Consider the following 230,686-nt stretch of genomic DNA (forward strand, 5'->3'; position numbering starts at 1 on the left):
ATCTAAGCTCCCGATCACCTTGCCTGATAAATCGGTGCAACCGCAAACCCCTAAAATGCCACCTCCTCCTCCTCCGCTTACCGGCACAACAAGAACTGGTTATAAATATAATCAAGAAGGCTTTGTAAGTAATGGTAAAACCGATTTTAAAGTAAGCATTACCGAAAAGAATGGCAAGGTGGTTGATTATTATAAAAGTAAAGCAACACCGGCCGTATTGAAAATGCTAAGCATGAAATATGGCTATACTTTTCCCAGTGCAGATAAGATTAAGTTTCCGCAACCGATAGTTGCGCCTGATAAACCATTAAAACCAGGTAAAGTTAGGTTTCCGCAGCCTGTGGCTGTGCCTGATAAACCAGGATATGACACTATCGGTCGAACCGCATTCGAGCCATTTTATAAAGAACTGGCGCGCAACATCAGGTATCCTACTGAAGCACGTGATAATAACCAGCAAGGCCATGTGTTTGTAATATTCAATGTTGACGATAACAACAAACCTTACAACTTTTTAATTGCGCGTGGCCTAAGCGTTGTTATGAATAATGAAGTAATAAGAGTACTGGCTAACTGTACTTTACCCGCAACTGTTAGAAAAGATGTTAATTATACTATTCCAATTTCATTCTCTATACAAGATAAAACGACTGGCAAATGGCTGGATAATGCACCTGCAACCAACATAGAAACAAACCCTGCTATAAACAAAGCGCATAGATCGCTTGGTTATAAAACTAACTTAGCTTTGAATGAAGTAGTGATTACAAGTTACAAGTAAAAAGCAAAGCCCGGATGAGGGTTGCCCTCGTCCGGCTTCTGGTTGATTTGTACGCTAAGCGCCTAACCTTTAACATATATCACCTGCTTGGTTTCAAAAAACTCTTCGGTAAAGTAATCCTTTAAATAATACTGCTTAGCTACTAAATTAGAATCCTTTATTTCCTGTGTAAGATCGCCCCCTTTTAGGTATAGGATACCATTGGACAGCGTATTTTTTGAATCTTTATTGAACTTACCTCTCACCCACGGATAAAAATCTTTAAGTTGGGTAACCGCGCGCGATACTACAAAATCAAATTTACCGGGGATGTTTTCGGCACGCTCATGTGTAGCGGTTACATTATTCAGGCCTAAAGCTTTTGCAACCTCCTGCACTACTTTTATCTTTTTACCAATGGAATCAACCAGGTGGAATTGCGTCTCAGGAAACATGATAGCCAACGGTATGCCCGGAAAACCGCCCCCAGTGCCTACGTCCATTACACGTTCGCCGGGTAAAAAACGCATCACTTTGGCAATCCCCAGCGAATGCAGTACGTGGCGCTCAGGCAGCAATTCAATATCTTTGCGGGATACCACATTGATCTGATCGTTCCAATGCTGGTACAGGGCAGGTAATTGCCCGTATTGCTGCAATTGTTGTTCGGATAGTTCGGGAAAGTATTTTTGAATCAGGGTATCAGATCTCATCTTTATTGATGTGGCTAACAATACTGCCCAGTAGATAGCGGGCTTTAAACAACTGGCCTTTTACTGTCCCTATAGGCAAATCAAGCTGTTGGGCTATTTCCTCGTACGATAGTTCATCGAAATACCGCAAGGTAATTAACCTGCGATAACGCGGCGGCAAACTATCAATCAGCGATTTTAGCTCCTGTGTTTGCTGATTTTTTATCCAGCTTTCTTCAGGGTTTAAAACATCAGCAGCTATTTGTAGCGTACGCTCCTCGCCGTCATCGTCCATCAAACCATTTAGCGACATGGTGTTCAGTTTCTTTTTACGAATAAAATCGATGCAATTATTGGTAGCTACCCTAAACAGCCAGGTACTAAAAGCATGGCTTGGCTGGTATTTATCTAATTTTTCAAAGGCCTTGCCAAAGGTTTCAACAGTAAGGTCCATAGCGTCCTCTTTATTATTCACCATTTTAAGTGCCATAAAGTAAATAGCATCCTTATACCGGTGCATCAAATCGGCATAGGCTCGCTGATCCCCATTCATGGCCTTTTGCACCAGCTGGAAATCATTCTTTGCATTCTCGGTGAAATTGTTGTTTACTTCCATTGGGTAGTTTTAATAAAGGTCCCAATAAGGCCAAATATGTTTAAATAAAAATAATATAACAGGTCTAAAAACGGCAGGTATAGCAGCAAGTCTTTAGCCTTTAACTTTTTAAATATGCTGGTATAAAAAAACAGCTGCAGCCCTAAACGTAATACGAACAAACCTAATGCCAGCAATGGTTCAATGTTAAAAATGAGTGATATGATCAGCAATACATAGTAAAAAAAGCCGCTCAGTGCATCAACGGTAAGCATACGCCTGTGCCGGTTTCTATACAACTTCCCCACCCCCATGTGGCGTTTTTTCTGACGGTACCAGCCTGATAATGTGGTTTTAGCCTGGCTATAGGTAAATGCTTCCTTATCAATCTCTATCCGCACGTTAGTTGAAGTAGCGTTTTGGTTCACAAACAAATCGTCATCGCCGGATAATACGTGCATGTGCGATGCAAACCCTTTTGATTTAAAGAACAAGGTTTTGGTATAAGCCATATTGCGGCCAATCCCCATATAAGCATCATGGGTTAAGGCCGCCGATAAATAGTTCATCCCGGTTTTTAGTGTTTCAAAACGGATAAAAGTATTCATTAACCCGCCTTCACGCTTATACGGAGAATACCCCAGTATAAGTTCGGTTTCGGCAGTAAAATTTCTTGTCATTAACCGTATCCACTGGTCGCTTGATGGTACACAGTCCGCATCGGTGAATAAAAGATGCTCATTTGCAGCTGCTTTTATCCCAAGTGTTAAAGCAAATTTTTTTCCTGTTTTAAACCGGTCATGTTCTGTAATGGTCACCACTTTTAACCGCGGGTAACTGTTTTGCATTTCCATCAGGATAATGTCTGAACCGTCAGATGAACAATCGTTAATTACAACAACTTCAAAATCGGGATAATCCTGCGATAAAATGGATGGTAAAAACTGGCTTAGATTTTGAGCCTCGTTGCGCGCCGCGATAACTACTGATACAGGGATAGAATCGCCCGCCTCATCGCGCGGTGGTATTTTATAGCCGGCAAGCTTGCTGTATTTCGCAATTAAAAAATATAACTGGAGAATAAAGCATAGCTGAAAAACGATAAATAGCGCGAGGTGTATATAAGTTTCCAATACTGAGTTAAGTGAACGTGCAAAATTGTTAAAAATGCTTGAATTTACCTTACAATATATGTAAATAATGTTTAGTTAAACAAAGCGCTTTATTTGCTAATTTTGCCGTCCGATAATGAAATTTACTTTAACAGCACAGGACAAGTCTTCCAAAGCACGCGCCGGCGAGATCGAAACCGATCACGGCACTATACAAACTCCTATTTTCATGCCTGTAGGCACGGCTGGAACAGTTAAAGCCGTTCATCAGCGCGAGCTTATGCAGGACATTGAAGCACAGATCATCCTGGGGAATACGTACCATTTATATTTAAGACCTGGTTTAAATACCATTGAACAAGCCGGTGGCTTACATAAGTTTAATGGTTGGGATAGGCCTATTTTAACAGATAGCGGGGGTTACCAGGTATATTCGTTAACCGATGTCAGGAAGATAAAAGAAGAAGGCGTAACATTTCGTTCGCACATAGATGGATCGAAACATTTATTCACGCCGGAAAACGTAATGGATACGCAGCGTACCATTGGTGCCGATATTATTATGGCCTTTGATGAATGTACGCCTTACCCCTGCGAATACCACTATGCCCGCCGCTCTATTGAGATGACGCACCGCTGGCTTAAACGATGCTGCGACCGTTTTGACAGTACAGAACCTAAGTACGGTTACAGCCAAACCCTGTTCCCTATTGTGCAGGGTTCGGTTTATAAAGACCTGCGCATAAAATCAGCCGAAGTAATTGCTTCTTTTGAGCGGGAAGGCAATGCCATAGGCGGTCTTTCTGTTGGCGAACCAGCCGAAGAAATGTATGCCATGACAGAAATTGTATGCGATATATTACCGCAGCAAAAACCACGTTATTTAATGGGCGTGGGTACACCGGTAAATATATTAGAGAATATTGCGTTGGGAATTGATATGTTTGATTGTGTAATGCCTACCCGCAATGCCCGCAACGGCATGCTTTTTACCCGCGATGGCATTATTAATATCCGTAACGAGAAATGGAAGAATGATTTTTCGCCTATTGAGGCGGATAGTGATTTGTGGGTAGATACACAGCATACCAAAGCTTACCTGCGCCATTTAGTGGCATCGGGCGAGATTTTGGGTGCACAGATAGCCAGTTTACATAACCTGCATTTTTACTTGTGGCTGGTTAAACAGGCCCGCGAAAAAATTATCAGCGGCGAGTTTTACGAATGGAAGAAAACAATGGTTAACCGCTTAGGGCAGAGATTATAATGACATCCTTTTTTAAGAAACACTTCAAGGTTATTGACAGGTATATCATAGGGAAATACCTGGGCACGTTTGCTTTTACCCTGGGTATTTTTGTGGTGATAACCGTAGTGTTTGATATATCTGAAAGGCTGGATAATTTTTTAAAAGGCAAGGCCCCTATTCATGATATCGTTTTTCAGTACTATGCGGGCTTCGTACCTTTTTACCTGAACATGCTATCGCCGCTTATTAATTTCTTAGCGGTAATATTTTTCACGGCAAAAATGGCCAATCAAACCGAAGTGGTGCCTATACTAAGCGGCAAAGTTAGTTTTAACCGTTATTTACGTCCATATTTCATTTCATCAACCATCGTATTTATTATTTCGTTTTTTGCCAACGTTTTCCTTATCCCTTATACCAACAGGTTAAAAAACACCTTCGAGAATACTTATTTTAACGATGTTGACCCAACTCGCAGCGAAACACATATCCAGCTGGATAAGAATACTTTCGTATACCTGCAATCGTATGATGAGGTTACTCACGCCGGTTTTAATTTTATACTTGAAAAATTTAACGGCGATGAGCTACGTGAAAAACTTACAGCCCCGCGCATTAATTACGATTCGGTTAAACATATATGGTCATTACCCACCTACACTGTTAGGTATGTGAACGGACTTGACGAAAAGTTGGTTACCCTGGCCAATAAAGATACCGTGCTGGATATGCGTCCGACTGATTTTGTAGTACGCGACAATGTGTACATGGCCATATCTACCAAAGAACTGCATAAGAATATCATCAAAGAGCAGATACGCGGCACAGGCGCTTTAATAGACATGCAATACGAGGAATACCGACGTTTTGTATACCCGTTTGCTACGTATGTATTAACCCTGATAGGCGTATCCATATCATCCCGCAAGGTACGCGGGGGTATAGGCTTACCTTTGGGAATAGGCATATTTTTATGCTTCACCTATATTGTGGTTGATAAATTTGCCATTGTATTCTCTATTAAAGGGGGTATGCCGCCTATTATTACGGTATTTATGCCTAATGTTTTGTTTGGTATACTGGGCTACTATTTACTTTTAAAAGCGCCAAAATAATGCCTGAGCACTCCAGTCCTGCAGGTATCAATAAAAACCTGGTCATCCTTCACTTTACAGTTTTTATATGGGGGTTTACCAGTATATTAGGTAAGCTTATTTCAGTGTCTGCAGTATCGCTGGTATGGTACCGTGTACTCATCGCCTTTATCAGCTTATTCCTTTATTTTAAATTTAACCGTACCGATATCAAGGTTAGCAGGCAATCGTTTTTACGGTTGTTTTTTACCGGCGCTTTAGTGGGCGGCCACTGGATATTATTCTTCCAGGCCATCAAATCATCCACTGTCCCGGTAACGCTGGTATGCCTTTCGTCCATGACTTTGTTTACTGCTTTCTTTGAACCATTGTTCAATAAAAAGAAGATATCCAAACTGGAGATCCTGGCCGGTATCCTTATAATCATCGGCATCCTTATCATTTTTAAATTTGAGACCCGGTACACTAAGGGTATTATTTTCGGCTTGTTAAGTGCCGCTTTTGCCAGCCTTTTCGGCATTATAAACTCTAAGCAGGTTAAAGTAATTGCCGCCCCGGTAATTGCATTTTACGAATTAATGGGCGCCCTTTGCTGGATCACTATCTTCATTTTCGCCACGACAGGTTTTACTAAAAGCATGGCTTTGCACACCAGTGATGTGGCTTACCTGGTATTACTGGGAACCATTTGCACTTCATTGGCTTACGTTGCAGGGGTATCTGTAATGCGTGAGATATCGGCTTTTAAAGTTGCACTCATTACCAATCTCGAGCCGGTTTATGGTATCCTGATGTCGTTCATTTTCTTTGGCGAGAACGATAAAATGAAGCTTGGGTTTTGGGTTGGCGCACTGATAATTTTGTCCACCATCTTCCTGTTTCCGGTTGCTCAAAAACGTATTGTACAATATAAATCGCGTTAACCCCCGCCCCAATAGGGGAGCTATCCTCAAATAATTTACAACTTTATTTTTTGGTATCCGTATACAATTGCAGTGGTTGTATAGTTTCACGATGTGAAAATCCGTCAAGTTTACAGTGTGCCTTAGTGTATTTAATTAATTGTAAACACGTTAACTTGTCAGTAAATTACTAAGTAGAACGATTATTAATTAACATCTTAGTAATCAATAAATTAAGTACGATCAAGCTAGTGGGTAATTATTGTATATAATTACCCATACCCCGTATAACTTATTTAAATAAGTAATTAAAAATCAATTAATTAACATAAAAACTAAAAGTAAAACTTAATATTAATACCTATGATATTAATGCAATATACTAAATAATTTAGCAAGCGTGGATTTTACCGATATTTTATAAATATAAATCACTAATAAACAGTAGATTAATATCATAATGTATAAGTTAAACATTAGATACTTCATAACGCTAATCTTAAGCACGTCTTAGTGTAAATAAATTTATAATCAATATGCTTGCCACCTACTCCATTTAAAAATCAAACATGCGCAGCTCACCTAAAAAATTGGCGCCAATTTTCAGGTGTTCAATTTTAAAAATGGGTCATGGATAGGCCTTTGATAGTCGTTAATAAAAAACCCTACCCTCTTTATTTTATTAGACATTTTAAAACCTGATATTAGAGGCAAACCATAAACTGAAAAACTACTATGAGATTAAAGACCATCTTTATTATTGTCATTACCATTTTACTTACCATTGTTATTATGCAAAACAATGCGCCGGTAACTTTTAAAGTGCTGTTCTTTTCGTTTTACACCTCGAAATTAATGATGATGCTTTGGGTAGCATTGGCCGCGTTTATTATTGGCTACCTGGTTGGTCGCCCTAAAGTGAAGAAGTTTAGTAACGATTACGGTCACGGTTATGACGAGCGCGACGAGAATACTCATGAAGGGTTAAACCAGCCGCAGAAAAATACACTAAGTGACGAAGACAGGGATTATATTAGTGAGGATTAGCACCACGCATGTGCGTCATGCCGAATTTGTTTCGGCATCCCATAAGATGAGTTAACAGAATGATTACTTTGCATGTGAGATGCCGAAACAAGTTCGGCATGACGATTTGATTAGATATTATAAAAAACCTGGTTATCTTTCTCCAATACTGACAAATCAGGGCGTGTGGCGAATATGCCAAATACTGAAGCCCCGCTCCCGCTCATACTGGCATATAATGCGCCAGCGTCATACAGGGCGGCCTTTACCCCTCTTATTTCAGGATGGTTCTTAAATACCGACTCTTCAAAATCATTTTTGATGATATACTTCCACTCTTTCACCGGGAACCCTATATGGCCCTGTAAAGGGCCCTCAGCGGGCTTTGGGCTTACACCGCGATAAGCCTCCGCGGTGGATACATGTGCAGGTGGCATCACCAGCACTAAATGATAAGTGGACAGATCGAGACTCACGGGCTCAAACTCATCCCCCTTTCCAAATGCGTATACCGGCTTGCTTTCAATAAAGAAGGCGCAATCCGCGCCCAATTGCCGGGCGTAGCCGCGCATCTGTTCCGCACTCAATCCTAAATTAAAATACTGGTTCAGTAATTTGATGAAAAAAGCAGCATCGGCCGAGCCACCGCCCAGCCCCGCACCTATTGGGATATGTTTATGAAGATGAATATCTACAGGCGGCAGGTCGAAGTCTTTTTTCAGCAGATCGTACCCTTTCAGGCACAGGTTATCCGTTATCTTGCCGGGAATATCCAGGCCAGATGCATTAAAGGTCACCTGATCGCTTTTAATAATTTCCAGCGCATCGTAAATCTTGATGGGATAAAAAACTGTTTCCAGGTTATGGTAACCGTCGGGTCGGCGACTGGTGATGTTTAAGCCTATATTTATTTTAGCGTTTGGAAATGCGATCATAATTCTCTTAACAACGGCCTGTATTTTTGCACATCCGTAGGATACCAAAAATAGATTATTTTTCTTTGCAGATGGTATTGATTGATTACTCATTCAATAATTCACTCATTCAATAATTGAAATGAAACAATATTTAGACCTGATGCGCCACGTACTGGATAACGGCGCCCAAAAGCACGACCGTACCGGCACCGGCACCATCAGCGTGTTTGGCTACCAGATGCGCTTTAACCTGAAGGACGGCTTTCCGCTGGTAACCACCAAGAAACTACACTTGAAATCTATTATACATGAATTGATATGGTTTTTAAGTGGTGACACCAATATCAAATACCTTAAGGATAATGGTGTAAAAATTTGGGATGAGTGGGCCGATGCCAATGGCAATCTTGGCCCTGTTTACGGTTATCAATGGCGGTCGTGGCCTACGCCTGATGGCCGCCATATCGATCAGATCACCCAGGTGGTAAACCAATTGAAAAACAATCCTGATTCGCGCCGCATTATGGTTTCGGCCTGGAATGTGGGTGATGTTGAGCACATGGCCCTTCCGCCATGCCACAGCTTATTCCAGTTTTATGTGGAGCCCGCAAACCCGCTAAAAGGTGAAACAAAGGGTAAACTTTCCTGCCAGCTTTACCAGCGCAGTGCCGATATATTTTTGGGCGTGCCGTTCAACATCGCCTCGTATGCGCTGCTAACCATGATGATGGCCCAGGTATGCGATCTGGATTATGGCGACTTCGTCCACACATTCGGCGATGCGCATCTGTACAATAACCATATTGAACAGGCCAACCTGCAACTAAGCCGCGAACCACGTCCGTTGCCTACAATGAAGATCAACCCTGATGTGAAAGACATCTTCGCCTTCAGGTTTGAAGATTTCACGCTTGAGAATTACGATCCATGGCCGCATATTAAGGGAGCGGTAGCGGTATAATATTACACAACACCATCTGTCATTTCGAACCGTAGGGAGAAATCTTCTGCACGCAGCCGGTCTTCACGTAAAAGATTTCTCCTTCCTCATTCGAAATGACATGATGTTTATACATTCGCAATTATGACAATCTCCGCCGTAGTAGCTATCTCCGAAAACAATGCCATAGGCAAAAACAACCAATTACTTTGGCATTTGCCCAATGATCTGAAACATTTTAAGCAGATCACCAGCGGGCATACCGTGATAATGGGGCGTAAAACTTACGACTCAGTTGGCCGTCCGTTGCCTAACCGCCGCAATATTGTGGTCACCCGTCAGCAAATAGAAATACCGGGGTGCGAGATAGTAAACTCGGTTGATGAGGCCATTGCTTTATGCGAAGGCGAGGAAGAGGTATTTATTGTTGGCGGCGCCGAGATATACAAACTGGCTATGCCCAAAACGGATAAGATATATTTAACCATTGTACACCAGGCATTTGAAGCCGACGCTTTCTTTCCGCAAATAGATGATAACGAGTGGGTGGCAATTGAAAGGGAAGACCACGGAACTGATGAAAAGCATAGCATCCCCTATTCATTTATCACACTACAGCGCCGCTAACATTTTCTGTCATCAAATTGTTTTAATTTAAAATTTTTGGGTTGCGAAATTTTATTAGATTTGCCGTCTTATTTAAAAAGGCTATAAACTAAATATATACATACAACAATAACAATGCAAGGTAAAGGGGTTATTAAATTTTTCGCCATCATACTGGCTATTTCATGCTTGTACCAGCTCTCGTTTACTTGGGTAACCAAGAAGGTTGAGAAAGATGCCGAAGTTTATTCAAAGGGTAACGAACAAAAAAAGAAAGCCTACCTGGATTCTATTTCAGGCCAGCCAGTGTACCCGTTATTTAACCATACCTACCAATACTGTAAAAACAAGGAGCTTGCTCTGGGTTTGGACTTAAAGGGTGGTATGAACGTTACAATGCAGATCGCATTAGGCGACCTGATCAAAACATTAGCTAACAACAACACAGATCCTGATTTTAACAGGGCACTGAGTAATGCCAGCCTTGATGCAAAAACCAGCCCGGCTAATTATATCAACCTGTTTATGGATGAATATAAAAAGATTAGCCCTAACGGTAAACTGGCCCCTATTTTCGCCACAAAAGAAAATGCCGGTCACATTAAGTTTGATGCTTCAAACAGCGAAGTTGAATCTTTCCTGAAAGATCAGGCCAATACCGCTGTTACGCAATCATTCAACATTTTGCGTACCCGTATAGATAAATTTGGTGTAACACAGCCAAATATTCAACTGCAAACTGGCACCAACCGTATTTTGGTTGAATTACCGGGCGTAACCGATAAAGAACGCGTGCGTAAACTGTTACAAGGTTCGGCTAAGCTGGAATTTTACGAGACTTACGAAAACCAGGAGGTTTACCAGTTACTTACTAATATCAACACCCTGTTGGCGGCCAAAAATAAAGCTGCGGGTAAAGGTAAAGACACTACAAAAGCGGTTGCTGCTGTAACCCCTGACGCTAAAAAAGATACTGCGAAAACAGCAGGCTCATTATTAAGCAAGGTTAAAAAAGAAGCTGGCACTGCTAAAGACACTTCATCGTTAAAAGGCAGATTAAAAGCTGAAGCAGAGAACCCGTTATTTGCTAAAATGACACCTGCTTATTCATCAGGCGCCAATGGACAGCCATCAGGATTACGCCCGGGCCCAACTGTTGGCTATGCTTCAGAAAAAGATACCGCCGCTGTTGACGCTTATCTGGCTATGCCTGAAGTTAAAGCTGTATTGCCACAAAACCTGAAATTGGTTTGGGGTATTAAACCAATAGAAAAAAGCAAAACTTTTGAATTATACGCCATCAAATTATCTGGCGCTACCAATGGCCCGGTATTAACCGGCGGTGTTATTACCGATGCCAACTCGGACATTAACCCGCAAACCGGTACTTACGAGGTTACCATGGATATGAACAGCGAAGGTGCACAAACCTGGGCACGTGTAACTGCTGCTGCCGCAGGTAACCCTAAAGATGAAACCGACAACCGTTCTATAGCCATTGTGTTAGATGATAACGTAGTTTCTGCCCCACGTGTAAGTAACGAGATCACTGGCGGCCGCTCCTCTATCAGTGGTAGCTTCACTATGGAAGAAACCAAGGATTTGGCCAACATTTTGAAAGCAGGCCGTTTACCGGCACCGGCACGTATTGTGTCTGAAGAAGTGGTGGGCCCGTCATTAGGTCAGGAATCTATCAACCACGGTTTGGCTTCAAGTATTGCCGGTTTGGTTGTGGTATTAATATTCATGGTTGCTTACTACAACCGTGCAGGTACTATTGCGGTAGTGGCCGTAATTGTTAACGTATTCTTCCTGATGGGTGTATTAACCAGCTTAGGCGCTGTGTTAACGCTTGATGGTATAGCCGGTATTATCCTGATACTCGGTATAGCAGTTGATGCCAACGTACTGATATATGAACGCGTGCGCGAAGAAATGGCGCATGGCAAATCTATCCGTTTAGCAGTTGCCGATGGTTTTAAACACGCTTTACCTTCAATTCTTGACTCTAACATCAGTACCTTCCTTACCGGTTTAATTTTATTCTCGTTCGGTTCGGGCCCTATCTTAGGCTTCGCCACAACGCTGATGATCGGTATTGTTACTTCCCTGTTCTGCTCGTTATTGATCTCGAGGTTAATATTTGAATGGATGCTGGGTAAAGGTTGGGATATTAAATTTAGCAACCCATGGAGTTCACATACCTTTAAAAACGCGAATTACGCGTTTGTTAAAAACCGTTTCAAGTTTTACGCCTTGTCAGGTACGTTTATCCTATTAGGTTTAATCTCTATGTTTACCCGCGGTTTCAACTACGGTGTAGATTTCCAGGGCGGCCGTACTTATGAAGTAAGGTTTGACAAAACTGTTTCTACACAAGCTATCCGCGATGCGGTTGACGCCGATTTTGGCCAGGGTAAAACCGAGGTTAAAACCTTTGGCAGCGATAACCAGATACGTGTAACCACCAATTATTTAATTGAAGACCAGTCGCAAACTGTTGACAATAAAGTGGAGACCGATTTACGCAAAGCAATGTCTAACGTTAACCCTAAATTTAATATCATTGGTCAGCAAAAAGTAGGCCCAACCATAGCTAACGACTTAAAAACATCGGCTATATGGACTGTAGTTTTCGCTATCATCGTAATTTCAGGCTATATCCTTATCCGTTTCCGCAAATGGCAGTTTAGCTTAGGTGCGATGATCGCTACCGCGCATGATGCCTTACTGGTACTTTCATTCTTCTCGATATTTAAGGATATGTTACCATTCTCGCTGGATATCGACCAGAAATTCATCGCGGCCATTTTGACAGTAATTGGTTATTCAATTAACGATACCGTGGTTGTATTCGACCGTATCCGTGAGTTCCTTAACCTGCACCATTCAAAAACCGACGATCCGAAAACGGTAATTAACCAAGCTATTAATAGTACTTTAAGCCGTACCATTATTACCGCGTTAACTGTAATATTCGTATTGTTAGTACTGTTTATCTTCGGTGGCGATGTACTGCGCGGCTTCTCGTTCGCGTTGTTGATAGGTGTTACCTTTGGTACCTACTCGTCAATTTGTGTTGCTACACCAGTTATCATTGACTTTGGTAAAAAAGATTTGAAATAAGAAAGTAATTTCTATCAATATTCAAGGCTCCAAAGAACATTTGGAGCCTTTTTTGTTATACATAAAAGCCAAAGGCACAAAGCTATCGCTATACGTCATTGCGAGGTACGAAGCAATCTCCAAGCTACGCGAAGAAGATTTAAATTCTAACCTTTGGGTGTAAAGATTGCTTCGTACCTCGCAATGACGCTTGTTTAAAACTTAATCAATCTAAAAGCTTTAAGCTTAAAACTATGGAAACATCAACCAAAACCAATTTTCCTTTAGTAGTTATTATCGGCGCTGGCTTCGGCGGACTTGAGGTTGCCAAAGGCCTTGCCGATAAGCCAGTAGAAGTACTAATGCTGGATAAGCATAACTACCATGTGTTTCAGCCGTTGCTTTACCAGGTAGCAACTGGCAGCCTGGAGGCAGAGTCTATCGCTTTTTCTGTCCGCAAAAATTTTAGCAGTCAAAAGAATTTCCGTTTTCGCATTGCCGAGGTGATGGGCTTGAATGCTGAAACTAAAACCCTGGATACCACTATTGGCGGTATTAAATACGATTACCTGGTAATAGCTACCGGCTCGACCACCAACTTTTTTGGCAACAAGCAAATCGAAAAGTTTGCCATGCCTATGAAAAGTATCCCCGAGGCGCTTAACCTGCGCTACCTGGTGCTGCAAAACCTGGAAGAAGCGGTATTGTTAAAAACCCGTGAAGAACGCGAGCCTTACCTGAACTTTGTATTGGTAGGCGCCGGCCCTACCGGTGTAGAATTGGCCGGGGCTTTAGCCGAACTGCGGAACCACGTACTTACTAAGGATTATCCCGAATTGGACAAAGAACACATGCGGGTTTACCTTGTTGATTTTATGCCTAAGGTTTTAGGGCCATTTTCAGAGCAAGCATCCGCAAAAGCAAAGGATTTCCTGGTGAAAATGGGGGTTGATGTATTGCTGAATAAAAAAGTGGAAAGCTACGATGGTGAAGTGATCAAGTTTGAAGACGGGCAAACTATCCGCACACGTAATGTCATCTGGTCGGCAGGTGTAATGGGTGTTATCCCCAAAGGTGTGCCCGAAGGCAGTATTATACGCGGCAACCGCATTCAAACAGATGCTATAAACCGTGTTGAAGGCGCCGAAAATATATTCGCTATTGGTGATGTGGCCGCTGTAATTACTGAAGAAACACCAAAAGGTCATCCAGGCGTGGCACAGGTAGCTATTCAACAAGGCAAACAGGTAGCCAAAAATATAGTACACATTATTAAGGGCGAACCAACCGAGCCCTTCAAATACTTCGACAAAGGATCGTTAGCAACTATTGGCCGTAACAAGGCCGTCGCCGATTTGGGTAAGATAAAATTCCAGGGATTTTTTGCCTGGCTGATATGGATGTTTGTGCACCTGGTATCGCTGCTGGGTTTCCGTAATAAGATTATCGTATTTATTAACTGGATAGGCAGTTACATTAATTACAATGGCGGCACACGGTTGATTATTCGTAGGTTTGTACGTGACAATGTACCGGCAGATGCCAGGCACCTGCCCAAAACCGAATCATGAGCCAAATTAAATTGACCGAATGCCCCCGCGATGCCATGCAGGGCCTGCACGATTTTGCACCGACCGACGTTAAAGCCCATTATATTAACCTGCTTTTAAAATGCGGTTTTGATACTATTGACTTTGGCAGTTTTGTATCGCCCAAAGCTATCCCACAGATGCAGGACACGGCCGCGGTGCTGGATAAACTGGATATGGGCAGCACCCAATCAAAACTATTGGCTATTATAGCCAATTACAGGGGCGCTGAAGAAGCCGCACAGCACGAAGCCATCACTTACCTCGGCTTTCCTTTTTCTATCTCTGAGACGTTCCAAATGCGTAATACCAATAGCACTATTGATGCATCGTTCGATGTGGTAAAGAAAATGCAGGAACTATGCGTAAAAAAGAATAAAAACTTACTGGTTTATTTATCTATGGGCTTTGGAAACCCTTACGGCGATATCTGGAACACCGAACTGGTTTTAAGCTGGGCCGAAAAATTGATAGCCGAAGGCATTAATGATATTTCATTAGCCGATACCATTGGCATGGCCAGCCCCGAACAGATTAGAGAATTATATCCTCTGCTAACAAATGCCTTTCCAGGTATCAATTTCGGCATACACCTGCACTCTACCCCCGATAGCTGGTTTGAAAAAATAGATGCCGCTTACCAAAGCAATTGTCGCCACTTCGATACTGCCCTGAAAGGCTATGGCGGTTGCCCTATGGCTAAAGACGACCTTACAGGCAATATCGCCACCGAAAACGTATTGAGTTACCTTGACGAGAAAGGGATTGACACAGGTGTTAATATGGCGTATTTTACTGAAGCGATGTCATATTCAGGGCGGGTGTTTGGCTAACCAGCCACTGTCCCAATCACGTCATTGCGAATGATAGCGTGGCAATCCCCGATAAGCAGAGCGGCTCTGTAAATCGGGGATTGCTACGTCGCTACGCTCCTCACAATGACGCGTCGGTTTTTACTTCTTCACCATCTTAAAATGCTTTATCCCCGCTTCTTCAAACTCATCGCCTTCGGTGGCGAAACCGCATTTTAGATATAGCGGTACGGCGGGTGTTTGCGCATGCAGATAAACATAAGTTGCCTCCAAAGGCAAGTCGGCAAGTACAGCTTTAACAAGCTCCTGCCCTATTCCCAGGCCCCTGTAAGGCTTCAAAACAGCAAAGCGTTCCAGCTTTATACCTTTGTCTGTTTGCCGCCACCTGGAGGCTGCTACGGGTTTACCGTTTATGGTAGCAAGGAAGTGATTAGATACTTCTTCATTTTCCCGTTCCAGTTCAGGCGGACAACCCTGTTCGTTAACAAAAACCTCGGTACGGATTGCAAAAGCTTTTTCCAGGTCGGGTTGGTTATTTATCTTTTTTACTTGAATCTTTCTTTGTTCGGGCATCGTTATAATGCTTCTTGTTTTTATAGCCGGCTAATTTAATATTATGGTTTTCATCTGCTGCATCAATTGAATGAGTGCACGTTAAATCATCTTCCATTTGGGCCAATGCATATAGCCGTACATAATATTTATGCAAATGGTCAAGTTCATCTTCGGTCAGGTCTTCAATATCAACCATGCGGTTACTTGCCCCCTGATGCGATGCTAATAGTTCATTCAGTTTTAAATGTATAGCCTTTGAATCTTTATTCTGCGATTTTTGTATCAGGAACACCATTAAAAAAGTAACAATTGTAGTACCGGTGTTTATAATTAACTGCCAGGTGTTTGAATAATTAAAAATCGGGCCGGTTATAATCCAAACAAGTATGATCAGGGAAGCGATAATAAATGCGGCAGAACTGCCTGTTGCTATAGTTGCCCAATTGGCAAACCGTTCGAAAAAGTTCTTTTTTGCTTTATTTGGTATAACAGCCATAGGATATAATTTAAATAAATTGAATATAAACTAAAAACGTCAGTACAACAAAGTACCGACGTTTTTGTGATGTTGAAAAATAACTTATAGCTTACTATTTACATCAAGACAATTTAAGTCCTCAAAAGCAACCTTCAGGCGTTTTACAAAATTCTCTTCGCCTTTGCGCAGCCACACGCGTGGGTCATAATATTTTTTGTTTGGCGAATCCTCGCCATCCGGGCTGCCAATTTGCGATTGCAGGTATCCTTCTTTAGATTGGTAGTAATCTTTAATGCCTTCCCAGAAAGCCCATTGCATATCAGTATCAATGTTCATTTTAATAGCACCGTAGGATATAGCCTCGCGGATCTCCTCCTGGCTTGAACCCGAACCACCATGGAATACAAAATTGATCGGTTTCTCAGCGCTCAGGTTAAATTTCTTCTTCACATATTCCTGCGAGTTATGCAGGATAACGGGCTGCAGTTTAACATTACCCGGTTTGTAAACCCCATGCACATTACCAAAAGCAGCAGCTACCGTAAAGCGCGGACTAACTTTCATCAGGTGTTCGTAGGAATAAGAAACTTCTTCGGGTTGGGTATATAAACGTGAACTATCTACATCGCTGTTATCAACGCCGTCTTCTTCACCCCCAGTTACGCCCAGTTCAATCTCCAGTGTCATACCCATTTTGGCCATGCGCTCCAGGTATTTGGCAGATATTTCAATATTTTCTTCAATAGGTTCTTCAGAAAGGTCCAGCATGTGCGATGAGAACAGCGGCTTGCCGGTTTCAGCAAAATGTTTCTCACCGTAATCTAACAAACCATCAATCCATGGTAATAACTTTTTAGCGGCGTGGTCTGTATGCAATATCACAGCTATGCCATAATGCTCGGCTAATAAATGCACGTGCTTGGCGGCAGATACACCACCCAAAATGCAAGCTTGCAGCTTTGAATTATCAATTGATTTACCGGCATAGAATTGCGCCCCGCCATTTGATAATTGGATAATTACCGGCGATTTCACAGCAGCGGCAGTTTCCATAACCGCGTTGATGGTGTTAGTACCAATAACGTTTACAGCCGGTAGCGCAAATTGGTGCTTTTTGGCTATTTCAAACAGTTCCTGCACCTGGTCGCCATGCAGTACACCTTTATAGTTTTTTAAATCCATGGAATATAATTTTGATGTCCGAAGTTATAAATTTTCTATACAAAAAAGCACTTTTAAAGATATTAGTGTAAAAAATACACCAAGTATTGGTCGTTGGCAATTTAACCTGCTATTTTTAATTAGTTATTTTCCAACATACCGGGTGGAAAATACAAACACTCAATTAAATTTTTTGTTTCTTTGCAAACACATTGAACGAAGAAGAAACAAATATGTCGTGGTTTAAAAGGGAACTTAAGGGAATAATTACGTCTACTGAAGAAAAGAAGGAAGCACCTGACGGTATCTGGAACAAATGCCCTAACTGCAAAAAGCCCCTGCATTATTCAGAACAAGTTGAGAACCAATATGTTTGCCACTATTGCGGTTACCATATCCGTATAGGTTCAAAAGAATATTTTTCCATTTTATTTGATAACAACGAGTTTACCGAACTGTTCCCGAACCTTACATCGGGCGACCCACTGAACTTTACCGATACCAAAAAATACACCGACAGGCTGAAAGACACCATCAAAAAAACCGGGCTGAACGATGCTATCCGCGCCGCTTACGGTAAAATTGACGGACAGGATATTGTTATTGCCTGCATGGATTTCAATTTTATTGGCGGCTCTATGGGTTCGGTTGTAGGTGAAAAGATAGCCCGGTCGATTGATCACAGTATCGCTACCAAAGCCCCATTCCTGATGATATCCAAATCGGGCGGTGCACGTATGATGGAAGCGGCGTTTTCACTAATGCAAATGGCTAAAACATCGGCCAAGCTGGCTTTACTGGCGCAAGCTAAAGTTCCGTATATCTCTTTATTAACCGACCCTACTACCGGTGGTGTAACCGCATCATACGCTATGCTGGGCGACATCAACATTGCTGAACCCGGCTCGCTGATAGGTTTTGCTGGTCCGCGGGTTATTAAAGAGACCATTAAAAAAGACTTACCTAAAGGTTTCCAAACTGCCGAATTTGTGCAGGAACACGGTTTCCTTGATTTTATAGTAGACCGCCGTGAAATGAAGGAGAAATTAGCTTCGTTTATAAAGATGATGAATAATTAGGTGAAAAGTCCGAAAGATATTATATAAAACAGAAACGGCCCGAGTAATTCGGGCCGTTTCTGTTTTATAGCTCCTCTCCCCTGGAGAGGGTTGGGGTGAGGCTTTCTACTCCGCCGTTTTCGATATCATTGCCGGGGCTAATGCTTTTTTATTCACCAGTATAGAGATAGTATTGATAGTAAAATATGGCATGCTCACATAAATATAACCCTCATACGGGCCAGCTTTGCCCCACGAGTTTTTCACGATGAAATATTCGTTGCCTTTTTCGTCTTTAGCCAGGCCGGTGATCTGCATCAGGTGATCGTCCTGAGTAACCTGTTTATCAAACAGCTCCTGGCGAATCTTTGCTGTGGGCTTGCCTTCAGTAAACGAGGCAAAATCTTTCGCGTCAACTTTACCGTTTGTCCATTTAGCATAACCTACATTTTGCCTGAAACCGGTATTGCTTACATCGGCATCCCAGGCAATGGTATATCCTTTCTGGATAGCCTGTTTAACTGTACTGATAAATTCATCAAGCGGCAGGTTATAAAACATGTTGCTGTTATAGTTATCAGGCACCTCCATAGCGAAGGTGGTATAATAAGGATGATGGGTAAATGACGTTAGCCCGATATAATCTGATAATTTTAATGATACATTTTGCGCGGCGTAACTTTTAGGCGTATACTCTTTACCATTATAGGTAAATTTTACCGGTGGTGTCCCTAAATAACTGCCTAAAATGGCTTTAAAACCATTTTCCCAATTCGACGGAATGGTATCCTGGTTCTTTTTCAGTATATCATCCAGGTACCCTTTCAGTTTGCCTTCCATTTCGCCGTCTTTGTTCAATACATTGTCCTTACCAACACCCGGGTAAATATTCTGCGGCATAGCACCGTAAGTATTGGTGCAATAGATCATGTCCTGCTGGATACCACCTTCGGTAAAACGGGTATTGCCGCGGCGGCGGATATACTTCTCGGCTTTATCTATATACAGGCTGTAAACGGTAAATACTTCTGAAAGATCGGTTTCTGGCTGCTGTTTAAATAACAATTCACTCTCAGCCAGTGCCGTGCTTGAAAAACACCAGCATGTGCCGGACATTCCCTGGTTCTTAACCGGCGTTGCTGCATTATTTTTTATTACCGTAAACTTTGGCGACTGGGCGAACGCGCTCCCCGCCAATATTAAGGCGGCAAATAACAAAGAAGGTTTCATGAGCTAATTTTTGTATGATCAAATATAAAAAATTAGCCCGTTAAAAAACAAGCGGCCCATTTTGGGCCGCTTGTTTTATCCTGAGTGTTCATTCTGATTCTTACTCTTGAATCTTAACGCTTGTTTCTCTCCTAAGTTCCTAAACCTACAGTGCCATCCAGTGCACCGCCGCCCTCTACATTCTGGTCAGGTAAATCGGCTAAACTGCCATCCTTGTTCAGTACATTAAATGGTATATCTTTATTAGGGCCATTGGTTTCAAGGCTGCCTTTTTCAAGCTGTCCCTTGCTGTCAATTTCAAACCCGGGCGTGGCCCCTTCAGCTTGTTCCTTTGGCCATTTGTTGTTGTCACGGTCTTGACCGGGACTGTTATTTTCGATATTCATAACTATTCCTCCTTAAATTTAAATAAGCCCCTCTCTCTGGAGCGGGGTTGGGGTGAGGCTCTCTCTTAAATACCTTCAGTACCAGGCTCGTGGCCTACCATACGGCCGGTGGTGCGGCCATGATTACCGGGGGTAAAATCTGTAGTAGCCCTGCCTTCTGACGGAAACTCTTTTTCGCGTGTCGGACTTACATCATTTTGTTCACTGTACGATGCATCGTTACCATCATCGTGCTGCTGCACTTCCTGCTGCTGTGAATAGCCTTGCTGTTCCCTGTCGGCCTGCTCACGTTCAGGCATTTCGTTAGCATTTTGCTGTTGTTCCTGTTCAGGGTTTTCGTCCGGGCGTGACCAATTGGTTGATCCGGTCCCGTTATTATTGTTAGTTTCCATAGGTTTTTAATTTTAATTGTTAATTAATAAACCCATCGAATCACGTAATTGTTTTAACGGAAATATTGTATGTTTAAAAAGGATAAAGTAAAAATGCATTTCGACCGTAGGGAGAAATCTTATACACGCGACTAATAAAATGTATAAGATTTTTTCCCTTCGGTAAAGAGAGTAGTTCTCCTCGTACCTCGTTCGAAATGACACAGAGAAGGATGAAATTATGATGCTTACGCATTCACCAAACAAATATCTTTTACCTTGGCTACGGTAAAATCAATCTCCTCTTTAGTGGTATATTTTGAGAATGAAAACCGCACCGACGGCCTTTCCGGACTTGCACCGATAGCGGTAAGCACGTGCGAGCCTATGTTACTGCCTGAACTGCAGGCGCTCCCGCCCGACGCCGAAATACCGGCAATATCCAGGTTAAACAACAGCATATCACCCATATCCATTGCGGGGAAGGATACGTTAAGAACGGTGTAGAGGCTTTTATCTTCGTCGGTTTCGCCGTTAAAAGCAATACCCGGTACGTTTTCTTCCAGTTGCTGCTTCATGTACGATTTCAAGCCCTGGATATGATCTTTATGGATATCCATTTCGGTATAACATATATCCAGCGCTTTGGCTAAACCGGCAATGCCATAAATATTTTCGGTACCGCCACGCATATTACGTTCCTGCGCGCCGCCATATATCATGGGCTTTATTTTAACCTTGTGGTTCACATATAAAAAACCTACCCCTTTTGGTCCGTGGAATTTATGCGCCGCGCAGGCAATAAAATGCACTTTCAGTTTACCCAGATCGTGCGGATAATGCCCCATGGTTTGCACGGCATCGCAATGAAAAATGGCATCATATTTCTCGCAGATGTCCCCTACGCGCTCAATATCAGTAAGGGTACCCAATTCGTTATTGGCATGCATCAGGGATACAAAGGTACGCCCCTGGTTTTGCAACATTTCTTCCAACTGTTCATAGTTAATGTTGCCTTTGCTATCCACATCAACAAACTTCAGGTTGATGATCCCTGCACGTTCCATAGCTTCCAGGGTATGGATCACCGCGTGATGTTCTAACTTGCTGGTGATAGCAAACTTCAGCCCAAGATCAACAATACCACACCTGATGGCTGTATTATCGGCTTCAGTACCGCCTGACGTAAAAAATATTTCGGCTGGCGAGGTATGCAATAAGTTTGCGACTGTTTTGCGGGCCTTCTCTATCAGTGAGCGGGCTTCGCGGCCATGCGCGTGAATTGATGATGGGTTACCAAAATGATTTTCCATCACTTTGTAAATTTCTTGCAACACTGCGGGATCCATCGGGGTCGTGGCAGCGTTATCTAAGTATACGCGCATGTTTTATGGGTTTTTAGTTAGCATCCCATAGGTCTTAAGCTGCTTAATGCTTCGGATTTGCGGTCCGGACTTTCTGACTAACTGAGTTTTAGAATTTCTTTTATATCGTTAATAATTTTATTAGCAAGGTTATTAGCTACCGTTTCAGAATTCCCTTCAGAGTATATCCTGATAATTGGTTCTGTGTTAGAGCGACGCAAATGTACCCATTCTTTATCAAATTCTATCTTCAGCCCATCGATTGTGGTATGCGGCTGACTTTTATATTTTTCCTCTACCTTCAGCAGTAGCGCGTCTATATCCATTTCCGGTGTCAGCGTTATTTTATTTTTCGAGATAAAATAGTTAGGATAGCTGCTTTTTAACACCGAAACAGGTTTACCAAATTTGGCCAGGTGCGTTAAAAATAAAGCTATACCGGCCAGCGCGTCGCGCCCGTAGTGCAATTCAGGATAAATTACCCCGCCGTTGCCTTCGCCGCCGATAATAGCGTTGGTGGCCTTCATTTGGTTTACTACGTTCACCTCTCCTACGGCCGCTGCATTGTATTCGCCACCAGCACGTTCGGTCACATCGCGCAAAGCACGGGTTGATGACAGGTTAGATACCGTATTTCCTTTTTGGTTTTTCAGTATATAATCGGCTACAGCTACCAGGGTATATTCCTCGCCAAACATATTACCATCCTCACATACAAAACACAGGCGGTCTACATCCGGGTCAACCGCTATACCCAAATCGGCATTTTTGCTTAATACTTCCTTAGATAAAGCCGTCAAATTCTCGGGCAGTGGTTCGGGGTTATGCGGAAAATAACCATCTGGCTCGCAATATAATTTATGGACGGTATTTACCCCTAAGGCGTTTAGCAATGCCGGCACAAATATGCCGCCAGTAGAGTTCACGCAATCAATAACTACCTTGAAATTTGCTTTAGTAATAGCATCCACATCAACTAAAGGTAAAGCCAGTATCTGGTCTATATGCTTTTTAAGATAGGTATCATCCTGTTTAACAGTACCCAGGTCGTTCACATCAGCATAAATAAAATCGCTGCGTTCTGCAATATCCAGCACTTCTTTACCATCAGCGTCGCTGATAAACTCTCCGTCGGCATTCAATAATTTAAGGGCATTCCATTGCTTAGGGTTGTGGCTGGCCGTAAGTATAATACCGCCGGCCGCGTTCTCTAACGGAACAGCCACTTCTACTGTTGGAGTTGTGGACAGCCCCAGGTCTACCACATCAATACCAAGACCTTGCAGGGTACCTATTACCAGGTTGTTCACCATAGTGCCCGATAAACGGGCGTCGCGGCCAACAACGATTTTCCTGATCCCCGATTTTTTAACGGCCCAGCTGCCATAAGCCGATGTAAATTTAACTATATCAAGTGGTGTTAAGCCATCGCCGGCAGCACCGCCTATTGTACCTCTAATTCCTGAGATTGATTTTATGAGTGTCAAAGTATAATTGTTTTAGTCGCCAAAAATAAAAAATATTGCCCGCATGGCACTGTATTATTTTGAATGTTTGCGGCTTTGAGTTCTCGTGGCGTTTGGCTAAAGCCATAATATTCATTATTCATGTCCGTCATTTAAAAGGAACGGCATAATTTAGCTAAATCCAGCTAATTTCATTGCCGTTGGCTTCAGGCAACGGATAGCAACATTTACAAAGGGCTTTAGCCAAATCACAATTCGCCTCAATTTATCGTTATATTTGGGCCAATCTATAGTAAAGCATGCCCGATTATTTATTACAGCTTGACCGTAAGCTGTTTTATTTCTTCAACCATACCCTATCCAACCGGTTTTTCGATTGGATTATGCCTTTTTTGCGGTACCCGCAGTTTTGGATACCGGTGTATGTGTTTATCCTAATATTTTGCCTGGCGCGTTATAAAAAGCAAGGCGTAATTATCCTGTTGCTGTTGGTGGCCACATTTGCTGTGTCCGATTATACCAGCGCGCATATAGCCAAACCCTTAGTAAAACGCCTGCGGCCATGTAACGATCCGGCTATGGCGCAAACCATCATCAGGCGGGTTGATTGCGGCACAGGCTATAGTTTTCCCTCATCGCACGCCAGTAACCATTTTGCTATAGCGGTTTTCCTGATAGCGGTTTTCCATAAACGTTGGAAATGGATTTGGTTTTGGTGTTTACTATGGGCTGTTTTGGTTTGCTTTGCACAACTATATGTAGGCGTGCACTACCCCATTGATATTTTAACGGGCGCTGTTTACGGCACCCTGGTGGGTTACTTGTTTGGTTCGGTTATAAAAAGAAAATTTGTCCCTGATTTTTAATGGCAGCCTGGAAAGTTATTATCCTTTTTTTAGCCGCGTTTGGCGGTGGTATCTCTGTTTTTTTATTTAAAGGCGGCAACCATAAGCAGTTAAAGCTGGTGCTTTCCTTTAGCGGGGCTTATCTGTTTGGAATTACTGTACTGCACTTAATACCCGATGCTTACCATGGTAACGATAACCTGGTTGGGGTATTTATCCTGATAGGTTTCCTGTTCCAGATCGTTTTAGAGCAGTTTTCAGACGGTATTGAACATGGGCATATCCACACCCATTCGCATGCCCTGGGCCAGGCAGTTTTTCCACTGGGCATAATGGTAAGCCTTTGCCTGCACGCGTTTTTAGAAGGCATGCCTTTAGCCGAAGGCCAGCAAGACCAACTGGTGTTTGGTATTGCCCTGCACCACATCCCGGCGGCATTTGCTTTGGGGAGCGTGCTATTAGGCAGCAATATCAAAAAGAACAACACCATATTTTACCTGTTCCTGTTTGCCATTATGGCGCCCGCAGGTTACTTTTTCAGCTCGGCCTTAAGCAGTGGCGGCATTGGCAACCTGCAGCATTATTTTAACCGGATAATGGGCGTGGTGATCGGTATTTTCCTGCATATATCCACCACTATCCTGTTCGAATCCAGCGAGGACCATAAATTTAACATGCGGAAAATGATTGCAGTATTATTAGGCGTAGGGATAGCGCTTGCAAGCTTTTTAATAGAATTGTAACATCACTTTGTAAAATTGATCGTCACTGGCGCGCTGGCTGGTGTCCAGTTAACATTCCGAGGCATATCCAGCAACATAGTTTTTAAGGGTTCTATTGCAAAAGGGACCTCCATTGTATTCAGGTATAACACTTTATGATTGTAATGTACTTCGATAGTATAGTCGGGCGCATCAACGTTATGTAGTGTATTTCCAACCAATTTATCTAAATCGGCAGTTTTAAGCAGGTTAGTCAACTGCGCGTATAGTTGCAGGGATAATTTCCCTTCAAATTGCCCTTGTTTAACGGCAAATTTACCGCCAATGTACCTTACCTTACGGTTATAATCTATCTCCAATGTTATCGCCGGGCAAAAACCATAACAATTGGTCGAGTGGAATAATAGCTTTTCAAATTTGATATCATTAGTCACGGTCGTTATATCCTTAAATCTGTAGTGTTTTTGCGCGGATGCAAGCGTAGCCGCAACCATATAATATGAGGCTTGCTGATTTACCGGCGTTAATACCAACTCTCCTTTTTTTAAGGTATCCATAATAAAATCGCCGGTATCGGATGCCGGGTAATTTTTTACCTTTAACGTATCGCCCGAAACATTGTACATGAATGATTTACGGATATTACCGAATTTCGAGTGGATCTTTTCAAAGACCAGCTGAGTAGGATAACCTTCGATTTCCAGGGTGCTGAGGTAAAGGGAGTCGTTACCTGCCCAAAGCGTTTTCAACACCGGTTTCTGTGCAAAAGCATAAATATTAAATATGAGTATAAAAATAAACGTGGTGGATAGGGTTCGCATATCTTTACTAAACGGCCTAATTTTAATTTATTATATTTATGGTGACGGGTGCGTCAAATTACCAATAAAAGTAACCGGCAATAAGTGCTGCTACAGTAAAGTTGATGGCAGCCGCTATTAGCTTACCTACTACAAAAGCTTTGTTGTAATTAACATAAATGGCGTTGCCTAATTCAGTTATTAGGGTAAAGCAGCCAAAACAAATTAGCCCTAACTTGCAATTGGATAGGGCGTTTGCGGGCAGCACATAATGACTGCCTATTTTTACATAAAACAAAGTGAATAAGGCCCCAAACACAAACGATAATATTGTGCTGTAGGTGTAACTTGAATAGTTTTCTTTGCGCCAGGTTTGGGGTGTTAACCGCTGGTACTGATGAAACAGGAAGCCGATAATAAGCCAGTCTACAACAGTGTTTGCTAAGCCAATGGAAACGGTTGAAAAAATAAAATGTGAAGTGGTCATGATAATCAGGTTTAAATAATTTGAATAAATTTATTTAATTATCTGATTAACAACAAATTATTTACCCTCTCATTTTATCTAACAGGTCGCTTAATTGCGCGGCTTCTTCTTCGGTGAGGTTATCTTTCAGGAAGTCTTTTGGTTTAAACTCGATATCCATCCTGGCTAACAACTCCAGGCCGGCATCGCTGATGCGGATATCTACGGCACGGCGATCTTTTTTATTAGTACAGCGCGACACCATCCCTTTCTGGATCAACCTATCCACAATACGCGATGCATCCGACATTTTATCCAGCATGCGCTCCTTTAGTAAATTAATAGTAGCCGGGTTTGGGTATTGGCCGCGCAGTATGCGCAGTACATTAAACTGTTGGGTAGTAAGGTTATACTTCTCGAATTGCTCTCGGGTGATATTTGACACCCAGCCATGAGTATAAGTAAGGTTGACAAGTACCTTGTGGTAGTTGTCTTCAAATTTGGTGATCTGTATTTCCTTATCTATCTGCATAACCTAAAGTAATAATAACAAATGTAATTACCTTATTTTTGTTTTGCTGTATCGTCCTGTTTAGGTTTACCATAATCCCAGGGGCAATGCAGGCATTTGTTTTTACAGCAATATCCTCGTTTTAAATGGTACTCTTTGGTGAATACGAAGTTACCATCTTTGTTTATATAATAATCAATATTCTCCCGCAGCATCAGGCCAGCATTTTAACAAAAATAGTATTACTAAAATGTGTTGCCAAATGGCGGCCATCGCCGTGTAATGTCCATAGTTGTTTTGGTTGGGTATGGGCTACTACTTGTAGTATATCGCCCCAGTCGGCATGGTCTGATATCATTAGGGTATCCTGTTCGTTCACCTGCAAATTCTTCCAGCCCGATGCAAATAAGCGCTTTACCCCTACGGCCTTAAAATAGCTATCGAATGTGAATGGCGGCACTATGTAAATGTATTCATCCTGCTGCTTCATTAGTTTGCGGCTGTATAATTCATATTTGCCAAGCGCAAACCCCAGTTTCTCGTAAACCTGGCATAGCGGCATGATACGGTGATGTACTAATATCTTCTTCCGTGGCACAAGATCGTTTATCATCCTTATCAACCGCTGGCTTTTGCCTAAGCCATAAGCGCCCAGCATAATATTCATTTTGATATCGCCCAGTTTTATCACCTCCTGTACATGGTTTGGATGTACCGTATTAGGTTCGGCAAAAGTACTTTCCGTGATCAGTACATCGGCTTTTACAAATTCATAGGGCTCGCAGGAAGCATCAGCCTGTAGTTTATAATCGCCTGTATACAGATACCTGGTGGCTTCGTACTCCATCAACACCTGTGCCGAGCCTAACATATGACCTGCCGGTATCAGCGTCACCTTTACCTTACCTACATAAAAGCTTTGGCCAAATTCGGCCAGGTGAAATTCCCTGCCCGCATTTTTACCGTACCGGATCAGCATAAACTGGTAGGTGGCATTAGTGCAGTAAACATTGGTATTGCCGCTAACGGCGTGATCGCCGTGCGCATGCGAAATAACCGCGTTGGCCACCGGCTGCTGCGGGTCGAGATAAAAATCGCCGTAGGGGCAGTATAAGCCTGTCTGGTTAAAGTAAATAAAGTCGTTGATAATCATTTACTTAAGGATAAGTAAAGCTGGTGCAGGGCCAATACTTGTGGAATAACCAGCTGCGTTTCATCGTTGCAGATCACATCGTTGGCCAGCGATAGCTTTTTCTCTTCGCTAAACTGCTTGTTGTTTCGGTTTAATGCCTCCTCGCGGGTAATGTGGTCTCGCGATAACACGCGTTGCAAACGCAATTCCAGTGGTGCTGTTACCATCAGGGACCGGTCGCACATTTTATAGGAATCGCTTTCAAAAAGCAAGGCGGCCTCCTTTATTACATATGGCACGGCAGACTGCAAAGTCAGCCAGTTATCAAATGCCCTGAATGTTGCCGGGTGCACCAACGCATTAAGCTTGGTTAACTCATCGGCATTGTTAAAAACTATCCCGGCAATGTGCTTACGGTTAAGCGAACCATCATTAAAGTAGGATTCATTGCCAAATGCGGCTTTAATACCGGCTATCAGTTCGGCATCGCGTACCATTACATCCTTGGCATGGTTATCAGCATAAAAAACCGGCACGCCAAGTAATTCAAAAACTTTGCTTATGGTGGTTTTACCACTGCCAATATTGCCGGTGATACCTACTTTAAACATTATTTTTTTACTATAAAATCAATATTTTGCGGTTCAATGCTCACCATTTTGCAAAAGGCGGGTATGCGGGTAAGTTTTACAGGCAAAGTGCTGTAACCTTTATTACGCCAAAGGTTAAGATCGGCCACCGCTTCAAAATCGTTCTCATCGGTTTCGGCGTATTTTTTTAACGATACGGTAAATCTCAATTTTACTTTTTGGGGGAATATCTTAACGTTATCGTAATTGTAATTAAGCAGCTTTACCGGCACCTCCAATGTTTTTTCTGTAAACTCATCAACAGGTATACTCACTTCCACCGCTTTCGGAAAAACAACCATACTGCCATCACGTACGGGGCGCAGGTTAAGACGGGTGTTATAATCCTCGTTAATATTATTCAGTTTCAGCGAATCGGTGGGCCATTCGGCTATTTTATCAATATGGCTTGCAGGGCCGCTAATAGTAATATAGGACGGTTTAATACTGATATAATTGGCCAGGGCAAACCGTTTCTGATAACTAACAGATAGCATTAATTTAACGGGTACCTTTTTCACCATCCGGTTGGTAAAATCAAAATACAAGGTATCGGGGCTAACAGCCAGAATTTGATTTGCGGCATCCCGCTCGGCATTGATCTGCTTAAGCTGGCTGCTTAAAACCACAAAGTTTTTACTATCCAGCGTATGCAGATCGATATTGACAACCCGGTTTTGCTTATCCATTTTAGAGAACAGCATTTGCCAGCCGCTCCCTTCCATAGTTACATCGATAGTATCGGATTGCAGGGAACGATAAGCCCTGCGCTGCGGCGCGTTTTTAAAATTAACTACTTCTTTTATAACGTACCTGTGATCGTTAGATAACGACACAAACACCCACGCAATAATAGCCAGCATAAGGCAGGTAATAAATACCGACAGGCGCCTGCGTTCTATAGCCGTAAGTTTTATAATAGCCATTGCGTGTTTGTTATTAGCCTCACCCCAACCCCTCTCCGGCAGAGAGGGGCCAAGAAATTTTGAGGGCTTTGTTAACCCATGTTTAAAATAAAATGCCGTTCAATTAAAAGCAATTGAACGGCATTTATATTTTGTTAGTATCTTACTTAGATACCGCCGGTGGTGTGTTCAATGCTTTTGAGGCCTCCAGCGATATAGCCGACTTATCGAATTTGATCTTTACATTGTTATCAACCTCAACTAAAAAATACAGATCGGTAATGGTGGCAATTTTACCATGTATACCGGCAGTGGTAACTACCTTATCCCCTATTTTCAGGTCCTCAACGTATTTCTTCTGATCTTTTTGCTTTTTAACCTGTGGGCGGATCATAAAAAAGTAAAATACCACTATGATCAATATCATGGGTACAATACTGCCAAAACTGCCTAAACCGCCGCCTGCGGCCTGTAATAAAACTGTTGCTATCATTATTGTTGTTTAAATTATTTTTTTGCCGGTTCTAATACCTCACCTACCAAATGCACAACCGTGGTGTTTGGTACGGTATTAGCCACTACGGTTATTTGCTTATCCTGCAAACCCGATTTACCTACACTGCTAAAGGTTACTTTTAGTGTACCGCTATCACCGGGTTTAATGGGGGTTTTAGGCCATTCGGGCTTGGTGCAGCCGCAAGTAGCGTAGCTATCGGTAATAATCAACGGCGATTTCCCTTCGTTCACAAACTTATACTCGTGCGTTACTTTATCGCCTTGTTTAATTTTGCCAAAGTCGAAAGCGTCATTATCAAATTTAATTTTAGCGGCATTCTCTGCCGTTGCTGCCGTTCCGTTAGCTGCTGTTTTGTTATTGCTGTTGCAGGCGCCTAATAAGCCAATTGCTAATATGCCTATAAAAACTTTTTTCATTTTTATTCTTCTATTAAACCACGACCAATCTTTTTTATCTTATTTTCTGCTTTAAGCTCCGATAAAATTTTGTCTAAGATACCGTTTATAAATGAATTACTTTTAGGCGTACTAAATTCTTTCGCTATCTCCAGGTATTCGTTTATGGTCACTTTTACCGGCACCGAGGGGAAATTTACAAATTCCGTAATCCCCATTTTCATCAACAGGGTATCCATCATGGCAATACGCTCCGGTTCCCAATTTTGGGTTTTAGAACTGATCAGTTCCTGGTAAGGCTGATCGTAACGGATAGCTTTTTCAAACAGGTCAACAATAAACTCGCGGTCTTCTACCCAATTGCCGGTTACTTCGGCCAGCTTATTCTGGGCAGGGTCATCATAAGCGAAATTTTTGAAGGTTTTAGCTATCAAGGCCTGCAACACATCCTTATCAACCGGCCAGAAAATGAATTTGTCTTCAAATACCTGTTCAGCCAGCGATGATTTCAGGATCACCTTTTTGAATATGAATTTGATGATATCCTTATCGGTTGATATGGTATCATCGGTTTTTTGAAGATACTGTTTGTACTCGTCCGAATTTTTAAGGATGTTGAATAAAGCGCGTGCCAGTTCGGGGTCAAAATCCCAGGCTATTTTATACTTTTTTACCGCGGCAATATATTCTTTGTTTTGTTTTAACGACGTGATAAACCTGTTTTCCAGTATTTTCAGGTTAGGTTTCAGGTCATCGGCTGTAGGCAGGTGTTTATTGGCCCTGTCTTCGGCATCGGTAGAAGCATAGTCAATTACTTCTGTGATAAGTGATAACATCCAAATATACATTTCATACACTTTATCAATGCTTTGTAAAAGCTGTTTTTCGTGGTACTTAATGTCTTTGGAGTCGGATTGATGATACGCGTAAAGCGATTGTAATACTTTTACCCTAAGGTGCCTTCTGTTTAACATGGTAAGAACGATTTTTAAGGATTAAATCCTTAGTATAATTAATTTATTAGTATGATGTTTTAATTTTCTTGATATCGGCTATTCTTTTCTCGGCAATTTTGTTTGCAGCCTCTACCGTAGGGATGTTTTCAACCTTAGATAACTTTAAGATGCTGCGTGTGGCATCGTAAATATTTTCGGTTAACTGCAATGTACGCTTACGGCTGAATCCCATCAATTCGCTGTAACAATTGATCAACCCGCCGGCGTTAATTACATAATCAGGTGCCAGTATTACGCCTTTATCCAGCAGCATGCGCCCATGCAGGGACTCATCTTCCAACTGGTTATTGGCCGATCCGGCTATAATAGCGCACTTTAGTTTTTTAATGGTACTGGTATTTATAGTACCCCCCATGGCGCATGGCGCATAAATATCAGCGTCGATATCAAAAATGTTATTATTTGAAACTGGTTGCGCGCCATATTTTTTTGAGATCTGCCCTACCCGTTCTTCGTTAATATCACTTACGTAAACCTTGGTGTTCTCATCGCGCAGCAAACGTACCAGCGTTTCGCCGACATGGCCAATGCCTTGTACAATTACCGACCGGCCAGCCAGGGTATCGTTACCAAAAGTTTCCTTTACACAGGCCTTTATACCCATAAATACGCCTTTGGCCGTAATTGGCGACGGGTCGCCACTACCGCCAATAGTTTCAGGATAGCCGGTAACGTGCTGTGTTTCCATGCGGATATATTCCATATCGCGCGGATTGGTACCCATATCTTCTGCTGTGATAAATTCGCCGTTTAAATTTTTTATAAAACGGCCAAATTTGCGCATTAGTGCCTCGGTCTTATCTTTTCGCGGATCGCCAATAATAACCGCGCTGCCCCCGCCCAGGTTTAACCCGGATACTGATGCTTTATAGGTCATGGTTTTAGAAAGGCGCAAAACATCGTTCAAGGCATCACGCTCGCTTTTATAGGCCCACATACGTGTGCCGCCTAAAGCCGGTCCTAAAGTAGTATCGTGAATAGCTATAATGGCTTTTAACCCGGTATCGGGGTCGTTACAAAACACAATTTTATGATGTCCGTAATCAGTAAGCTGACTGAAGATAGATAGATCGGTTGTGTTAGGTACGGGCATTATTTAGCTATGGCAGTATGTTCGTGACAAAAGTAGATGTTTTTTTGGTTTGAGCAAATGTTTTGTGTAGTCGGGAAGTCCGAAAGACGGAAAGTCCGGAAGATAGTTGTAAGTCTGAAAGACTGAAAGCCGGAAAATTGACATGTTACTGATTCATAAATATGTTTTCCATCCTATCACTTCCGGACTAATCCCTATCTTTGACTTACGGATTTCCGGTCTTTCCGACTTCCGGACTACATTACACATGAAAGACCTTGCATATCTAAACAAGTTTATCTGGAAATACCGCTGGTATTTACTGCCGGGTATATTGTTTGTGATCATTTCCAACATCTTCAGTGTATTACCGGCACAGGTAATCAGACTGGCGTTCGATCTGGTTACCGATAATATTGGTACCTATCATTTATTTGCCGGCTTTCAACAGCAAAGCAGCATTTATAGCGTTTTTAGCTATAGCTTGTTTTTATTTGGCGTTTTAGTACTTGTTTTAGCATTAATAAGCGGCGCTTTTTTATTCTTTATGCGGCAAACACTCATATTAATGTCGCGCCATATCGAATACGATTTAAAAAACGCTATTTATAAGCATTACCAGATATTATCCCTGGCCTTTTACCGCCGCCACAATACCGGCGACTTAATGAACCGCGCAACCGAGGATGTTACCCGTGTACGCATGTACCTTGGGCCCGGTATTATGTATACGTTGAATACCATAGTGCGCTTTGTACTGGTGATATACGCCATGCTTTCGGTAAATACCCGGCTGGCATTATTTTCTATTTTACCTATGCCTATACTGGTGTTTAGCATATATTATGTAAACAGTATTATAAACCATCGCAGCGAATTGATACAACAGCGTTTGTCATCACTTTCCAGCTTTGTTCAGGAGAATTTTTCGGGCATAAGGGTTATAAAATCGTACGTACGCGAGAAGTTTGTGCAACAAAGCTTTGCAACGGAAAGCGAGGGTTATAAAACGCAATCCATGTCGCTGGTGCAGGCGCAGGCTATGTTTTACCCACTAATGTTGCTACTGATTGGGGTTAGTAACGTAATTATTATTTACGTTGGCGGTGTTGAAGTAATGAAAGGCAACCTTACCCCCGGCAACGTGGCCGAGTTTGTGGTTTACCTGAACCAGTTGATGTTCCCGGTAATTGCATTGGGCTGGGTTACCTCGCTGATACAGCGTGCGGCGGCATCACAAAAACGCATTAACGAGTTTTTACATACTGAGCCGGAAATTGTATCTGTCAATCACGACCGGCGTAAGATAAGCGGGCAGATCACCTTTAATAATGTATCCTTTATTTATCCCGACACCGGTATACAGGCGCTTAAAAACGTGTCGTTTACAGTAAACCCCGGCGAAATGGTGGCTATTATTGGGCGCACGGGTTCGGGCAAATCAACCATTGCCAATCTTATTATGCGCATGTATGATTGCACCGGCGGTGAAATAACAATAGACCAGCAGCCCTTAAAACTGCAGGACCTGGAAAATTACCGCTCGCAAATTGGCTTTGTGCCCCAGGAGGTATTTTTATTCTCGGATACCATTGCCAATAATATTGCCTTTAGCGCAGATGTACTGGAGATGCCGCGTGTAGAACAAGCCGCCAAAGATGCAGCTGTGTATAATAATATTGCGGCGTTTGAAAAAGGTTTTGAAACCATGATAGGCGAACGTGGCATCACCCTATCCGGCGGCCAGAAACAGCGTGTATCTATTGCCCGCGCCATTGTTAAACAACCGCAGGTATTGATATTTGACGATTGCCTTTCGGCTGTAGATACCCGTACGGAAGAGGAGATATTAAACAACCTGGGGAATATTATGCAGGGCAAAACAAGTATTATTATTGCCCACCGCATATCAACCATAAAAAACGCCGATAAAATACTGGTACTTGAACAGGGCGAAATTATTGAACAAGGCACCCACGATAGCCTGATGGAATTAAAAGGCAGCTATTTTGAACTGTACGAAAAACAGTTACTGGAAGAAGCCGAAGAAGGAAATACTGCTGTTTAGCGTGGCAATTTAGCTACGTAGGTCACGTAGTTTTTCATAAAGGGCACAAAGCTGTTTTTTTGTTAGACCTTTAAGCTTAAATTAATACTTCCTGTCTCAATAAACTCTGTGCACTTAGTGGTTCCTTACGGTGTGCCCTCTGTGGTTAAATCGCCACTTCCATTTTCTAAAAAAATACATTAAAAAAACCCCGATAATATTTAAATTAATACTTGTATTTTGAAAAAATTTATATATTTATCCCAAACAAACTAAACAAACACTTATTATATGGGAGATTTTGACAATAGAGAGCGCGAAGAGGTTTTTTCAAAAAAGGTTAGAGCAGGTAAGCGCACCTACTTTTTTGATGTAAAGGCAACACGATCAAATGACTATTATGTTACCGTTACAGAAAGTAAAAAGCGTTTAGAGGACGGGGTTTTTGTAAAGCACAAAATTTTCCTGTATAAAGAAGATTTTGAAAAATTTGTAGAGGGGTTAAAAGATACCATCGACTACATTAAGGCAAACCAGGAAGTGGTTGAGAAACGCTATGAATACAGCGAAAACCACGAACCTGCCACTGTAAAAGCAGCCGACGAAGATTTTTCGTTCGAAGTATAATAGCCTAACCAGCTATAAACCACGAAGCCTTCCTGATCTCCTATCAGGAGGGTTTTTTTGTTATTTGCGGCTTTGATTATAATAGATAAGGCGGTGACGCTTCGTTTGTGATGCATCCAAGCAGTACGCTTGGGGCGGTGATAAGCTAATTACGCAGGGCCTTCTGCGAGAGACCCCCGCGAGGCCAGAAACATCCTCAATTTATGGTTTACACTTTTTAGGCTTTTGCGCCTATATTTTTAATTTAATTTATTGATTAACAATAGTTTAAAAAAATGTAAACCTTAAATTTTGTAAACCATGTAAACCATGATTACAACAATGTCCCCTTCATGATCATCACCGCTATGCTGAAGTAAATGATCAGCCCGGTAACATCAACCAGGGTAGCCACAAACGGCGCTGAAGAGGTAGCAGGGTCGGCACCCAGCTTCTTCAGGGCCAATGGCAGCATAGAGCCCGCTAACGATCCCCATAACACCACCCCTACCAATGCCGCCCCTACGGTAAGGCCCACTAAAGCCCAATGTGGGCCATAAATTGGCGAAAACATCGTCCAGATATAGATCCGCATAAAACCTATAACCCCAAGGGTTAAACCAAGCAATAAACCCGACAATAGCTCGCGGCGCATAACACGCCACCAATCGCGCACGGTAACTTCGCCCAAAGCCATCGCCTGGATAATTAATGTAGATGCCTGCGAACCACTGTTACCGCCGCTTGAGATAATTAACGGGATGAACAAAGCCAGCACTACCGCTTTTGCTATGGAATGTTCAAAAAAGCCCATAGCCGTAGCAGTAAGCATTTCGCCTAAAAACAGTATCACCAGCCAGCCTACACGCTTTTTAACCAGGCGGAACAGGTTAATATCCAGATAAGGTTCATCCAGTGCTTCAGTACCACCTATCTTCTGGATATCCTCGGTATATTCTTCGTTAGCAATCCAAAGGATATCGTCTACGGTAACTATACCCAGCATGATGTTATCATCGTCGGTTACCGGCAGGGCCACGCGGTTATTCATCCTAAACACATTAATGGCTTCCTGCTGCGGGTCTTTCACGTTCAGGGCAATCAGGCGGCTATCCATCAATGCGCTTACCTTGGTTTCGGGTTTAACTAATAATATCTCGCGGATACGGATATCATCCACTAAAACGCCTTTATCATCAATTACATAAAGCACATCAATAGTCTCCGAGTTTTTACCGTACCTGCGTATATGCGAAAGTACTTTGGTAACATCCCAATCCTGTTTAACCGTAATGTAATCGGGGGTCATTAAACGGCCAACGCTATCTTCTTCGTAACCTAATAACGAGAGTGCTTCTTTACGATCATTGGGCGGCAGGTGCAATATCAGGGTTTTAACGGCATCGCCATGCAATTCGCTAAACAGGGCGGTACGGTCGTCCGGCGGCAGTCCGTTAATTAAGCCTGCAATAGTGGTACCGGGAAGTTTTTTAATGATACGTTCCTGCGTAGGGAAATCGAGGATACGGAAAACGTTTACCGCGCGGTTAAGGGCTAACGCTTCGATAAACCTGGGGCCATGTTCGGGAAAATCATCTATCAGCTGTTCAACATCCGATATATTAAGATTGTTAAGATAATTGCTAAGCTTTTTTTCGTTGTTATCTTCAAGCAATAGCTCTACTTCTTCAAACATCTCTTTTTCCATATTTAGCCCCCGTATTTACATATTTATCACTTAGTTTTTAATGCCCTTTAAGCGCCCGCAAAAGTGCGTTTATTTTTTCAAAAAACAGGCAGTTTTTTCTGTTATCTTTGCGGCTTTTAAAAGAACCAGGAATCAAGAGTCAAGAAGAAAGACCATCCTGATTCCTGGTTCTTTAATCTTGATTCTTAATACTAATAATACATGGGACTACAATGTGGTATAGTGGGTTTGCCGAATGTGGGGAAATCAACTCTTTTTAATTGCTTATCAAACGCAAAAGCGCAGGCGGCCAACTTTCCGTTTTGCACAATAGAGCCCAATGTGGGTGTAATTACCGTTCCGGATGAACGCCTGACCAAACTTACCGAGATAGTACAACCTAAAAACGTTGTCCCTAACGTAATTGAGATTGTCGACATTGCCGGCCTGGTTAAAGGCGCCAGCAAAGGCGAAGGTTTGGGCAACCAGTTTTTGGCCAACATACGCGCTACCAACGCTATTTTACATGTGCTGCGCTGTTTTGATAACGACAACGTGATCCACGTTGATGGCTCAGTTGACCCGATACGCGATAAAGAGATCATTGATACGGAACTGCAACTGAAAGATCTTGATTCGATAGAGAAGAAGATCAGCAAGATTGAAAAGATGGCCAAGACCGGTGGCGATAAGGAAGCTAAAAAAGCTTTTGATGTGCTGACCATTTACAAGAACCATTTACTGGAAGGTAAATCGGCCCGTACCGCCCCTGTTACTGAAGAAGATAAGGAATACATTGCCGATATATGGCTGCTGACCGCTAAGCCGGTACTTTACGTTTGCAATGTGGACGAGGCATCGGTAAATACCGGCAATGCTTACGTTGAAAAAGTAAGGGCGGTAGCTAAAGAAGAAGGCGCTGAAGTGCTGGTGATCTCAGCACAGATAGAATCAGAAATTGCACAGCTGGAAAGTTACGAAGAACGCCAGATGTTTTTAGAAGACCTGGGCTTAACAGAATCGGGCGTGAACAAGCTAATTAAAGCTGCTTATAAGCTGCTTAACCTGGCTACTTACTTTACCGCGGGCGTGCAGGAAGTGCGTGCCTGGACTATCACCAAAGGTTTCACCGCGCCACAAGCTGCAGGCGTCATTCATACCGATTTTGAAAAAGGCTTTATCCGCGCCGAGGTAATTAAATACGATGATTTTGTGAAGTTCAACGGCGTTGAGGCCACAATAAAAGAGAACGGCAAAATGGGCATTGAAGGCAAAACCTACGTTGTGGAAGATGGCGATATTATGCACTTCAGGTTTAATGTGTAATAGTCGGAAAAACGGGAAGTCCGTAAGATAAATTTAAAAAGAAAGCACGTCTTATTAGACGTGCTTTCTTTTTATAAACCATCGTCATACTGAGCGGCAGCGAAGGATCACAAATAAGCAGAGTGGACTTTCCAATCGGGAATTCTTCGCTGACGTTCAGAATAACGCGATGGGGAGTTTTGTAATTACAGCTTATTCGCGTTCATCTTCGGGTTTTGGCTGGCGTTAACCTGGTAGGTGTTGATAGTATTATCCAAACCAACTTCAACCACGCGGTAACCTTTATATTCGGTGCCCCAGCTACCGCCAAAATGCGAATCGAACAGGTGAGGTAGCGTACCGGTATAACGCACACCATCCAGGGAATGGTCGTGCCCATGGAATACCGCTTTAATGTTAGGATAGCTGTGCAGCAATTCAATAATATCAGGGCATTCTATAAAAATAGCTTTTTCTTCAGGCATCCATATATGCGGTGGTACGTGCAGTATGGTAAATACAATTGGTTTGGCTTTAAATTTCTCAAATGAAGCCTTCAGAAAGTTGTAATCTGCAGGGATATACTTACCCTTTGTATCAGCGGTATTAGCGAATACAAGGCCTATATCACCTTTATCAACAGTATATTTATCCTCGTAGCCAAAAACATTTTTCCATACGGTAGCATCGGCCCAATCGTGGTTGCCGGGGATGGCATAATGCGGTACAGGTAATTTATCCAGGTATTTTGATTTCACTAAAGGCAACAAATCGGGGCGATTGTGCACTAGGTCGCCATTAACAATTACAAAATCCAAGTGGTTATGCTTATGCTCCTTGTGCATCCATTCCACCATATCGCTATAAAACTTATCACCGTCGGTATCGGGTTGTGCATAATGCCCGTCGGATACCAGTGCAAAGCGTAATTTATAGTTACTATCTGCTTTAGCGGATGGTACACCGCTTGCAAAAGTATTAATAGCCGGCAGCAGGTTCAGGCCAGCTACTCCTACAATAGTTGTTTTAATAAAACTTCTTCTGTTACTCATATTAGTTGATAATTAGCGTTGCAAATTAAAGGCGATCATAGCTTTAACCGTATAGCCGTTTTGTGAAGCCAGATTACCCACATCGCGAATAGCCGCCGAAGTTAATACCGAACTGCGCGTTGCATAAAACACCGGCCCGCCACATAATGAAAATGATAAACGGGAGCGTTCGGGCGCGATGTTGATGGAAGGGCCTATCAACAGCTTAGCGCCACCCTCTGCTTCGTCAGTTTCCCAAAAACCTTCCAGGTCCTGCCCTACCGCTTCTATACCGGCAAAAAACGATTTTGCTATACGATGCTGAAAACCAATACTGGTGATCAGATCGATACCATCACGCGATTTGGAGAACGCCTTCTCAAATTTCATGTTTCCGCCCAGCCGCCAATTGTTTGCGTCGAAAGCAGCGGTAACACGGCTGAATATAGCTGCCGTGTTAGAAAAATCGCGATTGGCGCCCAAGCCCACACCAAACCGTGCGCCCAACGCCTGCCTGCCGCCAACAAAATCACGTATCACTTCGGCTTGCTGCGCGCTGGTAACGCCACCCGCATTGGCAAAACCAAGGTCGGCATTGGCATACAACGTAAGCCGGTTGCCTAAATACCCTTTAACAGATACTTGCTGATCGACACCATCGTATCCAAACGCTCCGCTGGCACGCTCGCCATAACTGCCTGTATAATTAATATTCCATTTGGGCTGGTTCTGCGTAAGCGTATTAACCGAGAACATAAAAGGTTGCACAGCCATGGTTGCTGCACCCGGTTTAATATCAGGCTTAGTTTGCGCAGTCGCCAATGTACTGGCAAGCATTGTAATAATTGCGTTGATAAAAAGATGCTTTTTCATTAGTATTAGGTAGATTGTTTTTGGTAAATATGCAGTGCTAATATAAGAAGCTTGTTAATTAAACATTAACAAATTGAAACATATTTATAACATTAAATAAAATAAACAGCGACAAACGAAACCAAAAACAATTAAAGCCAAATTTAAAATGACTTTTGATTTCACAAACAAAAACGTGCTGATAACCGGTGGGACGCGTGGTATTGGCCTGGCGGCATCAAAACTTTTTGCAGCATCAGGCGGTAATGTGATCATGACCTATCGGAGCGACAGGACTTCGGCAGAAAGTGCTTTGAAAGAGTTAGGTAACGGCAACCATAGTATTTTTCAATTAGATGTTAGCAACGCTGCTGCTATTAAACATTTTTTTTCGGCCTATACTGCTAAATATAATAAGCTAGATATCCTGGTAAATAATGCAGGTGTTTATCTTGAGCATAAAATACTGGAAACAGATTATGAGGCCTGGCAACACAATTGGGAGCAAACTATAGCAGCCAATTTAACCGGCCCGGCTAATATGTGTTATTTTGCCGCCCGGTTAATGAGGGAAGCAGGTACAGGCAAAATTATTAATATATCGTCACGCGGGGCATTCCGTGGCGAACCTGAGCATCCTGCTTATGGCGCAAGCAAGGCAGGCTTAAATGCTATGAGCCAGTCGTTAGCGATCGCCCTGGCGCCGCACAACATCAGTGTACATATTATAGCGCCGGGTTTTGTAGAAACCGAAATGGCTGCTGAGATACTAAATGGCCCAATCGGTCAATCTATTAAAAGTCAAAGCGGGTTTAACCGCGTAGCCAAACCCGAAGAAGTGGCCCGGCTGATAGCCGTATATGCCAGCGAGGGCCTTGAATTTACCAGTGGGGGTATTGTTGATATTAATGGCGCATCGTATTTGCGCAGTTAGTGAAAAATGGGCGGCAGGTTTGAATCAATTTTATATATTTGCCGGTAATTGCTCCCGTAGTTCAACGGATAGAATTATGGTTTCCGGTACCATCGATATGAGTTCGAATCTCGTCGGGAGCACAAGTACTTTTATAAGTATCTGAAATTCAGATACTTATAAAATTTGTAAGTTTCGAAAGCAGCCCCATTTTGACAACAAGTTTCAGGACAATCTTGTTTTAATTAAGATGAACAGTAATATGCTGTGCGCCTGTAGCTGCAGCGCTTATTAGAAGTTCTTTCCGCTGTTTACCGTTTATCTCAAATGAGGAAATATGGCTGCCGCTACCTTTCACCGTAATATTGACAATGGCCTTTCTGTACGGTATACCTTTAATGGTTAAGTAGTGGATGTCCCCTGGTAAGTAAGGCGCGAATCGTAAGCCGTCAGGGTCGAATTTAGCGCCTAATAACCCATTAAAAACCATGCGTAAATAAGCTGTAGCCGACCATGTCTGGTTTTTGAAGGATTGCCAGTGTATATCAGCGGGGGTTTTTCTCCGCTGCCAGCCACCATCTGGGATACCCGAATCAGCATTATATATTTCCCTGAAATTATAATTCCCCTTGTCTTCATCCAGTGCAAGGTGTGTCAGGTTATTTAATTCCCTATCGAACACTTCATAGTTCTTTATTTTTTGTGCTGCATCTGCGAAAAAGCCGTTCACCATTGGCCAAATTACCGTATTATGTCTGCCCGGTTTTTTAGAGTCGTACCTGGCAAAAGACGGTGCAATGGAAGGGATACCATGCGTCGATGTGATGCTCTTGCTCATCAAAGCAGCAGCTTGCCTTTTATCGACTATGCCGAACAGAATGGAGAAGGAAACGCCAAGGCCTTCCTGAGATTTATCGACTTTTCCTTCACCGTCAACGAGGTAATATAATTTGTGCTCCTGGTCATTATATAGATATTTCAATATTTGTGCTTTTAAATTCTGGGCCTTTTGTTCATACCAGTCTTTTTTGCCATCTTTCAGGATACCGCTCATAGCGGCCAGCGCCTGATAAGCGCCATAGTAAATTGCATTGGTACTTAAACATTTGATGGTTTTCGAACGGGGATGATCCAACACAAAAGAGGATTGATTGTTACTATCATAAACGGATTCAGGATAGCCGGCTATACCATCATTGAATACCGATGGCCCCATAAAAAGTCCATATTTTTCATCGAAAGTGATCTGCTCAAGATCTCTCATACTGTTTGCGGCGCACCTATAGGCCGTTTTTAAGAAGACCCGATCACCGGTAACCTGGTAATGGTTGAAGGCTGCAACGGTCCAGATGATCTTATCCCAATACTGATGACCAATAGAATCTTTATTTATCGTAACACTCCAGAGAGAGTTTTCGGCAACCTTAGGCCTTAGTAAACTTACCCCGTTCCATGAATTAATGGCAATATCGCGGGTCCATTCCCCACCGTAGTCCCCGCCCGCAGCCAGGATACCTCGCCTTACGTTAATATCAACGGTATTGACTGCCAATTTGAAAGCGTCAATAAGTGCTGCGTTATCCGAGCTGATCTTTTGGCCGTTTGAGATCATCGGCCTCGCTATGATCAGGGTGGTTATGCCGATCAATAATATATTTCGTATGTTCATATGTTATAGTTTTTATTATTTATTTTCAAGTTGGCTGGTCCAGGTTTCAGGGAGCGCATCCATGACAGGGACCGGTGAGGCTGTGATTGTCAGTTTACCACCAGCGCTAATTTCCTGGTGAGTGATATAGTTACGACGGAGAATCTTGCCGTTCAGTGTTGCTTTTTGTATGTATTTATAATTTGGTGCAGAATTTTCAACTTCGATCTCAAACGTTTTACCGTCCTGCAGATGAAGTTTTACTGTTTTCATTAATGGGACATTCAGGTAGTAGACCGGCCAGCCCGGACATGCCGGAGAAAAACCACACGCGGCCAGCACATACCAGGCAGACATTGCGCCAGCATCATCGTCCATGGTACGGATATAGGCCTTGGGTTCGTTTTTGTAAACTCTGTCTACGAACGGATCGATACCTTTACTGTTATCGTTGAAATAATACTGGATCACTGTATCCGCGGCGAAACGATGCATCAGTTCCTGGGATTTCCAGGGCTGACCAGCCGCGTTGAACATCAGTGGTGCCTGTAAGTCGGGCTCGTTCGCGTGGTTATAAAGGTCGTCGCCAAAGAACTGGTCAAGCTGAGCCGTGAAAGCAGGCATGTCGCCCGTCAAACCGATCAATCCCCTCACGTCGAACGGAACGAACCAGCGGTATTGCCAGATCGTCCCTTGATAAAGGTCCCTGGCCGGTATTCTGTCTACGTCGTTCGCCTTCATGTTCTTGAAATCCTTTTCCCAGTACTTTTTGTATTCAAGAGCCTTTAGCCTGTACTTTTCACTGAGATCATCTTTTTTAATGATCGTTAAGATTTCTGAAAGCGCCCAGGTATCATAGCTCGACTCCAAAGCTTTATCGGGCTTGGAAAAGTCAAGGTGATCGACCTCCCTGATCAGCGAGTCAATGATTTTATCGAACTTGACAGGATAACCTTTTCTATAAGCATCCAGTAAAACAACAATGGTATGTTCTGTCCTCACCGTATTCGTCGGTTCGGTTTGGGTAGCATAATCCTGTTTCCCAGAAATGTAGAGACTGGCTAAAGAGCTGACCATTCCGCTATACTTTTCGGGCCAGGCCACCGACAACAGTGGCAGCTGTGTCCGGTAGTTATCCCACACGGCCCAGCCATTATACCTTACTTCGGTGCTTTTATCCACCTTGCCATCTGTGCCGCGGAAAACACCGTCACTTTCAGAGATCTGATAAGGAGATTGCAGCGTCCGGTAGAGCAAGGAATAAAAAAGCCGTGTACGGTCCGGGGCTCCGGTTACCGTGAACCGGCCCAGCATCGTATTCCAGGCATCACGCGTGTCTTTCCTGAGCTGATCGAATGTCCCACGGAATATGGACGACCGGGCATACCCCGTATTCACTGATGACATGCCCACCCGGATCTCGGCAGGAGCGGACGCGGCTGTAAAAGTACCCACCAACTTATGTTTAGGTTTGTCTTTCCACTGGATAAGCTGACTGAACTCAATGTAGTAGTATATTTTATAGGTACCGACGCTGCAGGTTGTGCGGGCCTCGACCCAGCCGCTAAGCGTATTTCCGGTGGTCACATGTTCTTCAGCGACAAATTTATTGGCAAGGGTGTGGGCAAGGTCGATGTAATAACCACTGTTGCCTGCAGGGAAAGTATAACGGTGCATCCCTGTTTTCTGACCCGCGGTCATCTCGGCAATGACCTTATTAGTGAACGAGACCTTATAGTAACCCGGTGAGCCGGATTGAGCGATCTTGATCAGGTCCTTATCCACATCCTCACCAACAAATGGTTTGATCAGGATATTCCCGCCGCTGCCACGGCAGCCTACGCCTTCCATTCGGTTATGGGTGAACCCCAAGAAGCGTTTAGCTTCATATTCATAACCCGTATGCGTGTTCGGATACGTTTGCGGACCGATACTCAGCATACTTAAAGGATAGGATGCCGCTGGTGACATCTGACCATGGTCGCCTGACGTTCCTAAAAAAACGTTAACATTAGCTGAGAGGTCAGGTGTGGGGTTTCCCTTTGTGCCTGTTGCATGCTGGGCATCGGCCAGATTAAGGCTTAAGGTGAAGATAATGGACAAATAATAGTGGTTTGTTTTCATATATTGATTGGTTATTTTCTATCCTTTGCCGCTTGCGCTGGTTCTGCCAGTAATATTTCCGTTCCGCTGGGCACGGTCGTAATAGATGTTATTGTACAATGCTTTCTGAGATCAATTGGTTATTAGATCACCGGATCAAAGCAGCTTTTCAAGAACTGGCTGGATAATTCCTTCCATCACTGTGTAACCAGCTTTGTTGGGATGTACACCATCTTCCGTATAACCGGCCTTCATGCCTTTTTCCTCATTGACCATCGCTTGATAATAATCCACATACGCGAAACGATGTTCTTGTGCATAGGCCTTGATCCAGGCATTTAGCTTGATAATAGGCTCAGCGGGTTCGAGATCAGGTTTCCAGGGAAATTTATTGGCAGGCAATACAGAACATAAAACAACTTTGATGTGATTGGCCTTGGCGAGTTCACACATGGAGCTGATATTATCTGCTATCATTTCCAATGTGGACGGCCCTTTATTACCGGCAATGTCATTTGTACCGCAAAGGAGTACTACTGCTTTTGGCTTTAAATTGATCACATCCTGCCTGAACCTGATCAACATTTGCGGCGAAACCTGGCCACTGATACCCCGGCCTGCATAGTGGTGGCCCGAAAAGAAATCAGGGGAAGACTTTAACCAAAAGTCGGTAATGGAATCACCCATGTAAACCACGTTGATCGTGGAATCCTTAACCTGCTCGTTAGCAGTTTGATATCGTTTCAGGTTAGGCCAGTCCTGGGCCTTCACAGAAAGGCCAGTCAATAAACCGGCCATAAGTACAAAAACAGTTAATTTATATCCAAAGAAATTGTATTTCATAGGATTTGTAGATCTTTTTATAAAGTGGCCGGTTTTGGGCCGGCCACTTAAATTCACATTTAATTACCAGCCCGGGTTTTGACCAAGCTTAGGATTGACCTGCAGGTCGGCCTGCGGGATCGGATATAGATAATACTTATCATCCCATACGCGCGGCACGGTAGTGAGCCAGGTAAGTTCGCCGAAGGTGTCATTTGCTAAGCGTTGAGCGTTTGGCGCCCCGCTGACGGTTGCGGCTACGTTTACGTATGTTACGCCGGAAATGGTTGTAGCGGGTTTTACCTGATAGAACAAGACATCCTGTACACCATCCTCATTCAGATCCATCGGGGTGTTCAGCGCTGGTACATAAAACCCATTCCATATCTGTTCCATTAACTTCCCGCGTTTCCATCTTGCCAGATCAGAGAACCTGAACCCTTCCATGGCCAGTTCTATGCCTCTTTCACGGCGTACTTCGAGAATGACCGGATCGCTGATGCCCGGGAAATAGTTGGCCTGCAAATAAGGGTCGGCTACAGTCGGCTTCACTGTGGTAGTCGCGCCGGTAATACCGGCTCTCCTCCGCAAAGCACCGATGGTAGAATTCCAGTCCGCATCAGTCAGGGTACCTAGCTCAGCTTTTGCTTCGGCGTAGTTCAGCAATACTTCTGCGTAACGCATTAAAACCAACGAGTTTGTATTACGGGCGCCGCCGTCCATCGAGGCGTCATCGATCGTAAATTTGATCGGCATATAACCGGTATAAGTATAAGAGAACACTGGTGGTGCAGGCTGCTGTACCCCACCATTCACGCGGGTCAGATTACCCATTCGGATGGTTTGTTGTAAACGCATATCCCGGTTTTTAACTTCCTGAGGGAAGGTCATGGTCTGGTACCCGGCCTTGTTGGTAAACGGCGTGCCATCGATATTTAAATAAGTGTTGATGAATGTACGGATAAAGCTCAACCTGGCTCCGTAGGTGCCGCTGGTATAATACCAGTTCGCATCGTTAAGGATAGATAATGCCGGATCTACGATATCTGCTAAAATTGTTTCAGACGGTACCACTGCCTGATTATTGAAAAGATTCCGGTATGCTTTATCAGTTCCCCCGGCCGTATTTAAACTGAAGCCGCCACTGGTCATCACCTGTTGAGCTGCAGTAGCAGCTGCGGTTAATAAAGTATTAGCCGAGCTTTGCTGGTTCAATTCCGTATGGTATTTCCTATAAGTACCCTCAAATAAACCAACACGGGATTTGAAAGCCAGCGCAGTGTTCTTGGTGATCAGGCTGCGAGTGTTATCACTAGTGGTGATATGTGCCGCGGCATAATCCAGATCGGCCATTACAGAATCAATAACCAGGGTTCTTGAATCGCGGGCGGCATACAAACCTGGATCATCCACATCAAATGGTTTATTGATCCAGGGCACATCGCCAAAACGTTTTATTTTCTCGAAATAAAACCACCCCCTGAAAAAACGCGCGATTCCAATATAGTTTTCGCGAACGGCCTTTGGTACTGCCGGATCATTGCAATTCACTATAAAATAGTTGATGTTGCGCAGATCGCCCCATGACCAGCCTGAACTGTTTTGAGGCCCATAGGCGCCTGCCCTGATAAAATCGGGCACCGCAGTACGGGCAAAATAGTCGCACATCTCATCGCCGCGGATGACGGCGCTTGTGGTCGGTAAAATATTATAAAAAGAGGTGGTGTACAGCTCAAGTCCGGCCTGGCTACCGAAAACGGCTGCCTTATTTGCGGTAGCCTGTGGCTGTTGATCCAATTTTTTGCAACCCATGCCAATACTGCTGATCAGCAATATTAACAGAACCGGCTTGATTGTATTTTTATAGTTTGTCGTCATATCGATTCTTTTTTAATTGTTAAAATGTTGCAGTTAACCCTAAGGAGATAGTCTTCAATATCGGGTAGTTATTGCCGTTACCGACGGTTCCGTCGGTTAAGATCCGGTCTGAGCCATCAATGCTTTCGGGATCAAAGTCCTTAGTGTATTTAAACATCGGTGACCAGGTCAGCAGGTTCTCACCCGACACGAAAATCCGGGTATCTTTCAAGCCGATCCTTCGGATTAGGCTTATTGGAAGATGATAGCCGAACTGAATATTTTTCAACCGGATATAAGCGGCATTCAACAAATACTTGGTTTGATTATTAGACAATTCATTGGTTCCCGCGGCTTTATAACCTGCAAATCGGGGGAAATAAGCATCCGGATTATCTGGTGACCACATCTTGTCCAGGGTATTAACAACCCCTTTGAAATAAGGCGAGGCGTACTGGCCCCAGAAATACCCGGATGTAGGACCAGGATACCAATCCCGTTTACCTACCCCCTGGATAAATGCGCCTACAAAAAAGTTTTTCCAGTCAGCATTCAAGCTAAAGCCAAACAAGTAATGCGCCAGCGAGTTACCGATGATCTTACGGTCCCCTGGATTACTTACCGTATTGGTACCAGCATCGATTACGCCGTTGCCATCCAGATCGGTATATTTGATGTCGCCTGGAGCAATCGCGCCGGTATTGGAAGCTTTAACCAGGATCTGCTTGGGTGAATTGGCAATATCCTGTGCGTCTTTAAAATAGCCATTGTTTACATAACCCCACATTTCGCCCAGCTTCATACCAACGTAATAATCAGAAAGCAGACCGTTAGGGTTATTGTACTTGGTGATCACCGCATTAAAGTCGGAAACCGTTGCTCTGAAACTATAGGTAACAGGAGAACCAGACAGGTTAAAGCGATCATGCCAAGAAGCTGATATCTCCCAGCCGGTAGTTTTCAGATCTGCGTAATTGCCTTTGGGTGAACCGGTACCAAAAACCGCGGGAAGCGTTAAACCAACGGTAAACATGTTGATGGTTTTACGCGTATAGGCATCACCGGTGATCGAAAGTTTTCCGTTAAACAAACCAAGGTCCACACCCAGGTTTTGTGTTTGCGAGGTTTCCCAGGTCAAACCCGTAGGTAGTACCCCTGGCGCAGAGGTAGCCTGCGGACGAACACCGTTCAATATCCGCCCGGACTGGCTGATGTTGAATTGCTCCTGGAAGGCATAAGAGCCTATACTGCCATTACCCAGGGAGCCATAGGAACCACGGAACTTAAGATCGGAAATAATTTTTGGAGAGATATTCCAGAAAGGTTCACTGGAAACACGCCACCCGGCAGACACAGATGGGAAAAAGGCATAGCGCTGGTTAGATGGAAATTTGGAAGAGCCATCATAACGGCCATTTGCTTCTACCAGGTACCGGCCTTTATAATCGTAATTCAATCGATAAAAGCCACCTATGACATTCCATCTGTCCCAGCCACCGGCAGTAATGATCGATTGCCCCAAAGCCAGGTTGATATTATTCGCATCCGGGTAGGCCAGACCATTTCTTTGAACACCGGTATACTGGGCGGTCGATTGCTCGTAATTGAAGCCGGCAAGGACTTTAACGTGGTGTGAGCCTGTCCATTTCGGTTCATACTCACTATAAATATTCGACACAAGGTATTGTGTAGGCCGGATTTGTATATTCAGGTCGTTCGTTGTCGTTCCGAGATATTCTGTAACGCCTTGAAAACGGCTATAAGGAACCGGCACCCTTTTGGTGGTTTGGGTATTATTGGTATTCTGAAATGTGAAATCCCCTTCTATCCTTAGTTGATCTTGAATGAATCGGGCGTCAAATCCGGTGGTGTTACGAAATACAATGTTGTTGTAGTCTATGCCGTTTTTCCCATAGGCAAAATCGCCGACCGTATATGCTCCAGACCAGGTCAGCGTGCCATCAGGATTATAAAGCGGCGCCATCGTATGCCCCTCTGCTTCCAGGTTAACCCAAATGCCACCGCCCTCACCAACATTAAGCGGATTATGATATTTCATTTGGGAATAATCTGCGTTATTATATATCTTCAACCAGGGAGCGACCTGAAATGAGCCTTTTGCCCGGAAGTTGTCGATCGAATAGTCGTCCGAATTATACCTGAATAAGCCGCCCTGATTGTAAACCCGACCGGTTAACAGGAAATCTGCCTTTCCGTTATTGCCTGATATAGACAAATTGTGATCGCTGGCAACATTGTGGTCCTTATAAAGCAGCTTCAACCAGTCGGTGTTATCATAATAAACATATTCACCTGTACTCAACACATCTACTTTAGGTAAGCTGGGGTCCGCATCCCTTTTTTGCAGTTCTGCCAGATAAGCAGCAGAAAACTTGATCGTTTTATTAATATTTTGAGGCGTTACCGAATTACCATACCAGGCCGTATAAGCATCATTGAACATTTTGGCAAATTGATAACCATTATTAACCAGTTTTGGAATGGTTGTAGGACTTTTAATAGATTGGTCAAAAGAATAGGTCACACTTATCTTGTCTTTTGTCGGGCTTTTGGTGGTGATCAGCACAACTCCAAACGCTGCCCTGGCACCGTAAATGGCGGAGGAGGCAGCATCTTTCAGTATGGATACACTTTCCACATCATTTGGATTAATGCGGCTTGGGTCACCCTCGACACCGTCAATTAAAACCAGTGAATTTCCGCCTTGGCCAATGGATGTGGTTCCCCTGATGTTGAAAGTAGGGGCCTGAATGGGTTTGCCATCTTTGGGCACCAGGTTCAGGCCCGGTAACAGACCTTGCATCACCTGGTTTAGATTGGAGGCTGACCTGTTTTCGAACGATTTTGCAGTGATCTGATCAACTGCACCGGTAAGGTTGACTTTCTTTTGAGTTCCATAACCTACAACGACGATGTCAGAAAGGTCGGTGGACGCTAGCTTAAGGTTTAATATAGCTGGCACATTACCTGCTGAGATCTCCCGTGTCTGATAACCCACAAAGCTGAATACCAGGATGGTTTCCTGATTGGGAACATCTGTTAAAAATGTACCGTTTGTATCGGTAGTTGTGCCAATGGTTGTCCCTTTGATCCTAACGTTGACACCCGGCAACGGGGAACCAGTTTCATCTACCACTTTGCCAGCAATTTTGATTAAAGCGTTGATAGCTGGGGTGTTTGGGCCTTCCTTTTCTTTGATCAGGATCAACTCGCCCTGGATTTCATAGCTTAAAGGCTGGTCCTTTAAATAGGTATCCAACACCTCTGTGAGTGTAGCATTTTTAAAATTAACATCTTTAACTGCGATATTTTTAATCTTGTTGGCCGAGACCAGCACATTAAAATTCGTTTGTTTTCTTATCTCCTGAATGATCTGCTCGAAAGAGGTTTTCCGATGCACATAATTTATCTTCTGAGCTAAAGTTTCTGCCCGAGCTTGTAATAAGACCGCAAAAAGTAATATAAAAGATAGTTTCATAATACGGAGATAGTTATCATAGCGGCCTTTTGGTGCACAAAAAAAGCATGTATAATTTTTATACATTTGTATTCTGGTTTACGTGAAAAAATTTGTTTCTAGCAATTTTTAGAATAACCAGGTTTTCAAGCGGAGGTGCTGGAAACACCTTCGCTTTATTTTTAGGCTGGCAATTCTTCTACAGTGTACCCTCAGGTTGAATTTGGTTTCTTCATCTTCATAATTGATTTGGTTTAATTAATTATTGGTTTGTTTGTTGGTTTGCTTGGGTAAAACCAAAATGGCTTTATTTTTAATCTCAAATCTCACATCTCCGGTAATCTCCAGCATTTTAAGGACTTGGGAAACATTTGAATAACGCGTCATTCCCCCTAAATACGATTCATGAATTGGCTGATTTTTAGGATAGATAATATCCACATCATACCAGCGCGATATTTTGCGCATAACACTTTCTAAGGATTCTTTATTGAACAGGAAAAGGTCGTTTTTCCAGGCAATGGCCTCATCCACATTGGCAGCCACGACCTTAACGCCGGCCGTGGTAATGCCGCTGTAATTGATTGCCTGTTGTCCCGGTTTTAATATGGTTACTTGTCCGGATTTGGTCAGGCTAATGCTTCCATCAATCAGCGTTGTTTTGATAACAGGTTCATCATCGTAAGCATTGATATTGAAACTGGTGCCCAGATCTTCAACGATCTGGCCTTTAACACCAACCCTGAAAGGTTTACTGGCGTTATGTACTACTTCAAAATATACTTGTCCGGTAATCTCCACTTTTCGTTCAGCACCATTGAAAGCGACCGGGTAGCGGATAGACGACGCTGCATCCAAAATGGCGGTCGTACCGTCAGCAAGTATCAATTTGTATTTACCGCCCCGTGGCGTTTCAACGGTATTATATAACGAAGCGTTATCGGTTGTTTTCTCTGGCTGATCATCTGAGTATCTTAATTGCCCCTCAGCGTTTTTAGCAATTACTACAGCACCCTGGCGGGCGAGCAGGCCGTTTTTAGCACCAGTTAATTGTACCTTTTCGCCATTAGCCAGGGTGAGTATAGCTTTACTCCCACCGGGACGTATGTCCCCGATAAGCTGTGCCGTTTGAGGCTGTTGTTCCGGTTTCGGACGGAGGATAAAATAAGCGCTGGCAGAAAGTACCAGTAATGCTGAAGCGGCTACACTTATTCTGGCCCATAACTTCCTTGTCTTACTTTTTGCTGGGAGAATGCTTGTTTCCGCGTGGATACGTGCCAGGATTTGTTGACGGTGTTCCTCTTTTGATAATGAAGTCTCCACCATGATTGGTTCAGATTCTTCCTTGGAAAACCATTGGTCAAACTCTTGTTGTTCAGTTACAGAAGCTGTACCCTTCAGATAATTCCGGGCTATTTTCTGCATTCTTTTATTGATCCGTGGTGTGGCCATTTTCTGGTTCTTTTATTACAAGTACCATCAGCCCGCTCAATCCCGCAAAAAAATGTAAAAAAATCAATAAATATAGATCGATGTCCGAAAAAAAATCCTGGAAGATTCATTATTCCAGCATGCTGAGTATATAAAAAGCTTGAAGATTACATGGAATGGAAACTTATAGCAAAAACAGGCTCATAAAGTCACCCAGTTCGATACGCAGTTTGCGCCGGGCACGTAAAAGGTGCGCATCTACCGCCTTTTCAGATAAGTTAAGCTGGGTAGCTATTTCCTTGTAGGTCTTATCCTCGTTTCTTAATTGATAGATCAGCCTGCAGGTTTCCGGTAGCTGGCTGACCAATTCTTCTAAACGGCCTCTGATCTCGTCGAACTCCAAATGACCTTGGGTGGAATCATCCAAAAGATCGTGGGCCAGGTCAATACTTACCATACGGACCGATGATTGCCTGGCTAATACTTTCAGCACCCGGTATTTGACCGATACAAATAAATAATTGGAAAAATTGCCTTTTATCTCAAGGGTCTCGCGGCGTTTCCAGAGGGAAACAAAAACATCTTGTACAATATTTTCCGCCTCCATCAAATCGCCCGTCTTATGATAGGCCAGATCAAGTACCTTATCCCAATAACGATTATACAACACCTCGAATGCAGCTGCATCACTCTCCTTCACAAAAGCAAGCAGTTCAACATCATCATTAGTTTGTAGCGGGCGCACGGTTTATAAAAAGAAATTTAAAGCTATTAATATTTCTTCAAATAACGCAACCTATTATGAATTAAATATTAAGACTTGGTAATATTTGAATATCATAAAACTTGTCATAAACGACTACGAAACATGATTGGGACGACCTGAGATAACAGATAAGGCGTGCTGTAATAGCGGCGCGCCTTGTCTGTTTTTAAGTAGATACTGATTAAAAAGGAACTTTTTTGCTGATCATCTCTAATCCGTTAAAAACCACCGTGCCGGTAAAAATGCCGGGCCGCAGATTTACCGTTTGCGTGAATATATTTTTGCCTTTATTTAAATGTAACTGGCGTTTCAACAAAATGGGCCCCATAATATCCCTGAAATAAAACTCACCTGAACAATCCGTATCTGAGATGATACATACGGTTAGCACATTGTCCCGGCCCGAGAGCAAAAGGTCGTTGTTGCTCACTTTGTAAGTCACTTCAGCTTTTTCAGAATAAATCGTGTTTTCATCCCGACTTACAGTTTTGATCTGATAGCTGTTATTGCCGCTTACAGGGTTAAAATCGATAAAGCTATGTTTTTGGAGCGTCCCACCCGTTGTATCCGTCTTAAGCTGCCCTAACACCCTGGGAAGCCCTCCATTATCAGTACGAAGAATATCGAAATTGGAATTTGGCATTTCATTCAATGCTTTCCATTTTAGCTCCACTTGTTTATGATTAAGTTTGGCTGAGAACTGTGTGATCTGCGTTTTTACCGGTTCATCTAAAGTCGATTTACTAAACATAAGGAGTGCTGACTCTGTTTCCGAACTCCCGCTTACCCACAGGATATCTTCGGTAGTCGAGGCCGTCGACCTTCCGATCGCCGTGCCACCGGTCGTCGTGTTAGAGCCATTCGTGTATAAGCGGAAGGTAACCGTGGTGCCACCGGGCAGGTTTTGCAGCCTGGTAACTTTAGAAAGATCGACATGCGGCATGAACTCCCCTTCGGAATTTACAGCGATAGCCAGCGTAAACGGATCATCTGTTTTATAAAAGTCCGTACCGTTCAGGCTATATTTCCAATAATAAACTTTTGCCCCGCCACCGGTTGCCCGGATCTTGAAGTCAAGACCGCTCAGGCTGATCTTATATCCAGTTTGCGCGGTCAGGCTAAACCCAAAATACATATTGTTGGCTACTGCCGTGACCGTATCGGTAACATCAGGACTGGACGGGGTGCCGGTCAGCGAGGCGAATGACCTGGCCAGCCCGGTGGGGTTCAACCCAGCACCGCGTACCAATGAAGTTGCGGTTACAGCGCTGCTTACCGTAGTGGCGGCAACACTGGTTTCGTTGCCCGCCGTTGCTGGAGTAGCCAACTGCCAGGCGACTAATTTTACCGGTGCGGCGACGGGAGTTGTGTTGCCGCCAACCGTAAGTACATAATCAGTCGTAGTGGAGGTTGCCGAACGACCAAAGGCAGTGGTTCCGCTTGTCGTGTTCGACCCGTTGGTATACATACGTATATACACCGTCTTACCGGCAGCTATATCCTGTAAAGCCCGGATACCGGAAAGATCAATAGCCGGCTGTGTGTCCCCCTCATCAGCGGTCGCCCCCGGGATCACCCGCGGGTTAGCGATCTTTTCAAAATTCGTTCCGTCCAGACTGTATTTCCAATAGAATACCCGGGCTCCGCCAGTAGTCACGCGGAGTTTGTAATTAAGATCGCTAAGTGATACCTTATAACCCGGTTTAACGGCAAGACTAAAGGTATAATACATATCCTGGGCTACGGCCCTGGCAGTGTCTGTTATTGCTGTGGTCGTTGCTGCGCTTGTCAAAGAAACGAACGTCCGATGGAGCACGTAAGGCGTGCCGGTGGTATCTGTCCCTCTTAATCCGGCACCACGTTGTAAGACACCCCCGCTTAGCGCAGAATCAAGTAAAGACGCAGCAGCGCTGGTTTCGCCGCCGGTTCGCAAAGGAGTGGCGAACTGCCAGGCAGCCAGCGGCGAACTTGTCGGAACGCTTTTTGAAGTACCATTCACAGAAATACCATATTCGTCTGCAGTTCCGGAACGACCTATAGCCGTCGTTCCGGTAGTGGTGTTAGATCCGTTGGTATAAAGCCTAAAGTAAACCGTCTTACCGGCAGCAATATTCTGTAATTCGGGTATACGGGCAAGGTCCAGCTGTGGTTGCTGGTCCCCTTCATTATTCGTAGCCCCCGGCAATAATACCGGTTCGGCTATTTTTTTGAAAGTAATGCTGTCCAGGCTGTATTTCCAATACCACACTTTGGCACCGCCGGTGGTAGTCCTAACCTTGTAGTCCAGGCTGCTCAATGATATTTTACGATCGGGTTTAACCTTTAAGCTATAAGCAAAATACATGTTATTGGCAATGGCCGTGGTGGTATCTGAAACAGTGGCACCTGAGCTTGTAGCGGTTACTGCCACGAAGGTTCGGGTTAGTGCTACTGGTGTTGCATAATTGCTGTTGGTTTGCGTTAAGCCCGCACCTCTGGAAAGTGGCTGAACGGTCACCGCTTCATCGGCCAGACTGGCGCTTTTGGCCACCTCGTTACCCGCAGCGGTTGGTGAAAAAAATTGCCAGGCGGCTATGCGTCGTGTGCTGTCCGATTCTTCTACTACTCCACCAACCGAAAGCGCATAGTCATTGGTTGTTCCCGAATTTGACACCCCTATGCCCACCATATCTGAACTATTGTCCATACCATTGACGTACAATCTGAAATAAACTTTTTTATCCGATCCAAGGTGCTGCAGATCCGGATAGGGAGAAAGGTCGATAGTGGCTTGCGATGTTGTCGCTACTGCTTTAAACAAATAGGATTTTGCCAGGTATTTAAAGTTTATGCCATCAAGGCTATATTTCCAATACCACAGTTTCAGTGTAGAACCGGTTGCCATTAGCCTGGCATCAATAGTTGACAAAGAAACTTTTTGTCCGCTTTTTGGATTGACGACGAATTGAAAATATAAATTATTATTGATCGCCACGGTAGTATCCGAAGCATACAAAGTTGAAGCAACACTTGACGCTGCCGCAAATCCACCGGGCAATGAAATAGTTGACGAAGAGCCATTTACCGTTCTCAAACCTGCACCTCTGCTTAAAGTAGATACATTCATAGCCTGATGGTTGACATTTGAATTGGCCGAGGCCTCTGCACCCGTACTGGCCGGACTACCAAACTGCCAGGCAATTAAGGGAACTGTTTTTTGTGGCACGCCGGAGTTTTTCCGTTTATAAATGGTGAAATCATCAATATCCAGCCTTCCGTTATTGGTTGCGCCAGTTCCTAACTTGTTTATCCTAAAGCGTACATTTCCAGGTATGTCCATGATAAAGGAGGCCTGTTGCTTGTTTAACTGGTGGGTTGAAATGACCGGGCCGGCCGGCGCCCAGGTTAAACCCTGGTTAGTGGAATATTCCAGTTGCCACTTTGAAGTGCTATCGGTAGCATAGGTGCTATGTTGAAATGTAACACGCGATACACCCTCGGTAACATCAAAATTCATCTGTAAATAAGCGGATACCGTGTTATTATTGATCAGCCTTACACCGTAGATCCCGCTCGTGGGTTTATCGTTTGCACTACTGCCACCGATAATAGCATTATTTAACGTCCAGCTGCCAGTCCTGAAAGCGACATCTCCACTGGCATAGGATGTTTTGACCGGATTTGGGTTCTCGAAATCTTCTGGGAACTGCCGGTACAGATCTCCAAGATTATTTGCTTTTTGGCCGACTGTTGCGACTACCGCATAATGGTCGGATGCGGTATGCCCATTAAACAGGTCGAGCGCAACGTCATGTCGGTACGTCTTCCAGGTATTGGTAGCAAAAATATGGTCGACTATGGTTCTGTCTCTGCGATTAATGTCAAATCCGTTGCCTGTGCCCCTTTCTTTCTCGTCATCGATAACTGCCAGGTTTTTGGTATCTTTTAATAAAGTGGAATTATTAAGCGTGATATAATTCGCATCATATTGGGGTGTATTAAGATCCCCCATAAATAAAGTTGGCGTGGTTCCAGCTATGTCGTTGATCTTCTGGAGGATCAACGTTACGCTATTTGTGCGGGCCACCGTTCCAACGTGATCGAAATGTGTTGCAAATGCATAGAAACTTTGTCCGGTTATCTGATCCATAAATTTTGCCCATATACACATTCGGGCAAACTTTGCGTCCCAGCCAACACTCGGTACATCAGGTGTCGCTGACAAATAAAACGAGCCGCGTGTTTGCAGTGTTAGTCTTTGCGTATTGTACATGAGACCGACATATAAGTTTGGAACAAATCCCAGGGTATCATAACGGGTTAATGTATCCCTGAGATAACCTGCCATCGATGCAAGGGTTTCTTCAAACGCAATTACGTCAGGCTTATACTTATTTAACTGCGTGACAACCATCAGTTTTCTGTCCACCCAAAGGTTTCCGGTGTCAGTAGCGTTATCGCCCCGGAGATTGTAGGTCATAACATTAAGGTTTTGGGCCTTAACGGATACGCCGATCAAAGATGTAGTTAATAGGAGTAAAAGTAAAAATCTCATAATTTCATCGGTTTTAATGATCATGTATGTTTATTGGAGTTATTTCTTTTTAATCAAACCTGTAAGTATAAGGGCGTAATCAGCGCCTGATTCGTTGTTTTCATCCCTGTGAACTGAACCAATACTGATCAGATCATCTCGCCCTTCCAGGCCGGCTACATATAATCTGAAATGAACCTGCTGCCCGTTAGTTAAATGCTGAAGGTCCGGATTTACCGAGAGATCGATGGTGGTCTGCGAAGACGCAAAACTGTCCGTAAATTCAAAAGGCTTGGCAAGCGCGCGGAATGATTTGCCGTCCAGGCTGTATTTCCAATACCATATCTTTTTAACGGTACCGGTACTCATCGCGCGCAGATCCAGCGTTTGCAAAGCCGCATCGAACCGGTTTGCTACCTGTACGGTAAATTCAAAAAAGCTCTCTGCCAATATCGCCTCGCTGGTGTCCCGTACTGGTTTGCCGGCGACCACCGTGAATCCCGGGCGGACACTTGCCAATGAACTGTCGCCTGCAAAGGCCGAAAGACCCGCACCACGTTTAAAAACTGTCTGTTCTATCCCTTTAGCATTAAAGGATGATCTTGCTTTCTTTGCGCCCTGATCGGGGAATGGGGAAAACTGCCAGGCCAGCAGTGGCACATTTACCCGCTCGGGACCTGTTGCTGATCTTTTATAAATAGTAAAATCATCGATACTCAATCGTCCGTTGTTCTCAGTACCAGCCATTTTTTTTATCCTGAACCGCACCTTTCCTGTAATATCCAGCACAAAAATTGCCTGCTGCTTTTCTGCCTGATGGCTGACGACAACCGGGCCGGTTTCTTTCCATGTCCTTCCCTGGTTAGTAGAATACTCCAATTGCCACCGGCAGGCGCTGTCAGCCGCGTAGATCCCATGCTGGACCGTAACCCGTGAAGCGCCCTCAGGAACATCGAAATTCATTTGCAGATAAACAGGCTCCGGATTATTGTTGATCAGCCGGACGGCATGGTTGCCACTGGTCGGACGATCGTTACCTATGCTGCCGCCCAGAATACCACCTTTGAACAGCCACTCACCTGTCCTTGACCGCACCTTGATGTTACCATACCGCGGGATCACCGTCGTAATATTTTCAAAGTCCTCGGGAAACTGGCGATATAGATCTCCAAGGTCATTCGCCTTAGGCCCGATCAGGCTCATGACCGCGTAATGGTCAGAAGCGGTATGTTCATTATACAATTCGGTCAGTATGTTATATTCGTACGACTGGAGTTTCCCGGAAAGAAAAATATGATCGACCCTAATTCTTTGCCGGCGGTGGATATTGAAGCCATTACCTGTTCCCCGCAGCTTTTCATGATTATTCAATGCAAGGTTGTAACAGTCTTTGAACAGCCCTGAATTATTGACGTTCAAATAATTGGGATCGTACTGGGTAGTATTCAGGTCCCCCATCAATATCTGGTCTGCATTACCCGCAATCTGTTTGGATTTTTCGAGTAATAATTTAATGCTATTTGTCCGCGACATTACCCCTACGTGATCGAAGTGGGAATTGAATATAGTATATTCATGACCGGTTAAACGATCTTTGAACCTGCCCCATACACACATTCTTTTAAATTTCGCATCCCAGCCTTTGCTTTCCTGGTCAGGTGTTGCGGAAAGATAAAAGTTTCCATGATCAAGCAGGGCTAACCTGCGTTTATTATAAAGGATACCCGTTGTTACTTTAGTAAAGGCGCCAATACTATCTAGATCGGGTATGGTGCTCATAAGGTCGACTACCATGTTTACGTTGGTTTCCTGGATCCCGATCAGGTCCAGCTTATGTCGCCTGATCTGGTCGCTAACCATATATTTCCTCGCAGACCATCCATTGCCGACATCCCTTGGGTCATCGCCCCGGAGATTGTAAGTAGCCACTGCCAGCGGCTGGCCCAGCCCAACGAAAACCTGAAGGAGCAACATCAAAGCAATAGTTGCCGGTTTCTTTATCCGCGCTTTAACATGTTTTATTAAAAAGATTTTTTTTGCCATTTTATTTTTTTTGGCATGAGCGAACCCGGATACTGAACTTTTTAGCTCAATATCGGGTCACTCAAAACCTGTTTGTTGATAATTTTAAGGGGTGATCTTTCCGCCTATGCGCAGCACCGGGGTAATGGTATTTACAGGCGTTCTTCCTATGGCAAATGAGCCTGATCCGTTATTCGTAAATCCCCAATTATACATGCGTAAGGTCACCGTTGTCCCTCCCTGTATATTTTGTAACTGTGGCGTTTGGTATAAGTAGTAGGTTGGCATATCCGCGCCCTCTGCATCCGAGCCTTCCCAGTTAATATCCCCGGTTCCCTGGGTTTGCTGGAGGTTTTTATCATCCAAGCTGTAATACCACTTATGATATTTCGCTCCGGCACCGCTTCGTCTTAATTTGACATCAATGGCGGAAAGCGATAAGGTGGATCCCGGCTTTACGGTAAATTTTACCTGGAAATATACATTCTGGCTTACCGCAATATCCTTGGTAGCCGGAATGATGGGACCGGCAGAATTACTGCCGAACGCCCTTGCCAATGCCGATACAGCCGAACCGTTGCCGCGACTTAATACCGCGGTTGTCAAACCGGAAACGGAAGTGGTTGAATTATAAGTTGCTTCACCGCCTGTGCTTTGCGGATTCCCGAACTGCCAGGTTAGCAGATCATTATATACCGGCACAGGATCGGTAATAGGCCCGCTTCCGCCAGGATTTTGGTAAACAGCCAGATCGTCAAAATCGAAACGCCCGTTTTGGTTATTGGTAGTAGAAGTACCTATCCCTAATTTACCGATCCGGAACCGCACCGGTCCGTGCAGATCCAATAAAAATGTAAAAAGCTGCCTGTCCTGGCTAACTGTTAAAATATCTTTTCCAGTCTGGCTCCAGGTTGCGCCCTGGTTTTGTGAATACTCCAGTCTCCAGGTTGATCCGAGATCGCCGGGAGCGGCGTATGCTCCGGCATACACGGTGACTTTACTTGCACCGTTCGGTAAATCATAATTCATGGTGATCCATGAACTGCTCGCAGAATTCTGATTGGCCCTCGCTGCATACAGGCCGCTGACCGGCTTATCATATAATTCTTTAGCCAGCGCAAAATTGGTTAACGTGTAATTGCCCGTTTTTAAATTACCGGTTTTTGTAACGGAATAGCTGCCTCCGTTAAACATGACATCATCACCTGTTTCAAAATCTTCCGGGAATTTATTATAGATCGCTCCGCTTTCGTCGGTAATGGAGCCGGCATTTAAAGGCCAGAGCCCTTTAACCGGGTCGGCAGATCCGGGCGCGGGCGCGCTGAACCGGGCAACACCCGTATAAGATGCGTTAATAGCCGCCAGTTTGCCGGAAAAAGTGGCGGTAGACTCCGTATGAATAATACCCGTTCCTTTGGAATCGGTGATAGGTAAATCACCGCTAAGGGTGTTTCCGTTTGCCGTAGACCCTACATTGGCTACCTTCATCAGGGTACTTTCATTATCCTGGAATTGGTCATTAAATGTCTTCAGGTCCACTATGGTTACAGACGCGGGGACATTGGAGGCGTTAGTGGTGATTTTGTCCGCAGGTACTGAAATCTGCAATGCGCCTTTGTTCCGGCTCATTACCGTCCCAATAACGTTGATCGTTACGGAGTCGCCGAATTTATAGTTATTTGCGCTGCCTCCCTGTACCACGATCTCGATACCTCGTTTCAAACCGCGGCGCGTTTGCTGCATTGCGAAAGTTCCCGCCGGCATATTCCCACCGGAACCATCGGAGATAATCGTTCCTGTCAGATACATTGCGCCCTGCAAATTAGCCGTACTTAGTGTTACATCGCTTCCTTTATAAACCTTTCTGGCATCCAGGATAGAAATATAAGTATTAGGGGTGCCCGATGCCGAAGATAACTCTTTCTTTAAACAAGAAGCGAACAGCACCAGGAACACCGATAGGGCAATTAGTAGTTTATATAAGTTGTTTAACTTGTTCATATGACCCGTGATTATGAAATTTCTTTTATAATTAAATAATTCATTAAGGTTTTTGCCACCAGACTTTATTGACCATATTATCACCGCCCAACCGTGCCACGGCATCGAGGTAATTGGTACGATTCAACGTCTGCACACCAATTGGATAATAAAGCCGTGTAGGCAATATCCTGTTGTTGGCGACGCCCGGGCCGATAGTGAGCGAAGGTTTACCTGTTCGCCGGTAATCGTACCATTGTTCAAAATCCGTAAAGAAAGTGGCAAAGTATTTTTGAGTAATGATCTGTTCCATTTTTTCTGACTGCGTTCCCGATGATTTGAACAGGATGTCGCCGGTCGTTAGAAAGTTGGCCGGCATCGTCAGCCGCCATTGTTCGATAGCGGTCTGAACGCCTTGGTTATAATAAGTTTTTGGGTCGCCTGGGATATAACCTTTTACGGCCGCCTCGGCCAGGATAAATTGTAACTCGGCATAATTAATAATATTACCCAGCAGCGGATCCAGTTTCAAGGATACCGCAAAAGAGGAGCCCCTTGCCGGAACATTATTGTCCGCATACCCGCTTTGAATGCCGGTATAAGCATTATTTACCTTTGTTGCCCAAATAGGAAGCCGCGGATCCCCATTTGAACTCAATGTATTCACGAAGAACTCGCTTAAACTGCCAACTGCTTGAAAATCGTTATCTCTATACCCTGCAAAAGGCGACCGTAAAGGATAGGTTTCACCCGTAAGGTTCAAAATTGCCGATTCGGTATTATTTACAAAAACCGGATAAGTACCCGGAGATGCGGCCACTTGAGTAAGTTTTTGCGCGGCCGTTAATCCATCGATCATAATGTCGGATTTAGCTGAGGCACGCAACAGTAAACGCAGATACAAAGAGTTACCGAATTTCCGCCAGCGGTCTGCTTCAATCACATTGGTGCTGGAACTTCCGTACAGCGCATCCAAACCTTTTTGGGTATCAGTAAACAGTTGTCCTGAAGTTAGTCCGGTCAACAATTTATTCGCTTCTTCCAATTTGCGAAAGATGTCTCTGTATATATCTTCCTGCTTGTCAAATACCGGCGTAAATTGGGCGTCACTTTTGCCTTGAATGGCCTGGGAATACGGAACATCGCCAAATGTGTCGGTAATAAGGGAGGTTGTCCAGGCATCTAAAATGTTAGCGATGGCCATGTATGGTTTGGCTGCCACAGTCGTCGAGGAGGCATTTTTTGATGCAATGCTGTACATGTCCAGAAAATTTGTTTTTTCCAGGTACCAGGCATTCCAAACGAAATCTGAAGTGCTGGGTTTTAAAATATAACGATGTACATCGTTAGCTTCAGTAAATGGTACCGTTACTTGCATTAACTGGTTGTTAATCGAATAATTCCAATTGATATTGGCGCTTACCACAGCATATAAGGCCGGATTGAGTAGCCTTTCCGGCGCTGCCGCACTAACGCCGTTAGGGTTTACATTCATTTCCTTATAATTTTTATTACAGGAAGCGAGCATTAGTAAAAAGATGAGGCCGTAAATTAAATTTTTATAATTTGACTGTTTCATAGTTAAAATTTCACATTAAGGTTAACGCCAAATGTCCGGGTTGCCGGAAACTGACCGATTTCAAATCCGGTTTGAATCAGTCCGTTGTTGATGGTCCCAAATTCCGGGTCAAAGGAGGGCCAGTTGCTGATGATCAGCAGATCTCTGCCATAAATCCCGATGGATGCTCTTTGTACACGCAGTTTGCTGACGATTCTGGCAGGAAAATTAAAATCCAACCGGGCTTCCCTTAACTTGATAAAATCGGTTTTGAACAGGTTGGCTTCTACATTGTCCGTGTTAAAATGTTCAAAATAATAGTTCCAGATCTCGCCGGCCGCAACATCGTTCTTCCGGTAAGTTCCATCCGGGTTTTTGATCACGCCGTCACCAATTAAACCGTTGTATCTGCCGGGTAAGGTACTTTTTAATTGCCCGGTCATGGCGTTATTGGCGTGCGTATGTGAATAGGCTTTCCCGCCAAATTGCGCATCAAACAGCACGTTAACCCGAAAAGCGCCGTATTTAAACTCGTTGCCAACACTGGTTTTCCACTTAGGATAAATATTAGCCAGCAGCCTGGTATTAATTGTTTTAACGGGATAGCCATTTTCATAAACGATCTGTCCATCCGGTGCGCGCTGATAGCCTAAACCGTAAAGGTCACCCATCGAACCGCCTACCCGCGCTTCTATTGAACCTCTTGATCCAGGGCCTTTTTGAAGCTGCAGCGTTTCAACACTGTCGGCCAGGGACAGCACCTTGTTACGATTGGCCGTGAACGTTGAACTTATGGTCCAGGAAAACTTTCCTTTTCGTACGGGCATTCCGTTCAGGGTTATCTCCACGCCACGGTTTCTAACCTCTCCTGAATTAAGTATCGCCGCGTTATAACCTGAGGCACGGTCGACCGGTACACTAAGGATCTGATCTTTGGTGTTACTTTGATAAACGGAGATATCTGCACCCAATCTGCCGCCAAAAAGCTTGACTTCCATGCCGAATTCAATGCTTAATGTGCTTTCGGGCTTAAGGTTTAGATTGGCAATACTTGTTGGATTGGTTAACCCCGAGGGAAAGTTGGTCTCAGACTGATAAACATAAGAAGTCAGATAAGGTGTTGTCCCGCCGCTGCCGACGCGGGCTACCGATCCGCGGAACTTTAGAAATGATATGGTTTCCGGGAGTTTGAACTTATCCGAAGCGATAAAGCTTAGATTTAATGACGGATAAAAAAATCCCTGCACGTTTCCCGACTCCGAGTATAGAGTACTTGACCAATCCTGCCGGCCTGTTATATCCAGATACAGATAATTACTGTAGCTAAAAGATGCTAAGGCATATAAGCTGGTGACACCGAACTGACTACTATAAGGGTAGGATAACGGAAGGTCAATACTATTGGCAAAATTGAAAATGCCGGGCGTAAACAACCGCTCTGCACGGGTCTCGTCTTTTTTGTAGTTGTTTTTCAATATACTTCCACCGAAGGAAATATCGCTGGTAATTAGCTTGGTCAGATCTTTCTTATATTTCAATAAAAAATCAGTATTAATTTCCCGGTTGAAAATATTTTGGGTGCGGTACATCCCGTCCTGATAACTTCTTGTGTTCTTCGGTCGTTGCTGTGACCGTTCGTCATAAGACATATCCAGTGAGGCTTTTGCCGTCAAACTTAGGGCCTTTGTGAACTGATAGTTAGCCTGAACAAATCCGGTTACGGAATTCCGCTTAGATTTATTAAGCATTTCATAAGCCGCCAGATAGGGGTTATCGCCAGCCTGGCTGTAAGGTCGGTTTTGCAATACGTCTTCCTGACCGGGTTTCCAGTATTGTTTAAAATCCTCTATTGAGGCGTTGGGTACCATTCTGATGATGCTGTACATAATCGTCTGATTACTGTAACCCACGGCAGGCAAATTATCACTTGAGCGATTGATATAATTTACTTTGCCGCTGACAGATAGTTTATTGGTAACCTTTTGGCTTACGCTCAGGGCCACAGTATTACGGTCATAACCGGTATTAGGAATGATCCAGTTGTTATGCAAATTTGAATAACTTAATCTTATGGAAGCGTCTTTGGTTACTCCTTCTAAAGAAAGAGTATTAGTAAAAGTTTTACCCATCACAAAAAAATCCTTGCGATTGTTCGGATAGGCTACCCAGGGGGTCCGGGCTGTTCCGGTTGTCTGTGTATTTCGGTCATACTGAAAAAAAGACTGTCCATCGAATTTAGGGCCGAAAGCGTTACTGGTCGCGCCAAGGTTATTGCCATCGACTGTGTTCCCATACGAATAGTAATCTGTTCCTGTATCCCCCTGGCCATATTCATACTGATAGTCCGGCCACCTCGATGCGGTCTCCAGACTGGTGTTACTGCTGAAATTTATTCCGATCCCTTTCGTTTTCGGATTGGCTGATTTCGTGGTGATCAAAATCGCACCACCTGCACCGCGCGCGCCATATAAAGCCGTGGCGCCAGGTCCTTTTAGTACGGAAATAGATTCCACATCCTCGGGATTGATATCGTTAATACTGGTGCCATAATCAGTAGGCGCACCGGTGGGGTCATTATAGGAAATACCGTTACCGGTTGCACGTCCGCTGGAACTGCTCATTACCACCCCATCCACGACGATCAGGGCTTCGGTTGTGCCTGAAAGCGAATTTTCACCACGGAGGATGATCCTGTTCGATCCTGCCGGGCCTCCGTTTGACCTAAGTAGGTTCAAGCCGGCTACTTTTCCGGAAAGTGCATCGGTCCAATTGTTGGAAATGGCGTTATTCAACTGCTCGCTGGAAATCGTGGTCGTGGCATAACCCAGTGCCTTTTCCTCACGTTTGATGCCCAATGCCGTAACCACCACCTCGTTCAGTTGGCTTTGGCCAAAAGAAATCGCAATGGTTACGATAGCCGGTTTATCTGCCAGCACTACAATTCCGGTTGTAGTTTTTGTATTATAGCCAATCATTTTAGCCTCGATTGAATAGGTCCCCGCTGGCGCAACAAAACGAAATCGACCTTCGTTATCCGTTGCCAGCGTCTTTTTTAATTCGATCAGGGTGACCGTAACGCCGGGCATGGGATCGTTTTTTTCATCGACAACGGTGCCATTGATGCCTGATGCAACCTGCCTGCTTGACGGCGTTATCACCCGCTCCGCGATAATGATCTTTTTATTTTGTTGAAGGTAAGTTAATCCGCGCCTGTTCAATAGTCCGGAAAGGACTCGGGATAAGGGTTGATCTTTTACATTGACGCTGATCCCTTTGTGCCGGGCTATGAGGTCGTCGTTATAAATGAACTGTAACCCTGTTTTTTGCTGAACGGTGTCAAAGACCTGCTTCAGGCTGGCCCGATCGATATTCAGGGTAACTTTGAGCTCGTCGACAGTTTGCGCCTTTGTATTTCCGGCAAATAATAGCCAGGCGCACAAAAAAGTTATTAATAGGGTGTAGCCAGAAAAATGCATAGTTTTGCTCATTACCGGCAGAAGTCTGCCGCAATATTTTTTCATAAATTTGATTCGGTAGTAAATGTTAATTGTTACTCTCAACTCATCAGGCCGAGTCGTAATCGTCGTCACTTTGCCGACCTGACATTGGCCGGTAGTATATACCAGCTTTTACTTTGATAGTTCTGAACTAAAAAGCGCGTATAGGAATTCTGGCTTTGTAAATTTTTCTCATATTTTAATCTTGGTTTTGCTGTATTGTCTCCCTAAACAGGCGATAGTAGTATCAATAATAATTCTTTCTTATCAATACCCTGATAATCAATGACTAAAAATTAATTTTATGAATTAAGGAATTTTTGCTGCCGCTCCAGAGATTTAATGTTTGGGATAAATTATTTACTATTGTATAAAATTCAAATATGGATTTGTAACCTATTATAATCCTGGCCTTAATAAGACCAGAAAGATGTTTGTTAACCACAAGCTGGTATTGAGTTAATAATCAGCTGCTATTTTTACGCTGCTATGGCTAACAAAAGACATGTTTCGTCCGACGAGAATGAACTGCTTAAAATGCTTTCGAATGGAAGTCAGGAAGCTTTTGCGCTGATCTACAACAAATATTCCGAAAAGCTGCTGATGTATGTTGGTAAGGTAATTAAGGATGAAGTTGCGGCACAGGATATTGTTCAGGATCTTTTTATTACCGTCTGGCAGCGCCGCCTTGAAATGGAAAAGGTAGAATCATTGGGTGCTTATCTAACCACATCCGCCCGCTATAAAGCATTTACTTATATCAGGAACAATTTATATAAACAAAATTTCGCAGCTTCCATTTCTGCATACCTTGAAAGCTATGATAATTCCCTGCAGGAAACACTGCAGGCCAGGGAACTCGAGACTTTGATCGATCAGGAAATTGAAAGATTACCCGAAAGGATGCGTGCTGTTTATATAATGAGCCGAAAGGAGCACTTTTCGCATAAAGAAATCGCTGAAAAGTTAAATATTGCCGACACGACGGTAAAAAAGCAGATAGGTAAAGTCTTGAAACAATTTAAGTTGAGACTGGATAAATTGTATTCCATGCTTTTATAATTGTAACTATACTTAATATTAAATGAACATAAAATTTATTTTATTTTTATATACTACCTCTACGCTGTTTTTGAGACTTTACGTAAAAGCATATGACTGATAAGCAAATCCAGCAATTAGTAGACCGGTATATCCAAGGGCAGGCAAGTGAAACTGAATCGCGCATGTTAGAGTCCTGGTATGCAAAAGAAGAAAGGCAATCGACCTGGACGATCGATCAGCATACAAAGGAAGATATCATTAATGCTATTGAGCAAAATATAAAAGCTCGGTCATTTACGCCGGCCAAAAGATCAACTGCCCGTTATTGGTTGGCCGCCGCGGCTTGTTTACTGGTTACCTTATCGGTATGGGTTCTCGTCGAAAGCCGTTTATCCAGTACGCATTATCCTGTTGAATATACAGTAATTTCTTCGGCTGCCGGTAAAACACTGAACGTTACCCTTGATGACGGATCGAGCATTACACTAAATTCGGCAACTGTTATCAAGTATCCGAAAAAGTTTGACAGCCGTGTAAGAAGGGTTATAATTGTGAACGGGGAAGCTTTTTTTGATGTCAAACACGAGAATGAACGCCCTTTTATCGTCGAATCCGGCGGTATCAATACCCAAGTGCTGGGGACGGCATTTAATATTGCCAGTTATAAAAATTCAGAGACCATCCGGGTTACGGTGAACCGGGGGAAGGTAAGTGTGACACGGGATGCTAAAGACAGAAATGCCAGCCGGAACAACCAGGTTATCTTGCTACCCGATGATCAAGTCATCATTAACCGATCTGGCGGCGATATGGTCAAACATAAAGTAGTAGCAAAAGACATTTCTGGCTGGACCGCTGGCCGAATAATGTTTGCAGGCGAGTCGATGGCAGATGTAGCTTCCATCCTGGATAGCCGCTTTAAAACACATATTTCTTTCAGCGAGGATACTATTAAAAGGACTCACGTATCGGGTGGATTCGAAGCATCAGATAGTATTGATGACATCCTGTTTGCCTTAGGTAAGGCCAATCATTTTGTTTATACCAAGAAAGGACAACAGATCCTTATCCATTTTGATAAATAGATCATCAGTTAAAAACAATTCTTTTTAATCGAAATCCGTTTAATGATCAAAAGCCTGCTTAATAGCATACAAAATCTGATAACGCTAAGCCCGGAAGAGATTGGTGTAGTAACCGCTTTATTTAAAGAAAAGTCATATAAAAAAGGAGACTTTTTTTTAGAAGAGGGCCGGATTTGCAAATATGCTGGTTTTGTAGCAAAAGGCTTATTCCGCTACTATACCAACCACGACGGCGAGGAGAAGACCTATGCTTTTTCCCAGGAAAATGATTTTGTATGTAATTATGAAAGTTTTCTTTCGCAAAAGCCATCGTCCAAAATAATACAGGCTTTAGAGGACTGCGATGTTCTGATCATCTCCTATGCAGACCTGCAAACATTTTATACCAATATCCGTGAAGGAGAACGTTTTGGCAGGATGGTAATTGAGGCCGTTTTCTTACAGCTACTGAAGGATATAAATTCCTTTTATACCGAAACACCTGAACTTCGTTATGACAGATTCCTAAAAAATCACGCTGATCTGCAGCAAAGAATCTCGCAGTACCATATCGCTTCATTCGTTGGTGTTAAACCGCAATCCCTCAGCCGCATCCGAAAAAGATTTTTTATAAAGCCATAGTTTGTTAACCCAAGTGCATGAATGCCCGCAGTTGCCACGGTAATTTTGTTTCAACATTAAAACAAAAAATCATGACAACAAAAATTTCTTACGCAGTAGCATTTTTATTAGGCCTGGGATTGATTTTCCTGGGCGCCCGTTTCTTTTTTAATCCTGAAGCAGCAACCGCGGCCTTCGGTATACATTTAAATTCAAACGGCGATTATTCTTTCCATTATACTAAAGGCATCAGGGATATTTTCTCCGGCATCCTCCTGTGCACTTTCGTTATAATGAATCAAAGGAAGGCCGTGGGTGTTACTTTATTAGCGGGGGCACTAATCCCGATTGTTGATATGCTTATCGTACTGAGCAAAAGCTACACCGGAGTTGCCCAGGCCCTATCGCATATGATTGCAATCTTCTTATGTTCCGTATTCGGCATCATTTTGCTGGCCACCAAACCTAAAAACGCAGCGCAGTGAAAAAACAAGGATATATTAAGCTGATCAGTTCAGCCGGCAACAATAAATTCAGTAACATAGAGCTGAATATTCTACCAGGCGAAAAAACGCCCTGGCATTACCATAATTTGTTTTCGGAAACATTTGAGGTGCTGAAAGGCACACTGAAAGTGGGAAAAGGTAAAGACATTCGTCATTTAATTGAAGGAGACATCGTAACTATAGAACCTAACGAAAAACATTTTTATCACAATATTTCCAGTGATGAGTGTATCATAAAGGTCAACCTTGATCCTGGCAATAAAAACTTTGAAAACGCGCTTTTCATTTTAAAAGGACTTGCTAAAGACGGCTTGGCAAGCGCGGCCGGAACGCCACGTAAATTTACAGACCTGACCCTTTTTGTTTACTTAAGCAACTCACGAATGATCGGATCGCAAAAAATAGCCGAGCCTGTATTCAATTTTTTCGCAAAAATGGCGATTAGAAAGGGGTATTTAAATAAGTTGATAAAAAAGTACTGTGAATAAATACCATGAAACAATCAGCATGTGGTTGTTCTTAATTTAAGGCGATCATTTTCAGTTTTTAGCAGCGAAAGGTTCTCAAATATTCATTTAAATACAATCAAAATGACGAATTCAAAACAAATGCCAATAATAGTAGATCCCCAGGGCGGAGAAATATTAGCGGTAGTAGGTGGTAACTATCACATACTTGTTTCAGGTAAGCAAACCAACGGCGCCTTTGCTACCATAGAAATGCTGGTGCCGCCTCAAAACGGCCCGGGCCCTCATTCTCATGCAAATTATTACGAGACTTTTTATATCGTCGACGGCGAGGTGGAAGTGCATTCCGAAGCCGGTTCCTACATTGCCAAAAAAGGCGCCTTCGTAGTCATACCCAAAGGCGGCGTGGTCCACTATTTTAAAAATGTCAGTAATAAAATGGCTCAATTGCTTTGTACGGTGGTTCCCGCAGGTCTGGAAGTATTTTTTGAAGAAATAGGCGAGCCAGTAGCAGCCGGTGAATTTCTTCCACCTCCTCCGATGAATCCTGAAACAATTGAAAAATTACGGGCGATTGCGCAAAAACACGGCCAGGAAGTATATCCTCCTAATTTCCTGAATTAACCCTGACCCGATGTGCCGGAAGAACGAAATGGCCTCCCCGTTCATTGCCCTGACTATTTCGGTTAGGCTTGGTATATGATGCTGCTCCAGTCAGATCTTTGTCAGTTTTGAGATTATAGGGTGGCAACTATTGTCCCGATTATAACTTGTAATTAAATTCGTAATTAGTTACGCAATTGCAATTAGTTATGAATTTTTATAATAACGTTGGTAAAATGGGGCTCGGAAGCAGATTAAGGAGATTGGGCGAACTGCTATCCGAGCAGGCATCACTGGTGTATGGACTCTATGATGTAGCTCTCCAACCTAAATGGTTCCCTGTATTTTACGCCCTCTCTGGCGGAGAGGAAAAATCTATTACCCAAATTGCAGAGGAGATCGGTCACTCGCACCCTTCAGTCAGTACAATTGTTAAGGAGATGCTGAAGAACAACGTGGTAACTGAAAGTTCCAATAAAGGTGACGGACGAAAAAACTACGTAAAACTAAGTGATAAAGGACGTTCTATCAATGAACGCATACAGCCGCAGTACCAGGATGTAAATGCAGCTATTGAACGCGCAATGGCCGAGACCCAGTACAACATTTGGAAAGCTGTTGAAGAGTGGGAATTTCTGTTGAACCAGCAAAGTTTGTTTAAACGGGTGGAATCCGAAAAGAAGCGTCGAGAGAGTAAAGATGTGCAAATTGTCCCTTATGCTGACGAATATCAGGCTGTTTTTAAAAAGCTGAACGAGGAATGGATCACCACCTATTTCACAATGGAGGAAACTGACTATAAATCGCTTGATCATCCCCGGGAATATATACTGGACAGGGGCGGACATATCTTTATTGCGCTTTATAAAGGCCAGGCCGTAGGCACCTGTGCACTAATAAAGATGCAAGACAGCACATTTGAACTCGCCAAAATGGCCGTGTCAGTCGCCGCTAAAGGCAAAGGCATTGGCTGGCTTCTGGGTAATGCCGCTATTCAGAAAGCTAAAGAGCTTGGTGCCACGAAACTTTATTTAGAGAGTAATACGATATTAAAGCCCGCCATAGCCCTTTATCACAAGCTGGGTTTTAAAAAAATAATAGGAGTACCTTCACCCTATGATCGCTGTAACATCCAGATGGAATTAACACTTTAAAAAATGTATCCCAATAAGATAATAATCATTTTACGCGACGATTTAAAAACCTGGCAAAAACTAAATGTAACAAGTTTCCTGGCCGGAGCCATAGCTATTAAATTTACGGAGCTGCATGGCAATAATTTAGTAACAGCCTCAGGCAATAGTTATTTGCCCTTTATCAAACAGCCGATATTGGTTTATAAAGCGAATAATTCCGATCAGATGAGTCGGGTTTTTAACCGGGCGAAAGAGCGTGATCTGCATATCGGTATTTATTCATCCACTTTGTTTGCCACTATGACTGAGACGGACAACCTTAAAGCAATAGCAAGCCGTACTGATGAGGATCAAGACCTCGTCGGCCTCGTAATTTATGGCGACAGTAAAAAAGCTGATAAAGCCATAGACGGATTGAAATTTCACGATTAAGACCTGAATTCGAGCTTGCTTTACTTTAACGTATGGTTTGGATATGGAAATATCGGCATACCTGGCTATCCAACGCCATCACATCCTCCGTTAGATGAAACGCTCGCCTATCGTGGCGATGATCAACGATATCGATGAGCAGGAATTGAAATATCCAATCTTTTACAGTTGCGACTGGGATTCCGATGATTTGAAAATTTACCAGCGCATCAAGTTAAAATTACGTGAACGCGGGTCTGATATTCGATTGCTTCCTTCTCCGCATCTATATCTACCTATCGATTCTTTTGAACATAAAAGTCGCTGGGACTACCAGAAAGAATTTTCTGGATTAAAAACAGAGGATTACTCCAATGAAGAGCGCTTTCTAATTCAACAACTGATTAATAATGATCAGTGGATTGAAGAGGAATCAAATATTTTAAAGGACTTGTATTCTTATAACATGGTATTGATCACAGAAAATAAAAGGTAACAACCGCCTGCTCCATATAGCAGTTTTTACAATAGTGTTTTACCAACTAAAAACTCTACCAAGTAATCCTATTTACAGCTTGTTGAATTGAGATAATAATTGGTGCGTTTAAATATACTTACAAAAGTTACTTTAAAATATTGTTAATGATTTTCGCCATTTTTCATGATTTCATCAACTATTTTAAGAATATCCTCCATTTCTTCTAACAGCATCTCACCCGCGCACTTAAGCGGGTAACCAAAGTTACCCGCTTTTTTTATGGCTGTTAGTATTGTAACTTATATAGTTAACTTGCCTTTCCTACTGGTACTACCGTAGCGTTGACCAGATGTTCTTTGGCCAGCAGTTCCAGTTCTCTGTCCACGCATTCCCATGCTGCCTGTAAGCCATCGGTTAAGCCTGCCTTACGAAAGATAAAATACACTGTCTCGCCTTCTGTAAAAACATGGCGAAAACTAAAATTGCCTTTTTGATAACCTGCTGACATAACCAACAGCTCAGCCGGTATTTCTTTCGGTAAAGGCAAAGCTGCATATACCTGCAGGAAACTGGCCACCCTCTCGCCCATTAATTGACTATAATTTATCACTTTTAAATTGGTTATTCTTATCAGTCTAACCATAATCATTAATCCGCAAGAAATGTTTGCCCTAGCATATAAAAAACCAATTATTTTAAATTTGTTATCTGCTCTTAATTACACACCAAGTAGTCATACAACGCAGGTTCTGCACATTGGTGGTTTTAATCGGTTCAAATAATTCACCACCCAATTCGGTAGTATATTTAAGCAGGGCTTCTTCGTTAACCAGGTACCGGATACTGCCATCAGGCAAATAATACCTGCTGTTACCTAAAGGTTTAATTAATGTTTCTATGCCAATGCTTGAAGCCAGCCGGGCAAAAAAGAAACCACCAGGTTTTAACACACGCCACATAGATCGCAGCATGGTATCAAAATGATCATCATCAGTTGCAAAGTGCAGCACCCCGCTGCAAATCACCAGAGCAAAGGAATTATCGGTATAAGGCAAGTCCTCCAAACCTGAAACAACAAAGTTGTTTACCGGGTTACCAGGCGCTAATCGTGCCGACAATTGCTGTACTGCCGCTATTGCGTTTGCATCCGCATCTATGCCGTAAACGTTAAAGCCGTTACTCATGAAATAATGCAGGTTTCGCCCGCCGCCGCAACCGGCATCCAGTATAGTTTGGCAATTGTCAAACCGGCCTTTTAGTAACTGATCGAAAAGGTAGATATCGATATTGCCATGAAGGTCTTTCAGGTTATTGGTCATTAAACAAGTTTAGTAAAAGATTTGCGAAGTTATTAGAACTTCGCAAATCTGCTTACCGCAATTATTATGGTAGTAACAATTGCAATGTTACCCCTATCCTGTTCCAGGCATTAATGGTAGTTATCGCGATAATAATGTAGGCCAGGTATTGTTCGGTAAAAAGTTTCGCAGCAGCATTATAGGTTTCATCGGAAACACCGTGAGTACCTAAATGGGTCATTTCTTCGGCTAAAGCCAATATAGCCCTTTCCTCCTCATCAAAAAACGGTGTCTCGCGCCAGGCGCTTAAAGCATAAATGCGTTGCTCGGTCTCGCCGGCTTTACGGGCATCAATAGTGTGCATGTTAATGCAATAGGCACAACCATTTATTTGCGATACACGGATCTTGATCAGGTCTTTGTGTTTAGTAGTTAATGTGGTGGAGTTTACATAGTTTTCAAGGGCCATCATGGCTTTATAAGCTGCTGGGTCAACCTTGTCCATTTTTAATCTGTTGTTCATGATATTTTAATTTTTGATACACCAAAATTGCACATCAAAGCATCTTAAAAAAATGAACTGAGTTTAAGAAAATCGGGCCTTGCCAAAGCAGGAGTGAATATTAAATCGTCAAACCCTCTTCGCCCTTAGCCTGCTTAAAAATTGCGGGGTAAAGCCCAGGTACGATGCCAGCATATACTGCGGTACGCGCTGTACAAAGCCGGGGAACAGGCTTATAAAGTTACGATAACGTTCTTCATCGCTTTGGTTAAATATAAACCCAATGCGGCGTTGTGCGGCCACAAAGGCTTTTTGCATCATCAGCAAAAAATAGCTTTCCAGTTGCGGTATCTGTTGAAACAGCTCAGCCTGGTTTTTTTCAGACAACAGCAGTAACTCGCAGGGTTCTATAGCCTGGATATAGGTAGTTGAAGGCTTGCTGTTTAGTAAACTATCGTGGTCGGCTATCCACCAGTTTTCCAGGCCAAACTGGATGATCTGTTCGTTTAATTTACTATTCATAAAATACTGGCGCAGCAGCCCTTTTACCACAAAATAATTACCGGGGCATACTTTACCAGCTTGTAACAGGTATTCTTTCTTTTTTAGTTTTTTAACCTCGAATTTACTGCACAGTAATTCCTCATCCTGTTGGTTTAACGAAACGTATTTTTTAATATGGGTTAATAATTCGGGGTACATTATGGTTTGGGTAAGGATCACGTTATTCCCGGTTTGTCGTGTTGTATTATACCTCCTGCTGTTTACTTACATATAAACAAATCTTATCATATAATTCCTCGGGCTTAAATGGTTTACTAATGTAATCATCCATACCGCTGGCTAATATCTTATCTTTCATATCCAGCAATGCCGAAGCGGTAAGCGCAATAATAGGTAGTTTTTTATACCGGCCGCCAAACGCACGGATGGCTGCTGTTGCTTCATAACCATCCATCACCGGCATTTGCATATCCATCAGTACCAAATCATATGCTTTTAGCTGAATCATGTCAACGCCTATTTGCCCGTTTTCGGCCACGTCACATAGCATACCCCATTTCTCTAAAAAACGACGGGCAACTAATACATTTATCGGGTTATCTTCTACCAGTAATGCTTTCCGGCCCTTTAAAAAATCAGGATAAACCGTTTGCTTGCTTTTAATGGTATTGCTTTCCTGATTTTTGCCTTTTTGTAGTTCCAGTTCAAAATAAAAGCAGGATCCCTGTCCCGGGGCACTCTCCAACTTTATTTCGCCCCTCATCAGGTTAACCAAACGCTGACAAATAGCCAATCCAAGACCAGTACCGCCAAAATGCCGGGTAGTGGATGTACTTGCCTGCGAAAATATTTCAAATACATATTCCTGCTTATCTTTGGGTATACCTATGCCGGTATCTTTTACCTCAAAATAAACATTAGCCTTGTGTGTGTCCTGCCTGATAAGCTTACAACTTAAAGTAACCTCGCCCTGCTGGGTAAATTTAATGGCATTGCTTAGCAGGTTATTTAATATTTGGCCTAAACGCACCTGGTCGCCATTTATAATTAGTGGAATATTACTATCGAAATTCAGCGTGAACTTAATATCTTTTTCATCCGCGGCCTGGCATTGGGCAGCTTGTATATTGTCCAGTAACTCCTTCAGGTTAAAATCATCCTGTTCAAACTCTATTTTGCCCGCCTCTATTTTATTTACGTCTAATATATCATCAATGATCACCATCAGGTTCTCGGCCGAGAACTTTAAAACATTCAGATATTCCTGCTGATCTGGCCTGGGGTTTTGTAATAATAAATTAGTGAAACCTATCACCGCGTTCATAGGTGTACGTATCTCATGACTCATTACCGACAGAAACTGTGATTTAGCAATAACCGCTGCTTCGGCTTGCTCTTTGGCACGTACTAAAGCTTCTTCATTTTGTTTTCGGACAGTAATATCTTGAAATATACCATACAGGCGTACACAGCGCCCGTCTTCAAATTCAGGATGGCCAATAGTACGTGTCCACACCTGCTCGCCGCGGGTATTTATCACCCGCAGTTCTAAATCGTACGTTATGCCTTTTTCAACTGCATTTCTAAACCCTTGCAAAAGTATTTCCCTGTCGTGCCCTTCTTTAAAAAAAGATGCGGAGCTTCCCCTGGTTGGCTCATAATCATTAGAAACACCAAATATCTGGCGTGTAACGTCAGTCCAGATAACCTTACCTGTTTCAAGATCAAGCTGCCAGCCGCCGACACGCGCTGCCTCGTTGGTTTTGCTGAGGAAATCTTTCACCATCAGCAGTTCCTTCTGGGTTTCTATCTGTTTAGTTACGTTTATGTAACTTCCAGACATATGCAGCGGTTCCCCTTCCGGCCCCCAATAGTTTACATGACCAGTGCAAAGCAGATAAACAAATGAACCATTAAAGTGACGAAAACGAATCTCCTGTATAAAGGGTTTTTTGGCTACATTACTAATATGTTCAGCCAGATGCCGGTTAAGTATAGCTATATCATCTTCAGGTATAATATCACTCCACGATAATCGGGTATTTGTGCCGGTATACCCCAATAATTCTGTAATTCCCGGATTATCAAATGGCTCAACCCCGGTCATGTCCCAGTCCCAATAGCCTGTTTGCGGCTCGTTGTTTAGTATAGAATTATATCTGTTGGGCATTAAGCGAATTTAACAGCATTTAGTGGAATTACAAGCACGTAAAAATTATTGTGCATCATATGGGATTATTGGAGTTTCAATACACAAAATTGAACATATGCTGTTTTATAATACCAACTGAGCATGTAACCGTTCCAAAGTTTCCAATGGATCGGCACATAACCCCGGATGAACTTTAGAGCATTGTACCACGGTGCTTCGGGTAGCCGTTAACCACCTGAAACGTGAAGCCGCATCTAACAAAGCAATAGGGCCACCTTCCTTACTGCCCTTGCAAACCTGCTCAAACATACATAAGTGTTCCTGTAGTTCATCCATATCTGGCTTAGTAGAAAAGCACTTCATGCGGCCGGTATCAAGCGTATATATAGCCTGCAGAAACTTTTTATCGGCGCAGTATAACACCACACCCACATTAATAAACTCCTCGCGTTCAACCCTGGGCACAACGCGTATTACGGCATATTCAAATAAGTGCTGACCTTGCATGTTGTGCTTCATTTAAGAAAATTTGTGAGGATGCGATACGGGTTTCTAAAAACTGCGCATATATACTTCTTACTTCATCGGGTTCTTCCATCCATTCCTGTGCTATCCATTCATCGGGGATCAGGTTTACTATATCGCGGATCACCTGCGGTGTTAAGATATTTTTTAGTTCAGCATCCGCTGTCTCCAGTTCAGATGCCCGCGCCAATAATACATGATCTTTTACCTGCGTAAAGGGACGTACCGCCTGTTCCTGCCAGTTATGCCACGAATGGTGAAAGTACAACGCCGCGCCATGATCTATCAGCCATAACTCGCGGTGCCAGGTAAGCATATTGGTATTGCGCGGCGTACGGTCGACGTTAGTGAGCAGGCAATCCATCCAAACTATCTTGGATGCCAGCAAAGGATCTACTACGGTGACTGCCCCATCAAAAGTAATAGCCCCGGAAAGATAATGTAGTGCCAGGTTTAATCCTACACTGGCTTTTAACAGGTCTTGTATCTCTTCATCCGGCTCGGTTCTTCCAAAAGCGGTATCCAGGTTAGCAAATACCAGTTCAGGTATTTTAAAACCTATTTTTCGGGCTATTTCGCCCCCAATTAATTCGGCTATCAGGGCTTTAACACCCTGCCCTGCCCCGCGGAATTTTAGCACGTACAAAAAACCGTCATCAGCCTCGGCAATAGCCGGCAGCGACCCGCCTTCGCGCAGCGGCGTTACATAACGGGTTACATTAACTGTGCGTAATTGCGGCGGGGTGTTCATGGTGGCAAATATCTAAAATATATTGACAATGTCATTTCGAACGCAGAGAGAAATCTTCTACACGAAACCGGCGGCGTGCAAAAGATTTCTTCTCGTTCCTCGTTCGAAATGACAAATTGCCTATATATTTAATGCTATTATCTGCGCTTTATATTGCTCAGGTAATAGCGCATTCTTTAAACCGTTTTCCAGTTTTAGCCATCGTAAAAATTTATAGCCAATTAACGCGGGCCACATTATGGGGATATTGCCTAGCTTCAGCAGTTTTTTAACCAGTGGCGGGCATACCAATATTTGCACCTGTTTCAACAAAAAATACCTTAAGCTACCCAAGTGCTTTTTATATTGACGATACAGATCGATAGTGAACTCACTGCTTACCAGATCATGGTGCAGGTGTTCGGCGCGCATCAGCTCCCATTGCAGGTAACTGGCAGGCAGACCGGTTAAATTCATTTGCGCACCTACGCGGTAAAACACATCAAATACCTCTGCCTTTTCCTGTATGGTAAGCTGGCGTTCCAGTAATTCAAACGAGCGGATAGAATAATCAATCAGCATAAACAATACATCGCGATAAGCCCAGTCGGGTATTTGTGCGCCCCGGGCTTGTTCCACGCCCTGGTGTATGGCGGTAATCTTATCAATAGCACGGATAGCATCCTCATAGTCAGAGAAAATAATTTGCCGGGCATAAGCAACGGTCGAGAAAAGTCGGCCTAAAGGGTCGGCAGGTAGTTTACCGGTAAAATAAAGCCAATCCACTGCCTTGTTCACCGCAAATTCCGCTGCCGAACCGGCAAAAATGAACAATACCGTATCGGCTTTGCCCCATATGCTGCGTACTATACTATCTTGTTTTACAAAAGTTGCCATCTTATTTGGTATAAGCGTTTTTAATGGACCTGTTAATGCGCACTTGTTCTAATATCAAAACCAATGCGATACCCAGGGTGTAAGCTATAATATCCCCCCATGCAAAAAAGTTGCCTAAAATAACGTTGGCTAATTTAGAGTCATGCCAGCCCAGTACATCTACAAAATGGAAATACTGCAGGGTTTCCGTTATATAAGCCCAAACCAAAACCAAAAGTGCTGTACCTTTTATAGATGTTTTAAAGAAGCTTTTAATCAAACAGTAAAGAAATATCACCACAAGGAAATCGCCACCGTAGGGACGGATAATGGCATCGTTCATGTAAGTACCGATGAAGTATTCGGCAATAAACAGCAGGGCAGTTATAGCAAAATATAAAATATTAAATCGCATTTATAAAAGTACTTTGAATTACAAAGTTATATAATAAGATTGGTTTATACAATATTTCTGGAGATACGGATGATATCTGTCTGCAGATTTGTTGGATATTTTACACAACCCAAACTATTTTCCCGAACAGGATAGTTAATTTGCAGGATATTCTACCTGCATGTTATCCGAACCATCATACCTTGCTGCCCGAATGGTGGCCACTAAAATTGAAGCGCATTTGTTGCGACACCTGGAAGTTGCCTTACAGTTAGGAGAAGGCGCACTGGCGGTTGTCCCGTCAGTCTCGGTAATTGAATCCATTATTGATGTGGCCTTTTGGGCGAGCCTGCGCCGCGAGGAAGGGCATGCACCTAAAATATCCATCGCCTTTTTACCACCCGAGCAAGCCGACAAGCCCCTGATATTTGAAAACAGTTTACGGCTTACCCCGCAAAACTTAACCAAACTTGCCCCGGCCGTTGAACAGCCCGGCATACATTTGGGCATTTGGTACGACAATGATTCGCTGCATGTTTGGGGGACAACACACCAGATACCGGGCATTTGCTTTGTACTGGAAGTGGTGGAACCCGGCCTGCTGGTTATTAAGCACCGCCGTACAGATGGTTTTGGCAAATTTGTGAATATAGCCGTTTTGCGTGGCGATGAAATAAAAATGGTTGATGAGCACAACATCAGCCTAGATGCTTGCCCTGAGATCATCGAGTCGTTACTTGATATGCCGCTGCCGTCTGCCCCCGGCGGGTCATTTAATATTCTGGTGGAGCTGGCGACGGCCATGCGGGCGCATAACCGGGGTGGCCTGGTGCTGATAGTACCTACAGGCACAACCCAATGGCATAATTCGGTAATCCATCCTATCTCCTACCCGGTTAACCCGGCTTATACTGTTATATCCGACTTGCTGAAAACAACCAAACCCAAGCGCGATATAGCCTGGAAGCAGAACCTGCGCAACGCTATAGATATTATTGGCGGCTTTACCGCGGTAGATGGCGCCACGGTGATTAATCGCGATAATGAGTTATTGGCCTTCGGCGCTAAAATAGCACGTGCCGAACTAAGCATTCCTGTAGATCAAATGATAGTTACCGAACCGGTAACTGATGCCACACCTATACTTATGCACCCCGCCCAAAACGGTGGCACCCGCCATTTGGCCGCCGCCCAGTTTGTTTACGATCAGCGCGATGCCCAGGCCATGGTAGCCTCGGTTGACGGGCATTTTACGCTGTTCGCCTGGTCACAGCAATTAAATATGGTACATGCACACAGGATTGATATTTTGTTGATGTAGAGGACCGCTGATTTAGACTGATGATTTTGATTTCGCTGATAACAGATGTGAGCTAATCTATGCCGTAAAGCTTATTCAAATCCAAATTATAATAGCCGAATGTTTTTACATTTAATAGGTCGATAATAATTACTAAAAATACATTTTCAATATCTGTAGGAAGTAACAAGTGATCATAGGTATTAGATGGATTTCTATAAACGTATCGTACTACCCCATTATCATAGATATTACTTGGAATTTTATTTGCATTTACTAGTTCTTCAACAAACGGCCATATATCTAAAATAGGTTCGGCTGTTTCAGTTACATCGGTCATTGGAACGGCGAAGGTAGATTGGAATTGTTCTTCAGTTAATTCTGTCAACATAACCAGTTATTCTAACAACAATGCGTCATCACCCTCATCTGTCAAACTCAACTGTATAGAATCGCTGCCGGCAATACCTTCAATAGAGCCTTTAATGTGGGCGGCATTCAGCAGCACTTTTTCCAGTTGTTTTTCGCGGGCTTTCCACATTTTCTCCATGGCATCGCGTTCGCGCTGGATAGACATTTTCATACTTAGGTAACCCTCGCGAATGGCTTTCCATTGTTCAGAGAATTCCGAGCCGGTAAGATAATCGTATAGCAAATGCATCTTATCACCCTTGTTTTCCTGCGAACGGCTTTGGTTGGCTAATTTGATAATACCATCACGCAGCACATAGGCCACGGCCTTCACCTCATCAAACGAGCATATCCACACCCCATCCATCTGGCCAAAGCAATCCATACCATTCGGATAACATTGGGTAACTATTACTGCTACATCCACACCCATGCTGCGCATATCGCGTTTCAACTTCTCTATCCACTCCATGCTGAACACCTTGGTGCGCTTGCTTTCGTAGATAATCTTGCCACATTCCTGCCCAAACTGGTTACGCACAGTTTGCACACAGTCGGCGCCGCGCACGCCTTTGCCAACCTCGCCAATAATATCAAACGGGAAAAAGTTGCGCAGGTGTTCTTCCAGTATCAGTTCCTGCACCTCGCCCTGTAATTGCATAGAACCTTGTTCGGCTTTACGCTTCATCTCATCAACCAGCTTTTTCTGGTCGTCCAGTTGTTTTTCCAGTTCGCGCTGGCGCAGCAAGTGTTCAGTATCTTTTAATTGCGATTTTTCGGCTTCCTGCTTGCGTATTTCCTGGGCTAATAGCTCGCGCTGTTCCTGCAATTTGCGTTGCAGTTCAATTTGCAGTTCCTGCTCTTTTTGTATCAGGGCCTGCTCTTTTTGCAAAAACTCCAGTTCTTTCTGGCGCGATGCTTTTAACTTCTCATCCGCATCTTCTTTGCCTTTTTGCAACATCACCAATTGGTTCTCAAAATCTGAAGCGATGGATTTGCGCAGGTTTTCTTCCAGCGTTAGCTGCAAGGCTTTCTTTTCGTTTTGCAGGCGCTGTTCAAAAACTAATTGCTGCTGCTGTTCTTTTAACTGAAACTCATTCAGCTTCAAGTTATATTCCTGTTCTTTTTTGGCTGTGTATTCCTGCATTTTCAGGCGCAGGTCTTTCTTTATTTCTTCGGCCATTACTTCCTCTAATGGGAAAGCTGTACCGCACGATGGACATTTTACTTCTGTTGCCATTTAATTGTTGTTCTGTTTGAATCCCTACCCCGCTATTCTCTCCCAAAAATACCGTTAAAACACGGTTTATTTTGCACGCAAAAGGCTTTTACTTTACAAAGTAATAAAAAGGTATTTAATTAATGCTTTGGCCTTACATCAACCTTAAAACTTAACGATGTACCTAACCTATAAAAACGAAAATATGAACCACATTATGGTGTGCGCCGAATTCCCCGGGACAACCGACGAACAAGCAAACGAGATCTACGCCATCCTTAACCAGCGCAACTGGACCCGCATCACCAGTCAGGACGAAGAATTTAACAATATTTGGTATGGCACTTTTAACCGGCAGATGCTGGAAAAGGATTGCCGTGAGATTGCTACCCGTAATTTTATGGAGGCCGCTAAAAAATATTGTAGCGAGGTACAGCTTACCATACTTTGGGGGGCTAACAAACCTACATCGCAGGGGTTCACACTTATCAGTTAATATATAGTTATAATAGTTTAGTTAAATGTAAGCGGCCCCGGGTATATCCCGGGGCCGTATGTTTTATATCTAAATTGAACCGTTTATATGCTAAATGTTTATGCGGCAGGTTACTTTTTAATAAACTTTGCCGCTACCCAATCTTTCATTTTTAAGTGACTAACATATTGCATACCATATTTACCGGCAGCAGCGGTTATCATATCAAGGTCTATAGCTTCATAAAAACCACTGAAGTATATTTCGCCGCCATCGCGTAAAACTTCGCTGTAAGTAGGAATTTGATCTAATAAGATATTACGGTTAATATTAGCCAAGATAATATCATACTCATCAACAGGTATAGCTTCTTTAGAACCGCAAAGCGGGGTGATATTTTCTATGTTGTTAAGTGCCGAATTTTCGATAGTGCTTTCAAAACAAATCGCATCGTAATCAATTGCTGTAACACGCTCAGCGCCCAGCTTTGAAGCCAATATAGCTAATATGCCTGTACCGCAACCCATATCCAGCACGTTTTTACCTTCAAAATCAGTACTCAGCATTTGCTGCATCATCATTGTAGTAGTTTCGTGATGGCCGGTACCAAAAGCCATTTTAGGATCGATCACAATTTCGTACGGAAATTCCGGGTGCGCTTCATGGAAAGTTGCCCGTATGTAAATCTGATCATCAATCTGCATGGGTTCAAAATTACTTTCCCACTCCTTATTCCAGTTTGTTTGTGGTATTTGGTGTATATTATAACTAAACGGGAACATCTCGCGATAGGGCGCTAATTGCTCGCCGATGCGTTCGTCATCAAAATCATTAACAGGGATATAGGCTTTAAACCCGTTTTCAACTTCTTCAAATGTATCAAAGCCAATTTCGCCCAGGGCGTTGATCAATAGATCCTGCTGGTAGCCTTCGGTAGTGGTTGTGGTAAAATGCAGTTCGTAGTAATTCATTAATGATGGTGATAAAGATGGGTTAACTAGAGATTAGTCATTCTCTGGCTTAGCTTTTGCCCTCATGAACGATTTTATATCAAACAGGAATAGCACTAAAAAGTTGATGAACCAATAAAATAATTGTACCCCGGTCATAAACAAGGCAATATGAATCAAATGTTCTGTGCCCACAGCCCTATCCCAAATAATGTAGGATAATCCGCCCGCAGCTATTACACATACCAGTATGAGGCCAATAAAAATACCGATTGCCGCTTTATGCCGCGCTACTATTTTATCCCATAAGGGCAAAATAATAAGGTATTGGGTAAGTATTGCAATGATCAACTGGAATGGCGCGAATATCTTGTAATAATTAATCAATCCCGCGGCTGATCCATCACCAATATCTGACAACCCCTCAAAAGTATGATGCAGGGGATTGTATTTGATGATTATAGCAAACACCCAAAACGCTACAACCGACGGGACTATTACTTTTAAAAATCTCATGCTATGCTACGCGTCATTGGTCATTAGTCATTACGCTTCGCTGTCATTGGTTCATACGCACATTTGCATATACGTACACCTACATTAATTAAACACTTTAACAATATCCACAAAGTCACGCGATTTCAGAGATGCACCACCTATCAGGCCGCCATCAATATCTGGCTGGGCAAATAGTTCGGGGGCATTTTTTGGATTGCAACTGCCGCCATAAAGAATAGTGGTGTGGCCTGCTACCGTATCGTTATACTTAGCCGCAATTTCCTGGCGTATAAAGGCATGTATCTCTTGCGCTTGTGCCGATGTTGCGGTTACGCCGGTACCAATGGCCCAAACAGGTTCATAAGCTATTACCAGCTGGCTGAAATGCGCTTCATCTAAATGAAAAACACCTTCCGCTAATTGCGATTTTATAATATCGAAATGTTTTTCAGCGTTACGCTCGTCTAAAGTTTCACCGATGCAAAATATGGGGCGCAAGCCATTAGCTAACACTGTATCGGTTTTTTTAGCCAGCAGGGCGTTATTTTCGCCAAAATACTGGCGGCGTTCCGAGTGGCCCAAAATCACATAAGTTGCACCAACCGAATTGATCATTTTAGCTGATATTTCACCGGTATAAGCGCCACTTTCGGCCTGATGGGCGTTTTGCGCGCCAATAGCAATTTTGCCATAACCTTTAGCCATTTGCGCCAAGCTATGTAAATGAATAAATGGACTACATACAACAGCCTGCTGCTGGCCGGTCACTTCATCCTTTACCATATTGATCACTTCTGAAAACAAGGATAAACCCTCGTTGTAATCCATATTCATTTTCCAGTTTCCGGCTACTATTTTTTTTCTCATGGTATTTATATTTTGGTGATTACACCGATTGTTTTATACGTGATTTCGCCGATTTGTCATGTTGAGGAACCAAGTATCGTGCCCGCTATCGTCAGACCCTAAACCGTATCAGGATGACAAACCATTTTTTTATTTTTTCATATGCATATTAGCACATGTGCACATTATCCCCAGCCTTCACGGTATTCCTTAGTTAGTTCAAATACTTCTTTCAGTATTGCCTGCTCGTTTTCGTCAAAATTACGGTGCTCCCTGCGTGCAAATACTTTCGCCGTTGTTTCCAGTGCTTTATTTAAGCGGTATTCTTCAAAGCCGCCAGCACCGCCCCAGCTAAAATCGGGTACATGGTTTGGCGGGAAACCTGCATCAAACACATTAGCACCCACGCCTACTACTGTACCGGTATTAAACATCGTATTAATGCTACATTTGGCATGATCGCCCATAATCAGGCCGCAAAATTGCAAACCGGTTTTACGATAATGCCCAGTAGCATAATCCCACAGCCTTACCTCGGCATAGTTATTTTTAAGGTTACTGTTATTGGTGTCGGCACCCAGGTTGCACCATTCCCCTACTACTGCATTGCCTAAATATCCTTCGTGCCCTTTATTGCTATAGCCCCAAATTACGGCGTTGTTTACCTCGCCGCCTACGCGGCAATAAGGCCCAATAGTTGTAGCGCCATATATTTTTGTGCCCATTTTTACCTGCGAGTGCTCGTTAATAGCAAAAGCCCCGCGAATGTTGGTCCCTTCCCAAATTTCGGTATTAGCTGCTAAATATATCGGGCCGTTAATGGTACTAAAGCTACAGCATTCGGCCTGTGCGCCTTCTTCGGCAAAAAAATCGGTACCGATAATGGTATTGGTACTGCTCATCACAGCGCTTTCGCGGCCTTTGGTAAGCAGATTAAAATCTTTACGCAGCTCAATATCATTATAACGGAAAATATATTCGGGGTGCCGCACAATAACCGGCAGGCTGCTAACGCTTGCGGCAAGATATTTTGTAGCCGGATCAAAACTGGCAGCATCTGTGGCATCTAACCGTGCAGCAATCAACTGATCCTGGTAGTTTAACGCTTGCCCCAACCGCAGCTTATCAATAGCTTCCAGCAGGTTTTCGTCGGGGCAAACCGCTCCATTTATAAAAAGATTATCGTCCGTAATATTTATGGGGAATTTACCCTGCAAATACCTGCGGGTATGCCACGAATAATCCTGATTCAAATGTTTGGCCCATTTTTCTGCAATAGTTAAAATACCTATCCTTAAGTTACCTACCGGGCGGGTAAAAACAAGGGGCAGCAGGTTCTGGTACGCGTTATCGTCGAAAAGGATGATGGCCATGGCGCAAAAATAAAAAAAGTCCCGACTGTATAGCCGGGACTTTCAAATTATATTTAAAAGTATAATTACTTTTTGTTGTAACGGGTACGGAATTTATCGATACGGCCTGCAGTATCAACCAGTTTCATTTTACCGGTATAGAATGGATGCGAGGTATGCGAAATTTCCAATTTCACTAATGGGTATTCATTGCCATCTTCCCATTTCACTGTTTCGCGGGTATCGATGCATGATTTAGTTATGAAAGAATATTCGTTAGACATATCTTTAAACACAACTAATCTATAATTTTTTGGATGCAGGTCTTTTTTCATTTCTTTATTCCTTATAAAAGAGGTGCAAAGATAGTGAAATATTTGAAATTCAAAAAAGCAAATTCAAAATACTTTCCACATTTTGGGATTATCCAAGATACGGGATCAAAAAACTGCAAACCTGAATTCTTAAGACAAGAATAACATCTGCGCGTTTTGCGACACTTTATTTCACGCCCTTTGGGTGACTTATTTACGCAGTAACTTTGTTATGACGCAGTTCTTCGAACAGTTCGATCACTTTCTTCTGCAGATCGATCACTTCGGTTTCACGATCCATCAGCTTTTTGTTAACAGTTTCCAGTTCGTTTTGAAATTTTTGATCCTGTTCAGTCTCATTAAATGTAAGCAACTGAACAACAGTCATTTCAAATAGCGTAGAGATTTGCTCGAGACGTGACAGGTTAATATCAGTAATACCGGTCTCTATTTTAGAGAAAGCTGGGATAGAAATGTCCAAACGTTTGGCCACATCTTCCTGACTCCATCCTTTTTGATGACGTAGTAATCTGATTTTTTTTCCAAGGGTTTTCATAATTAATTAAGGATAAAGGTTTCTCAATAGTTAATAAAGTTACGAATAAATTTTACTTTTCAAAAAATTATTAATTCAAATATTTTTTAATATATTATTAGCTAAAGCTGCCAAATCTATCCCACCAAAGTTGCCCGAGCTCATTAACAGCAGGTTTTTCCCGTTTATTTCTATCCTTTCCAGGTATTTTTTTAGTTCGCCCGGATCATTAAAAAACAACAGATCATCTTTATCAAAAGCCTTTTTAACTACTGAAGCATCGTAAGGCTCCATCTTTTTTTGTTCAAATGTTTTGCTGTCAATAAACACTATCGCTTCTGTCGCTGCATCAAGCGTACCGGCATACTGGCTTAAAAAATCTTTATTTAAACTGCTAAATGTATGCAATTCTATGCAAGCTACCAACTTCCTGTCTAAAAACTGATTTTTTACTGCTTGTATAGTTGCCTGTAGTTTTGAAGGCGAGTGGGCAAAGTCCTTATAAATATTAGTGCTCTCATTTTTACCCAAAAGTTCTAACCTGCGTGCTGCGCCTTTAAATTTGGTAAGTGCCTGGTAAAAATCCCCGGTACTAATACCTAATTGTTTACATACCAACCGTGCCGCTTCTGCATTTAACAAATTATGCTCACCAAAAATCTCTAACGGATATTGCTTTCCATCACTTACAATTGAAGTAACCCCATTATCTATCTGGTACTGTGGCAATTGGTATGGAATTTTGGTTACACTTGTTGTATCGTCGGCTTCAACAGCTTCATTAAGTACCGTATCCGTTTTACTGTAAATAAGTGTCCCGCCTGCCTGAATGGTTTTAATAAACAGGCGAAACTGTTCTACATAGCTATCAAATGTTGGGAACACATTAATATGATCCCACGCAATTCCGCTGATAACACCAATATTTGCCTTGTATAAATGAAACTTGGGCCGGCGGTCAATCGGCGAAGCCAGGTATTCGTCCCCTTCTATTACTATAACAGGCGCATCTGTTAGCTTAACCATAGTTTCAAAGCCGGCTAACTGTGCCCCCACCAGGTAATCAAAATCCTTACCGGCTTGTTGCAGTACGTGCAGTATCATGCTGGTAATGGTAGTTTTACCATGACTGCCGCCAATAACTATACGCAGTTTATCTTTCGATTGCTCATAAATATATTCAGGATACGAATAAATTTTTAATCCCAATTCTTGTGCTTTAAGCAATTCGGGATTATCTGTGCGGGCATGCATCCCTAAAATAACGGCATCAATATCAGTCGTAATTTTTTCAGGGTACCACCCATTCTGCTGTGGCAATATCCCATATTTTTCTAGCCTTGTACGCGATGGTTCAAATAGCACGTCGTCCGATCCGCTTACATCAAATCCTTTGTTATGCAAAGCGATAGCCAGATTGTGCATGGCACTGCCGCCTATTGCAATAAAATGTACCCTCATATATAGTTGACGTAACCTGCTGGTTATTAAATAATGCTGCAAAGAAACACAAAAACGGCAATCGTTACAATTAATTTTATTAACCCGCTATGTGTTTAACCTATTTTAACAATAAAACCGGCACCGATGAATTGGAAGCCAACTGTTGCGAAATACTGCTATGCATTAACGATTGGAAAAAGCTATACCTATGGGGCAAGGCAATAACCATTTCAGCACGATGTTCTTCGGCAAAATTGAGTATACCCTTAATTATATTAGGGCTGTTTATAAAGTAATAATGCGGATGATAGTTTTTTAACATGTTATGTAAAGCGCTTTCCTGGGCCAATTGGCCGGCATCAGCATTTGCATGCCTGCCGTCACGATCTATATTAACAACCAATAACTTTATCTGTTGCCTGCCCAGCAGTTTATGCAATATTTCCATGGGCATATTTTGGGTTACCTGCTTAAAATCGCAGGCAATAACAGCCTGGTCTATCAATTTATATTTATAACCGGGCGGCACTACAATTACTGGCGCCGGACTGGCTTTTGATACCTTAACCACATGGCTTCCAATACCGGGCTGCCCCAAGCTGCTATTACCTTTGCTACCTAAAAACACCAGGTCAACATTATCCTCTGTCACCGCATCTACTACGGCCCGCAATAAATGTGACCTGTTTAAACGGGTACGGACCTTAACCCCGCTCCTTACCATCTTTTGCAGCTTGCGCTTCAGTTGTGCTAACTGATTTAATCTATCTGTCACGCTTTCCTCAATTTCCTGTTCACGCAACATCAGCATATCGGGGTTAGGCAACATATCTTCATAAGGTGATATATAATAAGCATTCATCAGAATAATTTCCTCGGTGTCTGTTTGCTGGCTTAAAGCGGCTGCAAAATGGGCAGCATTGTTGGCAGCTTCTGAAAAATCGATAAGTACCAGGTAGGTCTTCATATATATGGGATATCCTTTGGGGGCATTCCCTAAAGTTGATACAAATTTGCACAGTAAATGGTTTTAAACTGTCAGGGCCGGCTCATTTTATGTGTTTAAACATGATTTTATCTGCCTGATGAAAAAGGCTCAGCCGGAAGCCATAAACAGCGTCATATCGCTTAGCATTATGTTCCATAATAAAAACATTCACTAAACTTGCATATGAAGAAAACCTTTATTGTTACCCTGTGCTTTCTTTTACCCGCTATTATTTGCCGGGCACAATACGTTACGCTGGCCTTAAACCTTACAAAAGGCCAAACCTATTATCAAAATACCAATGCGGTTGCCACTGTTGAACAAACTGTTAATGGAGTAAAGACTACTGTTACAAGTACTATTACAGGCAGGATAGCTTTTAAAATAACAGGCATACGCGATAGTTTGTACGATATGGAAATACGGTATGAACGCCTGTCGCTAAAGATGCAGTTACCCGGCGGCAATATCATGGCTTACAACGCTGATAAAGTACAAGCTGGCGACCCTATGTCGGGCATATTTGCCGCTTTTAAAAACCAGCCGATAAAATTGGTACTCACGAAAACAGGTAATATCCAATTGATGGATGGAATAGATGCCATTATTAATAGGGTGGTTGATAATTTTACGGGGGCTGATGCGGGACAAAAAGCACAGATAAAAAGCATGCTGCAGCAATCGTTTGGCGAGCGTGGTTTCCGCAGCAATTTTGAATTGGGGACAGCCATATTCCCGTCTATCCCCGTCAGGAAAGGGGTTGTTTGGGTTATCAATAGCCAGCTGCAAAGCGCAAGGCCGGCCAATGTGCATGCAATTTATGATCTTCGTGATATTACGGGTACTTATTATCTTATCCATGTCAATTCAAAAATTGATTATATGAATAAAGACGCTTTCGAAAATTCAGGGAGTGCTTTGATGAGATATAACCTTGATGGCCATATAACCGGGGATATTGTAGTTGACAAAATGACCGGCTGGGTAAAACAATCAACTATAAATCAAACAATTGGCGGCACCACCGAAGTAAAAACTAATGCGCTCGCTGCCCCAAGCATGGTGATACCCATGGTAATGAAAAGTGATATTGTAATTACGGGAGATAATTAGTCATTGGTCGTTGGGAAACTCTGAGAGTTTCAACCATGCAATCAAATGACTAATGAAGCCGAAGGCACAATGATATCAATGGATACCGCTTACACCACCAGAAATGACAAATTTCATAGCGTCGGCAGCTTTCATATCCAGTGGCTTTACCTTATCGGTATCTACAACAACTACCTGACCCGCAAAAGAATACGACCATGGGAAATACACGGCAACCTGGCCCGGCAAGTTTATTGCGGTTAGGTCTTTTTGTGTTAGAAAACCTATTTTTTTCACACCATTTCCGTTCATATCAACCAACACGGGTTCATTAAATTTTTTCTCATCGCCTACAAATGCTTCAGTAAGGTCTTTAATGGAAAAGTACAGGAACTTGAATAGCGGCAAGCGGTTTAACCAGCGATAAAACCAGTGTTTAATGGGGTCGGTAATTACATTGGTTACCAGAATACCCGCAATCAAAATAAGCACAATAACGCTTAAAATCCCCAATCCTGGTACATACACAGGCTTCCCCGTTTTGGGATTTATTACTAAAATATCACTCAGGTTAAGCGCTTTATCCAAACCCGAAACAGCCCAGTATATCAGCAGGCATGCTGCGCCCAAAGGCACCACAACCAGCATCCCTTTAATAAAGTACCGTAGTAAAACCCGGGCAATTCGTTTCAGCATATACGTTAGTTCTTACTCGTAAAAATACACTCTTTTTACGCGTTGTGAAATATTAGTTAATATTTCGTAGGGAATGGTGCCTATTTGTTTGGCCAGTTCTTCAATGCGCTGCTCCTCGTTAAAAACAATCACTTCGTCACCTTCTTTTACTTCCACATCGCTTACATCAAGCATGCACATATCCATGGCAATGTTGCCTACTGTGGGCACCAATTTACCTTTTATCAGCATTTTACCTACACCATTACCAAAAGCGCGCAGGTAGCCATCAGCATAGCCAATACGCACTGTGGCTATGTGGCCATCCTTTTTTAAACTGCCGTTACGGTTGTACCCAATAGTTTCACCGGCCTTTATTTTTTTCACTTGTGATACACTGGTTTTTAACGTGGCAATAGGTTGCAAAGCGTTTGTATCCTTAACTGATGGATCGATGCCATATAAACCTATACCCAAACGTACCATATCAAATTGGGCTACCTTCCACCGGCTAATGGCCGATGTATTGGCAATATGCTTAATGGTTTGATAACCCAATGTCCGCTCAATCTGCCGGAAAGCCTTCTCAAACCGCCTGATCTGTTTCAACGTGAAGGCGTCATGCTGTTCGGCATCGCTGGCTACAAAGTGCGAGAAGATGGACTTTACCCGTACGGCAGTGTTTACTTCCAGTAAATCGCAAAGCATATCCATATCCGCAGGCTCAAAACCCAGACGGTGCATGCCGGTATCGATCTTCAAATGGATGGGATAATCCACAATATCATTTAGCTGCAGGTATTTAGTAAATTCGCTCAGTAAACTAAAACTGTAAATCTCGGGTTGCAATTTATACTCTATCAGTTTATCAAACGCGGTTATCTCAGGGTTAAGCACCATAATAGGTAAGGTTATACCGCCCTGCCGCAAGGCTACGCCCTCATCAATATAAGCTACTGAAAGATAATCCACCTTGTGATATTGCAGCATATTGGCCACCTCGAAAGTGCCACTACCGTATGAAAATGCTTTTACCATAGCCATTATCTTCACCCCTGGCTGAAGCTGCGATTTATAATAGTTTAGGTTGTTCAGCAACGCGTTCAGGTTTATTTCCATCACCGTTTCGTGGGCCTTTTGCACCAGCGCGCGACTGATCCGCTCGAACTCGAAATTACGCGCACCTTTCAGCAGGATAGTTTCATCATTAAAATTCAAGCGGGCCATATCCTTTAACAGGGCTTCGGTATCCGGATAAAAGTGCTTTTCAGCAATATTAAATTGATCCCGGAAGTGCTGTATGGACTCGCCTACTCCTATAAAACGGTCTATTTTTTCAGGGTGCAGCATGGCAGCTACCTGGGCATATAATGCTTCCTGGCTTAAGCCTGATTGAAAAATATCCGACAGGATTAATGTTTTTTTAGGGTGTTGGTTCTGCTGTTCTAAAAAATTCAGCGCTATCTCTAACGATTGAATATCCGAGTTGTAAGAATCGTCGATAACCGAACAATCGTTTATACCGGTCTTCATTTCCAGGCGCATGCTTACCGGCACCAGGTGTTCCATGCGCGTATCAGTCTCAACAGGGCTATAGCCCAGAGCCAACATGGCAGCCCAACAGGTAATGGCATTTTCAACCGATGCCTGATCAAGAAAAGGCACCAAACACTCTATTTCCTTTTTATTGTAAATAGCCCGCAGGTAATAGTTCCCTTTAATAGTGGTTTCACTAAATACGTAAAGATCGGCTTGATTAAACTGTCGGCTCCAGGTAAACTGCTTCAAATCGGGATTAATATCTTTTTGATAATCCAGTAGCAGGTCGTAATGACCGATCAATAGCTTACTATTCTTAAACAGCTTTAGCTTTTCCAATACTTTTTCCTGCCTGCTACTAAATCCCTCATCATGGGCAGAACCGATATGTGTCAGGATACCTACTGTAGGCTTTATTATAGCTTCCAGTTTATCCATTTCATTAATGGTTGATATTCCGGCTTCAAAAATGCCCAAATCATTCCCAGCCGTAATATTCCATACGGAAAGCGGTACCCCTATTTGCGAATTATAACTTTTAGGCGACCGGACAATATTATGTTCGGCAACCAATAATTGATATAACCATTCTTTTACAATGGTTTTCCCATTACTGCCGGTAATACCAATAACTTGTAATTCGAACTGGTTGCGGTGGTGCGCAGCTAACGTTTGCAGCGCTATAAGCACGTTAGGCACAATTAGGTAATTGGCATTTAACAAAGGCTCTGCAGGTTTACTGCTGACTACATAATTACGCACGCCGGATTCATAAGCTTCACTTATAAACTGATGACCGTCCCTCCTGTTGCTAAGTGCAAAAAACAAAGCTTCGGGTGCATTGGCTATCCGGCGGCTATCAGTTAACAGCGTACTAATGGGGACATCATTAACAATAATAACATTAGCACTAATTATTTGCCCTATAGAGCCTGCGGTATAAAGACTGTTAGCCATGTGCGAATTTGCTGATAATTTACGCTAATAAAATAAATTTTAACACTTTTGGTTTGAATGGAAACCGCAAAACCACGTAAAATTACCAACGAGACCGAGGCCCTGGCCAAAGCTGAGCATTTTTGCGCCTACCAGGAACGCTCGCAACAGGAAGTGCGCGATCGCCTTTATGAATGGGGATTATGGCCCGACGCGGTTGAAAACACAATTACCAAATTAATTGCCGGCAACTTTTTAAACGAAGAACGCTTTGCCTATGCATATGCACGGGGCAAGTTTATGCAAAAAGGCTGGGGCCGGGTTAAAATTAAGCAGGGCCTTAAATTCAAAAAAGTATCGGATGTGCTGATAAAAAAGGCCCTGAAGCAAATAGATGCCGACCAATATATAATTACACTGGAACAGCTATTACGAAAAAAAGCCGCCCAAGTGCACGAGAAAGACGAATATAAGCGCCATTACAAACTAAAACAGTATGCCCTGGGCCGCGGATATGAAAATGATCTCATCTCGGACGTTTTGAAATCCAGCGGTTTATAAAAAACTTTAAAATAATTGAATAAATAACTTGCAGAATATTCATTTCTGCCTATATTTGCACTCCACAAACGCAAGGGTAATCAGCGAATGAGATGCCAGCGAATGTGAATACAAAATGCGAAAGTAGCTCAGTTGGTAGAGCACGACCTTGCCAAGGTCGGGGTCGCGAGTTCGAATCTCGTCTTTCGCTCTAAATCCCTTCCGTCAAAACGAAGGGATTTATTTTTGAAAAGGTTTAGACAAACCAACCATGCTCAGATGGTGGAACTGGTAGACACGCAGGACTTAAAATCCTGTTCCCGTTAAAGGAGTGCGGGTTCGATTCCCGCTCTGAGTACAAAAGCCTCGAAATTCGGGGCTTTTGTTATTTAAGCAGGATATGTATACTTATATCCTGCAATCAGAAAAACATGCTTGTGGAGAGGCTTTGCATTTTTGTATATTTAGCTATATTTTCTTTTTAAGATTTAATTTCAAGTTTATATCCCTTGCCGCGCATAACAACAATGCCGATATTGGGATCAGGTTCCAGCTTTTTCCTAAGCTTTGATATAAACATATCCAAACTACGGCCCACAATAACACCTTCATCTTCCCATATCTCTTTTTGCAGGCGGCTTCTCGCTATTGTCTCGTTAGGAGACAATGCGAAAATGCGTAGTAAACGGGTTTCTGTTCCAGTTAACTCTATTGTTTTACCGTTTATCATGAGCTTACGATTGTTGGCATCGAATAATACCGCGCCCAAGGTTAAGACATCAGTATACTGCCCGCCAGGTAAGGACTTCCGCTGTTTAACAGATCTCAAAAAAACAAAACCAACAAATGCTAAAAATGGCAGGCCGCCCAAAAGATACCCACTCTTTACTATATTTATTCCTGTGGGTTTGAATTTAATATTGATGATATAGCATGCCCTGGGTTGTACCCTTCCTCGACAAGCTATAATATTATCTTTTTTATTTTTTGATATAGCATATCCATAAGCTATGTCGGATTTGCCGCAGTTCAAAACATTCACTATATAGTCACGTGCAAGGGGATTTTTGGCCAGCAAACGTTGAGTGGTGTTAACCAGGGAGTCGGGTTGAAAAGTAAGCTCATGCTCAAAGTTTATCTGATATTCATTTTCTGCAATCTTTTTTACCGGGAGCACCCTTGATGTATGGTCGCCTGACTGTAAAAGTAATTCATGTCCGACCATCCGGAGCAAAACTTCTCTTCTGGCGATATCAAAATCGTCACTGCCGGTCATACTTAAAGCGGCGCAGATTACAGATATAAACGAGAGTATGATCAATCCGAAAAGATACTTGCGTTTCCCCCAGAAGAGATTTCGGCTATCAAGCATAATGTCAAGTTTTTATTTACAAAGTTTACATTTTTATTTACAATCCAAATCCCTCAAGCCGAAAAATATCAAAGTAGATTTGCTGAATCAATTTAATAAATCATGAAAAAATTATTTGTATTTGTTCCGGCTATCCTCCTGGTATTATTTCTACTAAATTCTTTTGTACTAAAAGAAAAAGTAGCGGGGAAGAAAACAACAGAAGGGACTAAATCAGGGCTTTTGAACATCGTTTACAGATCTACCGATGGTGGGCAAACATGGCAGAACATTAGTGCAGGACTGCCTAAAAATTTGCAGAGGACAGGCATAGGGAGTGATGTTTTTTTCACAAATGACCATGGGCTTTATGTGCGTGCCGACAATGGGCTTTATCACAGCGAACCAAATTCCACAGCCTCTTTTTGGACAAAAGAGATTTTCCCTGGTAAACAGCGTAATATTGCCCCTGGCAAGAATGGAATCTTTGCCTATGATTTCCGGGGACAATTTTTACAAAAAATGAACGGTAAGAATAATTGGTCGCCCACGTACACAAATTTTCAAGAGCAAGCCATACGTTTAAACGGAACGATAGATTGGATGTACACGCACTATAAAGAGAAACAAGTATCCAGTCTTTTTGAAACCGCCGAAGGCACAGTTTTAATTGGTTCAAACAACGCCATTTACAGATCCACTAACAGTGGAAAGACATGGAAATATGTGCATGTTGGGGGCTGGATAATGAAAATGGCAGAGTCAAACGGTGTACTCCTGGCTCTCAGTTCACGGGGAATATTAAGATCGATTGATGATGGTGAAAACTGGGAACGTGTGATTAGTGAAGGGGATGCTGGTATCGCTGTGGAACGTATTGATGGAGGATTTGCTGCTATAGCCTACAACACCATCACCAAAACCAACACCGTACAAATTTCAAAGGATTATGGAAAAACCTGGAATGTAATAGATGAAGGACTTCAGCCTTCCTGGAATAGTTCATTGTTTATAAAAATCGGGCTTCAATCCCCATCATTTGTTTCATCAATTAAACAAGTGAGTAAATATTTAATATGTAGTCGCTCAGATGGTATATTCCGGTCATCTGACATGGGCAAGACATGGGAAAAACTGTTATTTCCTCCTATGGAAAATAAGGGTTTTATTTTATCTGTTTCAGGCAATGTAATTTATGCTATGCCAAATAAAGGCTGTTGAAAATTCCAAACCCACAAAAACTTTGGACTTTTTGAAGTTCTTAAAAAATACTACTGATAAAATGCTCCTGTGTATGCTTTGTTGTTGATGTCGGTTTTCGCACTTCAAGTAAAGGACAAAACAGACCTCTCAAAAGAAATATCAGGTCTGAACCAAAGACGTAACACTTCAGCTTTAGATGTGCATATCGTTATAATGGAAAACCCATCAATCTTAATTATCCAACAAAAAAGCACCAATAATTTATAGATGGTGCTTTTTTGTTAGATAATTACCTTAAGGCCCGTGCTGTATTTCGAATCTTGAATAATTGTGCGTTTATTTAGAAGTAAATACCTTAATATAGCTGACATACATGGTGCCTACCTGGATGTTTGCCGGTACAAAATTATTATAAAACATCCCGCCTACAGGCAAGCTTAAACCAAGAGATTGCTGTTTGTTAAAAAGTTGGGGCACATCACCGGTTTTTGTTTCAACCAATCTGCCATCAATGTAGTATTTAAGCGAGGCCTGGCTCCATTCGGTCATAAAAACATGATAGCAGCTCGAAAGATCTGAGTTAACGGGATTGTATTGCATACCGCCAACTACTGTATTTTGTGAGGGCTGGGTGCCATAAAAATAATTGGTAGAATACTCCCTGGTATCATTTCCCCCAACCTGGAAGAAATTAATTTGTCCATTTGTTGGCCAGTTTGTACCGAAACTATTGAACACTGATGTAAGCCCATAACCCGAAGCCATTTTAACCCTCGCAACTATCATTAGTTTTGGCGTAGCCGTGCTTGCAGAAAACACTTGATTACTGGTTATTGAAGCTGATGTATAGTTAAAGGTTTGCTGCGCAGTACTACCTACCGTTACAGGGCCTGTTACGGTTTCTTTTTTTGCCGATATCTGCAATTCGCCGTTTACAATTTTTGCGTTAGCAGGCTCGTTGCACATTACTTCGTTTGTCACACCGCCGGTAAGCGCATACCAGTTAGACAGATCGCCGCTGAAATGATCGTCGAATGCCTTTGTCCAGCCATGGTTGGTAAGTGTAGTATCGCTAAAATTGTAATCGCAGGTGGTAGTAGCAGTTACGGGGTTTGTTGGTGTAACCGCTGTGCCGCCGGATTGGGCACCCCCTGTTGGTGTTTGATCTGATGGTACGTCAATAACATCCTTTGTTTTTTTGCAGCTGTTGAACGATACCAGCAAGCACCCGGAAATAAAAATGGCAAGAATAGATGATGTTTTCATAGTAGTATAGATTAAAGTTTAACTAATAAATTACATTCAGATAATATCAATTCGACAACGGGAACAACACTTGCTGTTTGGAAATGTTTTTAACCAATAGTTTTTAATATTATTATTTAAGATTATTTATCCATCAAAACGTGAGCCATAAGCTACTATGTTTGAATCATTTAATTAGAAATTTATTTTTCAATGAATCAAAATAGTTGTTTATGTAAATTTTATTGCCTATTAAGAATTTTTTTGTGTGTTTTTGTAGTCACACCCACCACACTATGCTACACTACAGCTAATTATAAATTTATACGCAAACTTTTTTCTGTATAGGTTTGTTTTAATTCAACACATCAGCCAATTATGGAACTTTTTAACGCGAAATCTATTTTAAGGGAAAAACGCTGGGTATGGATCGATAGTGACAAGGGAATTAGTATCATACTAGTCGGCTTTGGGCATTGTTTAGCTATTTTACAAAACCATGGATTAGCATTAAATTCCTATCCCGCCATTACGTATCTCAGTATTTTTTTATATGGCTTCAGGATGCCATTGTTCTTTATCGTATCAGGTATATTCATTTCAGGCGGTTTAAAAAAGAAAGGGCTCAAGGGGTACTCCATCTATCGTGCAGATACCATATTTTACCCTTTACTTATCTGGGGCTTTATCGAGATTAGTTTTTCGTTACTTACATCCCGTTTCACGCATAATGGCACCACTGCTTTTAGTTACCTTAATTTGCTTATCGATGCGCGAAAAACAGGGCATTTTTGGTATTTAAACGCTTTGTTTTTTATTAGCGTGATATATGCTACAATAAGGACAAAACTTAATATAAGCCTCATAAAACAGTTTCTATTAGGTTTAGTGCTTTACGCTATTTCGGCTTATATCCACATTAATGATTTAAATGCTGGTTCGTTAACCGATATTTTTGAATATTATTTATTTTTCTCTATCGGAGATCTGATCTCCAATACGGTACTAAACCCCGAATATGCCAGGCGTTTTGCATCATTTAAAATATTCTTTCCATTGCTGGCCATATTTTTAATGTTACAATACCGGTTTGCATCATACAATATGCACGGTGGCCCCGATGGGATAAACTATGTTGAACACAAAATGCCTTTATTCTTTTTATTAGAGGCCTTGGTAGGCTGTACTATTTCGGTCAACTTTTCTTTTTTGCTTCAAAAGTACAATGCGCTTAAATTTTTACGGGTAATAGGTTTTCACTCGCTATACATTTATTGCATGCAAATTATTATAATGACCATGGCGCGTGTAATATTGGTTAACATTTTAAAAATAAGCAATGTACCCTTTTTGGTTATGGCTATATGGACAAGCGGCATAGCTATCCCCATTATTATTTATAATTTGTGTATGCAGCTTAAAATGTGGTGGCTTTTTACTTTCAAACGGCCTAAAGCAAAGGCGATTGTTGCAACAAGCACACCCGATGTAACTTATGCACCGCTTTTAAATACACCTGCAACTAATTAATTGACAGGAACGACTTATATTGAAGGATGTTAGTATTCCGGTTAGCGTATTGCATCACTTATTAACACCCTGGGTAAAATTGTAAAATCAATTTTTGCATTCCAGTTGTTATCGTTCCAGCCTATTACAGGGTCGCAATTGCCGCTATTCCAGGCAGGGTTTAATTCACCTTTAGCGTTGGTCCAGTTAACTTCGTTCCCATGCACTACAATCATAGCACACGCGCTAATGCTGGTATATTGGTTCCATACAGATATACCAACATTGGTAAAAGTTGCCCGCTTAGCATATATTTTATTATTTAAAATCTGCATATCGGTACCGCCGGCCACACCAATACCATACTGCCCCGGGTTAACCAGCAAATTATTTTCCACTAATTGATGACTGCCGCCCGCATCGCCAAGGGCAATACCCCCACCGGTTTTGCTTGGCCCCCCCCCTCTTATACGGTTATTTTTAACAGTAATGGGACTTGCAGCTGTACCATTACTGCTGTATAAACTTATGGCGTCTTCGGCATAGCTTTCCCCTATTATGTTCTCGCACGCATTATTGGCTATTATACACCCGGGACCATTCACATTATTAAATTGAACAAATTGCCCCCGGGGTAAAGGGCCAAGCATATTTAAAAATTGGTTATTTTCTATAGCTATACCGCCACCATTAGTTTGCTGAACATAAACCCCGGTGCTTACTTTGGTGATATAGTTATGATCAATAATTATGTTCTTACACCGATAAAGATAGATTCCTACAGCCTTTGAATTCAATAGCTTATTACCGGTTATGCGAATGTTACTACAGTTTTTTAGAGTTATGGGAGGGACATTGCCCCCTGTTATTAGCAAACCCCTGATAGTTTTATTATGCACATCAGATAAGGAAATCGCATTTGAAGCGTGGTAATTGTCAATTGCGTTCCTCTTATATATTGTGGTAATTACGCCCTTTCTGCCCTCAGGCTCATTGATATTTTTCGCATTGAGAAGTGTAATTGATAAAATGAGAATGGCGACGATGGATAGTAATATGGTTGACAGATTAATCATATCCGGTTTCATAACTATATAATCAACCCCATACTCTTGAGTGTAATTTTCCTTATTCATGCTATTATATAACCTATAATTAACAATTCCCATTATTTGTACTTAAAACCGGTGTTATATTATTAACAAAAACCGAATTGAGTTGTTGTAGAACTAAACATGGTTCTTTAATACATATGCGCAATCGCCTTATTGTATTTGGGTAAGCACTTGTTAAACAATAATCCATATCATATTAATTTTTAAAGACGTGATGTATTTTAAACCCAACCTATTTATTAACTACAACTTTAAAAAAAAGAATGAATTTTTAAAACAATTACTTAATTATTAAATTAATCTGTAGTAAAACATAATAGCATTATTAATTAACCATAACAACATTTACTTTCAACAAGCTTTACCCATGAAAAAAGTTGCCTTAATTACAGGTATAACCGGTCAGGACGGTTCCTATTTAGCAGAATTTTTATTAAAAAAGGGCTATATAGTACACGGCGTTAAAAGAAGAAGTTCTTTATTCAACACCGACCGCATTGATCATTTATACCAAGATCCGCATGAAGTGGACCGAAACTTTGTTCTGCATTTTGGTGACCTGTCCGACTCTACCAACCTGATCAGGATCATCCAGCAAACACAACCGGATGAGATATATAATTTAGGAGCCATGTCGCATGTTAAGGTAAGTTTCGACACACCGGAATATACCGCAAATGCCGATGGGATTGGTACACTGCGTATATTGGAAGCAGTGCGCATATTAGGCCTTGCGAAAAAGACCAAAGTATACCAGGCTTCAACTTCAGAATTGTATGGCTTGGTACAAGCTGTGCCGCAATCTGAAACTACCCCTTTTTATCCGCGTTCACCTTATGCTGTGGCTAAAATGTATGCTTACTGGATTACAGTGAATTACCGCGAAGCTTATGGCATGTTTGCCTGCAACGGTATCCTTTTTAACCATGAAAGCCCACTGCGTGGAGAGACCTTTGTTACCCGTAAAATTACCCGTGCCGCTGCTAAAATAGCTTTAGGCTTGCAAAACCGCCTATACCTTGGAAACCTTGACGCCAGACGCGATTGGGGACACGCAAAAGATTATGTAGAGGCTATGTGGCTGATACTGCAACAAGAAAAACCCGAAGACTTTGTAATTGCTACCGGCGTTACAACCACAGTACGGGATTTTATAAAATTAGCTTTCGGTGTGCTCGGTATCAGCCTTGAATTTAAAGGTACCGGGGTAGATGAAGTTGGATATGTAACAAGTTGCAGCAATCCCGATTACTTACTGGAGATTGGCAAGCCTGTTGTATCTGTTGATGCAGAATATTTTAGGCCCACCGAGGTTGACCTTTTAATTGGCGACCCTACCAAATGTCAGCAAAAATTGAACTGGACGCCGAAATATGATTTAAAAAGCCTGGTTGAAGAAATGGTAAATGCCGACGTTGAGCTGTTTATGAAAGAAAGGATATTAAAAGAGTCTGGCTACGAGATAAAGAATCAATACGAGTAACCAGAAAATGCATTTATCATAAAGCGAAGCGACGGTTAAAATCTTCCGCCGGAGATAAAACGCTCCAAAAAAGATACATAGGCTATCTCTTATTGTTACTAACTACACTATGAATGATTTTAATAATACCATTGTTCCGTATCCTAAAGAAAAAACCATATTTGGACTTTTTGAAGAACAGGTAGCAAAAAACCCGTCGGCTATTGCTATTGAAAAAGGTCTTAATAAAATAACATATACCGACTTAAACAAATTAGCCAATCGTTTAGCTAATTTATTGGTGACTAAGGGTGTGATGCCTCAGGATAATGTTGGATTGCTGGTTACCCGCGATTTTGACATGATAATTGGCATGATGGCTATTATGAAAGCCGGTGCAGCCTATGTACCTATAGACCCCGAATACCCGGTAGACAGGCAACTATACATCTTTAATCAATCAAAGCTAAAACTGGTCATCGCGAATAACGATTACCCATTAAAAAGTACAATAAGCACGGAATGCTTTCTTAAAATTAATTTTTTAGACCCCGGAGAGTTGAACGAAAGTAACCCACCGGTAAACGTTGCTTCAACCCAGTTAGCTTATACAATTTATACTTCCGGATCAACCGGTAGGCCTAAGGGGGTAATGATTGAGCATCACAGTGTAGTGAACCTGATATTATGGGTAAATACTAAATTTAACGTAGGGCCCCATGACCGGCTATTGTTTATTACTTCCATGTGTTTTGATTTATCGGTTTATGATATTTTTGGAATGCTGGCAGCTGGCGGCACCATAGTAATTGCCGAAAATAAAGAGATACAGGATGTGCGGATGTTGCAGAACCTGATGATTGATTATCAGGTTACTTTTTGGGATTCGGTCCCTACCACTTTAGACTATCTGGTAGCAAATTTAGAACAAGAGCGCCCTGACTATAAACACGAGGGCTTAAAAACCATCTTTTTAAGTGGGGACTGGATACCGATAGATTTGCCAACCCGGACCAAAAAATTTTTCCCGCAAGCGCAGTTTGTAAGCTTAGGTGGCGCTACCGAAGGGACCATTTGGTCAAACTTTTATATTGTTGAGCAGGTGTACCCTGAGTGGCGCAGCATCCCTTACGGTAAGCCTATTTATAATAACTTTTTTTACATACTGGACGAGCAGCTAAAACCTGTACCAACAGGTGAACCAGGTGATTTGTATATAGGTGGTGTAGGCGTGGCGCGCGGTTATGCTAATGATGCAGAAAAAACCAATGCAGCCTTTATTCCCGATCCGTTTAATAGTCAATTGGGGGGTATGATGTACCGCACAGGAGATACCGGCAGGATGATGCCTGACTTTAACATGGAGTTTTTGGGCAGAAAGGACAGCCAGGTAAAAATTAACGGCTTCAGGGTTGAACTGGGCGAAATAGAAAGTGTTTTAAACAAAAGCGAGTTAGTTAGAAGCTGCGTTGTATTAGCAAAAAAAGGCCCTGATGGTAATAAAAGGTTAATTGGGTATGTAGTGCCTAAAGCAACGTTTGAAAAAGAAACTGTAACTGCTTATTTAAAAACCAAACTCCCGGATTATATGATACCTGCCGTATGGGTTGAGATGGATAAAATGCCACTTAATTCAAATGGTAAAATAGACAGAAATGCCTTGCCTGAGTTTACGGACACATTATTGCAGAGAAAACGTTTATTACAGCCTATTACACCCACCGAGAAAATACTGACAAGTATATGGAAGGAATGCATGGGGCTAAACGAAATAAGTATAGATGATAACTTTTTTGCCCTTGGCGGACACTCGCTAATGGCGGTACAAATTTTATCAAAATTGGAAAAAAAACTGGGGCGTAGTTTCCAACTGGCGGTCCTTTTTAAATATCCCAATATCCAGTTACTGGCAAACTTTATTGATAACGATAAAAAAGAAACAACTTATACATGCCTGGTACCCATTAAATCCACCGGAAATAAAACCCCATTATATATTATTCATGGCGAAGGGCTAAATGTGCTGAATTTTAGTAGCCTGGCGGCTGTAATGGATAAAGACCGGCCAATATTTGGTTTACAGGCAGTGGGCTTAAATGGAATTGATGAACCGCTGGATAACTTACCGGATATTGCAAAATTTTATCTCAGCGAAATTATACGCCACAACCCTACCGGGCCATATCTGTTAGCAGGGTATTCTTTTGGAGGTTACGTAGCATTAGAAATACGTAAGCAAATGGCTGCGATGGGCAAGAAAGTAGAAAAACTAATTATGTTCGATACCGACGCCGAAAAGTCGGAATACAAGGATTGGTATTATATTTTGCCAAAAAAAGTTAAAAGGAACGTACCTATCTTATTATCCTTTTTAAAATCATCTATACTCCATCCAATAACAAATTTCAGAAAAAAGTATAAAAACCCCGAACCAGGTTTTCTTTCTAAATATTTTTTAAAGAAAGAAACCAAAAATTTCTATCAGCTTATTAAAAAAATAAAAGATAAGCACTTATATGCTTTCAGGAATTATAAAATGGAACCGTTTGATGGTAAAGTTTATCTGTATAAAGCACAAATATGCGTTCATTATGTTTATGATACTGAATTTTTAGGCTGGAAAAAATATGCACTTGGCGGAGTTGTGCGATATGACGTACCCGGCGATCATTTAACTATGATTACGCCACCAAACGTTGAAGCATTCGCAGCCATACTAAGTGCCAGTTTAGATGAAAAGGAGGAAACAATACAAACTACTGAAATGGCAGATACCACAGCGGGAATTAAGACACTGGTTTAAATGTTAATGTTTTTAGAAAATGATAGCACCCATTACAACAGGAAACCTTGAAGAATGCATACAGGCATTTTTAAAAGCATATAATGGCCCACCCTGGAACTATAGCTGGACGTATGACAGGGCAAAAAAATATCTTTCGGAGTATTTAACCTGCGGTCAATTTGTTGGATTTGTTTTATATGACGAAGGGCAGATTACAGGAGCAACTTTTGGCCATATTAAAACCTGGTGGACCAACGATCAATTAATGATTGATGAGTTTTTTATCTCGGGCGAAAAGCAGGGAAAGGGCTATGGGAAAAAGTTACTTGCCTATTGCGACCAATATGCATCGGAAAATCAAATTGGATCGATCGTGTTAATGACCAACCGCTATATGCCTGCCTATGGATTTTATAACAAAATTGGATATACGGCCACAGAACAGTATGTTTTTATGTTTAAACAAGTTTTATGAAACAGCTTAATTAAAATCACACATAACACGTTGACAATAAAACTATTTATTGTCTAACTGGTTATCCTTACCGTCATAACTACACTAACTAAAATGCGATGAAAAATACTATTATTCAAACAACATTACTGGCGTTTTCTCTGATCCTATCATCATGTAGTTTTTTTAGAGATAAAGGTGTATTTAAAGATAGCGGATATCAAAATGTATCCTATTTCCAAAACGCCGATCATTCGGGTTATTTTGAAGAAAAAATAAATAATTATGCGCCTTTTAAAATACAAAGTGGCGACATTTTAGGCATAAATGTAAACAGTGTTAACCAGGAAGCAGCTTCGGTTTTTAATACCAGCACCAACCGTGTTAACGGTGCAAGCCCGGATGCCATTAATCCTGTTTATGGTTTTAAAGTAGATGTTAATGGCAACGTGCAATTGCCACTGGTAGGTGATATGAAAGTAGCCGGGATGACAACTGATGAGGTAGCAAAAAAACTAACCAGTAATTTATTGCCATACCTTAAAAATCCGATAGTTAATATCCGCGTTCTGAATTTCAAGGTCTCTGTTTTTGGCGATGTATTGAGGCCCAATGTATACAATATTCAGAATGAACGGATAAATATTAATGAAGTGATAAGCCTGGCCGGCGATTTAAATATTACCGCAAACAGAAAAAATATTTTGCTGGTGCGCGAAGAGGATGGCAAGCGGATGTATTATACGATTGATTTAACTAAAAAAGACCTGTTTGATTCACCATATTATTACTTACATAACAATGATGTGATATATGTGGATCCGGATAAAACTAAATATGATACGGTTAGTCGCAGTTATAAACGTACTACAATAACCCTTTCAGCCTTGTCAATTGCTGCTGTAGTGCTCTCGGCTATGTTTATATATTATCGTTAGGTTCTTAATTCATAATGCATTTATATCATGATTAGTCGATCAACTGTTAATAATAAATCTTATCAAACCACGGGTAGCGAAGATGCTATTAATTTAAGGGCATTATTAGTAAAATATGCGGACTATTGGCAATTATTCCTCGTCTCGTTCATTATTGCTTTAATAGGCGTAATAATTTATAAAAAATATGTGCAGCCCTCATACGATATTGTGGCGACCCTTGAAATTCAGGATATAAGCGATAAATCTCCCGCGGAAAAAACCTCATTGGTCGATTTCCAGCAACTGGACCAGGTTAACGCCCCGCGCGTAGTAGAAAACGAAATGGAGATATTAAGATCGAACCAGATTATAAAGCAGGTAGTGGATTATTTTCAGTTGTGGGCTGATTATAAGTTAAAAGGCGGCATGATAAAAGATCCGGATTTATATGGTAATAGCCCAATTAAAATGAATTTGCTAAACCATACCACCCCTATCCTACCGCGAAAACTCCAATTTCAGCTTGTTGATGCAAATACTTACGCCCTTATAGATGATGATAGCAATTCGGGCAAACATCACTTTGGTGAAATGATAACCGATAAGATAGGCTCATGGACAATTACAGCAAACAACAATCTTAAAAAATATATTGGCAGCGTTATTGAAATTAAGGTAAATGATCCCGATTTGACTGTATTAAACTATCAAAGTGCATTAAAAGTGGAAGCGGAACAAAAACCAGCTACTGTAATTAATATTTCCATTACTGATAAAAACATAAAACGAGGTCAGGACTTCATTAACTATCTCATTTATTTTTATAAACAGAATGAAGTTGCCGAAAAAAATAAGATCGCTAAAAGTACGCTCCAATTTATTGATGACAGGCTGGATTCGCTTTCTGGTCAACTAAATCATGCGGAGAATAAAATTGAGGGGTACCGTAGTCAAAATGAGTTGACTGATGTAAACGCCCAATCGCAAATGTATTTGCAACAGATACAAGCCAACGGTGAAAAACTAAATGATATCGGTATTCAGTTAAGCATTATCAACAAGTTGGATGAATATTTAAACCAATCATCAAACAATAATAGCAGTGTCCCATCAACCTTGGGAATTACAGATCAACACCTGGTTGAATTGGTACAAAAACTATCAGATGTACAACTGGAAAAAAACAGACTACTTGCTACACTGCCTGAAAAAAACCCGGCATTTGATCCATTGAACAGCCAGATTTCCGCGCTTAAAACTGCAATTAAAGACAATATAAAAAGCATTAAATCCTCTTTACTTACCACACAAAATTCATTACAGGGCTTTAAATCAACTGTTCAGTCATCCATAAAAAATGTTCCGGTGCAAGAGCATCAACTGGCCGGTATGGGTCGCCAGCAATCAAATAAAGAAACATTATATAAATATTTATTACAGCAGCGCGAACAAATAGCATTAACGTATGCCTCATCTACATCAAATGTACGTTTGGTAGATGCTGCACATATACTTCCTTTAAAAGCATCAAAAAAATATATCCCATTTGGCGCCGCCTTTTTATTTGCCCTAATCTTCCCCGTGGGATTCATATATGGAAAAGATGTGGTAAAAAACGCGGTTAACAACCGTAAAGAAATTGAACGCCACACCGGTATACCTGTGCTATCAGAATTCAGTTATGTGAATTTAACCTCGCCAATTGTTTTCAACGAAAAAACCAATAAAGACAGCTTTATATTAATAGAACAGTTTAGGCATTTACGCTCGCGGTTAACCTTACTTCAGCCTGAAAGTGCATCAGGCACTGCAACCTTAATAACTTCAAGTGTTGCAAATGAAGGAAAAAGCTTTATTAGTAGTAACCTGGCTATTTCTTTGGCCAATGCGTCCAAAAAAACCGTTCTGTTAGAGGTTGATATCTATAAGCCGAATATTAGTAAAACATTTGGTTTAACCACATCGCCAGGTTTAACAAACTATCTTAAAGGAAAAGTTAGTTTACAAAAAATAATACAAAAATGCGATCAGTATCCTAATCTTTCAATTATTTCAAGTGGCGACTTTATTGATGATTTTTCTGAGCTATTAGACCAAGAACAATTTCAAATGCTTGTAGAAGAATTAAAAGCGGAATATGACTATGTATTGTTTGATACTCCGCCTGTGCATTCAATAAGTGATGCCCTTTCACTGGCCAGGTATTGCGATAATACCCTGTACGTGGTACGTTACGATCAAACTTCCAGATCATTACTGCCATTTATTCAAAAGCTGCATACTGAGGAGTTGCTCCCTAAAATGAATATCATATTTAACGGTTTAGCCGGGGGACGTGACAGCGAAGGATTACGCTATGAAAACTACTATAAAAACAGTCAGGTTTATTGATTTTATGGCGATTTCTGTTCAACAAATAGGGCGCGCGGGTGTTAGTACAAAGCATAACGATATTAAATTACAAAAGGTGATAAAATTATTAAAGGGATATATTAATTCGTTATCTGGGGGCAAGGAACGAACAACGGCGGTTAACTTTAATATAATTGTCTCGTTCGTTTTAAGGGCATTAAGCATAATTGTATCATTTCTTACTATTTCTTTTTCTCTCAAGCTACTTGATACTAATAAATACGGTATTTGGCTTGCAATTTCGTCAACCGTAAGTTGGATAAGTATACTGGATATTGGATTAGCTAACGGGTTAAGGAATAAGGTGGCTGAATATCTGGCCGTCAAAAATTATAAAGAAGCAAAAATTGCGGTGTCATCCACCTATGCAATCTTATTTATGATAGTGGTCCCTATCCTACTTTTGTTTGGTGTTTTTTTAAAATACGCCCATTGGAATTCCATATTCAATACCAAACTTGACGAAAGGGAGTTGTTACTAACCATTGCCGCAGTATTTATAGGGCTGTTAATGCAATTTTTTTTAAAGCCCATAGCTTCCATTCTTCAAGGCGACCAAAAAATTTATAAATCCAACCTTATTCAGCTACTGTGTAATTTTATTCCGTTAGTGCCTATAATTTTTTTCAGTAAGTATTTACACGGCTCCATGTTCGCGCTTGCTATAGCACAAACCGTATTACCTGTAGTTGTGTTAATTGCTGCTACAGTTATATTATTCAGAACTGATTATAAACATATCCGGCCATCGCTGAAACAAGTAAACCTGGCAAAAAGTAAGTCGTTGTTTGGCCTTAGTTTGGCATTTTTTATAGTGCAAATAGCCTGGGTTTTTCTTTACTCAACATCAGAATTGATTATCACCCATGAGTTTGGCGGTTCGGATGTCACCTTATATAATCTTTTATACAAGTATTTTTCAACCACAGGGATAATACTTAACATCATACTTACTTCTTACTGGAGCGCCTTTACTAACGCTTTCGCCTTATTCGATTTTGCGTGGATAAAAGCCAGTATAAGAAGCTTGGTTAAAATAGCCAGTATTTTTTTAGCGATCACACTATTGCAGTTAGTATTAGTTGTACCGGTGTTTAAAATATGGGTCGGTAATAAAGTACATGTACCATTTATATTAAGTTGTGTAATGGCCATTTATTTCTGCGTCAATTTGTACACTACACTTTATTCAATAGTATTAAACGGTACCGGGAAGGTTAAAATGCAGGCTATCGTTTCATTGATCACCGCTTTATTACATGTGCCGGTGGTATTGGTGTTCATCCGGTACTTTCACTGGGGGCTTAATTCGTTGGTATATGCCAGTATCCTATGGACGGTTATACAAGTTTTGATATGGAAAAAAGAAATAAACTCGGCTTTAAAGAAAATAAATAAAACGCCTAAGGAGAAAATTGTCGTAGAACCCGAATTGGTTTTTGACACAAAATAAGTAAGCATGTATTATTTCATAACTTTACTTTTTGTTATTCTTTCGGCCAAAGCATCGTTTTTTGACCTTACCAACGCTTGTTGGGTTGCTATTGATTTGATCATTTTGTGGGTAGGGTTTAAAAAAGAAAGGTTTAATAAAAGTGATTTTGAATTATTTGGAAAGTTCTCGTTAATATATATCGCCTTTTGTACGCTACGGTCGTTTTTTTTCATTCATTTACCCGCCAGTTTTTATATTAACGACATTGTGTTTTTGTTTAAATACATCTTCACAAGTTTCCTTTTTTGCGCGGTATTAAAAGATAAGGCAGTACCCTATTTAATAAAAGTGATCTTTCAGCTCGCAATCCTTTCTCTACCATTATATTGTTTACAACTGGTGGCCGGTGACGAACTGTATGCTTTTGGAAAAGCATTAAGCCTACCACATACGCATTTTAACGGGTATGTCAATTTTCTGGTTTTTACATATGTAAAGCAGCATCATATCCGCAATGCGGGTTTCTCGTGGGAGCCCGGTGCATTTGGGTTCTTTTTGAATTTGAGCCTTTTATTACAACTAGTAACCAACAATTTCAATTTTGATAAACGCGCCAAATGGATAATGCTTGCTATACTTACCACACTTTCCACAACCACTTACGTAGCGTTCGCTTTCATTATATTGTTATATTATAGAGGCAGAGGCGCTAAACTTATAACCGTGTTGTTTTTTGTAGGCCCCATACTTTGTGTTTTAGCGGCAATGGTACCTTTTCTGCTGGATAAAATAGTAATGATTTACCATAAGGATATGGATGATATGAAAAACATTCAAACCCTTAGCGATTGGTACGTTCAACACGGCGAAAGTATGCCTTTAAATAGGTTTGCCAGCAGTTTATACCTTATTCAATTATTTGGTTATAATTTAATTTGGGGGGTTTCTAACATCTATAACCGGGTTGTCCCGATCCTTAAGCACATAAATCTTTCTAACGGCATCTTTGTATTAATGGCACAGTTTGGCGGCATAGGGCTAATTTATATAATGCGCAAATGCTACCTGTTTTTTAAACAACACACACACAGTATAGAACTTAGCATCTATGGGCTAACTGTTATTCTTATTTGCGGTTTCGGGGAATGCATTTTTGTAACCTCAATTATACTTTGCTTTTTGTTTTTATATCACTATACCATACCAAATGTTACAGAGAGTGAAAACGCGTTTAGCAATGATAGGTTAACAAGTACACAATTGGCTTTAGTTGATTAGATGGATATATATGGTGGGTAATATAACCACACCTTAACTTAAGATAATTATTATGAAAGTATTATGGTTCTCTTTGTCTGCCGGCTTAAGCGATGCCTATTTAAACAATAACTACGAAGGCATCGGCTGGATAAAATCCCTGGAAAAAAACATACAGGATAAGATAGATCTTTCTATAGCTTTTTATCATAATAAAGAAATACCGCCTTTTAAACTTGGCGCTACAACCTATTATCCGATCAAAAAGTATAAACATGGCAATCTAACTAAAATGAAAAGACGTTTGTTTAATAGTATTGAAAGCCAATATGATAATCAATTATTCTTAAATGTAGTTAAGGAAGCCAAGCCGGACCTTATCCATATCCATGGTACAGAAAGTCCGTTTGGCCTTGTACAAAAGTATACTAATATCCCTACAGTAGTTTCCATACAGGGCACCATCACGGTTTATCGGTATAAATTCTTTTCTAAAATATCCTGGTTTGATGTACTGAAACACTCGGATTTAAAGAGTTTTATTTTTTCAAGGACATTTATACATGTGTATAAGCAGTTTGCTAAAATTGCCGCCAGGGAACAGGAAATATATAAGCATTCTAAACACTTTATCGGCCGCACAGCCTGGGACAGAAGGGTAACAAAGGTGTTAGCCCCTTCTGCAAGGTATTACCACAACGATGAGATTTTGCGAAGCGGCTTTTATACTAACAAATGGGTTTTTAAACCTGCTGCTAAACTTCAATTATTTACTACCATATGGGGAAATGTATACAAAGGATTAGAAACATTATTGGACTGCGCGCGCTTGCTTGACGAAATTAATATTGATTATGAATGGCAGTTAGCCGGCATCGGGCGAAATGATGAAGTTGTCAGGATAGCATCAAAAGGCAATAAACAGCCCGTATCACCCAATGTTAAGTTTTTAAGCATGATCAATGAAGCATCCTTGATTGAAGGTTTATTGGAATCGCACATGTATATAGCTACCTCGCATATTGAAAACAGTCCAAATAGCTTATGCGAAGCTTTGATTTTAGGGGTGCCCTGTATTGCTACCAATGCAGGTGGCACCGGCAGCCTGATGGATGACAACAAAGAAGGTATTTTAATACAGGATGGTGACCCGTATGCTATGGCTGGTGCAATTATGGAATTGAAAGATAATTATAAAAAGGCCATTGCGTATGGTAAACAGGCACGAGAGCGCGCCTTACTTAGACACGATCAGGAAAAAATAACCAGTGACCTCTTATCAATTTATGCTACTATTTTAAATGGACAAAGCAAGCCTTTATTTTTTACCTCTACAGATGCTAAGCTGCAAGAAACTGATGAAACTATAATGGCTAACAATTAACGATTATAAATGAACTTTTATTACTAATTGCTGTACTGAGAATATAAGATACTAAAACCTATGAAAATCGCCGCCTTAAGCTGCTCATACAACAGAATCAAAACAACGAGCAGGTTTTTAGAAAGTATTGTTAAACAGGAAATGCCTGAGGGCTATACATTGGATGTATACCTGTTAGATGATAACTCGCCTGACGGTACGGCCGACTATGTTCAATCCCACTTTCCATCAGTTATTGTTGAGAGAGGTTCGGGGTCGCTGTTCTGGGCTGGTGGCATGCGTACATTATGGAAACGGGTAATGGTAAAAAAAGAATATGATTTTTATTTATTACTTAACGACGATGTTGTACTAAAAGAGAATGCTATTAAAGAGTTGTTAGCCGCACATACACAGTCAGATCATGAAGGGAACATTATAATGGGAACAGTATTGGACAGTTCATATAAATACATAACTTATGGTGGCTTAAAACTTACCAATAAAATAACCGGAAAAGCTTTATTTCTGCGACCAGACGAAACCAAACTGCAAGCCTGCGAAATTGGCAACGCCAATATTATGCTGGTTGATAAAGCCACTGTAAAAAAAATCGGCATCTTATCCGAACGATACACACACGGGATAGCCGATTATGATTATACACTAACCGGTGTAAAAAATGGTGTTAAAGCATGGGTAGCCCCCGGCTACTATGGCCATTGCGATAACGACCATATGATGACTTGGTTACCCCATGGTACACCTTTAAAAAAGCGCGTAGAGTACTTATATAGCCCAAAAGGCTTAGGTTATAAGCAGTATTTACGGTATACATGGGTGCATTTTCCATTATCGCTACCAATAATTTTTGTAAAGCTTTGGGTTAAAACTTTGTTCCCTGTTTTGTACGACAAATACAAAAAGGATGATCTTTTATATAAAGAACAATATTTAAACAATTAACTGACACCTCAGTATATACTTCAAATGAAATTATCTTAATTATCAGTAAATGAAAATTTTAATTGTTCATAACGATCTGCGTGTGTATTGGAAGCGCAGGCTGATATATTTAAGAAAATTTCTAGATGCTAAGGGGATTGATCTGTATGCCGTTGAGCTTTTTGGTAAGGGATCGCCTTATGATTTCGATCTATATAGTAAAAAAGAAGCGTGGTGGGATTGCCTTTTCCCGGACAAGAGCAATGACCAGCTTACCAAATATCAAATTAAAGACCGAATATTTTCAAAACTAAATGAACTGCAGCCGGACATAGTAATTGCCGGATCGATTGTTTTTTATGCCGGGGCTCTATCCTTACAGTGGGCAAAAGCTAATAAGAAAAAGTTTATAATGTTTGACGATGCGAAGGTTTCGGATGTAAAAAGAAACTTCTTAGTGCAAACTATAAAGAATTTAATCACCCGCCAGATCGATGCCTTGTGGCTGCCATCAAAAAACTATGAAGAAGGGTATGCGGGGATACTGAACAAAAATAAGATCCATTTCTTTTACGGATACGATTGTATTGACAATGATCAATTTAAATTTAAAGGCGAAAGGGTATTTAATAAACAAACCATTGTTTGTGTAGCCCGGCTGGTCCCTATAAAAAACATCGAAAACTTATTAAAAGCCTGGCGCGCTGTAGAAGAAATTAATAGCAATTACAGGTTAATTATTATTGGCGATGGCCCGCTGGCTCAAGACTTGAAAGATATCAAGGAATCACTTCAACATAAAACAGTAGACTTTGTAGGCGCCATAGAAAACGAAAAAGTGCTTGAATATTTACATAAATCCGATGCGCTGGTTTTACCAAGCTTCGCCGAAAGCTGGGGTTTGGTAGTGAACGAAGCCATGGCGGCAGGCTTGCCGGTATTATTAAGCAATAAAGTTAATGCCGCTAATACATTATTAAAAGAAGGCGTCAATGGATATAGCTTCCATCCGTCAAACGTTGTAGAGATGCAACAAAAAATCCTCAGTTTTATCGGGTTGTCGGAGTCTGCCAAAAAAGAAATGTCGGATAATTCGTTAAAAATAATCGGCACAATGGACTTCGAAAATATGGGGCAACAACTAATTAGTACATTAAATAAACTTGCCCTACAGCCATACAATCGGCCTGGTTTGCTTGCGAGGCTAATAATTAACCTATGGTATGGCAGATATAATACTGCCGGTTGGGATAAAAAAGAAGATTGGAATGACAAACGTTTATTTAGGTAATCGCTTAAAAAACAAACAGCCGCTAAATTTAGCTGCTGTTTGTTTTAAAGATCAATATATCAAGACCAAATATTTATTTCATAGTTATGATAGTTGCAGGCAATATAGCCGCGGTTAAATTGCTGGATGCCCAGGTATTATTTTGCCAGCCATTTATTGTGCCGCAATTACCACCATCCCAATTTGAGTTTTGGTACCCTCCTGCTGCTGTGAAGTTTACTTCGTTGCCGCTAATGCTTACAATTGAACATCCGCTGGTTGAAGCATATTGATTCCATGCAAAAGTACCAACATTTGTGAAAGACGCCTGGGCTGCATATATTTTATTATTTAAAATTGACATTACTGCACCTGCTGCAATGGCAATTCCATATTGGCCCGGGTTAACCAAAATGTTATCAGAAGCAGTTTGGTAGCTACCACCGCCATCGCCTAAAGCAATACCGCCGCCACTTTTGCTTGGGCCACCACCGCGAATCCAGTTGTATGCTACTGTAATAGGGCTATCGGCAGTACCATTACTTTGGAAAAGATTGATGGCATCTTCAGGAACACTTTGTCCCATAATGTTCTCGCACTTGTTATTCATAATTTTATTACCCGCACCGTAACAGGCATTTAACTGAACAAACTGTCCGCGCGGCATAGGGCCCATCATGTTTAACATTTGGTTGTTGGCTACATAAACGCCCGTGCTTGTTGATGCGTAAACGCCACTCGCAACCTGGTTAAAATAGCAGTAATCTATAGTTATGTTGCTGCATTTGTATAAGTATACACCAACTGCATCTACGGTTGTACCATTAACAAAACGTGATAGTGTTATATGCACGTTAGTACAATTGTTTAAAGTTATAGCTGGTACAGCACCGGCAGTAATTGAAACACCGCTAATAGTTATATTACTAACACCTGTATAAGTGATAGGACTGGATTCTTTATAGGTAACCGGAGTAGTAGTTGTTGTAGCTGATTCAGTAGTAGTTGTTGTTGTGGTGGTGGCTGGTGGAGTATTTTTAGGGGATTTGCTAATTGCGTTCTCTTCTGCGGTTGTTTGCGTTTCAGGTGTAACTGAGTCTTTTTTGCATGATGAGATTAACAATGCGAAAGTAACAATGAAAAATAACGAGCATACCATGCCCAATTTTTCCGCTCCGAGAAAGTTTTTTAACTTCATTTTAACAGATTTAATTTAATAGTTTAATTATTGTACATTAATTAGGAAACTTTGTACATTTTTAAAGACGATGAAAAAACCATTTTATTGTATAGTTAAATAAATTTCTGAAAAAAATAAATCTTTTAAGTGTATTTCCTTCAGGTTATTTTAATTATTTATAGGTTTTTAAACCGTTCTGGTGACGAAAATAGAAATAATTTCTAAATATTAACTAAAAAATTAAAAAATTAAAAAAAAAGTTTTTTCCAGTATTTTGGCACACGCAGAATTGGCACGGTTTTTATATAGAGAAGCGCTTATTTCTGTACACCTATGCCAATATGGATTTTCAATTATCGCAAAGGTTAATTTTTTTCTTTTATACAAATAAAGGGTAAAAGATTACGCGTAGTGAGGAACGTGCGGCAAAGGACATTGCGGCGTTACTGGTGCAGATTTAAAAAAAATAAATTATTTGAAGAAAGCCCAAGTCTATCGAATGATAGTGATATAACCTGAAAAGTGCTGGTTGACAGTTTTAATTCTAAATAGAAAAAATGACTAAAGAGAGATCCAAGGTCTATCTGATAATAGTGATATAACCTGCTAAATGCTTGTTAATATTTTTCAGATCGATTACATAGTAATATACGCCCGCGGGAAGAGCGCCTCCCTGGAAGGTGCCATCCCAGGGCGTGCCATAATCATTCGCATAAAAAACACTTTGCCCGAACCGATTATACACGCTAACCGTACAGTGATGATATGAATCTAAAAATTGTATATGCCAGGTATCGTTTATACCATCACCATTAGGGGTAAAAGCATTGGGTATAGCATAGGCTTCTACAATCAGCAATGTCCCCGGCACATAAGTAATCGTATAATCAGGACTGAGAGCACCGGTGGCTGTTATTGGATAACTACCAGGAGGAGAGATATCGGTAGCGGGGGTAGTTATAATAGGTTTAATAGTTAATTGCGCCGGGCTATCACCGTTTACCAGTCCGCTGTAGCTGGCCGTTAATACCGGATTAGGTTCGCCGTATTGCTTAATTTTATCATCGGCTATAATGGTAAGCGGTGCAGGTGTTACTAATATATTACCTGGTTCATAAGTAATTTTGTAGTTAAAAGGGTTAAACGTACCGCCTGTAGCATTAGCCACAGTAACACAGCTACGGCAATTACCTACGTGCGCGTCTGCCGCCCCTGCCGTCCCATAACCAACTAATACACTACCTATAGTTTCACCATTTTGTAAGCCGCTGGAAGTAAAAGCCGTATATCCTGGCCCGCCTTGCAATACAGTGCCATAAACCTTAGTCACATCGTCAGCATAAATACTTAGTGCCGCCGGGACTACGGTAAGCTTTCCGGGTACATAGGTAATAATATAGTTATGGCTTGTAAAACTACCTCCCGTTGCTGCAGCTATGGTAACACAATCAATATATGCTCCTGCTACATCCGCTGCGGCCGCCCCGGTGCCGTAACCAATAGTTACAGTACCTACTGTTTCACCGTTCTGTAACCCGGCGGTTGTAAAGGCTTTAGAACCAGGCCCACCAGTAATTGTAGTACCGTAAACTTTTGATACATCATCTGCTATAACAACCAGCGGCGCCGGGTTCACAATAATGTTAGCTCCTACATAAGTAATATTATAATTATTAGCCGAAAAAGTACCTCCGGTGGCACTTCCTATGGCTACACATGAAGTGTAAGTACCAACCGGATCTGTTGCTTGCGCGCCGGTACCGTAGGCTATTGTTACACTACCAATTGTTTCACCATTTTGCAAACCCGTTACTGTAAATGCTTGCGAACCTGCCCCACCGGTTAAGGTTGTGCCATACATTTTATTAGCATTGTTTGCGGTAACCGTTAACGGAGCTTTGTTAATTGTTGAATTTGTTGTAGCAACGTTTACATTTGCAGCACCTGAACTTGATAATACAATATTCCCCCCATAGTTCCCCGATGAGGCAGTAGCCATCAAACGAATATAAATAATGGTGTTGGGAATATTACCGGCCGAACCAATAGTTAACGTGGAGTAGAATGTTGAATTGTTTACACTTACCTCATACCCCATAGGTGGAGTAACAAGTATTCCTGCTGTCATATTTGTTCCGGATACGGTAAAATTTGCTGCCGTTGATGCAGTGCCGTAAGTGGTACTTAAATAACCAGGAGTACCACTTTCATTAATAACAGGCGTAGCATAACTACTTTTAAAATTGGCATCTTTATATATAATCCCTTTAACAACGCAAGCTTCACTTTTATTAAAAGATATAACGAAACCAATTAGTATAATAATGAGATAAAATAAACGTTTTGTCATATGCATGCTTACAGAGCATAAGAAACAACATACATAGCATAAAAAAGTTTATTTAATTAGTTGTGATATAAACCTGCAGTTATAGAAATAGCTACAATAACGATATTAAACCTTACCAAAGGAAAACTTCTTTATCTTATCAATACAAATAATGCAAAATATAAATGTGTCAAAAGCACCAATTACGTTTAATTTTTAACCTTAATTAATTTAATAAACTTTAGGTTACTTATAATTTTTTTTTAATATTTATATTTGAAATTATTCTAAATTTGATGCAATAATTTTTATAACTTTAATTGTAATTAATAATATTAACAGGTGCATTCTCTGGATGAATGCAGGTCAACAATGTTTGAAATTGGTAAAAAGATAAAAGCACTTCGCCAACAAAGGGGTTGGTCTCAAAGTGATATTGCTGAATTATTAAGCATTTCAGTACCGGCTTTTTCTAAAATAGAGTCGGATATTACGGACTTAAATATTTCAAGGCTAAGGCAAATTGCCGAGGTATTTAATGTATCTGTGGTTGATTTAATTTCCGACCAAACTGAACCAAGCCAAACCTTATTGGATGAGCTGCAGGAAGCTAAAAATACTATCGCTGCCCAAACTTTAAAAATAAGCCATTTGCAGGAATATATAATTACCCTTTACGAACAATTACACAAACACACACAGGATGTAATTAGCGGTTAATTATTCCCGTGTGCGTTGTGCAACATCACTCAATTAATTGTTTTTATCTTCCTTACTATAACTAATAAGCATTTTTATCGCCTTTAAATGTGGTTGAAAGCGTTTGAAGTACTATTTGCATATCCAACCAGAAATTCCAGTTCTCGATATACCAAAGGTCATGTTCAACTCTTTTTATCAGTTGTTCATCAACCTTAATTTCGCCGCGGTAACCATTTACCTGGGCCCAACCTGTAAGACCTGGTTTTATAGAATGACGCAGCATGTAGCTACCATGTAAGCGAGAGTAATCCTCGGTATGTTTTAACATATGCGGCCTTGACCCTACTACCGACATATCGCCGGCAAGAACATTAAAAAACTGAGGTAATTCATCGAGATTGGTACGCCTTAAAAATTTACCTATGCGTGTATACCTTGCATCGTTTTGTGTAACCTGCATAGTATCCGCTGCATCGTTAACTTTCAAACTTCTAAATTTCAAGCATAAAAACGGACGATTATTTTTCCCGGTACGGAATTGCTTAAAGAATATTGGCCCCTCAGATTCCATTTTTATCAATATCGCTATTATTGGTATAAGCCATGACAGGATAAACACAATTACAAGCGAACTGAATATAACATCGAATATCCTTTTCTGAACCTGGCCTGAAATTTCAGCCAGTGGCTCTGGTTTGAGCGAAACTATAGGCAGGCTATCATCAAATTCAAAACTGTATTTATATTTATCGTTGTTACGGAACTGCGGAACAAATTTGAATTTGATAAAATTGTTCTGTGCTTCGTCTGCCAGTTCATAAAGTTCAGGCATATAATCAGGCGATATAACTGAGTATATTTCTGCAATATTGTTGTTTTTGGCATAGCTAAGGCAATCGCTTATAGCACCCAGGTATGCATAATTATTAGCGATGTTTGGCGTATCGTTAAAAAAGCCTTTTATCTCATAAAAAATTTGTTTTTTCTCCAACTGTTCAACTAAGGCAATAGCTTGCTTGACATCGCCTATAATAACAACCCTTTTACGGAAAACGCCTGTCCTGTCTATAAACTTAACTATGCCAACCATGCCTATCCTGCTTGCGATTAGGAATACTCCAAACCATACTACGTCATATAGGATAAAGTTTACTGTATCTGCTAAAAAATTCAAGTCAAAAAACAGCCATGTAATAAGTCCAAAAAAGATGTAAGTAATTGTTGTTTGCTTAAGCAAGTCGTATACCCTGTAAATCCTATCATATTTATATATCCCGGCAACGTGAGAGCATATAAGCCATGCCATATTGTTAAATACAATTAACAATGTATAAAAATGCGCCTGGCTATTTACTATATTACCAATGTTTGTTATTAATAGAAAATGAATAATATTAAAAACAAGCAGATCGGGGAATAAAAAGGAAAGTTTAGCAGAGTTGTGTTTCGGTTTCATATCGAATAAATTTAGGCAGCGGTGTATTCGTCGTTTCGTAATGATGAAGGTATTGTAATAACTGGGGCATCAGGACGTGAATTACTATTAGAAATAGTATTCCCTGTCTTTAATTTTTGCTGGATCAACTTGTAAGCGAAGACCGGTCCGTAAACCAGGTACCTTTTGTACAATCTCCGTGGTTCAGATACCATGCGGCCCAGCCATTCCAGTCCAAGATTTATCCAAACCTTATTTGGTCTTTTAACAGTACCGGCATAAAAATCAAAAACTGCACCTATTGAACATATATATTTTGCATTCAATAAACTTTTGTTGGCTATAGCCCATTTTTCTTGCTTCGGAGCAGTCATTCCAATAAATAACACGTCGGGGCTTACTTCATTTACCCTGTCAATCATCTCCTGATTTTCTTCCCTGGTAAATTCTTTCTTAAATGGCGGAGAATAGAAATACCCTTTTATATTGGGATATTCCTTTTTTAATCTTTTTTCGATTTTTTCAAGCGTGGCTGTTGATGAGCCAAGGTAGAAACAAGATCCGCCTTTGTCATTCAAATCCTTTAACAAATAATCATGCAAATCGGCCCCTGAAACCTTTTTTATTACAGAGCCTTTTAAAAATTTGGCGGCGATAGTGATGCCTATACCATCTGGCAACAAGATATCTGAATTCTTTAAAGCATCTTTAAAATCGCCGTCCCGTTCAGCCATGCAGTAAGAGTACTGATTAATTGTATTTATAACGGTCTTGTGGTGTGTAGGAAGTTTTTCAAGGGTGTCTGCAAATACGTCGTATCCCAGGCAGCTGCAAGTACTAGTGAACATTTCTGTAATTTTTTAGTGATCATTAAGTTAACTACAGAGCAATTATTATTTAATAATTTTCACTTTACCATTATAATTAATTTAAAATATATCAATCTCACCATATTATTAACCACAACTTTATATTTTAAAACAATTAAAGATAATTTTATAATTATTATTTAATTTTATCTCTGTTGTAACATTAATTACAATAAATACGCCAACATTAAACCAAAAGTTAAATGCAGCTGTAAATAATTATCCAAAATGTTATTTAGGTAAATTTAAAAGCAATTTTTAAACAAAAAATGATATAATCCAACTTATACCTTTAGCAGTTATGTAGACTAATTAGACACTAATGACTAATTCTGTATAGTTTTTAGTTAAAAAAATTTCCAAAAATAGACACTATACTTTGTCATTTCATCCAGGGGATGCATTAATAATTTGGAAGGGTAAAAGATGGCGTTATAATGCCGCCGGTAAGTTTTCATGGCCGGGAGGTTCGGATCGGCAAATAAAGTGTTTAGTTTAGTATATTCACTGTATGATTTTTCTGTTATTTAGGTCGAACAGTGCTTAAATTTATAGAAATTTATACATTGTATGTTATGCATGCTTTCATAACATTTTATTTTTTTACCAAATGTTAGTCAGTGTTTTAATTCCAATCGTCGGGCGGATCCATATAAAGCATAAAGGTTAACCAGCCAAAAACTACAATAATTGTAAATACAATAATGGCTATAATGGTATGAAACCATAACGCCCAACCTATTATTATAAGTACTAAAGTTAAAAATCCTGCTCTTCCTATTGCTTTTACCATAAAATGCGCAGATCAATATTTAAATATAAGGAAAATTAAAAACGTTAGACAAAAATTATTTTTGAATTTCATTCACTCATGTTCGGCAGGCTTTTTGTTTATAGCTAAACGCAGTCTTTATTAGCTACACTTAGTTGCAGTTTTATATAGAATGTAAGTGCGGTGGATGAAGATATTGCCAGTATGGTTATAGCGGCTAACTCCACACTAAGTAAACAAAAGCTATATATATAAACATTTTAACTAAAAATGGAAAACGTTGAAATTGTAAGGTGTTATTGTTTTAATCCATTGTGCAAAAGTTCGATTTTTGCGTCTAAGAAAAACATCACTGTATGGGAGCCGCTGGAGCGAGTATTATCTGAGCCGATACGTTGCCAAGATTGTAATACCGATTTAATTTCGAAACCTGCTTTGGAAATTAAAATCCAAATAAATAGTTGTTTGTATAAACCTGTACCTATGGAGCCAATAGTGATCACTAAAGATCAATTTGTAATACTTATTTAGGCTACACATTCGGACTAAATACACACATTATATCCAATAGTCCATAATTCTTTTTAATTACATTAAGGATAATTGATTGTACACTTATCCATAATTATTATTACACTGTTAATAAAGCCATGACTTAACCAATAATTGCTTCAATCAAACAAAAACTTCATTCCATTACCTTTTAATTAATATGTATTTCTAAAACGTGTTCATATAGATTATATTTATTAATCAAAATGAAAACTAATTTCTTTAAAAGTAGTTTCACTATAAAATCCAATTACCATGAAAACTACTTTTTTACTTCCAATCTTAGCAGCGGCAGTTCTTTTTTCGTGTAAAAAAGACAGCTTATCACTTACCAACAATGATTCTCAGTTAGATACATTGCAGGGAACCATATCAACGAATACGACATTAAGTGCCAACAAAAACTACTTTTTAAAGGGCAAAGTGTATGTTAAAAACAATGCGACACTCAGCATACCCGCTGGTGTTACTGTTTTTGCACAGGTAAACGAACTTGCCGATAATAAAAGTGCTTTAATTATTACAAGAGGCGCTAAAATTAATATAGCCGGTACTGCCGATAACCCGGTTGTATTTACATCGGCGGCTACTAATAAAAAACAAGGGGATTGGGGCGCAATTATTATATTAGGAAATGCACCTACCAATGTAGGGACTGGCCATGTGGAAGGCTTACCTGTATCGAACGATACACAATACGGTGGAAGCGTAGCAACCGATAACTCGGGATCTATTAATTATCTGCGGATAGAATATAGTGGGGGCATAAATCCGCCTGCTGAAGATGAGTGGATTGTAGATAAAGCCAGCGGGTTGTGCCTTGCAGGCGTTGGGTCTGGGACACAAATTGATAATGTAATGGTGTCGCATTCAAACGATGATGGTTTTCAATTTGTGGGCGGTACAGTGAATGCAACACACCTGATAGCTTTTAATAATGGTGACGACGATTTCGATTTCGATTTAGGCTATGAAGGGAATTTACAATTCTTAATAGCATACCGCACGCAGGCATCTTCTCAAGCATTGCGGGCCAACGGACTTGAAAGTTATAATGATGAGGTACCAACAACCAACACGCCGCTTACGCGCCCTGTAATTTCTAATATGACTATTATTGGTCCGCAAGGAACAGAATCGGTTAAAACAAATATTAACCAGGGTGTGTACATGCGCAAAGGGACTCGCCTGGCTATTAGAAATTCTATTGTAGCTGAATATAGCCAGGGAGCGTTTATGGTTTGCCCAAGAACAAGGCCTGCGATACTAAATAATGACTGGGCCGAATTCAGGTATAATTTGGTTCAGTCGGATAACAGCGATCGTACGTTTTCGTATGATACCAGTACATCAATTATCCCGGACCCTGAATTGGCAACATTTGAAACAAACAGCGTAAATAATAATGTTTTACTCATTGCAATGGCTGATTTCAAGTTAACAGGAACTTATAGCGCGGTTCCAGATTTAACGCCTGCAACTGGTTCACCAGCATTGTCGGGTGCTAATTTTACCGGAGTAGATTTTTCTTCAGCCTTTTTTGTAAAAACTACCTATCGTGGGGCTGTTGGATCATCCAATTGGGCAGCGGCAAACAACTGGGCTACCTGGAAATAAACAGAGCTTAATTAGTAAAAAAATGAATGCCCGGAACAGGCATTCATTTTTTTTGCGCCTATGTTTTAATCTCACTTTCCTACCTCTGCCTATAGTAAAATCATAGCAGATTCTATACGATTAAGTTTCTCGGATTGATCAGTAGTTAACAATTCATAGCAGTTTCTTATACCTAAAAATAGATTTCAATAAATCATATCCATTCCAATTCACACCGGAAATTAAATTACATTAAAGATAAAACAAATTAACTTTTACTTTATTATCATTAAATATAAAATAATTTATTGTTAATGTAATAGGTTATGGCAAAAAAATTTATCCAATTAAGCTGCAATAAAGTTTTATTACAACTTGTCGTTATTTTATTTATTTCCACATTAGCTTTCGCTCAGAAAAATAAAATTGGCTCTGCTGGTTATTTACAGACCGCTATTGGCTTTAAGGATATTAAGTTGGGCGAGGATATTAACAAATTAAACTATGCGAGAAGTTACCTTGATGACGACAGCAGGTTTGATGCTGACAGTTGTTTAAAACTGGCAGTAAGCGATTCCAGCGCGTTAAAATTTACCAATGATTTGAACTTAAGTATGATAGGTGTGCGTACTTATAAAAATAAGATTGTAAACATATACCTATTCTTTCCTAAAAAAGACGGCTCGAAAATGCTGAGTACTTTTATAGCTACCTATGGCGGTTATTTCACCAAACCAGACGAGGATACAAATATTTATACCTGGGATTCTAAAAAGGTAAGCTTATCTTTAATGTATCAGGCCGACGTAGAATATGGCGTGGCGATATTCACGTACAAATCGCTGGCGGAATATATAGTTGAAGTAAAGGAACTGGCTGCGATGAAAAACCGGGCCCAAAACAATAAAGCACCGAAACCAACTGCTATCCTCAAAAACGCACTGGCCTCAAACAATACCAATAATTAAGACCGGTATAGTTAAATGGGTTTTTAATATTTCAAAAAATGATTGCAGCGTGTCTTACGATTGGAGTTTTTGTGGTTACCTATTTGGGTACACAACTACAATTACTTGCTTCAGTTTATAACTAAAATTTTAAAGTCGTCCATTAATCCATAGTTATACAGGTCATACGAATTGCCTGGCGGTTGAGATTTAATATTATACCATTTTCCCGGGTCTACTAATCCAGGAACAGGTTTGTTGTAAAAGGGCCCTAACACATTTTTCAAGCTGCCTATTACCTCAACTTCCACTGTGTTATTTCCTTTTTTTAATAATCGGGTTATTGACAGGTTATTGGGTTCTGAAGTAATGATACCGGCAAATACCTGATTAACCTTTACCGAAGCAACGGTCCCCTGCCATTTGCCCAGCTGAACGGTATACTGTTTACTTAAACTTTGTATGTAAAATGTTTTGCTGTAAGTAATACTTTGTCCATACAATGGCAATCCTTGCTTTGCCCAACTGCCTAATCCAATTGGCACTGGCGGACTGATTACCCAACCTTTATCAGCGGCTATTAAGTTAAAATCGCCACGGATGTAAACAGGTTCAATTTCGGCATATATACTCATAGGGGATATGCTTACCGCTATTTGATTATCTCCTGGTTTCAAATAAGGCCCGATCTTATAAACACCAAATGAACGATCAAGCCACCACTGCCCGGGTACATTTTTTACCACAATTCCGTTAATTTTTACATTACTCCACAAGTGGGGCTGTTCAATTACAGCGCTGAAATGCTTACAATTAACTCCTTCTTTAATTGTGAAATGATAAGTTGCTGTATATCCTGTACCTTTTGAGAAGGTATCACGTTTTACAATGGCATTTTTAAACTGAGTGCGGTTATTCCATGGGTTTCCTACACCATCGGTAAAACCATAATGTTTAAATACTTTGTTCGAAGCCATACCAACATGCAAGTTCTTATAAGATGAATCCGGCTGATGGATATCTAAATCGCAAAAATCTACAGTGAGCGTATTATTATCAGGCCGTTGCACATAAGCAGGTTTAGTTTTCACAACTATTATTGGTTTAGCAGGCGCCTCTTTTTGATAACCCTGTAATTGATGGTTTGAGATAAAAAGCATCATACTGCCAGCGGGTGGCACATTGAATTTAATCGACATATACCCATTTTGCTGCTTAAAATCATATTTACTGATCTTGCCCGTAAATAGGTCCATCCGTACTACATCTTTACCCGCTAAGGCAACCTCTCCTATAGCTGCTTCTTCCATACTGGCATTAGACAGGAACAGGAGTTGACCATCTGTAAGCTGCCTACGCTGGTGATAGATATTCCCGCCTATAGCTTTACCATCCAACCCTGTAATATGGAACTTGTTATTTTCAAAAAGTGACTGTAAAGTTGAAGTGTTATACCTTGTTTGTATATTATTTAATTGCGGTATGTTTAATAACTGCGCACTGGCAGCCCCATCAATCAGTTGCAATTTTTCAAAAGCAACAACTTTGCCCCCCGCCGCCATATATTGTTTTAACAGGCGATAGGTTTCGCTGTCTATATTCTCCATCCCTGGGGGTATAACCACACATTTATATGCCCGTTCGCCTACTACAAATTGGTTGCCCTTAACACTACCGTGATCTTTTATTATATTTTCAGACCCAAGATCGTATTCCAGGTGCGCTTTTTGCATACTGGTAACAAAATCATTAAACACTTTGGTGATCTCAAAAAACCTTTTATTCTCTTTCCCATTATAATAATACATCCAGGCCGAAGTGGTTGGTTCTAAAATCAGGATATCATTATTTTGCCGGCCTTTTGATAGCAGTAACGATAACCGCGAAAAATAATGGTTAAGCGATTTGTAATAAGGCCACCAGGGCTCGTGATAAGAAAAGCTTTGCGGGTAATCGTATTTGCGTGCACCCGTAATAGTCATAAAAGATAAATGCTGGTTCAAAAAATTTACGCCTAACACAAATTCCCAATCAGCCAAACGTTTCATGTCCTTAAAGGTCAATTCCCAGCCACCGCCGCCATAGGTTTCTGATAGCGCCCGTTTTTTGCCAAGCTGATTGGCTACACTACCTAATTCGCGCACGGCCCTGATATTGCCAAATTGCACCGGTTTTTCCTCGTTAAATTGATTAAACAGCATATCAATACCCGGCATTTGCTCCCAGGCATACATAGCCATATTATCAGGGCCATGGTACGGGCTTGGCCAGCCGTGTTCCCAATAATGTCCCGTCCAGACAAGTTTATGCTCAGCCATGTAAGCGGATACCGGTTTCGACCATCTATCTATAAACAGTTGCAATAATACCTGGTAGTAATTGTGCCTTACTTTTTTCCAATCCCCTACTTCCTGAAACAGGGAGGGCAACTGTTCCTTAAGATCGTACCCCCACTTTTTATAAAAGCGGTCAAACAAATCGGGCGTCCAACGTATACAGTTCTTTCCTTCATTAATAATGGTAGGCTCATCCGAGAAAACCCCTTTCACCGTTTTTCCAAACTCCTTTCCCACCACTTTTTCATAACCTTTATATGTAATATCAATAAACTTTTCGGTTACCCCTTTCGCCATCAGGTCAACATACGATACCCCTATTGGGCCAGCAACCGAACCTCTGTTTGATCTTTGATAATTTACCTTTCTGAATATGCGGTAACGCCCAACTTTCCCTTTTTCATCGGCCAGCTTGCTTGTAACATCTTTAAAAGTGCCACCCTGTTCTTTAAGGCAAACAAATACAGATGAGATATCGGCCGGTATTTCGGTCACCTCATCCATGTAAAGCATTTGTCCCTGATTATAAGCTTCGGGCATTTGTTCGACTAATAACCCGCCAGCAAAGCCTGTTGGGTACGAATTTTCGTCGTATATCCAGATATTTAAGCCAAGCTTTTTACCTTTTAACATCGCATAGTTAAACAGGTCAAACCAATCCTTAGATAAATATTCGGTTATTAAGCCGGGACGTGCATGGATAATAACCCCGCCAAAATCATTATGCTTATAATCATCAAGCATAGCATCTATCAGGCCCTTGGTTACTTTCGTATTCCATACCCAAAACGGAACGCTGCCATAATCCTTCCCCGGTTGATGAAACTGGCCACGGATCTCATTAAAGCTGTCGCCTTTTATATGTGAATACGGTTGACAAAAACCGGCTATTCCACACCATAAATTCACAATAATACTAATAACTAACGCCCAATATTTTACTTGTTTACACATAGTAGCTTCTATTTATCTATTTCATTACTTTACCCCATCCACAGCTTTGGTGTTATCCAATACTGTACGTGTTACAACGCTTCGCCGACCAGCTGGAGTTATTACAATAGTTTTCAATATAATTTTTTTGCCTGTAGGAATATGAATTGTAACCGGTCCTTTATATTCAATATCCGCATCGCCAGGGATATTATTATTAAAGGTGAAAAATATTTTTGCACCCGGTATAGGTGAAGTTACATTTAACTGGTAATTATTGGTTACTATAACGGTATCGGTATAGTTAAATACGGTAGGTACCCTATAATTAATTCCTGTTTTATCAAACCGCTCTAAATGTATAGGCAACGCATTTGCAACAAACCGCTGATACGATTTATTAGACTGTTTTGCCCACCCCGTCTCAGCCAATGCCAACAGACGCGGTAGCAGCATATATTGCAACTTAGCTACAGATGGGATATGCTCTGTCCATACGCAGGCCTCCACACCTAAAATATGTGTCCTGTCTGCGGTCGTCAAATCGGTATAATCGGGGTTATAATTATATGCTTTCCACAGTGGCGAGTAGCCCCCATGACTAGATGGTTCCATATCTGATGCACTTTGCGCATAATCGAAATACAAGCCATTGTTGCCGGGTGCCAGTATAATATCCTGTTTCCTTTTCACTTGTTCAATAGCCCCCTTTTCCCCGAAACGGTTCATTACGGCTACGTTTTCATTTCCCCCGCCGTTCATTATTTCATCCCAACCAATTAACTTTTTATGTTTCGATTGGATGATCGTGTTCAGACGCGAAATAAAATAGCTTTGCAACTCGTGCGTGGTTTTAATACCCATCTTTTTCATAAATGCCTGTACACCCGCGTCTTTCTCCCAAAAGCCTTTAAAGCACTCATCCCCGCCAATATGGATGTATTCGTATGGAAACAAAGCAGCTACTTCGCCAAATACCTTGTCTAAAAACTGATAGACCCTTTCATCTGTTGGGTTAAGGGTATTATCAATGTACATTTCATAAGTACCGTTAGGGAACCATTTGGCAAAGCTGCTGCCAGGGCTTACCTTAATGCTGGTGTCCCTGGTAACGCATAGTTCGGGATAAGATGCAATTGCCGCCATAGAGTGCCCGGGTACATCAATTTCGGGCATTACTTCAATATGCCGTTCGCCGGCATAGCGGATAATTTCCCTCACTTCCTGTTGTGTATAAAAGCCTCCATCGGTAGCTTTTTCTCCGGGTTGGGGTGGTATAGTATTACTACTAAAGCCCGTGATACGGGGTACACGCCAGGCACCAATTTGGGTGAGCTTAGGATAGCTTTTTATTTCCAGCCGCCAGCCCTGGTCGTCCGTTAAGTGCCAGTGAAAACGGTTGAGTTTATAATACGCCATTAAATCCAACAAATCCTTTATTTCTGAAATAGTGAAAAAATGCCGGGAAACATCTAACATTAATCCCCGGTAAGCAAAGCGCGGAGAATCTTCAATGGTGAGGCATGGCAAAGCAGCTATTCCTTTAACATTATTCGGGAACAGCTGTATAAGCGTTTGCAGGCCATAAAATAAACCGGCGCCATTTGCGGTAAGTGTAATGCCCGATGGTGCTATGTGCAAGCGATATCCTTCGGCCGGGAGATGCGTTGCCCCCCTGGTATTAATGGCAACTGTATTATGCGTTGCTTTCTGTAGCCGGGCAATTACTTTAGTTTTAAATTTCCAGTTGTTCAGCAAAAAATCTGAAAGAAACTTTACGGCTCTTTGTCCGCCAGCATCAGTTTGGATAATGGTTTTTGTGTTGAAAACAAAGCTGCCTGCTTCCATTTTTACAGTAGCAGGGGCAGGTATAATTGCCTGAAGGTTGCTTTGGGCAGAACAGCAGACTGTTATAAAACAAAAACTTACCTGAACTAATAATTTAAAAAAATGTTGAACATACATTTTAAGGCGTATGCTGTTCATTAGTTTATTATTGATAACTATCATTCACCAATTTCAGTTTATAAAAGCAGGCCCCATTTACAATACGTGCACCTTGCCATTGGCCGTTAGCAGCATAAAAATCTATCGTACTTGTACTCCAGTCATTTAAAGTACAGCCTATTGCTGGCCGGGGATTTTTATTGGCATCAGGCCGCACCAGTACAATTTGCCCGCTGGGCTGGTTAATAATCCCTTTTACAAACGTTAACCCGTTTGTAGGGGCGGTTGAGAAAGATTTGGTTGTTTTATTAAAAACATACTCACCTCCGTTGCTGGTTACCCATAATAAATTTTTGTTGCCATAATAAGCCCCAATCTCGTGCCCCCAGGCTGTTGGCAATGTTTTTCTGTAGGTAATAACTTCGGTAAGCTCGGGCTTAGCATCTGTACCGGCAATGGCTAATGCGGTTAAAATATGTGCGTTGGTTGAAGGGTCCTGTCCCGTAACCCATAGCACGCTTAAATCCGGGTCCCATAATACTGCATGTGCCGCAAGCAGCGTATATTCGGCATAGGTATTATTATCCGGCCCTTGCGATGATGCGTACACCCTTATCCAATTACCATCCGATGCTGCCAGTGCAATATTGCCATTAGGCAGCAGTTCGGCCGAATGTAAATTGCCCGATATTATTTTTGACCATTTACGTACCCCTGACGGGTATTCAATAATTGCGGCAAAGCTATTGTCGCTGATAGCTGCATAGTCGGCGTTTTGCCAAATGGGCATCTTTCGTGGTTTAAAATCGGTCCCACCACCAAACTTACTGTTTTCATCGGCGCTAAAACCAAGGTTTACCGTTGGGCCCCAACTCCATTTCTTAGCGTCACTTAAATTCCAATCGGTACTCACCGGGTCGTATATCTCAATTTTTTTACTGGTATTGTTGGTTAAAGCTACCAAAAGCCCGGTATACGACACCGGGGCTGCGGGAGTATTACCGGTGTTGGCAGAATCGGTGGGTGAATCACCACCCACCGGTTTTTTACTACAAGCGATATTGAGGTTAATTAAACATATCAATAGCGCAAAACATATCTTTTTCATTAACAATTTTTTAGTTTATTGATAATCAGGATCAAACACCCTGATCTTATAGAATTTAGCGCCTGGCACTATGCGGGTGGCAGCAGGGTTATAAAAATTAACGGTATCATTTTGCCAGCTCGATTCGCCCGTACCGCCAGCATTTTGCGGCCGTATTTCAACAATCTGCCCTGATGGTTGGTTACCTATACCTTTTACAAAATTGCGGTTAGCGGCGCCACTTACTGGTGTAAAGGTTTTGGTAGTTTTATCAAAAATATATACTCCTTTGCTATTATCGGTATTATCAACCTGTACTGCTACCCATAGTTTATTATTATCATAGTAGTAAGGCGAAATTTCGTGGCCGTATTTACCGGGCAGCACTGCGCGGTAATTCGTATCTTCCGTCAACACCGGATTAGCCGCTGTACCAGTAACTTGCAATGCAGTTATTACTTGATTTAGCGCGTCCCAATAATTAGCGCTATGAATAGGTAACCATCCAATTACCCATAATCGGTTGATGGAAGGGTCCCATAAAACGGCATGCGCCGAGCCAAGGGAAAATTCAGCATAATGATCATGGTTTGGTACAGGTTGCGACGATGAGTAAACGCGCACCCAATTGCGCCCGGCGGATGCCAATGCAATATTTCCATTTGGCAATAATTCTACCGAGTGTATTTCAACCTGCGGGTCGGCAGTACTAAAACCCATGGTCCATATTTTATTACCAGATGGATAAGCGGCGATTGTTGCTAAACGCCCACCCGCTGTTGCTATGGCCTGACTGGTGCCTGTAAAGGCATTTACATTTCTTAGCTTAACATCGGTAGGGCCACCCCATAATGGGATTTCGGCAGTTGAACTGTAACCAAGTGCAGTTGTTGGAGTAAAAGACCACTTTAACGCTGGGGCCGTGTTCCAATAATATACCGCCGGGTCATACACCTCAACTGCGTTATTAGCTTGGTTAACCGCACCTATCCAACAACCACAGGTTGTGGATTCGATTGAAAGGTTAGGTGACTTCACCTGCTGACCCGATCCGGAGTCTGCAATTTTATGCTCCTTTTTACAACCTGTCACAACTACTATTAGCACTGCTAAAATTCCGATCAGTCCCGCGTTTTTTTTCACCGCAGGACGATTAAGTGATTTTTCAATTTTCATAATTTATAGCTTATAGGTTAATAATTTCAGATTTAGAAAAGCAGGGGGTTATAAGCATAACCCACCTGCCAACCAATTATCTCTTTAAACCAATTGAAAAGAGATAGTTAGTTTACCTGCCTGATGGCTGTTTGATCTTAATATCCAGGGTTTTGCGTTAACTGATCGTTGAGCAATATTTCCGCGTTTGGTATAGGGAAAAGAAGCCTGTTCTGCGTAATGTTATAGGAGCCGCTTTGCAGATAACTATACTGGGCCTTTTGTTTTACACCAAAGGCAGTCATTACCGGTATGGCATTTCCGGTACGCACCAGATCGAGCCAGCGTTTATTTTCAAAAGCCAGTTCTACCCTTCTTTCTTTTAGGATAATGGCACGCAGCGCGGTCTGATCTGTAGTAGTAATATTATTCGCAGTGTTACCAAAAGCCCTGCTCCTTACCATATTCAGGTAAGGTAAAGCTTCACCGCCCTTATTTTGCTCGGTCAGGCTTTCGGCCAGTAATAACAAAACTTCGGAATAACGGTAAACGGGCCAATCATCGTTGGTTTGATTGCCAATAGTATGTGTGTGCAGATACTTTTTAGGAAACGGACGGCCAACCTTACCGGCAGGGGCAACATAGCCCACTACAGATTTCACTGCTGTGGCTGTAAAATCGTCGGTAGCGTTAAAGGTTCCTTCCGCAATGCCAATAGAGGCATCCAGGCGCAGATCGCCGGGTTCGTATGCGCTGATCAAATCCTGAGTTGGCGTATTAAAGCCACCAACGGTAGTTATACTATTATAATTTACGCCTGTTACAACCGTGGTATTGGCCATGCGTGGCAAAAAATTATAAACGGAGGCCTCGGTATTGGCTTGCGGAGTAGCTAAGGCCGTATTAAATTGTATCTCAAAAACAGATTCTTTACCATTTTTATTCGCTAACTGAAAAGCATCGCTATAATTGGGAAATAAACTGTACCCCATAGTAGTTACCTGTTTTAAGGCGGTTTCGGCTAAATCATATTTTTTCAGGGTAACATATACATCGCCCAGCAATGTGAGTGCAGCGCCTTTTGTAGCACGCCCGGTTTGGGGGAATGCCGGCGTATTTAATTTTGCTGCTGCATCGGTTGCATCGGCTATAATGAAGTTATATACGTCCTGAACAGATGACCTGGGAATATAGGTTTCCGCACGGCTAAGCGGGGCATGCGGATAAATGGGTACACCACCGTAATAGCGCACCAAGTCAAAATAAGCAAGGGCACGTATAAATTTTGATTCGCCAAGTATGCTGTTACGGCTGGTTGCCGGCAAGGTAATATCATCAATATGATCGATAATAACATTCGCTGCTGATATGGCGTTAAAGGCGGTATTCCACTTAGCCGGGGTTTGGTTATTATATTTATCATCCAAAAAATCGGCAACTGCGTACCGGTTAGTGGTGGCTACGGCCTGGTCGGATGATTTGTAATCGTAGTGGGTATTATCCGAACGCATTTCGCCCATTGTCCATGCGCTTTTACTATTGTATAACGCACGTAGTTGGTTGTATGCGCCATTTACTGCTAAATTAAAATCGTTTTCTGTTTTAAAATAGCTGCTAAGGGTTATACTGGTTGGGTTTGTTTCCTCTAAAAACTTTTTACATGATACCTGCAACAAGCCCAGCATCAATATTGTTGTATATATAATCTTTTTCATCTCTTTAAGTTTAAAGGCCAAGGTTTATACCAAAAGTTAAAGTCCGTTGTAAAGGATAGGCACCAAAATCCTGGCTTTGGCTTACCGAGTTTAGGCCCGACGAGCTAACTTCGGGGTTACCCGGGTAGCTGGTAAATATGTAAGCGTTTTGCAGCGTAGTATACACACGTAAGCTTTTAATATATGGGGTCTTGAATTTTTTAATACTGTAACCCAAAGCTATATTGTTGATAGTGATGTGCGATGCATCGTGTATAAACAAGGTATTATCTGCCCGGTAGGCTGCAGTAGTATTAGCCAGGGTACGTGCTACCATGCCATCGCCAGGATTGGCTTCGGAACGCCAGCGATTCAGTAATTCGGGCGGGCCGTTAAAAACACCATCCAAATTATAGGTGCTTTCTTCCATCCCGTTTTTCAGTTTATTTCCATAAGTGCCTGATAGGGTGATACCAAAATCGAAGTTCTTGTACTGGAAGTTGTTACTGAAACCAAAAATAAAGTCGGGGTTAGGATCGCCTATAACTGTTTGGTCATCCGGGAAGGTGATCTTACCATCGCCATTTAAGTCTTTAAAGCGTACAGTTCCAGCTTGCGATAGCGTAGTGCTGCCCGTGCCATAGTATTTAGGCCCGGCGTTGGCCTCGGCCTGGTTTTTAAATATGCCATCAAAAACATAGCCGTAAAACTGCCCGATAGGTTTGCCCACCAGGGTGCGATAATCGGTAAATTCTGTTAAGGTAGTTGTAGGGGAATCGGCAAAGGCGATGTTATTGACGCCAATGCGTTGCACTATATTTTTATTGAACGAAATATTAAAATCGCTGCTCCATTTAAATGCGCCAACCAGGTTTTTGGTGCTCAACACAAATTCGTGGCCCCATTGCTTAATATCGCCAAGGTTATCCTGTACAGATACGAAGCCTGATGATTGCGGAACAGGAACTGTAAATAATAAACCGGTAGTTAGTTTACTATAATAATCGTAGGTGAAATTGATGCGGCCACCAAATAAGCCCAAATCAAAACCGGCATCAAATTGCTTATTGCGCTCCCAGGCCAGATCATTATTACCCAAGTTACCCTGAACTTTACCCGGCGCAAGGCCATTAGAGAAGGTGTAGTTAGCATTGCTGATAGCCGGTATGGTAGTGTAGTTACCTATTTCGTTCATCCCGGTTAAACCATAGCTAAGCCTGAATTTTAAAAAGCTTAGCTTGGTAAGGTTTTGTAAAAAAGGTTCATCGCTGGCTACCCAGCCTGCACCTACCGAAGGGAAAGTACCCCATTTATGATTTGCCCCAAAACGCGAGGAGCCATCGCGCCTAACAGTGGCCTGTACGGTATATTTTTGCTTATAGCTATAATTCACCCTACTTAAGAACGACATCATGGTCCACGCGCCGGCGCTTGATGTAGAGGTGGTAAACCGTGTGGCGGCGTTTAAATATTGAACATTGTTATCAGGAAAATCACGGCCTACCAGATCGCTGGAAAAGCCTGTTGAACGCTGTGCGGTGAAACCACCCAATATTTGCAGCGCATGATCGCCAAAGTTTTTATGATAGTTCAGCGTATTCTCACTAAGCCAGGTATAATCGTTATTCTCGGCTGTTTCACCAAGGGCGGTATTGTTGCCTGGCGGTGGGTTCTCTATAGGCAGCGCGTTAAACCCACCAATAGATGTTGATGGTATGAACCTGTTGCGTGTAGCATTAGCAATATCAGCATTACCTGCAATTTTAAGTGTAAGGCCTGGCATTAGCTTTACCTCGGTAAACAAATTGGCCAGCACACGCAAGCGGTTGTCATCATCCTTGGTTTCCAATAGCTGCCTTAACGGGTTAGCCCAAACAAACTGATTGGTAAAGCCAGAGATACCTAAGGCTAACGACCCATCGGCGTTATAAGGCGACCCCATGGTTGGCATCATCGAGGCTGAGGCAAAAAGTGCCCGTTGCCCGTCAATATTAAATCCATTCCCTTGCCTGTTATTATGTTCCAATTGTATAGATGGGGCCAGGCTAAAACCAACCTTTACACTTTTGTTGATGGTAAAATCGCCATTAGCTCTAAGCGAAAAGCGGCGATACCCTGTATTTTTCATAATACCCTGCTGGTTAAAATAGCCGCCAATAATGCTCAAGGCCGATTTTTCGTTACCTGACGATATAGACAGGCTATAATTTTGAACAGGCGCATTACGTGTTAATACGCTAAACCAATCTGTCCCCACGCCATATTGATCGGGATTTTGATATACTGCAGGAATACCGCCAGTATACCCTTCGTACAAAGCTTTATCTTCATAAAACCCTTTCATATAGGTGGCTAACTGTGTGGCATTCATTACAGGCGGAATTAATTCTTTCATTAGTGAGGATACTCCGTAATAAGAATTAAAATCTATTTTTGTGGCACCAGCCTTACCCCTTTTAGTGGTAACAATAACAACACCATTAGCCGCACGCGAGCCATACAAAGCGGTAGAAGAAGCATCTTTTAATACCGTAAAGCTTTCAATTTCATCCGGGTTGATATTATTAATATTATCTACAGTACCAGGCATTGGCTGGCCATCTATCACGAATAAAGGTTTTACTGATGAGGTGAAAGAAGACGCCCCCCTAATCCGAAGGTCCATACTTTGACCGGGCCGGCCGGTAGTTTGTGCCAGTTGAACACCCGGCAGTTTCCCTTCCAGTCTTTCGGCAAAGGTGCCGGTGGGCTGATCCTTAATATCAGTTGCCGATAACCTGGCAACCGAGCCCACAATTTCGCGCTGGTTTTGACTGCCATAGGCCACTACCACCACATCGCTTAGCAACGCAGCTGTTTGTACTAACTGTATATCAATAACTTTCTGGCCGTTTATAGCTATTTCCTTACTGGCATAACCCAGGTATTCAAATACCAATACCCCATCGGTACCCGGTACATTAATGGTATAATTTCCGTCGGCATTAGTGGCGGTGCCCGTTTGGGTTCCTTTAACCCTCACTGTTACCCCTGCAAGCGGCTGGTTGTTAGCGGCGTCGGTTACCCGCCCTTTTATAGCGACGGCAATAGTTGAATTACCTGTTGTGGTTTTACGCACAACTACAATAGTATTTTGTTGTATAGTATATGTAAAGGGCTGGTTAGCAAAACTTTTTTGTAACACTTCCTCTATTGATGCATCGTTAACCTGGATATCTACTGGTTTGGCATCTTTTAAAATTTCCACGTCCCACAAAACGTTATAGCCGCTTTGTTTACGTATTTGGCGAAAAACTTCTTCGAGCGGGATATGTTTGGCAGATAATACTATTTTTTGAGCATAGCCAGAGGCACTAACCTCCATTAAAGCTGCGATCATTAAAACAAGGGTGAGTTTCATAATCAACAGGATTTTTTTGTAAGCAATACAGCGTTTTTCACCGTACTTATCAGATAAGTAAAATTTCATTACATTTGAATGTTTGGGTTTAATAATTGGTAATTGTGGCTACAATTTCTAATAACATACTTGTTTATACAGGGTTAAACTCAAACGCACCGCTTGCGCGGCTTAACCAGGAGCGCTCCACCGCTTCTGGTTATTAAGTTACCTTGTATCCTTCCTGATACTTTAAGGCATAACCAAAATCCTCCTCCCTTCTATTTTAAAATGAACGGCACCGGTTAATTCTAACATTTTAAGTACTTCGGACACATTTTTAAACCGCGAAACGCTACCCCCGATAGCTTTCCGGGAAACGTCGCCTTTATAAGCAACTTCCACATCGTACCAACGGGAAATTTTTCGCATAATGCTTTCTATTTTATCATTATCAAACAGGAAATAGCCATTCTTCCACGCGATAACCTGTTCGGTATCTGCAATCTTTGTTTTTAATTTTCCCGAAGCTTTAATTAACATAGCTTGCCGGCCAGGCGTTAATAACGCATTTTCAGCACCGTAATCAACTTTAACCGACCCCTCTAAAAGAGTAGTGGCATTATAATCTTCATCGGCATAAGCCATTATATTGAAATGGGTACCCAATACTTTAACATTCATTGGTATATTGCTGGCAGTATGCACGCTTACAATAAAGGGCTTATCTTTATTTTTGGCTACTTCAAAGTAGGCTTCGCCTGATAGTTCCACATTTCTTTCGTTACCAGTAAACGCCGTTGGATAACGTAATGATGAACCTGCGTTAAGCCAAACCTGTGTACCATCTTGTAAAGTAACCTTGTATTGCCCCCCATAAGGAATATTGAGGGTATTATATACAACTGCAGTATTTGAAGCTACAGTTGAAGCGGTGTATACCAAATTACCGTTCCCTGTTTTATTCACCAGCGCGCTGCCCTGTTTTAATAACAACCCGTTTTGCGATTGGGCCAGTACAACTTTGGCCCCGTTTGCCAGCGTAAGAATGGCTTTGTTACTGCCAGGCGCAATATCGTTTACCAATGGCTTTACGGCCACTTTATTCGCTTCGGTATTGGAAGACTTATGGAAAGCAAAATATCCACCAATGGAAAATGTAATTATTATAGATGCTGCCGCCGCTATCCGGTACCACACCGATCGGGAAGTTTTTTCGGACTTTTTTGAAAAGGCGATCTGCTGTTGAAGATGACGTAAGGTGCGCATCCGTATCTGCTCTTCTTCATCCGGGCTTTCTGACGGCCATTCTATAATGGTATTATTCTGGCGGTTATACCATGCCATTAATTCTTTTTCCTCCGACGGTGTAATTCGACCATCCAGGTACTTATCAATGAGGTTTTGTATTTTTTTCAAAATTGGTGGTACTACTGGTTTGTAATATGTACTACAAACCTTAGGTTACCCTTAGTCTATTGAAAAAAATATTATAATTTATTTAATGAGAAGCTTGCTGATGATAACCAGCAAGATACCGGAGTGGTTTAATTTTAATTTAATTACTTTAAGCGCCTTTGTAAGGTGTGCCTCAACCGTTTTTTCGGCAATATTCATTTGATCAGCAATTTCGGGGATGGTAAACCCTTCTACCCTGCTCAGTTTAAACACTAACTGGCATTTTTCGGGAAGCGTGGCGGCTACTCCGTTAATATATTCCTGCAAAAATTTGGCATACATTTTTTCCTCGTCCCATACAATATCTGGTCCGCTGATCATTTCTATGATCTCAGTTTGTCTTCTTTTCTGCTTATATTGCTTAAACACCGATAGCCTGACAGCTGTGGCTAAATAAGCTTCCAATGATTTTACGTTTAAAACTTCCCGTCTTTTCCAAACGCTGATAAATATTTCCTGAACAATTTCCTCAGCAACCATTTTGTCTTTAGTATGGTTGTAAGCAATAGCTAAAAGTGTTTTCCAGTATTTATTATGTAATTCAGTAAATGCAGCGGCATCACCCTTTTGCAGGGCTATCATTAATTCTTCTTCGCTTGCCAGGTGAAACTTTTGCATGATATTGACATACAAGATTATATAAATAAATTATAGTTTCATATTCTTTCAAAAAATTAATATTACTTTAACCTGGAATGCCTTGAATAAAACCGCCATCAGGTCCTTGATATTAGCAAGCCAGCGGCTTATAAATAAGTTATCGCCGTAGTTGCAGGAACCACAGCATCGCAGTTGTGTAACAAACACATTTACGGCGGGAGTTAAATATTAGATGCGGATAACCTTACAATGCAAATTTGATGGTTATAACTGCACCCAAACCGGGGCCTTCACTTTTGATCTCAAATGAACCCGCATGGCTTTCTACTATTGACCTGCAATTGTAAAGACCAAGTCCTGTACCTGTTTTTTTTGTAGTAAACCCCCGCTCAAAAAAACGGCTGCTTGTTTCAGTGTCAAACCCCTGGCCATTATCTGTTACCGTAAGCTCGATAATGTTTTCAATTGATTGCATTGCCAGACTTATCTTCTTTTCTTCGGCATTAAGATCAATAGCCTCCACGCTGTTCTTAAATACGTTTAATATAACCTGCATTAATTTAGTGTGGTCGCCTTTAATAATATAGTTGCCAGGCTGTATGCTTGTTTTAAACTGTACATTTTTTTTATCCAGGGATGCAAATAGCATTGCCTTACAATCTTCTATAATATTGATCAGGTTAACAGGTTTCCTTTCATGTACCCCACCATGCCCCCTCACTAATTGGCGCTGGATATTTAATATTTCCTGAATATGGCTAATGATGTTTAACAGGTCTTTTACAGAAGTACTTATTTCTTCGTGGTTAATAGCCTGAGTTTTAGCTATTCCTTCTGTTATAGTAACCAGCGCTGCGGCTTTATCTACACCAATTACGTCTGATATGGCTGGTTGCTGGCCCTTTAAAAATAATGATAAATTTTTTATAGTATCCAGGTTGTTCTGCTCAAGCGACCGGTTAATCCGGTTCAAATGCGAGCCGAAGCCTACCATAGCATTCCCTATATCATGTAATACTTCCGATGCAATTTCAAATTTACCCTGGGCTATTGCTTTCTCAAGTTCCTGCTCTTTTTGCTTAGCCAGTTCTTCGTTAAGCAATTTTAAATCTTCAGCCTGCTTACTTAATTTATCGGATTTATCCAGTAGATCCTGATTCAATTTGTTTAATGTCTCTTCCGATTGTTTTCGATTTGTAATATCATGGCCGATACCTAATAAACGAATAATTCGTCCATGCTCGTTACGTACCGGTATCTTGGAGGTTAGCAGCCAGCGTTTCGCTCCTCCTGCGTCTAAGAAAAATTCATCTTTATTAATGATAGAAACCCCGTCTTTTAATACACTCATGTCATCCTGGTAACAGCGTAGCCCTATCTCGTTAGGAAATAGTTCCAGATCTGTTTTTCCAATCACATCTGCTTCTGAAACATCTGTTTCCGATGCGGCCCCTATACTTGCAACATCAGTTTTGTTCGCAATAATTTTACGCCCTTCAATATCTTTAATATAAATAGCATCGGGTAAATTATCAATCAATGTTCGCAGCATGATACGTTCTTGCTGAATAGTTTCTTCAACTTCTTTGTGATGTGTGATATTTACATTTGTCCCTACAATTACCGGGTACGGACTATTGTTGCTGCCGGGCAACAAACTACCCCTCGACCACACCCAAACCCAGTTTCCGTTAATATGCCGCATCCGGTAATGGTTTTCATAAGTTCCCTGCGGGTTTTTAAGATATTCGCCAAAACGCGTTGTTGCGGCCTCTACATCTTCAGGGTGCAGCAGGTCTATCCAGGTTGCATTTAAATTTTTCTTGCCGGACAAGTCATAATTATTTATATCTCTGCCCAGCATTGAAAAACAAATTTCGTTACACCATAAGTATTCGGTTTCTGAAAAATATTCCCATGCCCCAATGTTTGATGCCTTGATTAAAGCTTTATACTTTTTTAATTCATTGCGTAAATCGTCATTTTGCTGCGCAGGTTCAACAATATGATTTTGGGTTTTCCCGGGGTTTATATTTTCCATTTTATAATAAGCTTGGTTTATCCCTTTCTTTGTACTTGCATAGGCAATGATGCTTTCAAAAACTTATACAGGTAAGGTAATAGTAAAATTAGCCCCATTATTGTTACTTGCCTCAATTGTTCCGCCATGGGCCGTAACATATTGGTTTACAATAGCCAGACCTAACCCTGTTCCATTTTTTTTATGCCTGGTAACAAAAGGCTCAAAAAGGGTCGAAATAATTTCTGATGGTATTCCGGGCCCGTTATCACTCACTGTAACTACAAGATCGTTCCCCACAGTTTTAGCTGAAATGGTGATCGTTGCATTGACTACTTTAAGATCGTGTAAAACGTCGACAGCATTATTAACAAGGTTAATTATGGTTCTTCTAAGCTTACTTTCATCACCATTAACAACCATGTCCGGGGCAATATTTTGATGTATCGTTATCTTCGATATCCCTTCACGTGTTTCTGTCTGCTTTATGGCCTCATTAGCTATTTTATAAAGGTTTACCGGTAATTTTTTGGCTGGGGTATCTTTAATAAAATCTAAAAAATCATCAAATATCTCTGAAGCCTGTTCGGCTGATTGGTCAATCAGATCAACAAAGTCACTCACTTCGCCATCTTCGCGCATCAAACTGGTAATCAGCCGTATGTTTTTTATTGGCGAACGAAGATCGTGCATAACCATACCCATAACCTGCCCAACTGCCGATAGCTTTTCCTTTTGAATTAGCTTCTCATTCAATTCGGCATTACGGATGGCTTGTGCGGCGTTTTGAACGAACAATTTCAAGAGATACATTTTTTCTGTTTTTAGTTTCTCTTGTTTTTTCAATACCGCAAATACCGAGTAATTATCCATGCGGGCCAGTACAAGTTCGTCAACCTGTATTACCTCGTCTTTACCTATGTCTATACTCTTAACCCTGGTTATCAGCTCGTCTATATTTATTTTTTCTTCTAAAGCGCCAATAGAAAGCACTTTTTCATAGTCAAAGTTGTTATGCAGTTTTCCTATCAATGCCATATCGGTTTCTACAGAACTTGCCAACTGATCCAGAATGTTTTTTAACAGTGAGGTAAGCTGATGTTTATTTAAACCAATAGAAGAAATGGATTCGATCAGTTTTTCAAGATTGCGCAGCTTGTTATAATCGGTTACAGCTTTTGTGGCCAACTGTACAATTTCTTCGGGTGCATAAGGTTTACAATGATAGCCTACATTTTGCCCGGCTTGTTCCACAATTTCGTCTATAGACCGATCGCTATAAGCTGTAATAAAGATTATTTCCGCTTTAATATCGTGCTTCCTGATCTCTACAGCAGTTTCCAACCCATTCCAGCCCGGCATACGCATATCTAAAAAAATCACAGCATAGGGGTTGCCCCGGTCTAACGCTTCCTTTATTTTTTTAACGCCATCCCTGCCGTTAGAGGCTTTATCAACCATAAATACGGGTATATTATGGGCACGGGGCACAAGCAAAGGTTTGGGCGCATCAAATAAGATATTTGCAGCATTACTTATACTATCCTGTTCCTGAGATTGCCTTCTCGGAACAAGGATATCTTCAATATTATCTCTCACCATTTCTTCATCGTCAATAACCAGGACGGATGTGTTTGGTTCCCTCATATTAGTAAATTAAAAAAAATAAGTTTATTGGAAATGCTTGTAGCTAAACTTTATTAAAACAGTTATGTAATGATTTAAAATACTGCTACAAGCGCTTATACGTGTAATTTTATTTTAAGTTATTAAAATTTCGTTAGAAAATAAAAAAGGTTATAAGCAAGAGGAAAACGCGAGATGGGCTGTATTGATCTGAAGTAAGTATTTCGTGGGAGGGCTCGTCATATCATTCTCCACAATGCATTTATGCATAAAGCGAAGTAAAATAATATAACTTCCATTATTTATTACTTACCGGCATTTGTTATTAATCGTTCAACCCCTTCCCGCTCAAAATTTGCGGTATATATTTCTCCACCCTCGCTTCACGCGTTTTGGATTGTTTAGGTGCTGAAAAATGCAACATATAGGCCCGTTGCCGTCCCGGTGTTAATGCTTCAAAAGCAGTTTTCAAGGCCGGTATCTTATCTAATTTGTATTTAAATTCTTCGGCTATAGGAAATTCTTCGGTCTTTTTAAGTTCAACTTTCAAACCGGCTTTCTCCACTTCAATGGCTTCATACAGGTAAGTTTTCAAAACAGGTTCCAGGTCAATCACTTCCCTTATACCGGTAAACCTAACCTGGCGTGCTGCCTGTACATTCTCGGTTTGCCGGATCAGGATACCATGTGCATCGTTTAGCAGGGTACCTTTAAAAAACAAAACTGCGCAGTATTCTTTAAACACGTGTATTAAAACAATGTTATTGTCCTGGTAAGTATAACAAGGGCAGCCCCATTTTAATTCCTCAGTAAGTCCGCAATCAAGGATAATGTGCCTTAGCCGGTCTATCTCTTCCTGCCATTTTTGGGCTTTGTTAAAGTAAAAATCAACTTTAGGGTTCATGCTCGTCATCATATTTCCTGGCTAACTGTACAATTAAACTTTTAACAATCCCCTGAAGCCTCGGGCGGCATAATAGGATTCGGCACCATTATGATAAAGAAAAACGGTATCATAGCGGCGGTCACAAAAAACAGCCCCGCCAAGTTTCCTGATACTATCAGGTGTTTTCACCCAGCTCGATGTCTTGGTATCAAACTTTCCAAATTGCTGCAATTTCCGATATTGTTCCTCGGTTAAAAGCGTAATACCCATAGCGTTCGCCATATCAATAGCATTGTTTTCCGGTTTAAATTCTTTCCTGGCCTCCAGCGCTGCGCGGTCATAGCAAAGGCTTCGCCGGGCTTTGGGGCTTTCTGCCGAACAATCATAAAAAACATATTCCCCAGTTGATTGATCGTGCTCAATAATATCCGGTTCGCCGCCGGTCCTTTCCATTTCGTTTAGCGACCATAATTTGGCAGGATGTGCTTCCAGCCTTGCTTGTACATTAGGCCATTGCATACCCTTATGGCGGTCCATGTTCTTTTCAAAACGGCCCTTTAGTATACCGAGCAGTTCTTCATGTTGTTCCGACGACAGTTCCTTCTTCATAAATATATTATTGGTTAGCTAACTCAATCTTTCTATCTGCAGGCCTGAAATACCACGACAAAATAATGAAAATAGTTTGTGCCAGCGGCCCAATTACCGCCTTGCCGCTATCACCCACTATCAGGTGCGAAATAAGCGCGCCGGTCATGGTAAAAAACAAACCTGCATAAGCCCATTCTTTCACCAGTTTAAAACCCGGGATTAAAATAACGATAACGCCCAGTATTTTGCAAACGCCCAGTATGGTCATCATATAAACTGGATACCCCAAATGTGTTAAAATATCAACCATTTGTTTCGCCCTAAGTAACTGACTAATACCACTGCCTAACATGCCTAAAGCCAGTAAACCTGTGGCAAACCAATAGATAATTAAGTTTCTCTTTTTCATAACAATGCGGTTATTTTAATTTGTTTACTATTTCCTGTAATCTATTATGTGCCATGTTTATGCCCTGGGCAAAAGGTAATTGCAGCAACTGGTCGCGGTGCGCTACAGATTTATAGATGATCTGTATAGTCAGTTTGCTGGTATCGTCTGTAAGTTTTTCAAAGTCTAAAAACTCCAGTTGAACAGGAAAAGGAGTGTTTTCCATTTCAAAGGTCCGGATGATCTTCTGGTTCGGGACAAAATCATGAATTGATCCATTGGCCCTGAATACCACGTTCCCTTTATTGTCTGATGTTTCAAATTCGTAGCCGCCGTGTTTTTTATTTTCCAGCTTTAGCACTTTGGTACCCATCCATTGCGCAACAATTTCGGGTTCCACATACGCTTTAAAAAGCAGTTCAACAGGTAAATCAAATTCCCGTGTAATGGTTAACTCCTGTTTCTCCTTATCGGCGTTAATTTTTGTTTTCAGTTCCATCGTCTCTATTGTTTGGGTTTATAGTTTTTCATAATGCTTTCCAGTTTATTAAACCTGTCATCCCACATTTTGCGGAATGGCTCGATAAAGTCGGCTACTTCTTTCATGTTTTTTGCGTTAATGTGATAATAAATTTCCCTGCCATGTTGTTCCTGTGCAAGCAATTCGCACTCGGTAAGTATTTGCAGGTGTTTTGAAACTGTGGGCCTTGCTGTATCAAAATTGGCCGCAATGGCCCCCGCTGTCATAGTTTGTGTAGCAACCAACAACAGTATTGCCCTTCTCGTGGGGTCGGCTATGGCCTGAAATACGTCGCGTCTTAAATTCATTATGTAGCTATTTGACTACAAATATATATGTAGCTATTTAACTACGCAAATATTTCTGCAGTTAATTTTTCGCAGATAAAAAGTTTTTAAAATACTTTGAAATACAAAGTACTTTTATTTATTTTGCATCATAAAATATTGGGTAAGAATAAACACCCGGGTTATTTACACTTATAAACTAAAACTGTTATGATATTAACAAACAACTTTAAAGCACAACCAATTCATCCGGCCTTATTAGGTAAACGCATGTTGCTGGGCGCAGGGATCGGGTTGATCCTGATCTCCGTTTTCTTAATCGGAGTAAAAAACTCCAACCCTGCCTGGGGGAAACTTTGGATGATCAAACCGTTAGTTATGGTTCCCTTAGCCGGCGCGGGTGGCGGTGCATTTTTTTATTTCGTAAATCATTTTTTGGGCTACCAGGGTGGTTGGAGAAAAGCATTCGCTATTGTATTTAGTTTAATCGGATTTATCATTGCGCTGTGGCTGGGCACCGTCCTGGGATTAAACGGCACTTTGTGGAATTAACGGTTGATTGACCTAATTATAGTTTTAACTGATATTTAAATAACTTGTATGAAGGACGAAATACTTACCCAGCTAAACAATCCCGCACAACTTGAAAAAATGTACCGGAATAATAAAACATCTTTTAAGCGGTCATTTGGTATGTTATACCCCGAGCTGAAAGGCAATACTATTGCCGATTTTTGGCATGAACGGTTGAATTATGAAAGTGATGAAATTAACTGGGGCACAAGCAGGGAATTATTACTTGTAATAATTGCATCGCTGCTGGCAGGTATTATTGCAAAACTGCCGGCCTTCCTATCAATAAAAGAAGACTTCTTTTATCCAAGGAATATCGGTTTCATTGTGTTTCCATTGTTAACCGCTTACTTTGCCAGGAAAAACAAATTATCAGCTGGTAAAATTGCCTTTATTATTGGTGCAACCCTTGCAGGTGTGTTTTTTATCAATTTTTTGCCTGACACTAAGAAAAGCGATACTTTGATTTTATCGTGCATCCATTTGCTTTTATTTCTATGGTCAGTATTAGGTTTTGCTTTCGTTGGGGAGATAAAAAACAATCACGAAAAGCGGCTTGGCTTTCTGAAGTATAACGGCGACCTGGTGGTCATGACAACACTTATACTAATAGCTGGCGCCATCATGACTGGTATAACCATTGGGCTTTTCTCTCTTATTGGTTTTAAGATCGAAGAATTTTATTTCAAAAATGTTGGCATTTTTGGCCTTGCGGCTGCACCCATTATAGGCACTTATCTAACCCAGGCTAATCCGCAGTTGGTGGGCAAAGTTTCGCCGGTAATCGCTAAACTATTTAGCCCGCTGGTGGTAGTTATGCTGGTAGTTTATCTTACAGCAATTATTTATTCAGGTAAGAATCCTTACAACAACCGGGAATTCTTGCTAATTTTTAATGCTTTATTAGTTGGCGTTATGGCAATTATATTCTTTTCTGTTGCTGAAACGTCTAAGACAACCAAAAGTGTTGCTGAAACCTGGGTGCTATTGTTATTATCTGCTATAACTATAATAGTTAACAGTGTTGCACTTTCTGCCATATTGTTCCGCATTTCAGAATGGGGCTTCACACCAAACAGGGCCGCAGTTTTAGGTGGCAACGTATTAATTTTAACAAACCTGCTTTTAGTGACTGCGCAACTTTTCAGGACGCTTTCAAAAAAAGCTGAAATAACTGCGGTGGGTAAAGCAATTGCCTTCTACCTGCCCGTTTACTTTGTATGGACTATTATTGTGACCTTTATATTTCCGTTGGTATTTGGATTTAAATAAACCAAGAACAGAGATAGCCAATTTAAACTAAAGCCCATATAGGGCTTTAGTTTGTTAACATATTCTTTAAAAAGCTCCTGACAAATCCTTATTACTGTTGTACAAGCGGTAAGGAAAAATAAAAGGTCGAGCCTTTGCCGCTTTCACTTTCTACCCATATTTCTCCCCCGTGCCGCCTGATAATCTCCGCGCTAAGGTATAAGCCAACGCCAAAGCCGGAAATATGCCGTGTATTGTCGGTCTCAACACGGTAATAGCGATCGAATATCCGGCTGATATCCTGTGGTTTGATACCCATACCTTCGTCCTTTACGCTTACAATAACCGATCCGCTTTCCACCTTGCAGTAAATATCAATAAGCTTGCCCTTTGGTGAATACTTTATGGCATTACCAATAAGGTTAGATACCACTGAACTGATTTTATCCCAATCCGCGTTAACAATAATATCCTTACATCCTTCCAGGTTAAAATTATGCGTGCTAATTGTTAACCGCGTTTCCGCCACAATCTCTTGTAGCAGTTCTTCCAGATCGAATGGTTGCTTTTCTATTAGTAATTTACCGGCTTCCAGTCGCGAAACATTCAGGAAACCATTAATCATCCTGGTCATGCGCTTAACCTGCCGGTTGGCGTTTTCCATGGCTTTTGTTAAAAATGGATCTTCGCTATGCCGCAATTTGCTGTGCGCCATCTGAACTATGGCCGACAACGAGGTAAGCGGGGTCTTTAGTTCGTGGCTTACCATACCAATAAAATCATTCTTTCGCTGTTCCTCCAGCTTCTTTTCGGTAATATCCCGCGCAATTTTTGATAATCCTATAATATTTCCCTGTGGGTCTTTAACCGGCGAAATTGTTAAGGAAACGTCCAATAGCCGCCCGTCCTTGGTTAGCCGTTTGGTTTCAAAATGATTTACCTGTTCGCCCCTTCTTAAACGTGCCAGTATATTGGGTTCTTCCTCCTGGCGGTCTGGAGGGATAAGTTTATAAATTGTTTGTCCGATTATTTCTTCAGCTTTGTATCCAAACATACGTTCGGCCGATGCATTCCAACTGGTAATAACGCTGTCAAAATTCTTACTGATGATCGCATCGTCAGATGAATCAACGATAGCCGCCAGCTTCGCGCTTTTTTCTTCGGCTTGTTTAATAGTAGTAATGTCCAGCAGAATGATCAAACCTTGTATCGTTTCCCCCTCATCGTTTTTAAGAGGTACAAAGTGTACAAGATAAAAATCCCCGGTTTCGCTCCGGCGTTCTACCGAAAACTTTTCGCCGGCCATCATTCGGTCATATAAGTGCCGCGAGGCTTCATATCGTTCGGGTGCAACCTCAGCCGGATGCTTACCTTCATAGTCCCGCCTGTCGAAACCCATTTTTTCCATCAGGTCACCCTCTACAATTACATATCGATGGCTTTGATCTATTACCAGGATCAGCGAGCCAGGGATATTCAGCGCAATAGAGCGGAACAGCCTTTCGCTGCGTTGTAAACTGGCCTGGGTTTCAGCCAGTTCATCATTGGTAGAAACCAATTCCTCGTTAGCCGCTGCCAATTCTTCATTAACGGCCGCAAATTCTTCATTAGCAGCTGCTAATTCTTCGTTGGCGGCTGCCAGTTCTGCATTCATGGCTTCGGTGGTATTTTCCAGCAGCCACACTGCTATCCGGGTAACCTTACCTTCCTTGTTTCTCACGGGTGAATACAGGAAACTGGCTAATACAGTTTCTCCACGGTTATCATCCACGCGTAGTAGCGTAGTTCTGCGGGCGGTATACGGCAGGCCTTCCTGAACTGCTTTGTTTAGCGCTTCTTCGTCCTCCGTTCCAGGTTTTGCAAAACTTTCAAGATAGGGTTTCCCTGCCAGTTCTTCAACAGGTTTAGCTGTTAGCTTTAGAAAATGAGGATTGACCATTTCGACAATCCGGGTTGCCGCGTTTAGGATACAAATACCTACAGGGGCGTTAAAAACAACGTGGTACAGATCGTCCTCGTTTATTAATTGCATAACGATTTAAATATTTTCTTAACGGTAAATATAAATGAATGAATAGTCAAACCTATTAAAAACTTAAAAATCGATAACGTGTATCCTTTTCGATATCATATGGTTCTTAACTTAATGCAACAAGATACTGATAACAATAAACCTGCGAAATAGTTTCTTCAAATCAGCACCCGGTATGTATAATAACCCTAATTACATCGCGCTCATTTTGATTGTCCTTTTTCTTTTCTATTTTAGGGCATGCATCACCTTGTCATCCAATATACCTGCCTTCTGGTAGTTATCCTTTTTGTAGTTATGCTGGCGCAAAAGATCAGAGTAGCCTATCCTATCTTACTGGTACTGGTAGGGTTACCACTGGGCTTTGTACCCTTTTTGCGGGGCATCGAGATACAGCCCGAACTGATCTTTGTGATCTTTCTGCCACCCTTACTGTATGAAGCCGCCTGGAACACATCCTGGAAAGATTTTTGGAAATGGCGCCGGGTGATCAGTAGTTTTGCTTTTCCGGTTGTGATCCTAACCTCGTGTGTAGTGGCCTTTGTTTCCGCAGCACTGATCCCGGGCTTTACACTGGCTACCGGCTTCCTGTTAGGCGGCATTGTTTCGCCGCCCGATGCGGTTTCTGCCAGTGCCATTTTAAAAACCATTAAAGTACCCAAGCGCTTTATTACTATTGTAGAGGGCGAAAGCCTGTTGAATGATGCTGCCAGTTTAGTGGTTTTCCGCTTTGCGCTGGCTGCGGTACTAACCGGCACTTTTGTATTTCACCAGGCTGCTATTGATTTTGTACTGGTAATTGTAATGGGGGTAGTTATTGGGATAGCCGTGGCGCTATTGTTTTATGCTATTCACCGCTGGCTACCTACTTCAACCAATATGGATGTGGTGCTAACTTTTATTACCCCTTATGCCATGTATATGCTGGCCGAGGAATTCCACTTTTCTGGTGTATTAGCTGTGGTTAGCGGCGGCCTTTTCCTCTCGGCGCGCCGGCACCAGTTCTTATCGTACAGAAGCCGCCTGCAAGGGGTTAATGTTTGGGAAGCGGTTGCTTTTGTGTTGAATGGCTTTGTATTTATCCTTATCGGGCTTGAATTTCCGGTTGTTATTAAAAACCTTGGGCCAAACGGCCTGGCACCAGCGGTTACCTATAGTCTTATCATTACCGGTGTGTTAATAATCACCCGTTTTGCCAGCACTTACGCCGCTACTATTATTACTATGGTAATGAGCAGGATAATTACCGTTGCTGATCCAAGCCCCGGGTGGAAAGCACCAACACTGTTTGGGTGGACAGGTATGCGGGGCGTAGTTTCGTTGGCGGCAGCACTAAGTATACCTATAATGCTCAATTCGGGCCAGGCATTCCCCAATCGTGATATGATCCTGTTCATCACTTTCACGGTCATATTGGTTACCCTGGTATTACAAGGGTTTACACTACCCTTGCTGATTAAATGGGTGAACATGCCCGACCCCGACCTAACCATACCGCTGGAACAACAGCGGCAACTGGTGCGTAAAAAACTCTCTCATCTTTCGTTGGCTATCCTGGATACTGATTACCCTGGCCAGGCTCAAAATAATGGCATGGTTAAGGCGCTTAGACAGCGCTATAGCGCCGATATGGAACTACTAAGGGATTGGGATAAGGATGACAATGAAACCCGGGCAGAAGAATTTTATAAAGATTACCGCCAGATTACGGCCCGGTTATTAAAGGAGCAGCGCGCATTGCTGCAAACCCTAAACAAAAAAGAAAGCATCAGTGATGACTTGGTGAGGCGACAAATGGAACTATTGGATTTGGAAGAAGAAAAGCTGCGCCAGCATTTTGAATCGGAATAAACCGGTTTTAAACCTCGTTGTTAGTAACTAACAAGCGGTTCCATTCGGGATGGATGGTTAAAAAGTGTTTTACATAAGTGCATAAAGGCACAAGCCTTAAATGGTGCGCTTCCATATAACGAAAAGTTTTTTCGACAAGAGCCGCGGCTACACCCTTGCCCTGCAGCACCTGTGGCACCTCAGTATGGATCAAAAAAACCTTGTCATCTTTTTGCTTATAATCAATAAAAGCCCGCGTGCCATCTACAACCAACTCAAATTTGTGAAGCGCCTGGTTGTTTATCAATTCTATTGCTTCATAATCCATGCGGCAATTTACGGCATAGGGGTTTAAAAAACAAAAAGGCGGGTATTATTTGGTGCTGTTAATACTGACTACAGGGTGGTCAGTAATATACTGAATGCTAGACCGACAACAATTTTTAATATTAGTTGTTACTTAGTCTTATGGATCAACCCGCAACCCACTTATCACCATCTCCCTTATCGTTATCTATTAATGAAGATGCGCAGGCAATTGCCGAACAAAGGCAGGCTATGCTGGCCGCTATAGTTGATACCTCTGATGACGCTATTCTTAGTAAAACCCTGGACGGTGTTATTACAAGTTGGAACCGGTCTGCCGAAAAAATGTTTGGTTACACTGCCAATGAAGCATTGGGCCAGCATATTACTATGATCATCCCTGCCGATCGCCTGGACGAAGAGCTTTATATTATTGGTAAGGTGAAGAAAGGTGATAAAGTCGATCATTTTCATACCATCAGGCAGTGTAAAAACGGGAAGCTGGTGCCAATCTCGCTAACGGTATCCCCTATGATAGATAATAATGGCAACATCATCGGGGCCTCAAAGATAGCGCGCGACATTTCCGAACAACAAGCAGCACATGAGGAAAATGCACGCCTTTTTGCCGAGGTGAAATCGCTAAACGAAAAAAAAGACGAATTTATTGGGCTGGCCAGTCATGAATTAAAAACCCCGCTGACAAGTATTAATGGTTACCTGCAGATTATTAGCGGCATGATAACGGACGAAAGCGCCATGCTTTTTTTGCAAAAGACACGGCAACAGGTTAAAAAACTCAACGCCCTGGTTTCAGATCTGCTGGATGTTTCAAAGATAGAGGCAGGTAAACTACAAATAACTAAAGAAGATTTTGATATTAACCAGGTATTGACCGATGCTATAGAATTGATAAGCCACGGTAATAAAAGCCATACAATTGATTTAACAATGCCTGCCGGTAAACTGATTGTAACTGGTGATGCCCATCGTATTGAACAGGTCATTATCAACCTGCTAACCAATGCCATCCGTTATTCGCCGGGGACAAATAAGATCCATGTGGGCTTAACCAGCGATGCAGACGAAGTGCTGATATGTATAAAAGATTATGGCATGGGTATACCGCAGGATAAACAACAAGATATCTTTACCCGCTTTTACCGGGTAAATGATGAAAATTCTACAATCTCTGGCTTAGGGATTGGCCTATTTCTGTCAAAAGAGATCATTATACAACATGGCGGCCGGATATGGGCAGATAGCGAGCCTGGAAAAGGCTCCACCTTCTTTATTTCATTACCGAAGCTAAGTAGGAAAACAGGATAATATCTATTCGGGTGTCAATAACTATCAAGAAAAATATAATGTAGTTCTATTAAAATATTTTATATTTGATTAAAAATCCGTTTGAAAAAGAAAGTATTGATTATTGAGAACGACCAGGATATCCGGCATATTGTGGCGCTAATTTTAGAAGAAGAAGGATTTGAAACACTCAGTATCCCCGAACCTAACGACCTATCAGAGATCATTCCTTTTGCACCTGACGTAATATTGCTGGATGAATTTATTAACGCCCTCCCGGGACATCGTTTGTGCAAAAAAATAAAACAGATAGAAAGCCTGAACCACATCCCCGTAATAATTCTATCTACGGCTAATAATATTGAACTGATTGCCAAGGAATGCCAGGCTAATGACCATATCCGCAAACCATTTGAAGTGCAAGACCTGGTAGTTACGGTTGTGCGTACAGTAAACCACCAGCCATTGGCTTGCTAATATTAAATACGGCGTTGCCACTTCTCCCGTTATCTTTTTCTGGCGCCAATTTCAATTTGTTTATTTGATATTTATGTATAATTTGCAGTAACTATAAACAATTAACCTTAAAACTTTATTAAATGGACAATTATCAATCTACACCTTCTCCTTTTTATTTTTTCACCGGGCCCGTTATCGCATTTTGGCTGATAGCCATAATAATTGCAATTGCCGGCACATGGAAAGTATATACAAAGGCAGGCAAGCCCGGTTGGGCATGCATTATCCCCATCTATAATTTAATTGTACTGCTTGAAATTGTAGGCAAACCCATCTGGTGGTTTTTATTGATGCTTATCCCTTGTGTAAACATTGTTTTCGTTATTTGGATATACAACCGTTTAAGTAAAAGCTTTGGCCAAAGTGAGGGCTTTACAGTTGGCCTGGTTTTGTTAAACCCTATTTTTATGTGTATCCTTGGTTTTGGTAATTATACCTATTTAGGCCCCGGCGGTACGCCACCTAACTACGGTGCCGGCGACTATGAAAGACCTTACGATATTAATTCGTAATAAAATATGCTTATAAATACCTTGTTTTGCAGCCATTTAAGTTTAATTAAATGGCTGCAAACTTTTTTAATACCCTGTCCATTTAAAAAGTTAACAGGAATAGATTGCCCGGGCTGTGGTTTCCAGCGCTCGTTTTTGGCGCTTTTACAGGGGGATATCAGCAAAAGTTTTCAATTGTATCCCGCTACCATACCCCTACTATTGGTTACCCTTTACACCATCATTGATGCCCGCTGGTCAATAGACCGGAAAGATTACCTAAAGAAAACCTTATACATCGGTACGGCGGCTGTTATTATCGTATCATATGTGGTGAAGATGAGCAAGATTGTTTAACAACCCCACTTCATCCTGAGCGATAGCGAAAGATCATAAAAAAGCAGGGTTGTTTAGCGTACCGGGGATTCTTCGCTATCGCTCAGAATGACGCGTGCTAAGTGGATAAATTACACCTCATATCCCGCAGTAAGCGTGGTATAATCCTGTACAATCATTTCCAGGAACTGGTACTCGTTTATCTCTGGCGGATAACTCACCCCTAAGAAAGCTTTAATACGCATGGCCAGTTTATATATCAGCAAACTGTTGCCTGTTGCTTTAAAATAGCTTATTACTTCGTGGATCAAATTAATATCCTTATCGGTTAACAGCGCAACTTGCGGGTAGGTGGTTATATGTTCGGCGCCCGGTTCCTGGAAGAACAAGTCTTTAAATTTGTTCAATGGTTCGGTTTTTACCAGTGTGGTACCCGCAATTATATCGCCGGTGCGTTGTTTATCATCGGTAAGCGCAATGCTAACCACTGCCAATGAGCCAAGGGTAATCCCAAAATCGACAGCGCGAAACAGCCAGCGTAACAGGTATTGTCCAACACTGGGGCGGGCTCCGTTAAGGCTCACCACTTTAATTTTCATTAGGCGCTTGCCAATACTTTGTCCGTTAAAAAATATCTCGGCAATCAAATCATAAAACACAAAAAACGCCAGCCATATAACTATGGTTACTATAAAACCTGTGCTTTTTGTCCAATCCGCCCTTCCCGAATTTGCCGATACCCCTACAAAAATAATGGTACCCAAATATGATATCCCGCCAAATATGCTCATATCAATTATCCGTGCTACAACCCTGTCGCCAAGGCCGGCTACAGCATAATCAATTTCAACGTTTTGCGATGTGGTTATTTTTATGGTTTCCATGTATAACAAATATATATTTAGCAGGCATATAATTTATGTTGCGGGTAAATTTATTTTACTATTTTAACAAAAAAAATCTATTCCTTAAATACAATGCGTGAAGCATTATTTGTAAAGCAAAATTCAGCAAGGTGGAAACAGTATGAAACCGAGCCCACCCGAGACCCGGATGAGCTTGCCGAACGTTTTATATCCGTTACCGATGACCTGGCCTATGCTAAAACTTTTTACCCCGAATCAAAAACTACGGCTTATTTGAATACACTAGCCGCAGGTTTTCATCAGTCTATTTATCGTAATAAAAAGGAAAAGACTAACCGTTTTGTGTACTATTGGCAGTTTGAGCTACCTATGCTTTTTAAAAAATACCAGCGCCAGTTGTTATACTCATTCATCTTCTTCGCAGTATTTTTCCTGGTGGGCGCGTTATCAGCCAAATACGATCACCTGTTTGTTAACTTCATTATGGGCGACAAGTATGTGAACATGACCAAAGCCAACATTGCCAAAGGCGATCCGTTTGGGGTTTACAAGCACGAAAACTCGTGGCTGATGTTTTTCCAGATCGTCAGCAATAACCTGTATGCTACGGTACGGACTTACCTGTTCGGCATACTTTTTTCTATTGGTACCATATACGCGCTTTTTAAAAACGGGTTAATACTGGGCGCTTTTGAATACTTCTTTTTCAGCCAGGGCCTGGGGTTAAAATCTATATTGGTGATATGGATACACGGCACGCTTGAAATATCATCCATTATCATAGCCGGGGGCGCGGGGTTGGTATTTGGCAACAGCATCATATTCCCGAAAACCTACACGCGCATGGCTTCCTTTAAAAAAGGCGCTATGGATGGTATGAAGATAGCCGTTGGCATATTGCCCGTTATAGTAGTCGCCGCCATTTTTGAAAGCTTTGTTACCCGCCATACCGAAATGCCCGCTTGGTTAAGTATCCTTATTTTATCAGGGTCATTCGTTTTTATTGTAGGGTACGTAATTATTTACCCAAACTATTTATCACGTAAAAAAATAAACCAATAATGCCTCAAAAAGTAATACTGAACAGGATTAGGACAATGGGCGAGGTAATTGATGCCAGCATCCAATTTTTTAAACAGAACTGGAAACCTTTATTAAAAGCGTACCTGATAATATGTGGTGTGTTTTGGTTATCGGCACTGGCTGTATCAACCATAAACCAAATAAATACCTTCAGGCTGCTGGCCGATGGTGAAAGCCGGCTTGATTCTACCTATACCGGGACTTACTTTGCCTCATTACTCATCGAGTTTGTTGCCAATACGCTGGTCATGTTAACCACCCTATCGTTCATGGCGCTCTATCGCGATAAGGGAAACGTTGCCCCAAGTGTTGATGAAGTGTGGGGCTATGTAAAGTTTTATTTTTTAAGGGTATTTGGCAGTTACATCTTGTTATTACTGCTCATTTTAGCCGGTCTGGTTTTTTGTTTAGTACCGGGTATATATTTAGCAACCGTTGTATCTTTAATGTTTGCCATTATGGTAATTGAAAATGGCACGCTTAGCTATTCATTCAACCGCGCGTTTCAGTTAATAAAGAGTAAATGGTGGTATACTTTCGGTGCTATTATTTTAACTTTTTTACTGATAGGGATCACCGTCCTGCTTATCATTATCCCGGCTGAAATTATAGCTGCTTTCATTGTTTTTATTACTGGGGCACATGGCTATAGTTTCTATATGATAGCTTATAATATTGCCATTCACCTTGGGCAGTTTTTATACGTTTTACCCAGCATTGCTATTACCCTGGTATATTTTAGCCTGACCGAACAAAAAGAAGATGTTAGCCTGTTGGAAAGAATAGAAAAATTGGGGCAACACGAACTCGAAGCCGACAAACCCACCACCGAAGAAGAGTACTAAACAATGTGTAAACGCCTCATCTTCCTGTTATTTGTGCTGTTTTTTTTTAGCACCGCTGCCGCGCCTACTCCAGCGCCTAAAAAGGTAGCGGTAAAGGTTGTGCCCAAAACATTACTGGTTGATAGTTCAAATATAAACTACAGACATTTTGATAAGCATGCGGTAGATAAGTACACCGACGATCCTGCTTTTAACTATTACAAAAACGCCAAAGTTCAGCCATCGCTATGGGAAAGGTTTTGGAACTGGTTTTGGGAATTGATCGCCAAATTATTCAGTAAGGGAGAAGGTGCCGGCGGTGGTTCTGTTTTAAAATATGTACTGATTGCTGCTACAGTAGCCGGTGTTATTTTCCTGCTGATAAAGCTGATAGGTGCCGATCTGTCGAATATCTTCAGCCGCGAGCCTAAACAGGCCGCCCTGTCCTACAACGAATCGTTAGAGAACATTCACGAGATAAATTTTGATGAAGAAATTGAGGCGGCCCTGGCTCAGCGCAACTATAAACTGGCTGTACGCCTGCTATATCTTGCCAGTTTAAAACAACTGAACGATGCGCACCTTATCAATTGGCAAATTGATAAAACCAACAAAGCATATTTGGATGAATTGAACAATGCCGATCAGCGGCAGTCGTTCACGGTGCTTACCCGGCAGTTTGAATATGTTTGGTATGGCAATTTCCCGGTAGATGGGCATTCGTTCCAAAACATCCGTACACTGTTTATCGATTTTAAAAAACTACTGCCATGAGGAGCCTGAAATTATACATCTTCCTGGCATCGGTACTGCTACTACTGTATGTGGTGGCTGAATACAATCGCCCAAAAGCGACCGACTGGAGTGAAACTTTTAATAATACTGAGAAGATCCCCTTTGGTACTTACATTTTATATAACCGTTTGCACGATGTTTTTCCTGGCAGCGCCATACAAACGTACCGCGAACCTGTTTATAATGTTATAGCCGACGACAGTCTTAAAAACGCTAACTATATCATTATCTGCAACGAACTAAAACTTACCGAATACGATTACGGTAAGCTAACCCAATACATTAAAAAAGGGAACGATGTTTTTATAGCTGCCAATGAGTTTGGCAACCTGCTGGAGAAAAAGCTACAAATTGAAACAAATTCGGAGGAACATACCAACGGGCAATCGTTCATAAACTTCACCAGCACATCGCAAAAGGATTCTACCTACCTGGTAGATCACAGCAGTACCAATAACTATTTTTATAATTTCGATACGCTTAAAACTACTGTACTTGGTAAAAACGGCTATAACCATTCCACCTTTGTACGGATAAACATGGGTAAAGGGGCGCTTTATTTAAATGCTAACCCTAAAATGTTCACCAACTATAGCTTGCTGCAAAGTCCGGGCATCAGTTATTCGGCTAAGGCTTTATCCTACCTTAAAACGGGTAAAACAATAGCCTGGGATGAATATTACAGCAAGGGAATTGAAGGTGAAGAATCGAGCATGCGGGTGTTTTTAAGTCACGCCCCCTTGCGCTGGGCTTTTTACCTGGTTATTGGGGGGCTGATGGTTTATGTGTTTTACCAGATGAAACGTCGCCAGCGCATTATACCCATTATTGAACCGGTGGCCAATACCACTGTTGATTTTGTGACCGTGGTAGGCCAGGTATATTATGAACAGCACGATAACCGCAACATAGCGCAGAAAAAAGTGGCCTATTTTCTCGAACACATCCGCACCAAATATAACCTGAAAACCAACGTGCACGATGCGGAATTTATGGAAACGCTTGCCAACAAAAGCGGTGTGCAGGTAAGCCTGATACAGGCTCTATTTTACCAGGTAGCATTAATACAAAACGGGCATAAGGTTGATAACAGCGACCTGATTACCCTGAACCAAAACATAGAACAATTTTATTTTCAATCCAGTTAAATATGGAAAACGAATTTTTTGAACAACGGACCGACCTTACCCGGCTTAGCCAGGCGGTTGAGCAGATGAAGGAAACCATCCACAAAATTGTGGTGGGCCAGCAGGATACCCTTGATTTGCTGATTGCCGGTATTTTAGCCGATGGCCACTTGCTGATAGAGGGTGTGCCGGGTGTAGCAAAAACGCTTACCGCCAAACTCATCGCGCAAAGCATCAACGCTAAATTCTCGCGTATCCAGTTCACTCCGGATCTGATGCCTTCGGATGTATTGGGTACGTCGGTATTTAATCCCAAAACTGTTGAATTCGAGTTCAAACGCGGTCCGGTATTTGGCAATATTGTTTTGATAGATGAGATAAACCGCGCCCCCGCCAAAACGCAATCGGCTTTGTTTGAAGTGATGGAAGAACGCCAGATCACTATAGACGGCCACCGCTACCCAATGGATGAACCATTCATTGTTATTGCCACTCAAAACCCGGTTGAACACGAAGGCACTTACCGCCTACCCGAGGCGCAATTAGACCGTTTCCTGTTCAAAGTTGATGTGAAATATCCATCATTGGAGGAAGAAGTGGCTATCATCAGTCAGCAGCACCAGCACAAAACAGTCGACCAGTTAGCGGAGATAAAACCGGTACTATCGGCAGATGATATTATTGCCATCCGCAAGCAGGTGCGCGGCTTTTATGTAGAGCCTAAACTGATAGAGTTTGTAGCGAAGATCATCCACGAAACACGAAACAATAAATCGCTTTACCTGGGTGGTTCGCCGCGGGCATCGCTGGCCATCATCAACAGTGCCAAAGCACTGGCCGCCATGAATGGCCGCGACTTTGTAACCCCTGAGGACATTATCTGGGTAGCGCCGGCCGTATTACGCCACCGCATTATGCTTACACCCGACAAGGAAATGGAAGGCGTAACCCCTGATGATGTAGTAGCACAAATTATCCAAAAAATAGAAATACCACGTTAAAATTGAAAAGGCTTTACAGTAATTTTTATAAAAACCTGTTCCTTACCTCCCGCTTATTTGCCGGATTGGGTGGGGTTGTGTTACTTTTTTTACTGTCATTCTTTTTCCCATGGCTGGGCATTATTCCTGTTATCGCATTTTGGGTGTTCATCGCGCTTATTTTAATTGATATCTGGGTATTGTACCGTTTAAAGAACGGTATTTTTGCTAAGCGTGTAGCCCCCGAACGACTGAGTAACGGCGACGATAACGAGATTGGCCTGTATGTTGAAAGTTACTACCCATTTACTGTCAATTTGAATATTATTGACGAGATACCGCACCAGTTTCAAAAACGTGATGTAAACTTCCATACCGGCTTAACTCCACGTCAGCATAAGCTGATCAATTACATTATCCGCCCCACCAAGCGCGGTGAGTATAGCTTTGGAGATATCCGCGTGTATGCAGCTTCGGCTTTAGGACTGGTGAACCGCCGTTATAATTTTGAGCAGCTGGAAGTACTGCCTGTTTATCCCTCCTTTTTGCAATTGCGCCGCTATGAACTAATGGCCATCTCCAATCGATTGAATGAGATGGGCATTAAAAAGATCCGTCGCCTGGGTAACAGCATGGAGTTTGAGCAGATAAAAAACTATGTAGCCGGTGATGATTATCGCACCGTGAACTGGAAAGCTACCGCACGGCAGGGTGCACTGATGGTGAACAATTATACCGAAGAAAAATCGCAGCATGTGTACTGCATCATCGATAAATCGCGGGCGATGAAGATGCCTTTTGATGGTTTAAGCCTGCTGGATTATGCTATTAATGCCAGCCTGGTACTATCCAGCGTGGCATTGATAAAAGAAGACAAAGCGGGTTTGATCACCATATCCGACAAGAAAGGCGCCGTTATCCCCGCTGACCGCCGGCCCACGCAGTTGAACAAGATAATGGAGGTGTTGTATAAAGAGAAAACCCGCTTCATGGAAACCAATATGGAGTTGGTTTACACAACCGTACGCAATACCTTGAAACAGCGCAGTCTGGTGGTATTCTTTACCAATTTCGAAAGTCTTTCGGCATTAGAGCGGCAGCTACCTTACTTGAAACGCATTGCTAAATTTCACCTGCTGGTGATGGTGTTTTTCGAAAATACAAGCCTGAAAGAATTGAGCGAACAAGGTGCTACCGATGTAGAAGGCATCTATATAAAAACCATCGCCGAAAAGTTTATTTACGAAAAACGCCTGATTGTTAAAGAGCTGGCCCGCCACGGTATCCAGTCCATCTTAACCGCTCCGCAAAACCTTACAGTGAATACTATTAACCGGTATTTGGAATTGAAGGCGAAGCAGAAGATATAAAACTAAATATATCTCCAACGTCATGTTGAACTTGTTTCAGCATCCCACTTGCTAAGTAGCAACCATGCAAATGAGATCCCGAAATAAATTCGGGATGACGGCACGTTTGTTTACTGATCCAGCAACTTCTTCTTTTGCGCGTTATATTCGTCCTTGGTGAGGGCGCCTTCATCAAGCAGCTTTTTTAGTTTGATGAGTTCATCGGCTACACTGCCGTGGTTAGCACTTGAAGCATTTGCGCCAGGGCATGGCGTAATTTCGCAGGCACTTAACGCTTCAAATATCCAAACATTATAAGTAACTATGCCGCCATTCTTTATGGTGAATATCACTTTATCTGTCCCACCCATTTGTCTTTCGGTACTGATCTTTTTAATAGTAGCTGTACTCATGGAGATATCCTTGCGGGCATTCATGCCATTGCGGTTTGGTGGTGCAAACAAGGGTGGGTTGATCTGAATATATTTGAAGTTACCATCAGGCATCGAACCCATCCCAATAGTTATAGTATCGCCCGGATGATATGTTTTACCGTTTGAAGCTTTAAATTCTTTTAAGGTTTGCGCAAAACTACTATAACAAGCCAGGCACATTACAACAAGCAGTATTTTTTTCATTTAGTTTATTTATGATAGTAAACATAATGAAAATATTTAATCATCGGCATATAAGCCAACGCAAATTACTGTTTGACTATTATTAGCCGTGCTTTTTTTTCATGTTCATTTTAGCCTTTTGCCCCGAGCTGTAATTATAGTTTTTAGCATTACTGGCTTTCTTTTCGTGAAAGGCTGCCCCTGGCTCATCGCCTTTGGGTAAAACAGGTTTCTCTTCAGTTTTCTTTTTTTCTTTCACAATTACAAGGTAATCGGGCAATTCACCAATTGGGAATTTCTGTCCGCTTGCCTGTTCTATTTTTTTCACCAGACCAAGTTCAAGATCGGTAGCAAAGGTAATGGATAAGGTTTCCTCGCCGGTCTCTGCAGTCCTAACCACCATACGGTTAAGGAAGGTATCTTTATCAGCCGGCAAATCGAAATGTAACAGGAAAGGGATACCCGAAAGATCGATCTCTTCCTCATTTTCATTGGCTACTATTAATATGCGGATTTGTCCAGCGTTCTTAAAATCATCAACTGAAACAAAACCCTGGTAGCCTGCCGTCCATGGATTATATAGGCCAACCGGGTTGTTTTTAGCAGTTTGCAAGTTTTTGTAAATATGCTCGGCTGTTTGTTTGGTATTGGCAAAAACTACTGTTTTGGTGAACAGCTCATCATCCTGCATAAATAAATTAAGCAGGTTTAATTTGGTGCCAAAGTTAGGCACATGGTATAGCATCTGTGGATGAATATTAAGCTGTGCCTCTCCTATTTCCTCTACCTCAACAACCGAAGGCAGCCTCATAAAAGGATCTATCATTTTGCTCAGCTTATCGTGCAATACTTCGGTAAACACCAGGTGTTGCGCTTTGGTAATGCTGTTAGCTAATTCAGCCACAGGCAATTGCAGGCCTTGTTTTACTATCCGGTCGGCATCGTCAACTATCAATACTTCTATCTTATTCAAATTAAGGCCAAGTTTCAAATAAATTGCCCGTGCCCTATCCGGAGTAGCTACTACGATATCAGCGCCATCGGCCAAAGCATCCAGCTGATCCTGCATACCGGGAGTAGCATACAGGCCAACTATACTAATAGATTTATTTTTGTTCAGCAGATCAAATTTTTCTATAACAGCTTCTACAGCCTCCTGATCTGGTACCAGGATCAACACCTGCGGCACGCCGTCAGGCGCGTAACTAAAGCGGTTTAATACCGTTAATACATAAGTTGTGGTTTTACCGGCGCCTTCGGGGCCAACTGCTACTACATCCTGCCCGCCGATTATCCTCGGCATTATTCGCTGCTGAATTTCAGTTGGGGCAGCATACCCTGCTTCGGCAACCGAGCGTTGCAATTGTTTATTAAGCTTAATTTTATTTGACCACGCCATGCGGCAAAGGTAAGGTTTTTACTTCGTCATCTTAACGGGCAAAATATGGCCTTCCTTATCAAACTGCATTTCATCAATACAAACCACCCTATGGTTGGCCGCCGCTTCACCTAACGGGCGGCGGTGGTACACGATATAATATTTATCATCACTTTCTGAATGGATCACCGAATGGTGGCCCGCGCCGGTGGCCACGGCGGGATCTTGCTCAAGCACTGTCGCCACGCGTTGAAACGGGCCCAATGGCGAATCGGACACTGCGTAGGCTACTTTATAGTCAGGCCCGGTCCAACCGCCTTCGCTCCACATAAAATAGTAATGGTCGTTTTTCCTGAACATATACGGGCCTTCCACATAGCCGTTCGGGGTAATTTCCTTGTACATTGTACCATCTGCAAAAGGTTTCAACCCGCTGAAATCATCCTTTAACCTTACCACGTTACAATGCCCCCAGCCGCCATAATACATATAATAACTACCGTCTTTATCCTTAAACACAAATTGATCAATAGGTTGCGCCCCATTCACAATCTCGTTTATCAAAGGTTTACCCAATAAATCTTTATAAGGGCCATCAGGTTTGTTGGCTACTGCTACGCCAATACCGCCAACCTCGCCCTGGTGCACATCGTTAGCGCCAAAGAACAGATAATATTTACCGCCCTTTTTAAGCACAGCCGGTGCCCAAACGGCGCGTTTCGCCCATTTCACATTTGATGTATCCAGCACACGCGGATGCTTTTCCCAGGTTTGTAAATCTTTCGATGAGAACGCGTCGAGAAAAACCTGCTCGTTATACTTAGCCGAATAAGTAGGGAAAACCCAATAGGTATCGCCGTATTTAATACCTTCCGGATCGGCATACCAGCCAGGGATAATAGGGTTATGCTGGGCTAAAGCGCTGATGGATATTAAGGTTAAAATGATGCTAAACAGTTTTTTCATGCCGGTAATAAATCGTAGCAGGGAAGATAAAGTAATAATTATGTTTAGGCAAACAATCGACATTATCCACAAGGACAAATGTACTGAAATGGGTTAACCCATCTAAAGAATTTCTATCTAACTTGTCGCATCAATTATTTAAAAACACATTGCGCTTAATAGTCTTTTCAGACAGCAATGGTTCATTATTCAATAGTTAGATTATATATTATAACACAATGATAGTTTTAATTAATAATAATATTAGTGGAACTTTTACTATAAAATTCTCTTAGCCTAGTTATTTTTTGTTCAAAAAAACAATATTGAATATAACCTGAAATCAATGTAAGAATCCACATTAATAAAATTTTGCATATAACATTATATATAATAAAAAAGTGTAATACAAATATAATTATTATGGGATGCAATAAATACATTGAATAAGATATTATGCTAATATTGCGTATAATCAATAAAAATATTTTATTCAAATTACTGTCATTTAGTTTATAAATAAACGGTATGAGTAATGCTATTGATAAACTAAATAGTGTGAAAAAAACAGTAGCTTTTATAATGTTCATTGATACGGTTGAATGAACGCACGTGGCATAATAAAAAAACACGATTAACAATAGCAGGAATACCAATCCTATTGAAAAGAATAAGTTTTTATATTTATTAAATTGTTGATCATAGTAATACTTAAAATAAGCAGCTAGTACCCCCATTGCGATGCCATCTAAACGAAGTGGTACTATTTTCCGATACCCCGTATCCCACCCAATGTTTCTGCCAAAAAACTCGAAATATGTGCGCGTTAAAAAGGGGAATGCAATAAATATTATAATTAGGGTAAATATTGCTTTTTGTTTATTTTTAAAAAAACGCTGGCTGCCGAACAATAACGCAGGAAAAAAAATATAAAACCATTCTTCAATACTTAAACTCCATGAGACACCAAAAAAACTTTCCTTTATCTCTGAAAAAAAGTTTTGTAAGAATCCGAAATACAAGAGAGTATCAAATTTTGTTAGTATATTTTTATGATTGAGGTATGAGAACATGAATATATATACTATCAACATTAGGTAATAATTCGGTAGAGTTCTAAACCATCTCCTAATCCAAAATACTTTTATGCTTTCAAAGCTTATTACTGGTGCTGTATGGTATAATTTGATTAAAATTATGCCAATTAAAAAGCCACTTAGCACAAAAAATAGTTCAACTCCAATTACACCAACTACATAAAAGATATCCATTATAACTTTAGTGCCTATTAATGAAATGGTATGTGACATTAATACAAGTATAATTGCAGTTGCACGGAAAACATCAAGGCCAAATACCCGTTTATGCTTGTCGGTCATATTTATCGTTTTAATACCAAAACGATAAATATAATTATATATCTGTGATGCTAAAAATCTCTTAGTAATAACATGTATGACTGATTTTGTATAAACAACTGCCCAATATTTCTTGTTATTAATACAAATTAATTGTGCTTAGTGTACTTAAGATAGTTGCATTCGTGATCATCCAAAAATTTGCTGAGCCTTTTTAATGGTTTTTTCCAGGTCAATCCCTTTACCCAGTACACCCTTAAATAAGTCGCCGGTTTCTTTTAGCCGGTCAACTGAATTAAAGATGGTAAAGTGTTTCATGGTCAATCGGGGTTTTACTTCATCCCATGTAAGTGGCATAGATACAGTAGCGCCTGGCTTGGGCCTTAACGAATATGGCCCTGCAATGGTAGCTCCCGGGCGGTTTTGCAGAAAGTCTAAGTACATTTTACCCTTACGGTTGGCTACCATGCGTTCAAGACTGGTATAATCGGGTATTTGTTTATGCACAAGATTAACGATGATCCGGGCAAACATCTGCGATTGGTCATAATCATATTTTGCCCCTAAGGGGATGTAAATATGCATCCCGGTTGAACCGGATGTTTTTGGGAACGATGGTACTTCTATCGCATCAAGTACTTTCCGCACTTCCTGTGCAGCTTCAATTACCTGGTCGAAGGTGTTTTTATCAGGATCAAGATCAATTACGCAATAATCAGGGTTATCCGGTGATTGTATACGGCTAAACCATGGGTTCATCTCAATACAACCTAAGGATGCCATCCATAATAAGTATGATTCATCTGACCCTACCAGATACTCTTTATGTTCACCTTCGCTGGTAGTGTATGGAAAAGTTTTAGTTACCCAGTCCGGCGCTTTGCCTTTTACATCTTTCTGGTAAAAACTTGGTCCGTGTATGCCATTGGGAAAACGGTTGAGCGACATTGGCCTGTCCTTCAGGTAAGGCAAAATATATTCCGCTATGCGATAGTAATAATTAAACATATCGCGTTTGGTCACACCGTCCTCGGGCCAGTAAACCTTGCTTAAATGAGTAAACTTAAGGTCGTGGCCGCAAATTTTGCGCACCTGTGTTTCATCTTTAGGGTTTAGCAATGTTTTACGGTCGGTATCTTTTGGCGGTTCAATAGCTTTAGCATGTTTGCCCTTCGGCTTCTCCACCTCTTCCACAGTTTCCTCGGTATCTTTTGGTGTTTCCAATATCACCTCCTTCGCTTTTTTATCCATACGCAAACCTTTAAATGATGCCTGACGGAAAATGCCCTCGCTGGTTACCTCGGCAAAATTAACTTCGCCTACCAGTTCAGGTTTTAACCAGGTTGGCTTTGCCCCCAAACGCTGCGGACGAAAACGTGATGGCTTATCTACATCAGGCTCTACGTCAAACGGGCTTTTATCGGTAATTAATGGCTTAAACTCGGCCATCATTTCCTTCTGCAATTTATCTGAAAAGCCTGTGCCCACTTTGCCCACATATTTCAACGTTTTGCCATCGTACACTCCTAAAATCAAAGCGCTGAAGGCTTTGGCAGTCCCTTCGTTTTTTGTGAAGCCGGCTATTACAACCTCCTGGCGACGTTTCACCTTTATCTTCAGCCACTCTTTAGACCGTAGGTCGGATGTGTAAACGCTATCTGCTTTTTTAGCTATGATGCCTTCAAGACCTATTTTTTCGGCAGCATTAAAAAACTCGATACCGCTGGCGGCAAATGTCTTGCTTTGTCTTATGCGGTCATCACCGACAGGCAGCACCTTTTTTAAAATGGCCAGCCGTTGATTAAGCGGCAAGCTCATCAGGTTTTTACCTTCATACCATAAAATATCAAAAACATAATAAATTAAGTTACCATCTGCTTCGCTGCGCCAATTTTGCAGCGCGCCAAAATCGGACACGCCTTTATCATTCAGCACTAATATTTCGCCATCAATAACAGCGTTTATTTTCCAATCGTTAAGTAGCTTATTAATAGGATAATATTTATCGAAAGGGATATTATTACGCGAGATCAGTTCGGCACCAGTGTTGTTAATATGCGCTATAGCGCGGTACCCATCCCATTTTACTTCATACAACCAGTTAGGGTCGTCAAAAGGTTCATCCACCAGGGTGGCTTTCATGGGTTTGATATTTTTTGGGAAGGCTGATTTGGGCGCCGATCTCAGTATAGCATCAACATCAATTATATCCGTATCCACAACGCCCGCAGCCACGTTTTCACCCACCACTTCCTCAGCTTGTTTTTCCAGGCTTTTTTTTTTCGATGTTTTAGCGCCCTTTTCTACGTCCTCTTCGTGCCCGTGCTGCCAAACTTTCTCGCTGGTTTTTTCCATAGTTTCGATGGTTTTGCCGGACAGTATCGATTTGTCCTTTTTGGTAATGTCCTTTTCCGACGCGAATTCGTCTTTGTGTTTGATCAGCAGCCAGCCAGTTTCGCCCATACCATGGGTTTTCACCAACGCGTATTCGCCCTCCAGTTTTTCACCATGCAGCTTTATCTTTAACGATCCTTCGTGGAGTTGCTTTAACAGATGCTTTTCCTGGGCTTTCTTACCTTTTATTTCCTCAATCGGCTCATAGGTACCCTCGTCCCAAACAATCACTGTACCCCCACCGTATTCGCCTTTGGGAATGATACCCTCAAAATTTCGGTAATCAAACGGGTGGTCTTCCACCATCATAGCCAATCGCTTGGTTTTAGGGTCGGTTGATGGGCCTTTAGGTACGGCCCAACTTTTTAATACGCCATCCATTTCCAGCCTGAAATCATAATGCAGGCGCGAAGCATCGTGCTTTTGTATCACAAACATTAAATGATCTTTGTCCTTGCTGCGACCAGCCTTAGGCTCGGTGGTCTTTTCAAAGTCCCGCTTTTTGACATATTCTTTCAGGCCCATATACTATTTTCCTTTCAGGTATTTTGCAACCGCCTCGGCAGAGGTACCCACTTCCTTCACTGCTTTTTTTAATTCATCGCGGGTAACGCCAAACTTTTTAGACCAGTCCTGTAATTCGTAATCTTCGTTCACGTTTATCCTATCCCTGTCCGGGCTACCGGTTTTTGTTTTATTATCCATGGTGTTTATTGTTGTTAATAAATAAATGTTTGTTAATTAATAGTTGATTTAATTTCACAACAATAAGTATTGCAAGTTGGTTTGTATTTTATATAAATTTAATAAATTATGGAAAGATCGACTTTTAGTATTACCGCCAACAAACAGGTTTATAAATTTGAGTTGGCTGAATATCCGCACCATGAAGATGAACAGTGCAAATTTGAAGTATTCCAGAATGGAGAACTGATAGCCGGCTTTGAACCAGACCGCAACGAAGTAGTACGGCTATGCAAAAATCCCGGCAAAGTAGAATTAAGCCTATTACACCAAATAGCCAAACATTTAGAACATTATCAGGTATAATTACATGTAGCCAAGATAAATGGCTGTCAGCATAAAACTATCGTACCAGGCATGAAAAAATATGAGATACCACAAGTTACCTTTAAATTTTTTATAAAGCCAAACCTGAAATAAAGCGAAGATAAAAATCTGTAATACCGCGCCCGTGCCTTCCTGGCAATGATATAGTGCAAAAAGCACACTGGTAATTAGCGCGCTAATGATAAATGCGTGCTTTGAATTGCCAAACCAAACCTTCACACGCGTAAAAATAAACCCTCTGAAAATAATCTCTTCGTATGGGATCACCAATACCCAGGCCAACATCATCAGCAACAGATAATTAAAGAAATGATGATGGAGCGAATCAAAATCGCTGAGATTAGCAGGCTTAAAGCCCAATTTAGCTATAAGTGGGTCCAACAGCCAGTAAGCCAAGGCCGCATATAATAACCCCGTTAAAGTACCATATAAAAACGACCTTACAGAGATATCACTAAAACGAAACCCAATGGTACTGAAATTCTGGTTGTTTATTTTAAGATAGCCCCAAACTATTAGCAAAACAAAAATGGGATAGGCAAACATAGGCAAAACACCAAAATGCGGAAAGATGACCACAAATGCGATCATCAAAATATCCCACATAAAGGCTTTCCAATTTATTTGCACACCAGTTAGATGTAACCAACCGGTTAGAAGTTACAATCTATTTCATCCCTGCTTTTACCTTTTTTATGGCAGCCAGGTGCATTTTCAACACCGGCAAATTCCTTTTTATAAAAAGCTGCATTTCAGGATATTTTACAATTTTGGCGGCTTGTTCAAAATCCTTAATGTCTTGTTCATGGTCTTCTATCATTGCATCCACATAGGCCTGGTCAAACTCCTTTCCTTTTTTGGCCATCAGGTCGGCCTTTAGCTTTTTTTCTTCATTATTTAATGAATCGGGTAAAACAATATGTTTGCTATCGGCTAAACCTTTCATTTCATCATTTATAGTGGAATGGTCCTTTATCATCATCGCACCAAAATCTCTCACCTGCATGGTAGTGCCCTGGTTTCGCGCCAGTTTACCCAACTCTACTTCGGCCATACCGCCATTAGCGGCAGCTACAGCAAACTTTGCATCATCGCCGCTTATTTCAGTAGCGGGTACACCGGGTGTTTTAGCTTCAGACGAATCGTTAGTGTGGTTAATGCTATCAGCCTTGGCTGTACTATCTTTTGGTGTATTGTTGCAACCTGCAAGGGTAAAAACCGAGCAGGTTAGCAACAATACTTTTGTTATCTTTCTCATTAAAGTAAATATTAATACTGGTTTATGATTTCTTTTTCGGCACTTTAGCCCCTTCTTTACGTGCTTCGGATAATCCGATAGCTACGGCTTGTTTTTTTGAAGTTACTTTTTTACCGCTACCGCTTTTTAGCTTACCTTCTTTCATCTCGTGCATGGTCTTTTCCACCTTGTGGCCGGCCTTTTCTGAATATTTCGCCATAATGTATATTTATTGTTGTTACTAATATTAATTATTGTTCAAAATACAGGTATATTTCATTCCCAATAGCATCCACCAGGCCCTGGTCTACCCTATCCATTTTCCAGCCGCTTTTTGCGCAGCGTATAATGCCCAGGTTCTCATCATTCAATGTTACTTCAACCTCATAGCAGAAATCCTCATTACAAGTTTCGGATATGGATACGCCCTCGCCTTTATAAAGCACCCCCTCGTATTCAAATTCAAGCGGGATAGGTTCTTTTTCCAATTGAGTAACAATCTCTTTTAAAAATTGTATCAAATGTTTCCGCTGTGTTGGCGTTTTAGTATTCCATTTAGCTTTGTCAGCGCGTTTATGGGCCAGCTTAAACTTAATACCGGTCATTTCGGTAGAATAATCGTTGGCGTTAAGCTTTTTTACATGCTGATGGGCTAAGATGTACCATTGATATTCGGTACCTACCGGTACACCTGAATTTTCGGGTGCATGCCCTACACGGCGTTTGGTTACCGCATAGGATATTTCCCACAAATCAGGGGTTATTTTGGTTTCTTTCCAGTCGCCTTCATCATAATGCCAATGATGCCCGCGACCAATTTGCATACCCGTATACTGCTGGCCGCCAAATTTTTTGTACCGGTTATAGCTGGCCGATAAATTTTTGCCGGGAGACTTCTTAGCAGCGGCGCTACCTGCCTTAGTAGCGACCTTACGTGTAGCTTTTTTTGCTGTTACAGTTGCCATTGCTGTATAACGTTAACAGTTAGTTTAACATCACTAATAAAGTTTGGTTTTAACTTTAATAAGTTTTGTTTTCCCGCAAAAATTTTGCTTCTATATTCACCTCTGATAAAATATCCATCACAACTATACGTTTTAAATAAAGGGAAATAACACAACTTTTATGGCAACGGACAATAAAGAAAATGTTTCTTTACCATGGGGAAAGAAACTAAGGACCGAAGGCCCGATATCTGAAAAAGATGAACAAGGTAAGGCTACTGAGCATAACCGGAAAATACAAGCGAAAGCTTTAAAAAAATGGCGGGCAACACACCCGGAAGAAAAGCAGGTTATCATTAATAAACGATAAACTATTAGTAGCAAAAAAAACTTTCAGATAAACTGAAAGGTTTTTTTGCTTAGTTCCCATGCATGGATTCGAACCACGACAAGCAGAGTCAGAGTCTGATGTGCTACCGTTACACCACATGGGAGTTTTTGGTGGCCGCAAATTTAACGATTTTTGGTAATATATTACCAGTTCTAATATTTAACCAGGATATTGTTGCCTGGTGTGGGCTGCCCCTGTGGTAATAATGTTTTCCAGTACCCCCATATCTACATCGGCCAGTTTTTTAACGTACAGGCAGCCTTTAGCAGCTTTGTGCCTACCCAATTTGGCCAGCAGGGCATCCTGACCCGGCGCGCCTAACTTTACATACAGGCTAATGTTTGCCGCACGCGGCGAGAACCCCACCAGGCACATATCGCCTTCGCGACCGCTATCGTATTTATAATGGTATTTATCAAAGCCTATAATAGCCGTACCCCACATGGTGGCCGGCTGGCCGGTTACTTTTTCCATTAGTGCTATCAGCGTATCGCAATCTTTGCGCAGCGCTGCGTCTGATACTTTTGTATCAAGAAATTTGTTGACGGAATCTTTGGTTTCCAGGGTTTTGTTTTCGGCCATAGTGAAATATGAATTAGGTATGATAAATATACAAAAACAATATAAGCCGCGCAGCTATTTAATGGCTAATGAAAACCATTTTGTTTTTCGGCGATAGCCTGACCGTCGGGTATGGTCTCGGTTCTGTTAATACCGAATCATTCCCTGCGCTGATAGACCAACGGATCATGACCGAAGGCCTTTCATACCGGGTAATCAACGCCGGTGTAAGTGGCGACACCAGCTCGGGTGGCTTAAACCGTCTGGATTATTGGCTTAGCCGGCCTATTGATGTTTTTGTGCTGGAACTGGGCATCAACGATCTTACCCGCCGCATACCGCCGTCTATTACCTATCAAAACCTAGAAGCTATTGTTAAAAAGGTTTTGGCTAAGTATCCTAACGTAAAACTTGCGCTAATGGGCATGGAACTTCCAAGGTTCATCCCTGGTGCTATGATCACCGAGTTCAGGGCTATTTACAAGCGGCTGGCCGATACTTATCAGATGGCGTTTGTGCCCTTCTTTTTGCAGGGTGTAGCCGGGATTGGCAACCTTAATTTGCGAGATGGCATACACCCCAACGCTACAGATTACCGCACAATTGCCAATAACGTCTGGCCCGTTTTAAGGCCCTTGCTGGACGGTTAATGTCACCGCAAAAAAATATTTTCACTAATAGGCACCCAACTATTGTTTTGTAACGTAATTGTTAATAATTTCATCTAAATTTCATCCTGAGGCGCAACAATAACTGCCCAAAGGTTGCCGTTGTAACATTGTTTGATTGTTCATTTAGGTAAACGAGAAAAGATATGGAGAAACTGAATGACCCCAAAAGTATCCTGGCTCATTTGCAGCAACTATTGCAGCAGATAAAGCGCCTGGGTACATTTACCTACAGCGAAAGCAACGCCTTCGCATTAACCCTGTTAAACCGTAAACGCCAGGAGTTAGAGGACCACCTGGTAAAGGTAGTCCCTGAAGTGGCCCCACCTATTCAGCAAATTCACCAAAGCCGAACGATGAAAGCCATACTGCTTTGTTATCACCCTGTTCAGCGCAAGTTAAAAGCTATTGATCGTAGCCTTGAAACTTACTATCGTGATGGCTTGGCCGGCTTACAAAAAGAAGTAGAAGCATTAATTGCTTTAATTACTTCACCTATCCTGAAAATACAGGTATCCTGATTTAGCAATGTCAAAAAGTGCTTGTCAAATATCATTTAAGCATGTTTTTGGTCGCAAACTTATTTAAATGTTAACATTTTGTTAAATTATATAAAAAGTTTGCTAAAAGTGTAAAAGTGACATATATTTGTGCCATACTTTTTAAATAAAGTCTCTCACACATAAGGTTTATAATTGGTTAGTAAAGGCCCCTGCTCATCAGGGGCCTTACTTGTTTAAGGCCTGTAGCACCAAACAATAAAAAAGGCCACCTGATATCGCTATCAAACGGCCTTGCTGATTTTTGGGGATCAGATATCTTTAAGCTTCAGCTAATTCAGCCTCTGCTATTTCCTTCTTTTCTTTTTTACCGAATAGACGGTTTTTCAGGTTTACCCTGATCAGGTACATACATGGTACTAATATTAGGGTAATGATAGTAGCGAAACCAAGACCGAAGATCATGGTCCAGGCCAGCGGGCCCCAGAATGCTACGTTATCGCCACCAAAGTGAATGTGTGGTGCAAAGTGCGCAAACATCTCCACAAAATCGATATTGAAGCCTACGGCCAGTGGTAATAAGCCTAATATAGCTGCGGTAGCGGTTAGCAACACCGGCGTCATACGGGTATGGCCGGCTTCCACAACAGCGTCGTGCACACTTACCCCCTGCTCTATCAGCATATCGGTAAATTCAACCAGTAATATACCGTTACGTACCACAACCCCGGCTAAGGCAATAATACCTATACCGGTCATTACAATGGTCATGGTCATGCCGCAAAGGCTGATACCCAAAAGCACGCCGATGATGCTAAGCACAATCTCAGAAATAATGATCAGCGTTTTACCTATCGAGTTAAACTGGATCATCAATATGATTAAAATTAAACCCGCAGATGTTAGCAAAGCGCCGCCCAAAAACGTCGCCGCTTCCTTCTGGTCTTCCTGGCCACCACCCTGCCTGATGATCACATCATCCGACTTTTTAAAGTTTTTGATGGCTGCTAATATTGCGGCGTTTACATCATTAGGGTTATAAGGTTTAATAACACTTGATCCTAAGGTTAATACCCGGCGCTGTTGCTTGTGTTTAATGTTGCTATAAGTATTTGTATAACGAACATCGGTAAAAGCCGAGATTGGCACCTGGCGAATTGCACCGCCTGTGGCCATATCGCGATAGGTGATCTTCAAATTTCGCAACTCATCAATATTACTGCGCTGGCTTTCTAATGCCCTCACTTTAATTTGATAGTCATCTTCTTTAGTATTCCGGTAATCACCAGCCTTGGCGCCAAATATAGCAGTACCCAGTGTTTGGGTGATCTGGCCGCTGCTGATACCTTCGCGGTTAGCGCGTTCACGGTCTATATCAAATACAACTTCCGGCTTATCGCTTTGCACATCGGCCACCAGGTTCTCAATACCCGGGATGTTTTGTTTGGCCAGGTAGTTTTTCAACCGGTTGCCGGTAGCTACCAGGGTGTCTACATTGTCGCCAATAATTTCAATACTGATATCTTTTTGTACCGGCGGGCCGCCATTTTCCTGCGCTACCGATATTTTCGCGCCAGGCACGCCTTGCACGGCAGCACGGATGTTTTGCAATATCTTTTTAGTGTCCTTACCGTGGCGTTTACCAAATTCAACAAAGGCCACGGTTACTTTACCCTTATTCTCGTAGTCGCCCTGGTCCTCATCAGTAGGGTCGGTTACACCTTTGGTTACGTTTGATATTACTGATGATACGATATCTTTATCGGGTTCAACAACTTTGGCTACGCGCTGCTCAAGCTTGCGGGTTACCTCATTTGTTGTAGCCTGGTCGGTACCAATAGGCATGGCTATGTATACATAAGCAAAGTTAGGGTCGCCCGATGGGAAAAATACAGGCGTTTTGCCCAAAAACATGGTACATAAAATAGAGACCACAAAAAGCCCTACTGTACCGCCCAATACCACGCCCGGTCTGTGCACCGCGCGTTCAAGCCATTTGGCATACCACGCCTGGAATTTAGGCCATATGTTGGTTTGGAACCTGTCTATCACCTTTAACAACACAAAATGGTTTAAAAGATATAATAAGATACATAGCACCAGGAAGTTGCCCATGCCCATGGTCCATTTACCGGCAGCAAACATTAAGTAGCTGAATGCGGCTAAGCCTGCTAAAATAAGCGTGGTGCGTTTGGTTTTCTTATCAAAACGCATATGCTCGTGTTCGCCGCTTACGTGTGGTTTCATAAAATCAACCGCGAACACCGGGTTCATGATATAAGCCACCACTAACGATGCCAGCAAGGTAATGATCAGCGTAATTGGCAGGAAGAACATGAAGTGCCCTATCAAGCTGTTCCAGAATGCTAATGGAATAAATGGAGCTAAGGTGGTCATGGTACCTGAAAATACAGGAAGGAATACTTCACCAGCCGCCATTTTTGCCGCTTCTTTAATAGGTACTTTGCCGTTATCAAAAATACGGTGTGTGTTTTCAATTACTACAATCGCATCATCCACCACAATACCCAAGGCCAGCAGGAACGAGAACAACACGATCATATTCAGTGTGAACCCAATAGCCGGCATCACCAGGAAGGCAATGAAACAAGATAACGGTACCGACAGCGCTACGAAAATAGCGTTGGTAGTACCCATGAAAAACATCAGGATAACTGTTACCAAAATAAAACCGATAACAATAGTGTTGATCAGGTCATTCAGTGTAGTACGTGTTTTGTCTGACTGGTCGCCGGTTACGGTAATGTTTAACCCTTTAGGAAAAACTGTTTTCTGTTTCTGTTTTATCAGTTCATTTATCTTGTCCGAAGCCTCGATCAGGTTTTCGCCGGCACGTTTACTTACATTTAAGGTAATTACGTTTTTAAAATTCGGCTCGTTAGGTGTTTTTAAACGCGCATAGCTTTCCTGCTCTAAAAACGAATCTTTAACTTCAGCAATATCACGCAGGTACACCGTTTGCCCTTTAGGGTTGCGGATGGCCATGGCTTTCACCTCGTCGGCATTTTTAAAATCCTGTTTAATGTCGATACTGCGGCGTATACCGTCGGTCTTGATGGTACCGGCAGATGCCAGGATATTCTCGTTACCGATAGCCGTTATAATATCGCCAAAGCTTATTTGCGCAGCAGCCATCTTGTTCAGATCAACATTTACCTGTATCTCAGGCGTAAGCGCACCTACTTCATCAACTTTCGATATCTCCTTATAGCTTTCTATATCATCCTTCAATAAATCGGCATATTCCTTTAATTTCTTAAGGTCGTAATCGCCTGAGATGTTGATATAAAGAATAGGTAAATCGGCAACGTTAATATCAGATATTACCGACTCTTTTAGGTTGTTATCATTTTGCGGCAAATCCTGTTTGGCTTTATCAACCGCGTCCTTAACATCTATCTTAGCATCTTTGATGTTAATATTAGCCTGAAATTCCGCTGTAATAATAGATACGTTTTGTACCGAGTTTGAGGTTACCTTTTTTAACCCTTTAAGCGATTTCAGTTGTTTCTCTATTTGTCTTGTTACCAGGTTTTCCACGTTTTGCGGAGACTGCCCTAACCAGGAAGTAGTAACAAACACTTTTGATTGCGCTATATCCGGAAAGTTCTCTTTCGGTAAATTATTATAGCTAACCAAGCCCAATACCGTGATCAGAAATACGAGCACGTATATAGCGGTTTTATTATCGATAGCCCAGCTTGAGGGGCCGAATTCTTTGTGAAGATCTTTCATAATGTTCAGATCAAATGTTTAATAATTAATTACCAGACGCTAAAACCTTCACCTTGTCGCCATCTTCAATATCAGACGCTCCTTCGGTTATCAATTGGTCCCCCGCTTTTAGCCCCGATAATATTTCGGTTTGGCCGCCGTAGGTCGCACCCGCTTTTACTATTGTTTTTTTAGCAATACCGTTTGCATTTAAAAACACATAATCGCCGGTCTCCGATTTTTGGATAGCCTTCACAGGGATAACTACAGCATTGTTTTTGGTATAGCTGGCCACGTTTAAAATAGCGGTCATATTTGGGCGTAGCGTTTTGCGCTGCGGCAATTTAACTTCAATAGCAAAGCTTCTTGAAGTAGGATCGATCACCTTAGCTGCGAACGTCACGTTGGTGATTAACGAGTCGTTAGCATCAGGTATCAGCACTTTAACTTTATCGCCCTGGTTAATTGAACCTGAATAGGATTCCGGCACATCGGCCTTAACTTTTAACAAATCTGCATTAACAATGCGGATACCGGTTTGTCCTGGCATGGCTGCCTGGCCTAATTTAAGGTCCATTTGGTCAACAGTACCATTAATCGGCGACTTGATGGTATACATAGCCGATTGTTCGCGCAGGGCGGCTACTTGTTTCAGACCGGCTTCATAATTAGTTTTAGCTTGCAGGAATTGCACCTCAGTACCAATCTTTTGATCCCACAGGTTTTTCTGGCGCTGATAAACCGTATTGGCCAGGCTTAATTGTGCCTGGGCCTGGGCTATTTGCTGCCTTAGTACGCTATTGTCTAATTGTACCAAAACCTGGCCCCTGCCCACATGCTGACCGGCTTTTACATAAATGTTGGTAATAGTACCCTGCATTTGCGGGTAAGCTGTTACGTTGTCCTGCGCATCAATTTTACCCTGTATCTGGGCATAATTAGTAAACGTTTGCGTTTTTACTTCGGCGACGCTCACGTCCGTAACTTTTGATGAATCGGGCGCAGGGTGTTCGGCTTCTATCTTACCAATCTGGGCAGTAATATCTGCCTGTTGTTTTTTCAGGTCGGCTAATTGCGCTTTATAGTCTTTAGGTTTTTGACTGCAAGCTGCCAAAGCCATTGCTGCTGATATGTATAATATTTTTTTCATGATGTTGTTGTGTTTATGTGTGATCAGGTAAATGTTATTTAATGCGACCATAAGCCTGGTCAAGGTTAACTTTATTAATTAGCGCATCATACAAAGCTTGTATATATTCGTTATCCGATGTTTCTAAAGCTGTTTGCGCCTGGGTAACTTCAAGGCTCGACCCTACGCCCTGGCCATATTTTATTTTGGAAACCCGTAATACTTCGTTAGCTAATGCCTGGTTACGTTTTTGATTGTTAAGCGAGTTCAAGCTGTTAACAAAACTTACGCGTGCAGCAGTGGCTTGCAGGGTAAGCCCGTTTTTTGCATTGTTTAACATGTTTTGCGATTTTTGCACTTCAAACTGAGATTGTTTCACTCGTGCATCGCGCTGAAAGCCACTAAAAATAGGTATATTGATATTAAGACCAATATAACTGCTTGGATACATATGGTTGTATAAATAGCGCGTGTGATTCTCCTGAAATACAGCCGAGTAACCGCCAACTGCTGCAATAGAAGGTAACAGGTCTGCTTTTTTAGCCTTTACATCCAGTTCATTTAGTTTTTTATTTGTTTCCAATAATTGATACTCTATCCTGTTACGATAAAAGGTAGTATCCACACTATTTTCCAACGCAGCACTTTCCAGGTTAATATCCGACAATTTATCAGTCAGCATCAGTTCATCACCTATTGGCATCCCCATTTGAAACTTCAGCATGGCATAATTTAATGTCAGCGCGCGCTGTACATTATCCCGATTGGTTACCAGATTATTGTATTGCACGTTTAGCCGGTCAACATCTATTTTCTCTACAAAACCCTGCTTGTTTTGCTGAGTGGTTTCATTTACCTGTTGTTTCAATTGGTTAATGTTGGCATCAAGCAGTTTTACCTGTTCATTACTTACCAGTACCTGATAATAAGCTTTAGTTACCGCTATATTAGTTTGTATACGCGAACGGTTTAAATTACGCTCAGATAGTTCTTTGTAAGTTTTTACGGCCTGTAATCCTACTAAAAACGTTCCACTAAACAGTAATTGACTGGCTTGTATAGCATAAGTATTATTATACTTTACAGCGCCAAAAGGAAACTGGATTAATGGCGCGTTAGGATCAATAGGGGCACCACTTAAAAAGTTAGGGCCTACTGTTGCGGGGGCTTTTAAAAAATCCTGAAACGATATAGATCCATTCACCTGGGGTAAGCCCTGGCCTTTAGTTTCACGCACTTTTTGATCGGCGCTTAATATATCCAGCTTAGCATTTTTCACCGAATCCTGGTGTTCATAGGCATAATTAATACAGTCCTGCAAACTAAAGTTATGCGTTTGCTTATTGGGTGGTGCCTGCTGTGCCATGCCTTTCAGCAAAACAAAGCTGCACATTAATGTTATTGCTATTTTTCTCATGTAATGTATATATTGTGATGTGTACTATGTTTATTGTTGTAGCAAAACTGCAACCCGGTTGCGACAACCCTATGTCAGCAGTTAATCTTGTTTATTCACATTTTTATATTTTTCTAATAGTTTATATCCTTCAAGCGTACAAATGCCGTAGTTAAAATGCTCTAAAAACTGCTGCTGCACTGCCCAGGGGCTAAATTCGTGCGGTGGAAAAATAGCCGTGTTAAAACCCATTTCTACCTGGTTCATCCGCATGCGTGCTATTACCTTCACATCTATTTCGGGCCTGATGTAGCCTTGTTCTTTCCCTTGTTTAAGCAAGTTTTCCAACGTTTGCAATACTACATTCGATTTAAATTGCTGCACCAGTTCCCAACCTTCAGGATGATACTTTTGCAGATCGTACATCAGGATAGGATTGGCGCGCGCCGCTATCTCTTCCGAACATTTCATCATCTCCAGCAACTGCTCTATCACGTTGTCATATTTCTGCATTATTTCCAGCATTTGCTGTTCGTCCTCGGCCATCCGCTGCTTTACAAGGGCAATTACCAATTCATTTTTGTCTGTAAAAAACTGGTAGATAGTTTTTTTTGATACAGCCAAATGTTTGGCAATATCATCCATGGTTACGCTTTTAATTCCTGCGCGGAAAAAAAGCTCCAGGCTACCTGCTAATATTCTTTCTTTTTGACTCATTGACTTACAGGGTCAAAACTAAGGAAACATTTTTTGATTTCAAAGTTTCCATGCAAAATTACATTTTGCAGACCGAAAGCCGGAAAGTCCGGTAATCCGCAAATTCCTTTTGTCTTTCGGACTTCCTCACTAAAAGTTATCTTTGCAAAAACTTATCTTTTATCTATATGACGATGCTTACGCCATTATTGGCCATCTCTCCTGTCGACGGACGTTACCACAACGCAACTGCTGAACTATCGGATTACTTTTCGGAATACGCACTGATAAAATACCGTGTGTTTGTTGAGGTAGAGTATTTTATAGCATTGTACGAACACCCGCTGCCGCAGCTACGGGATTTTGATAAAAGTTTAAAAGAAAAGTTACAGGATATTTATAAAAATTTTTCGGCCGAAGATGCTGAAAGCATTAAACTGATAGAGAAAACCACCAACCACGATGTAAAAGCGGTTGAGTATTTTATTAAGAAAAAGTTTGACGAATTAGGCCTGGCCGAATACAAAGAGTTTATCCACTTTGGTTTAACATCACAGGATATTAATAACACCGCCATCCCCTACAGCTTTAAAATGGCCTTGCTGGATGTGTATTACCCCGCCATCACCAGCTTGTTAGCCGCTTTAACCCAGCGTGCTAACGAATGGGAAGCGGTACCTATGCTGGCCCACACCCACGGTCAGCCGGCATCGCCGACACGGTTGGGGAAAGAGATCAGGGTATTTATTGAACGCCTGGAAAAACAACTGGCTTCGTTACAGTTAATACCCGCATCAGCTAAATTTGGTGGGGCAACCGGTAATTTCAATGCCCACCATATTGCCTATCCGCAAATTAACTGGAAGGCTTTCGGGGATAAATTTGTGAATGGTCAATTAGGTTTGACACGTTCGGAATATACCACCCAGATTGAGCACTACGATAACTTTGCCGCCCAATGCGATGCACTGAAACGCGTGAACAACATATTAATAGACCTTAACCGCGACATGTGGACCTATATTAGCATGAACTACTTTAAGCAGCAAATAAAAGCCGGCGAGGTAGGGTCATCGGCCATGCCGCATAAGGTTAACCCAATAGATTTTGAAAACTCGGAAGGTAACCTGGGTATTGCCAATGCGGTGTTTGAACACTTAGCGGCAAAACTACCTATCTCCCGCCTGCAGCGCGATTTGACCGACAGTACTGTGTTGCGTAACATTGGCGTACCAGTAGCCCATACGCTCATCGCTATTAAATCGACCCTGCGCGGACTGAATAAATTATTACTGAATGAAAGCGCTATCAACGCCCACTTGGAAGCCAACTGGGCGGTAGTTGCCGAGGCTATCCAAACCATACTGCGCCGCGAAGGTTACCCTAACCCATATGAGGCTTTAAAAGAACTCACCCGCACCAACACGCAGGTAAACGCCGCCACCATTGCTGAATTTGTGGAAACTTTAAACGTAAGTGATGCGGTAAAAGCGGAATTGAAAGCGATTACGCCGGGGAATTATACGGGGGTGTAAGTATAAATCAGCGTCATGCCGAACTTGTTTCGGCATCTCACATGCATAGCTATAAACACAGTTGACCTTCTGATGGGATGCCGAAACAAGTTCGGCATGACGTAGTGGTAGTTGCGGTGTCTTATAAGTCATACACAGGTCAAAACAAACAAGCGTACTACTTTCAATCAAAAACCTGCTTACATTTGTTAACTATAAAATTGTACCGTCATGAATATCAACGTATATACCGAATCGACACCCAACCCGGCAACCATGAAGTTCATTGTGAACAAGTTGCTGATCAATGGCAGTGTGGATTACCCTACTAAAGAAAGCGCCGAAAAATCTCCTTTTGCTAAGGAATTATATAAATTCTCGTTTGTAAACGGGGTATTCTTTGCCAGCAACTTTGTAACGGTTACTAAAACCGAAGGTGTGGAATGGAACGATATTGAGGCCATTGTTAAAGAATTTGTTAAAGGCGCGGTTGAAAGCGAACTGAAAGTACAAGCTGAAGAACAAGCTGAAGACGTAGCTTTTGAAGGTACCGACGCCGAAGTTAAAATACAGCAAATACTGCATGATTACGTTCGCCCGGCGGTTGAGCAGGATGGCGGCGCTATCAGCTATAAATCATTTAACGATGGTGTGGTAACTGTAGAGCTGCGTGGTTCATGCAGCGGCTGCCCGTCATCAACCATCACGTTGAAATCGGGCATCGAGAACCTGCTTAAACGCATGGTGCCAGAGGTTACTGAAGTAGTGAGTGAAGCAATGTAATTGGGACAGAGATTAGTTAATTAGAGATTAGTTATAAAACGAAAAGAGCCGCAATGAGCGGCTCTTTTCGTTTTATAAAGTTCTGTCATTGCGAGCGATAGTGCGGCAATCTCGTAGCATGCAAATCAAACTACGAGATTGCCGCGTCACCCTTATGCACCCAGCCTCGCTGCTCCTCGCAATGACATATGGGTTTAGAAATACTTCTGAATAGTCTCCAGCAACTCCCCCGTTATCTTTCCATTAGTAGCCAGCAACTCCCTTGCTTCCATCACCTCCTGGCCACCTTTGTAATTCACTACGTCGCCGCCGGCCTGACGTACGATTACCACACCCGCGGCAATATCCCATGCATTAAGGTTGTATTCATAAAAAGCCTCGAAACGGCCACAGGCTGTATATGCCAGGTCAACCGCGGCCGAACCTATACGGCGCAGGCCATGGCAGCTTTTCATCAATTCAGTGAACAGTGCTATATAAGCCGGTTGCTTGCTGAAATCGTAATACGGAAAACCAGTCGCAAGCAGGCTGTCAGCTATTTTAGGTTTGTTGCTTACGCGGATCTCTTTTCCGTTCAGGTAGGCCGGCTGTCCTTTGCAGGCATAAAAACATTCGTCCAGGTTTACTTCATACACTACACCCAAAACCAGTTCGTCGTATTCCTTTAGCGCAATACTTACCGAAAAACAGGGCAAGCCGTGGATAAAATTAGTGGTACCATCCAATGGGTCGATGATCCAGTTATAGCGCTCGGCTACAGTGGTTTTGGTTTTTTCTTCAGTAATAAAACCCGCTTCGGGCAATACCTTCTCCAGTTCAGATACGATGATCTGCTCGGCGGTTTTATCTACATAAGAAACCATATCGTTCAGGCCTTTATATTCAATCTTATCAGGATCGAATTTAGCGCGCTCCTGCCGGATAAAAGCCCCGGCTTGTTTAGATATTACTACTACTTGGTTCAGTATCTGTTCCAGCATGATGGCGTAAGGATAAACTAAATGAAAATGCTTTATGGATAAAAAAACTGGCAAAAAATAAGCTTAACGCGGCCAGCGGGCGCGCAAGCGGCGGGTACATATTCAAGTCATTCACGGCAAGTTCCAGCAAAAATTGATTGGCGAAAAACCCAATAACAGCAACCGCCGTAAACCTAAAAAATTGTTTAGAGAAACTTGTTTTGGATTCAGTGAAAACAATGTAGCGTGTCATCAGGAAATTTACCATTACGCCGGCAAAGAATGATACGGCCAGCGATAAGGTAAAATTGCGTAAACGCGCATTGAACACGTTGTAATACTTTTGTTCGAAAATATTGTGATAAAACAGATAAAAACAAATAATATCAACTAAAAAACCCAGACCTGCCGACAAAACAAACCTGGCTACCTGGTTTTTTGATAAACGCTTAATTAACGATTGCGGCATTAGGCTTTGGCAGTTTTTTTATGATGACGCGTTCGCGATGCGTTTATAATTAAACCTATACCGGCTAAAATCAATATCAGCGATATTAGCTCGGCCTGAGTAAATGGAATACCCGCTACGTGGTATTTGGTATTCACACGTATCAATTCAATAAAGAAGCGTTCTATCCCATTCAATATTAAATATATACCGAAGAATTTACCCGGACCCTTTATCCTATCCCGTATCTGCCATAAAAAGATGAATAGCAACAGGCATATTACACACTCGTAAAAAGAAGTTGGGTAAACTGCTTCCTTCAGCGCGTAGCAAAATTTGCCTACACAGTTAGGCAGGTGATTATCATGATCGACCCCGTTAACGTTATGCGGGAAATTGAAAGACCACATCCAATCCGGCGTCCAGCTTAACCAATGCGGTCTCGACGCTAAATTGCTGGGTATTCCCCAATCGCCATCGCCCGACATTTGACAGCCTATACGGCCAACGGCGTACGCCAGCATCATGCCCGGCCCGCCAATATCCAGCATGGTAAGCGGTTTAATGCCGTGCTTGTTGGCAATATATAGTACTGCTGCACCACCGCAGATCAAACCGCCATAGAAGGTCAGTCCGCTGAAGCCGACAAGCATGCCTACCGGGTCTTTCATAAAATCGTCCCAGTTCTCTAAAGCGTTAAAAAGCTTGGCGCCGGCAAAGCCAAAAACAGCCGCCCATAATAAAATGCTGCCTAATAACTCGTAAGGGTGTGCGGTCACCTCAACTTTTTTTGGTTCAGGTAAGGCCTGTTTTTTTGCTTCATAATAAGCCCAGTAAGCAAATATGATGGCAAAAACCACCCCGCCGCTCCAGTTGCCCCGGGTTGATAATATAAAATCCTGTGTATTATCAATTAAAGCGCTGTAGTTTAAAACTGCGTCAATTAATTTATAGCCTATGATAAAGCCGAATACGGCATTACCAAATATCTCGGCAAATGATGGCGCTTTACCTACAATAACTGTCCGTTTAAACGGGTGTATCTCGCCCAGCCTTTCCCGGCGCTTAAATTCCTGGCCGAAAGCCCAATAGGCGGCCATAAAAGCCAGGGCCACAAAAAAGCCGAACGTTTGAAACGGAAGCGGTATATCTTTCCCGGTAAAGTATTGTATAAGCGACGAAAGGGTTGGAAACATCAGTAAATAATTTACAGCGAATATATTAATTAATGTACTAATATTTCCACAGCTTCGGTTATCTCCACGTCGCCGTCTGATGAAATATTTGTTAATTGTACCTGTTTCACCTCATTAACCAGTACCGGGTCGTACTTGGCTTTTACTTTTACGTAGTTGCGAGTGAAGCCGTGCATAAAGCCGTCTTTAATATCGCCCTCAAACAGCACTTCGGCTTGCTGACCTAATTGCGTTTCGTAAAAGGCACGGCGTTTTTTATCGTTTAGTATGTGCAGCATTTTACTGCGCTCGGCACGGGTGCTGCCCGGAACAGTGCCTTCCATTTCGGCCGCAGGGGTATTTTCACGCTCGCTATAAGTAAATACATGCAGGTAGGATATATCAAGGCCGTTCAGGAAATTGTAGGTATCAATAAAATCCTCGCGGGTTTCGCCGGGGAAACCAACGATCACATCTACACCAATACAGCAATCGGGCATCAGTTGTTTTATTTTAGCTACCCGCTCGGCATATAACTCGCGGCGGTAACGGCGGCGCATTAACCCTAATATTTTATTATTTCCGGATTGTAATGGGATATGAAAATGCGGCACAAAGCGTTTTGACTGCGCTACAAACTCAATAATTTCGTCGGTAAGCAGGTTGGGTTCAATAGAGGAGATACGGATTCGATCTATACCTTCCACCCCATCCAGCGCTTTCACCAAATCAACAAACTTATCTTTACGCTCACCATCGCGGATACCGAAATCGCCCAGGTTAACGCCGGTCAGTACAATTTCTTTTACGCCCGATGCTGCTATCTGCTTAGCCTGTTCAACCGCATTCTCAATAGTATCGCTTCGGCTTGCGCCGCGGGCCAGCGGTATAGTACAAAACGTACATGAATAGTCGCAGCCATCCTGTACTTTAAGGAAAGTGCGGGTACGGTCGCCAAATGAATAAGCCGAAATAAACTGATTTGCCTCGCTCACCGGCTGATTATAAACCACGGCCTTAGCGTTTTTAGTTAAATCATTGATAATGTCGACTATCTGAAATTTCTCGGCAGCGCCTAAAACCATATCAACGCCGGGTATTTCAGCAATCTCCTTTGGTTTAAGTTGTGCGTAGCAGCCTACAATAGTTACGTAAGCATTAGGTGATACCTTCAACGCCTCTTTCACTACCTTTTTGCACTTTTTATCGGCATTATCGGTAACCGAACAAGTGTTGATCACATATACATCGGGCGTATCGGTAAACTCAACTGTTTGGTAACCAGCCTGCGCAAACAAGCGGCCAATACTGGACGTTTCCGAGTAATTCAGCTTACAGCCTAAAGTATAAAATGCAACTTTCTTATTCATTTTAAAGGCTGCAAAGGTAAGGAATTTAGTTAGAAATTCGGATTTCTGAATTCCGATTTTGGGTTTAATGACATTGTACTATCAAAAGTTACGGCTATAATTGAAGCATCCCGGATTTGAACATTAAAATCTGAGGTCATGAACCAACTTCGGTGGCTTTAATCACGTCGCGGATACGTTCATCAAGATCGTTGGCTACCTCGTCCATCTTTTGCAATACTTCTTTATCGGCAACATAATTATTGCCTTTAATAATATTCATTAGCCCCAATATTGAAGCCAGCGGCTTGCGGATCTGGTGCGATTGAATGTGTGCTATTTTCAGCATCGCGGCGTTTAATTCCTGGTTGCTTTTTTCCACTTTCCGACTGTAGCGGTGGATGGTATAGTACTGGTAAAGAATAACAAACATGAGTATGACAAAACATACCATGGCTACCGATATGCGCAATATTTTTTGACTTTTTAACTGACTGACCTGCCCCAGCAAAGCAATTTGTTTATCCTTGCCGCCCGAATTATATTTCAGTTGCATTTCGCTCACTTGTTTTTCGTTCATGGCAATTTGTAACGAATCGCGCATGGTAAATGATCGTCGCAGGCATTCTATAGCAGGTTCGTAATCTTTCGACGAAAGGTAGCACCAGTGCATTGCTTCGTATATTTCCATCTCGCGATAGGGTTGTTTCAATTGTCGCGATACAGCAATAGCCTGTTTTAAATAATCAATGCCTTTATCGTGCTGGCCCATATAATAATAGGATTCGCCCAACCAGTTGTAAGCATAAGTTAATGAACGTGGCTGATGGTATTTGTTAGCCAGGGCTACCGCCTGGTTGGCATATAACAGCGCTTTACTGTATTCCTTATTTTCCTTATATGTTTGCGCAATATTATCGTAAAAGCGGATGCGCATTTGTTCATATTTGGGGCTCGATTCTGCTATTTTCAAAGCATCCAGCTCTAACTGTAAGCTGGTGTGGTCATTTTTGTAATTGCCGTTTTTGCGGTAATAGCCATGGGTAAACATCGCGTTTAAACCCATCAGCGAGATAATATTAGTAGTGTCGTGATTGATCCGCGCTTCCTTAAGGCCTTTAATACAATCTTGAAATGCTGCGGGATAATTTCCATTCTCTTTATGGATATTTGCCATAATAGCGTACAGATCTGGAACCGGGCCGCGTACGTTCCATTTTTCGGCATCGGTCAGTGATTGTAAAGCTACCTTCATGGCTGCAGTATAGTTGGTAGCCATCCAGTAATATTTAGCTTTAAATATCCCGGCGTAAACAAGCCCTTCCCCATTATTTCTAAAACGGCTTATACTCTCCAGTTGCCAGGCGATAGTGGGAAGAGAGTCGTTATGTGATGAGGTGTATTTATTGCCTTTGGCGATCAGTTCTTTAATTTCCAAACTGTCCTTAACAGCGCCGGCGTGATTGTTGGCTTTAGAGTCATTTTCAGGCATTTGCCGGCAAGATGGTATAACGCAAACCAGCCAGCAAACAATAATTAAATGAAAAGGTTTTAACATGGGTGAAAAATCCCCACAATATAGTTATTATTTAGAATTTGAATTCCAATTTCGCATTACATAATTAATTAATAACAAAAACGTCCTTTCGTTACCGCCTTGTAATGGCAGCAATAATGTCTTTTAGCTGGTTAAAAATGGATCGCCCCTAATTATTATCCTTATTCCATCTGTAACTATCGTTTTCCAACCCCATTAAATCAATAACGCGGTTTACCACGGTCATAGCCACATCCTCCACAGTGTTGGGTTTACTATAAAAAGATGGCACCGCCGGGCAAATAATACCTCCCGCCAGGGTTATAGTTTCCATATTACGGATATGGATCAGGTTCAACGGCGTATCGCGGGCCACCAATATCAGCTTGCGGCGTTCTTTTAATATTACATCGGCGGCCCGTGTAGTTAAATCGTTAGATATACCTGTAGCAATGCGGCCCAGGGTGCCCATGCTGCAGGGCACAACAACCATGGTATCAAACTGTGCCGAACCCGAGGCAAAAGGCGCCATAAAATCGTTCTTATCGTAAAACTTAAAAGGGTAATTTTTATAGTCTTCGTTACCCAGTTCCAGCTGCCAAACCTGGCGGGCATTATCGCTCATCACTACACCAACCCCGGCTATTTGTGTATCCAGCTGTTGTAATTTATCCAGTAAAAGTTTGGCATAAATGGCGCCGCTGGCACCGGTAACCGCAATCACTATTTTTTTACCTATCATTATCAATTACAACTATTACAATCCCAACAAAATTAACAGGAATAAAAAAGGGTCGAATACAAGTACTCGACCCTACATCTACCTATGAAAAACATACCCTTTGAGAGGGCATTACAAAGGTACTTAACAATTTTTATTTTATTAACAAAAACTTTACTTTTTTTTCATCCGTTTTTCGCAATGTTTTTTTCTATCAATGTTTGGATAATCCCATCAACCATACCTACACTTGGCACATAAATATTTTTGATGCCGCCCCATTTCATTACACTAAGATATATTTCGCAGGCGGGGATAATTACGTCGGCACGGTCATGGTTCAGGCCCAGCACATTTATCCTGTCTTTTAACGAAAACGAGTTGAGGTAATGATATAAGGCTTTCAACTTAGCAAAAGACATAGGGCTGTTTTCTTTTTCTTCTGCCAGTTTATATAACTTATTGATATTACCTCCCGTACCAATGCCCGATAAGTTTTTAAAGTGTTTGGTATGCATCCGCAAAAACTCTTTCATTTCCTCCCAGGTTTCATCTTTATCCTGGTTATCCAGTATACGTATGGTACCCAGGTTGAAAGATTGCGATGCGATCATCTCACCTTCAGAAAATAAAGACAATTCGGTACTGCCGCCCCCCACATCAATGTACAGATAGTCTTTACTCTTATCTATATTTTGTTCAATATGGCTTGAATATATGATGTTCGCCTCCACTTCGCCGTGCACAATCTCCAAATCTATATTGGCATTGTCTTTTATCATGCGCACCAGGTCGGCGCCGTTTTTCGCCTCGCGCATAGCCGATGTGGCGCAGGCGCGATAATCGGTCACCTTATAAACATCCATCAGATTTTTAAAGGCCTGCATGGTTTTTACCAGATCGGCAGCTTTTTTATCAGATATATATTGATTTAAAAAGGCATCGTCCCCAAGGCGCAATGGCACGCGTATCAGCGTGTTTTTTTTAAACGATGCCGAGCCATTGCTTTCGTTTATTTCCGCTATCAGCAGCCTAACCGCGTTACTGCCTATATCAATTGCTGCGTATCTCAACTTTTAGGGTTTTTGTTTTTGAGGTAATTATAAATATCCAGCTGCGCCCTTGTTAGCACCGCGGCTTTGGTTTTATGGTACTTATTGGTGTTACTTGCATTGATTTCACGGGCTTTAGTGTTATCCTGCAGTTGAATATTGATAATATCCCTTATCTCTTTGCGCAATTCCTCGTTGTATATCGGAAACCCAACTTCTACCCGGTTATCAATATTCCGGGTCATAAAATCAGCCGAGGTAAGATAGATCAGTTCGTTGCCGCCATTACCATATATCTGCACCCTGGCGTGTTCCAGGTATTTATCTACAATACTAATAGCGGTAATATTTTCGCTTACGCCTTTAATACCGGGCACCAGGCAACACATTCCGCGTACTAAAATTTGAATTTTAACCCCCGCGTTACTTGCGGCATACAGTTTGGCAATAATTCCCTCATCGGCCAGGCTATTCATCTTTAATATCATATAGGCTTTTCTTCCGCCTTTTGCATGGGCTATCTCCCCATCTATCAATTTGTAGATAGCCGGACGGGAATCTATCGGCGAAACAATAAGGTGCTTCAAATCGCGTGGTAAACCACTTTTGTTAATTGCTTTAAAAACATGTACCAAATCGCCGGTAAGCCTTTTGCTGGCCGTAAGCAGCGTATGATCGGCATATATTTGCGCGGTTTTCTCGTTAAAATTACCTGTTGATAAGGTGGCGTAATAAGCCGGTTTCCCCTTCTCTATCCGGGTAACCAGGCATATTTTACTGTGCACTTTATAACCAGGAAGGCCGTAGATCACCTTTACGCCTTCTTCTTCCAGCCTGTTACTCCACTGTATATTGTTCTGTTCGTCAAAACGGGCGCGCAATTCAACCAGGCAATTCACTTTTTTACCGTTTTTGGCGGCATTTATCAAGGCGTGTATCACTCTCGAATTTTCGGCCAGGCGGTAAACAGACAGACTGATCTCTTTCACTTTGGGATCAATAGCGGCCTCGCGCAAAAAGTGTATCACATAATCAAACGATTGGTATGGCGTACTGATCAAATAATCGCGCTTAGCGATAGACGCCATCAGGCTTTTACCAAAGGTAAGGTCATCAACCGTTAGCGATGGGTATTTTACATATTCAAGGTCAGGCCTGCCAACATTGGGGAACTTAATAAAATCTTTAAAATTCTGATACCGGTTGCCGGGTATCAGGCTATCCTTACCCAAGCCCATTTTGCTTACCAAAAAGTCCAGCATATCGGTCGGCATAGCAGCATCGTATTGTAAACGCATGGGCTTACCCTTTTTACGCTTTTGCAGACTTTTAGCCAGGGCATCTATAAACTTCTCGCTTACCTCCTGGTCAAGGTCAAGTTCCGCGTCGCGTGTAAGCTGAATAGAATAGGCCTCGATACTATCATGATCGAAAATAAAAAACACATCCTCCAGGCTATAACGGATAATGTCATCCAGCAGGATAATAAACTTCAGGTTATTAGTTTCGGGCAGTACCAAAAACCGGGGCACGGTATCGGGTATTTCCATCAGCGCCAATTTGGTCTTTTTGTTTTTGCGCAGCTTTACAAAAAAGTAGATAGAGCGGTCCCGCAGTTCGGGTAATGGCGAATGCGCATCCAGCATTACCGGTACAAGGTTTGATAGCAGGCGTTCCCTGAAATAGCTTTTTACAAAAGTACCACGGGTAACGTTTAACTGTGTTTCATTAATCAGGAAGATCTTTTCATCGGCTAATTGCTTAACAATAATATTTTCGTACAGGTTGTTAAACTTATGCTCCTGCTTTATCACCAGGTTTTTTATCTGGTTCAGCAGTTTTTTAGGATTGTAGCCCAAAACCTCTTTGGCCTTCTCGTTTAAATTAGCCAGGCGGCTTAACGTAGCCACGCGTACCCGGTAAAACTCATCGAGATTTGATGAAAAAATGGCCAGGAAACGGACACGATCGATCAGCGGCACAGTGGGGTCGGCAGCTTCCTGCAGCACCCTGTCGTTAAAGTACAGCCAACTGATCTCCCGGTTAATTAATGGTATACGCTGATGAGGCATAGTTGATATGATGCAAGCTAAATCGCTGGTACAGCAAATCTGCTTATTTATTTGTTAAGATAATATTAAGTTAATTGTTTTTGTTTACACAGATTGAGGCGTTATATAAATCCTTTATTGATCATTTGCCGTATAAAGCTTTCATAAAAACCTTTGTTTAATACGCAATCATTATCTTTACAACACAAAACCAATCAACATGCCATCATTTGATATTGTAAGCAAAATTGACGGGCAGACGCTCGACAATGCCATTAATACCGCGAAAAAAGAAATTTTGAACCGTTATGATTTCAACGGATCGAAAAGCACTATAGACCTGGACAAAAAAACCAACATGGTTACCATTGTAACTGAAGACGACATGCGCCTGAAAGCCATTACCGATTCCATCATCAGCCGTATGGTAAAGCAACAACTTGACCCCAAAGCGCTTGATTTTGGCAAGGAACAATATGCATCGGGCAACATGATACGCAAAGAGATCACCATTAAAGAAGGGATTGATAAAGAGGCTGCCAAAAAGATAGTTAAAAAGATAAAAGACAGCGGACTGAAAGTACAAGCCTCGATAATGGACGACCAGGTACGCGTGCAAGCCAAAAAGATAGATGACCTGCAGGCGGTAATCAGCCTGTGCCGCACCGAAGATTTCGGGCAGCCATTGCAGTATATTAATATGAGAAATTAGGCAGCGGGGCGATAATGCTTAAGAACATTATACTTCTATTGCTGCTATTTCCTAACCTGTTATTTGCTCAAACCAGCATTAGCGGCAATATTATTAATAAAGACAGCCGCAAACCCGTACCCGATGCGAGCGTATTTTTAAGCAATGCCAGCGTAGGTGGCAAAACAAACGACGATGGTAGTTTTACGCTTACCAACGTTAGAAACGGGCAGTACGATCTTGTGGTGACCTGCGTTGGGTTTGAAGCTTTTCATACCACATTGCTGGTGAATGGCACGGCAATTCATCTTGCAGCAATTGAGCTCATCCCCCGGGCTACGGAGTTGAAAGAGGTAACAATAAAATACGACCCAAGCCGCGAAAGGTACGTACGTATATTTACTGATGAATTTTTAGGGAGATCTGAAAATTCAAAAGCTTGCAAAATATTAAATCCTGAAATATTGGACCTGGATTTTGATAAAAGCACCGGCAAACTTACCGCCAGCACAACCGATTTTATTATCATTGAAAACAAAGCGTTAGGGTACCGCATTAAATACCTGCTCGCCTCTTTCATTAAAGATCAACATAGAAATTATCTTTTCTACACAGGCTCGTCAGTATTTGAAGAATTACCGGGGAAAGCATCACAGCAAAAACGCTGGCTTAAAAATCGGGCGCAAGCTTACCTGGGATCCGACATGCACTTTTATCGTGCCTGCATAGCTAACCAGGTTGAAGAAGATGGATTTGTGGTTAACAGGCTAATCAGGAAACCTACGGGCAAACCCACTGATAGTTTAATAAAAGCTAAGATCAACTATTTCAGAAGCCAGTTGCAAACCCCGGCTATCCAGGATTCGATAGCAAACTGGTCGGCTAAATCGGGCATGCCCATGTATAATCAAACACTTATAAATAAGCCTCTTTCAATAACTGACTACATTAAACGGACCGAGCGCAAAGGGATTTTCGCTATCGGGTACCAGGATTGTTTAATGATCACCGATAAAAAAGGCCGCAGCACCATCATCACTTATAACTTACCTTATGCTTTTTTTGATAATAATGGTGTAGTACTTAATCCTGAAAGCAACACTTTTGAAGGATATTGGGCTACCCTGCGTATGGCCGATCTGCTGCCGGTTGATTATCAATTACCAGAAAAATAAACCCGACCAGATCCGCCTGCCTGTGGTTATTCAGTTTATTACGCGCTGCATAGAAATTATTACATTTGTAAACTATTTCAGTTTAAATGAAAAAATATCTTTCGTTAGTTACCTTCTCACATACCATATTCGCTATGCCGTTTGCCTTTATTGGCTTCTTTTTGGCGGTGACTACTACCAACCATACTTTTAAATGGCAGCAACTGGTACTGATGGTGCTATGCATGGTGTTTGCCCGCAATTCGGCGATGGCATTTAACCGGTACCTGGACAGAAATATTGATGCTAAGAACCCGCGCACCAAACAGCGCGACATACCCGCCGGGCGCATCAGTCCGCAAGCGGGGCTTATCTTTACAATTATTAACTGCCTGCTGTTTATTGGGGCTACCTGGTTTATCAATCCGCTATGCTTTTACCTATCGCCGGTGGCTTTACTGGTGGTGTTGGGTTATAGCGCTACTAAGCGCTTTACGGCGCTGTGCCATTTGGTATTAGGGTTGGGCTTGTCCCTGGCCCCTATCGGCGCTTATTTGGTGGTGACCGGCGAATTCCAGCTACTACCCCTGTTTTTCTCATTATCGGTACTTTGTTGGGTAAGCGGTTTCGATATCATTTATGCGTTGCAGGATGAAGACTTTGACCGCAGCGAGAACCTGCATTCTATCCCATCGTGGCTGGGTAAGGTAAATGCCCTGCACCTTTCTACTTTTTTGCATGTGCTGTCGGCAGCGTTTATTGTGATGCCGGTGTTTTTTACCACTGTCGGGGTACTTTATTATATCGGCATCGTTTTCTTTTGCGCCATGCTCATCTACCAGCACCTGCTGGTTAAACCTAACGACCTGAGCCGCGTAAATTTCGCTTTCATGACCACCAACGGCATTGCCAGCGTAGTATTTGCCAGCCTGTTCTTACTGGACAGAATGTTTGTGATCCATATTTGGGAGCATTTGGGGAAAGGGTTTTGAGCAACATTTATCATCCAACAAAGTTAGCCATCACTTAAATAGCTGTTGGTGGCACAAGGTTGTCAGTTAATACCTATCTAAAATACCACTGTCACACAACACGTTACGCTAAAAATCGCTAAAAATGCGTAAGTCGGCGAAAGTTGAAATGAAAAAACCAGAGAAAAGTTAAAATAATCAGAGTTTGCGAAAGTCGTTTTAATAATGTTTTTTACCACCAAAAAAGGGTGCAAAATTTTGTTAAAATTCCTCCCCTCTGCTGGCGCACACGTGCCGCGTGTGACACTATCCAACCGGGTATCTTTGTCGCCATAAAATTACACGCCCGATATCATCCGCTAATTCCCAATTACTACTTTTGTTTTATCAGGTTTCTGTAACAAAATTCAAATAAATTCTATTAATTCCGTAGACTATATATATATTTACAACGTGAAGGTAATCAATGCACTCGTTATGGTAACGCTTTGGTGCTGTATGTATGGTTAGTACATGAGGCCTAAGGTTACATAACACATTAGCTACCAGCCTCTTCAGCCAACGCCGCAGGGGCTTTTTCATAACATTTTAAACAAACAAACACATGCAAAGCTTCAGAACAGAACTGGAGAATCCCGTAGTGGAGAAGGACATTATAGACCTGGAAAAGAAGATACGCGCTTTCCGGGAAGGGAATATACACGAGGAAAAGTTCAGGAGCTTACGCCTGGCACGCGGCATTTACGGCCAGCGCCAACCAGGGGTCCAAATGGTGCGTATTAAGCTGCCGTTTGGCAAAGTTACCTTTAAACAGTTACTGCGTATTGCCGATATAGCCGATGAATACGGCAGCGGCAACCTGCACCTTACCACCCGCCAGGATATCCAGATACATTATGTAAGCCTGGACCGTACGCCCGAACTATGGTCTAAACTGGCCCAGGATGATATTACCCTGCGCGAAGCCTGCGGTAATACCGTACGTAACGTAACGGCATCACCCAATGCGGGTATCGATCCGCTGGAGCCGTTTGATGTTTCGCCATATGCGCATGCTACGTTTGAATACTTGCTGCGTAATCCTATTTGCCAGGAAATGGGCCGTAAGTTTAAGATCAGTTTTTCATCAAGCGATAAGGATACGGCGCTTTCTTATATTCACGATCTTGGGTTTATCCCCAAACTAAAAGGCGAAGAACGCGGCTTTAAAGTTTTATTAGGCGGCGGCCTGGGCGCGCAACCGGCTATTGCCAGTGTAGTGCACGAGTTTTTACCCGAAGATGAGATGATCCCGTTCATAGAAGCGGTTATCCGGGTGTTCGACCGCTATGGCGAGCGTAATAACCGTAATAAAGCCAGGATGAAATTCCTGGTAGCGAAAATAGGGCTGGAAGAGTTGCTGAAACTGGTGGCATTAGAAAAAACGGCTACCAAGGTAAAAACCTATCCTATAGACAGGACGGCCATCAGCACCCCTGCAATTCCGCAAAATACCGATTACCCAACTTTTGCGCCAAGCCTGGCTTACGAACAATGGCTGGCGACTAACGTGTTCGAGCAAAAACAAAGCGGTTTCTACGGCGTATATGTAAAAGTGCTTGTAGGCGATATTAAAACCCCCGAAGCCCGTAAACTGGTTGAAGCATTACGCCCATGGGTGGCCGATGAGATACGCATCACCGCTAATCAGGGTTTATTGTTGAAATATATCCGGAAGGAAGCTTTACCAGCCGTTTACGCAGCATTGGCGTCGGTTAATTTGGCCGATCCGGGTTTTGATAGCCTGGCCGATGTAACTACCTGTCCGGGTACCGATACCTGTAACCTGGGTATCAGCAACAGCATGACTTTTGCACGTGTACTGGAAGAAGTGGTTTACACTGAGTATGAGGAATTTGTAAACAACCGCGATATAAAAATAAAGATCAGTGGCTGTATGAATAGCTGCGGCCAGCATGGGTTAGCGCATATTGGGTTCCATGGCAGCTCGTTAAAAGCCGGCACAAGGGTTTTACCATCTATGCAGGTTTTGCTGGGCGGCGGCACCGTTGGCAATGGCATTGGCCGTGCGGCCGATAAAGTGATAAAAGTGCCTGCCAAACGCGCCGCTAATGTACTGCGCTGGGTATTGAATGATTTTAAAGCGAATTCTATCGAGGATGAAACTTTCCATGATTATTATGATCGTAATGGGAAAGATTATTTCTACCAGCTATTAAAACCCCTGGCCGACCTAACTAACCTAACCGACGAGGAATTTGTAGACTGGGGACACGAGGAGACCTTTAAAACCGCCATTGGTGTGGGCGAATGTGCCAGCGTTATTATTGACCTGGTAGCTACCTTGTTGTACGAAAGCGACGAGAAACTGGAATGGGCCAATCTGGCTTATGACGAAAAACGCTGGGCTGATAGCATTTATCATGCTTACGCGGTTATGATTAGCGGGGCGAAAGCATTATTGTTAGACAGGGGTGTGAATAGTAGCACCCAAACTGGCGTTATTAAAGCGTTTGATGAACAATATGTCGCAACTGGTGACGTACCATTGGCAACAAGTTTTGAGGAATTGGTATTGCAGATCAACAAACATGAGCCATCTGAAGCCTTTGCAACTGAATATATAGAACAGGCTAAAGCATTCTTAAACCAGGTAAAAGCAAAAAGAGAGGAAGCGGTAAACGCATGATAGCGCCTGATAAAAATATAAAAGAACCACGCATTACCCTTGTAGGTGCAGGCCCCGGCGATGCCGAGCTGATTACCATTAAGGGGGTGAAAGCCCTGCAAACCGCCGATGTGGTTTTGTATGATGCGCTGGTGAATGATGAACTGCTGCATTTTGCCCCAACACACGCCGTTATGGTTTACGTAGGCAAACGCAGCGGCGAACATTATTACGAACAAAGCGCCATTAATAAACTAATGGTTGATTACGCGCTGAATTATGGCCACGTAGTGCGCCTGAAAGGCGGCGACCCATTTGTATTCGGTCGCGGATATGAGGAATTAGATTTTGCTGCTAATTACAGCATCCCAACGCAGGTGATCCCTGGTATTTCCAGTTCAATTGGTGTGCCTGGCTTGCAGGGTATCCCGGTAACACACCGTGGCTTAAGCGAAAGTTTTTGGGTGGTAACCGGCACCACAGCCAGCGGGCTATTGTCAAACGATCTATATGATGCTGTACGCAGCCGCGCTACTGTTGTAGTATTGATGGGCGTACAAAAGCTAAAGGAAATTGTGAAGCTGTACCAAAACGAAGGCCGTGGTAAACTGCCCGTAGCGGTAATACAAAGCGGAAGTACTGAGAATGAAAAAATAGCCATTGGTGTGGTGGACACCATTGTTGAAGTGGTTGAAGAAAATAAGGTAAAGGCCCCCGCGCTGATTGTACTGGGCGAAGTGGTTTCGCTGCACCCAAAGTATCAGCCAATAAAAGATTTTTATGCCATTGCTGACAAAGAATAACGGATTGCCTGAAGCTGCAAAGACATCGGACAAGAACGAATTGTTCCCGGTATTTTTAAAGCTTAATGAATTGCATACGGTGCTTATCGGTGCAGGGGCTGTTGGTTTGGAAAAACTGACGGCTGTGCTTGGTAACAGTCCGCAGGCAAGGGTAACCGTTATTGCCAACGCCATTTTAAGTGATGTGCATGAACTGGCCGCAGCCTATCCGCAGGTAAATATCCTGCAAAAAACATTTACGGATACCGACCTGGACAATGCCGACGTGGTAATAGCCGCTACAGGTAAGCCCCAACTAAACGAGTATATCCGTCAGTCGGCGCGGGACAGGAAGTTGTTAGTAAACATTGCTGATAAACCCGACCTGTGCGATTTTTACCTGGGTTCTATCGTACAAAAAGGCAACCTTAAAATAGCTATCTCTACCAACGGCAAGTCGCCCACAGTAGCCAAGCGTATTAAGGAAGTTTTAAATGACGGTATCCCTGATGAAATTGACACCACACTTCATCAGGTAAATCATCTGCGCAATTCCCTAAACGGAGATTTTAGCGATAAGGTCCGCCAGCTAAATAAGCTGACCGCGGTTTTGGTTGAGCCTAAAAAACAGGCAGAAGAAACAAAAAAGAATTTCAAGTGGCTAATTTGGGGCGCTATTGTACTATCCTTAGTTGTTACCGTTACCGCTTTATGGTTCAAAGATCCCGATGCACAGGCTTATCTTAGGGGCATCCCCCCTACTTTTTATTATTTCTTAGGCGCCGGGTTTGTTTTTGCAATGATAGACGGTGCCATTGGCATGTCCTATGGGGTAACGTCAACCAGCTTTTCGTTAAGCATGGGTATCCCTCCAGCCTCGGCCAGTATGGGTGTGCACCTCAGCGAAATTATGAGCAACGGTATTGCCGGTTGGATGCATTACCGCCTGAATAACATCAACTGGAAATTATTTAAATTACTGCTTATACCAGGTATTATTGGAGCTGTATTGGGTGCTTACCTGTTATCATCGTTAGAGCATTACAGTACTTATACCAAACCCATGGTATCTGTTTACACCTTTATCCTTGGTGTAGTTATCCTGAAAAAAGCATTTAATACGGGCCGCAAAAAATCGGCAGATAAAATTAAAAAAGTATCATTCCTGGGCTTCGGCGGCGGGTTTATTGATGCTGTTGGCGGCGGCGGCTGGGGGTCTATCGTGTTATCTACGTTAATTGCCGGTGGGCGCAACCCTCGCTTTTCGCTGGGTACTGTAAAGCTATCCCGGTTCTTCATCGCGCTTATGAGTTCGCTAACCTTTATTACCATGCTTAACGGCGCACATTGGGACGCTGTAGCAGGTCTAATTATTGGCAGCGCGTTGGCATCGCCTATTGCAGCAAAAGTATCTAACCAAATATCCACCAAAGCTATTATGGTAGCGGTGGCGGTAATCGTAATGCTTATTAGTTTGCGAAGTATCCTGTTATTTTTAATGAAAGTAATTTAAAATGAATGCTTTAATTGAACATATAAAAAAACAAACCACCGGCTTATCTCCGGTTGAAGCGTTGAGGCATTTAGCTGATACCTATCCCGGGGGCGTTGTTTTCTCTACAAGTTTTGGCTGGGAAGATCAGGTGATCACCCATATGATCTTCGCTAACAATATCCCCATCAAGGTATTCACACTGGAAACCGGCAGGCTCTTCCCGGAGACCTACTACGTATGGAACCGCACGCTGGAAATGTATGGCAAACCAATTCATGCTTATTATCCTGATGCGGAAAGCCTTCAGCAAATGGTAAGTGCAAAAGGGCCCAACAGCTTTTACGAATCGGTAGATAACCGTAAGGAATGCTGCCATATCCGCAAGATAGAGCCTTTGAAACGTGCCCTGGCCGGCAATCAATGCTGGATAACCGGCATCCGTGCCGAACAATCGGCCAACCGCCAGTTTATGAGCGACGTAGAATGGGACGAAGGCAATAAGCTGGTAAAGTTCCACCCTATTTACGGCTGGGACCTGGATGAGGTGAAGCAATACATCCGTGAAAACAATGTGCCTTATAACACATTGCATGACAGGGGTTTCCCGAGCATTGGCTGCGCCCCCTGTACACGCGCGGTACAACCCGGCGAGGATTTCCGTGCCGGCCGCTGGTGGTGGGAAGATCAATCCAAGAAAGAATGTGGCCTGCACAGTGCGGATGTAATTGACGAAGAAACTAAAGAATTAAAGCCTTTGTAGATAAGGACTTTCCCCTCTTGAGAGGGGAAGCACTGAACCAGCAGGCAACAAAAACTTTCATAGGGGTATGTCCTTCCGAAAGTTTACCGAAGAAAGGACATACCCCTGGCCCCTCTCAAGAGGGGAAACGCGGTTGATTATTTCCTAACGGAAGAAACTGAAAAGAATTAATATAGAGAATGAGTACAAAACCGGATTATTTAGATGAGTTGGAGGCGGAAGCTATCCATATATTAAGGGAGGTTGCCGGGCAATTTGAAAAACCGGCGCTATTGTTTTCAGGCGGTAAGGATTCTATTACACTGGTGCGCCTGGCCGAGAAAGCTTTCCGTCCGGGTAAGTTCCCGTTCCCGCTGGTACATATTGATACCGGGCATAACTTTGAAGAAACAATAAAGTACCGAGATGAGATGGTTGCCCGTATAGGCGAAAAACTGATCGTCGGTTATGTGCAAGATGATATTGATGCGGGGCGCGTGGTTGAACAAAAAGGCAAAAATGCCAGCCGCAACCAGTTGCAAACCGTTACCCTGTTAAATACCATTGCCAAACATCAGTTTGATGCCTGTATAGGCGGGGCCCGCCGTGATGAGGAAAAAGCTCGGGCCAAAGAGCGCGTATTCTCTGTTCGCGATGAATTTGGCCAGTGGAACCCCAAAAGCCAGCGCCCCGAATTATGGGATTTATACAATGGCAAAATTCACAAAGGCGAGAACGTGCGGGTATTCCCGATAAGTAACTGGACTGAGTTGGATGTGTGGAACTATATCCGCAGGGAAAACATTCCGTTACCAAGCATTTACTTCGCACACGAGCGTGATGTGATCACCCGTAATGGCCAGTTGATGGCCGCCTCTCCTTTCCTGAATATGGATGATGAGGATATAGTGCAACGCAAAAACGTACGCTTCCGCACGGTGGGCGATATGAGCTGTACCGCTGCGGTAGAATCGTACGCGTTTGAGATAGACGATATTATTAATGAAATAAGCGCCAGTAACATTAGCGAACGTGGCGCGCGTATGGACGACAAGGTAAGCGAGGCTGCCATGGAAGACCGTAAGAAAGGAGGGTATTTTTAATATGAACATGCTTAAATTTTTAACAGCCGGCAGTGTAGATGATGGTAAAAGCACCCTTATTGGTCGCCTGTTGTATGATACCGATTCTATCCTCGACGATCAATTGGAAGCCTTGCAGCGCAGTAACCGCAAAAATGATGACGGTACTATTGACCTGGCGATCCTTACCGACGGGCTTAAAGCCGAGCGTGAACAGGGTATTACCATTGATGTGGCGTATAAATACTTCCAGACCGATAAACGCAAATTTATTATAGCCGATACCCCGGGGCATATCCAATACACCCGTAATATGGTAACTGGCGCATCAAACGCGGGCCTGGCAATTATATTGATAGATGCCCGCAAAGGCGTTATCGAGCAAACCATTCGTCACTCATTCTTAGTTTCCCTTTTGGAAATACCACACGTAATTGTTTGTGTAAACAAAATGGATATGGTTGATTATGACCAGCAGGTGTTCGATAAGATAGTTGCCGATTACCGCGAAATGGCAGCTAAACTGAACCTGCATGATGTAAACTTTATCCCGGTGAGCGCCCTTAAGGGGGACAACGTAGGTTTCAAATCCGACCGGATGTTTTGGTATGAGGGTAAAAGCCTACTGGATTATCTGGAAACTGTAGAAACCCACGTAGACGAGGATGCTAACTACACCCGCATGCCGGTACAATGGGTAGTGCGTCCGCAAACTGACGAATTGCACGATTACCGTGGCTATGCCGGCAAGGTACTGAGCGGCACATTCAAACTGAATGATAGCGTTACCGTATTGCCTTCAGGGTTTACCACTACGTTAGACCGCATTGAACTGTTTGATAAACGCCCTGAAGAGGCATCGGCTGGCATGTCGGTTACTTTGCATTTGAAGGATGAGATCGATATCAGTCGCGGTGATATACTGGTTAAAAGTAACCAGCCGCCTATCGTATCCCAACTAATTGAGGCAGACCTGTGCTGGATGGATACTAAACCACTTGACCCTACACATACCTATTTAATACAGCATAACAGTAAAGTAACTCGCTGCAAAATTAGCGAGGTACTTTACAAAATGCAGATCAACACGCTGGAAAAGCTATATGACGAAGAGTTTAAGCTGAACGACATTGGCCGCATTGTGGTGAAAACCGCCGAGCCGCTGGCGTTTGATGTTTACCAGCAAAATAAAGCAAATGGCCGCGCTATTATTATTGATAGCCGCAGCAATTTAACCGTGGGCGCACTGATGTTCAGAGCTGCTGCGGAATAAACAAGCATAGTGAGCAGAGAGGCAATAGGCCTGCGTCTTTGCTAATAGTTAATACCTAAGTTGAGAAGAAAGGGCGCGCTTTGATCAGGAGCGCGTTCCTTTTTTAGACTATGCTTGAACTTGATTTTCCTGATTTAAGGAAAATAAACTACTTTTTCTTTGCTAAGGTATATTCACCCCAAAGTTCTGTTTCGGTGAAGCGATAGGAATCATCTGGTGAAATACCGGTAGGGCCATAGTCAACCCCGGATTTTTGCGGGATAGCAAAATCTCCATTTAAACGGGGCACATTTAGTTTTATATTATAACTAAAAGTGACTGGATTAGCCGATGTTAAGTCAAGGAATATTAATGGGATAGCAAATTCTACAACTGGCTCTCCCCTCCAAAAATGAATGGCTGCTTTAATATCTTTATCGTTGTAAACAGAAATAGTTGGGTCGCTTATATCTTTAATACCGACGACCTTGATCTCCTTGGCAATTTTTTCTACGCGTACATTTGTAGCCGCAGTTAATGAATCTATCTCTTTTCGATACTTTAGCGTGTCTTTCACATACCTCAACACAAGTGTCGGAGCATACATTATCGATGAAACCGTCATTCCATTTTGCGATGTAGGAAAGGTTACAGAAACGTTTTGTGGATCTTTAGTCCGTTTATCTTTTTCGATATGATGACTGATTGTAAATGTGATGCCCTCTTTCAAAATCTTAAGTCCGGCTGCCGAGCCCGAACCACGAACGGTTAAATACAGGTAGATATCATCGTTACTAACCACATAAAATATTCTGTTGGCCAGGTTATAAGCACTCAAATTTTTGTTTGTCCATTCCTTTAATTCACCGTCAACCTTCATATTTGCCGGCGATCTCATGTTAACGTTTTGTACCTGTGGTTGGGTTTGGCTAAAAGTATGGAGCAAGATACCCATGCTCAATAGCATGGTAATCGATACTTTCTTGAGTAATTTGCAATGTGTCATTATGATTTATTTGGTCATTTAGCCTATGTCTTAATAGCAAAGTCTTGGTGAACTTCAATCAAGGTCAAAACATACTCTTTAACCCATCAATAATGCTGGAGAAGAACGTGGGAAAGCTTAGGCCGTTGTGGTGATTAAAATACAAGAAGATAATAAAGATGATAGCGGCAATAATGATGAACCGTTTAAACAGGTAGCCGAGCAGGACCAGCGAAAGCGGTATAACCAGCAGCCAGCCCCAGCTCACGTGGAATGGGCTCAGCTTATCATCGTGCTTGTAAACATAATATAGCATGGCATGGGTGCCCGCATCGTTATTATGGCGCAGATAGAGGAATATCGACTTTTCTATTTTAGGGGGATAAAAGGCCACGCCTTTGTTAAAAGTCAACTCCTGTTCAAAGCCGTTCACTGCAAAAGTAAACAGGCCGTTCACATTCTGCATGGGGTTGTTTAACGAGTCGGTAGCAACTATAGCTATCTGACTTTGGCCAAAGGGGTTATCCTTAATTACAAAATGATTAATGTTTATCGTATCGGCCCAGCCAAATTGGCTCAATGCAATAAGTACAGCAATAGTCAGGTAAATACGTTTCAGCATATTGTATAGTTTAGTAACTGATGCTAATTTAAACATTTTAATGGTTTAGCAGATAAATGGAAAAATTAAGCGTTGTTGCAAAGCTTACCCAAAGCAAATAAGGCAATAATAGCCAACAAGCTATTCTGCTAAATTTACTGAAGTAATACATATTGGCCAGTATGCTTAGCCATAATAAAATGATAACCACCAGCGCCCACAATATTTGATGCTGCCCAAAAAACACAATTGACCACGAAAAATTTAACAGCAGTTGCACAAAATAAATTAGACGGGCTGTATGATAACTATCCGATTCGGCACGATGCCTCCAAACCAGGTAGGCGGCAATGGCTATCAGGATGTACAACACTGTCCACACGGGCCCAAATAATTGATTAGGCGGGTTAAATGATGGTTTGTGAAGCGTGCTATACCAGCCCGGTATTTCTTTTATAGTGAAATACGATGCTACAGCGGCTATGCCTAAAGTAATACCTAAATTGATAATAAAGGGCAAAGGTTGAAATTTGCCTTGTTGTGCCTTAGCGCTCATACGTCGTGTAACAATGGTGACTAAAGTTAGTTTTGCATATATACGCATTTGGCAAATCATGAACAATCTGCTGTTGAGTAATCCGTCTTTGTGGTTAAATAAAGCAACTCTCTGGCTGGCAAGCCATATTAAATGCTGCCTAAATAAAAAAATATATTAAAACTATAGGGAAACTTACATTTTTTCAGAATATTTGGGCAGAGCAAGTAAACTTTATCATTTTTATAATAGTTTTGTTTTTTAACTGGCGCAAATGCTTTCCAAAAAAACCAAATATGCCATTAAGGCATTAGTAATACTGGGCAAACATCGGGACAAACCGCCCCTTCAAATATCGTGGATAGCTGAACAGGAAAAGATCCCCAAAAAGTTTCTTGAGCAAATACTGCTTGATTTACGAAACGCAGGCTTTTTGTATAGTAAAAAAGGCGCGGGCGGCGGCTACAGCCTGAATAAAGATCCAAAAGATATTTACCTGGTACATGTGCTGCGCATTACTGATGGGCCAATTGCCATGGTACCCTGCGCCAGCCTGAATTTTTATCATCGCTGCGATGAATGCCACCAGGAAACCACCTGCGGTATACGCGATGTGTTTATTGATGTTCGCGACGCTACCCTGAAAATCTTAAGTGAAACCAGTATTGCCGATATCATCGATAGGGAAACTAATCTGATAAGTATCGGTTAGCTGCGATAATGCAACGGTATATGCATAGCTGGTATTCGTGCCGCAACTACCGTGTTGGTTTATTAGAATGGTAAGCCTATACCAAAATTTAGCTGCATAAAATTATAAGAGTCCCCCCGGATGGAACCATCGGGGTTACGCCCTGTGCTGTTGGCATTTATAAATGATTGTTTAAACTCGCCGGGGTGGAATAACTCATTAAAGTGTTTGATCATCACCCATTGGTCGCCGCCGTTAAACTGTGGATCTTTAAACTTAAAGGCAGCATCAAGCCTGAAAACAAAGAAAGTCAGGTCAAAGCGCAAGCCAAAGCCTACCCCAATAGCTGTCGACTGGAACAGATTGCTGAATTTAAATTGCCCGCCGGGGTTATCAGGTTCGTTATGCAAGCGCCATACATTGCCAAAATCGCTAAATAAAGCACCCTTTAGTTTCGATCCAAAGAAGTTGTCGGCTATTTTATACCGATATTCCAGGTTACCGGCAATTTTTATCTCGCCAAATTGGTCAAGGTATTTTAAACGCTGCCGTATGGTACTATCACTATACACTGCCCTGTTAAACTGTCCGGGGCCCAGCGTACGCGGCAGCCAGGCACGGTTATCGTTAGCGCCGCCGGCATAAAAATTCTTTTCAAATACCATTTGGTTGCTGTTGCCATATGGCACACCGATGCCTGGGTTAATACGAAATACGATCTGCCGTTCGCCACCAAGGTTGCGATATATCCTGTAATCTATCTCGGCTTTGGCATACTGCGAAAAGGCCGTGTTAAAAATTGTGCGCTGCCCTGCTGTATCGCGCTTGGTATTTAACGCGTTGGCAAGCAAACTAAGCGTATTGCCGGCAACGTCTAACGATCCGCGGAAATACTCGAAGCTGCCTATAGAATTCAGCATATCGGCATTTACCTGGTAGGAATACTGGCTCCCAACTGTTAATACGGTACGCCCGATTAGAAATATATACGAGTAACGGTTCTGCTTTAATAATTCCTGGCGCGCAACGGGGTCAATAGTACCTGTCGAATACTCGATATTAAGTGGCGTTAGCGAGTGCAGTTTGTGACCAGTTTCGGCGAAATCATAAGTTACCGAATTATTAAAACTCTCGCGCTGCACCAACCCTTTTTGGAAAAACAAGGCGTAGTTAGTAGAAAACGTGGTATGCGGGACACCATATTTTCCTAATATGGGCAGGTTAAAAGGAGTTATAATGCGGGGATAGGATAAATTGATACCAGCCTTAAAGTCCTGGTTTTGTATACCTGCACTGCCTGATCCATTAGCGTTATCAAACAATACGCTCCAGTTTAATTTAAGCTGTAGTATTTCGGCACGTTTAAATAAATTACGGTTGGTAAAAGTATTGCCTATGTTATAACCATAGCGGCCGCCATTAAAAATAAACTCGCCTTCCACCCGGTCGCTCATCCGCTTTAAAGGGACAATGTCAATTTTAGTATTCAGCTTGTTACTGCTGTCGGATAACTTTTGATACGTAGGGTTGGGTACATTTCGAAATACATTAAGTTCAGATAACCGCGAGGTGGTTAACGATTGTTTATCAATATCATACAATTCGCCTTTTTTCTGAAAAATGTAATAAGTTACGGCCTTGGGTTTAAAACGCTTTGAAAAATCAACAAACCTAAATTGCGAATCGACCTGTAAAGTATCGGCATGGCCCGGTGTATGCCCATAGCTGTTTGTAATGGTAATAAGCGTATTGTTGATTGTATAAACAGGGTGCGCCGATTTTCCTATGGGGTTGTGGATGATCATTTTTACATCAACCACGCTATTATTAAAGGTTGTATCGTAGTTATAATTAATGTATTGGCGATAAAAATCATAGTAACCATTCCGCCGCATTACCTGGTAAAATTCATCACGGTCATAAGCAAGGCTGTCGGTATCAAACCGGCCACCTGGTTGTATGTGCGAGAACTTCGGCCTGTTCACCCGGTAAAGTGCTTCTACCCTTTTATCCAATATACTATCCTGAAACTTCCTTACCCTAAACATCGGGCCTTCAACAGCGGTGAATATCAGCTGGGCGCGCTTGTTTTTTATAATAATGGAATCGGTAACTTTAGCTTTAAGGTAGCCTTTGTTTTGTAAAAATCTTTCTATTTGCAGGCGCGAGTATTCAACCAACGAGCTATCCAGTATTGATGGCGGTTCGCCCACATCTTTTTTGCCGTTTTTACTGAACATGTAATAAAGGTTCAGGTTTATCCAGTTATTGGGTTGCTGTTGCTTATCCACATAAGTAGGCGCAGCTTCACTAAACTCTTTATCTACACCTTTTATGGTAATTTTGCGCACCAGCGATTCATTTGGTTTTAAACGGCGCGTTAAACTGCATCCCGCAAGCAGAATAACCAATAGAATAACTAATATTGTAAAGCCTTTATGTTTTAGATCGATATATGCTTTCAAAATCCCAGATCAGTTTATTTAAATCCTTACAACATAAAAAGTTCCGCAATGTTCATGGATTATTTGTGGCCGAAGGATATAAATCCGTTACTGAGTTTATTTCCTCGGGTTACCCTGTCCAAACTGTTTACCATACGGCTGCTATTACACCAAAATTGCTGAAATTATCCGCAAAAATAAATTTTCAGGAAACTTCTTTAAATGATTTGGCTAAGATAAGCAGTTTAACCACACCGCAGGAAGTTATTGCACTAATAAAGATACCCGAGTGGCCCGCATTAAATGCCAGCCTTTTAAAAAATAAATATGCTTTGGTGCTTGATGGTGTGCAGGACCCGGGTAATATGGGTACGATCATCCGTACGGCCGACTGGTTTGGCATCAACCATATCATTTGTTCTGATGATTGTGTGGATGTTTATAACCCTAAAGTAGTGCAGGCTACCATGGGGTCGCTGGCGCGGGTAAATGTGTATTATACCGATCTGGAAACTACCATCCCTAAATTAAACATGCCGGTTTATGGCGCATTATTAAATGGCCAGAACATTTACACCATACGTTTCAATACTGAAGGACTGATAGTTATGGGGAACGAGGGTAATGGTATAAGGCCCGGTGTACAGCAACTGATAGGCACCGCCGCTACCATACCTGGCGCGGGGCAAACAGAATCGTTAAATGTAGCTATTGCTACCGCGATTTTTTGTTCGGAAGTGTTTAGAAATAGATTTTAAATTAAAATTGGCTTGCATCAAATTATTATTAACTTTGCAATCCTGAAAAATGGTCGGGTGGCCGAGTGGCTAGGCAGAGGTCTGCAAAACCTTGTACAGCGGTTCGAATCCGCTCTCGACCTCGAGGTTAACATATTATAAAGAGATTATCATGGGCGTTACACGTTTAAAAAGGAAAGACAGAAAGAACAAAACCACTTCACGTTTAGAAGTACAGTTTTTAAAATTAGCTACTAACATTGAGTTAGGTAGCCGCTCTGCTGAGTCGAAACACAGCCAGATCGCTAAAAACAATGAAGTATTAGCGAAAGCCGCTGCTGCTGCAAAGTAATTTCGGTTAAGCGAAAAAAAAATTCAAGTCCCTGCTGGCTATAGCCGGCAGGGCTTTTTGCGTTTAATAGCGCCCTGATATAACGGGGTCCCTCTCCCCCTTATAGGGTGATTTTCACACATTTTCCACTGGCGAACTTTCATAAAAATAGTGTTATTACAGTTTTTAATTATCTTTAAAAACCTTTAATCCAATCAATTATGACAGTTAAAACTAAAAACCAGGGAATTGTTAAGTATACACTACTCACATGGCTGCTGTGCGGCACGCTCGATGCGCTTTCGGCTATTGTACTTAACCCCCAGGTACCGGCGGCAGCCATCTTTAAATATATAGCAAGTGGTTTTTTTGGAAAAGCAGCGACAACAGGCGGGGTAGATATGGTGCTTTATGGTGTGTTATTTCACTACTTTATAGCTTTAATATTCACCGTTATACTTTTCAGGCTTTATCCCTTCCTCATTAATATTTTTCGAAACAAAATATTGCTGGCATTTATACTGGGGCTGCTGATATTTTTTATAATGAATTTTTTGGTGGTGCCTTATTTAAGCCATATTGTACAAAGGCCAATGAAGTTGGCCGGTGTACTTAAAAACATGTCTGCGCTGATTGTGGCTTTTGGTTTCCCAATAGTATTTATTGCCAATAAATATTATGGAGACTGAGATTAGTGATAGAGATTAGTTTTAAAATAAAATAGCGATAGGTTAAAAAACCTATCGCTATTTTTATATCACAGAAATACCTAATCTTTGATTAACTGATCTCCAATCACTGACCTATTGTCCCTGCGCTAAAGTATACCCAATTTTACCCCCAAAGTTCATCAGGAATTCAACCGAGCAAATTTTCACTTCTTCGGACAAATCAGCTGCTATATGCAGTAGTTCTTTCTGTTTAATTTGCCTGCCAGCTTTTTTCTCGAATCGGATACGGTATTCGTTCACCAGTTCGGTATAAATAGAGCCGGTTGGCCATACTTGTGTACCACGGTTGGATATCATCACCAGATCGAAGTTATCGTTAAAGCGGAGGCACTTTTTGGCTAATTCAGCCAATTCATCGGGTTGAACGTTTGACTCTACAAACACATCCACCCCAATCATTTCTTCCACGACACCTTTGGTGGCGGTCAGTTTATTTTTGATCAGGTTTGCACGTATATCTTCGCTTACTTCAAAACTGGTATCCTCAAATACGCCGCCATCAGCTGGTACTTTACCCAGATTAGCGATGATCGCGTCAGCAAATTCATTAGTATTAGAGGCAGGGATAGATCTGTCGCCAAAATCGCCGGTGTGTACACCTTGTTCTAAAGTGTAAAGCAATGCGTTTTCAATAGCCGCAGCGTTTGATGCATAGCCTAAATAACGCAACATTGATATACCTGACAATAATAACGCTGTCGGGTTGGCAATCCCTTTGCCTGCAATATCGGGCGCGGTACCGTGTACAGCTTCAAAAATAGATATGTTATCGCCAATGTTAGCAGATGGCGCGAAACCTAAACCGCCAACCAAACCGGCGCAAAGATCGGATACGATATCGCCCTGCAGATTGGTCAATACAATGGCCTGAAAAGTTTCAGGGCGCGATACCAGCTTCATACACAGGTCATCTACAATAATATCATTGGCTTCAATCTCCGGATATTCCTTTGCAATCTCCTGGAAAACTTCCAGGAACATACCATCGGTCAGTTTCATGATATTGGCTTTGTGCGCGCAGGTTAGTTTGGTATAACCCTTACGTTTAGCCATCTCAAAAGCATAACGGATCACCTGTGCCGAACCCGGACGGGTAATAATACGGCGGCCAACGGCCACATCATAAGTTAACAAGTGTTCAATGCCACCGTAGGTATCTTCAATATTCTCGCGAATGATGGTTAAATTGATAGGTATCCCTGCTTTGCTGAAAACTGTATTTACACCATTCAGGGTACGGAAGTCGCGCTGGTTAGCATAAGTATTCCACACCTTACGGGCAGTAACATTTATACTTTTCACGCCCTTGCCTTTTGGGGTTTCCATAGGGCCCTTAAACAATAAGCCTAAAGTTTCAATGGTTTCTTTAGCCTGGGCAGTCATCCCTGTTGAGTGGCCAGCATCGAAATAGGATTTACCCATTTCAACAAATTCATATTCCAGTTTAACGTTGTTGGCTTTAAATATGCGGAGAACGGCGTCCATTATTTCCGGGCCGATACCGTCACCCTTAGCTACCGCTATTTTAGTTTTCATTCAGTATAATATATATGATGTAAATACTATGCAAACATACAATTTTTAGGCTGATTTAAAGCTATTTGGACACAATTAAGGCCAAATTATTAAAATAAAACAATACCGTTACAATAATGTGTATTAATTACACTAACAAAAGCCCGTTAGCTGATTTAAACATAATACTTTTAGGCTTTTTAAAAGATTTGGGCTAAACTTGCAGTATCAACAATGAAAGCATTTTACGGAGACCTTAAACTTGGCATTTTAGGCGGCGGTCAACTTGGGCGCATGCTGATACAGCAGGCTATAAATTACAATGTAACCATTAAAGTTTTAGACCCCGACCCCCAAGCCCCCTGTCGCAAACTTTGCGATGAATTTACCACAGGATCGTTGGGCGATTATGAAACAGTTTATAATTTCGGTAAAACGGTAGACCTGTTGACCATCGAGATTGAAAAGGTTAATGTAGACGCGCTGGAGCAATTAGAAAAAGAAGGGGTATTAGTTTACCCGCAGCCACGGATCATTCGCCTGATACAGGATAAGGGCCTGCAAAAACAGTTCTTTAAAGAGAATGATATCCCAACAGCCGATTTCCAGATCGTAAACTCGCTGGAGCAGTTAAAACAAAGCCCTATCCCCTTTCCATATATTCAAAAACTGCGCCGCGACGGCTATGATGGTAAAGGTGTTTACAAAGTTATTGACGAGACCTATTTAGATAAAGCCTTTACCGAACCCAGTTTGGTGGAACGCTGGATAGATTTTGAAAAAGAAATAGCCGTTATAGTTGCCCGAAATGAAAATGGCGATGTAAAATGTTTCCCCATGGTGGAAATGGAATTTAACCCCGAAGCAAATTTGGTAGAATTCCTGATAGCGCCATCTACCCTACCTTTTGAAATTCACCAGGAAGCCGAAAGCATAGCCAAACACATTGCCGAAAGCTTAAAGATTGTGGGCCTGTTAGCGGTTGAAATGTTTTTAGATAAGCATGGCCGTGTGCTGGTAAATGAGCTTGCGCCACGTCCGCACAATAGCGGCCATCAAACTATTGAGGGAAATACTGTATCGCAATTTGAACAGCATTTGCGCGCGATATTTAACCAACCATTAGGTAATACCGATTGCCTGAACAACGCCATTATGGTAAACGTATTAGGCGAAGCAGGTTACGAAGGCCCGGCAATATATCAGGGTATTGAAAAAGTGTTAAACCAACCCGGTGTTTATATCCATTTGTATGGCAAAGCCCTAACCAAGCCATTCCGCAAAATGGGGCATGTTACTATTGTGGATGCAGACAGGGAAAAGGCTATTGAAAAAGCGAGATTTGTACAAGATACTTTAAAAGTGATAAGTTAGTTATTACCATAACGTCATTGCGAGGAACGAAGCAATCTCCAGACTGCAAAGTTTGCTCTGCTTTTTAAGAGATTGCTTCGTTCCTCGCAATGACGAAAATATATTAAACTATGAACCAACCTAAAGTAGGCATCATTATGGGCAGCAAATCAGACCTGCCGGTGATGCAGGACGCTGCCGATGTTTTAAAAGAATTAGGCGTCGAATTTGAGATCACCGTGGTATCGGCACACCGTACGCCCGACCTGATGTTCAGCTATGCCCGATCGGCTGCCGACCGTGGCCTTAAAGTGATTATTGCAGGTGCCGGCGGTGCTGCGCATTTACCCGGCATGGTTGCTTCATTAACCCACCTGCCGGTTATTGGGGTACCTGTAAAATCAAGCAATTCAATTGATGGCTGGGATTCTGTTTTATCTATCCTGCAAATGCCTAATGGGATCCCGGTGGCTACAGTAGCTTTAAATGCTGCTAAAAACGCAGGCATTCTGGCCGCGCAGATCTTATCAACTGCCGACGAGGTTGTAGTGCATAACCTGATAAAATTCAAGGATGAACTTAAACAAAAAGTTGAAGCTTCTGCAAGAGAAATGCGCGATGAAGGCCTGGCTGGATAATAGCTTCTAAATTTTCGCTAATCCATCAATCAAAGGCTACAGTTTCCGGCCCCGATATTTTTGTCACATGGCAATTGCAGCCACCCGCCAACCTTACCGTCACTATTTTTGTTTGATTTGTTGCCGGATTTGTTGCTGATATCAGGATGTCATCTCCGTCTGTTGATAATTGTTGCTTTACACTGTCGTTCGCTACTACATAATATCCAGTCATCAGCAGGCCGGTTTGCATGTTTGGCATGGCCAGGTGTGTACGTTGGTTTATGGCACTAAAATTTTGTACTGTAATTGGGTTACCCGCCTTATCGGTATAGTGAATACCAAAAGTAACAAAAACTTCGGTGCATGCCTGCGGTTCACAACCGGGTGTTGCCGATTCATGATTACACGAGAAAAAGCATGCTACTAATAATAAACCAGCTAATATCTTAAGCATAATCGTATGTGTTTTATATAATTACGCAAGACAAACCTAATTTGCTACAATTATGTCCGGTTAATGTGAAGGGTGTCTGATTTCTCTGCTTCTGCAAACTGGTTGCTACAGATTAGTTTAGCGTTGGATTTTCGGGAAAATTAGCAATATGGGCATAACGCTGGCCTAAACCAATTACTACTTCGCGCCATAGGTTATGTTCGGCATCGGCAAAAATGGTATCCACATTAAATTGATTGGCCACTATCCAGGTGTCTTCTTGTAATTCATCCTCTAACTGCCCGGCTGACCAGCCTGAATATCCGGTAAAAAACTTAATCTCGTCGGTGGTTAACTGATAATTATTGATCAGGGTTTTCACCATTTCAAAATCTCCGCCCCAGTATATACCATTCCAAATCTCTAATCCGCCCGCTATCTTATCCGGACAACGATGAATAAAGTGCAGGGTATCTTCGGCAACTGGCCCACCATGATAAACAGGGATCTCCGAGTAGGAAACATCCGGCAATAAATCGCCAAGCAGGTTATCGCTTTGATGGTTCAATACAAAACCAACAGCGCCTTCTTCATGGTATTCGGTTAACAAAATTACCGAACGTTTAAAATTAGGATCCATCATAAATGGTTCCGATATCAATAGTCTGCCAACAGCTGCAGGGATAGAGTTTAACATAATTCAAAATAAACACCCAAAATAGATAATCGTTTGCAAAAACTAAAATGCTTGCATTTGATATACGGTATAATTAATTTGTAAGTTTGCAGTAATGAAAAATGAGGAACTACAAAATTTAAGGCAGGATTATAGCGCAGCCACACTTACCGAAAAAGAAGTAAGGCAAGACCCTATTAATCAATTTGATAAGTGGTTTAATGATGCTATAGCAGCCAACGTAAACGAACCGAATGCCATGACACTGGCTACAGCAACTATCAATGGCCACCCATCGGCAAGGATAGTTTTGTTGAAAGGCTTCAATAAGGAAGGCTTTATGTTTTATACTAATTACCTGAGCCGCAAGGGTAAAGAAATAGCAAAGAACCCTTTGGCATCAACCGTTTTCTTTTGGCCTGAATTAGAGCGCCAGGTACGTATTGAAGGGACGATTGAAAAGTTAAGCCGGGAAGAAAGCGAAGCATATTTCCATAGCCGCCCAAAAGCAAGTCAGCTGGGCGCCCTCGTTTCTGCACAAAGCCAGGAAATTGCCGGCCGCAAGGTACTGGAAGAAAAAATGGTTGAACTGGAAGCAGCATATGCCGATAAAGATGTGCCTAAGCCATCGTACTGGGGTGGCTATATCTTAAAACCCCGCCTGGTTGAATTTTGGCAGGGGCGCAGCAGTCGCCTGCACGACCGTATAGTTTATAAAAAGATTGATAATAAAAACTGGAAGATAGTTCGCCTTGCACCATGATGCTTGCTGAAATAAAACAATTACTGATAGCTAAATTTGGTGAACAGGTGATTACCGGCGAGGAATTAATCGGCCTGCAGCCTGCCCTGCTCATCAATCCTGATGATATTGTTAAGGTTTGCCTTGAACTAAGGGATAACCCTGCCACTTATTTTGATTTTCTTAGCTGTCTTTCGGGGGTTGATTACGGAGTGGAAGCGGGCCGTTTTGGTGTGGTCTATCATTTAACGTCCATCCCTTACCAAACGCAATTGGTTTTAAAAGTAAGCCGCGAACATGATCGTACGGGCGAAGCATTGCCCCATTTCCCAAGTATAACTACGGTATACAAAGCTGCCGATTGGCACGAACGCGAGGCTTACGATATGTATGGTATCTATTTTGAAGGCCACCCAGATATGCGCCGGTTGCTTATGCCGGACGATTGGGAGGGTTTCCCATTGCGTAAGGATTATAAAAACGCAGAATATTACAAAGGCATTAAAATAGATTGATTAATAATTGATAAACCCGGCCCTACCATCTACCATGTCAAACACCACTTTACCATTATATACAGAAGCTTTAGAGCGCTATAACCAAAAAATAGCCCACGCCGCTACCGAAGATATGGTGCTGAACATGGGCCCGCAGCACCCATCTACCCATGGTGTTTTACGACTGGAACTGATTACCGACGGCGAGATTGTGAAAGAGGTGATCCCGCACATTGGGTACCTGCACCGCTGCTTTGAGAAACACGCCGAATCGCTTACCTATCAGCAGACTATCCCGTTTACCGACCGTATGGATTACCTGGCCAGCATGAACAACAGCCATGCCTGGGTAATGGGCGTTGAACGGATGCTGGGTATTGAAAAAGATATCCCCAAACGCGTAGAGTATATCCGTGTGCTGGTATGCGAAATGAACCGTATAGCTTCGCACCTGATAGCCATTGGCACTTACGGCATTGATATTGGCGCCTTTACCCCTTTCCTGTGGTGTTTCCGCGACAGGGAACATATTATGGGGATGCTGGAGTGGGCGTCAGGTTCGCGGATGTTGTATAATTATATTTGGGTGGGCGGCTTGTTTTACGATTTGCCTGTGGGGTTTGAAGAGCGTTGCCGCGAGTTTGTAGATTATTTCAAGCCCAAAATGGTCGAGCTAAACGGTTTGCTAACCGATAACCAGGTATTTATTAACCGCACAGCAAACGTAGGCATACTACCGCTTGATGTAGCCATTAATTATGGTTGCAGCGGCCCTATGCTGCGCGGATCGGGCCTGAAGTGGGATTTGCGTCGTATTGATAATTATTCTGCCTATCCTGAACTTGATTTTGAGATACCTGTTGGCACCGGCTTAATGGGGACAGTGGGCGACTGCTGGGACAGGTATAAAGTGCGGGTAGATGAAATTGAGGAATCGTTAAAGATAATCGAACAATGCCTTGACCGCCTGCAAAAGGAATTAAAACGCACGCCTGAGTTTGATCCGAGGGCAAAACTACCTAAAAAGATCATCCCAAAAGCGCAGGACTTTTACATGCGTGCCGAGAGCAGTAAAGGCGAATTAGGCTTTTATTTTATAGCCGATGGACGTACGGAAATTCCATTCCGCGTTAAATCGCGCGGGCCAAGTTTCAGCAACCTTTCGGTACTGCCCGCAATGGCTAAAAATGTAATGATCGCAGACCTGATAGCAATTGTAGGTTCAATTGATTTTGTATTAGGTGAGGTGGATAGGTAAAGTAATAGTTGAACAAAACAATTTCCACTACGTCATAGCGAGCGCCAGCGTGGCTATCCCCAATATAAAGGTCCGTTAGATATTTAAACCCAGGATATGTCAATTCAAAAAGGCGGCCACGTTTACATTACAACTAATAAAACACATTCCGTTTTATACATTGGTGTGACATCGAATCTGATCAATAGAATTTGGGAGCACAAGAACAAAGTGCACCCCAAAAGCTTTACGTCAAAATACAATTGTGATATTTTAGTTTATTATAATTTCTATCCACTTATTGAAGAAGCAATATCTATAGAAAAATCGTTAAAGGACAGGAGCAGGAAATATAAAATTGATTTAATAAATGGACTTAATCCTGAATGGCGAGATTTGTATAACGACTTAACGTCTGAATAATTTATATTCTGCTCTGCCTACCGGGGATAGCCACGCTATCGCTCGCTATGACGGGTGGCAAAGTTAATTCAAATGAAAATAAACGGGTATGGTTAAAACCATATTCACACTCTTTCCATCCTGCTTTGCGGGTGTCCAGGCAGGCATAGTTTTTATCAGCCGCAGGGTTTCAGCCTCGAATAGCTTATTACTGCTTTGCACAATCTTTACATCTTTGGGTAAGCCTGTTTTCCAGTCTATCATAAAACTGACAAATACCTGTGCCGACAGGTCTTCTTTGCGTGCTTGTTCGGGGTAAATAATGTGACTCTGCATATAATCGTACAAAGCACCGGCGCCGCCTTTAAATTCAGGTATCTGCTGCACATATTTTTGTGTTTTAGCAAATTTGGCCATATCCTCAATAAATTCATCGCGTGCCGGGTCATTTGCTATCTGGGCCCGGGTAGTGGTTACACCGGCTATGGCAAATAATAACAGGAAAAAATATTTTCTCATCTAAATTCAATAATTCATAAACATAAAAAAAGAGACGCAATTTTTTTACGTCTCTTACTGGTATACTTTAAGGAGTTTCCTTAATATACTTTTACCATAAACACGTAGTTCTGCAGCTTTTTATATTGCTGCACACGGTTTAAGCCTGCTAATGTATTCTTATTATTCAGGCTTAATTTACCACTTAACGAATCAAGGGGTACATTTTGTATAGCCTTGTATAAATATCCTGCTTTCTTAGCATACGAGGCACCTTCGGTTTGTGTTTGCCTGCCCGATACAATACCTATGATACTGCCCTTGCTGTTAATTAAAGGCCCCCCGCTATTACCGGGGTTAACGGGGATTGATACCCGGTATTCGCTTGAATCGCTTTTGTAGCCATTAACTGAACTAACATACCCCCTGTCAAATACAGGTGAATCACCTTCAGAATAGCCTACAGCATATACTTCTTCGCCAACATCACTCTTAGCCCTGCGGAAGTTATATGGTAATGCCGGCAGGTTTTCAAACGAGTCATCATCTATTTTCAAAATGGCAATATCGTATTGTGGAGCGGTGTACACTAACTTGGCACGGTATGAATCGCCGGCAGCGTTTTGTACATATAAAGAATCGAACTTGCCGCTAACCACATGGTAGTTGGTAACAATATAACCATTGCTTGATAAGGCAAACCCCGACCCTTTATAATTACCCGGGCTTAATAATTTCTTCTTATTATGTATCTCGCTGGCTAACGCAGTAGTTTTAGTACTTAACTGATGCGTTGACTGTTCAATATGATCAAGCTTTGTTTTAAGCTCCTGATAATGAGGTTGGTTTATATTGGAGAAATATCCGGTAAAGAACATCGTAGTCAGCACCGCAAAAATAGCTACCGATGCGGCAACTGATATTTTAGAGTGATGGTTACGCCATAGCTGCACTATCCATGATGGGTGTACCGTCATTTCCTCAACCAGCGTATGCACATCTATCTCATCATGGATGGCGTTAAGTTTGCGCTCCAGTTCTAAACGTTCGCGGTACTGCTTAAGCAGGCCGGCAAAATGCAGGTGCTCGGCTATTTTGCTGTCAATATCAGCATTTTCTTTGCGCAATTGGTCAAAGTGGGCGCGTTCTTCGCTGCCCATTTCACCATTTAAATAGCGCTCAATTGCTTCTGTTAACTGGTAAGTACTCATTTCTTTTTTCCTTTACTTCTGCTGAAAAAACAATTTCTTCAACCTTTGCAGGCATTTATATTTTTGAGTTTTGGCATTATCCGCATTGGTGTAACCAAACTTCTCGCAGATCTCCTGCATCGATCTGTCATTAATATAAAAGTCTTCGATAATTGTTTTACAAGGTTCGCCTAATAATTTAAGCGAGCTTTCCATTTTACCGAATTGTATATCGCGGTCGCTGTGCAGGTCAACATCCTCCTCAACAGGTAAATGCTCCTGAAAATCCCTGATATCCCCTCCGTACCGGTTCATTTGGCTTAAGCGTTTAAGCCATAAGCGCCTGCATACAGAGTAGATAAAGGTTTTCAGCTTGCTACTCAGCTCAAATTCGCCGCCTTTAACTTTGTTATAAAGAACTATAATAGCCTCCTGATAAATATCTTTGGCATCATCCTGGGTACCGCTATTGTTAATTATTAATTGCAATACCATTGGAAAGTAAGCGAGATACAATCTTTTCAATACCGTTTCCGAATTATTGAGTATGCCCAATATCACTTCATTATCGGTTGGCACACTGTTGTTCATCTCTTTACTCACTACTTAATACTATTTGCGCTAAATTGTAACCCATTATTCATAAAAAAAAATAAATCAGCTATAATATTATTGTTACCCGCCTTCCTTGCTGATGTTCAGGCCGATAAAGTTAAAATTAACTTAACATATCTTTAAAACATAACCCCCGGGATACTGGTTATATACCCTGAACAATAAAACATCACATCACTATGAAAAACGCATTTAAAACATTTTGCCTTGGCGCGGTCATTACCGTTTCAATAGCCGCCTGCAACGGTAACAATACGGCCAGCAGCGCTGATTCTACAAAAGTTGACTCTTCAAGTTCAGTAAACACCAAGACTGATACTACCATTAAAGTTGATACCGCCTCGCCGGTAACGGATACTACAAAAAAAGTTGATACAATTTCTAAAACTGTTGCAAAGAAAACTGTAGCAAAAAAGACAATAGTAAAAAATCCATAATTGCAATATTTTAAAGCTAATTCAAATAAATCGTAAATTTTTTCAATAAATGTGGGTTACCTTTTTATATTTGTGGGTATTAACACTAAATTTATAATCACTTTAAAAAAATTAACGATGAAAAACGCATTTAAATTTGGCTTTTTAGCTTTAGCTATCACTTTATCAGTTGCTGCTTGTAAAGGTTCTGGTTCAGCTTCTGCTACAGATTCAGCTAAAAAAGATTCTGCTGCTACTGTTGACACAGCTAAGAAAGATTCTGCTGCTACTGTTGACACAGCTAAGAAAGATTCTGCTGCTAAGAAAGATTCAACCAAGAAAATGTAATTTTTCCTGGAAAGAAAATAGAACGCCTGGGTATTTTACCCGGGCGTTTTGTTTTTTATACTTTTTTAAAAAAAACGGGTTACCTTTTTTAATACCCGGTATTAATAAACAAAACTATAACACATAAAATATTTCAAAAATGAAAAACGCATTTAAATTTGGCTTTTTAGCTTTAGCTATCACTTTATCAGTTGCTGCTTGTAAAGGTTCTGGTTCAGCTTCAACTACTGATACAGTTAAAAAAGATTCAACAGCTACTACCGTTGTAGATTCAACTAAAAAAGATTCAACTGTTAAGGTTGATACAGTTGTTAAAAAAGATTCAACTAAAAAAATGTAATTTTTGCGGTAATAAAATAACAAAGCCCGGTCAATTTGACCGGGCTTTGTTATTTACAGCTATTTTGTAGTTACTACTCTTCAGAATAAACACTCTGCACCCTATCCCGCAGGTTATAGCCCGACACCATTACCTCGCCATAAGCGCCGGCTGTACGTATGGCAATTAAATTACCACGTACGGATTCAGGCAATAACACATCCTTACGGAAACAATCCGTGCTCTCACATATAGGGCCAACCACATCATACTTAGTCATAAGTTTTGAGTTTTGAGTTTTAAGTTCACCATTATTATTAACTGACTCATTACTCATCACTGGCAACTGGCTACTAATATTATCTATCTGGTGATACGCCTGGTAAAGCATAGGGCGTATCAGTTCGGTCATACCGGCGTCCAGTATCAAAAAGTTCTTTTTCAAACCGTTCTTTACATACAATACCCTGGATATAAGCGATGCGCTATGCGCAACCAGGGCACGGCCCAGTTCAAAGTGAACTTCCTGATTTGGTTTTACTATCAAATGGTCGTTAAAAACCTTAAAATAACTTTCAAAATCGGGGATATTATTCGTGTCGGGATTGTAATAATCAACACCCAAACCACCGCCTACATTTAATACTTTAATGGTAAAGCCCCGCTCTTCAAACCATTTATCAAGCTCGTTCACTTTTACGCAAAGGTTTTTAAATACCTCCATATCGGTGATCTGTGAGCCTATATGGAAATGAATGCCCATAAATTCAAGGTTGGTGCTGGCATGCAAAGCATCTGCTACATTAGGTAATTGCCATATATCCACCCCAAATTTGTTTTCTTCTAAACCAGTGGTGATGAAATGATGTGTATTGGCATCAACATTTGGGTTAATACGAATGGCCACCCGCGCGGTTTTTCCTTTAGTTTTTGCCAGGTCATTAATAATAGCTAACTCCTGTACCGATTCTACATTGAAGCAAAATATATCTGCTTCCAAAGCATAATTAATTTCTTTATCCGATTTGCCTACGCCAGCAAAAACCACCTTATCCTTACTAAAACCACCTTCAATAGCAGCCCTTACTTCGTTACCACTTACACTATCTGCACCAAAGCCGTAGGCTTGTATAGTGGAAACCACTTTGGGGTTAAAGTTGGCCTTCATAGCATAATGCACATGAAAATTATATTTAGCCGATGCCGTACGGCAGGCTTCCAGGGTTTGTTTCAATAAATTAAGGTCGTAGTAATAAAATGGCGTTTCTAAATTTTGAAAGCGGTTAATAGTGGCTGGGCTGAACATGCGTATTAGGGTAAACTTTATATGATAATCAAATATTAATAAACTGAATGGCTGACATTTACATTCCGAACAGGAAACTCCTTTTACGAAATGATGCGGGTGATTAAAACTTTCAATAAATAGCTATGTTATTGAAAATATTTTTATCCTTGTATAACCCTTTATCAAGGCGCTAAAAATAAGATTTTAAACACTATATCGCTCTATAAATGATCAAAATTAAATTTGGCACGGATGGCTGGAGAGCCATTATTGCAGACGACTTTACCGTTGAGAATGTTAAACGTGTAGCTTATGCTACTGCCTTATGGTTAAAAAAGGAATTTAAAGAACCATCTGCTGTTGTAGGTTGCGACCCGCGTTTTGCAGGGCCGCTGTTTGCTGATGTTACCACGGCCGTATTGGCATCGCAGGGTGTAAAGGTTTTTCGTGCTGAAAACACATTCGTATCTACGCCCATGATATCGTTAGGTACCGTCCGTCATAAAACTTCGGCAGGTATCATTATTACCGCCAGCCATAATCCGCCATCGTATAATGGATATAAGATCAAAGCATCGTATGGTGGCCCTGCTACACCTGATGATATCGCGAAAGTTGAATCAACTATTCCCGATACTATCGACCTGCAGTTAAAATCTGTAGCCGATTATCAGAAAGATGGCCTGGTTGAGTTTACAAATCTTGAAGACATGTATGTGGCCCACGTTGAAAACTCGTTCGACCTGGAAACGATCCGCACTTGCGGAATGAACTGGGCCTATGATGCGATGTATGGCGCCGGCCAAAACGTAATGCGCCGCCTGTTCCCTGATATTACCTTTTTGCATTGTGACCATAATCCCGGCTTTGACGGCCAGGCACCTGAGCCCATCCAGCGTAACCTACAGGAATTTGAAGATATAATTAAACTATCTGATGGCGAGATTGCCAGCGGCCTGGTTACCGATGGCGACGCCGACCGTATTGGCTTATATGACCAGGATGGCAAGTTTGTGGATTCCCATCATATCCTGCTATTGCTGATCCATTACATGCACAAGGTTAAAAAGCAAAATGGCGAAGTGTATTCAACTTTTAGCTGTACCAGCAAGATCCAAAAACTGTGCGATGCCTACGGCCTGAATAACACGGTTACCCCAATAGGTTTCAAATATATTTGCGACCTGATCGTAAACTCGGGTAAACCATTCCTGGTGGGCGGTGAAGAATCGGGCGGTATTGCTACTGCCGGTCACATCCCCGAGCGCGATGGCGTTTGGATAGGCCTGATCATTTGGGAGTTTATGGCAAAAACAGGCCGCTCGTTAAGTGACCTGGTACAGGAAATTTATGATGTGGTAGGCTCATTTGCCGTTGAACGTTATGACCTGCATGTAACCGAGGAATTGAAACAAAGCATCATATCAAAAAGCAAATCGAATAGCTATCCGTCATTCGGCGATTACCAGGTGGTGCATACAGAAGACCTTGACGGCTTTAAATTCTTTTTTGAAGATGGCACCTGGGTAATGATCCGTCCATCTGGTACAGAGCCTGTGTTGCGGGTATATGCCGAGGCTTCAGATTCAGCTGCATCATTTAAAATATTGGATGCAACGAAGGCTACCTTGCTTGGGTAATTTTAATTCGAAGTTCGGAATGTCAATTTCGAAATGTATATAAAACGCGAAAGGCTTACTAATAGTAAGCCTTTCGCGTTTTTATGATTAACTACCCTCTGTGATGATGTTTTTTCTTTTTCTTCTTTTTAGGCGTTTCCTTTTTATGTTTTTTCGATTTCTTTTCTGTTTTAGTACTTTTTTTAGTTTCAGCTTTCTTTTCAACCGGTTTTTTGGCCACCGTATCGGTTTTTGCACCTGCTGTTTTCAGCGTATCGGCGCTCAGATCTTTTACCGTTAAACTATTGCTTCTTAAATTGTATTGCAAGACGCGTTTTTGGCCCGTTGGTTTGGCTGTTGATGTGTTACCGTCGTAAATTGGAAACTGGCGGATCAGTTTTCCTTCCTTCATATAAAAATTATCATTGCCACGATAGCCTTTCTTTTGCCCCGATGTTAGTTTTGGGAAATCAAGCTTATTGGCTTTGCCTTCTTTAAACTCATAGGCATAAATCGCGGTATAATCAACGGTATCTTTAGATTTCGCCTCTATCAGCAACTCGGGGTTACCATCAATATCCATATCTGAATTGAAAACATCGGTTATAGCGCCTTCCAGGTCGCCGGTTGTAGTGGTATAAGTTTTGGATGCGGTATCCGAGTGTAAAATGAGTAACGAACTTTGGTTCCCGCTACCCCTGCCCCAGCTCATTACATCAAAATCCTGTCCGGGCGCTACCTCCACCATTTTGTGATAACGGAACGGCGCCATTATAGTTGGTGCTGCCGGTTTAGCTTCAGAGGTACTCTTTTTTGGCTGCTCTTGTGTACAGGCAAATAATAACAGGCTTAAGCCTGCAAGTATACCATAGTTAACGCGTAATAGTCTTCGCATTGTAGTTTAGTTATATATCGATTCCGCTGATAGTTCGCCTTTAGGTTTACCCGGTATGGTCATATACACACGCAGGGTATTTGTTGTTGAAGTACCACCATCAAAGTATTTCAGCGTAAATTTATGCCAGCCTTTTTGTAAAAGCACTTCGCCGCCGTCGTGATACAGGTTATGTTTGGCATCGTTCAGCACCACAACCTGGTCATCAAGCAATATACTGGCACCATCTTCCTGCCTTGTGGCAAATATATATTTACCGTCATTATCAATACGGATATAACCTGTAAATATTACGCCATAGGTTTTATTCTTTTTAAAAGGCATGGTGTTAAAGCTTTTTGTTACACCCGAATCTATTACCGGGGCAGCATCCAGTTGCGAGGCATCGGTAAACACACCGCTTACTACTTTATATTTAACGCCGGGTGTAGTGCCCTCAAATGTTACAGGGGCCAATGGCGATATATTGCTCACCATAGCATGCGATATTAAACTACGGTGCCCTGCTGGTGTAATTACAACGGTTTTCAGTTCGCGGTAATGCCCTTCGGGAACGTCAATGGTAAATGGATGATCGTAAAGCAAAGTTGTTTCCCCGGGTTTAAAACCATCCAGTGTGTAATATATTTTAGCTCCTTCAACCGGCGGGGTTAAGTTAACATCCAATTTATTGCCTATACTCATGGTATCAATGGCGCCAATAGCTGGTGTTAAACGGTAATTAAATCCGTTCCTATCTAACCAGGCCAGGTGTTTTGGTAGCCTTAAATTAAAGTTATTAATGTCCTTATTGGCCAATGGCGTCCACGCTACTTCCGACAAGGCGAATAACCTTGGCAGCAAAAAATATTCTGCTTTCTCTTCGGTTTGGATGTATTCTGTCCACAAATTCGCCTGCACGCCCAAAATGTACTTTTGCTGATCGGGGCTTAATACCGCGGGTACCGGGTTGTAATTATACACCTTACTAATGGGCTCGTTACCGCCTATACTCAAAGGTTCGCGGCTTGCAGGCCCCTGTCCGTGGTCGAAATAAAGGCCGCCGCTGCCCGGGGTCATAATTACGTTATGGTTTTGCCGTGCTGCTGCAATGCCGCCAGCTTCTCCGCGCCAGCTCATTACGGTTGCATTTGGCGCAAGGCCGCCTTCCAATATTTCGTCCCAGCCTATAATACTGCGCCCTTTAGAATTTACAAACTTCTCCATGCGCTGTATGAAATAGCTTTGCAAACCGTGTTCATCTTTCAGTTTAAGGCGTTTGATCAGCTTTTGACAGAACTCCGATTTTTTCCAGGCATCCTTAGGCACCTCATCGCCGCCTATGTGAATATATTTACTTGGGAAAAGGTCAATTACCTCGGTCAGCACATCCTGCAAAAAGTTAAAAGTGTATTCGCTTGGGCAATATACATCAGTGGTTACTCCCCATACCTCGCCTACTTTATAAGGTTTGGATGGATTACAGCTCAATTCAGGATAAGCCGCTATAGCCGCTAATGAATGGCCCGGCATCTCTATTTCAGGAACGATATTGATATACCTGTCGGCCGCGTATTTTATTACATCACGTATCTCGTCCTGGGTATAAAAGCCGCCATGGGGGATACCATCAAATTGCTGGTCACGATTGGTGTAGCGGCCGATAAGTGTCTGCGCGCGCATGCTGCCTACCGATGTTAACCTTGGATATTTTTTGATCTCTATCCGCCAGCCCTGGTCATCGGTTAAATGCCAGTGAAAGTTGTTCAGTTTGTAGGCCGCCATCAGGTCGATGTATTTCTTCACAAACTCCACGCTGAAAAAATGGCGGCAAACATCTAAATGTAAACCACGGTAGCCAAAACGGGGATAATCTTCAACCTGTACACACGGAAGCTTTACCGTTGCGCCATGGTTTAGCGGCAATAGCTGTATTAAGGTTTGTATCCCATAAAACAGGCCTGCGCCCTTCCCCGAAATTATTACCTGCTGCGGAGTGATGTTTAACCTGTAACCCTCGGCCGGTAAATTATCGGTGCCATTTGCGGTTAATATAATAGTGTTATTACTGCCAGAGCCTGTATTGGCTTTCAATTGATTATGCAGGTTGTATTTGCTGTGCAGTAAATCGGTAAAAAACTTTACGGCTTTATTATCCACGCTATCGGCAGCGATGATCGTTTCCTGGCTCAATACAAATTCGCCCGGAACTTTTTTAACTGAAACAGGTGCAGGGATGATGCCCATATTCAGATCGGCTACCTGGGCTTTAACAATGTTTGCTACAACTAAACACACAAATACAAACAACGCAGACTTTTTATACATAATGAAACCAATAGTTTATAACTGAAATGTGAAGTTAACAGATTTTTAAACTTTATGCTATTTAACATTGTAAAAAATACACAACAAAAAGGCCCGCTAATTAGCAGGCCTTTCTTTTACTAAAACTTTCTCGACTCCAGACTTAGGACTTATGCGATCACCGCATGCTCCTTAGCAGCCAGGTAGCGCTCGGCATCAATAGCGGCCATACAGCCGGTACCCGCGGCGGTAACCGCCTGGCGGTAAACATGGTCCTGCGCGTCGCCGCAGCAAAATACGCCTTCAATGTTGGTGTAGGTGGTACCGGGTTTGGTTTTAATATAACCTGTTTCGTCCATATCCAGCCAGCCTTTAAAAATATCGGTATTGGGGTGGTGGCCAATGGCTACAAAAAAGCCGGTCACATCCAGGGTCTTCTCGTCGTTGGTTTTATTGTTGTGTACCCTAACCCCAGTCACATTCAGGCCATCGCCCAAAATTTCTTTTGTTTCGGTATTGTATAATATCTCAATATTATGGGTATTCAACACACGGTGCATCATTGCTTTCGAGGCACGGAATTCATCACGCCTAACCAGCATATACACTTTTTTACAAAGTTTGGCTAAGTAAGTAGCTTCCTCGGCAGCGGTATCGCCGGCACCAACAATAGCTACATCCTGTCCGCGGAAAAAGAACCCATCACAGACGGCACAGGCCGATACACCAAAACCGTTATATTTTTGTTCGGATTCCAAACCCAGCCATTTGGCAGATGCACCGGTAGAGATGATCACCGTATCGGCCAGGATAGTCTTTGTTTCATCAACCACAACTTTATGCGGCAGGCTGCTAAAATCAACCGATGTAATATAACCAAAGCGGATATCGGTACCCAGGCGTTCGGCCTGCCTGCGGAAGTTCTCCATCATCTCGGGGCCTTGTATACCATCCGGGTAACCGGGATAATTCTCAACCTCGGTGGTTTGGGTAAGCTGGCCGCCGGCTAAAATACCGGTATAAAGCACCGGTTTCAAATCAGCGCGCGATGCGTATATGGCGGCAGTGTAACCTGCCGGGCCCGAGCCTATAATAAGGCATTTAACGTGTTCAGTTTCTTGAGACATGGATAATTAAATAGTGTGCGAATTTAAGTTTTATTGTGGTATGGGGCAATAGGGATCGGTCAGCATATTGTAGATATTACTTCTGCTCATTCGCCTTCAACACCCTGATAAAGTTACCACCCAGTATCTTATCAATATCCTTTTCAGTATAATTCAGTTTCAATAATTCGGCCGTAACTTTTGGATAATCGCGCACATCATCCAATTCCAGCGGAAATGATTCTGAACCGTCAAAGTCTGACCCTATGCCCACGTGATCGACCCCTATCAGTTTCACCATATAATCAATATGCTTGATCAGCATACTTAATGGCGGGCGGATCTGCGATGCCTCCTGCTGGTGCAATTGGCTTAAACGGATGCTGGCCAGGTCGCGATCGTGGAATACATTGACCAGTGAATCCAGTTCTGCACTGTGCGTACGCATAAAAGCACCGGCTTTGCGGCTATAGGTACTATCCACAAACCCGCTGTAAAAATTAACAAACACTACTCCCCCGTTCTTTGCCAGCGCTTTTAACTGGTTATCCTTTAAATTACGTTGATTGGGGTTTAAAGCATAAGCACAGCTATGCGAAGCGATTACGGGTTTACGGGTAGTTGCCAGCACGTCGTAAAAAGTTTGTTCGCCAACGTGCGATATATCAACCATTACGCCCAGGTCGTTCAGATGGTGCACTATTTGTTTACCAAAATCGGTTAACCCTATATGCGGTAGTTCGGCTTTGTGGTGTGTTTCATCCCTGGCCGATGTTGCCCAGGCGGTACTATTGTTCCAGGTAAGTGTCAGGTACTTCATGCCGCGTTTGGCAAGGCTATCTATATAATCCAGCCTGTCTTCAATCATGTGGCCGCCTTCTACGCCTATCATGGCCACAAACTTTTGTTGCTCCAACCCTTTTTGCAGACCGGCAGCGGTGTGTACCAATACCATTTTATCCGGGTTCCGTTTAGCCAGGGCATAAAGCGAATCTATCTCGCGATTAGCCATAGCATATGCTTTACCGGCGCCATTTGTTTCATCGCACCAAATGGAAAAAACCTGCACATCAAGCCCGCCTTGTTTGGCCCGCACCAGGTCGAAATTTCCTACTGTTTGTTGTTTGGCTAAATCGGCACCGGTAATTAGCTGGTTTGATAAGGCATCGTTATGCGTATCTATCAAAATGGCTTTCTGGCGTATTTTTTTTGCCTGCTGTGCGTTTACACATACCCCCAAACAAAGTAAAGCCGGCAACAATATTTTTTTCATGCAGGAAGGTAATAAAATCAACTGGTATAGCTGCGGAATGGTAGTTAAAAAAGTGTAAGGATATTAGTCATTACCTATGTTTGTATTACCCCCACGTTAAACGGTTTCTCTATAGGTGCATGGTTAGCCGCCTCTATCCCCATGGATATTACCTTAC

Annotated in this window: 211 protein-coding genes and 5 tRNA genes (2 of these 216 only partly in view); 91 read left to right on the forward strand and 125 right to left on the reverse strand. The window is 41.9% G+C overall.

What is annotated here, in order from left to right; translation table 11 throughout:
- Positions 1–781, forward strand: partial view of a M56 family metallopeptidase gene (locus tag IRJ18_RS10125; RefSeq protein WP_194106059.1) — the end only. The gene continues 941 nt to the left of window position 1, outside the view; 781 of the gene's 1,722 nt are visible here — the last part of the coding sequence; the start codon falls outside the window, past its left edge; its stop codon occupies positions 779–781.
- Positions 782–843: 62 nt separating this feature from the next.
- On the opposite strand, the gene rsmG is transcribed toward IRJ18_RS10125, so the two are convergent.
- From rsmG to IRJ18_RS10140, 3 genes are read right to left on the reverse strand one after another with little or no spacing between them, the layout of a single operon-like run.
- The gene (gene rsmG / locus IRJ18_RS10130; protein ID WP_194106060.1) at positions 844–1,473 is read right to left on the reverse strand and encodes a 16S rRNA (guanine(527)-N(7))-methyltransferase RsmG; all 630 of its coding nucleotides are present in this window, start codon (positions 1,471–1,473) and stop codon (positions 844–846) included.
- A complete protein-coding gene (locus IRJ18_RS10135; protein WP_194106061.1) occupies positions 1,463–2,068 on the reverse strand; it encodes an RNA polymerase sigma factor in 606 nt (201 codons plus the stop codon). Before IRJ18_RS10135 ends, rsmG begins: the two co-directional genes overlap by 11 nt.
- A complete protein-coding gene (locus IRJ18_RS10140; RefSeq protein WP_194106062.1) occupies positions 2,059–3,180 on the reverse strand; it encodes a glycosyltransferase in 1,122 nt (373 codons plus the stop codon). The genes IRJ18_RS10135 and IRJ18_RS10140 overlap by 10 nt, the downstream gene beginning before the upstream one ends.
- Positions 3,181–3,295: 115 nt before the next feature.
- Between IRJ18_RS10140 and tgt the strand changes: the two genes are divergently transcribed.
- The 4 genes from tgt (at position 3,296) to IRJ18_RS10160 (ending at position 7,451) form a co-directional block, all read left to right on the forward strand.
- Positions 3,296–4,426: a tRNA guanosine(34) transglycosylase Tgt gene (tgt, locus tag IRJ18_RS10145; RefSeq protein ID WP_194106063.1), complete on the forward strand. Its 1,131-nt coding sequence runs from the start codon at positions 3,296–3,298 to the stop codon at positions 4,424–4,426.
- Positions 4,426–5,523 carry an LptF/LptG family permease gene (locus IRJ18_RS10150; RefSeq protein WP_194106064.1) on the forward strand — a complete coding sequence of 366 codons (1,098 nt, stop codon included), beginning with the start codon at positions 4,426–4,428 and terminating at the stop codon, positions 5,521–5,523. Before tgt ends, IRJ18_RS10150 begins: the two co-directional genes overlap by 1 nt.
- Positions 5,523–6,425, forward strand: a complete 903-nt coding sequence (locus IRJ18_RS10155; RefSeq protein WP_194106065.1) for a DMT family transporter — start codon at positions 5,523–5,525, stop codon at positions 6,423–6,425. Before IRJ18_RS10150 ends, IRJ18_RS10155 begins: the two co-directional genes overlap by 1 nt.
- Positions 6,426–7,139: 714 nt before the next feature.
- Positions 7,140–7,451, forward strand: coding sequence for a hypothetical protein (locus IRJ18_RS10160; protein ID WP_194106066.1), 312 nt, complete (start codon positions 7,140–7,142; stop codon positions 7,449–7,451).
- A gap of 110 nt (positions 7,452–7,561) precedes the next feature.
- Here the strand turns inward: IRJ18_RS10160 and ispE are convergent, their stop codons facing one another.
- Positions 7,562–8,365: a 4-(cytidine 5'-diphospho)-2-C-methyl-D-erythritol kinase gene (ispE, locus tag IRJ18_RS10165; RefSeq protein ID WP_194106067.1), complete on the reverse strand. Its 804-nt coding sequence runs from the start codon at positions 8,363–8,365 to the stop codon at positions 7,562–7,564.
- 121 nt (positions 8,366–8,486) lie between these two features.
- On the opposite strand from ispE, the gene IRJ18_RS10170 reads away from it, so the two are divergent.
- From IRJ18_RS10170 to IRJ18_RS10190, 5 genes are all read left to right on the forward strand, one after another.
- Positions 8,487–9,308 (forward strand): thymidylate synthase, encoded by an 822-nt coding sequence (locus IRJ18_RS10170; protein ID WP_194106068.1) that lies wholly within the window; start codon positions 8,487–8,489, stop codon positions 9,306–9,308.
- 123 nt (positions 9,309–9,431) lie between these two features.
- Positions 9,432–9,914: a dihydrofolate reductase gene (locus IRJ18_RS10175; protein WP_194106069.1), complete on the forward strand. Its 483-nt coding sequence runs from the start codon at positions 9,432–9,434 to the stop codon at positions 9,912–9,914.
- A 114-nt stretch (positions 9,915–10,028) separates the two neighbouring features.
- Complete coding sequence (secDF, locus tag IRJ18_RS10180; RefSeq protein ID WP_194106070.1) at positions 10,029–13,019, forward strand: protein translocase subunit SecDF; 2,991 nt, start codon at positions 10,029–10,031, stop codon at positions 13,017–13,019.
- Positions 13,020–13,252: 233 nt separating this feature from the next.
- Positions 13,253–14,569, forward strand: a complete 1,317-nt coding sequence (locus IRJ18_RS10185; protein WP_194106071.1) for an NAD(P)/FAD-dependent oxidoreductase — start codon at positions 13,253–13,255, stop codon at positions 14,567–14,569.
- Positions 14,566–15,420 (forward strand): hydroxymethylglutaryl-CoA lyase, encoded by an 855-nt coding sequence (locus tag IRJ18_RS10190; protein WP_194106072.1) that lies wholly within the window; start codon positions 14,566–14,568, stop codon positions 15,418–15,420. The genes IRJ18_RS10185 and IRJ18_RS10190 overlap by 4 nt, the downstream gene beginning before the upstream one ends.
- A 120-nt stretch (positions 15,421–15,540) precedes the next feature.
- Here the strand turns inward: IRJ18_RS10190 and IRJ18_RS10195 are convergent, their stop codons facing one another.
- The 3 genes from IRJ18_RS10195 to fbaA all read right to left on the reverse strand — a co-directional run bounded on the left by IRJ18_RS10195 (position 15,541) and on the right by fbaA (position 17,614).
- Positions 15,541–15,972, reverse strand: a complete 432-nt coding sequence (locus IRJ18_RS10195) for a GNAT family N-acetyltransferase (RefSeq protein ID WP_194106073.1) — start codon at positions 15,970–15,972, stop codon at positions 15,541–15,543.
- Positions 15,932–16,450: a low affinity iron permease family protein gene (locus tag IRJ18_RS10200; RefSeq protein WP_194106074.1), complete on the reverse strand. Its 519-nt coding sequence runs from the start codon at positions 16,448–16,450 to the stop codon at positions 15,932–15,934. Before IRJ18_RS10200 ends, IRJ18_RS10195 begins: the two co-directional genes overlap by 41 nt.
- Positions 16,451–16,534: 84 nt before the next feature.
- On the reverse strand, positions 16,535–17,614 hold the full coding sequence (gene fbaA, locus IRJ18_RS10205; protein ID WP_194106075.1) for a class II fructose-bisphosphate aldolase: 1,080 nt from the start codon (positions 17,612–17,614) through the stop codon (positions 16,535–16,537).
- A 212-nt stretch (positions 17,615–17,826) separates the two neighbouring features.
- Between fbaA and accD the strand changes: the two genes are divergently transcribed.
- Positions 17,827–18,672, forward strand: a complete 846-nt coding sequence (accD, locus tag IRJ18_RS10210; RefSeq protein WP_194106076.1) for an acetyl-CoA carboxylase, carboxyltransferase subunit beta — start codon at positions 17,827–17,829, stop codon at positions 18,670–18,672.
- Between the two features lie 105 nt (positions 18,673–18,777).
- Here the strand turns inward: accD and IRJ18_RS10215 are convergent, their stop codons facing one another.
- The 5 genes from IRJ18_RS10215 to glmM form a co-directional block, all read right to left on the reverse strand.
- Entirely contained in the window at positions 18,778–19,881 is a 1,104-nt protein-coding gene (locus IRJ18_RS10215; RefSeq protein ID WP_194106077.1) for a C1 family peptidase, read from the reverse strand.
- Positions 19,882–20,012: 131 nt separating this feature from the next.
- Complete coding sequence (locus IRJ18_RS10220; RefSeq protein ID WP_194106078.1) at positions 20,013–20,267, reverse strand: hypothetical protein; 255 nt, start codon at positions 20,265–20,267, stop codon at positions 20,013–20,015.
- 65 nt (positions 20,268–20,332) lie between these two features.
- Positions 20,333–20,659 (reverse strand): hypothetical protein, encoded by a 327-nt coding sequence (locus tag IRJ18_RS10225; RefSeq protein WP_194106079.1) that lies wholly within the window; start codon positions 20,657–20,659, stop codon positions 20,333–20,335.
- Between the two features lie 227 nt (positions 20,660–20,886).
- The gene (locus IRJ18_RS10230) at positions 20,887–22,023 is read right to left on the reverse strand and encodes a cysteine desulfurase family protein (RefSeq protein WP_194106080.1); all 1,137 of its coding nucleotides are present in this window, start codon (positions 22,021–22,023) and stop codon (positions 20,887–20,889) included.
- Between the two features lie 77 nt (positions 22,024–22,100).
- Positions 22,101–23,489 carry a phosphoglucosamine mutase gene (gene glmM, locus IRJ18_RS10235; RefSeq protein WP_194106081.1) on the reverse strand — a complete coding sequence of 463 codons (1,389 nt, stop codon included), beginning with the start codon at positions 23,487–23,489 and terminating at the stop codon, positions 22,101–22,103.
- 278 nt (positions 23,490–23,767) lie between these two features.
- On the opposite strand from glmM, the gene IRJ18_RS10240 reads away from it, so the two are divergent.
- Together IRJ18_RS10240 and IRJ18_RS10245 are read left to right on the forward strand one after the other, a co-directional pair.
- Complete coding sequence (locus IRJ18_RS10240; protein WP_194106082.1) at positions 23,768–24,334, forward strand: phosphatase PAP2 family protein; 567 nt, start codon at positions 23,768–23,770, stop codon at positions 24,332–24,334.
- A complete protein-coding gene (locus IRJ18_RS10245) occupies positions 24,334–25,056 on the forward strand; it encodes a ZIP family metal transporter (RefSeq protein ID WP_194106083.1) in 723 nt (240 codons plus the stop codon). Before IRJ18_RS10240 ends, IRJ18_RS10245 begins: the two co-directional genes overlap by 1 nt.
- Positions 25,057–25,058: 2 nt before the next feature.
- Here IRJ18_RS10245 and IRJ18_RS10250 read toward each other — a convergent pair whose 3' ends face one another.
- From IRJ18_RS10250 to IRJ18_RS10300, 11 genes are all read right to left on the reverse strand, one after another.
- Complete coding sequence (locus IRJ18_RS10250; RefSeq protein ID WP_194106084.1) at positions 25,059–25,856, reverse strand: DUF6438 domain-containing protein; 798 nt, start codon at positions 25,854–25,856, stop codon at positions 25,059–25,061.
- Between the two features lie 58 nt (positions 25,857–25,914).
- Complete coding sequence (locus tag IRJ18_RS10255; protein ID WP_194106085.1) at positions 25,915–26,322, reverse strand: hypothetical protein; 408 nt, start codon at positions 26,320–26,322, stop codon at positions 25,915–25,917.
- A 61-nt stretch (positions 26,323–26,383) separates the two neighbouring features.
- Positions 26,384–26,833 (reverse strand): MarR family winged helix-turn-helix transcriptional regulator, encoded by a 450-nt coding sequence (locus IRJ18_RS10260; protein ID WP_194106086.1) that lies wholly within the window; start codon positions 26,831–26,833, stop codon positions 26,384–26,386.
- A 32-nt stretch (positions 26,834–26,865) separates the two neighbouring features.
- A complete protein-coding gene (locus IRJ18_RS10265; protein ID WP_194106087.1) occupies positions 26,866–27,027 on the reverse strand; it encodes a DUF5522 domain-containing protein in 162 nt (53 codons plus the stop codon).
- Positions 27,027–27,965 carry an MBL fold metallo-hydrolase gene (locus IRJ18_RS10270; RefSeq protein ID WP_194106088.1) on the reverse strand — a complete coding sequence of 313 codons (939 nt, stop codon included), beginning with the start codon at positions 27,963–27,965 and terminating at the stop codon, positions 27,027–27,029. Before IRJ18_RS10270 ends, IRJ18_RS10265 begins: the two co-directional genes overlap by 1 nt.
- Positions 27,962–28,555 carry a dephospho-CoA kinase gene (coaE, locus tag IRJ18_RS10275; RefSeq protein WP_194106089.1) on the reverse strand — a complete coding sequence of 198 codons (594 nt, stop codon included), beginning with the start codon at positions 28,553–28,555 and terminating at the stop codon, positions 27,962–27,964. The genes IRJ18_RS10270 and coaE overlap by 4 nt, the downstream gene beginning before the upstream one ends.
- Complete coding sequence (locus IRJ18_RS10280) at positions 28,555–29,499, reverse strand: CdaR family protein (protein WP_194106090.1); 945 nt, start codon at positions 29,497–29,499, stop codon at positions 28,555–28,557. The genes coaE and IRJ18_RS10280 overlap by 1 nt, the downstream gene beginning before the upstream one ends.
- A 142-nt stretch (positions 29,500–29,641) precedes the next feature.
- Entirely contained in the window at positions 29,642–29,971 is a 330-nt protein-coding gene (gene yajC, locus IRJ18_RS10285; protein ID WP_194106091.1) for a preprotein translocase subunit YajC, read from the reverse strand.
- Between the two features lie 14 nt (positions 29,972–29,985).
- A complete protein-coding gene (locus IRJ18_RS10290; RefSeq protein WP_194106092.1) occupies positions 29,986–30,411 on the reverse strand; it encodes a DUF1573 domain-containing protein in 426 nt (141 codons plus the stop codon).
- A 2-nt stretch (positions 30,412–30,413) separates the two neighbouring features.
- Positions 30,414–31,364, reverse strand: coding sequence for a transcription antitermination factor NusB (nusB, locus tag IRJ18_RS10295; RefSeq protein ID WP_194106093.1), 951 nt, complete (start codon positions 31,362–31,364; stop codon positions 30,414–30,416).
- Between the two features lie 46 nt (positions 31,365–31,410).
- Entirely contained in the window at positions 31,411–32,499 is a 1,089-nt protein-coding gene (locus tag IRJ18_RS10300; RefSeq protein ID WP_194106094.1) for a Glu/Leu/Phe/Val family dehydrogenase, read from the reverse strand.
- A gap of 247 nt (positions 32,500–32,746) precedes the next feature.
- On the opposite strand from IRJ18_RS10300, the gene IRJ18_RS10305 reads away from it, so the two are divergent.
- Together IRJ18_RS10305 and IRJ18_RS10310 are read left to right on the forward strand one after the other, a co-directional pair.
- Positions 32,747–34,546: an ABC transporter ATP-binding protein gene (locus IRJ18_RS10305; RefSeq protein WP_194106095.1), complete on the forward strand. Its 1,800-nt coding sequence runs from the start codon at positions 32,747–32,749 to the stop codon at positions 34,544–34,546.
- Positions 34,547–34,816: 270 nt separating this feature from the next.
- Positions 34,817–35,152, forward strand: coding sequence for a DUF3276 family protein (locus IRJ18_RS10310; protein WP_194106096.1), 336 nt, complete (start codon positions 34,817–34,819; stop codon positions 35,150–35,152).
- Positions 35,153–35,465: 313 nt separating this feature from the next.
- Here IRJ18_RS10310 and mgtE read toward each other — a convergent pair whose 3' ends face one another.
- A complete protein-coding gene (gene mgtE, locus IRJ18_RS10315; RefSeq protein WP_194106097.1) occupies positions 35,466–36,839 on the reverse strand; it encodes a magnesium transporter in 1,374 nt (457 codons plus the stop codon).
- Between the two features lie 201 nt (positions 36,840–37,040).
- On the opposite strand from mgtE, the gene ychF reads away from it, so the two are divergent.
- Positions 37,041–38,144, forward strand: a complete 1,104-nt coding sequence (gene ychF / locus IRJ18_RS10320) for a redox-regulated ATPase YchF (protein ID WP_194106098.1) — start codon at positions 37,041–37,043, stop codon at positions 38,142–38,144.
- A 185-nt stretch (positions 38,145–38,329) separates the two neighbouring features.
- On the opposite strand, the gene IRJ18_RS10325 is transcribed toward ychF, so the two are convergent.
- Together IRJ18_RS10325 and IRJ18_RS10330 are read right to left on the reverse strand one after the other, a co-directional pair.
- Complete coding sequence (locus IRJ18_RS10325) at positions 38,330–39,175, reverse strand: metallophosphoesterase family protein (protein WP_194106099.1); 846 nt, start codon at positions 39,173–39,175, stop codon at positions 38,330–38,332.
- Between the two features lie 12 nt (positions 39,176–39,187).
- Entirely contained in the window at positions 39,188–40,027 is an 840-nt protein-coding gene (locus IRJ18_RS10330; protein WP_194106100.1) for a hypothetical protein, read from the reverse strand.
- 148 nt (positions 40,028–40,175) lie between these two features.
- On the opposite strand from IRJ18_RS10330, the gene IRJ18_RS10335 reads away from it, so the two are divergent.
- Positions 40,176–40,940 carry an SDR family NAD(P)-dependent oxidoreductase gene (locus tag IRJ18_RS10335; RefSeq protein WP_194106101.1) on the forward strand — a complete coding sequence of 255 codons (765 nt, stop codon included), beginning with the start codon at positions 40,176–40,178 and terminating at the stop codon, positions 40,938–40,940.
- Between the two features lie 50 nt (positions 40,941–40,990).
- Positions 40,991–41,062, forward strand: a tRNA-Arg gene (locus IRJ18_RS10340).
- Between the two features lie 98 nt (positions 41,063–41,160).
- Here the strand turns inward: IRJ18_RS10340 and IRJ18_RS10345 are convergent.
- The 12 genes from IRJ18_RS10345 to IRJ18_RS10400 all read right to left on the reverse strand — a co-directional run bounded on the left by IRJ18_RS10345 (position 41,161) and on the right by IRJ18_RS10400 (position 66,618).
- Positions 41,161–42,588 (reverse strand): MGH1-like glycoside hydrolase domain-containing protein, encoded by a 1,428-nt coding sequence (locus IRJ18_RS10345; protein ID WP_194106102.1) that lies wholly within the window; start codon positions 42,586–42,588, stop codon positions 41,161–41,163.
- Between the two features lie 15 nt (positions 42,589–42,603).
- Entirely contained in the window at positions 42,604–44,691 is a 2,088-nt protein-coding gene (locus IRJ18_RS10350) for a glycoside hydrolase domain-containing protein (RefSeq protein ID WP_194106103.1), read from the reverse strand.
- Between the two features lie 135 nt (positions 44,692–44,826).
- A complete protein-coding gene (locus IRJ18_RS10355) occupies positions 44,827–45,513 on the reverse strand; it encodes an SGNH/GDSL hydrolase family protein (RefSeq protein ID WP_194106104.1) in 687 nt (228 codons plus the stop codon).
- 63 nt (positions 45,514–45,576) lie between these two features.
- Positions 45,577–47,370 carry a RagB/SusD family nutrient uptake outer membrane protein gene (locus tag IRJ18_RS10360; RefSeq protein WP_194106105.1) on the reverse strand — a complete coding sequence of 598 codons (1,794 nt, stop codon included), beginning with the start codon at positions 47,368–47,370 and terminating at the stop codon, positions 45,577–45,579.
- A 19-nt stretch (positions 47,371–47,389) separates the two neighbouring features.
- A complete protein-coding gene (locus IRJ18_RS10365; RefSeq protein WP_194106106.1) occupies positions 47,390–50,848 on the reverse strand; it encodes a SusC/RagA family TonB-linked outer membrane protein in 3,459 nt (1,152 codons plus the stop codon).
- Positions 50,849–51,085: 237 nt separating this feature from the next.
- The gene (locus tag IRJ18_RS10370; protein WP_194106107.1) at positions 51,086–52,279 is read right to left on the reverse strand and encodes a FecR family protein; all 1,194 of its coding nucleotides are present in this window, start codon (positions 52,277–52,279) and stop codon (positions 51,086–51,088) included.
- A 163-nt stretch (positions 52,280–52,442) separates the two neighbouring features.
- The gene (locus IRJ18_RS10375) at positions 52,443–53,003 is read right to left on the reverse strand and encodes an RNA polymerase sigma-70 factor (RefSeq protein ID WP_194106108.1); all 561 of its coding nucleotides are present in this window, start codon (positions 53,001–53,003) and stop codon (positions 52,443–52,445) included.
- Positions 53,004–53,205: 202 nt separating this feature from the next.
- Positions 53,206–57,558, reverse strand: coding sequence for an endonuclease/exonuclease/phosphatase family protein (locus tag IRJ18_RS10380; protein ID WP_194106109.1), 4,353 nt, complete (start codon positions 57,556–57,558; stop codon positions 53,206–53,208).
- 39 nt (positions 57,559–57,597) lie between these two features.
- The gene (locus IRJ18_RS10385) at positions 57,598–59,580 is read right to left on the reverse strand and encodes an endonuclease/exonuclease/phosphatase family protein (protein WP_194106110.1); all 1,983 of its coding nucleotides are present in this window, start codon (positions 59,578–59,580) and stop codon (positions 57,598–57,600) included.
- 84 nt (positions 59,581–59,664) lie between these two features.
- A complete protein-coding gene (locus tag IRJ18_RS10390) occupies positions 59,665–61,560 on the reverse strand; it encodes a DUF5689 domain-containing protein (protein ID WP_194106111.1) in 1,896 nt (631 codons plus the stop codon).
- 43 nt (positions 61,561–61,603) lie between these two features.
- Entirely contained in the window at positions 61,604–63,118 is a 1,515-nt protein-coding gene (locus IRJ18_RS10395; RefSeq protein WP_194106112.1) for a SusD/RagB family nutrient-binding outer membrane lipoprotein, read from the reverse strand.
- A 2-nt stretch (positions 63,119–63,120) separates the two neighbouring features.
- On the reverse strand, positions 63,121–66,618 hold the full coding sequence (locus IRJ18_RS10400; RefSeq protein ID WP_194106113.1) for a SusC/RagA family TonB-linked outer membrane protein: 3,498 nt from the start codon (positions 66,616–66,618) through the stop codon (positions 63,121–63,123).
- Positions 66,619–67,083: 465 nt separating this feature from the next.
- Here IRJ18_RS10400 and IRJ18_RS10405 point away from each other — a divergent pair, with 465 nt between their 5' ends.
- The 9 genes from IRJ18_RS10405 (at position 67,084) to IRJ18_RS10445 (ending at position 72,942) form a co-directional block, all read left to right on the forward strand.
- Positions 67,084–67,656, forward strand: a complete 573-nt coding sequence (locus IRJ18_RS10405; RefSeq protein WP_194106114.1) for an RNA polymerase sigma-70 factor — start codon at positions 67,084–67,086, stop codon at positions 67,654–67,656.
- Positions 67,657–67,748: 92 nt separating this feature from the next.
- On the forward strand, positions 67,749–68,723 hold the full coding sequence (locus IRJ18_RS10410; RefSeq protein WP_194106115.1) for a FecR family protein: 975 nt from the start codon (positions 67,749–67,751) through the stop codon (positions 68,721–68,723).
- Between the two features lie 42 nt (positions 68,724–68,765).
- The gene (locus IRJ18_RS10415; protein WP_194106116.1) at positions 68,766–69,344 is read left to right on the forward strand and encodes a Crp/Fnr family transcriptional regulator; all 579 of its coding nucleotides are present in this window, start codon (positions 68,766–68,768) and stop codon (positions 69,342–69,344) included.
- Positions 69,345–69,415: 71 nt separating this feature from the next.
- Positions 69,416–69,808 carry a DUF4267 domain-containing protein gene (locus IRJ18_RS10420; protein ID WP_194106117.1) on the forward strand — a complete coding sequence of 131 codons (393 nt, stop codon included), beginning with the start codon at positions 69,416–69,418 and terminating at the stop codon, positions 69,806–69,808.
- A complete protein-coding gene (locus tag IRJ18_RS10425) occupies positions 69,805–70,317 on the forward strand; it encodes a cupin domain-containing protein (protein WP_194106118.1) in 513 nt (170 codons plus the stop codon). Before IRJ18_RS10420 ends, IRJ18_RS10425 begins: the two co-directional genes overlap by 4 nt.
- 102 nt (positions 70,318–70,419) lie before the next feature.
- Positions 70,420–70,920 carry a cupin domain-containing protein gene (locus IRJ18_RS10430; RefSeq protein ID WP_194106119.1) on the forward strand — a complete coding sequence of 167 codons (501 nt, stop codon included), beginning with the start codon at positions 70,420–70,422 and terminating at the stop codon, positions 70,918–70,920.
- Between the two features lie 188 nt (positions 70,921–71,108).
- Positions 71,109–72,053 carry a bifunctional helix-turn-helix transcriptional regulator/GNAT family N-acetyltransferase gene (locus IRJ18_RS10435; RefSeq protein WP_194106120.1) on the forward strand — a complete coding sequence of 315 codons (945 nt, stop codon included), beginning with the start codon at positions 71,109–71,111 and terminating at the stop codon, positions 72,051–72,053.
- A gap of 3 nt (positions 72,054–72,056) precedes the next feature.
- Positions 72,057–72,467, forward strand: coding sequence for a DUF2000 domain-containing protein (locus IRJ18_RS10440; RefSeq protein WP_194106121.1), 411 nt, complete (start codon positions 72,057–72,059; stop codon positions 72,465–72,467).
- A 94-nt stretch (positions 72,468–72,561) separates the two neighbouring features.
- Positions 72,562–72,942 carry a hypothetical protein gene (locus tag IRJ18_RS10445; RefSeq protein WP_194106122.1) on the forward strand — a complete coding sequence of 127 codons (381 nt, stop codon included), beginning with the start codon at positions 72,562–72,564 and terminating at the stop codon, positions 72,940–72,942.
- A gap of 289 nt (positions 72,943–73,231) precedes the next feature.
- On the opposite strand, the gene IRJ18_RS10450 is transcribed toward IRJ18_RS10445, so the two are convergent.
- The 9 genes from IRJ18_RS10450 to IRJ18_RS10490 all read right to left on the reverse strand — a co-directional run bounded on the left by IRJ18_RS10450 (position 73,232) and on the right by IRJ18_RS10490 (position 79,926).
- Positions 73,232–73,567, reverse strand: coding sequence for a hypothetical protein (locus tag IRJ18_RS10450; RefSeq protein WP_194106123.1), 336 nt, complete (start codon positions 73,565–73,567; stop codon positions 73,232–73,234).
- Positions 73,568–73,628: 61 nt separating this feature from the next.
- Complete coding sequence (locus IRJ18_RS10455; protein ID WP_194106124.1) at positions 73,629–74,243, reverse strand: class I SAM-dependent methyltransferase; 615 nt, start codon at positions 74,241–74,243, stop codon at positions 73,629–73,631.
- Positions 74,244–74,307: 64 nt separating this feature from the next.
- Entirely contained in the window at positions 74,308–74,745 is a 438-nt protein-coding gene (locus tag IRJ18_RS10460) for a carboxymuconolactone decarboxylase family protein (protein ID WP_194106125.1), read from the reverse strand.
- Positions 74,746–74,853: 108 nt separating this feature from the next.
- On the reverse strand, positions 74,854–75,426 hold the full coding sequence (locus tag IRJ18_RS10465; protein ID WP_194106126.1) for a Crp/Fnr family transcriptional regulator: 573 nt from the start codon (positions 75,424–75,426) through the stop codon (positions 74,854–74,856).
- 46 nt (positions 75,427–75,472) lie between these two features.
- Complete coding sequence (locus IRJ18_RS10470; protein ID WP_194106127.1) at positions 75,473–77,398, reverse strand: PAS domain-containing hybrid sensor histidine kinase/response regulator; 1,926 nt, start codon at positions 77,396–77,398, stop codon at positions 75,473–75,475.
- Positions 77,399–77,503: 105 nt separating this feature from the next.
- Positions 77,504–77,887: a DUF3037 domain-containing protein gene (locus IRJ18_RS10475; protein ID WP_194106700.1), complete on the reverse strand. Its 384-nt coding sequence runs from the start codon at positions 77,885–77,887 to the stop codon at positions 77,504–77,506.
- Complete coding sequence (locus tag IRJ18_RS10480; RefSeq protein WP_194106128.1) at positions 77,865–78,656, reverse strand: HipA family kinase; 792 nt, start codon at positions 78,654–78,656, stop codon at positions 77,865–77,867. The genes IRJ18_RS10475 and IRJ18_RS10480 overlap by 23 nt, the downstream gene beginning before the upstream one ends.
- 120 nt (positions 78,657–78,776) lie before the next feature.
- Entirely contained in the window at positions 78,777–79,532 is a 756-nt protein-coding gene (locus tag IRJ18_RS10485) for an oxygenase MpaB family protein (RefSeq protein ID WP_194106129.1), read from the reverse strand.
- A 1-nt stretch (position 79,533) separates the two neighbouring features.
- Entirely contained in the window at positions 79,534–79,926 is a 393-nt protein-coding gene (locus tag IRJ18_RS10490) for a ribosomal maturation YjgA family protein (protein WP_194106130.1), read from the reverse strand.
- 160 nt (positions 79,927–80,086) lie between these two features.
- Between IRJ18_RS10490 and IRJ18_RS10495 the strand changes: the two genes are divergently transcribed.
- Complete coding sequence (locus IRJ18_RS10495; protein WP_194106131.1) at positions 80,087–81,226, forward strand: putative sensor domain DACNV-containing protein; 1,140 nt, start codon at positions 80,087–80,089, stop codon at positions 81,224–81,226.
- A 52-nt stretch (positions 81,227–81,278) separates the two neighbouring features.
- On the opposite strand, the gene IRJ18_RS10500 is transcribed toward IRJ18_RS10495, so the two are convergent.
- Together IRJ18_RS10500 and IRJ18_RS10505 are read right to left on the reverse strand one after the other, a co-directional pair.
- Positions 81,279–81,596, reverse strand: a complete 318-nt coding sequence (locus IRJ18_RS10500; RefSeq protein WP_194106132.1) for a hypothetical protein — start codon at positions 81,594–81,596, stop codon at positions 81,279–81,281.
- A 6-nt stretch (positions 81,597–81,602) separates the two neighbouring features.
- Positions 81,603–82,856, reverse strand: coding sequence for a DUF2130 domain-containing protein (locus IRJ18_RS10505; RefSeq protein WP_194106133.1), 1,254 nt, complete (start codon positions 82,854–82,856; stop codon positions 81,603–81,605).
- A gap of 157 nt (positions 82,857–83,013) precedes the next feature.
- Here IRJ18_RS10505 and IRJ18_RS10510 point away from each other — a divergent pair, with 157 nt between their 5' ends.
- The gene (locus tag IRJ18_RS10510) at positions 83,014–83,331 is read left to right on the forward strand and encodes a hypothetical protein (protein ID WP_194106134.1); all 318 of its coding nucleotides are present in this window, start codon (positions 83,014–83,016) and stop codon (positions 83,329–83,331) included.
- Between the two features lie 110 nt (positions 83,332–83,441).
- On the opposite strand, the gene prmA is transcribed toward IRJ18_RS10510, so the two are convergent.
- The 8 genes from prmA to IRJ18_RS10550 form a co-directional block, all read right to left on the reverse strand.
- Entirely contained in the window at positions 83,442–84,281 is an 840-nt protein-coding gene (gene prmA, locus IRJ18_RS10515; protein ID WP_194106135.1) for a 50S ribosomal protein L11 methyltransferase, read from the reverse strand.
- 33 nt (positions 84,282–84,314) lie between these two features.
- Positions 84,315–84,776 (reverse strand): hypothetical protein, encoded by a 462-nt coding sequence (locus tag IRJ18_RS10520; RefSeq protein ID WP_194106136.1) that lies wholly within the window; start codon positions 84,774–84,776, stop codon positions 84,315–84,317.
- An 84-nt stretch (positions 84,777–84,860) separates the two neighbouring features.
- Positions 84,861–85,625 carry a triose-phosphate isomerase gene (gene tpiA / locus IRJ18_RS10525; RefSeq protein ID WP_194106137.1) on the reverse strand — a complete coding sequence of 255 codons (765 nt, stop codon included), beginning with the start codon at positions 85,623–85,625 and terminating at the stop codon, positions 84,861–84,863.
- A gap of 164 nt (positions 85,626–85,789) precedes the next feature.
- Entirely contained in the window at positions 85,790–86,977 is a 1,188-nt protein-coding gene (locus IRJ18_RS10530; RefSeq protein ID WP_194106138.1) for a putative sugar nucleotidyl transferase, read from the reverse strand.
- A gap of 65 nt (positions 86,978–87,042) precedes the next feature.
- Complete coding sequence (locus IRJ18_RS10535; RefSeq protein ID WP_194106139.1) at positions 87,043–87,291, reverse strand: type B 50S ribosomal protein L31; 249 nt, start codon at positions 87,289–87,291, stop codon at positions 87,043–87,045.
- Positions 87,292–87,484: 193 nt separating this feature from the next.
- Positions 87,485–87,826, reverse strand: coding sequence for a helix-turn-helix domain-containing protein (locus IRJ18_RS10540; protein ID WP_194106140.1), 342 nt, complete (start codon positions 87,824–87,826; stop codon positions 87,485–87,487).
- Positions 87,827–87,901: 75 nt separating this feature from the next.
- Positions 87,902–89,266, reverse strand: a complete 1,365-nt coding sequence (locus tag IRJ18_RS10545; RefSeq protein WP_194106141.1) for a UDP-N-acetylmuramate--L-alanine ligase — start codon at positions 89,264–89,266, stop codon at positions 87,902–87,904.
- 100 nt (positions 89,267–89,366) lie between these two features.
- A complete protein-coding gene (locus IRJ18_RS10550) occupies positions 89,367–90,215 on the reverse strand; it encodes a universal stress protein (protein WP_194106142.1) in 849 nt (282 codons plus the stop codon).
- A gap of 204 nt (positions 90,216–90,419) precedes the next feature.
- Here IRJ18_RS10550 and IRJ18_RS10555 point away from each other — a divergent pair, with 204 nt between their 5' ends.
- Entirely contained in the window at positions 90,420–91,349 is a 930-nt protein-coding gene (locus IRJ18_RS10555; RefSeq protein WP_194106143.1) for a DUF6263 family protein, read from the forward strand.
- Between the two features lie 75 nt (positions 91,350–91,424).
- On the opposite strand, the gene IRJ18_RS10560 is transcribed toward IRJ18_RS10555, so the two are convergent.
- Both IRJ18_RS10560 and IRJ18_RS10565 read right to left on the reverse strand, forming a co-directional pair.
- Entirely contained in the window at positions 91,425–92,024 is a 600-nt protein-coding gene (locus IRJ18_RS10560; RefSeq protein ID WP_194106144.1) for a DUF502 domain-containing protein, read from the reverse strand.
- A gap of 12 nt (positions 92,025–92,036) precedes the next feature.
- Positions 92,037–94,499, reverse strand: coding sequence for a bifunctional UDP-N-acetylmuramoyl-tripeptide:D-alanyl-D-alanine ligase/alanine racemase (locus IRJ18_RS10565; RefSeq protein ID WP_194106145.1), 2,463 nt, complete (start codon positions 94,497–94,499; stop codon positions 92,037–92,039).
- 57 nt (positions 94,500–94,556) lie between these two features.
- On the opposite strand from IRJ18_RS10565, the gene IRJ18_RS10570 reads away from it, so the two are divergent.
- The 3 genes from IRJ18_RS10570 (at position 94,557) to IRJ18_RS10580 (ending at position 95,376) form a co-directional block, all read left to right on the forward strand.
- A complete protein-coding gene (locus IRJ18_RS10570) occupies positions 94,557–95,039 on the forward strand; it encodes a regulatory protein RecX (RefSeq protein ID WP_194106146.1) in 483 nt (160 codons plus the stop codon).
- 117 nt (positions 95,040–95,156) lie between these two features.
- Positions 95,157–95,229 (forward strand) — tRNA-Gly (locus IRJ18_RS10575).
- A gap of 62 nt (positions 95,230–95,291) precedes the next feature.
- A tRNA-Leu gene (locus tag IRJ18_RS10580) sits at positions 95,292–95,376 on the forward strand.
- A 123-nt stretch (positions 95,377–95,499) separates the two neighbouring features.
- Here IRJ18_RS10580 and IRJ18_RS10585 read toward each other — a convergent pair.
- Entirely contained in the window at positions 95,500–96,390 is an 891-nt protein-coding gene (locus IRJ18_RS10585) for a winged helix-turn-helix domain-containing protein (RefSeq protein WP_194106147.1), read from the reverse strand.
- A gap of 102 nt (positions 96,391–96,492) precedes the next feature.
- On the opposite strand from IRJ18_RS10585, the gene IRJ18_RS10590 reads away from it, so the two are divergent.
- A complete protein-coding gene (locus tag IRJ18_RS10590; RefSeq protein ID WP_194106148.1) occupies positions 96,493–97,590 on the forward strand; it encodes a WD40/YVTN/BNR-like repeat-containing protein in 1,098 nt (365 codons plus the stop codon).
- A 318-nt stretch (positions 97,591–97,908) separates the two neighbouring features.
- On the opposite strand, the gene IRJ18_RS10595 is transcribed toward IRJ18_RS10590, so the two are convergent.
- Positions 97,909–98,838: a glycoside hydrolase family 16 protein gene (locus tag IRJ18_RS10595; RefSeq protein ID WP_194106149.1), complete on the reverse strand. Its 930-nt coding sequence runs from the start codon at positions 98,836–98,838 to the stop codon at positions 97,909–97,911.
- 357 nt (positions 98,839–99,195) lie between these two features.
- On the opposite strand from IRJ18_RS10595, the gene IRJ18_RS10600 reads away from it, so the two are divergent.
- Positions 99,196–100,347, forward strand: coding sequence for an acyltransferase family protein (locus tag IRJ18_RS10600; protein ID WP_194106150.1), 1,152 nt, complete (start codon positions 99,196–99,198; stop codon positions 100,345–100,347).
- Between the two features lie 41 nt (positions 100,348–100,388).
- Here the strand turns inward: IRJ18_RS10600 and IRJ18_RS10605 are convergent, their stop codons facing one another.
- Entirely contained in the window at positions 100,389–101,495 is a 1,107-nt protein-coding gene (locus IRJ18_RS10605; RefSeq protein ID WP_317174070.1) for a right-handed parallel beta-helix repeat-containing protein, read from the reverse strand.
- 313 nt (positions 101,496–101,808) lie between these two features.
- Here IRJ18_RS10605 and gmd point away from each other — a divergent pair, with 313 nt between their 5' ends.
- The 10 genes from gmd to IRJ18_RS10655 all read left to right on the forward strand — a co-directional run bounded on the left by gmd (position 101,809) and on the right by IRJ18_RS10655 (position 115,765).
- Positions 101,809–102,924, forward strand: a complete 1,116-nt coding sequence (gene gmd / locus IRJ18_RS10610) for a GDP-mannose 4,6-dehydratase (protein WP_194106152.1) — start codon at positions 101,809–101,811, stop codon at positions 102,922–102,924.
- Between the two features lie 109 nt (positions 102,925–103,033).
- Positions 103,034–105,706, forward strand: coding sequence for a non-ribosomal peptide synthetase (locus IRJ18_RS10615; protein ID WP_194106153.1), 2,673 nt, complete (start codon positions 103,034–103,036; stop codon positions 105,704–105,706).
- A 19-nt stretch (positions 105,707–105,725) separates the two neighbouring features.
- On the forward strand, positions 105,726–106,163 hold the full coding sequence (locus tag IRJ18_RS10620) for a GNAT family N-acetyltransferase (RefSeq protein ID WP_194106154.1): 438 nt from the start codon (positions 105,726–105,728) through the stop codon (positions 106,161–106,163).
- A 98-nt stretch (positions 106,164–106,261) separates the two neighbouring features.
- Positions 106,262–107,080 carry a polysaccharide biosynthesis/export family protein gene (locus IRJ18_RS10625; protein WP_194106155.1) on the forward strand — a complete coding sequence of 273 codons (819 nt, stop codon included), beginning with the start codon at positions 106,262–106,264 and terminating at the stop codon, positions 107,078–107,080.
- 27 nt (positions 107,081–107,107) lie between these two features.
- A complete protein-coding gene (locus IRJ18_RS10630) occupies positions 107,108–109,453 on the forward strand; it encodes a GumC family protein (RefSeq protein ID WP_194106156.1) in 2,346 nt (781 codons plus the stop codon).
- Positions 109,419–110,927, forward strand: a complete 1,509-nt coding sequence (locus IRJ18_RS10635) for a lipopolysaccharide biosynthesis protein (protein ID WP_194106157.1) — start codon at positions 109,419–109,421, stop codon at positions 110,925–110,927. Before IRJ18_RS10630 ends, IRJ18_RS10635 begins: the two co-directional genes overlap by 35 nt.
- 6 nt (positions 110,928–110,933) lie before the next feature.
- Positions 110,934–112,187, forward strand: coding sequence for a hypothetical protein (locus IRJ18_RS10640; protein ID WP_194106158.1), 1,254 nt, complete (start codon positions 110,934–110,936; stop codon positions 112,185–112,187).
- A gap of 52 nt (positions 112,188–112,239) precedes the next feature.
- Entirely contained in the window at positions 112,240–113,550 is a 1,311-nt protein-coding gene (locus tag IRJ18_RS10645; protein ID WP_194106159.1) for a glycosyltransferase family 4 protein, read from the forward strand.
- 60 nt (positions 113,551–113,610) lie between these two features.
- Positions 113,611–114,495, forward strand: coding sequence for a glycosyltransferase family 2 protein (locus IRJ18_RS10650; RefSeq protein ID WP_194106160.1), 885 nt, complete (start codon positions 113,611–113,613; stop codon positions 114,493–114,495).
- Between the two features lie 49 nt (positions 114,496–114,544).
- Positions 114,545–115,765 (forward strand): glycosyltransferase family 4 protein, encoded by a 1,221-nt coding sequence (locus tag IRJ18_RS10655; protein WP_194106161.1) that lies wholly within the window; start codon positions 114,545–114,547, stop codon positions 115,763–115,765.
- Between the two features lie 73 nt (positions 115,766–115,838).
- Here the strand turns inward: IRJ18_RS10655 and IRJ18_RS10660 are convergent, their stop codons facing one another.
- Both IRJ18_RS10660 and IRJ18_RS10665 read right to left on the reverse strand, forming a co-directional pair.
- On the reverse strand, positions 115,839–116,942 hold the full coding sequence (locus IRJ18_RS10660) for a right-handed parallel beta-helix repeat-containing protein (RefSeq protein WP_194106162.1): 1,104 nt from the start codon (positions 116,940–116,942) through the stop codon (positions 115,839–115,841).
- A 562-nt stretch (positions 116,943–117,504) separates the two neighbouring features.
- A complete protein-coding gene (locus IRJ18_RS10665; protein ID WP_194106163.1) occupies positions 117,505–119,274 on the reverse strand; it encodes an MBG domain-containing protein in 1,770 nt (589 codons plus the stop codon).
- Between the two features lie 351 nt (positions 119,275–119,625).
- Between IRJ18_RS10665 and IRJ18_RS10670 the strand changes: the two genes are divergently transcribed.
- Entirely contained in the window at positions 119,626–119,973 is a 348-nt protein-coding gene (locus tag IRJ18_RS10670) for a helix-turn-helix domain-containing protein (RefSeq protein WP_194106164.1), read from the forward strand.
- A 61-nt stretch (positions 119,974–120,034) separates the two neighbouring features.
- On the opposite strand, the gene IRJ18_RS10675 is transcribed toward IRJ18_RS10670, so the two are convergent.
- The 3 genes from IRJ18_RS10675 to IRJ18_RS10685 form a co-directional block, all read right to left on the reverse strand.
- Entirely contained in the window at positions 120,035–121,411 is a 1,377-nt protein-coding gene (locus tag IRJ18_RS10675) for an undecaprenyl-phosphate glucose phosphotransferase (protein ID WP_194106165.1), read from the reverse strand.
- An 11-nt stretch (positions 121,412–121,422) separates the two neighbouring features.
- Positions 121,423–122,124: a WecB/TagA/CpsF family glycosyltransferase gene (locus tag IRJ18_RS10680; RefSeq protein ID WP_228072689.1), complete on the reverse strand. Its 702-nt coding sequence runs from the start codon at positions 122,122–122,124 to the stop codon at positions 121,423–121,425.
- A 1,203-nt stretch (positions 122,125–123,327) separates the two neighbouring features.
- A complete protein-coding gene (locus IRJ18_RS10685) occupies positions 123,328–123,534 on the reverse strand; it encodes a hypothetical protein (RefSeq protein ID WP_194106167.1) in 207 nt (68 codons plus the stop codon).
- A gap of 304 nt (positions 123,535–123,838) precedes the next feature.
- On the opposite strand from IRJ18_RS10685, the gene IRJ18_RS10690 reads away from it, so the two are divergent.
- Together IRJ18_RS10690 and IRJ18_RS10695 are read left to right on the forward strand one after the other, a co-directional pair.
- Positions 123,839–125,200 carry a hypothetical protein gene (locus IRJ18_RS10690; protein WP_194106168.1) on the forward strand — a complete coding sequence of 454 codons (1,362 nt, stop codon included), beginning with the start codon at positions 123,839–123,841 and terminating at the stop codon, positions 125,198–125,200.
- Positions 125,201–125,505: 305 nt separating this feature from the next.
- Positions 125,506–126,147, forward strand: coding sequence for a hypothetical protein (locus IRJ18_RS10695; RefSeq protein WP_194106169.1), 642 nt, complete (start codon positions 125,506–125,508; stop codon positions 126,145–126,147).
- A gap of 110 nt (positions 126,148–126,257) precedes the next feature.
- Here IRJ18_RS10695 and IRJ18_RS10700 read toward each other — a convergent pair whose 3' ends face one another.
- The 15 genes from IRJ18_RS10700 to IRJ18_RS10770 form a co-directional block, all read right to left on the reverse strand.
- Positions 126,258–129,416, reverse strand: a complete 3,159-nt coding sequence (locus IRJ18_RS10700) for a glycosyl hydrolase (protein ID WP_194106170.1) — start codon at positions 129,414–129,416, stop codon at positions 126,258–126,260.
- 24 nt (positions 129,417–129,440) lie between these two features.
- Entirely contained in the window at positions 129,441–131,381 is a 1,941-nt protein-coding gene (locus tag IRJ18_RS10705) for a beta-N-acetylhexosaminidase (RefSeq protein WP_194106171.1), read from the reverse strand.
- 7 nt (positions 131,382–131,388) lie between these two features.
- On the reverse strand, positions 131,389–132,450 hold the full coding sequence (locus tag IRJ18_RS10710; protein WP_194106172.1) for a DUF6528 family protein: 1,062 nt from the start codon (positions 132,448–132,450) through the stop codon (positions 131,389–131,391).
- A gap of 15 nt (positions 132,451–132,465) precedes the next feature.
- On the reverse strand, positions 132,466–133,605 hold the full coding sequence (locus IRJ18_RS10715; RefSeq protein ID WP_194106173.1) for a DUF6528 family protein: 1,140 nt from the start codon (positions 133,603–133,605) through the stop codon (positions 132,466–132,468).
- A 137-nt stretch (positions 133,606–133,742) separates the two neighbouring features.
- Entirely contained in the window at positions 133,743–135,299 is a 1,557-nt protein-coding gene (locus IRJ18_RS10720) for a RagB/SusD family nutrient uptake outer membrane protein (protein WP_194106174.1), read from the reverse strand.
- 10 nt (positions 135,300–135,309) lie between these two features.
- Positions 135,310–138,678 (reverse strand): TonB-dependent receptor, encoded by a 3,369-nt coding sequence (locus IRJ18_RS10725; RefSeq protein ID WP_194106175.1) that lies wholly within the window; start codon positions 138,676–138,678, stop codon positions 135,310–135,312.
- A gap of 231 nt (positions 138,679–138,909) precedes the next feature.
- Positions 138,910–140,076 carry a FecR family protein gene (locus IRJ18_RS10730; protein ID WP_228072690.1) on the reverse strand — a complete coding sequence of 389 codons (1,167 nt, stop codon included), beginning with the start codon at positions 140,074–140,076 and terminating at the stop codon, positions 138,910–138,912.
- Positions 140,077–140,154: 78 nt separating this feature from the next.
- Positions 140,155–140,733 carry an RNA polymerase sigma-70 factor gene (locus IRJ18_RS10735; RefSeq protein ID WP_194106176.1) on the reverse strand — a complete coding sequence of 193 codons (579 nt, stop codon included), beginning with the start codon at positions 140,731–140,733 and terminating at the stop codon, positions 140,155–140,157.
- A gap of 226 nt (positions 140,734–140,959) precedes the next feature.
- A complete protein-coding gene (locus tag IRJ18_RS10740) occupies positions 140,960–142,756 on the reverse strand; it encodes an ATP-binding protein (protein WP_194106177.1) in 1,797 nt (598 codons plus the stop codon).
- Between the two features lie 63 nt (positions 142,757–142,819).
- A complete protein-coding gene (locus IRJ18_RS10745; protein WP_194106178.1) occupies positions 142,820–144,382 on the reverse strand; it encodes a hybrid sensor histidine kinase/response regulator in 1,563 nt (520 codons plus the stop codon).
- 304 nt (positions 144,383–144,686) lie between these two features.
- Positions 144,687–145,277, reverse strand: coding sequence for a YdeI/OmpD-associated family protein (locus IRJ18_RS10750; RefSeq protein WP_228072691.1), 591 nt, complete (start codon positions 145,275–145,277; stop codon positions 144,687–144,689).
- A 21-nt stretch (positions 145,278–145,298) separates the two neighbouring features.
- Positions 145,299–145,856: a DUF4256 domain-containing protein gene (locus IRJ18_RS10755; RefSeq protein WP_194106179.1), complete on the reverse strand. Its 558-nt coding sequence runs from the start codon at positions 145,854–145,856 to the stop codon at positions 145,299–145,301.
- A gap of 7 nt (positions 145,857–145,863) precedes the next feature.
- A complete protein-coding gene (locus tag IRJ18_RS10760; RefSeq protein WP_194106180.1) occupies positions 145,864–146,247 on the reverse strand; it encodes a DoxX family protein in 384 nt (127 codons plus the stop codon).
- A gap of 10 nt (positions 146,248–146,257) precedes the next feature.
- A complete protein-coding gene (locus tag IRJ18_RS10765; protein WP_194106181.1) occupies positions 146,258–146,725 on the reverse strand; it encodes an SRPBCC family protein in 468 nt (155 codons plus the stop codon).
- A 5-nt stretch (positions 146,726–146,730) separates the two neighbouring features.
- Entirely contained in the window at positions 146,731–147,054 is a 324-nt protein-coding gene (locus IRJ18_RS10770; RefSeq protein WP_194106182.1) for an ArsR/SmtB family transcription factor, read from the reverse strand.
- Positions 147,055–147,243: 189 nt separating this feature from the next.
- Here IRJ18_RS10770 and IRJ18_RS10775 point away from each other — a divergent pair, with 189 nt between their 5' ends.
- Together IRJ18_RS10775 and IRJ18_RS10780 are read left to right on the forward strand one after the other, a co-directional pair.
- On the forward strand, positions 147,244–147,585 hold the full coding sequence (locus IRJ18_RS10775) for a potassium transporter KefB (RefSeq protein WP_194106183.1): 342 nt from the start codon (positions 147,244–147,246) through the stop codon (positions 147,583–147,585).
- 48 nt (positions 147,586–147,633) lie between these two features.
- The gene (locus tag IRJ18_RS10780) at positions 147,634–148,878 is read left to right on the forward strand and encodes a hypothetical protein (RefSeq protein ID WP_194106184.1); all 1,245 of its coding nucleotides are present in this window, start codon (positions 147,634–147,636) and stop codon (positions 148,876–148,878) included.
- Positions 148,879–148,969: 91 nt separating this feature from the next.
- Here IRJ18_RS10780 and IRJ18_RS10785 read toward each other — a convergent pair whose 3' ends face one another.
- Positions 148,970–150,889: a PAS domain-containing sensor histidine kinase gene (locus tag IRJ18_RS10785; RefSeq protein WP_194106185.1), complete on the reverse strand. Its 1,920-nt coding sequence runs from the start codon at positions 150,887–150,889 to the stop codon at positions 148,970–148,972.
- 240 nt (positions 150,890–151,129) lie between these two features.
- Here IRJ18_RS10785 and IRJ18_RS10790 point away from each other — a divergent pair, with 240 nt between their 5' ends.
- Positions 151,130–152,740, forward strand: a complete 1,611-nt coding sequence (locus IRJ18_RS10790) for a Na+/H+ antiporter (protein WP_194106186.1) — start codon at positions 151,130–151,132, stop codon at positions 152,738–152,740.
- A 7-nt stretch (positions 152,741–152,747) separates the two neighbouring features.
- On the opposite strand, the gene IRJ18_RS10795 is transcribed toward IRJ18_RS10790, so the two are convergent.
- Entirely contained in the window at positions 152,748–153,047 is a 300-nt protein-coding gene (locus IRJ18_RS10795; protein WP_194106187.1) for a GNAT family N-acetyltransferase, read from the reverse strand.
- 140 nt (positions 153,048–153,187) lie between these two features.
- On the opposite strand from IRJ18_RS10795, the gene IRJ18_RS10800 reads away from it, so the two are divergent.
- From IRJ18_RS10800 to IRJ18_RS10815, 4 genes are all read left to right on the forward strand, one after another.
- Positions 153,188–154,354, forward strand: a complete 1,167-nt coding sequence (locus IRJ18_RS10800) for a PAS domain-containing sensor histidine kinase (RefSeq protein ID WP_194106188.1) — start codon at positions 153,188–153,190, stop codon at positions 154,352–154,354.
- 81 nt (positions 154,355–154,435) lie between these two features.
- Positions 154,436–154,810, forward strand: a complete 375-nt coding sequence (locus tag IRJ18_RS10805) for a response regulator (protein ID WP_194106189.1) — start codon at positions 154,436–154,438, stop codon at positions 154,808–154,810.
- A gap of 122 nt (positions 154,811–154,932) precedes the next feature.
- A complete protein-coding gene (locus IRJ18_RS10810) occupies positions 154,933–155,364 on the forward strand; it encodes a DUF5684 domain-containing protein (protein ID WP_228072692.1) in 432 nt (143 codons plus the stop codon).
- Between the two features lie 6 nt (positions 155,365–155,370).
- Positions 155,371–155,700, forward strand: a complete 330-nt coding sequence (locus IRJ18_RS10815) for a DUF2752 domain-containing protein (RefSeq protein WP_194106190.1) — start codon at positions 155,371–155,373, stop codon at positions 155,698–155,700.
- 110 nt (positions 155,701–155,810) lie between these two features.
- Here the strand turns inward: IRJ18_RS10815 and IRJ18_RS10820 are convergent, their stop codons facing one another.
- A complete protein-coding gene (locus tag IRJ18_RS10820) occupies positions 155,811–156,563 on the reverse strand; it encodes an RDD family protein (protein ID WP_194106191.1) in 753 nt (250 codons plus the stop codon).
- Between the two features lie 93 nt (positions 156,564–156,656).
- On the opposite strand from IRJ18_RS10820, the gene IRJ18_RS10825 reads away from it, so the two are divergent.
- Genes IRJ18_RS10825 through IRJ18_RS10850 form a run of 6 tightly spaced genes read left to right on the forward strand, consistent with a single transcriptional unit; the run spans position 156,657 to position 162,724 of the window.
- The gene (locus tag IRJ18_RS10825) at positions 156,657–157,607 is read left to right on the forward strand and encodes a stage II sporulation protein M (protein WP_194106192.1); all 951 of its coding nucleotides are present in this window, start codon (positions 156,657–156,659) and stop codon (positions 157,605–157,607) included.
- Positions 157,607–158,473 (forward strand): hypothetical protein, encoded by an 867-nt coding sequence (locus IRJ18_RS10830; RefSeq protein ID WP_194106193.1) that lies wholly within the window; start codon positions 157,607–157,609, stop codon positions 158,471–158,473. The genes IRJ18_RS10825 and IRJ18_RS10830 overlap by 1 nt, the downstream gene beginning before the upstream one ends.
- Positions 158,474–158,476: 3 nt before the next feature.
- The gene (locus tag IRJ18_RS10835) at positions 158,477–159,226 is read left to right on the forward strand and encodes a DUF4129 domain-containing protein (RefSeq protein ID WP_194106195.1); all 750 of its coding nucleotides are present in this window, start codon (positions 158,477–158,479) and stop codon (positions 159,224–159,226) included.
- Positions 159,223–160,395 carry a DUF4350 domain-containing protein gene (locus IRJ18_RS10840; RefSeq protein WP_194106196.1) on the forward strand — a complete coding sequence of 391 codons (1,173 nt, stop codon included), beginning with the start codon at positions 159,223–159,225 and terminating at the stop codon, positions 160,393–160,395. Before IRJ18_RS10835 ends, IRJ18_RS10840 begins: the two co-directional genes overlap by 4 nt.
- A 2-nt stretch (positions 160,396–160,397) precedes the next feature.
- Positions 160,398–161,375, forward strand: coding sequence for an AAA family ATPase (locus IRJ18_RS10845; RefSeq protein WP_194106198.1), 978 nt, complete (start codon positions 160,398–160,400; stop codon positions 161,373–161,375).
- Positions 161,376–161,377: 2 nt separating this feature from the next.
- Positions 161,378–162,724, forward strand: coding sequence for a DUF58 domain-containing protein (locus IRJ18_RS10850; RefSeq protein WP_194106200.1), 1,347 nt, complete (start codon positions 161,378–161,380; stop codon positions 162,722–162,724).
- 110 nt (positions 162,725–162,834) lie between these two features.
- Here IRJ18_RS10850 and IRJ18_RS21010 read toward each other — a convergent pair whose 3' ends face one another.
- The 6 genes from IRJ18_RS21010 to IRJ18_RS10880 all read right to left on the reverse strand — a co-directional run bounded on the left by IRJ18_RS21010 (position 162,835) and on the right by IRJ18_RS10880 (position 170,100).
- On the reverse strand, positions 162,835–163,341 hold the full coding sequence (locus IRJ18_RS21010) for an SHOCT domain-containing protein (RefSeq protein ID WP_228072693.1): 507 nt from the start codon (positions 163,339–163,341) through the stop codon (positions 162,835–162,837).
- Between the two features lie 82 nt (positions 163,342–163,423).
- Entirely contained in the window at positions 163,424–164,719 is a 1,296-nt protein-coding gene (locus IRJ18_RS10860) for a DEAD/DEAH box helicase (protein ID WP_194106202.1), read from the reverse strand.
- 18 nt (positions 164,720–164,737) lie between these two features.
- A complete protein-coding gene (locus IRJ18_RS10865) occupies positions 164,738–165,664 on the reverse strand; it encodes a glycoside hydrolase family 43 protein (RefSeq protein WP_194106204.1) in 927 nt (308 codons plus the stop codon).
- A 227-nt stretch (positions 165,665–165,891) separates the two neighbouring features.
- Positions 165,892–167,022, reverse strand: coding sequence for an acyltransferase family protein (locus IRJ18_RS10870; protein ID WP_194106205.1), 1,131 nt, complete (start codon positions 167,020–167,022; stop codon positions 165,892–165,894).
- Between the two features lie 168 nt (positions 167,023–167,190).
- A complete protein-coding gene (gene ligD, locus IRJ18_RS10875) occupies positions 167,191–169,920 on the reverse strand; it encodes a DNA ligase D (RefSeq protein WP_194106206.1) in 2,730 nt (909 codons plus the stop codon).
- Positions 169,921–169,923: 3 nt separating this feature from the next.
- Positions 169,924–170,100, reverse strand: coding sequence for a DUF3606 domain-containing protein (locus IRJ18_RS10880; protein WP_194106208.1), 177 nt, complete (start codon positions 170,098–170,100; stop codon positions 169,924–169,926).
- Between the two features lie 108 nt (positions 170,101–170,208).
- Between IRJ18_RS10880 and IRJ18_RS10885 the strand changes: the two genes are divergently transcribed.
- Complete coding sequence (locus tag IRJ18_RS10885) at positions 170,209–170,445, forward strand: hypothetical protein (protein ID WP_194106209.1); 237 nt, start codon at positions 170,209–170,211, stop codon at positions 170,443–170,445.
- On the opposite strand, the gene IRJ18_RS10890 is transcribed toward IRJ18_RS10885, so the two are convergent.
- From IRJ18_RS10890 to IRJ18_RS10905, 4 genes are all read right to left on the reverse strand, one after another.
- A complete protein-coding gene (locus IRJ18_RS10890; RefSeq protein WP_194106211.1) occupies positions 170,446–171,072 on the reverse strand; it encodes a CPBP family intramembrane glutamic endopeptidase in 627 nt (208 codons plus the stop codon). It lies immediately after the preceding gene.
- Between the two features lie 61 nt (positions 171,073–171,133).
- Positions 171,134–171,724 carry a DUF4142 domain-containing protein gene (locus IRJ18_RS10895; RefSeq protein WP_194106212.1) on the reverse strand — a complete coding sequence of 197 codons (591 nt, stop codon included), beginning with the start codon at positions 171,722–171,724 and terminating at the stop codon, positions 171,134–171,136.
- Positions 171,725–171,746: 22 nt separating this feature from the next.
- On the reverse strand, positions 171,747–171,923 hold the full coding sequence (locus IRJ18_RS10900; protein WP_194106216.1) for a DUF6496 domain-containing protein: 177 nt from the start codon (positions 171,921–171,923) through the stop codon (positions 171,747–171,749).
- A 31-nt stretch (positions 171,924–171,954) separates the two neighbouring features.
- Positions 171,955–172,668, reverse strand: coding sequence for a hypothetical protein (locus IRJ18_RS10905; protein WP_228072694.1), 714 nt, complete (start codon positions 172,666–172,668; stop codon positions 171,955–171,957).
- Between the two features lie 160 nt (positions 172,669–172,828).
- Between IRJ18_RS10905 and IRJ18_RS10910 the strand changes: the two genes are divergently transcribed.
- On the forward strand, positions 172,829–173,017 hold the full coding sequence (locus tag IRJ18_RS10910) for a hypothetical protein (RefSeq protein ID WP_194106221.1): 189 nt from the start codon (positions 172,829–172,831) through the stop codon (positions 173,015–173,017).
- Positions 173,018–173,070: 53 nt separating this feature from the next.
- Here the strand turns inward: IRJ18_RS10910 and IRJ18_RS10915 are convergent.
- Both IRJ18_RS10915 and IRJ18_RS10920 read right to left on the reverse strand, forming a co-directional pair.
- Positions 173,071–173,141: transfer RNA gene (locus IRJ18_RS10915), tRNA-Gln, on the reverse strand.
- Positions 173,142–173,197: 56 nt separating this feature from the next.
- Positions 173,198–173,620 carry a DUF1801 domain-containing protein gene (locus tag IRJ18_RS10920; RefSeq protein WP_194106226.1) on the reverse strand — a complete coding sequence of 141 codons (423 nt, stop codon included), beginning with the start codon at positions 173,618–173,620 and terminating at the stop codon, positions 173,198–173,200.
- Between the two features lie 68 nt (positions 173,621–173,688).
- On the opposite strand from IRJ18_RS10920, the gene IRJ18_RS10925 reads away from it, so the two are divergent.
- Positions 173,689–174,249 carry an arylesterase gene (locus IRJ18_RS10925; RefSeq protein WP_194106229.1) on the forward strand — a complete coding sequence of 187 codons (561 nt, stop codon included), beginning with the start codon at positions 173,689–173,691 and terminating at the stop codon, positions 174,247–174,249.
- 164 nt (positions 174,250–174,413) lie between these two features.
- On the forward strand, positions 174,414–174,788 hold the full coding sequence (locus tag IRJ18_RS10930; RefSeq protein ID WP_194106233.1) for a hypothetical protein: 375 nt from the start codon (positions 174,414–174,416) through the stop codon (positions 174,786–174,788).
- A 300-nt stretch (positions 174,789–175,088) separates the two neighbouring features.
- Here the strand turns inward: IRJ18_RS10930 and IRJ18_RS10935 are convergent, their stop codons facing one another.
- From IRJ18_RS10935 to IRJ18_RS10950, 4 genes are all read right to left on the reverse strand, one after another.
- Positions 175,089–178,523 (reverse strand): efflux RND transporter permease subunit, encoded by a 3,435-nt coding sequence (locus IRJ18_RS10935; protein ID WP_194106237.1) that lies wholly within the window; start codon positions 178,521–178,523, stop codon positions 175,089–175,091.
- A gap of 25 nt (positions 178,524–178,548) precedes the next feature.
- Complete coding sequence (locus tag IRJ18_RS10940; protein ID WP_194106241.1) at positions 178,549–179,652, reverse strand: efflux RND transporter periplasmic adaptor subunit; 1,104 nt, start codon at positions 179,650–179,652, stop codon at positions 178,549–178,551.
- Positions 179,653–179,686: 34 nt separating this feature from the next.
- Positions 179,687–181,048, reverse strand: a complete 1,362-nt coding sequence (locus tag IRJ18_RS10945; RefSeq protein WP_194106242.1) for a TolC family protein — start codon at positions 181,046–181,048, stop codon at positions 179,687–179,689.
- An 81-nt stretch (positions 181,049–181,129) separates the two neighbouring features.
- On the reverse strand, positions 181,130–181,744 hold the full coding sequence (locus tag IRJ18_RS10950) for a TetR/AcrR family transcriptional regulator (RefSeq protein WP_194106243.1): 615 nt from the start codon (positions 181,742–181,744) through the stop codon (positions 181,130–181,132).
- A 173-nt stretch (positions 181,745–181,917) separates the two neighbouring features.
- Here IRJ18_RS10950 and purB point away from each other — a divergent pair, with 173 nt between their 5' ends.
- On the forward strand, positions 181,918–183,258 hold the full coding sequence (gene purB / locus IRJ18_RS10955) for an adenylosuccinate lyase (RefSeq protein ID WP_194106244.1): 1,341 nt from the start codon (positions 181,918–181,920) through the stop codon (positions 183,256–183,258).
- Between the two features lie 210 nt (positions 183,259–183,468).
- A complete protein-coding gene (locus IRJ18_RS10960; RefSeq protein WP_194106245.1) occupies positions 183,469–184,020 on the forward strand; it encodes a NifU family protein in 552 nt (183 codons plus the stop codon).
- Positions 184,021–184,214: 194 nt separating this feature from the next.
- Here IRJ18_RS10960 and IRJ18_RS10965 read toward each other — a convergent pair whose 3' ends face one another.
- From IRJ18_RS10965 to ppk1, 8 genes are all read right to left on the reverse strand, one after another.
- Entirely contained in the window at positions 184,215–185,000 is a 786-nt protein-coding gene (locus tag IRJ18_RS10965) for an inositol monophosphatase family protein (protein ID WP_228072696.1), read from the reverse strand.
- Positions 184,960–185,448, reverse strand: coding sequence for a GtrA family protein (locus tag IRJ18_RS10970; protein ID WP_194106246.1), 489 nt, complete (start codon positions 185,446–185,448; stop codon positions 184,960–184,962). The genes IRJ18_RS10965 and IRJ18_RS10970 overlap by 41 nt, the downstream gene beginning before the upstream one ends.
- Positions 185,448–186,623 (reverse strand): prolipoprotein diacylglyceryl transferase, encoded by a 1,176-nt coding sequence (locus tag IRJ18_RS10975; protein ID WP_194106247.1) that lies wholly within the window; start codon positions 186,621–186,623, stop codon positions 185,448–185,450. Before IRJ18_RS10975 ends, IRJ18_RS10970 begins: the two co-directional genes overlap by 1 nt.
- A 29-nt stretch (positions 186,624–186,652) precedes the next feature.
- Positions 186,653–187,972 (reverse strand): tRNA (N(6)-L-threonylcarbamoyladenosine(37)-C(2))-methylthiotransferase MtaB, encoded by a 1,320-nt coding sequence (gene mtaB / locus IRJ18_RS10980; RefSeq protein ID WP_194106248.1) that lies wholly within the window; start codon positions 187,970–187,972, stop codon positions 186,653–186,655.
- Between the two features lie 136 nt (positions 187,973–188,108).
- The gene (locus IRJ18_RS10985; RefSeq protein ID WP_194106249.1) at positions 188,109–189,443 is read right to left on the reverse strand and encodes a tetratricopeptide repeat protein; all 1,335 of its coding nucleotides are present in this window, start codon (positions 189,441–189,443) and stop codon (positions 188,109–188,111) included.
- A gap of 214 nt (positions 189,444–189,657) precedes the next feature.
- Positions 189,658–190,230: a UbiX family flavin prenyltransferase gene (locus IRJ18_RS10990; protein WP_194106250.1), complete on the reverse strand. Its 573-nt coding sequence runs from the start codon at positions 190,228–190,230 to the stop codon at positions 189,658–189,660.
- A 164-nt stretch (positions 190,231–190,394) separates the two neighbouring features.
- Positions 190,395–191,282 (reverse strand): Ppx/GppA phosphatase family protein, encoded by an 888-nt coding sequence (locus tag IRJ18_RS10995; RefSeq protein ID WP_194106251.1) that lies wholly within the window; start codon positions 191,280–191,282, stop codon positions 190,395–190,397.
- Positions 191,279–193,333 carry a polyphosphate kinase 1 gene (gene ppk1 / locus IRJ18_RS11000; RefSeq protein ID WP_194106252.1) on the reverse strand — a complete coding sequence of 685 codons (2,055 nt, stop codon included), beginning with the start codon at positions 193,331–193,333 and terminating at the stop codon, positions 191,279–191,281. Before ppk1 ends, IRJ18_RS10995 begins: the two co-directional genes overlap by 4 nt.
- Before the next feature lie 199 nt (positions 193,334–193,532).
- Between ppk1 and IRJ18_RS11005 the strand changes: the two genes are divergently transcribed.
- The 9 genes from IRJ18_RS11005 (at position 193,533) to IRJ18_RS11045 (ending at position 204,167) form a co-directional block, all read left to right on the forward strand.
- Positions 193,533–194,024 carry a YajQ family cyclic di-GMP-binding protein gene (locus IRJ18_RS11005; protein WP_194106253.1) on the forward strand — a complete coding sequence of 164 codons (492 nt, stop codon included), beginning with the start codon at positions 193,533–193,535 and terminating at the stop codon, positions 194,022–194,024.
- A 14-nt stretch (positions 194,025–194,038) separates the two neighbouring features.
- Complete coding sequence (locus tag IRJ18_RS11010) at positions 194,039–195,178, forward strand: carboxypeptidase-like regulatory domain-containing protein (protein ID WP_194106254.1); 1,140 nt, start codon at positions 194,039–194,041, stop codon at positions 195,176–195,178.
- An 86-nt stretch (positions 195,179–195,264) separates the two neighbouring features.
- Positions 195,265–196,149, forward strand: a complete 885-nt coding sequence (locus IRJ18_RS11015; protein ID WP_194106255.1) for a UbiA-like polyprenyltransferase — start codon at positions 195,265–195,267, stop codon at positions 196,147–196,149.
- Positions 196,150–196,732: 583 nt separating this feature from the next.
- Positions 196,733–198,817, forward strand: coding sequence for a HEPN domain-containing protein (locus IRJ18_RS11020; RefSeq protein ID WP_194106256.1), 2,085 nt, complete (start codon positions 196,733–196,735; stop codon positions 198,815–198,817).
- Positions 198,814–199,599, forward strand: coding sequence for a uroporphyrinogen-III C-methyltransferase (gene cobA, locus IRJ18_RS11025; protein ID WP_194106257.1), 786 nt, complete (start codon positions 198,814–198,816; stop codon positions 199,597–199,599). The genes IRJ18_RS11020 and cobA overlap by 4 nt, the downstream gene beginning before the upstream one ends.
- Positions 199,577–201,091: a TSUP family transporter gene (locus IRJ18_RS11030; protein WP_194106258.1), complete on the forward strand. Its 1,515-nt coding sequence runs from the start codon at positions 199,577–199,579 to the stop codon at positions 201,089–201,091. The genes cobA and IRJ18_RS11030 overlap by 23 nt, the downstream gene beginning before the upstream one ends.
- Position 201,092: 1 nt before the next feature.
- Positions 201,093–201,833 (forward strand): phosphoadenylyl-sulfate reductase, encoded by a 741-nt coding sequence (locus tag IRJ18_RS11035; protein ID WP_194106259.1) that lies wholly within the window; start codon positions 201,093–201,095, stop codon positions 201,831–201,833.
- A 179-nt stretch (positions 201,834–202,012) separates the two neighbouring features.
- A complete protein-coding gene (gene cysD / locus IRJ18_RS11040; protein WP_194106260.1) occupies positions 202,013–202,915 on the forward strand; it encodes a sulfate adenylyltransferase subunit CysD in 903 nt (300 codons plus the stop codon).
- Position 202,916: 1 nt separating this feature from the next.
- The gene (locus IRJ18_RS11045; RefSeq protein ID WP_194106261.1) at positions 202,917–204,167 is read left to right on the forward strand and encodes a sulfate adenylyltransferase subunit 1; all 1,251 of its coding nucleotides are present in this window, start codon (positions 202,917–202,919) and stop codon (positions 204,165–204,167) included.
- A gap of 148 nt (positions 204,168–204,315) precedes the next feature.
- On the opposite strand, the gene IRJ18_RS11050 is transcribed toward IRJ18_RS11045, so the two are convergent.
- The 3 genes from IRJ18_RS11050 to IRJ18_RS11060 all read right to left on the reverse strand — a co-directional run bounded on the left by IRJ18_RS11050 (position 204,316) and on the right by IRJ18_RS11060 (position 206,336).
- On the reverse strand, positions 204,316–205,101 hold the full coding sequence (locus IRJ18_RS11050; protein WP_194106262.1) for a hypothetical protein: 786 nt from the start codon (positions 205,099–205,101) through the stop codon (positions 204,316–204,318).
- 115 nt (positions 205,102–205,216) lie between these two features.
- On the reverse strand, positions 205,217–205,789 hold the full coding sequence (locus tag IRJ18_RS11055; protein ID WP_194106263.1) for a hypothetical protein: 573 nt from the start codon (positions 205,787–205,789) through the stop codon (positions 205,217–205,219).
- Position 205,790: 1 nt separating this feature from the next.
- Complete coding sequence (locus IRJ18_RS11060) at positions 205,791–206,336, reverse strand: TspO/MBR family protein (RefSeq protein ID WP_228072698.1); 546 nt, start codon at positions 206,334–206,336, stop codon at positions 205,791–205,793.
- Positions 206,337–206,541: 205 nt separating this feature from the next.
- On the opposite strand from IRJ18_RS11060, the gene IRJ18_RS11065 reads away from it, so the two are divergent.
- Complete coding sequence (locus IRJ18_RS11065) at positions 206,542–206,979, forward strand: RrF2 family transcriptional regulator (protein ID WP_194106264.1); 438 nt, start codon at positions 206,542–206,544, stop codon at positions 206,977–206,979.
- 62 nt (positions 206,980–207,041) lie between these two features.
- On the opposite strand, the gene tamL is transcribed toward IRJ18_RS11065, so the two are convergent.
- Positions 207,042–209,423: a translocation and assembly module lipoprotein TamL gene (gene tamL, locus IRJ18_RS11070; RefSeq protein ID WP_194106265.1), complete on the reverse strand. Its 2,382-nt coding sequence runs from the start codon at positions 209,421–209,423 to the stop codon at positions 207,042–207,044.
- Here tamL and IRJ18_RS11075 point away from each other — a divergent pair.
- From IRJ18_RS11075 to IRJ18_RS11090, 4 genes are all read left to right on the forward strand, one after another.
- Positions 209,414–210,160, forward strand: a complete 747-nt coding sequence (locus IRJ18_RS11075) for a TrmH family RNA methyltransferase (RefSeq protein ID WP_194106266.1) — start codon at positions 209,414–209,416, stop codon at positions 210,158–210,160. The two genes, tamL and IRJ18_RS11075, sit on opposite strands and share 10 nt — an antisense overlap.
- A 51-nt stretch (positions 210,161–210,211) precedes the next feature.
- Positions 210,212–210,282 (forward strand) — tRNA-Cys (locus IRJ18_RS11080).
- Positions 210,283–210,311: 29 nt separating this feature from the next.
- Positions 210,312–210,491 (forward strand): spore protein, encoded by a 180-nt coding sequence (locus IRJ18_RS11085; RefSeq protein ID WP_194106267.1) that lies wholly within the window; start codon positions 210,312–210,314, stop codon positions 210,489–210,491.
- A 200-nt stretch (positions 210,492–210,691) separates the two neighbouring features.
- Entirely contained in the window at positions 210,692–211,159 is a 468-nt protein-coding gene (locus IRJ18_RS11090) for a hypothetical protein (RefSeq protein ID WP_194106268.1), read from the forward strand.
- Positions 211,160–211,273: 114 nt separating this feature from the next.
- Here IRJ18_RS11090 and IRJ18_RS11095 read toward each other — a convergent pair whose 3' ends face one another.
- Positions 211,274–212,737: an NADP-dependent isocitrate dehydrogenase gene (locus IRJ18_RS11095; RefSeq protein ID WP_194106269.1), complete on the reverse strand. Its 1,464-nt coding sequence runs from the start codon at positions 212,735–212,737 to the stop codon at positions 211,274–211,276.
- A 213-nt stretch (positions 212,738–212,950) separates the two neighbouring features.
- On the opposite strand from IRJ18_RS11095, the gene IRJ18_RS11100 reads away from it, so the two are divergent.
- On the forward strand, positions 212,951–214,090 hold the full coding sequence (locus tag IRJ18_RS11100) for a 5-(carboxyamino)imidazole ribonucleotide synthase (RefSeq protein WP_194106270.1): 1,140 nt from the start codon (positions 212,951–212,953) through the stop codon (positions 214,088–214,090).
- Positions 214,091–214,200: 110 nt separating this feature from the next.
- Positions 214,201–214,707 carry a 5-(carboxyamino)imidazole ribonucleotide mutase gene (gene purE / locus IRJ18_RS11105; protein ID WP_194106271.1) on the forward strand — a complete coding sequence of 169 codons (507 nt, stop codon included), beginning with the start codon at positions 214,201–214,203 and terminating at the stop codon, positions 214,705–214,707.
- A 25-nt stretch (positions 214,708–214,732) separates the two neighbouring features.
- Here the strand turns inward: purE and IRJ18_RS11110 are convergent, their stop codons facing one another.
- Both IRJ18_RS11110 and IRJ18_RS11115 read right to left on the reverse strand, forming a co-directional pair.
- On the reverse strand, positions 214,733–215,143 hold the full coding sequence (locus IRJ18_RS11110) for a hypothetical protein (RefSeq protein WP_194106272.1): 411 nt from the start codon (positions 215,141–215,143) through the stop codon (positions 214,733–214,735).
- Positions 215,144–215,255: 112 nt separating this feature from the next.
- Positions 215,256–215,819, reverse strand: a complete 564-nt coding sequence (locus IRJ18_RS11115; RefSeq protein ID WP_194106273.1) for a YqgE/AlgH family protein — start codon at positions 215,817–215,819, stop codon at positions 215,256–215,258.
- Positions 215,820–215,913: 94 nt separating this feature from the next.
- Here IRJ18_RS11115 and pdxH point away from each other — a divergent pair, with 94 nt between their 5' ends.
- The 4 genes from pdxH to IRJ18_RS11135 all read left to right on the forward strand — a co-directional run bounded on the left by pdxH (position 215,914) and on the right by IRJ18_RS11135 (position 218,697).
- The gene (pdxH, locus tag IRJ18_RS11120; protein WP_194106274.1) at positions 215,914–216,561 is read left to right on the forward strand and encodes a pyridoxamine 5'-phosphate oxidase; all 648 of its coding nucleotides are present in this window, start codon (positions 215,914–215,916) and stop codon (positions 216,559–216,561) included.
- The gene (locus tag IRJ18_RS11125; protein ID WP_194106275.1) at positions 216,558–217,055 is read left to right on the forward strand and encodes an NADH-quinone oxidoreductase subunit C; all 498 of its coding nucleotides are present in this window, start codon (positions 216,558–216,560) and stop codon (positions 217,053–217,055) included. Before pdxH ends, IRJ18_RS11125 begins: the two co-directional genes overlap by 4 nt.
- Before the next feature lie 34 nt (positions 217,056–217,089).
- Positions 217,090–218,295 carry an NADH-quinone oxidoreductase subunit D gene (locus tag IRJ18_RS11130; RefSeq protein WP_194106276.1) on the forward strand — a complete coding sequence of 402 codons (1,206 nt, stop codon included), beginning with the start codon at positions 217,090–217,092 and terminating at the stop codon, positions 218,293–218,295.
- 96 nt (positions 218,296–218,391) lie between these two features.
- The gene (locus IRJ18_RS11135; RefSeq protein WP_228072700.1) at positions 218,392–218,697 is read left to right on the forward strand and encodes a GIY-YIG nuclease family protein; all 306 of its coding nucleotides are present in this window, start codon (positions 218,392–218,394) and stop codon (positions 218,695–218,697) included.
- A gap of 63 nt (positions 218,698–218,760) precedes the next feature.
- On the opposite strand, the gene IRJ18_RS11140 is transcribed toward IRJ18_RS11135, so the two are convergent.
- The 3 genes from IRJ18_RS11140 to IRJ18_RS11150 form a co-directional block, all read right to left on the reverse strand.
- Entirely contained in the window at positions 218,761–219,195 is a 435-nt protein-coding gene (locus tag IRJ18_RS11140) for an energy transducer TonB (RefSeq protein ID WP_194106277.1), read from the reverse strand.
- Between the two features lie 80 nt (positions 219,196–219,275).
- Positions 219,276–220,385, reverse strand: a complete 1,110-nt coding sequence (locus tag IRJ18_RS11145) for a S1C family serine protease (protein ID WP_194106278.1) — start codon at positions 220,383–220,385, stop codon at positions 219,276–219,278.
- Positions 220,386–220,397: 12 nt separating this feature from the next.
- Positions 220,398–220,967, reverse strand: a complete 570-nt coding sequence (locus tag IRJ18_RS11150; RefSeq protein WP_317174071.1) for an RNA polymerase sigma factor — start codon at positions 220,965–220,967, stop codon at positions 220,398–220,400.
- A gap of 191 nt (positions 220,968–221,158) precedes the next feature.
- On the opposite strand from IRJ18_RS11150, the gene IRJ18_RS11155 reads away from it, so the two are divergent.
- The 3 genes from IRJ18_RS11155 to IRJ18_RS11165 all read left to right on the forward strand — a co-directional run bounded on the left by IRJ18_RS11155 (position 221,159) and on the right by IRJ18_RS11165 (position 222,083).
- On the forward strand, positions 221,159–221,416 hold the full coding sequence (locus IRJ18_RS11155) for a hypothetical protein (protein ID WP_194106279.1): 258 nt from the start codon (positions 221,159–221,161) through the stop codon (positions 221,414–221,416).
- A gap of 117 nt (positions 221,417–221,533) precedes the next feature.
- Positions 221,534–221,743, forward strand: a complete 210-nt coding sequence (locus IRJ18_RS11160) for a hypothetical protein (RefSeq protein WP_194106280.1) — start codon at positions 221,534–221,536, stop codon at positions 221,741–221,743.
- Between the two features lie 139 nt (positions 221,744–221,882).
- A complete protein-coding gene (locus IRJ18_RS11165) occupies positions 221,883–222,083 on the forward strand; it encodes a hypothetical protein (protein ID WP_194106281.1) in 201 nt (66 codons plus the stop codon).
- A 73-nt stretch (positions 222,084–222,156) separates the two neighbouring features.
- On the opposite strand, the gene lysA is transcribed toward IRJ18_RS11165, so the two are convergent.
- Entirely contained in the window at positions 222,157–223,368 is a 1,212-nt protein-coding gene (gene lysA / locus IRJ18_RS11170) for a diaminopimelate decarboxylase (RefSeq protein WP_194106282.1), read from the reverse strand.
- Positions 223,369–223,577: 209 nt separating this feature from the next.
- Here lysA and IRJ18_RS11175 point away from each other — a divergent pair, with 209 nt between their 5' ends.
- Positions 223,578–224,990 (forward strand): phosphohexomutase domain-containing protein, encoded by a 1,413-nt coding sequence (locus IRJ18_RS11175; protein WP_194106283.1) that lies wholly within the window; start codon positions 223,578–223,580, stop codon positions 224,988–224,990.
- A gap of 91 nt (positions 224,991–225,081) precedes the next feature.
- Here IRJ18_RS11175 and IRJ18_RS11180 read toward each other — a convergent pair whose 3' ends face one another.
- From IRJ18_RS11180 to IRJ18_RS11200, 5 genes are all read right to left on the reverse strand, one after another.
- Positions 225,082–225,864, reverse strand: coding sequence for a hypothetical protein (locus IRJ18_RS11180; protein ID WP_194106284.1), 783 nt, complete (start codon positions 225,862–225,864; stop codon positions 225,082–225,084).
- A 6-nt stretch (positions 225,865–225,870) separates the two neighbouring features.
- On the reverse strand, positions 225,871–228,171 hold the full coding sequence (locus tag IRJ18_RS11185) for a family 20 glycosylhydrolase (protein WP_194106285.1): 2,301 nt from the start codon (positions 228,169–228,171) through the stop codon (positions 225,871–225,873).
- Positions 228,172–228,320: 149 nt separating this feature from the next.
- Positions 228,321–229,277, reverse strand: coding sequence for a thioredoxin-disulfide reductase (gene trxB / locus IRJ18_RS11190; protein WP_194106286.1), 957 nt, complete (start codon positions 229,275–229,277; stop codon positions 228,321–228,323).
- 76 nt (positions 229,278–229,353) lie between these two features.
- Positions 229,354–230,529, reverse strand: a complete 1,176-nt coding sequence (locus IRJ18_RS11195; RefSeq protein ID WP_194106287.1) for a dipeptidase — start codon at positions 230,527–230,529, stop codon at positions 229,354–229,356.
- A gap of 74 nt (positions 230,530–230,603) precedes the next feature.
- Positions 230,604–230,686, reverse strand: the 3' portion of a protein-coding gene (locus IRJ18_RS11200) for an acyl-CoA carboxylase subunit beta (protein WP_194106288.1). It continues 1,546 nt past the right edge of the window; only the last 83 of its 1,629 coding nucleotides appear in the window; its start codon lies off the right edge, out of view; its stop codon occupies positions 230,604–230,606.

This window comes from Mucilaginibacter boryungensis (assembly GCF_015221995.1).
In the GTDB taxonomy this organism is placed as follows: Bacteria; Bacteroidota; Bacteroidia; order Sphingobacteriales; family Sphingobacteriaceae; genus Mucilaginibacter; species Mucilaginibacter boryungensis.

What these genes read in the sequence shown, in the direction of transcription:
- IRJ18_RS10220 (WP_194106078.1), bottom strand. Translation starts at nt 20,267, where the DNA reads ATGAATATCGAAAATAACAGTCCCGGTCAAGACCGTGACAACAACAAA.
- IRJ18_RS10880 (WP_194106208.1), bottom strand. Translation starts at nt 170,100, where the DNA reads ATGGATAATAAAACAAAAACCGGTAGCCCGGACAGGGATAGGATAAAC.
- IRJ18_RS10930 (WP_194106233.1), top strand. Translation starts at nt 174,414, where the DNA reads ATGGAGAAACTGAATGACCCCAAAAGTATCCTGGCTCATTTGCAGCAA.
- nusB (WP_194106093.1), bottom strand. Translation starts at nt 31,364, where the DNA reads ATGTTAAACAGAAGGCACCTTAGGGTAAAAGTATTACAATCGCTTTAC.
- IRJ18_RS10600 (WP_194106150.1), top strand. Translation starts at nt 99,196, where the DNA reads ATGGAACTTTTTAACGCGAAATCTATTTTAAGGGAAAAACGCTGGGTA.
- IRJ18_RS10435 (WP_194106120.1), top strand. Translation starts at nt 71,109, where the DNA reads ATGAATTTTTATAATAACGTTGGTAAAATGGGGCTCGGAAGCAGATTA.
- IRJ18_RS10470 (WP_194106127.1), bottom strand. Translation starts at nt 77,398, where the DNA reads ATGCCCAACAGATATAATTCTATACTAAACAACGAGCCGCAAACAGGC.
- IRJ18_RS10745 (WP_194106178.1), bottom strand. Translation starts at nt 144,382, where the DNA reads ATGAGGGAACCAAACACATCCGTCCTGGTTATTGACGATGAAGAAATG.
- IRJ18_RS10985 (WP_194106249.1), bottom strand. Translation starts at nt 189,443, where the DNA reads ATGCCTGAAAATGACTCTAAAGCCAACAATCACGCCGGCGCTGTTAAG.
- IRJ18_RS11045 (WP_194106261.1), top strand. Translation starts at nt 202,917, where the DNA reads ATGAACATGCTTAAATTTTTAACAGCCGGCAGTGTAGATGATGGTAAA.
- IRJ18_RS10780 (WP_194106184.1), top strand. Translation starts at nt 147,634, where the DNA reads ATGAAGGACGAAATACTTACCCAGCTAAACAATCCCGCACAACTTGAA.
- IRJ18_RS10615 (WP_194106153.1), top strand. Translation starts at nt 103,034, where the DNA reads ATGAATGATTTTAATAATACCATTGTTCCGTATCCTAAAGAAAAAACC.
- IRJ18_RS10190 (WP_194106072.1), top strand. Translation starts at nt 14,566, where the DNA reads ATGAGCCAAATTAAATTGACCGAATGCCCCCGCGATGCCATGCAGGGC.
- IRJ18_RS10215 (WP_194106077.1), bottom strand. Translation starts at nt 19,881, where the DNA reads ATGAAACCTTCTTTGTTATTTGCCGCCTTAATATTGGCGGGGAGCGCG.
- IRJ18_RS10695 (WP_194106169.1), top strand. Translation starts at nt 125,506, where the DNA reads ATGGCAAAAAAATTTATCCAATTAAGCTGCAATAAAGTTTTATTACAA.
- IRJ18_RS10420 (WP_194106117.1), top strand. Translation starts at nt 69,416, where the DNA reads ATGACAACAAAAATTTCTTACGCAGTAGCATTTTTATTAGGCCTGGGA.
- IRJ18_RS10665 (WP_194106163.1), bottom strand. Translation starts at nt 119,274, where the DNA reads ATGACAAAACGTTTATTTTATCTCATTATTATACTAATTGGTTTCGTT.
- IRJ18_RS10465 (WP_194106126.1), bottom strand. Translation starts at nt 75,426, where the DNA reads ATGTACCCCGAATTATTAACCCATATTAAAAAATACGTTTCGTTAAAC.
- IRJ18_RS10965 (WP_228072696.1), bottom strand. Translation starts at nt 185,000, where the DNA reads ATGCTGGAACAGATACTGAACCAAGTAGTAGTAATATCTAAACAAGCC.
- IRJ18_RS11115 (WP_194106273.1), bottom strand. Translation starts at nt 215,819, where the DNA reads ATGTTAAACTCTATCCCTGCAGCTGTTGGCAGACTATTGATATCGGAA.
- IRJ18_RS10245 (WP_194106083.1), top strand. Translation starts at nt 24,334, where the DNA reads ATGGCAGCCTGGAAAGTTATTATCCTTTTTTTAGCCGCGTTTGGCGGT.
- IRJ18_RS10775 (WP_194106183.1), top strand. Translation starts at nt 147,244, where the DNA reads ATGATATTAACAAACAACTTTAAAGCACAACCAATTCATCCGGCCTTA.
- IRJ18_RS10460 (WP_194106125.1), bottom strand. Translation starts at nt 74,745, where the DNA reads ATGAACAACAGATTAAAAATGGACAAGGTTGACCCAGCAGCTTATAAA.
- IRJ18_RS10150 (WP_194106064.1), top strand. Translation starts at nt 4,426, where the DNA reads ATGACATCCTTTTTTAAGAAACACTTCAAGGTTATTGACAGGTATATC.
- IRJ18_RS10350 (WP_194106103.1), bottom strand. Translation starts at nt 44,691, where the DNA reads ATGAAAACAAACCACTATTATTTGTCCATTATCTTCACCTTAAGCCTT.
- IRJ18_RS10630 (WP_194106156.1), top strand. Translation starts at nt 107,108, where the DNA reads ATGATTAGTCGATCAACTGTTAATAATAAATCTTATCAAACCACGGGT.
- IRJ18_RS10560 (WP_194106144.1), bottom strand. Translation starts at nt 92,024, where the DNA reads ATGCTGAAACGAATTGCCCGGGTTTTACTACGGTACTTTATTAAAGGG.
- IRJ18_RS10900 (WP_194106216.1), bottom strand. Translation starts at nt 171,923, where the DNA reads ATGGCGAAATATTCAGAAAAGGCCGGCCACAAGGTGGAAAAGACCATG.
- yajC (WP_194106091.1), bottom strand. Translation starts at nt 29,971, where the DNA reads ATGATAGCAACAGTTTTATTACAGGCCGCAGGCGGCGGTTTAGGCAGT.
- rsmG (WP_194106060.1), bottom strand. Translation starts at nt 1,473, where the DNA reads ATGAGATCTGATACCCTGATTCAAAAATACTTTCCCGAACTATCCGAA.
- IRJ18_RS10490 (WP_194106130.1), bottom strand. Translation starts at nt 79,926, where the DNA reads ATGCGATTTAATATTTTATATTTTGCTATAACTGCCCTGCTGTTTATT.
- IRJ18_RS10865 (WP_194106204.1), bottom strand. Translation starts at nt 165,664, where the DNA reads ATGAAAAAACTGTTTAGCATCATTTTAACCTTAATATCCATCAGCGCT.
- IRJ18_RS10395 (WP_194106112.1), bottom strand. Translation starts at nt 63,118, where the DNA reads ATGAAACAGTCAAATTATAAAAATTTAATTTACGGCCTCATCTTTTTA.
- IRJ18_RS10595 (WP_194106149.1), bottom strand. Translation starts at nt 98,838, where the DNA reads ATGAAAACATCATCTATTCTTGCCATTTTTATTTCCGGGTGCTTGCTG.
- IRJ18_RS11185 (WP_194106285.1), bottom strand. Translation starts at nt 228,171, where the DNA reads ATGTATAAAAAGTCTGCGTTGTTTGTATTTGTGTGTTTAGTTGTAGCA.
- IRJ18_RS10835 (WP_194106195.1), top strand. Translation starts at nt 158,477, where the DNA reads ATGTGTAAACGCCTCATCTTCCTGTTATTTGTGCTGTTTTTTTTTAGC.
- IRJ18_RS10510 (WP_194106134.1), top strand. Translation starts at nt 83,014, where the DNA reads ATGTACCTAACCTATAAAAACGAAAATATGAACCACATTATGGTGTGC.
- IRJ18_RS10990 (WP_194106250.1), bottom strand. Translation starts at nt 190,230, where the DNA reads ATGATAGGTAAAAAAATAGTGATTGCGGTTACCGGTGCCAGCGGCGCC.
- lysA (WP_194106282.1), bottom strand. Translation starts at nt 223,368, where the DNA reads ATGTTCAGCCCAGCCACTATTAACCGCTTTCAAAATTTAGAAACGCCA.
- IRJ18_RS10175 (WP_194106069.1), top strand. Translation starts at nt 9,432, where the DNA reads ATGACAATCTCCGCCGTAGTAGCTATCTCCGAAAACAATGCCATAGGC.
- IRJ18_RS10970 (WP_194106246.1), bottom strand. Translation starts at nt 185,448, where the DNA reads ATGCCGCAATCGTTAATTAAGCGTTTATCAAAAAACCAGGTAGCCAGG.
- IRJ18_RS10330 (WP_194106100.1), bottom strand. Translation starts at nt 40,027, where the DNA reads ATGAAAAAGCATCTTTTTATCAACGCAATTATTACAATGCTTGCCAGT.
- IRJ18_RS10670 (WP_194106164.1), top strand. Translation starts at nt 119,626, where the DNA reads ATGTTTGAAATTGGTAAAAAGATAAAAGCACTTCGCCAACAAAGGGGT.
- IRJ18_RS10605 (WP_317174070.1), bottom strand. Translation starts at nt 101,495, where the DNA reads ATGGGAATTGTTAATTATAGGTTATATAATAGCATGAATAAGGAAAAT.
- IRJ18_RS10925 (WP_194106229.1), top strand. Translation starts at nt 173,689, where the DNA reads ATGAAAACCATTTTGTTTTTCGGCGATAGCCTGACCGTCGGGTATGGT.
- IRJ18_RS10255 (WP_194106085.1), bottom strand. Translation starts at nt 26,322, where the DNA reads ATGACCACTTCACATTTTATTTTTTCAACCGTTTCCATTGGCTTAGCA.
- fbaA (WP_194106075.1), bottom strand. Translation starts at nt 17,614, where the DNA reads ATGGATTTAAAAAACTATAAAGGTGTACTGCATGGCGACCAGGTGCAG.
- IRJ18_RS10845 (WP_194106198.1), top strand. Translation starts at nt 160,398, where the DNA reads ATGGAAAACGAATTTTTTGAACAACGGACCGACCTTACCCGGCTTAGC.
- IRJ18_RS10885 (WP_194106209.1), top strand. Translation starts at nt 170,209, where the DNA reads ATGGAAAGATCGACTTTTAGTATTACCGCCAACAAACAGGTTTATAAA.
- IRJ18_RS10225 (WP_194106079.1), bottom strand. Translation starts at nt 20,659, where the DNA reads ATGGAAACTAACAATAATAACGGGACCGGATCAACCAATTGGTCACGC.
- IRJ18_RS10520 (WP_194106136.1), bottom strand. Translation starts at nt 84,776, where the DNA reads ATGAGATTTTTAAAAGTAATAGTCCCGTCGGTTGTAGCGTTTTGGGTG.
- ppk1 (WP_194106252.1), bottom strand. Translation starts at nt 193,333, where the DNA reads ATGCCTCATCAGCGTATACCATTAATTAACCGGGAGATCAGTTGGCTG.
- IRJ18_RS11145 (WP_194106278.1), bottom strand. Translation starts at nt 220,385, where the DNA reads ATGAGTACTTACCAGTTAACAGAAGCAATTGAGCGCTATTTAAATGGT.
- IRJ18_RS10820 (WP_194106191.1), bottom strand. Translation starts at nt 156,563, where the DNA reads ATGGAAACCATAAAAATAACCACATCGCAAAACGTTGAAATTGATTAT.
- IRJ18_RS10310 (WP_194106096.1), top strand. Translation starts at nt 34,817, where the DNA reads ATGGGAGATTTTGACAATAGAGAGCGCGAAGAGGTTTTTTCAAAAAAG.
- IRJ18_RS11065 (WP_194106264.1), top strand. Translation starts at nt 206,542, where the DNA reads ATGCTTTCCAAAAAAACCAAATATGCCATTAAGGCATTAGTAATACTG.
- IRJ18_RS10360 (WP_194106105.1), bottom strand. Translation starts at nt 47,370, where the DNA reads ATGACGACAAACTATAAAAATACAATCAAGCCGGTTCTGTTAATATTG.
- IRJ18_RS10830 (WP_194106193.1), top strand. Translation starts at nt 157,607, where the DNA reads ATGCCTCAAAAAGTAATACTGAACAGGATTAGGACAATGGGCGAGGTA.
- IRJ18_RS10585 (WP_194106147.1), bottom strand. Translation starts at nt 96,390, where the DNA reads ATGCTTGATAGCCGAAATCTCTTCTGGGGGAAACGCAAGTATCTTTTC.
- IRJ18_RS10485 (WP_194106129.1), bottom strand. Translation starts at nt 79,532, where the DNA reads ATGGCAACTTTTGTAAAACAAGATAGTATAGTACGCAGCATATGGGGC.
- IRJ18_RS10950 (WP_194106243.1), bottom strand. Translation starts at nt 181,744, where the DNA reads ATGAGTCAAAAAGAAAGAATATTAGCAGGTAGCCTGGAGCTTTTTTTC.
- IRJ18_RS11090 (WP_194106268.1), top strand. Translation starts at nt 210,692, where the DNA reads ATGACAGTTAAAACTAAAAACCAGGGAATTGTTAAGTATACACTACTC.
- IRJ18_RS10230 (WP_194106080.1), bottom strand. Translation starts at nt 22,023, where the DNA reads ATGCGCGTATACTTAGATAACGCTGCCACGACCCCGATGGATCCCGCA.
- IRJ18_RS10380 (WP_194106109.1), bottom strand. Translation starts at nt 57,558, where the DNA reads ATGAGATTTTTACTTTTACTCCTATTAACTACATCTTTGATCGGCGTA.
- IRJ18_RS10655 (WP_194106161.1), top strand. Translation starts at nt 114,545, where the DNA reads ATGAAAATTTTAATTGTTCATAACGATCTGCGTGTGTATTGGAAGCGC.
- IRJ18_RS10705 (WP_194106171.1), bottom strand. Translation starts at nt 131,381, where the DNA reads ATGAACAGCATACGCCTTAAAATGTATGTTCAACATTTTTTTAAATTA.
- trxB (WP_194106286.1), bottom strand. Translation starts at nt 229,277, where the DNA reads ATGTCTCAAGAAACTGAACACGTTAAATGCCTTATTATAGGCTCGGGC.
- IRJ18_RS11095 (WP_194106269.1), bottom strand. Translation starts at nt 212,737, where the DNA reads ATGAAAACTAAAATAGCGGTAGCTAAGGGTGACGGTATCGGCCCGGAA.
- IRJ18_RS10240 (WP_194106082.1), top strand. Translation starts at nt 23,768, where the DNA reads ATGCCCGATTATTTATTACAGCTTGACCGTAAGCTGTTTTATTTCTTC.
- IRJ18_RS10250 (WP_194106084.1), bottom strand. Translation starts at nt 25,856, where the DNA reads ATGCGAACCCTATCCACCACGTTTATTTTTATACTCATATTTAATATT.
- IRJ18_RS10430 (WP_194106119.1), top strand. Translation starts at nt 70,420, where the DNA reads ATGACGAATTCAAAACAAATGCCAATAATAGTAGATCCCCAGGGCGGA.
- IRJ18_RS10870 (WP_194106205.1), bottom strand. Translation starts at nt 167,022, where the DNA reads ATGACCGACAAGCATAAACGGGTATTTGGCCTTGATGTTTTCCGTGCA.
- IRJ18_RS10495 (WP_194106131.1), top strand. Translation starts at nt 80,087, where the DNA reads ATGTTATCCGAACCATCATACCTTGCTGCCCGAATGGTGGCCACTAAA.
- accD (WP_194106076.1), top strand. Translation starts at nt 17,827, where the DNA reads ATGTCGTGGTTTAAAAGGGAACTTAAGGGAATAATTACGTCTACTGAA.
- IRJ18_RS10390 (WP_194106111.1), bottom strand. Translation starts at nt 61,560, where the DNA reads ATGAACAAGTTAAACAACTTATATAAACTACTAATTGCCCTATCGGTG.
- IRJ18_RS10290 (WP_194106092.1), bottom strand. Translation starts at nt 30,411, where the DNA reads ATGAAAAAAGTTTTTATAGGCATATTAGCAATTGGCTTATTAGGCGCC.
- IRJ18_RS11195 (WP_194106287.1), bottom strand. Translation starts at nt 230,529, where the DNA reads ATGAAAAAAATATTGTTGCCGGCTTTACTTTGTTTGGGGGTATGTGTA.
- IRJ18_RS11075 (WP_194106266.1), top strand. Translation starts at nt 209,414, where the DNA reads ATGCTTTCAAAATCCCAGATCAGTTTATTTAAATCCTTACAACATAAA.
- IRJ18_RS10555 (WP_194106143.1), top strand. Translation starts at nt 90,420, where the DNA reads ATGAAGAAAACCTTTATTGTTACCCTGTGCTTTCTTTTACCCGCTATT.
- IRJ18_RS10660 (WP_194106162.1), bottom strand. Translation starts at nt 116,942, where the DNA reads ATGAAGTTAAAAAACTTTCTCGGAGCGGAAAAATTGGGCATGGTATGC.
- IRJ18_RS11030 (WP_194106258.1), top strand. Translation starts at nt 199,577, where the DNA reads ATGCCATTGCTGACAAAGAATAACGGATTGCCTGAAGCTGCAAAGACA.
- IRJ18_RS10635 (WP_194106157.1), top strand. Translation starts at nt 109,419, where the DNA reads ATGAAAACTACTATAAAAACAGTCAGGTTTATTGATTTTATGGCGATT.
- IRJ18_RS10675 (WP_194106165.1), bottom strand. Translation starts at nt 121,411, where the DNA reads ATGAAACCGAAACACAACTCTGCTAAACTTTCCTTTTTATTCCCCGAT.
- IRJ18_RS11175 (WP_194106283.1), top strand. Translation starts at nt 223,578, where the DNA reads ATGATCAAAATTAAATTTGGCACGGATGGCTGGAGAGCCATTATTGCA.
- IRJ18_RS10725 (WP_194106175.1), bottom strand. Translation starts at nt 138,678, where the DNA reads ATGAAACTCACCCTTGTTTTAATGATCGCAGCTTTAATGGAGGTTAGT.
- IRJ18_RS10760 (WP_194106180.1), bottom strand. Translation starts at nt 146,247, where the DNA reads ATGAAAAAGAGAAACTTAATTATCTATTGGTTTGCCACAGGTTTACTG.
- IRJ18_RS11035 (WP_194106259.1), top strand. Translation starts at nt 201,093, where the DNA reads ATGAATGCTTTAATTGAACATATAAAAAAACAAACCACCGGCTTATCT.
- IRJ18_RS10440 (WP_194106121.1), top strand. Translation starts at nt 72,057, where the DNA reads ATGTATCCCAATAAGATAATAATCATTTTACGCGACGATTTAAAAACC.
- mgtE (WP_194106097.1), bottom strand. Translation starts at nt 36,839, where the DNA reads ATGGAAAAAGAGATGTTTGAAGAAGTAGAGCTATTGCTTGAAGATAAC.
- IRJ18_RS10410 (WP_194106115.1), top strand. Translation starts at nt 67,749, where the DNA reads ATGACTGATAAGCAAATCCAGCAATTAGTAGACCGGTATATCCAAGGG.
- IRJ18_RS10840 (WP_194106196.1), top strand. Translation starts at nt 159,223, where the DNA reads ATGAGGAGCCTGAAATTATACATCTTCCTGGCATCGGTACTGCTACTA.
- IRJ18_RS10200 (WP_194106074.1), bottom strand. Translation starts at nt 16,450, where the DNA reads ATGGCTGTTATACCAAATAAAGCAAAAAAGAACTTTTTCGAACGGTTT.
- IRJ18_RS11060 (WP_228072698.1), bottom strand. Translation starts at nt 206,336, where the DNA reads ATGCGTATATATGCAAAACTAACTTTAGTCACCATTGTTACACGACGT.
- IRJ18_RS10690 (WP_194106168.1), top strand. Translation starts at nt 123,839, where the DNA reads ATGAAAACTACTTTTTTACTTCCAATCTTAGCAGCGGCAGTTCTTTTT.
- IRJ18_RS10280 (WP_194106090.1), bottom strand. Translation starts at nt 29,499, where the DNA reads ATGGCTATTATAAAACTTACGGCTATAGAACGCAGGCGCCTGTCGGTA.
- IRJ18_RS10480 (WP_194106128.1), bottom strand. Translation starts at nt 78,656, where the DNA reads ATGAACACCCCGCCGCAATTACGCACAGTTAATGTAACCCGTTATGTA.
- mtaB (WP_194106248.1), bottom strand. Translation starts at nt 187,972, where the DNA reads ATGAATAAGAAAGTTGCATTTTATACTTTAGGCTGTAAGCTGAATTAC.
- IRJ18_RS10405 (WP_194106114.1), top strand. Translation starts at nt 67,084, where the DNA reads ATGGCTAACAAAAGACATGTTTCGTCCGACGAGAATGAACTGCTTAAA.
- IRJ18_RS10975 (WP_194106247.1), bottom strand. Translation starts at nt 186,623, where the DNA reads ATGTTTCCAACCCTTTCGTCGCTTATACAATACTTTACCGGGAAAGAT.
- cysD (WP_194106260.1), top strand. Translation starts at nt 202,013, where the DNA reads ATGAGTACAAAACCGGATTATTTAGATGAGTTGGAGGCGGAAGCTATC.
- secDF (WP_194106070.1), top strand. Translation starts at nt 10,029, where the DNA reads ATGCAAGGTAAAGGGGTTATTAAATTTTTCGCCATCATACTGGCTATT.
- IRJ18_RS10365 (WP_194106106.1), bottom strand. Translation starts at nt 50,848, where the DNA reads ATGAAACTATCTTTTATATTACTTTTTGCGGTCTTATTACAAGCTCGG.
- IRJ18_RS11110 (WP_194106272.1), bottom strand. Translation starts at nt 215,143, where the DNA reads ATGCTTAAGATATTAGCTGGTTTATTATTAGTAGCATGCTTTTTCTCG.
- IRJ18_RS10415 (WP_194106116.1), top strand. Translation starts at nt 68,766, where the DNA reads ATGATCAAAAGCCTGCTTAATAGCATACAAAATCTGATAACGCTAAGC.
- IRJ18_RS10645 (WP_194106159.1), top strand. Translation starts at nt 112,240, where the DNA reads ATGAAAGTATTATGGTTCTCTTTGTCTGCCGGCTTAAGCGATGCCTAT.
- IRJ18_RS10945 (WP_194106242.1), bottom strand. Translation starts at nt 181,048, where the DNA reads ATGAGAAAAATAGCAATAACATTAATGTGCAGCTTTGTTTTGCTGAAA.
- IRJ18_RS11015 (WP_194106255.1), top strand. Translation starts at nt 195,265, where the DNA reads ATGAAAAAATATCTTTCGTTAGTTACCTTCTCACATACCATATTCGCT.
- IRJ18_RS10305 (WP_194106095.1), top strand. Translation starts at nt 32,747, where the DNA reads ATGAAAGACCTTGCATATCTAAACAAGTTTATCTGGAAATACCGCTGG.
- IRJ18_RS11155 (WP_194106279.1), top strand. Translation starts at nt 221,159, where the DNA reads ATGAAAAACGCATTTAAAACATTTTGCCTTGGCGCGGTCATTACCGTT.
- IRJ18_RS10960 (WP_194106245.1), top strand. Translation starts at nt 183,469, where the DNA reads ATGAATATCAACGTATATACCGAATCGACACCCAACCCGGCAACCATG.
- IRJ18_RS10750 (WP_228072691.1), bottom strand. Translation starts at nt 145,277, where the DNA reads ATGATGACGAGCATGAACCCTAAAGTTGATTTTTACTTTAACAAAGCC.
- coaE (WP_194106089.1), bottom strand. Translation starts at nt 28,555, where the DNA reads ATGTTTAAAGTAGGTATCACCGGCAATATTGGCAGTGGTAAAACCACC.
- IRJ18_RS10170 (WP_194106068.1), top strand. Translation starts at nt 8,487, where the DNA reads ATGAAACAATATTTAGACCTGATGCGCCACGTACTGGATAACGGCGCC.
- IRJ18_RS10770 (WP_194106182.1), bottom strand. Translation starts at nt 147,054, where the DNA reads ATGAATTTAAGACGCGACGTATTTCAGGCCATAGCCGACCCCACGAGA.
- IRJ18_RS10260 (WP_194106086.1), bottom strand. Translation starts at nt 26,833, where the DNA reads ATGCAGATAGATAAGGAAATACAGATCACCAAATTTGAAGACAACTAC.
- IRJ18_RS11005 (WP_194106253.1), top strand. Translation starts at nt 193,533, where the DNA reads ATGCCATCATTTGATATTGTAAGCAAAATTGACGGGCAGACGCTCGAC.
- IRJ18_RS10720 (WP_194106174.1), bottom strand. Translation starts at nt 135,299, where the DNA reads ATGAAAAAGATTATATATACAACAATATTGATGCTGGGCTTGTTGCAG.
- IRJ18_RS10765 (WP_194106181.1), bottom strand. Translation starts at nt 146,725, where the DNA reads ATGGAACTGAAAACAAAAATTAACGCCGATAAGGAGAAACAGGAGTTA.
- IRJ18_RS11020 (WP_194106256.1), top strand. Translation starts at nt 196,733, where the DNA reads ATGCAAAGCTTCAGAACAGAACTGGAGAATCCCGTAGTGGAGAAGGAC.
- IRJ18_RS11050 (WP_194106262.1), bottom strand. Translation starts at nt 205,101, where the DNA reads ATGGGTATCTTGCTCCATACTTTTAGCCAAACCCAACCACAGGTACAA.
- IRJ18_RS11180 (WP_194106284.1), bottom strand. Translation starts at nt 225,864, where the DNA reads ATGCGAAGACTATTACGCGTTAACTATGGTATACTTGCAGGCTTAAGC.
- IRJ18_RS10505 (WP_194106133.1), bottom strand. Translation starts at nt 82,856, where the DNA reads ATGGCAACAGAAGTAAAATGTCCATCGTGCGGTACAGCTTTCCCATTA.
- IRJ18_RS10455 (WP_194106124.1), bottom strand. Translation starts at nt 74,243, where the DNA reads ATGACCAATAACCTGAAAGACCTTCATGGCAATATCGATATCTACCTT.
- IRJ18_RS10710 (WP_194106172.1), bottom strand. Translation starts at nt 132,450, where the DNA reads ATGAAAAAGATATGTTTTGCGCTATTGATATGTTTAATTAACCTCAAT.
- tpiA (WP_194106137.1), bottom strand. Translation starts at nt 85,625, where the DNA reads ATGAGAAAAAAAATAGTAGCCGGAAACTGGAAAATGAATATGGATTAC.
- IRJ18_RS10815 (WP_194106190.1), top strand. Translation starts at nt 155,371, where the DNA reads ATGCTTATAAATACCTTGTTTTGCAGCCATTTAAGTTTAATTAAATGG.
- IRJ18_RS10185 (WP_194106071.1), top strand. Translation starts at nt 13,253, where the DNA reads ATGGAAACATCAACCAAAACCAATTTTCCTTTAGTAGTTATTATCGGC.
- IRJ18_RS10680 (WP_228072689.1), bottom strand. Translation starts at nt 122,124, where the DNA reads ATGGCTGAACGGGACGGCGATTTTAAAGATGCTTTAAAGAATTCAGAT.
- IRJ18_RS10890 (WP_194106211.1), bottom strand. Translation starts at nt 171,072, where the DNA reads ATGTGGGATATTTTGATGATCGCATTTGTGGTCATCTTTCCGCATTTT.
- gmd (WP_194106152.1), top strand. Translation starts at nt 101,809, where the DNA reads ATGAAAAAAGTTGCCTTAATTACAGGTATAACCGGTCAGGACGGTTCC.
- IRJ18_RS10335 (WP_194106101.1), top strand. Translation starts at nt 40,176, where the DNA reads ATGACTTTTGATTTCACAAACAAAAACGTGCTGATAACCGGTGGGACG.
- IRJ18_RS10700 (WP_194106170.1), bottom strand. Translation starts at nt 129,416, where the DNA reads ATGTGTAAACAAGTAAAATATTGGGCGTTAGTTATTAGTATTATTGTG.
- IRJ18_RS10535 (WP_194106139.1), bottom strand. Translation starts at nt 87,291, where the DNA reads ATGAAAAAAGACCTGCATCCAAAAAATTATAGATTAGTTGTGTTTAAA.
- IRJ18_RS10590 (WP_194106148.1), top strand. Translation starts at nt 96,493, where the DNA reads ATGAAAAAATTATTTGTATTTGTTCCGGCTATCCTCCTGGTATTATTT.
- ychF (WP_194106098.1), top strand. Translation starts at nt 37,041, where the DNA reads ATGGGACTACAATGTGGTATAGTGGGTTTGCCGAATGTGGGGAAATCA.
- IRJ18_RS11100 (WP_194106270.1), top strand. Translation starts at nt 212,951, where the DNA reads ATGAAAGCATTTTACGGAGACCTTAAACTTGGCATTTTAGGCGGCGGT.
- IRJ18_RS11165 (WP_194106281.1), top strand. Translation starts at nt 221,883, where the DNA reads ATGAAAAACGCATTTAAATTTGGCTTTTTAGCTTTAGCTATCACTTTA.
- cobA (WP_194106257.1), top strand. Translation starts at nt 198,814, where the DNA reads ATGATAGCGCCTGATAAAAATATAAAAGAACCACGCATTACCCTTGTA.
- IRJ18_RS10500 (WP_194106132.1), bottom strand. Translation starts at nt 81,596, where the DNA reads ATGTTGACAGAATTAACTGAAGAACAATTCCAATCTACCTTCGCCGTT.
- IRJ18_RS10565 (WP_194106145.1), bottom strand. Translation starts at nt 94,499, where the DNA reads ATGGCTAACAGTCTTTATACCGCAGGCTCTATAGGGCAAATAATTAGT.
- IRJ18_RS10445 (WP_194106122.1), top strand. Translation starts at nt 72,562, where the DNA reads ATGAAACGCTCGCCTATCGTGGCGATGATCAACGATATCGATGAGCAG.
- IRJ18_RS10135 (WP_194106061.1), bottom strand. Translation starts at nt 2,068, where the DNA reads ATGGAAGTAAACAACAATTTCACCGAGAATGCAAAGAATGATTTCCAG.
- IRJ18_RS10450 (WP_194106123.1), bottom strand. Translation starts at nt 73,567, where the DNA reads ATGGTTAGACTGATAAGAATAACCAATTTAAAAGTGATAAATTATAGT.
- IRJ18_RS11010 (WP_194106254.1), top strand. Translation starts at nt 194,039, where the DNA reads ATGCTTAAGAACATTATACTTCTATTGCTGCTATTTCCTAACCTGTTA.
- IRJ18_RS11125 (WP_194106275.1), top strand. Translation starts at nt 216,558, where the DNA reads ATGATGCTTGCTGAAATAAAACAATTACTGATAGCTAAATTTGGTGAA.
- IRJ18_RS10195 (WP_194106073.1), bottom strand. Translation starts at nt 15,972, where the DNA reads ATGCCCGAACAAAGAAAGATTCAAGTAAAAAAGATAAATAACCAACCC.
- IRJ18_RS10550 (WP_194106142.1), bottom strand. Translation starts at nt 90,215, where the DNA reads ATGAAGACCTACCTGGTACTTATCGATTTTTCAGAAGCTGCCAACAAT.
- IRJ18_RS10800 (WP_194106188.1), top strand. Translation starts at nt 153,188, where the DNA reads ATGGATCAACCCGCAACCCACTTATCACCATCTCCCTTATCGTTATCT.
- tgt (WP_194106063.1), top strand. Translation starts at nt 3,296, where the DNA reads ATGAAATTTACTTTAACAGCACAGGACAAGTCTTCCAAAGCACGCGCC.
- IRJ18_RS11160 (WP_194106280.1), top strand. Translation starts at nt 221,534, where the DNA reads ATGAAAAACGCATTTAAATTTGGCTTTTTAGCTTTAGCTATCACTTTA.
- IRJ18_RS10160 (WP_194106066.1), top strand. Translation starts at nt 7,140, where the DNA reads ATGAGATTAAAGACCATCTTTATTATTGTCATTACCATTTTACTTACC.
- IRJ18_RS10265 (WP_194106087.1), bottom strand. Translation starts at nt 27,027, where the DNA reads ATGCTGCGGGAGAATATTGATTATTATATAAACAAAGATGGTAACTTC.
- IRJ18_RS10540 (WP_194106140.1), bottom strand. Translation starts at nt 87,826, where the DNA reads ATGAAAACCCTTGGAAAAAAAATCAGATTACTACGTCATCAAAAAGGA.
- IRJ18_RS11140 (WP_194106277.1), bottom strand. Translation starts at nt 219,195, where the DNA reads ATGAGAAAATATTTTTTCCTGTTATTATTTGCCATAGCCGGTGTAACC.
- IRJ18_RS10735 (WP_194106176.1), bottom strand. Translation starts at nt 140,733, where the DNA reads ATGCAAAAGTTTCACCTGGCAAGCGAAGAAGAATTAATGATAGCCCTG.
- IRJ18_RS10935 (WP_194106237.1), bottom strand. Translation starts at nt 178,523, where the DNA reads ATGAAAGATCTTCACAAAGAATTCGGCCCCTCAAGCTGGGCTATCGAT.
- IRJ18_RS10385 (WP_194106110.1), bottom strand. Translation starts at nt 59,580, where the DNA reads ATGGCAAAAAAAATCTTTTTAATAAAACATGTTAAAGCGCGGATAAAG.
- IRJ18_RS10370 (WP_194106107.1), bottom strand. Translation starts at nt 52,279, where the DNA reads ATGGCCACACCACGGATCAATAAAAGAATGCAGAAAATAGCCCGGAAT.
- pdxH (WP_194106274.1), top strand. Translation starts at nt 215,914, where the DNA reads ATGAAAAATGAGGAACTACAAAATTTAAGGCAGGATTATAGCGCAGCC.
- purE (WP_194106271.1), top strand. Translation starts at nt 214,201, where the DNA reads ATGAACCAACCTAAAGTAGGCATCATTATGGGCAGCAAATCAGACCTG.
- IRJ18_RS10755 (WP_194106179.1), bottom strand. Translation starts at nt 145,856, where the DNA reads ATGAAGAAGGAACTGTCGTCGGAACAACATGAAGAACTGCTCGGTATA.
- IRJ18_RS10530 (WP_194106138.1), bottom strand. Translation starts at nt 86,977, where the DNA reads ATGGCCATCATCCTTTTCGACGATAACGCGTACCAGAACCTGCTGCCC.
- IRJ18_RS10625 (WP_194106155.1), top strand. Translation starts at nt 106,262, where the DNA reads ATGAAAAATACTATTATTCAAACAACATTACTGGCGTTTTCTCTGATC.
- IRJ18_RS10325 (WP_194106099.1), bottom strand. Translation starts at nt 39,175, where the DNA reads ATGAGTAACAGAAGAAGTTTTATTAAAACAACTATTGTAGGAGTAGCT.
- purB (WP_194106244.1), top strand. Translation starts at nt 181,918, where the DNA reads ATGCTTACGCCATTATTGGCCATCTCTCCTGTCGACGGACGTTACCAC.
- IRJ18_RS10940 (WP_194106241.1), bottom strand. Translation starts at nt 179,652, where the DNA reads ATGAAAAAAATATTATACATATCAGCAGCAATGGCTTTGGCAGCTTGC.
- IRJ18_RS11130 (WP_194106276.1), top strand. Translation starts at nt 217,090, where the DNA reads ATGTCAAACACCACTTTACCATTATATACAGAAGCTTTAGAGCGCTAT.
- IRJ18_RS11135 (WP_228072700.1), top strand. Translation starts at nt 218,392, where the DNA reads ATGTCAATTCAAAAAGGCGGCCACGTTTACATTACAACTAATAAAACA.
- IRJ18_RS10810 (WP_228072692.1), top strand. Translation starts at nt 154,933, where the DNA reads ATGGACAATTATCAATCTACACCTTCTCCTTTTTATTTTTTCACCGGG.
- IRJ18_RS10475 (WP_194106700.1), bottom strand. Translation starts at nt 77,887, where the DNA reads ATGCAAGGTCAGCACTTATTTGAATATGCCGTAATACGCGTTGTGCCC.
- ligD (WP_194106206.1), bottom strand. Translation starts at nt 169,920, where the DNA reads ATGGGCCTGAAAGAATATGTCAAAAAGCGGGACTTTGAAAAGACCACC.
- IRJ18_RS10155 (WP_194106065.1), top strand. Translation starts at nt 5,523, where the DNA reads ATGCCTGAGCACTCCAGTCCTGCAGGTATCAATAAAAACCTGGTCATC.
- IRJ18_RS10825 (WP_194106192.1), top strand. Translation starts at nt 156,657, where the DNA reads ATGCGTGAAGCATTATTTGTAAAGCAAAATTCAGCAAGGTGGAAACAG.
- IRJ18_RS10785 (WP_194106185.1), bottom strand. Translation starts at nt 150,889, where the DNA reads ATGCAATTAATAAACGAGGACGATCTGTACCACGTTGTTTTTAACGCC.
- IRJ18_RS10570 (WP_194106146.1), top strand. Translation starts at nt 94,557, where the DNA reads ATGGAAACCGCAAAACCACGTAAAATTACCAACGAGACCGAGGCCCTG.
- IRJ18_RS10910 (WP_194106221.1), top strand. Translation starts at nt 172,829, where the DNA reads ATGGCAACGGACAATAAAGAAAATGTTTCTTTACCATGGGGAAAGAAA.
- IRJ18_RS10920 (WP_194106226.1), bottom strand. Translation starts at nt 173,620, where the DNA reads ATGGCCGAAAACAAAACCCTGGAAACCAAAGATTCCGTCAACAAATTT.
- IRJ18_RS10860 (WP_194106202.1), bottom strand. Translation starts at nt 164,719, where the DNA reads ATGGCGTGGTCAAATAAAATTAAGCTTAATAAACAATTGCAACGCTCG.
- IRJ18_RS10300 (WP_194106094.1), bottom strand. Translation starts at nt 32,499, where the DNA reads ATGCCCGTACCTAACACAACCGATCTATCTATCTTCAGTCAGCTTACT.
- IRJ18_RS10650 (WP_194106160.1), top strand. Translation starts at nt 113,611, where the DNA reads ATGAAAATCGCCGCCTTAAGCTGCTCATACAACAGAATCAAAACAACG.
- IRJ18_RS10740 (WP_194106177.1), bottom strand. Translation starts at nt 142,756, where the DNA reads ATGGAAAATATAAACCCCGGGAAAACCCAAAATCATATTGTTGAACCT.
- IRJ18_RS10545 (WP_194106141.1), bottom strand. Translation starts at nt 89,266, where the DNA reads ATGAGGGTACATTTTATTGCAATAGGCGGCAGTGCCATGCACAATCTG.
- IRJ18_RS11055 (WP_194106263.1), bottom strand. Translation starts at nt 205,789, where the DNA reads ATGTTTAAATTAGCATCAGTTACTAAACTATACAATATGCTGAAACGT.
- IRJ18_RS10400 (WP_194106113.1), bottom strand. Translation starts at nt 66,618, where the DNA reads ATGAAAAAATATTGCGGCAGACTTCTGCCGGTAATGAGCAAAACTATG.
- IRJ18_RS10345 (WP_194106102.1), bottom strand. Translation starts at nt 42,588, where the DNA reads ATGAACATACGAAATATATTATTGATCGGCATAACCACCCTGATCATA.
- IRJ18_RS10640 (WP_194106158.1), top strand. Translation starts at nt 110,934, where the DNA reads ATGTATTATTTCATAACTTTACTTTTTGTTATTCTTTCGGCCAAAGCA.
- IRJ18_RS11085 (WP_194106267.1), top strand. Translation starts at nt 210,312, where the DNA reads ATGGGCGTTACACGTTTAAAAAGGAAAGACAGAAAGAACAAAACCACT.
- IRJ18_RS10795 (WP_194106187.1), bottom strand. Translation starts at nt 153,047, where the DNA reads ATGGATTATGAAGCAATAGAATTGATAAACAACCAGGCGCTTCACAAA.
- IRJ18_RS10620 (WP_194106154.1), top strand. Translation starts at nt 105,726, where the DNA reads ATGATAGCACCCATTACAACAGGAAACCTTGAAGAATGCATACAGGCA.
- ispE (WP_194106067.1), bottom strand. Translation starts at nt 8,365, where the DNA reads ATGATCGCATTTCCAAACGCTAAAATAAATATAGGCTTAAACATCACC.
- IRJ18_RS10355 (WP_194106104.1), bottom strand. Translation starts at nt 45,513, where the DNA reads ATGAAATACAATTTCTTTGGATATAAATTAACTGTTTTTGTACTTATG.
- IRJ18_RS10270 (WP_194106088.1), bottom strand. Translation starts at nt 27,965, where the DNA reads ATGATTATCAACGACTTTATTTACTTTAACCAGACAGGCTTATACTGC.
- IRJ18_RS10715 (WP_194106173.1), bottom strand. Translation starts at nt 133,605, where the DNA reads ATGAAAATTGAAAAATCACTTAATCGTCCTGCGGTGAAAAAAAACGCG.
- IRJ18_RS21010 (WP_228072693.1), bottom strand. Translation starts at nt 163,341, where the DNA reads ATGAAAAAAATACTGCTTGTTGTAATGTGCCTGGCTTGTTATAGTAGT.
- prmA (WP_194106135.1), bottom strand. Translation starts at nt 84,281, where the DNA reads ATGAATTACTACGAACTGCATTTTACCACAACCACTACCGAAGGCTAC.
- IRJ18_RS10895 (WP_194106212.1), bottom strand. Translation starts at nt 171,724, where the DNA reads ATGAGAAAGATAACAAAAGTATTGTTGCTAACCTGCTCGGTTTTTACC.
- IRJ18_RS10905 (WP_228072694.1), bottom strand. Translation starts at nt 172,668, where the DNA reads ATGGCAACTGTAACAGCAAAAAAAGCTACACGTAAGGTCGCTACTAAG.
- IRJ18_RS10790 (WP_194106186.1), top strand. Translation starts at nt 151,130, where the DNA reads ATGCATCACCTTGTCATCCAATATACCTGCCTTCTGGTAGTTATCCTT.